The 223,487-nt window shown below is 56.2% G+C and carries 226 protein-coding genes, 2 tRNA genes, 3 other RNA genes and 1 other annotated feature (2 of these 232 cut by a window edge); of the genes, 101 read left to right on the top strand and 130 right to left on the bottom strand.

What is annotated here, in order from left to right; genetic code table 11:
• From HB664_RS12215 to fdhF, 3 genes are all read left to right on the top strand, one after another.
• Positions 1–242, top strand: the 3' portion of a protein-coding gene (locus HB664_RS12215; RefSeq protein WP_143347184.1) for a hypothetical protein. 79 nt of this gene lie to the left of the window's left edge; 242 of the gene's 321 nt are visible here — the last part of the coding sequence; its start codon lies beyond the left edge, outside the window; it ends in the stop codon at positions 240–242.
• Positions 243–271: 29 nt separating this feature from the next.
• Positions 272–550: a biofilm/acid-resistance regulator YmgB/AriR gene (locus HB664_RS12210; protein WP_023311323.1), complete on the top strand. Its 279-nt coding sequence runs from the start codon at positions 272–274 to the stop codon at positions 548–550.
• A 191-nt stretch (positions 551–741) separates the two neighbouring features.
• Complete coding sequence (fdhF, locus tag HB664_RS12205; protein WP_219939519.1) at positions 742–2,892, top strand: formate dehydrogenase subunit alpha; 2,151 nt, start codon at positions 742–744, stop codon at positions 2,890–2,892.
• Positions 2,893–2,980: 88 nt separating this feature from the next.
• Here fdhF and HB664_RS12200 read toward each other — a convergent pair whose 3' ends face one another.
• The 3 genes from HB664_RS12200 to HB664_RS12190 all read right to left on the bottom strand — a co-directional run bounded on the left by HB664_RS12200 (position 2,981) and on the right by HB664_RS12190 (position 6,724).
• Positions 2,981–3,175 (bottom strand): YdiH family protein, encoded by a 195-nt coding sequence (locus HB664_RS12200; RefSeq protein WP_003857766.1) that lies wholly within the window; start codon positions 3,173–3,175, stop codon positions 2,981–2,983.
• A gap of 85 nt (positions 3,176–3,260) precedes the next feature.
• Positions 3,261–3,671 carry a 1,4-dihydroxy-2-naphthoyl-CoA hydrolase gene (menI, locus tag HB664_RS12195; RefSeq protein WP_023311321.1) on the bottom strand — a complete coding sequence of 137 codons (411 nt, stop codon included), beginning with the start codon at positions 3,669–3,671 and terminating at the stop codon, positions 3,261–3,263.
• Positions 3,668–6,724 (bottom strand): FAD-binding and (Fe-S)-binding domain-containing protein, encoded by a 3,057-nt coding sequence (locus tag HB664_RS12190; protein WP_033145296.1) that lies wholly within the window; start codon positions 6,722–6,724, stop codon positions 3,668–3,670. Before HB664_RS12190 ends, menI begins: the two co-directional genes overlap by 4 nt.
• A gap of 199 nt (positions 6,725–6,923) precedes the next feature.
• Between HB664_RS12190 and ydiK the strand changes: the two genes are divergently transcribed.
• Entirely contained in the window at positions 6,924–8,039 is a 1,116-nt protein-coding gene (ydiK, locus tag HB664_RS12185) for an AI-2E family transporter YdiK (RefSeq protein WP_033145295.1), read from the top strand.
• Positions 8,040–8,248: 209 nt separating this feature from the next.
• Positions 8,249–8,356: antisense sRNA RprA (gene rprA, locus HB664_RS12180), an RNA gene on the top strand.
• A 5-nt stretch (positions 8,357–8,361) separates the two neighbouring features.
• On the opposite strand, the gene HB664_RS12175 is transcribed toward rprA, so the two are convergent.
• From HB664_RS12175 to ppsA, 3 genes are all read right to left on the bottom strand, one after another.
• The gene (locus HB664_RS12175) at positions 8,362–10,737 is read right to left on the bottom strand and encodes a glycoside hydrolase family 3 N-terminal domain-containing protein (RefSeq protein WP_033145294.1); all 2,376 of its coding nucleotides are present in this window, start codon (positions 10,735–10,737) and stop codon (positions 8,362–8,364) included.
• Positions 10,738–10,740: 3 nt separating this feature from the next.
• Positions 10,741–12,141 (bottom strand): MFS transporter, encoded by a 1,401-nt coding sequence (locus tag HB664_RS12170; protein WP_058840771.1) that lies wholly within the window; start codon positions 12,139–12,141, stop codon positions 10,741–10,743.
• 233 nt (positions 12,142–12,374) lie between these two features.
• The gene (gene ppsA, locus HB664_RS12165; protein WP_023311316.1) at positions 12,375–14,753 is read right to left on the bottom strand and encodes a phosphoenolpyruvate synthase; all 2,379 of its coding nucleotides are present in this window, start codon (positions 14,751–14,753) and stop codon (positions 12,375–12,377) included.
• 335 nt (positions 14,754–15,088) lie between these two features.
• On the opposite strand from ppsA, the gene HB664_RS12160 reads away from it, so the two are divergent.
• Positions 15,089–15,922 (top strand): pyruvate, water dikinase regulatory protein, encoded by an 834-nt coding sequence (locus HB664_RS12160; protein ID WP_023311315.1) that lies wholly within the window; start codon positions 15,089–15,091, stop codon positions 15,920–15,922.
• Positions 15,923–16,074: 152 nt separating this feature from the next.
• Complete coding sequence (gene aroH / locus HB664_RS12155) at positions 16,075–17,121, top strand: 3-deoxy-7-phosphoheptulonate synthase AroH (RefSeq protein WP_008500645.1); 1,047 nt, start codon at positions 16,075–16,077, stop codon at positions 17,119–17,121.
• Positions 17,122–17,131: 10 nt separating this feature from the next.
• On the opposite strand, the gene HB664_RS12150 is transcribed toward aroH, so the two are convergent.
• Positions 17,132–18,043, bottom strand: coding sequence for a LysR family transcriptional regulator (locus tag HB664_RS12150; protein WP_167819314.1), 912 nt, complete (start codon positions 18,041–18,043; stop codon positions 17,132–17,134).
• A 140-nt stretch (positions 18,044–18,183) separates the two neighbouring features.
• Here HB664_RS12150 and HB664_RS12145 point away from each other — a divergent pair, with 140 nt between their 5' ends.
• The 5 genes from HB664_RS12145 to HB664_RS12125 are packed head-to-tail and all read left to right on the top strand — an operon-like array spanning position 18,184 to position 22,958.
• Positions 18,184–18,891, top strand: a complete 708-nt coding sequence (locus HB664_RS12145; protein WP_064672329.1) for a CoA transferase subunit A — start codon at positions 18,184–18,186, stop codon at positions 18,889–18,891.
• 2 nt (positions 18,892–18,893) lie between these two features.
• A complete protein-coding gene (locus HB664_RS12140) occupies positions 18,894–19,550 on the top strand; it encodes a CoA transferase subunit B (protein WP_039262087.1) in 657 nt (218 codons plus the stop codon).
• A 9-nt stretch (positions 19,551–19,559) separates the two neighbouring features.
• Positions 19,560–20,741, top strand: a complete 1,182-nt coding sequence (locus tag HB664_RS12135; protein ID WP_219939518.1) for an acetyl-CoA C-acetyltransferase — start codon at positions 19,560–19,562, stop codon at positions 20,739–20,741.
• 44 nt (positions 20,742–20,785) lie between these two features.
• On the top strand, positions 20,786–22,177 hold the full coding sequence (locus tag HB664_RS12130; protein ID WP_219939517.1) for a GntP family permease: 1,392 nt from the start codon (positions 20,786–20,788) through the stop codon (positions 22,175–22,177).
• Between the two features lie 10 nt (positions 22,178–22,187).
• Positions 22,188–22,958: a 3-hydroxybutyrate dehydrogenase gene (locus HB664_RS12125; RefSeq protein WP_143347193.1), complete on the top strand. Its 771-nt coding sequence runs from the start codon at positions 22,188–22,190 to the stop codon at positions 22,956–22,958.
• A gap of 40 nt (positions 22,959–22,998) precedes the next feature.
• On the opposite strand, the gene selO is transcribed toward HB664_RS12125, so the two are convergent.
• The 14 genes from selO to thrS form a co-directional block, all read right to left on the bottom strand.
• The gene (selO, locus tag HB664_RS12120) at positions 22,999–24,441 is read right to left on the bottom strand and encodes a protein adenylyltransferase SelO (RefSeq protein WP_143347194.1); all 1,443 of its coding nucleotides are present in this window, start codon (positions 24,439–24,441) and stop codon (positions 22,999–23,001) included.
• A 61-nt stretch (positions 24,442–24,502) separates the two neighbouring features.
• A complete protein-coding gene (locus HB664_RS12115) occupies positions 24,503–25,219 on the bottom strand; it encodes an EAL domain-containing protein (RefSeq protein WP_032657851.1) in 717 nt (238 codons plus the stop codon).
• A gap of 294 nt (positions 25,220–25,513) precedes the next feature.
• Positions 25,514–25,978 carry an NlpC/P60 family protein gene (locus HB664_RS12110; protein WP_008500650.1) on the bottom strand — a complete coding sequence of 155 codons (465 nt, stop codon included), beginning with the start codon at positions 25,976–25,978 and terminating at the stop codon, positions 25,514–25,516.
• Positions 25,979–26,052: 74 nt separating this feature from the next.
• Positions 26,053–26,808: a vitamin B12 ABC transporter ATP-binding protein BtuD gene (btuD, locus tag HB664_RS12105; protein WP_219939516.1), complete on the bottom strand. Its 756-nt coding sequence runs from the start codon at positions 26,806–26,808 to the stop codon at positions 26,053–26,055.
• Entirely contained in the window at positions 26,808–27,359 is a 552-nt protein-coding gene (locus tag HB664_RS12100; protein WP_219939515.1) for a glutathione peroxidase, read from the bottom strand. Before HB664_RS12100 ends, btuD begins: the two co-directional genes overlap by 1 nt.
• Positions 27,360–27,393: 34 nt before the next feature.
• Positions 27,394–28,374: a vitamin B12 ABC transporter permease BtuC gene (gene btuC, locus HB664_RS12095; protein ID WP_219939514.1), complete on the bottom strand. Its 981-nt coding sequence runs from the start codon at positions 28,372–28,374 to the stop codon at positions 27,394–27,396.
• A gap of 103 nt (positions 28,375–28,477) precedes the next feature.
• The gene (gene ihfA / locus HB664_RS12090; RefSeq protein ID WP_003857805.1) at positions 28,478–28,777 is read right to left on the bottom strand and encodes an integration host factor subunit alpha; all 300 of its coding nucleotides are present in this window, start codon (positions 28,775–28,777) and stop codon (positions 28,478–28,480) included.
• 4 nt (positions 28,778–28,781) lie between these two features.
• Entirely contained in the window at positions 28,782–31,169 is a 2,388-nt protein-coding gene (gene pheT, locus HB664_RS12085; protein WP_219939513.1) for a phenylalanine--tRNA ligase subunit beta, read from the bottom strand.
• A gap of 15 nt (positions 31,170–31,184) precedes the next feature.
• Positions 31,185–32,168, bottom strand: a complete 984-nt coding sequence (gene pheS / locus HB664_RS12080) for a phenylalanine--tRNA ligase subunit alpha (RefSeq protein WP_021241084.1) — start codon at positions 32,166–32,168, stop codon at positions 31,185–31,187.
• Positions 32,169–32,230: 62 nt separating this feature from the next.
• Positions 32,231–32,355: a sequence feature (Phe leader region), on the bottom strand.
• Positions 32,306–32,350 (bottom strand): pheST operon leader peptide PheM, encoded by a 45-nt coding sequence (gene pheM, locus HB664_RS12075; RefSeq protein ID WP_001386830.1) that lies wholly within the window; start codon positions 32,348–32,350, stop codon positions 32,306–32,308. (Overlaps the previous feature by 45 nt.)
• 117 nt (positions 32,356–32,472) lie before the next feature.
• Positions 32,473–32,829: a 50S ribosomal protein L20 gene (gene rplT / locus HB664_RS12070; RefSeq protein ID WP_000124850.1), complete on the bottom strand. Its 357-nt coding sequence runs from the start codon at positions 32,827–32,829 to the stop codon at positions 32,473–32,475.
• A 50-nt stretch (positions 32,830–32,879) separates the two neighbouring features.
• The gene (rpmI, locus tag HB664_RS12065; RefSeq protein ID WP_003030583.1) at positions 32,880–33,077 is read right to left on the bottom strand and encodes a 50S ribosomal protein L35; all 198 of its coding nucleotides are present in this window, start codon (positions 33,075–33,077) and stop codon (positions 32,880–32,882) included.
• 97 nt (positions 33,078–33,174) lie between these two features.
• Positions 33,175–33,717 carry a translation initiation factor IF-3 gene (infC, locus tag HB664_RS12060; RefSeq protein WP_014069901.1) on the bottom strand — a complete coding sequence of 181 codons (543 nt, stop codon included), beginning with the start codon at positions 33,715–33,717 and terminating at the stop codon, positions 33,175–33,177.
• Positions 33,718–33,720: 3 nt separating this feature from the next.
• Complete coding sequence (thrS, locus tag HB664_RS12055) at positions 33,721–35,649, bottom strand: threonine--tRNA ligase (RefSeq protein WP_008500657.1); 1,929 nt, start codon at positions 35,647–35,649, stop codon at positions 33,721–33,723.
• A gap of 142 nt (positions 35,650–35,791) precedes the next feature.
• Here thrS and yncL point away from each other — a divergent pair, with 142 nt between their 5' ends.
• Together yncL and yniD are read left to right on the top strand one after the other, a co-directional pair.
• A complete protein-coding gene (gene yncL, locus HB664_RS22955; protein ID WP_080352848.1) occupies positions 35,792–36,064 on the top strand; it encodes a stress response membrane protein YncL in 273 nt (90 codons plus the stop codon).
• Between the two features lie 98 nt (positions 36,065–36,162).
• A complete protein-coding gene (gene yniD, locus HB664_RS12045) occupies positions 36,163–36,270 on the top strand; it encodes a small membrane protein YniD (RefSeq protein ID WP_008500658.1) in 108 nt (35 codons plus the stop codon).
• Between the two features lie 80 nt (positions 36,271–36,350).
• On the opposite strand, the gene HB664_RS12040 is transcribed toward yniD, so the two are convergent.
• Positions 36,351–37,109 (bottom strand): YdiY family protein, encoded by a 759-nt coding sequence (locus tag HB664_RS12040; protein WP_033145273.1) that lies wholly within the window; start codon positions 37,107–37,109, stop codon positions 36,351–36,353.
• A 295-nt stretch (positions 37,110–37,404) separates the two neighbouring features.
• Here HB664_RS12040 and pfkB point away from each other — a divergent pair, with 295 nt between their 5' ends.
• The 3 genes from pfkB (at position 37,405) to HB664_RS12025 (ending at position 39,700) form a co-directional block, all read left to right on the top strand.
• Positions 37,405–38,337 (top strand): 6-phosphofructokinase II, encoded by a 933-nt coding sequence (gene pfkB, locus HB664_RS12035; protein WP_194401137.1) that lies wholly within the window; start codon positions 37,405–37,407, stop codon positions 38,335–38,337.
• A gap of 106 nt (positions 38,338–38,443) precedes the next feature.
• Positions 38,444–38,734, top strand: coding sequence for a type V toxin-antitoxin system endoribonuclease antitoxin GhoS (gene ghoS / locus HB664_RS12030; RefSeq protein ID WP_217072819.1), 291 nt, complete (start codon positions 38,444–38,446; stop codon positions 38,732–38,734).
• Between the two features lie 105 nt (positions 38,735–38,839).
• Positions 38,840–39,700: a fructosamine kinase family protein gene (locus HB664_RS12025; protein WP_029740438.1), complete on the top strand. Its 861-nt coding sequence runs from the start codon at positions 38,840–38,842 to the stop codon at positions 39,698–39,700.
• 36 nt (positions 39,701–39,736) lie between these two features.
• On the opposite strand, the gene HB664_RS12020 is transcribed toward HB664_RS12025, so the two are convergent.
• Entirely contained in the window at positions 39,737–40,273 is a 537-nt protein-coding gene (locus tag HB664_RS12020; RefSeq protein WP_023311291.1) for a YniB family protein, read from the bottom strand.
• A 148-nt stretch (positions 40,274–40,421) separates the two neighbouring features.
• Between HB664_RS12020 and hxpB the strand changes: the two genes are divergently transcribed.
• From hxpB to tcyP, 3 genes are all read left to right on the top strand, one after another.
• Positions 40,422–41,093 carry a hexitol phosphatase HxpB gene (gene hxpB / locus HB664_RS12015; RefSeq protein ID WP_219939512.1) on the top strand — a complete coding sequence of 224 codons (672 nt, stop codon included), beginning with the start codon at positions 40,422–40,424 and terminating at the stop codon, positions 41,091–41,093.
• Positions 41,094–41,194: 101 nt separating this feature from the next.
• Complete coding sequence (locus tag HB664_RS12010) at positions 41,195–41,785, top strand: metal-dependent hydrolase (protein ID WP_014883483.1); 591 nt, start codon at positions 41,195–41,197, stop codon at positions 41,783–41,785.
• 127 nt (positions 41,786–41,912) lie between these two features.
• Positions 41,913–43,304, top strand: coding sequence for a cystine/sulfocysteine:cation symporter (gene tcyP, locus HB664_RS12005; protein ID WP_008500667.1), 1,392 nt, complete (start codon positions 41,913–41,915; stop codon positions 43,302–43,304).
• 48 nt (positions 43,305–43,352) lie between these two features.
• On the opposite strand, the gene cedA is transcribed toward tcyP, so the two are convergent.
• Entirely contained in the window at positions 43,353–43,592 is a 240-nt protein-coding gene (cedA, locus tag HB664_RS12000; RefSeq protein ID WP_008500668.1) for a cell division activator CedA, read from the bottom strand.
• Positions 43,593–43,795: 203 nt separating this feature from the next.
• Here cedA and katE point away from each other — a divergent pair, with 203 nt between their 5' ends.
• Positions 43,796–46,045, top strand: a complete 2,250-nt coding sequence (katE, locus tag HB664_RS11995) for a catalase HPII (RefSeq protein ID WP_219939511.1) — start codon at positions 43,796–43,798, stop codon at positions 46,043–46,045.
• Between the two features lie 102 nt (positions 46,046–46,147).
• Here the strand turns inward: katE and chbG are convergent, their stop codons facing one another.
• The 7 genes from chbG to osmE all read right to left on the bottom strand — a co-directional run bounded on the left by chbG (position 46,148) and on the right by osmE (position 51,998).
• The gene (gene chbG / locus HB664_RS11990) at positions 46,148–46,897 is read right to left on the bottom strand and encodes a chitin disaccharide deacetylase (protein WP_219939510.1); all 750 of its coding nucleotides are present in this window, start codon (positions 46,895–46,897) and stop codon (positions 46,148–46,150) included.
• A gap of 11 nt (positions 46,898–46,908) precedes the next feature.
• Positions 46,909–48,264, bottom strand: a complete 1,356-nt coding sequence (locus HB664_RS11985; protein WP_219939509.1) for a 6-phospho-beta-glucosidase — start codon at positions 48,262–48,264, stop codon at positions 46,909–46,911.
• Positions 48,265–48,373: 109 nt separating this feature from the next.
• A complete protein-coding gene (chbR, locus tag HB664_RS11980; RefSeq protein ID WP_029740446.1) occupies positions 48,374–49,192 on the bottom strand; it encodes a transcriptional regulator ChbR in 819 nt (272 codons plus the stop codon).
• A 29-nt stretch (positions 49,193–49,221) separates the two neighbouring features.
• Complete coding sequence (chbA, locus tag HB664_RS11975; protein WP_023311284.1) at positions 49,222–49,569, bottom strand: PTS N,N'-diacetylchitobiose transporter subunit IIA; 348 nt, start codon at positions 49,567–49,569, stop codon at positions 49,222–49,224.
• A gap of 47 nt (positions 49,570–49,616) precedes the next feature.
• Positions 49,617–50,975: a PTS N,N'-diacetylchitobiose transporter subunit IIC gene (chbC, locus tag HB664_RS11970; RefSeq protein WP_023311283.1), complete on the bottom strand. Its 1,359-nt coding sequence runs from the start codon at positions 50,973–50,975 to the stop codon at positions 49,617–49,619.
• A 79-nt stretch (positions 50,976–51,054) separates the two neighbouring features.
• The gene (gene chbB / locus HB664_RS11965; RefSeq protein WP_008500676.1) at positions 51,055–51,372 is read right to left on the bottom strand and encodes a PTS N,N'-diacetylchitobiose transporter subunit IIB; all 318 of its coding nucleotides are present in this window, start codon (positions 51,370–51,372) and stop codon (positions 51,055–51,057) included.
• Between the two features lie 281 nt (positions 51,373–51,653).
• Positions 51,654–51,998: an osmotically-inducible lipoprotein OsmE gene (osmE, locus tag HB664_RS11960; RefSeq protein WP_010430142.1), complete on the bottom strand. Its 345-nt coding sequence runs from the start codon at positions 51,996–51,998 to the stop codon at positions 51,654–51,656.
• A 232-nt stretch (positions 51,999–52,230) separates the two neighbouring features.
• On the opposite strand from osmE, the gene nadE reads away from it, so the two are divergent.
• The gene (nadE, locus tag HB664_RS11955) at positions 52,231–53,058 is read left to right on the top strand and encodes an ammonia-dependent NAD(+) synthetase (protein WP_111965602.1); all 828 of its coding nucleotides are present in this window, start codon (positions 52,231–52,233) and stop codon (positions 53,056–53,058) included.
• Positions 53,059–53,236: 178 nt separating this feature from the next.
• A complete protein-coding gene (cho, locus tag HB664_RS11950) occupies positions 53,237–54,115 on the top strand; it encodes an excinuclease Cho (protein WP_219939508.1) in 879 nt (292 codons plus the stop codon).
• Here the strand turns inward: cho and ves are convergent.
• The 7 genes from ves to HB664_RS11915 all read right to left on the bottom strand — a co-directional run bounded on the left by ves (position 54,093) and on the right by HB664_RS11915 (position 61,804).
• Complete coding sequence (ves, locus tag HB664_RS11945; RefSeq protein WP_023311280.1) at positions 54,093–54,650, bottom strand: environmental stress-induced protein Ves; 558 nt, start codon at positions 54,648–54,650, stop codon at positions 54,093–54,095. The genes cho and ves overlap by 23 nt on opposite strands.
• A 297-nt stretch (positions 54,651–54,947) precedes the next feature.
• A complete protein-coding gene (spy, locus tag HB664_RS11940) occupies positions 54,948–55,442 on the bottom strand; it encodes an ATP-independent periplasmic protein-refolding chaperone Spy (protein ID WP_023311279.1) in 495 nt (164 codons plus the stop codon).
• Positions 55,443–55,780: 338 nt separating this feature from the next.
• On the bottom strand, positions 55,781–56,746 hold the full coding sequence (gene astE / locus HB664_RS11935; protein ID WP_094935580.1) for a succinylglutamate desuccinylase: 966 nt from the start codon (positions 56,744–56,746) through the stop codon (positions 55,781–55,783).
• Positions 56,747–56,756: 10 nt separating this feature from the next.
• Complete coding sequence (gene astB, locus HB664_RS11930; RefSeq protein ID WP_094935579.1) at positions 56,757–58,082, bottom strand: N-succinylarginine dihydrolase; 1,326 nt, start codon at positions 58,080–58,082, stop codon at positions 56,757–56,759.
• Positions 58,069–59,556 carry a succinylglutamate-semialdehyde dehydrogenase gene (astD, locus tag HB664_RS11925; protein WP_219939507.1) on the bottom strand — a complete coding sequence of 496 codons (1,488 nt, stop codon included), beginning with the start codon at positions 59,554–59,556 and terminating at the stop codon, positions 58,069–58,071. The genes astB and astD overlap by 14 nt, the downstream gene beginning before the upstream one ends.
• Positions 59,553–60,587, bottom strand: coding sequence for an arginine N-succinyltransferase (gene astA / locus HB664_RS11920; protein WP_023311275.1), 1,035 nt, complete (start codon positions 60,585–60,587; stop codon positions 59,553–59,555). The genes astD and astA overlap by 4 nt, the downstream gene beginning before the upstream one ends.
• The gene (locus HB664_RS11915; protein ID WP_182071153.1) at positions 60,584–61,804 is read right to left on the bottom strand and encodes an aspartate aminotransferase family protein; all 1,221 of its coding nucleotides are present in this window, start codon (positions 61,802–61,804) and stop codon (positions 60,584–60,586) included. Before HB664_RS11915 ends, astA begins: the two co-directional genes overlap by 4 nt.
• 433 nt (positions 61,805–62,237) lie before the next feature.
• Here HB664_RS11915 and xthA point away from each other — a divergent pair, with 433 nt between their 5' ends.
• The 6 genes from xthA to HB664_RS11885 all read left to right on the top strand — a co-directional run bounded on the left by xthA (position 62,238) and on the right by HB664_RS11885 (position 68,413).
• Positions 62,238–63,044 (top strand): exodeoxyribonuclease III, encoded by an 807-nt coding sequence (gene xthA, locus HB664_RS11910; RefSeq protein WP_058840797.1) that lies wholly within the window; start codon positions 62,238–62,240, stop codon positions 63,042–63,044.
• Between the two features lie 6 nt (positions 63,045–63,050).
• Entirely contained in the window at positions 63,051–63,734 is a 684-nt protein-coding gene (locus HB664_RS11905) for a TVP38/TMEM64 family protein (protein ID WP_219939506.1), read from the top strand.
• A gap of 15 nt (positions 63,735–63,749) precedes the next feature.
• The gene (locus HB664_RS11900) at positions 63,750–64,910 is read left to right on the top strand and encodes an ABC transporter substrate-binding protein (RefSeq protein WP_375156387.1); all 1,161 of its coding nucleotides are present in this window, start codon (positions 63,750–63,752) and stop codon (positions 64,908–64,910) included.
• A complete protein-coding gene (locus HB664_RS11895) occupies positions 64,883–66,412 on the top strand; it encodes a thiamine ABC transporter permease (RefSeq protein ID WP_219939504.1) in 1,530 nt (509 codons plus the stop codon). Before HB664_RS11900 ends, HB664_RS11895 begins: the two co-directional genes overlap by 28 nt.
• Entirely contained in the window at positions 66,412–67,032 is a 621-nt protein-coding gene (locus tag HB664_RS11890; protein ID WP_219939503.1) for an ATP-binding cassette domain-containing protein, read from the top strand. Before HB664_RS11895 ends, HB664_RS11890 begins: the two co-directional genes overlap by 1 nt.
• 73 nt (positions 67,033–67,105) lie before the next feature.
• Positions 67,106–68,413 carry a sulfurtransferase gene (locus HB664_RS11885; RefSeq protein WP_219939502.1) on the top strand — a complete coding sequence of 436 codons (1,308 nt, stop codon included), beginning with the start codon at positions 67,106–67,108 and terminating at the stop codon, positions 68,411–68,413.
• Here HB664_RS11885 and HB664_RS11880 read toward each other — a convergent pair.
• Both HB664_RS11880 and HB664_RS11875 read right to left on the bottom strand, forming a co-directional pair.
• Positions 68,410–69,027, bottom strand: coding sequence for a CDP-alcohol phosphatidyltransferase family protein (locus HB664_RS11880; RefSeq protein ID WP_219939501.1), 618 nt, complete (start codon positions 69,025–69,027; stop codon positions 68,410–68,412). The two genes, HB664_RS11885 and HB664_RS11880, sit on opposite strands and share 4 nt — an antisense overlap.
• Complete coding sequence (locus tag HB664_RS11875) at positions 69,020–69,589, bottom strand: carboxymuconolactone decarboxylase family protein (protein ID WP_219939500.1); 570 nt, start codon at positions 69,587–69,589, stop codon at positions 69,020–69,022. The genes HB664_RS11880 and HB664_RS11875 overlap by 8 nt, the downstream gene beginning before the upstream one ends.
• Before the next feature lie 75 nt (positions 69,590–69,664).
• On the opposite strand from HB664_RS11875, the gene HB664_RS11870 reads away from it, so the two are divergent.
• Positions 69,665–70,081 (top strand): pyrimidine (deoxy)nucleoside triphosphate diphosphatase, encoded by a 417-nt coding sequence (locus tag HB664_RS11870; protein WP_032657918.1) that lies wholly within the window; start codon positions 69,665–69,667, stop codon positions 70,079–70,081.
• Here the strand turns inward: HB664_RS11870 and HB664_RS11865 are convergent.
• On the bottom strand, positions 70,041–70,319 hold the full coding sequence (locus HB664_RS11865) for a DUF1496 domain-containing protein (protein ID WP_029742006.1): 279 nt from the start codon (positions 70,317–70,319) through the stop codon (positions 70,041–70,043). The genes HB664_RS11870 and HB664_RS11865 overlap by 41 nt on opposite strands.
• A gap of 228 nt (positions 70,320–70,547) precedes the next feature.
• Between HB664_RS11865 and gdhA the strand changes: the two genes are divergently transcribed.
• Positions 70,548–71,891 (top strand): NADP-specific glutamate dehydrogenase, encoded by a 1,344-nt coding sequence (gene gdhA / locus HB664_RS11860; RefSeq protein WP_219939499.1) that lies wholly within the window; start codon positions 70,548–70,550, stop codon positions 71,889–71,891.
• A gap of 128 nt (positions 71,892–72,019) precedes the next feature.
• Here the strand turns inward: gdhA and HB664_RS11855 are convergent, their stop codons facing one another.
• The 3 genes from HB664_RS11855 to HB664_RS11845 all read right to left on the bottom strand — a co-directional run bounded on the left by HB664_RS11855 (position 72,020) and on the right by HB664_RS11845 (position 75,648).
• Positions 72,020–73,933, bottom strand: coding sequence for a DNA topoisomerase III (locus HB664_RS11855; protein ID WP_033145248.1), 1,914 nt, complete (start codon positions 73,931–73,933; stop codon positions 72,020–72,022).
• A gap of 4 nt (positions 73,934–73,937) precedes the next feature.
• Positions 73,938–74,981 carry a selenide, water dikinase SelD gene (selD, locus tag HB664_RS11850; protein ID WP_182071146.1) on the bottom strand — a complete coding sequence of 348 codons (1,044 nt, stop codon included), beginning with the start codon at positions 74,979–74,981 and terminating at the stop codon, positions 73,938–73,940.
• A gap of 115 nt (positions 74,982–75,096) precedes the next feature.
• Positions 75,097–75,648 carry an NAD(P)H nitroreductase gene (locus HB664_RS11845; protein WP_033145247.1) on the bottom strand — a complete coding sequence of 184 codons (552 nt, stop codon included), beginning with the start codon at positions 75,646–75,648 and terminating at the stop codon, positions 75,097–75,099.
• A 167-nt stretch (positions 75,649–75,815) separates the two neighbouring features.
• Between HB664_RS11845 and sppA the strand changes: the two genes are divergently transcribed.
• The 3 genes from sppA (at position 75,816) to pncA (ending at position 79,403) form a co-directional block, all read left to right on the top strand.
• The gene (gene sppA, locus HB664_RS11840; protein WP_048977354.1) at positions 75,816–77,672 is read left to right on the top strand and encodes a signal peptide peptidase SppA; all 1,857 of its coding nucleotides are present in this window, start codon (positions 75,816–75,818) and stop codon (positions 77,670–77,672) included.
• 63 nt (positions 77,673–77,735) lie between these two features.
• Positions 77,736–78,752, top strand: coding sequence for an asparaginase (gene ansA / locus HB664_RS11835; RefSeq protein WP_008500705.1), 1,017 nt, complete (start codon positions 77,736–77,738; stop codon positions 78,750–78,752).
• A gap of 9 nt (positions 78,753–78,761) precedes the next feature.
• Positions 78,762–79,403: a bifunctional nicotinamidase/pyrazinamidase gene (gene pncA / locus HB664_RS11830; RefSeq protein ID WP_219939498.1), complete on the top strand. Its 642-nt coding sequence runs from the start codon at positions 78,762–78,764 to the stop codon at positions 79,401–79,403.
• 45 nt (positions 79,404–79,448) lie between these two features.
• Here the strand turns inward: pncA and HB664_RS11825 are convergent, their stop codons facing one another.
• Both HB664_RS11825 and msrB read right to left on the bottom strand, forming a co-directional pair.
• Positions 79,449–79,712: a YeaC family protein gene (locus HB664_RS11825; protein ID WP_196238666.1), complete on the bottom strand. Its 264-nt coding sequence runs from the start codon at positions 79,710–79,712 to the stop codon at positions 79,449–79,451.
• A 56-nt stretch (positions 79,713–79,768) separates the two neighbouring features.
• Positions 79,769–80,182 carry a peptide-methionine (R)-S-oxide reductase MsrB gene (gene msrB / locus HB664_RS11820; protein WP_008500710.1) on the bottom strand — a complete coding sequence of 138 codons (414 nt, stop codon included), beginning with the start codon at positions 80,180–80,182 and terminating at the stop codon, positions 79,769–79,771.
• A gap of 340 nt (positions 80,183–80,522) precedes the next feature.
• Between msrB and gapA the strand changes: the two genes are divergently transcribed.
• Positions 80,523–81,518, top strand: coding sequence for a glyceraldehyde-3-phosphate dehydrogenase (gene gapA / locus HB664_RS11815; protein WP_023311257.1), 996 nt, complete (start codon positions 80,523–80,525; stop codon positions 81,516–81,518).
• Positions 81,519–81,592: 74 nt separating this feature from the next.
• Positions 81,593–82,477 carry a D-hexose-6-phosphate mutarotase gene (locus HB664_RS11810; protein WP_219939497.1) on the top strand — a complete coding sequence of 295 codons (885 nt, stop codon included), beginning with the start codon at positions 81,593–81,595 and terminating at the stop codon, positions 82,475–82,477.
• Between the two features lie 78 nt (positions 82,478–82,555).
• On the opposite strand, the gene HB664_RS11805 is transcribed toward HB664_RS11810, so the two are convergent.
• A complete protein-coding gene (locus HB664_RS11805; protein WP_032657936.1) occupies positions 82,556–83,302 on the bottom strand; it encodes a MipA/OmpV family protein in 747 nt (248 codons plus the stop codon).
• A gap of 431 nt (positions 83,303–83,733) precedes the next feature.
• On the opposite strand from HB664_RS11805, the gene yeaG reads away from it, so the two are divergent.
• The 3 genes from yeaG to HB664_RS11790 all read left to right on the top strand — a co-directional run bounded on the left by yeaG (position 83,734) and on the right by HB664_RS11790 (position 87,627).
• Complete coding sequence (yeaG, locus tag HB664_RS11800; protein ID WP_008500713.1) at positions 83,734–85,668, top strand: protein kinase YeaG; 1,935 nt, start codon at positions 83,734–83,736, stop codon at positions 85,666–85,668.
• A 75-nt stretch (positions 85,669–85,743) separates the two neighbouring features.
• A complete protein-coding gene (locus tag HB664_RS11795) occupies positions 85,744–87,027 on the top strand; it encodes a YeaH/YhbH family protein (protein WP_219939496.1) in 1,284 nt (427 codons plus the stop codon).
• Between the two features lie 99 nt (positions 87,028–87,126).
• Positions 87,127–87,627: a YbaK/prolyl-tRNA synthetase associated domain-containing protein gene (locus HB664_RS11790; RefSeq protein ID WP_023335328.1), complete on the top strand. Its 501-nt coding sequence runs from the start codon at positions 87,127–87,129 to the stop codon at positions 87,625–87,627.
• 21 nt (positions 87,628–87,648) lie between these two features.
• Here the strand turns inward: HB664_RS11790 and yoaI are convergent, their stop codons facing one another.
• Positions 87,649–87,753, bottom strand: a complete 105-nt coding sequence (yoaI, locus tag HB664_RS11785) for a small membrane protein YoaI (RefSeq protein ID WP_087822389.1) — start codon at positions 87,751–87,753, stop codon at positions 87,649–87,651.
• A gap of 145 nt (positions 87,754–87,898) precedes the next feature.
• Between yoaI and HB664_RS11780 the strand changes: the two genes are divergently transcribed.
• Entirely contained in the window at positions 87,899–88,345 is a 447-nt protein-coding gene (locus HB664_RS11780; protein WP_024908579.1) for a DUF441 domain-containing protein, read from the top strand.
• On the opposite strand, the gene HB664_RS11775 is transcribed toward HB664_RS11780, so the two are convergent.
• Entirely contained in the window at positions 88,329–89,120 is a 792-nt protein-coding gene (locus tag HB664_RS11775) for a helix-turn-helix transcriptional regulator (RefSeq protein WP_309137256.1), read from the bottom strand. The two genes, HB664_RS11780 and HB664_RS11775, sit on opposite strands and share 17 nt — an antisense overlap.
• 99 nt (positions 89,121–89,219) lie before the next feature.
• Here HB664_RS11775 and HB664_RS11770 point away from each other — a divergent pair, with 99 nt between their 5' ends.
• The gene (locus HB664_RS11770; protein ID WP_058840808.1) at positions 89,220–90,407 is read left to right on the top strand and encodes a CynX/NimT family MFS transporter; all 1,188 of its coding nucleotides are present in this window, start codon (positions 89,220–89,222) and stop codon (positions 90,405–90,407) included.
• Between the two features lie 32 nt (positions 90,408–90,439).
• Here the strand turns inward: HB664_RS11770 and HB664_RS11765 are convergent, their stop codons facing one another.
• Positions 90,440–91,147, bottom strand: a complete 708-nt coding sequence (locus HB664_RS11765) for a CTP synthase (protein WP_033145239.1) — start codon at positions 91,145–91,147, stop codon at positions 90,440–90,442.
• A gap of 101 nt (positions 91,148–91,248) precedes the next feature.
• Here HB664_RS11765 and HB664_RS11760 point away from each other — a divergent pair, with 101 nt between their 5' ends.
• Positions 91,249–91,593, top strand: coding sequence for a DUF488 domain-containing protein (locus HB664_RS11760; protein ID WP_213730139.1), 345 nt, complete (start codon positions 91,249–91,251; stop codon positions 91,591–91,593).
• Here the strand turns inward: HB664_RS11760 and HB664_RS11755 are convergent, their stop codons facing one another.
• Entirely contained in the window at positions 91,594–91,899 is a 306-nt protein-coding gene (locus tag HB664_RS11755) for a hypothetical protein (protein WP_023311247.1), read from the bottom strand.
• 80 nt (positions 91,900–91,979) lie between these two features.
• Positions 91,980–92,234 carry a DUF333 domain-containing protein gene (locus HB664_RS11750; protein ID WP_039262011.1) on the bottom strand — a complete coding sequence of 85 codons (255 nt, stop codon included), beginning with the start codon at positions 92,232–92,234 and terminating at the stop codon, positions 91,980–91,982.
• 310 nt (positions 92,235–92,544) lie between these two features.
• Between HB664_RS11750 and HB664_RS11745 the strand changes: the two genes are divergently transcribed.
• Both HB664_RS11745 and HB664_RS11740 read left to right on the top strand, forming a co-directional pair.
• Entirely contained in the window at positions 92,545–93,573 is a 1,029-nt protein-coding gene (locus HB664_RS11745) for a sensor domain-containing diguanylate cyclase (protein ID WP_219940824.1), read from the top strand.
• A 45-nt stretch (positions 93,574–93,618) separates the two neighbouring features.
• The gene (locus HB664_RS11740) at positions 93,619–93,717 is read left to right on the top strand and encodes a YoaK family small membrane protein (protein ID WP_029739841.1); all 99 of its coding nucleotides are present in this window, start codon (positions 93,619–93,621) and stop codon (positions 93,715–93,717) included.
• Between the two features lie 130 nt (positions 93,718–93,847).
• On the opposite strand, the gene HB664_RS11735 is transcribed toward HB664_RS11740, so the two are convergent.
• The 3 genes from HB664_RS11735 to HB664_RS11725 all read right to left on the bottom strand — a co-directional run bounded on the left by HB664_RS11735 (position 93,848) and on the right by HB664_RS11725 (position 97,500).
• On the bottom strand, positions 93,848–94,096 hold the full coding sequence (locus HB664_RS11735) for a GlsB/YeaQ/YmgE family stress response membrane protein (RefSeq protein ID WP_006174788.1): 249 nt from the start codon (positions 94,094–94,096) through the stop codon (positions 93,848–93,850).
• A gap of 285 nt (positions 94,097–94,381) precedes the next feature.
• Positions 94,382–95,866 carry a diguanylate cyclase gene (locus tag HB664_RS11730; protein ID WP_375156328.1) on the bottom strand — a complete coding sequence of 495 codons (1,485 nt, stop codon included), beginning with the start codon at positions 95,864–95,866 and terminating at the stop codon, positions 94,382–94,384.
• A 113-nt stretch (positions 95,867–95,979) separates the two neighbouring features.
• Entirely contained in the window at positions 95,980–97,500 is a 1,521-nt protein-coding gene (locus HB664_RS11725) for a cyclic diguanylate phosphodiesterase (protein ID WP_219939495.1), read from the bottom strand.
• Between the two features lie 235 nt (positions 97,501–97,735).
• On the opposite strand from HB664_RS11725, the gene HB664_RS11720 reads away from it, so the two are divergent.
• Entirely contained in the window at positions 97,736–99,235 is a 1,500-nt protein-coding gene (locus HB664_RS11720) for a cyclic diguanylate phosphodiesterase (RefSeq protein ID WP_033145235.1), read from the top strand.
• Positions 99,236–99,525: 290 nt separating this feature from the next.
• Here the strand turns inward: HB664_RS11720 and HB664_RS11715 are convergent, their stop codons facing one another.
• The 3 genes from HB664_RS11715 to icd all read right to left on the bottom strand — a co-directional run bounded on the left by HB664_RS11715 (position 99,526) and on the right by icd (position 101,521).
• Entirely contained in the window at positions 99,526–99,771 is a 246-nt protein-coding gene (locus tag HB664_RS11715; protein ID WP_033145234.1) for a DUF2543 family protein, read from the bottom strand.
• A 74-nt stretch (positions 99,772–99,845) separates the two neighbouring features.
• The gene (locus HB664_RS11710; protein ID WP_023311240.1) at positions 99,846–100,193 is read right to left on the bottom strand and encodes a DUF1304 domain-containing protein; all 348 of its coding nucleotides are present in this window, start codon (positions 100,191–100,193) and stop codon (positions 99,846–99,848) included.
• 77 nt (positions 100,194–100,270) lie between these two features.
• Positions 100,271–101,521, bottom strand: a complete 1,251-nt coding sequence (icd, locus tag HB664_RS11705; protein WP_219939494.1) for an NADP-dependent isocitrate dehydrogenase — start codon at positions 101,519–101,521, stop codon at positions 100,271–100,273.
• 117 nt (positions 101,522–101,638) lie between these two features.
• Between icd and rluE the strand changes: the two genes are divergently transcribed.
• The 8 genes from rluE to HB664_RS11665 all read left to right on the top strand — a co-directional run bounded on the left by rluE (position 101,639) and on the right by HB664_RS11665 (position 109,446).
• Positions 101,639–102,292 (top strand): 23S rRNA pseudouridine(2457) synthase RluE, encoded by a 654-nt coding sequence (gene rluE, locus HB664_RS11700; protein WP_094935561.1) that lies wholly within the window; start codon positions 101,639–101,641, stop codon positions 102,290–102,292.
• 9 nt (positions 102,293–102,301) lie between these two features.
• Positions 102,302–102,775: an NUDIX hydrolase gene (locus tag HB664_RS11695; RefSeq protein WP_033145233.1), complete on the top strand. Its 474-nt coding sequence runs from the start codon at positions 102,302–102,304 to the stop codon at positions 102,773–102,775.
• Between the two features lie 40 nt (positions 102,776–102,815).
• Entirely contained in the window at positions 102,816–103,928 is a 1,113-nt protein-coding gene (mnmA, locus tag HB664_RS11690; protein WP_032657963.1) for a tRNA 2-thiouridine(34) synthase MnmA, read from the top strand.
• 26 nt (positions 103,929–103,954) lie between these two features.
• Entirely contained in the window at positions 103,955–104,584 is a 630-nt protein-coding gene (gene hflD / locus HB664_RS11685) for a high frequency lysogenization protein HflD (RefSeq protein ID WP_032657965.1), read from the top strand.
• Between the two features lie 19 nt (positions 104,585–104,603).
• A complete protein-coding gene (gene purB, locus HB664_RS11680; RefSeq protein WP_008500757.1) occupies positions 104,604–105,974 on the top strand; it encodes an adenylosuccinate lyase in 1,371 nt (456 codons plus the stop codon).
• Positions 105,975–106,097: 123 nt separating this feature from the next.
• Positions 106,098–106,769 carry a two-component system response regulator PhoP gene (gene phoP, locus HB664_RS11675; protein WP_028019015.1) on the top strand — a complete coding sequence of 224 codons (672 nt, stop codon included), beginning with the start codon at positions 106,098–106,100 and terminating at the stop codon, positions 106,767–106,769.
• Positions 106,770–108,233 carry a two-component system sensor histidine kinase PhoQ gene (gene phoQ, locus HB664_RS11670; protein WP_033145232.1) on the top strand — a complete coding sequence of 488 codons (1,464 nt, stop codon included), beginning with the start codon at positions 106,770–106,772 and terminating at the stop codon, positions 108,231–108,233. It begins immediately after the preceding gene.
• A gap of 91 nt (positions 108,234–108,324) precedes the next feature.
• The gene (locus tag HB664_RS11665) at positions 108,325–109,446 is read left to right on the top strand and encodes a cupin domain-containing protein (protein ID WP_023311180.1); all 1,122 of its coding nucleotides are present in this window, start codon (positions 108,325–108,327) and stop codon (positions 109,444–109,446) included.
• A gap of 41 nt (positions 109,447–109,487) precedes the next feature.
• Here HB664_RS11665 and pepT read toward each other — a convergent pair whose 3' ends face one another.
• Positions 109,488–110,711 carry a peptidase T gene (gene pepT, locus HB664_RS11660; RefSeq protein WP_032665021.1) on the bottom strand — a complete coding sequence of 408 codons (1,224 nt, stop codon included), beginning with the start codon at positions 110,709–110,711 and terminating at the stop codon, positions 109,488–109,490.
• A gap of 237 nt (positions 110,712–110,948) precedes the next feature.
• On the opposite strand from pepT, the gene potA reads away from it, so the two are divergent.
• The 4 genes from potA to potD are packed head-to-tail and all read left to right on the top strand — an operon-like array spanning position 110,949 to position 114,757.
• Positions 110,949–112,097 carry a spermidine/putrescine ABC transporter ATP-binding protein PotA gene (potA, locus tag HB664_RS11655; RefSeq protein ID WP_176662574.1) on the top strand — a complete coding sequence of 383 codons (1,149 nt, stop codon included), beginning with the start codon at positions 110,949–110,951 and terminating at the stop codon, positions 112,095–112,097.
• The gene (gene potB / locus HB664_RS11650) at positions 112,081–112,938 is read left to right on the top strand and encodes a spermidine/putrescine ABC transporter permease PotB (protein ID WP_033145229.1); all 858 of its coding nucleotides are present in this window, start codon (positions 112,081–112,083) and stop codon (positions 112,936–112,938) included. Before potA ends, potB begins: the two co-directional genes overlap by 17 nt.
• Complete coding sequence (potC, locus tag HB664_RS11645; RefSeq protein ID WP_096151222.1) at positions 112,935–113,726, top strand: spermidine/putrescine ABC transporter permease PotC; 792 nt, start codon at positions 112,935–112,937, stop codon at positions 113,724–113,726. Before potB ends, potC begins: the two co-directional genes overlap by 4 nt.
• On the top strand, positions 113,723–114,757 hold the full coding sequence (gene potD, locus HB664_RS11640; protein ID WP_219939493.1) for a spermidine/putrescine ABC transporter substrate-binding protein PotD: 1,035 nt from the start codon (positions 113,723–113,725) through the stop codon (positions 114,755–114,757). Before potC ends, potD begins: the two co-directional genes overlap by 4 nt.
• A gap of 46 nt (positions 114,758–114,803) precedes the next feature.
• Here potD and HB664_RS11635 read toward each other — a convergent pair whose 3' ends face one another.
• Positions 114,804–116,033 (bottom strand): EAL and HDOD domain-containing protein, encoded by a 1,230-nt coding sequence (locus HB664_RS11635; RefSeq protein ID WP_219939492.1) that lies wholly within the window; start codon positions 116,031–116,033, stop codon positions 114,804–114,806.
• 236 nt (positions 116,034–116,269) lie between these two features.
• Here HB664_RS11635 and HB664_RS11630 point away from each other — a divergent pair, with 236 nt between their 5' ends.
• Positions 116,270–118,201 (top strand): methyl-accepting chemotaxis protein, encoded by a 1,932-nt coding sequence (locus HB664_RS11630; protein ID WP_219939491.1) that lies wholly within the window; start codon positions 116,270–116,272, stop codon positions 118,199–118,201.
• A 45-nt stretch (positions 118,202–118,246) separates the two neighbouring features.
• Here HB664_RS11630 and cobB read toward each other — a convergent pair whose 3' ends face one another.
• Genes cobB through lolC form a run of 5 tightly spaced genes read right to left on the bottom strand, consistent with a single transcriptional unit; the run spans position 118,247 to position 123,185 of the window.
• Positions 118,247–119,068, bottom strand: a complete 822-nt coding sequence (gene cobB, locus HB664_RS11625; protein ID WP_219939490.1) for a Sir2 family NAD+-dependent deacetylase — start codon at positions 119,066–119,068, stop codon at positions 118,247–118,249.
• A 14-nt stretch (positions 119,069–119,082) separates the two neighbouring features.
• Positions 119,083–119,994: an N-acetylglucosamine kinase gene (gene nagK, locus HB664_RS11620; RefSeq protein WP_219939489.1), complete on the bottom strand. Its 912-nt coding sequence runs from the start codon at positions 119,992–119,994 to the stop codon at positions 119,083–119,085.
• A 53-nt stretch (positions 119,995–120,047) separates the two neighbouring features.
• Complete coding sequence (gene lolE / locus HB664_RS11615; protein WP_032657985.1) at positions 120,048–121,292, bottom strand: lipoprotein-releasing ABC transporter permease subunit LolE; 1,245 nt, start codon at positions 121,290–121,292, stop codon at positions 120,048–120,050.
• Positions 121,292–121,993 carry a lipoprotein-releasing ABC transporter ATP-binding protein LolD gene (gene lolD, locus HB664_RS11610; protein ID WP_008500772.1) on the bottom strand — a complete coding sequence of 234 codons (702 nt, stop codon included), beginning with the start codon at positions 121,991–121,993 and terminating at the stop codon, positions 121,292–121,294. The genes lolE and lolD overlap by 1 nt, the downstream gene beginning before the upstream one ends.
• Positions 121,986–123,185: a lipoprotein-releasing ABC transporter permease subunit LolC gene (gene lolC / locus HB664_RS11605; protein ID WP_219939488.1), complete on the bottom strand. Its 1,200-nt coding sequence runs from the start codon at positions 123,183–123,185 to the stop codon at positions 121,986–121,988. Before lolC ends, lolD begins: the two co-directional genes overlap by 8 nt.
• A 256-nt stretch (positions 123,186–123,441) precedes the next feature.
• Between lolC and HB664_RS11600 the strand changes: the two genes are divergently transcribed.
• The 3 genes from HB664_RS11600 (at position 123,442) to HB664_RS11590 (ending at position 129,564) form a co-directional block, all read left to right on the top strand.
• Complete coding sequence (locus tag HB664_RS11600) at positions 123,442–124,515, top strand: acyltransferase family protein (protein WP_219939487.1); 1,074 nt, start codon at positions 123,442–123,444, stop codon at positions 124,513–124,515.
• A 149-nt stretch (positions 124,516–124,664) separates the two neighbouring features.
• Positions 124,665–128,111: a transcription-repair coupling factor gene (mfd, locus tag HB664_RS11595; RefSeq protein ID WP_023311167.1), complete on the top strand. Its 3,447-nt coding sequence runs from the start codon at positions 124,665–124,667 to the stop codon at positions 128,109–128,111.
• 487 nt (positions 128,112–128,598) lie between these two features.
• Positions 128,599–129,564, top strand: coding sequence for a L,D-transpeptidase family protein (locus tag HB664_RS11590; RefSeq protein WP_033145220.1), 966 nt, complete (start codon positions 128,599–128,601; stop codon positions 129,562–129,564).
• A 75-nt stretch (positions 129,565–129,639) separates the two neighbouring features.
• Here the strand turns inward: HB664_RS11590 and bhsA are convergent, their stop codons facing one another.
• Positions 129,640–129,897 (bottom strand): multiple stress resistance protein BhsA, encoded by a 258-nt coding sequence (bhsA, locus tag HB664_RS11585; protein ID WP_023616599.1) that lies wholly within the window; start codon positions 129,895–129,897, stop codon positions 129,640–129,642.
• Positions 129,898–130,141: 244 nt separating this feature from the next.
• Between bhsA and HB664_RS11580 the strand changes: the two genes are divergently transcribed.
• Complete coding sequence (locus HB664_RS11580) at positions 130,142–130,777, top strand: TetR/AcrR family transcriptional regulator (RefSeq protein WP_029739866.1); 636 nt, start codon at positions 130,142–130,144, stop codon at positions 130,775–130,777.
• 60 nt (positions 130,778–130,837) lie between these two features.
• Here the strand turns inward: HB664_RS11580 and HB664_RS11575 are convergent, their stop codons facing one another.
• The 22 genes from HB664_RS11575 to yceD form a co-directional block, all read right to left on the bottom strand.
• Complete coding sequence (locus HB664_RS11575) at positions 130,838–131,377, bottom strand: glycine zipper 2TM domain-containing protein (RefSeq protein WP_008500779.1); 540 nt, start codon at positions 131,375–131,377, stop codon at positions 130,838–130,840.
• Positions 131,378–131,571: 194 nt separating this feature from the next.
• On the bottom strand, positions 131,572–132,876 hold the full coding sequence (locus HB664_RS11570) for an NAD(P)/FAD-dependent oxidoreductase (protein ID WP_023335290.1): 1,305 nt from the start codon (positions 132,874–132,876) through the stop codon (positions 131,572–131,574).
• Between the two features lie 238 nt (positions 132,877–133,114).
• Positions 133,115–133,657: an alpha/beta hydrolase YcfP gene (gene ycfP, locus HB664_RS11565; protein ID WP_008500781.1), complete on the bottom strand. Its 543-nt coding sequence runs from the start codon at positions 133,655–133,657 to the stop codon at positions 133,115–133,117.
• 34 nt (positions 133,658–133,691) lie between these two features.
• The gene (gene nagZ, locus HB664_RS11560) at positions 133,692–134,717 is read right to left on the bottom strand and encodes a beta-N-acetylhexosaminidase (RefSeq protein ID WP_023311162.1); all 1,026 of its coding nucleotides are present in this window, start codon (positions 134,715–134,717) and stop codon (positions 133,692–133,694) included.
• Between the two features lie 11 nt (positions 134,718–134,728).
• The gene (gene thiK, locus HB664_RS11555; RefSeq protein WP_219939486.1) at positions 134,729–135,553 is read right to left on the bottom strand and encodes a thiamine kinase; all 825 of its coding nucleotides are present in this window, start codon (positions 135,551–135,553) and stop codon (positions 134,729–134,731) included.
• Complete coding sequence (gene lpoB / locus HB664_RS11550) at positions 135,534–136,181, bottom strand: penicillin-binding protein activator LpoB (protein ID WP_023311160.1); 648 nt, start codon at positions 136,179–136,181, stop codon at positions 135,534–135,536. Before lpoB ends, thiK begins: the two co-directional genes overlap by 20 nt.
• A 10-nt stretch (positions 136,182–136,191) precedes the next feature.
• Complete coding sequence (locus HB664_RS11545) at positions 136,192–136,566, bottom strand: YcfL family protein (RefSeq protein ID WP_023311159.1); 375 nt, start codon at positions 136,564–136,566, stop codon at positions 136,192–136,194.
• Position 136,567: 1 nt separating this feature from the next.
• Positions 136,568–136,927 carry a purine nucleoside phosphoramidase gene (gene hinT, locus HB664_RS11540; RefSeq protein WP_033145218.1) on the bottom strand — a complete coding sequence of 120 codons (360 nt, stop codon included), beginning with the start codon at positions 136,925–136,927 and terminating at the stop codon, positions 136,568–136,570.
• Between the two features lie 247 nt (positions 136,928–137,174).
• On the bottom strand, positions 137,175–138,608 hold the full coding sequence (gene ptsG / locus HB664_RS11535) for a PTS glucose transporter subunit IIBC (RefSeq protein WP_023311158.1): 1,434 nt from the start codon (positions 138,606–138,608) through the stop codon (positions 137,175–137,177).
• Between the two features lie 298 nt (positions 138,609–138,906).
• Positions 138,907–139,701 carry a metal-dependent hydrolase gene (locus HB664_RS11530; RefSeq protein ID WP_029739870.1) on the bottom strand — a complete coding sequence of 265 codons (795 nt, stop codon included), beginning with the start codon at positions 139,699–139,701 and terminating at the stop codon, positions 138,907–138,909.
• Positions 139,702–139,711: 10 nt separating this feature from the next.
• On the bottom strand, positions 139,712–140,716 hold the full coding sequence (holB, locus tag HB664_RS11525) for a DNA polymerase III subunit delta' (protein ID WP_219939485.1): 1,005 nt from the start codon (positions 140,714–140,716) through the stop codon (positions 139,712–139,714).
• The gene (gene tmk / locus HB664_RS11520) at positions 140,713–141,354 is read right to left on the bottom strand and encodes a dTMP kinase (protein WP_023311155.1); all 642 of its coding nucleotides are present in this window, start codon (positions 141,352–141,354) and stop codon (positions 140,713–140,715) included. Before tmk ends, holB begins: the two co-directional genes overlap by 4 nt.
• Entirely contained in the window at positions 141,344–142,366 is a 1,023-nt protein-coding gene (gene yceG / locus HB664_RS11515) for a cell division protein YceG (protein ID WP_219939484.1), read from the bottom strand. The genes tmk and yceG overlap by 11 nt, the downstream gene beginning before the upstream one ends.
• Before the next feature lie 2 nt (positions 142,367–142,368).
• A complete protein-coding gene (gene pabC / locus HB664_RS11510) occupies positions 142,369–143,178 on the bottom strand; it encodes an aminodeoxychorismate lyase (RefSeq protein ID WP_219939483.1) in 810 nt (269 codons plus the stop codon).
• 120 nt (positions 143,179–143,298) lie between these two features.
• Positions 143,299–144,540: a beta-ketoacyl-ACP synthase II gene (gene fabF / locus HB664_RS11505; RefSeq protein WP_024909028.1), complete on the bottom strand. Its 1,242-nt coding sequence runs from the start codon at positions 144,538–144,540 to the stop codon at positions 143,299–143,301.
• A gap of 91 nt (positions 144,541–144,631) precedes the next feature.
• On the bottom strand, positions 144,632–144,868 hold the full coding sequence (gene acpP / locus HB664_RS11500) for an acyl carrier protein (protein ID WP_003857954.1): 237 nt from the start codon (positions 144,866–144,868) through the stop codon (positions 144,632–144,634).
• Positions 144,869–145,145: 277 nt separating this feature from the next.
• Positions 145,146–145,880, bottom strand: a complete 735-nt coding sequence (fabG, locus tag HB664_RS11495) for a 3-oxoacyl-ACP reductase FabG (RefSeq protein WP_008500795.1) — start codon at positions 145,878–145,880, stop codon at positions 145,146–145,148.
• 12 nt (positions 145,881–145,892) lie between these two features.
• The gene (gene fabD, locus HB664_RS11490) at positions 145,893–146,822 is read right to left on the bottom strand and encodes an ACP S-malonyltransferase (protein WP_033145214.1); all 930 of its coding nucleotides are present in this window, start codon (positions 146,820–146,822) and stop codon (positions 145,893–145,895) included.
• A gap of 15 nt (positions 146,823–146,837) precedes the next feature.
• On the bottom strand, positions 146,838–147,791 hold the full coding sequence (locus HB664_RS11485; protein WP_023311150.1) for a beta-ketoacyl-ACP synthase III: 954 nt from the start codon (positions 147,789–147,791) through the stop codon (positions 146,838–146,840).
• A gap of 6 nt (positions 147,792–147,797) precedes the next feature.
• A complete protein-coding gene (gene plsX, locus HB664_RS11480) occupies positions 147,798–148,832 on the bottom strand; it encodes a phosphate acyltransferase PlsX (protein WP_219939482.1) in 1,035 nt (344 codons plus the stop codon).
• 80 nt (positions 148,833–148,912) lie between these two features.
• Positions 148,913–149,086 (bottom strand): 50S ribosomal protein L32, encoded by a 174-nt coding sequence (gene rpmF / locus HB664_RS11475; protein ID WP_003857964.1) that lies wholly within the window; start codon positions 149,084–149,086, stop codon positions 148,913–148,915.
• 16 nt (positions 149,087–149,102) lie between these two features.
• Entirely contained in the window at positions 149,103–149,624 is a 522-nt protein-coding gene (gene yceD, locus HB664_RS11470) for a 23S rRNA accumulation protein YceD (RefSeq protein ID WP_014883375.1), read from the bottom strand.
• A 140-nt stretch (positions 149,625–149,764) separates the two neighbouring features.
• On the opposite strand from yceD, the gene HB664_RS11465 reads away from it, so the two are divergent.
• Positions 149,765–150,349, top strand: coding sequence for a nucleoside triphosphate pyrophosphatase (locus tag HB664_RS11465; protein ID WP_219939481.1), 585 nt, complete (start codon positions 149,765–149,767; stop codon positions 150,347–150,349).
• 132 nt (positions 150,350–150,481) lie between these two features.
• Here the strand turns inward: HB664_RS11465 and rluC are convergent, their stop codons facing one another.
• Positions 150,482–151,429: a 23S rRNA pseudouridine(955/2504/2580) synthase RluC gene (gene rluC / locus HB664_RS11460; RefSeq protein WP_024909023.1), complete on the bottom strand. Its 948-nt coding sequence runs from the start codon at positions 151,427–151,429 to the stop codon at positions 150,482–150,484.
• A gap of 572 nt (positions 151,430–152,001) precedes the next feature.
• Here rluC and rne point away from each other — a divergent pair.
• Entirely contained in the window at positions 152,002–155,121 is a 3,120-nt protein-coding gene (gene rne / locus HB664_RS11455; RefSeq protein ID WP_219939480.1) for a ribonuclease E, read from the top strand.
• A gap of 41 nt (positions 155,122–155,162) precedes the next feature.
• Here rne and HB664_RS11450 read toward each other — a convergent pair whose 3' ends face one another.
• Entirely contained in the window at positions 155,163–156,065 is a 903-nt protein-coding gene (locus HB664_RS11450) for a LysR family transcriptional regulator (RefSeq protein ID WP_072196675.1), read from the bottom strand.
• A gap of 145 nt (positions 156,066–156,210) precedes the next feature.
• On the opposite strand from HB664_RS11450, the gene HB664_RS11445 reads away from it, so the two are divergent.
• Positions 156,211–157,425: an MFS transporter gene (locus tag HB664_RS11445; protein WP_196354591.1), complete on the top strand. Its 1,215-nt coding sequence runs from the start codon at positions 156,211–156,213 to the stop codon at positions 157,423–157,425.
• A gap of 75 nt (positions 157,426–157,500) precedes the next feature.
• Here HB664_RS11445 and flgL read toward each other — a convergent pair whose 3' ends face one another.
• The 11 genes from flgL to flgB all read right to left on the bottom strand — a co-directional run bounded on the left by flgL (position 157,501) and on the right by flgB (position 167,397).
• Positions 157,501–158,454, bottom strand: a complete 954-nt coding sequence (gene flgL, locus HB664_RS11440) for a flagellar hook-associated protein FlgL (protein ID WP_033145208.1) — start codon at positions 158,452–158,454, stop codon at positions 157,501–157,503.
• A 14-nt stretch (positions 158,455–158,468) separates the two neighbouring features.
• The gene (gene flgK / locus HB664_RS11435; RefSeq protein WP_219939479.1) at positions 158,469–160,109 is read right to left on the bottom strand and encodes a flagellar hook-associated protein FlgK; all 1,641 of its coding nucleotides are present in this window, start codon (positions 160,107–160,109) and stop codon (positions 158,469–158,471) included.
• 75 nt (positions 160,110–160,184) lie between these two features.
• Positions 160,185–161,138, bottom strand: coding sequence for a flagellar assembly peptidoglycan hydrolase FlgJ (gene flgJ / locus HB664_RS11430; protein WP_033145206.1), 954 nt, complete (start codon positions 161,136–161,138; stop codon positions 160,185–160,187).
• Positions 161,138–162,235: a flagellar basal body P-ring protein FlgI gene (locus tag HB664_RS11425; RefSeq protein ID WP_029740346.1), complete on the bottom strand. Its 1,098-nt coding sequence runs from the start codon at positions 162,233–162,235 to the stop codon at positions 161,138–161,140. Before HB664_RS11425 ends, flgJ begins: the two co-directional genes overlap by 1 nt.
• 12 nt (positions 162,236–162,247) lie before the next feature.
• On the bottom strand, positions 162,248–162,946 hold the full coding sequence (flgH, locus tag HB664_RS11420) for a flagellar basal body L-ring protein FlgH (RefSeq protein WP_024909015.1): 699 nt from the start codon (positions 162,944–162,946) through the stop codon (positions 162,248–162,250).
• A 57-nt stretch (positions 162,947–163,003) separates the two neighbouring features.
• A complete protein-coding gene (gene flgG / locus HB664_RS11415; protein WP_008500810.1) occupies positions 163,004–163,786 on the bottom strand; it encodes a flagellar basal-body rod protein FlgG in 783 nt (260 codons plus the stop codon).
• Positions 163,787–163,797: 11 nt separating this feature from the next.
• On the bottom strand, positions 163,798–164,553 hold the full coding sequence (locus HB664_RS11410) for a flagellar basal body rod protein FlgF (protein ID WP_033145205.1): 756 nt from the start codon (positions 164,551–164,553) through the stop codon (positions 163,798–163,800).
• 20 nt (positions 164,554–164,573) lie between these two features.
• Positions 164,574–165,824 carry a flagellar hook protein FlgE gene (gene flgE / locus HB664_RS11405; protein ID WP_039261882.1) on the bottom strand — a complete coding sequence of 417 codons (1,251 nt, stop codon included), beginning with the start codon at positions 165,822–165,824 and terminating at the stop codon, positions 164,574–164,576.
• 26 nt (positions 165,825–165,850) lie between these two features.
• Positions 165,851–166,561: a flagellar hook assembly protein FlgD gene (gene flgD / locus HB664_RS11400; protein ID WP_029740349.1), complete on the bottom strand. Its 711-nt coding sequence runs from the start codon at positions 166,559–166,561 to the stop codon at positions 165,851–165,853.
• Positions 166,562–166,572: 11 nt separating this feature from the next.
• The gene (flgC, locus tag HB664_RS11395; RefSeq protein ID WP_008500814.1) at positions 166,573–166,977 is read right to left on the bottom strand and encodes a flagellar basal body rod protein FlgC; all 405 of its coding nucleotides are present in this window, start codon (positions 166,975–166,977) and stop codon (positions 166,573–166,575) included.
• 3 nt (positions 166,978–166,980) lie between these two features.
• On the bottom strand, positions 166,981–167,397 hold the full coding sequence (flgB, locus tag HB664_RS11390; protein ID WP_023311135.1) for a flagellar basal body rod protein FlgB: 417 nt from the start codon (positions 167,395–167,397) through the stop codon (positions 166,981–166,983).
• A gap of 157 nt (positions 167,398–167,554) precedes the next feature.
• On the opposite strand from flgB, the gene flgA reads away from it, so the two are divergent.
• The 3 genes from flgA (at position 167,555) to flgN (ending at position 169,031) form a co-directional block, all read left to right on the top strand.
• Positions 167,555–168,214 (top strand): flagellar basal body P-ring formation chaperone FlgA, encoded by a 660-nt coding sequence (flgA, locus tag HB664_RS11385; protein ID WP_023311134.1) that lies wholly within the window; start codon positions 167,555–167,557, stop codon positions 168,212–168,214.
• A 93-nt stretch (positions 168,215–168,307) separates the two neighbouring features.
• Complete coding sequence (gene flgM, locus HB664_RS11380; protein ID WP_023311133.1) at positions 168,308–168,601, top strand: flagellar biosynthesis anti-sigma factor FlgM; 294 nt, start codon at positions 168,308–168,310, stop codon at positions 168,599–168,601.
• A gap of 4 nt (positions 168,602–168,605) precedes the next feature.
• Positions 168,606–169,031 (top strand): flagella biosynthesis chaperone FlgN, encoded by a 426-nt coding sequence (flgN, locus tag HB664_RS11375; protein ID WP_008500818.1) that lies wholly within the window; start codon positions 168,606–168,608, stop codon positions 169,029–169,031.
• A gap of 59 nt (positions 169,032–169,090) precedes the next feature.
• Here the strand turns inward: flgN and murJ are convergent, their stop codons facing one another.
• The 4 genes from murJ to rimJ form a co-directional block, all read right to left on the bottom strand.
• On the bottom strand, positions 169,091–170,626 hold the full coding sequence (gene murJ, locus HB664_RS11370) for a murein biosynthesis integral membrane protein MurJ (protein WP_023311131.1): 1,536 nt from the start codon (positions 170,624–170,626) through the stop codon (positions 169,091–169,093).
• A gap of 129 nt (positions 170,627–170,755) precedes the next feature.
• Positions 170,756–171,679, bottom strand: a complete 924-nt coding sequence (locus HB664_RS11365) for a Gfo/Idh/MocA family protein (RefSeq protein ID WP_143347238.1) — start codon at positions 171,677–171,679, stop codon at positions 170,756–170,758.
• 2 nt (positions 171,680–171,681) lie between these two features.
• Positions 171,682–172,332 carry a YceH family protein gene (locus tag HB664_RS11360; RefSeq protein ID WP_045888676.1) on the bottom strand — a complete coding sequence of 217 codons (651 nt, stop codon included), beginning with the start codon at positions 172,330–172,332 and terminating at the stop codon, positions 171,682–171,684.
• Between the two features lie 9 nt (positions 172,333–172,341).
• Positions 172,342–172,926: a ribosomal protein S5-alanine N-acetyltransferase gene (gene rimJ, locus HB664_RS11355; RefSeq protein ID WP_008500822.1), complete on the bottom strand. Its 585-nt coding sequence runs from the start codon at positions 172,924–172,926 to the stop codon at positions 172,342–172,344.
• A gap of 235 nt (positions 172,927–173,161) precedes the next feature.
• On the opposite strand from rimJ, the gene mdtH reads away from it, so the two are divergent.
• The 9 genes from mdtH (at position 173,162) to HB664_RS11310 (ending at position 179,838) form a co-directional block, all read left to right on the top strand.
• Positions 173,162–174,370, top strand: coding sequence for a multidrug efflux MFS transporter MdtH (gene mdtH / locus HB664_RS11350; protein WP_219939478.1), 1,209 nt, complete (start codon positions 173,162–173,164; stop codon positions 174,368–174,370).
• 123 nt (positions 174,371–174,493) lie between these two features.
• Positions 174,494–175,054, top strand: a complete 561-nt coding sequence (locus HB664_RS11345; protein ID WP_023311126.1) for a lipoprotein — start codon at positions 174,494–174,496, stop codon at positions 175,052–175,054.
• 126 nt (positions 175,055–175,180) lie between these two features.
• Positions 175,181–176,227 (top strand): dihydroorotase, encoded by a 1,047-nt coding sequence (gene pyrC, locus HB664_RS11340; RefSeq protein WP_219939477.1) that lies wholly within the window; start codon positions 175,181–175,183, stop codon positions 176,225–176,227.
• A 74-nt stretch (positions 176,228–176,301) separates the two neighbouring features.
• Positions 176,302–176,547, top strand: a complete 246-nt coding sequence (gene dinI, locus HB664_RS11335; protein WP_008500826.1) for a DNA damage-inducible protein I — start codon at positions 176,302–176,304, stop codon at positions 176,545–176,547.
• A 274-nt stretch (positions 176,548–176,821) separates the two neighbouring features.
• Positions 176,822–177,076: a biofilm formation regulator BssS gene (bssS, locus tag HB664_RS11330; RefSeq protein WP_008500827.1), complete on the top strand. Its 255-nt coding sequence runs from the start codon at positions 176,822–176,824 to the stop codon at positions 177,074–177,076.
• A gap of 116 nt (positions 177,077–177,192) precedes the next feature.
• A complete protein-coding gene (gene solA, locus HB664_RS11325) occupies positions 177,193–178,311 on the top strand; it encodes an N-methyl-L-tryptophan oxidase (RefSeq protein WP_219939476.1) in 1,119 nt (372 codons plus the stop codon).
• A gap of 59 nt (positions 178,312–178,370) precedes the next feature.
• Positions 178,371–178,484: a YceO family protein gene (locus HB664_RS11320; RefSeq protein WP_213787462.1), complete on the top strand. Its 114-nt coding sequence runs from the start codon at positions 178,371–178,373 to the stop codon at positions 178,482–178,484.
• Positions 178,485–178,691: 207 nt separating this feature from the next.
• Entirely contained in the window at positions 178,692–179,258 is a 567-nt protein-coding gene (locus HB664_RS11315) for a cytochrome b (RefSeq protein ID WP_033145194.1), read from the top strand.
• Between the two features lies 1 nt (position 179,259).
• Entirely contained in the window at positions 179,260–179,838 is a 579-nt protein-coding gene (locus HB664_RS11310) for a YceI family protein (RefSeq protein WP_047061563.1), read from the top strand.
• A gap of 41 nt (positions 179,839–179,879) precedes the next feature.
• On the opposite strand, the gene HB664_RS11305 is transcribed toward HB664_RS11310, so the two are convergent.
• Complete coding sequence (locus tag HB664_RS11305; protein ID WP_033145192.1) at positions 179,880–180,929, bottom strand: rhodanese-related sulfurtransferase; 1,050 nt, start codon at positions 180,927–180,929, stop codon at positions 179,880–179,882.
• A 221-nt stretch (positions 180,930–181,150) separates the two neighbouring features.
• Between HB664_RS11305 and HB664_RS11300 the strand changes: the two genes are divergently transcribed.
• From HB664_RS11300 to HB664_RS11290, 3 genes are all read left to right on the top strand, one after another.
• The gene (locus HB664_RS11300) at positions 181,151–182,077 is read left to right on the top strand and encodes a Kdo(2)-lipid IV(A) acyltransferase (RefSeq protein WP_219939475.1); all 927 of its coding nucleotides are present in this window, start codon (positions 181,151–181,153) and stop codon (positions 182,075–182,077) included.
• A 140-nt stretch (positions 182,078–182,217) separates the two neighbouring features.
• The gene (gene mdtG / locus HB664_RS11295) at positions 182,218–183,435 is read left to right on the top strand and encodes a multidrug efflux MFS transporter MdtG (protein WP_048979209.1); all 1,218 of its coding nucleotides are present in this window, start codon (positions 182,218–182,220) and stop codon (positions 183,433–183,435) included.
• 97 nt (positions 183,436–183,532) lie between these two features.
• Positions 183,533–183,907: a MysB family protein gene (locus tag HB664_RS11290; protein ID WP_023311118.1), complete on the top strand. Its 375-nt coding sequence runs from the start codon at positions 183,533–183,535 to the stop codon at positions 183,905–183,907.
• A 6-nt stretch (positions 183,908–183,913) separates the two neighbouring features.
• Here the strand turns inward: HB664_RS11290 and HB664_RS11285 are convergent, their stop codons facing one another.
• The 3 genes from HB664_RS11285 to mdoG form a co-directional block, all read right to left on the bottom strand.
• Positions 183,914–184,141, bottom strand: a complete 228-nt coding sequence (locus HB664_RS11285; protein ID WP_033145189.1) for a YceK/YidQ family lipoprotein — start codon at positions 184,139–184,141, stop codon at positions 183,914–183,916.
• Between the two features lie 84 nt (positions 184,142–184,225).
• Positions 184,226–186,754, bottom strand: a complete 2,529-nt coding sequence (gene mdoH / locus HB664_RS11280) for a glucans biosynthesis glucosyltransferase MdoH (RefSeq protein ID WP_023311116.1) — start codon at positions 186,752–186,754, stop codon at positions 184,226–184,228.
• Positions 186,747–188,300: a glucans biosynthesis protein MdoG gene (gene mdoG, locus HB664_RS11275; RefSeq protein ID WP_021240787.1), complete on the bottom strand. Its 1,554-nt coding sequence runs from the start codon at positions 188,298–188,300 to the stop codon at positions 186,747–186,749. The genes mdoH and mdoG overlap by 8 nt, the downstream gene beginning before the upstream one ends.
• A gap of 254 nt (positions 188,301–188,554) precedes the next feature.
• Between mdoG and mdoC the strand changes: the two genes are divergently transcribed.
• Positions 188,555–189,694, top strand: a complete 1,140-nt coding sequence (gene mdoC / locus HB664_RS11270) for a glucans biosynthesis protein MdoC (RefSeq protein ID WP_064672268.1) — start codon at positions 188,555–188,557, stop codon at positions 189,692–189,694.
• A 33-nt stretch (positions 189,695–189,727) separates the two neighbouring features.
• On the opposite strand, the gene ymdB is transcribed toward mdoC, so the two are convergent.
• The 5 genes from ymdB to csgB form a co-directional block, all read right to left on the bottom strand.
• Positions 189,728–190,270 carry an O-acetyl-ADP-ribose deacetylase gene (ymdB, locus tag HB664_RS11265; RefSeq protein WP_023311113.1) on the bottom strand — a complete coding sequence of 181 codons (543 nt, stop codon included), beginning with the start codon at positions 190,268–190,270 and terminating at the stop codon, positions 189,728–189,730.
• Positions 190,271–190,376: 106 nt separating this feature from the next.
• Positions 190,377–190,697, bottom strand: coding sequence for a type 1 fimbrial protein (locus HB664_RS11260; RefSeq protein ID WP_219939474.1), 321 nt, complete (start codon positions 190,695–190,697; stop codon positions 190,377–190,379).
• A 164-nt stretch (positions 190,698–190,861) separates the two neighbouring features.
• Positions 190,862–191,194 (bottom strand): curli assembly chaperone CsgC, encoded by a 333-nt coding sequence (gene csgC / locus HB664_RS11255; RefSeq protein ID WP_033145185.1) that lies wholly within the window; start codon positions 191,192–191,194, stop codon positions 190,862–190,864.
• 61 nt (positions 191,195–191,255) lie between these two features.
• Entirely contained in the window at positions 191,256–191,708 is a 453-nt protein-coding gene (csgA, locus tag HB664_RS11250; RefSeq protein ID WP_033145184.1) for a curli major subunit CsgA, read from the bottom strand.
• 41 nt (positions 191,709–191,749) lie between these two features.
• Positions 191,750–192,205: a curli minor subunit CsgB gene (csgB, locus tag HB664_RS11245; RefSeq protein WP_033145183.1), complete on the bottom strand. Its 456-nt coding sequence runs from the start codon at positions 192,203–192,205 to the stop codon at positions 191,750–191,752.
• Positions 192,206–192,969: 764 nt separating this feature from the next.
• Here csgB and csgD point away from each other — a divergent pair.
• Genes csgD through csgG form a run of 4 tightly spaced genes read left to right on the top strand, consistent with a single transcriptional unit; the run spans position 192,970 to position 195,311 of the window.
• Entirely contained in the window at positions 192,970–193,620 is a 651-nt protein-coding gene (gene csgD, locus HB664_RS11240; protein WP_021240790.1) for a biofilm master transcriptional regulator CsgD, read from the top strand.
• A 4-nt stretch (positions 193,621–193,624) separates the two neighbouring features.
• Entirely contained in the window at positions 193,625–194,014 is a 390-nt protein-coding gene (gene csgE, locus HB664_RS11235) for a curli production assembly/transport protein CsgE (protein ID WP_033145182.1), read from the top strand.
• 23 nt (positions 194,015–194,037) lie between these two features.
• Positions 194,038–194,451, top strand: coding sequence for a curli production assembly/transport protein CsgF (csgF, locus tag HB664_RS11230; RefSeq protein ID WP_008500846.1), 414 nt, complete (start codon positions 194,038–194,040; stop codon positions 194,449–194,451).
• Positions 194,452–194,477: 26 nt separating this feature from the next.
• Positions 194,478–195,311, top strand: coding sequence for a curli production assembly/transport protein CsgG (csgG, locus tag HB664_RS11225; RefSeq protein ID WP_025755858.1), 834 nt, complete (start codon positions 194,478–194,480; stop codon positions 195,309–195,311).
• A gap of 43 nt (positions 195,312–195,354) precedes the next feature.
• Here csgG and HB664_RS11220 read toward each other — a convergent pair whose 3' ends face one another.
• From HB664_RS11220 to ghrA, 4 genes are all read right to left on the bottom strand, one after another.
• Complete coding sequence (locus HB664_RS11220) at positions 195,355–195,837, bottom strand: DUF1097 domain-containing protein (protein ID WP_072196684.1); 483 nt, start codon at positions 195,835–195,837, stop codon at positions 195,355–195,357.
• 96 nt (positions 195,838–195,933) lie between these two features.
• On the bottom strand, positions 195,934–196,488 hold the full coding sequence (locus HB664_RS11215; protein WP_029740002.1) for a molecular chaperone: 555 nt from the start codon (positions 196,486–196,488) through the stop codon (positions 195,934–195,936).
• A 21-nt stretch (positions 196,489–196,509) separates the two neighbouring features.
• Positions 196,510–197,247, bottom strand: coding sequence for a phosphatase (locus HB664_RS11210; RefSeq protein WP_033145179.1), 738 nt, complete (start codon positions 197,245–197,247; stop codon positions 196,510–196,512).
• An 84-nt stretch (positions 197,248–197,331) separates the two neighbouring features.
• On the bottom strand, positions 197,332–198,270 hold the full coding sequence (ghrA, locus tag HB664_RS11205; protein ID WP_219939473.1) for a glyoxylate/hydroxypyruvate reductase GhrA: 939 nt from the start codon (positions 198,268–198,270) through the stop codon (positions 197,332–197,334).
• A gap of 232 nt (positions 198,271–198,502) precedes the next feature.
• Here ghrA and HB664_RS11200 point away from each other — a divergent pair.
• Positions 198,503–198,590: transfer RNA gene (locus HB664_RS11200), tRNA-Ser, on the top strand.
• A 147-nt stretch (positions 198,591–198,737) separates the two neighbouring features.
• On the opposite strand, the gene HB664_RS11195 is transcribed toward HB664_RS11200, so the two are convergent.
• A complete protein-coding gene (locus tag HB664_RS11195) occupies positions 198,738–199,643 on the bottom strand; it encodes a LysR family transcriptional regulator (RefSeq protein ID WP_219939472.1) in 906 nt (301 codons plus the stop codon).
• Positions 199,644–199,752: 109 nt separating this feature from the next.
• On the opposite strand from HB664_RS11195, the gene HB664_RS11190 reads away from it, so the two are divergent.
• The 5 genes from HB664_RS11190 (at position 199,753) to HB664_RS11170 (ending at position 201,901) form a co-directional block, all read left to right on the top strand.
• Positions 199,753–200,613 carry a pirin family protein gene (locus HB664_RS11190; protein WP_064672263.1) on the top strand — a complete coding sequence of 287 codons (861 nt, stop codon included), beginning with the start codon at positions 199,753–199,755 and terminating at the stop codon, positions 200,611–200,613.
• A 20-nt stretch (positions 200,614–200,633) separates the two neighbouring features.
• The gene (locus HB664_RS11185) at positions 200,634–201,311 is read left to right on the top strand and encodes an isochorismatase family protein (protein WP_033145175.1); all 678 of its coding nucleotides are present in this window, start codon (positions 200,634–200,636) and stop codon (positions 201,309–201,311) included.
• 137 nt (positions 201,312–201,448) lie between these two features.
• Positions 201,449–201,536: transfer RNA gene (locus tag HB664_RS11180), tRNA-Ser, on the top strand.
• 45 nt (positions 201,537–201,581) lie between these two features.
• A non-coding RNA gene (locus HB664_RS11175) (RtT sRNA) lies at positions 201,582–201,719 on the top strand.
• Between the two features lie 44 nt (positions 201,720–201,763).
• Positions 201,764–201,901: non-coding RNA, RtT sRNA (locus HB664_RS11170), on the top strand.
• 199 nt (positions 201,902–202,100) lie between these two features.
• On the opposite strand, the gene phoH is transcribed toward HB664_RS11170, so the two are convergent.
• The 4 genes from phoH to efeU form a co-directional block, all read right to left on the bottom strand.
• The gene (gene phoH, locus HB664_RS11165; RefSeq protein ID WP_024908976.1) at positions 202,101–202,889 is read right to left on the bottom strand and encodes a phosphate starvation-inducible protein PhoH; all 789 of its coding nucleotides are present in this window, start codon (positions 202,887–202,889) and stop codon (positions 202,101–202,103) included.
• A 500-nt stretch (positions 202,890–203,389) separates the two neighbouring features.
• Entirely contained in the window at positions 203,390–204,673 is a 1,284-nt protein-coding gene (efeB, locus tag HB664_RS11160) for an iron uptake transporter deferrochelatase/peroxidase subunit (RefSeq protein ID WP_048976689.1), read from the bottom strand.
• A gap of 5 nt (positions 204,674–204,678) precedes the next feature.
• Positions 204,679–205,806: an iron uptake system protein EfeO gene (gene efeO, locus HB664_RS11155; protein WP_045354579.1), complete on the bottom strand. Its 1,128-nt coding sequence runs from the start codon at positions 205,804–205,806 to the stop codon at positions 204,679–204,681.
• A 40-nt stretch (positions 205,807–205,846) separates the two neighbouring features.
• Complete coding sequence (efeU, locus tag HB664_RS11150; protein ID WP_047061549.1) at positions 205,847–206,680, bottom strand: iron uptake transporter permease EfeU; 834 nt, start codon at positions 206,678–206,680, stop codon at positions 205,847–205,849.
• 251 nt (positions 206,681–206,931) lie between these two features.
• Here efeU and HB664_RS11145 point away from each other — a divergent pair, with 251 nt between their 5' ends.
• Positions 206,932–208,116, top strand: coding sequence for a NupC/NupG family nucleoside CNT transporter (locus HB664_RS11145; protein WP_219940802.1), 1,185 nt, complete (start codon positions 206,932–206,934; stop codon positions 208,114–208,116).
• Positions 208,117–208,186: 70 nt separating this feature from the next.
• Here HB664_RS11145 and HB664_RS11140 read toward each other — a convergent pair whose 3' ends face one another.
• Both HB664_RS11140 and putP read right to left on the bottom strand, forming a co-directional pair.
• The gene (locus HB664_RS11140) at positions 208,187–208,606 is read right to left on the bottom strand and encodes a DUF3574 domain-containing protein (RefSeq protein ID WP_028019107.1); all 420 of its coding nucleotides are present in this window, start codon (positions 208,604–208,606) and stop codon (positions 208,187–208,189) included.
• Positions 208,607–208,722: 116 nt separating this feature from the next.
• Complete coding sequence (putP, locus tag HB664_RS11135; protein WP_219940801.1) at positions 208,723–210,231, bottom strand: sodium/proline symporter PutP; 1,509 nt, start codon at positions 210,229–210,231, stop codon at positions 208,723–208,725.
• Between the two features lie 422 nt (positions 210,232–210,653).
• Here putP and putA point away from each other — a divergent pair, with 422 nt between their 5' ends.
• Both putA and HB664_RS11125 read left to right on the top strand, forming a co-directional pair.
• Positions 210,654–214,616 (top strand): trifunctional transcriptional regulator/proline dehydrogenase/L-glutamate gamma-semialdehyde dehydrogenase, encoded by a 3,963-nt coding sequence (gene putA / locus HB664_RS11130; protein ID WP_039261696.1) that lies wholly within the window; start codon positions 210,654–210,656, stop codon positions 214,614–214,616.
• A 51-nt stretch (positions 214,617–214,667) separates the two neighbouring features.
• Positions 214,668–215,060, top strand: a complete 393-nt coding sequence (locus HB664_RS11125) for a lysozyme inhibitor LprI family protein (RefSeq protein WP_087822317.1) — start codon at positions 214,668–214,670, stop codon at positions 215,058–215,060.
• A gap of 73 nt (positions 215,061–215,133) precedes the next feature.
• On the opposite strand, the gene rutR is transcribed toward HB664_RS11125, so the two are convergent.
• Positions 215,134–215,772, bottom strand: a complete 639-nt coding sequence (rutR, locus tag HB664_RS11120) for an HTH-type transcriptional regulator RutR (RefSeq protein WP_219940800.1) — start codon at positions 215,770–215,772, stop codon at positions 215,134–215,136.
• A 245-nt stretch (positions 215,773–216,017) separates the two neighbouring features.
• Here rutR and rutA point away from each other — a divergent pair, with 245 nt between their 5' ends.
• The 7 genes from rutA to rutG are packed head-to-tail and all read left to right on the top strand — an operon-like array spanning position 216,018 to position 221,452.
• The gene (gene rutA / locus HB664_RS11115; protein WP_045142971.1) at positions 216,018–217,109 is read left to right on the top strand and encodes a pyrimidine utilization protein A; all 1,092 of its coding nucleotides are present in this window, start codon (positions 216,018–216,020) and stop codon (positions 217,107–217,109) included.
• The gene (gene rutB / locus HB664_RS11110; protein WP_033145167.1) at positions 217,109–217,798 is read left to right on the top strand and encodes a pyrimidine utilization protein B; all 690 of its coding nucleotides are present in this window, start codon (positions 217,109–217,111) and stop codon (positions 217,796–217,798) included. Before rutA ends, rutB begins: the two co-directional genes overlap by 1 nt.
• Positions 217,799–217,809: 11 nt before the next feature.
• The gene (rutC, locus tag HB664_RS11105) at positions 217,810–218,196 is read left to right on the top strand and encodes a pyrimidine utilization protein C (RefSeq protein WP_010429508.1); all 387 of its coding nucleotides are present in this window, start codon (positions 217,810–217,812) and stop codon (positions 218,194–218,196) included.
• Between the two features lie 7 nt (positions 218,197–218,203).
• Positions 218,204–219,004 (top strand): pyrimidine utilization protein D, encoded by an 801-nt coding sequence (rutD, locus tag HB664_RS11100; protein ID WP_219940799.1) that lies wholly within the window; start codon positions 218,204–218,206, stop codon positions 219,002–219,004.
• Positions 219,005–219,013: 9 nt separating this feature from the next.
• Positions 219,014–219,604: a malonic semialdehyde reductase gene (locus HB664_RS11095; RefSeq protein ID WP_047061542.1), complete on the top strand. Its 591-nt coding sequence runs from the start codon at positions 219,014–219,016 to the stop codon at positions 219,602–219,604.
• Between the two features lie 9 nt (positions 219,605–219,613).
• The gene (rutF, locus tag HB664_RS11090; RefSeq protein ID WP_032658088.1) at positions 219,614–220,108 is read left to right on the top strand and encodes an NADH-dependent FMN reductase RutF; all 495 of its coding nucleotides are present in this window, start codon (positions 219,614–219,616) and stop codon (positions 220,106–220,108) included.
• A 21-nt stretch (positions 220,109–220,129) separates the two neighbouring features.
• Positions 220,130–221,452, top strand: coding sequence for a pyrimidine utilization transport protein G (gene rutG, locus HB664_RS11085; RefSeq protein WP_219940798.1), 1,323 nt, complete (start codon positions 220,130–220,132; stop codon positions 221,450–221,452).
• A gap of 79 nt (positions 221,453–221,531) precedes the next feature.
• Here rutG and HB664_RS11080 read toward each other — a convergent pair whose 3' ends face one another.
• From HB664_RS11080 to HB664_RS11065, 4 genes are all read right to left on the bottom strand, one after another.
• The gene (locus HB664_RS11080; protein ID WP_219940822.1) at positions 221,532–222,026 is read right to left on the bottom strand and encodes a GNAT family N-acetyltransferase; all 495 of its coding nucleotides are present in this window, start codon (positions 222,024–222,026) and stop codon (positions 221,532–221,534) included.
• A gap of 27 nt (positions 222,027–222,053) precedes the next feature.
• Positions 222,054–222,323, bottom strand: a complete 270-nt coding sequence (locus HB664_RS11075; protein WP_008499829.1) for a DUF1778 domain-containing protein — start codon at positions 222,321–222,323, stop codon at positions 222,054–222,056.
• Between the two features lie 61 nt (positions 222,324–222,384).
• Entirely contained in the window at positions 222,385–223,302 is a 918-nt protein-coding gene (locus tag HB664_RS11070; protein ID WP_219940797.1) for a DMT family transporter, read from the bottom strand.
• 117 nt (positions 223,303–223,419) lie between these two features.
• Positions 223,420–223,487 carry the final stretch of a general stress protein gene (locus HB664_RS11065; RefSeq protein WP_023311077.1) on the bottom strand. The gene runs 103 nt beyond the window's last position, so 68 of the gene's 171 nt are visible here — the last part of the coding sequence; the start codon falls outside the window, past its right edge — the gene reads right to left on this strand; the stop codon is at positions 223,420–223,422.

The raw sequence follows: 223,487 nt of genomic DNA, 5'->3' as shown, positions 1-223,487 counted from the left end.
CAGTGACAACCGAAGGATTGCTGCAGCGTCTGCGGGTCATGGAAGAACATGAAAAGGATCCCCGGCGGCGGGAGACACTTGCGGTGGTGATTGCCGAGATCGGCTCAAATAGCACCGCCTTTACACGTCGCAGAACCGCGCAAGGACGAACGAACAGAGAGGGACCTCTCAACGATAAGAAAGACAATGTAGTGCCGTTATTTGGAAGTGGAAAACCGTCCGACCCCAAAAAAATACATTGACTGCAATTTAACAGCTACGGTGAGAACAAATGAGACAAAATATTCAGCTTCAACCCGAGTACCACTCTGCTTTTTTAGACAGTGCGCTGTCGGAATATTTCCGTCATGCAGGCGATCGTTTTGCTGAAGAGTCCGCTGTTTTTTCAACTGCAGTACGCTGTGTTCTGGCCTCCGAAGGCCATCTGTCCAACAAAGCGATTATCCTCTGGCTCATTCAGACGCTGGAAGCGACCCACGATGTTGTCCAGGCGGATGTAATTCGCAAGACGCTGGAAATTGTCGTGGGCTACACCATGGACGACCTGTAATTTCACGGCCACTCATCCTGCTTTCGTGTCATCGTCAAAACTGACGAATGTTCTGACGATGACACGCGCCTTCCCCGCTTAACACCCTGTAAAACCAGCAAAGCCAACCTGGCACGGTTCCTGCTTACCTCTGCTTACGGGACTGGGTTTTCCAGTCAACTTTGCTTCATTTCTTAACAGGTCTGTTATTGATGAAAAAGATCGCCAGCGTCTGCCCCTACTGCGGTGCAGGCTGTAAATTAAACCTTGTCGTTGAAAATAACCGTATCATCCGTGCCGAAGCCGCAGAAGGCGTCACAAACCAGGGCACCCTGTGTCTGAAAGGCTTTTACGGCTGGGACTTCCTCAACGATACCCGTCTGCTCACCCCGCGCCTGACCCAGCCGATGATCCGCTACCATAAAGGCGAGGCATTTACTCCCGTCACCTGGGAAGAGGCTATCCGCTACACCGCCCACAGGCTCAGCAGCATCAAAGCGCAGCACGGGCCGCGGTCGATCATGACCACCGGATCCTCCCGCGGAACCGGCAATGAAACAAACTATGTGATGCAAAAATTTGCCCGCGCGGTGCTGAACACCAACAACGTGGACTGCTGCGCGCGCGTTTGTCACGGCCCTTCCGTGGCCGGTTTACAGGAAACGCTCGGCAACGGCGCGATGAGCAACTCAATCAACGATATTGAAAACTCAAAATGCCTGCTGGTGTTTGGCTATAACTGCGCGGACTCCCACCCTATCGTCGCCCGACGCGTGCTGAAAGCGCGGGAAAATGGCGCAAAAATTATCGTCTGCGATCCGCGGCGCATTGAAACGGCGCGCATCGCCGACCAGCATCTGCAGCTGAAAAACGGCAGCAACATGGCGCTGGTAAACGCCTTTGGCTACGTGCTGCTGGAAGAGGAGCTCTACGACAAAAGCTACGTGGCGCGCTTTACCGAGGGGCTTGAGGCCTACCGCCAGACGGTGAAAGACTATGCGCCGGAGAAGGTTGAGCATCTTACCGGCATTCCCGCCCGCGACGTTCGCCAGGCGATGCGCACCTTCGCGGCGGCCCCTTCCGCCACCGTGATGTGGGGTATGGGCGTGACCCAGTTTGGTCAGGCCGTGGATGTGGTCAAAGGGCTTTCCAGCCTGGCGCTGCTGACCGGCAACCTCGGCCGCCCTGCCGTCGGCGTCGGGCCGGTGCGCGGACAAAACAACGTTCAGGGCGCCTGCGATATGGGCGTTCTGCCGAATATGTTCCCGGGCTATCAGGATGTGACCGATCCGGCGGTCAGGCAGAAGTTTGCCGATGCCTGGGGAATTGACGCAGATAAAATGGACGATCGGGTCGGGACGCGCATTACCGAGGTGCCTCATCTGGCGCTGGAAGGCAAGGTCAAGGCCTACTACATCATGGGGGAAGATCCGCTTCAGACCGAAGCCGATCTCGGTCTCGTTCGCAGCGGTTTTGAGGCGCTCGACTTTGTCGTGGTCCAGGACATCTTTATGACCAAAACGGCAGAAGTGGCGGACGTTCTGCTTCCTGCCACCTCCTGGGGTGAACACGGCGGCGTCTTTACCTGTGCCGATCGCGGATTCCAGCGTTTTGGCAAAGCCATTGAGGCCAGCGGCAACGTGAAGCGCGACTGGGAGATTATCAGCCTGCTCGCCACCGAGATGGGCTACCCGATGCATTATGACTCCAACCAGCAGATCTGGGACGAGATGCGCGAGCTGTGCCCTCTCTTCTGTGGCGTGACGTATGAAAAAATGGGCGAGATGGGCCACGTGCAGTGGCCGTGCCCGACGCTGGATCATCCGGGAACGCCGTACCTGTACAAAGACAATCAGTTCGACACCCCAACCGGTAAAGGCCAGCTCTTTGCCGCACCGTGGCGCGCACCGGCGGAAACTCCGGACGCAGATTTCCCGCTGGTGCTGTGTACGGTCCGTGAAGTGGGGCACTACTCCTGCCGCTCGATGACCGGGAACTGCGCCGCGCTGCAAAGCCTGGCCGATGAGCCGGGCCGGGTGCAAATGAACCCAGCCGATGCGGAAAAGCTGGGCATCGCGGAGGGCCAGCTAGTCTGGGTGCGCTCACGTCGCGGCAAAGTGATTACCCGCGCCAGCATCAGCGAACGTATCAACGCCGGGGCGGTCTACATGACCTATCAGTGGTGGATTGGCGCCTGCAACGAGCTGACCCAGGATAATCTCGATCCCATCTCAAAAACGCCGGAAACGAAGTATTGCGCGGTGCAGCTGGAGGCGATTGAGGACCAGCGCTGGGCGGAGGATTTTGCGGCGTCGGCGTATCAGTCCATGAAGTCGCGGCTGATCAACGCCGTCAATGTCTGAGGAAAATATCGGGTGGCGTCACCGCCGCCCGATACTGAATTGCAGACACAAAAAAGGCCGCACTCGCGGCCCTTTTATTCTCATGTACTCAATGGACGTGAACGCCCAACCGCCAGGCAAAATAGATCTCTTCTTTCAGTTCATTCGAAGAGAGCGCCAGCAAATCTGTAAATTCCAGCTCAAGCTGTTTCAGCTTTTTCAGGTACTGCGCCGGAGACAGGTTGCTCTTATCGCGACGTAAATATTCAATTGCCAGCTGTGTTGGGGTTATTTCAGTATCCATGATGTCCTCGCTTATGTACAAAACCTGACCAGTATATCACAACGGACTGGCTAGTTTTTGACCAAAGGCAAAACATCTGAAAACTTTACACAACCGCCGTGGTCAGCCGCGACGAGCAGCACAGGCGATCCTGCTCATCGAGAATATCTATCTGCCATACCTGATGGCGGCTTCCGGCGTGCAGCGCGCGGCAAACACCGCGCACGCGCCCGCTGCGCACCGAGCGTATGTGGTTAGCATTCACCTCGAGTCCAACAACCTTCTGCTCCCCTTCGGTACAGAGATAGCCCGCCACCGAGCCCAGCGTTTCGGCCAGCACGACGGAGGCCCCGCCATGCAATAAACCAAACGGCTGGTGGGTGCGACTATCGACCGGCATGGTGGCCTCAATCTCATCGTCGCCAATGCGGATGAACTGGATATCCAGCAGCCCCACCATATTCCCCTCGCCCATGGCGTTCAGCGCCTGCAGCGTCACGGCACGTTTCCAGATCATCCAATTATCTCCAGTAAAGCCTGCAATGGGTGACGCACACCGTTACCTTCTACCCGTTTTACCTGGCTGCGACAGGAGTAGCCCGTCGCCAGACAGCGGTTTCGCGGCAAACGCTGCATCGCCTGATGCCAGGACAGCTCATAGATGCCGAGCGAGTTGGCGTGGTTTTTCACTTCGTGTCCGTAGGTTCCGGCCATCCCGCAGCAGCCTACGTTGACGCTCTCCAGCTTCGCACCAAAGCGGGCAAAAACGGACGCCCACTGCGCGGGGGCACCCGGCAGCGCGGTCACTTCCGTGCAGTGGCCGAACAGATACCACGGTTCACCGCTGACGTCCTGAACGGCTTTATCTGCCAGCGCCACCGGAAGCCACTCGTGCACCAGCATGACGTTGAAATCACCGCGCTTATCGCCCAGCGTCTGCTTGTATTCATCGCGATAGCAAAGCACCAGCGCCGGATCGACGCCAACCATCGGTATCCCGAGTTGCGCCACGCGGTTTAAGAAGTCAGACGTTTTCTGCGCGGTCTTCGCAAATCGGTTCAGGAAACCCTTAATGTGCTGCGCCTTGCCGTTGGGAGAGAACGGCAGCACAACCGGCTGGTAGCCCACTTTCTCCGCCAGACGGACAAAATCGGCCACGACCTGCGCATCGTAGTAGCTAGTGAACGGATCCTGCACCACCAGCACCATACTGGCTTTTTGCTCCGGAGCGAGCGCCTCCAGCTGCTCCAGAGTCATGTTCGCCGAACGGTGACCGACGAGCTGGCGCTGCAGAGACGGCACCGACAGCAGCGGCAGATCGACCATGCCGATGTGTTTTTCGGAGAGCTTGCGCACCAGCGGCTGGTTGATAAAGAAGTTGAAGGTCTTTGGCGCACGCGCCATCAGCGGCGCGTAGCTTTCCACCGTCGCCACCAGATGGTCGCGCACCGGGCGGAGGTATCGGGTGTGGTAAAGCTGCAGGAAACGCGAGCGGAATTCCGGCACGTCGATTTTAATCGGGCACTGGGTGGAGCAGGCTTTACAGGCCAGACAGCCGGACATCGCCTCTTTCACCTCGTGGGAGAAATCATACTCGCCCTTGTTGGCATGCCAGCTGTTGCGGGTGCGCTCAATCAGCGAGCGCAGGCTGGCCCGTTTTTCCGGCAGCTCCTGCTCCAGCTTGAGCGGATCCACCCCGCGGTCGGCCAGCAGACGCAGCCACTCGCGCACCAGCGTCGCCCGCCCTTTCGGCGAGTGAATACGATTGCTGGTGATTTTCATCGACGGGCACATCGGGCTTTTCACATCAAAGTTAAAGCACAGGCCATTGCCGTTGCACTCCATCGCGCCGCGCCAGGACGAGCGCACCGCAATAGGGATCTGCCTGTCGTAGGTGCCGCGCTTGACGGCATCCACCTGCAGCATCGGGGCATCAACACCCTCAGGCGGACAGATTTTACCCGGGTTGAGGCGGTTATGCGGATCGAAAGCCGCTTTCACCTTACGCAATTCCGCGTAGAGCTGTTCGCCGAAGAATGCCGGGCTGTACTCCGCGCGGAACCCTTTCCCGTGCTCCCCCCACAGCAGACCGCCGTATTTGGCGGTTAAGGCCACCACGTCGTCGGAGATCTGCTTCATCAGGATCTCCTGCTGCGGGTCGCACATGTCCAGAGCCGGACGCACGTGCAGTACTCCGGCGTCGACGTGGCCGAACATGCCATAGCTCAGGCCGTGGCTGTCCAGCAGGGCGCGAAACTCCACGATATAATCCGCCAGATGCTCGGGCGGCACGCAGGTATCTTCGGCAAAGGGAATGGGCTTCGCCGCCCCTTTCGCATTGCCGAGCAGGCCCACGGCTTTTTTACGCATCGCATAGATACGCTCAATCCCGGCCAGATCGTTACAGAGCTGCCAGCCGATCACGCCGCCTTCACCCTGCGCAATCAGCTCGTCCAGACGCTGGCAGAGCGTGGTGACCTGACGCTCAATCAGCTCCGCATCATCGCCGGCAAATTCCACGATATTAAGACCGAGCATCTCTTTGTCCGGCACGTCGGTAATGAGGTCGCTTACGGAGTGCCAGACAATATCTTCCCGGGCAAGATTGAGCACCTTAGAGTCGACGGTCTCCACCGACAGCGCCTGCGCTTGCACCATAAACGGCGCATTGCGCAGCGCGGAGTCGAAGGAGTCATATTTGACGTTCACCAGACGGCGCACTTTCGGCAACCGGGTGATATCCAGCCGCGCTTCGGTAATAAATGCCAGCGTTCCTTCGGAGCCGGTCAGCACGCGGGTTAAATCAAACTGGGTCAGGTCATCGTTGAAGACGTGACGCAGATCGTAACCGGTCAGGAAGCGGTTCAGCTTGGGGAATTTATCGAGAATAAGCTGGCGGTTGTCGCGGCAGCGTTCCAGCACGGTGCGATAGATGCGTCCGCTGGCGGTGTTGTCTTTGCCCAGCGTTTCCGCCAGTTCAACCGGCATCGGCTGGGTATCGAGGATGTCGCCGCCCAGCAGCACCGCACGCACGCCCAGCACGTGATCGGAAGTTTTACCGTAGACCAGCGAGCCCTGCCCGGAGGCATCCGTGTTAATCATCCCGCCAAGGGTGGCGCGGTTGCTGGTGGAAAGCTCAGGGGCAAAAAAGTAGCCGTACGGCTTGAGATACTGATTAAGCTGATCTTTGATGACGCCCGCTTCGACCCGCACCCACCCCTCTTCCGGGTTGATCTCAATGATGCGGTTCATATAGCGCGACATATCAACAATGATGCCCTGGTTCAGCGCCTGACCGTTGGTTCCGGTGCCGCCGCCGCGCGGCGTGAAGACCAGCGAGGCAAACCGCTCCTGCGTGGCCAGCCGGGCGATAAGCGCGACGTCGGCCGTTGAACGGGGGAAAACCACGGCATCGGGAAGAAGCTGGTAGATACTGTTATCGGTCGCCATCGTCAGCCTGTCGGCATAGTTCGTGGCGGTATCACCTGTAAAACCCTGTTGCTCCAGTGCCTGCAAAAAATTAAGCACCAGCTGAACGACGCCAGGTGCCTGAGAAATCTGTGGGATCATGACTGTCGACCCTAATTAGAGTTGTATGAAATCGTTTGCGTGTATCTTAAAAGTTTTATCACATTTTTTTCTTATAATCTCTGCTGAATTACAGGCAGAATTCGCCTGTTAAAAACCGCTGAGATCATTAATGATTAAAGAGACGCGGTTTTCCGTTCCCGCCAGTCTTACTGGCGTTCTTTTAAGGAAAGTTTCATTTATGGTCAATCTTCGCCAGCCCAGGGATGTTGCGCAAATTTTGCTGTCGGTGCTGTTTCTGGCCCTCATGATTATTGCGTGTCTGTGGATTGTTCAACCCTTTATTCTCGGCTTTGCGTGGGCTGCGACCGTTGTCGTGGCCACGTGGCCTTTGCTGCTGCGCTTACAGAAGCTGCTGTTCGGCCGTCGCGGGCTCGCCGTGCTGGTCATGACGCTCCTGCTGTTCCTGCTGTTTATCATTCCGATTGCCCTGCTGGTAAATAGCCTGGTGGATTCGAGTGGCCCGGTTATTCGCGCCATTAGCAGCGGCGACCTGACGCTGCCGGATCTCGCCTGGCTGAACAGCATTCCGCTGGTGGGCGCCAAACTCTACAGCGGCTGGCATAGCCTGCTGGAGATGGGCGGCAGCGCGCTGATGGCAAAAGTCCGCCCGTATATTGGCACCACCACCACCTGGTTTGTCGGGCAGGCGGCGCATATCGGCCGCTTTATGATGCACTGTACCCTGATGCTGCTCTTCAGCGCCCTGCTCTACTGGCGCGGCGAGCAGGTGGCTTTAGGCGTTCGTCACTTTGCCACCCGCCTGGCGGGCAAACGCGGTGACGCAGCGGTGCTGCTGGCCGCGCAGGCCGTGCGCGCGGTTGCGCTGGGCGTGGTGGTCACCGCGCTGGTGCAGGCGGTGCTGGGCGGGATCGGTCTGGCGATTTCCGGCGTACCGTACGCTACCGTGTTCACCGTGGTCATGCTGATGACCTGTCTTGCGCAACTGGGGCCTCTGCTGGTGCTGGTTCCCAGCATTATCTGGCTCTACTGGACGGGCGATACCACGTGGGGAACGGTGCTGCTGGTCTGGAGCTGCGTGGTCGGCACCATGGATAACGTGATTCGTCCGATCCTCATTCGCATGGGTGCAGACCTGCCGCTGATCCTGATCCTCTCCGGGGTCATTGGCGGATTGATTGCCTTTGGCATGATTGGCCTGTTTATTGGCCCGGTGCTGCTCGCCGTCACCTGGCGTCTGTTCTCTGCCTGGGTGCATGAAATTCCGCCGCCGGGAACTGACCCGGACGTGATTTTGAGCGAACTGGAAGAGCTGGAAGAGAAGAACACGCATTAAGGTTTGTTGCCGGGTGGCGTTAACGCTCACCCGGCCTACACTTTCCCGCATGATACTTAAACACTGCTAAAGTATTTATTCGTTACTCACTGGTCAGACCCGCCTTTTCAGCAATAAGTCTGCTAATAACCTCAAGAATTCTTTACGTCTCTTTAACTATTGAGACGAATCCGATCGACGCTAAATAACACAATGCCTACTATTAGCACACGGTTATAAATCAACACCTTGATTTATAAGCATGGAAATCCCCTAAGTGAAACAACGAATTGCTGTGTGTAGTCTTTGCCCATCTCCCACGATGGGCTTTTTTTTATTCTGACTACGCGCGTTGAACCTCACAGGTACTGAGCATCCGCCACTCAGCCGGCAGCACCCGCGTTTCCCCTGTCGCATTGACCATCACCGTCTCGCGGATATCCGCCGACGATGCGCCAACCTGCAGCTCAAACTCGCCCGGCTCGACGATGCGTTTTCCGTCGCGACGGGTGAAGTTGAACATCTCAACCGGCAGCGTGAAGGTGAGCGTGGCGGTTTCTCCCGGCGAGAGCGTGACGCGCTGGAAGGCCTTCAGCTCCTGAAGCGGCCGCACCTGCGTGGCGACCTTATCCCTGACGTAAACCTGCACCACCTCGCTGCCGCTGCGCTCTCCGGTATTGGTGATATCCACGCTCAGCCTCACCTCACCGTCGACCGGTACGCTGCTTTCGGCGACGCGGACAGCGCCCCAGCTAAACGTCGTCCAGCCGAGGCCGAAGCCAAACGGGTAACGTGAGCCGAAATGGAACGCAAACGGCGTGCCGCCGCTTTTGAGCTTGTGATTGTAGTAATACGGCATCGCACCGGCGCTTTTCGGTACGCTCACCACCAGACGACCCTGCGGCTCCGCACGCCCGGTTAACACGTCCGCAATCGCCCAGCCCCCTTCCTGCCCCGGCGCCCAGGCCATCATCAGCGCCGCGACCTTATCTTCCAGACCCTGCAGGTTGTATGGACGCCCCCCGGTCATGACCACAATCACCGGTTTACCGGTGGCGACCAGCGCTTCCAGCAGCTGTTGCTGCACGCCCGGCAGGTTCAGGGAATCGGTATCGGAACCTTCCCCCACGGTACCGCTCTGGAACAGCCCGGCGAGATCGCCCACGCAGGCCACCACCACGTCACTCTCCTGCGCGGCGTTCACGGCCTCGGGGATCGGGGCGGTACTTTGCGATACCGGCGACTGCTGCATCGGTTTGCCGCCGCTGTCGCCAGGGAAGACCGGCGCGCCCGCCATCCGTTTTTCGATGATGTGGCACCCTTTGGCATAGCGGACGTTCGATGCACCGAGATACTGCTCCAGCGCCGCGCGCGGGGTCGTGACCTGCGAGGTCTCTTCCACCATATCGCTGATGATCAAATGCACCGGGAAGCTGTAGCCGCTGAGTAATGCCAGCGGATCGTCTGCCGTCGGCCCCACTACCGCCACGCGGGGTTTGCCCCCGAGCGGTAAAATGCCGTTGTTTTCCAGCAGCGTGATCGATTTCGTCGCCACCTCCCGCGCGGCCTGGCGGGTCATATCGTTTTGCAGATCGATACCGTTTTCATCCGCGTACGGCTTTTCAAACAGGCCAAGGCGGAATTTTTCCGTCAGCGTACGCGCCACGATCTCGTCGACCTTCGCCATAGAGATCAGCCCGCGCTCTACCGCTTCCGCCAGATGCCGCGCGCAGTCGTCTTTCGGCAGCTCAACGTCCAGCCCGGCGTTGAACGCCAGCGCAGCAGATTCGGCCGCATCGTGGGAAATCCCATGGTGCTGGTGCAGCAGGCTTACGCCGCCGTAGTCCGCGACAATAATCCCGTCGAACCCCCACTGCTCTCGCAGGACGGTGGTCAACAGGAAGCTGTCGCTGTGCCCCGGCTGGTTATCAATATCGTGGTACGCGGGCATCACCGAACCGGCGTTTGCCAGCTTGACCGCCATTTCGAACGGCAGCAGGAAGGTGTCGTTCAGCTCGCTGAACCCAAGGTGGACCGGCGCATGGTTGCGCGCTCCTTCGCTGAACGAATGCCCCACGTAATGCTTGAGCGTCGCCAGCAGATCGCGCTTATCGCCCTGTAAGCCCTTCACGTAGGCGGTCGCCATTACGCCCACCAGCCAGGGATCCTCCCCGAAGGTCTCTTCCGTTCGCCCCCAGCGCACGTCGCGGGATACGTCCAGCACCGGCGCCAGCCCCTGCTGGCAGCCGACGGAGCGCGCCTCTTTGCCAATCTGCTCTGCCGCCCGCTGCACCAGCTCCGGATCCCAGGTCGAACCGTAGTTCAATGACGACGGGAACAGGGTGGCGTCTTTGCACAGCAGCCCCACCAGACACTCCTCGTGGAATAGCGCCGGGATGCCGAGCCGCGTCTCTTCCATCATCATGCGCTGCAGGCGGTTCGCCGCGCGCACGCCGGTCTTCGCGTCAACGATGTGGGTGCCCAGCGGCCGCGTGATCTGCCCGACGCCCAGCTTGAGCCGTTCGCTGAGCGCAGCCTGCTCGCTCACGCCGGCAAATTCGTCACTCAGATCGCTGCGCTCGCGGTGGTTACCGTTTTCATCGAGGATCAGCCAGTACGCGTGCATCTGGGCGAACTTCTCTTCCGGGGTCATGCGCGCCAGTAAATCGGCGACGCGCTCGTGCACGGGACGTCCCGCGTCCTTATAGATAGTCGTCATGTTTTACTCCTGTAGTGCGGAAGGGGTTGCCGGGCTGAGCTGCCCCGCTTCGGGTCTGACTTCACGCTTGCTGGCCAGCTCCCGGGCGATGGAATCCACCAGCCGGCTGTTGAGTTTGTAGATGGCAAGCAGCGCGACCATGCAGAGGAACAGCGCGCAAGGGATAAGGGTGAACAGCGCGTTGATGGTCGAGAGAACGCCTGGCGCCTGGGTTGCCTGGCCCGGGGCGTAATCCACCATGCCAAGCACCCAGCCGACGACCGCCCCGCCCAGCGCCAGGCCAAACTTGATGGCAAACAGCGCGGTGGAGAAGACCAGCCCGTCCAGACGACGGCCGCTGCGGTGCTCTTCGTAGTCGACCACATCGGAGAACATGGTCCACTGCAGCGGCGTGGTGAGGTTTTGAATAAAGCTAAAGACGATGTTAAGGCCAAAGATTAGCCACACCTGTGAAGGAGGCAGGAAGAAAATCAGCGCGCCGAAGATAACGAAGGAGATAATCGTCCACTGGTAGGCGCGCACGCGGTCAAATTTCCCCAGCAGCCGTTCAGATAATAATGCGCCGCTTAAGGAGGCCACCATGCCGGAAACAATAAAGGCAAAAACCAGATCCGGGCGCAGCAGCACATAGTTCACGTAATACATGGTGGCGGAACCGCGCGTCACCACCGCCGTTAACAGCAAAATATTAAACAGGAACACAATACGCCACTGGCTGTTCCCGGCCAGCAGTTTTAAATCGGTGAGCATGGAGCCGGAGGTATCATTGCGCGGAGAATAACGCTCGCGGGTCATCAGGAAACAGCAGAAGAACAGCACAATTCCCAGCAGACCCATCAGGCTCATGGCATAGAAATAGCCTTTCTGCACGTTGCCCTGGCCTAACAGTGAGACCAGCGGCAGGGCGATAACCGTCACGATCAGCCCGCCGATAAACGACAGCCCAAAGCGCCACGACTGCAGAGAATGACGCTCGCGCGGGTCCAGCGTCAGCGCGCCGGGCATAGCGCAGTAAGGCACGTTAATTGCGGAGTAAATCAGGCTTAAAATCGCGTAGGTCACGCAGGCGTAAACGATTTTTGCCGTCGGCCCAACGTCCGGCACATAGAAGGTAATGAGGCAGCTCACGCCAAACGGGATGGCAAACCACAGCAGCCAGGGACGGAAACGTCCGTGACGCGTCCGGGTGCGGTCAACCAGTGCGCCAATGCACGGGTCGACAAACGCATCGACCACGCGCACCACTAAAAACATGGTGCCCATAATCGCGGCGGGCAGCCCAAATACGTCTGTATAAAAATAAGCGAGAAATAAGGTTGCCGTTTGCCAGACCAGCGCGCTGGCCATATCGCCTAAGCCATAACCTATTTTATCTTTGGTACGCAATACAGAGGAGAGAGTCATTGTTATTTGCCTTTTTATCAGGTTAAAACGTATTTCAACCAGTTGCGCATCTTCTTAAGGGAAATGCGCAGTAAGGCTCAAGTATTAGCAACGGTTTGCGCGCTAACAATTGTCTAAATTGACAGACAAATTATGATATTTGGTTTTTTACTTTATTTGTGATGGGGAGCAAATAAGAAATGAAATAAAAAAGGCGAGGAATAATATCCTCGCCTTTTCGGGTCAGCGTGGCGTTACTTGTTCAGTTCCGCCAGGCTCAGCCAGGTTTGCACCACGGTGTCCGGGTTCAGGGACAGGCTATCGATCCCCTCTTCCATCAGCCATGCGGCAAAGTCTTCATGGTCGGATGGACCCTGACCGCAGATCCCGACGTATTTACCCTGCTTCTTCGCCGCGCGGATGGACATGGAGAGCAGCGCTTTCACCGCCTCGTTGCGCTCGTCGAACAGCTCGGAGACCACGCCGGAGTCGCGGTCCAGACCCAGCGTCAGCTGCGTCATGTCGTTCGAGCCGATAGAGAAGCCGTCGAAGTGCTCGAGGAACTGCTCGGCCAGCAGGGCGTTGGACGGGATTTCGCACATCATGATGATCTTCAGCCCGTTCTCGCCGCGCTTCAGACCCTGACGCGCCAGCTCGTCCACCACCGCTTTCGCCTGATCCACGGTACGCACGAACGGGATCATGATTTCGACGTTGGTCAGCCCCATGTCGTTGCGCACGCGTTTCACCGCCTCACACTCCAGCGCGAAGCAGTCGCGGAAGCTGTCGGACACGTAGCGTCCGGCCCCGCGGAAGCCCAGCATCGGGTTCTCTTCTTCCGGCTCGTAGCGCTCGCCGCCTACCAGGTTGGCGTATTCGTTAGACTTAAAGTCAGACAGACGCACGATCACGCGTTTCGGATAGAAGGCGGCGCCCAGCGTCGCGATCCCTTCGGTCAGACGGCCGACGTAGAACTCTTTCGGCGAGTCGTAGCCTTTCATCATCTCGCGGATTTCGTTCTGCAGCTTCGGATCCTGGTCGTCAAACTCCAGCAGCGCGCGCGGGTGAACGCCGATCATACGGTTGATGATAAATTCCAGACGCGCCAGGCCAACGCCTTCGTTCGGCAGGCAGGCGAAGTCAAACGCGCGGTCCGGGTTGCCGACGTTCATCATGATCTTCAGCGGCAGGTCCGGCATGGTATCCACGCTGGAGCTCTTCACGCTGAAGTCGAGAATATCGGCGTAGACGTAGCCGGTATCGCCTTCGGCACAGGAGACGGTCACGTTCTGCCCGTCCTTCATGCGTTCGGTGGCGTCACCGCAGCCGACAACCGCGGGAATGCCCAGCTCGCGGGCAATGATCGCCGCGTGGCAGGTACGACCGCCGCGGTTGGTGACGATAGCCGCCGCTTTCTTCATGATCGGTTCCCAGTCCGGGTCGGTCATGTCGGTCACCAGCACGTCGCCTGGCTCAATACGGTTCATCTCGCTGATGTCGTGGATCACTTTGACCGGACCGGCACCGATGCGGTGACCGATGGCGCGGCCTTCCGCCACGATTTTACCCTGCGCGTGCAGCGTATAACGCTCCATCACCTGACCGCGAGAGCGGACGGTTTCCGGACGCGCCTGCACGATAAACAGCTTGCCGGTGTTCCCGTCTTTTGCCCATTCGATGTCCATCGGACGGCCGTAGTGTTTTTCGATCTGCACCGCCTGCTTCGCCAGTTCCTGCACTTCGGCGTCGGTCAGGGAGAAGCGGTCGCGCTGCTCCTGCGGTACATCTTCAATTTTAACCTGCTTGCCATGCTCCTGGGTCGGGGCATAGATCATGCGGATTTTTTTCGAGCCCATGGTGCGGCGCACCACCGCCGGACGGCCAGCGGCCAGCGTAGGCTTGTGGACGTAGAATTCGTCAGGGTTTACCGCGCCCTGCACCACCATCTCACCCAGACCCCACGCGGAGGTGATAAACACCACCTGGTCGAAGCCGGATTCGGTATCAATGGAGAACATCACGCCGGATGAGCCCACGTCCGAGCGCACCATGCGCTGAACGCCAGCGGAGAGCGCCACGCCGCGATGGTCGTAGCCCTGGTGCACGCGATAGGAGATGGCACGGTCGTTGAACAGGGAAGCAAACACGTGCTTCACCGCCACCAGCACCGCATCGTAACCCTGGACGTTCAGGAAGGTTTCCTGCTGTCCGGCAAACGAGGCGTCCGGCATATCTTCTGCGGTCGCAGAGGAACGTACGGCAAAGGAGGCCTGCGCATCGTCAGCAGAGAGCTGGTTGTACGCGTCGTGAATGGCTTTTTCCAGTTCCGGCTGGAAAGGTGTGTCGATGATCCACTGGCGGATCTGCGCCCCGGCTTTGGCAAGCTCGGTAACGTCGTCAATATCCGTTTTATCCAGCAGGTCGTAAATGCGCTGGTTAACACCGCTCTGGTCTAAAAACAGGTTAAAGGCATCGGCGGTGGTGGCAAACCCGTTCGGTACGGAGACACCCATACCTGACAGATTTGTAATCATTTCACCCAGGGAGGCATTTTTGCCCCCAACTCTGTCTACATCATTCATGCCGAGTTGGTTATACCAAAGCACCAGCGGTGACGAGCCATTGTTGGACATCGAAACAATCCTTTTGTGATATTTGATCGGAGTAAGTAACACCTGACTACGTATTTATACTGGCATATTTATTTCCGCTAAAAAAACGGTGAATCGTGTAAGCAATTTAAAATTTCAACTTTTCGGATACTTTCCCATCAACGATTAACCCGATGATTCCTCTATATTCAGCCAGAAACCCCAAAAATAAAGTCGCTATTTGAAAAATGAAATCCACTTTTCAGGAAAATCAAAAACAGCGTTTCATTCATAATTAGGATAAGTTCTTTGCTGTGTAATTTACTTTTTTAATTTATGCTTTCAGACAATTAGGTCTGATATTCAGGGTGAGTAAAATGGATAGTGCTGTCGATCGCCACGTTTTTTATATTTCTGATGGTACGGCGATCACCGCCGAGGTGCTGGGCCACGCGGTGATGTCGCAGTTTCCCGTCTCGATTAACAGCATCACGCTGCCGTTTGTCGAAAACGAGAGCCGCGCCAAAGCGGTGAAGGACCAGATTGACGCCATCTACCAGCAGACCGGCGTCCGCCCGCTGGTGTTCTACTCTATCGTGATCCCCGAGATTCGCTCCATCATTCTGCAAAGTGAAGGCTTCTGCCAGGATATCGTGCAGGCGCTGGTGGCGCCGCTGCAGAGCGAGCTTAAGCTCGACCCGACCCCGATTGCCCACCGAACCCACGGGCTGAACCCCGGCAACCTGACCAAGTACGACGCGCGTATCGCCGCTATCGACTACACCCTGGCCCACGACGACGGTATTTCGCTGCGAAATCTCGACCAGGCGCAGGTGATCCTGCTTGGCGTGTCGCGCTGCGGCAAAACCCCGACCAGCCTTTATCTGGCGATGCAGTTTGGCATTCGCGCCGCAAACTACCCGTTTATCGCCGACGATATGGATAACCTGGTGCTGCCCGCCGCCCTTAAGCCGCTGCAGCACAAGCTGTTCGGCCTGACGATCAACCCTGAACGCCTTGCGGCCATCCGCGAGGAGCGTCGCGAGAACAGCCGCTACGCCTCCATGCGCCAGTGCCGGATGGAGGTCTCCGAAGTGGAAGCGCTGTACCGCAAAAACCAGATCCCGTGGCTGAACAGCACCAACTATTCGGTTGAAGAAATTGCCACCAAAATTCTCGACATCATGGGGCTTAATCGCCGCATGTACTAATATGCTAGTACATTAACTCAGATTCAGGTATCATCATCTGCAACCACGGGGCGGTGTCGCCCCGAACTTGAAATCAGCAGGGATTGGTTTAAGGTGATGCCCATCACTTCCCGGTAGTCTGCCGATGAAGCAAAAATTTTCTGAGACATTCCATGAATAAAACCGATGAACTCCGCACTGCGCGCATTGACAGCCTGGTCACGCCGGCTGAACTGGCACAGCGGCATCCCGTTTCCGCCGCCGTCGCGGAACATGTGACGGCCTCCCGCCGCCGCATTGAAAAAATCCTGAACGGTGAAGACAAACGTCTTCTGGTGGTGATTGGGCCTTGCTCCATCCACGATCTGGATGCCGCGATGGATTATGCAAAACGACTCCAGGGACTGCGGGATAAGTACCAGCATCGCCTTGAGATCGTGATGCGCACCTACTTTGAAAAACCGCGCACCGTGGTGGGCTGGAAAGGCCTGATTTCCGACCCTGACCTCAACGGCAGCTATCGCGTTAACCACGGTATCGAGCTTGCGCGGAAGCTGCTTTTACAGGTCAACGAGCTGGGCGTTCCGACGGCGACCGAGTTTCTCGATATGGTGACCGGGCAGTTTATCGCCGATCTGATCAGCTGGGGCGCGATCGGCGCGCGCACCACCGAAAGCCAGATCCACCGTGAGATGGCCTCTGCCCTCTCCTGCCCGGTCGGCTTCAAAAACGGGACCGATGGCAACACCCGTATCGCGGTTGATGCCATCCGCGCTGCCCGTGCCAGCCACATGTTCCTGTCGCCGGACAAGAGCGGTCATATGACCATCTACCAGACCAGCGGTAACCCTTACGGGCATATCATTATGCGCGGCGGGAAGAAACCCAATTACCATGCCCAGGATATTGCGGCGGCCTGTGAAACGCTGGCCGAGTTCGACCTGCCGGAACATCTGGTGGTGGATTTCAGCCACGGCAACTGCCAGAAGCAGCATCGCCGCCAGCTGGACGTCTGCGATGAGATCTGCCAGCAGATCCGCAGCGGCTCGACCGCCGTTGCAGGGATTATGGCTGAGAGCTTTATCAAAGAAGGCACGCAGAAAATCGTTGCCGGACAGCAGATGGTTTACGGCCAGTCGATCACCGACCCGTGCCTGAGCTGGGAAGACAGCGAACTGCTGCTGGAAAAGCTGGCAGCTGCGGTGGATACCCGCTTCTGAAGCCTTCGGGTCAGCCGGATCGCACCGCCTGACCCGGCTGGTAAAAATCTTTCAGCGTTTCCAGCAGGGCATGCGCCGCTTTAGAGAGCTGCGTGTGTCCTGGATGGATCGCTCCAATGCACTTTTCTATCGGCGGGTTATCCAGCGGAATACAGACCGCGCCCAGCGCCGTCATCTGCGCCTCGCAGAGCGCCGGAACGGCGCTGCCGCCCAGCCCGCTCGCGACCATTCGCCCGACCGTCACCAGCTGATGACTCTCCAGCGCCACGTCCAGCTTTCTGCCGCTTCGCGCCAGCTCCTCCTCCATCATCAGACGTACCGCCGAAGGGCGCTGCAGGGTGATGAAATCCAGCGTCAGCAGCTCTTCCCATGACAGGCGCTTCTTGCCTGCCAGCGAGGAATCTTTCGGCACAATGGCCACAAACCTGTCGAGGCCCAGCGGGGTAAACAGCAGGTTATGCGTTGGCGCGGGCTCAAAGGCGATGCCCATCTCGACCCGCCCTTCCCGCACCATCTCTATCACCTGCTCGTTAATGACATCATGCACGGTGACGTTGATCCCGGCATGGCGATCGCGAAACGCTTTTAGCACCTCGGGCAGGACATTCGCGGCAAACGACGGCATGGCCGCAACCGAAATTTTACCGCGCTGCAGGGTAAAGCACTGGTGCATCGCCTCTTCGACGTTATCCCAGTCGGCAAGCAGCTGGCGCGCCATCGGCAAAAACGTCTCTCCCTCCTGCGTCAGCGCGACCTTGCGCGTGCTCCGCTGCAGCAGCGGTCCACCGAGCGCATCCTCCAGCGCTTTAATCGTCAGGCTCAGGGCCGGCTGGGAAAGATTCAGCCGTTCGCTGGCGTGCGCGAAATTGAGAGTGTGAGCTACCGCTAAAAACGCGCGTAACTGTTTGACACTCATTCTCATTTTTCATCCTGTTAACTAATTGAAAAAATTTAGTTAACAGTAAATTAATAAAAAAACCAAATGAGTGGGTCACAAATTCAAAATTAACAAATGAGTCGCCGCCCCTAATGATACCGGCACGGATAACGGGAGGGATAACTATGGCGGGACTGGACAAGCGCGTCGGCAGCTATGCGCAGGCGCTGGATGGGCTGACGGACGGAATGACCTTGCTGGCGGGCGGCTTCGGCCTGTGCGGGATTCCGGAGAACCTGATTGCAGAGGTCAGACGCCGTCAGGTGAAAGATCTGACGGTGGTATCAAACAACTGCGGCGTGGACGGTTTCGGTCTCGGGATACTGCTCGAAACGCGGCAGGTTCGCAAAGTGGTGGCCTCTTACGTCGGCGAGAACGCCCTGTTCGAGCGGCAGGTGCTGAGCGGCGAACTGGAGATTGAACTCACGCCTCAGGGCACGCTGGCGGAAAAGGTGCGCGCGGGCGGCGCGGGCATTCCGGCATTTTACACGGCCACCGGCTACGGCACGCCCGTGGCTGCCGGCAAAGACGTGCGCCAGTTTTCGGGGAAGCACTACATCCTTGAAGAGGCCATTACCGGCGATTTCGCGCTCATTAAGGGCTGGAAAGCGGACTGGTACGGCAACGTTGTCTATCGGCATACCGCGCAAAATTTTAATCCGCTGATGGCAACGGCGGGCCGGATAACGGTCGTCGAGGTGGAAGAGATAGTTCCCCCGGGCGAGCTGCCCCCGTCGGCCATTCATACCCCGGGAATTTACGTCGACAGGCTGATTGTCGGCCAGTTTGAAAAACGCATTGAACAGCGCACCCTGCGCGCGGAAGGAGTCTGACGATGTTAACCCGTGAACAGATGGCCATGCGCGTCGCCCGCGAGCTGCGCGACGGGTATTACGTCAACCTGGGGATCGGCATCCCTACCCTGGTGGCGAACTACATTCCGGACGGGATGGATGTGATGCTCCAGTCAGAAAACGGACTGCTGGGGATGGGGGCTTTTCCTGACGAGCAGAGCCTTGACGCCGACATGATCAACGCCGGTAAACAGACCGTAACCGCGCGCACCGGCGCGGCCATTTTCGACTCGGCCCAGTCGTTTGCCATGATCCGCGGCGGTCATGTGGATCTGACCGTACTGGGCGCGTTTGAAGTGGACGTCGAGGGCAATATCGCCTCGTGGATGATCCCCGGAAAGATGGTGAAGGGCATGGGCGGCGCGATGGATCTCGTCGCCGGGGCGCAGAACATCATTGTGGTGATGACCCACGCCTCGAAAAGCGGTGAGTCTAAGCTGCTGCCGCGCTGCACGCTGCCGCTCACGGGCGCGGGCTGTATCCGTCGGGTCCTCACCGACCTCGCATTACTGGAGATCGAGGACGGCGCGTTCATCCTGCGGGAATACGCCCCCGGCGTCAGCATCGACGAAATTGCGGCTAAGACAGCCGGGAAAATGATTGTGGCGGACAACGTTCGCGAGATGCGCTTCAACTGAGGACTCACGATGAAAGAAGTCATAATTGTCGGGGCAACGCGAACCCCCATTGGCAGTTTTCGCGGCTCGCTATCGTCCCTTTCAGCGGTTGAGCTGGGGGCCGTCGCGGTGCGGCACCTGCTGGAGAACAGCGATCTTCGCGAAGAACAGGTAGATGAACTGATTTTCGGACAGGTGCTGACGGCGGGATGCGGGCAAAACCCCGCGCGTCAGACGGCCATCGCCTCCGGATTACCCGTCAGCACGCCGGCGACAACGGTCAACCTGGTGTGCGGCGCGGGCCTAAAAGCGGTGCAGCTCGCCGCGCAGGCGATCCGCTGCGGCGACGCGAACGTGGCCATCGCTGGCGGTCAGGAGAGCATGAGCAACGCCCCCTATCTGCTGGACGGCGCGCGTTCAGGGCTGCGTTTTGGCCATACGGGCCTGCAGGACAGCATGATTACCGACGGGCTGTGGGACGCGTTCAACGATTACCACATGGGGATCACCGCTGAAAACGTCGCCCGTGAGAATGCCATTTCCCGCGAGCAGCAGGACGCCTTCGCCGCCCGGTCGCAGCACAAAGCGGCCTTTGCCATCGAAGCGGGTCGGTTTGACGCCGAGATAGCGCCGGTGACGGTAAAACAGGGCAAAAAACCGCCGGTTATCGTCAGCCGTGACGAACAGCCCCGGCCTGGCACTACCGCTGAGCAGCTGGCGCAGCTGCGCCCCGCCTTTTTGCAGGCGGAAGGCACGGTGACGGCTGGAAATGCGTCGACGCTCAACGACGGTGCCGCCGCGGTGCTGCTGATGAGCGGCGAAAAGGCGCGGGAGAGCGGTTTGCCGATCCTCGGTCGCATCGTGAGCTACGCCGTGACGGGCGTTGACCCGTCGGTAATGGGCATCGGTCCGGTCAGCGCCTGCCGGACGGCGCTGGCGAGGGCGGGCTGGACGCTCGATGACGTGGATCTCATTGAAGCCAATGAAGCCTTTGCCGCCCAGGCGCTGGCGGTAGGCAAGCAGCTCGGCTGGGATGAGCGCAGGGTGAACGTTAACGGCGGCGCTATCGCCCTGGGTCATCCGATTGGCGCCTCCGGCTGCCGCATCCTCGTGACGCTGCTGTACGAAATGCAGCGCCGTGACGTCAAAAAAGGGCTCGTCACCCTGTGCGTGGGCGGCGGGCAAGGCATTGCTCTGACCGTCGAGCGTTAAGCATCTCGTTGATACCCGAATAATAATTAAAGTGAGGAGTCGTAATGAGCGTGTTAATTGCCCTGGCGGCGCTGGCGCTGCTGATGCTGGCGGCCTATCGCGGATACAGCGTTATTTTGTTTGCGCCGATTGCGGCGCTCGGCGCCGTGCTGCTGACCGATCCGGGTGCCGTCGGCCCGACGTTTACCGGCCTGTTTATGGAAAAGATGGTGGGCTTCGTCAAGCTCTACTTCCCTGTGTTCCTGCTGGGGGCCGTTTTCGGCAAGCTGATTGAGCTTTCCGGTTTCTCACGATCTATCGTCGCGGCCGCGATTCAGATCCTCGGTCGTCGCCACGCCATTCCGGTGATCGTCCTGGTGTGCGCGCTGTTAACCTACGGCGGCGTGTCGCTGTTCGTGGTGGCGTTTGCGGTTTACCCTTTTGCCGCGGAACTGTTCCGCCAGAGCGGCATCCCCAAGCGACTGATCCCGGCCACCGTGGCGCTGGGGGCGTTTTCGTTTACCATGGACGCCCTGCCCGGCACGCCGCAGATCCAGAATATCATCCCCACCAGCTTCTTTGGCACAAACGCCTGGGCCGCGCCGTGGCTGGGGCTTATCGGCTCTCTGTTTATTATCGTTTTTGGCCTGCTCTGGCTGGAGCGCCAGCGTCGTAAGGCGTTCAATAACAACGAGGGCTACGGCACGGATCTGAAAAATGAACCCGAGACGCCGGATAACATTAACCTTCCGCACCCGCTTATTGCTATCTCCCCGCTGCTTGTGGTGGGCATACTGAACCTGCTGTTTACCCGCTGGATCCCCGGCTGGTACGGCACGACCCACGAGCTTACTCTGCCCGGCCTGGCGAAACCGATTGTGACCGAGGTGGGCAAGATCACCGCCATCTGGGCCGTCGAGGCTGCGCTGATCTCCGGTATCGTGCTGGTGCTGATTTTTGGCTTTCGCAATATTCGGGGTCGTCTGGCTGAAGGCAGCCGGACCGCGGTGAGCGGTGCCATTCTGGCGGCGATGAATACCGCCTCGGAATACGGTTTCGGCGCGGTGATCGCCGCCCTGCCCGGGTTCCTGGTGTTATCCAAAGCGCTGGCGGCCATCCCCAATCCGCTGCTGAATGAGGCCATCAGCGTGACGGTGCTTGCGGGGATCACCGGCTCGGCGTCCGGCGGGATGAGCATTGCCCTCGCCGCCATGTCAGACTCGTTTATCGCCGCCGCCCACGCCGCCAATATCCCGCTTGAGGTGCTGCACCGCGTGGCCTCGATGGCGAGCGGGGGGGTGGATACCCTTCCCCATAACGGCGCGGTGATTACCCTGCTGGCGATTACCGGCCTGAGCCATCGTCAGGCCTACGGCGGCATTTTCGCTATCACCCTCATTAAAAGTCTGGCAGTGCTTTTTGTCATTGCCGTGTTCTATCTGACCGGCATTGTGTAAGGAGAGAAAGATGAATCTGAACGGTAAGACCGCGCTGGTGACGGGCTCGACCAGCGGCATTGGACTTGGGATCGCCCGCGTACTGGCGAAGGCCGGGGCGCAGCTGATCCTCAACGGTTTCGGCGACAGCGAATCAGCAAGAGAAGAGATTGCGCAACTGGGCAAAAAGCCGGGCTATCACGATGCGGACCTGCGTGACGTGCTGCAAATTGAAGCCATGATGCGCTACGCCGAATCGCAGTTTGGCGGCGTGGACATTCTTGTCAACAACGCCGGAATACAGCATGTCGCGCCGGTTGACGCGTTTCCGGTGGAGAAATGGAACGACATTATCGCCATCAACCTCTCCTCGGTATTTCACACCAGCAGGCTGGCGCTGCCCGCCATGCGCGAGAAAAACTGGGGGCGCATCATTAATATCGCCTCCGTTCACGGGCTGGTTGCCTCAAAAGAGAAGTCAGCCTACGTGGCCGCCAAGCATGGCGTAGTGGGCTTTACGAAATCGCTGGCGCTGGAAACCGCCCGCACCGGTATTACCGCCAATACCATCTGCCCGGGCTGGGTACTGACGCCGCTGGTGCAACAGCAAATCGACCAGCGCATCGCTGAAGGCGTCCCGCCGGAGCTGGCTCGCGATCGGCTTCTCGCGGAGAAACAGCCTTCGGGCGAGTTTGTTACCCCGGAGCAGCTGGGTGAACTGGCGCTGTTTTTGTGCAGCGATGGCGCCGTGAACGTTCGCGGCGCCGCGTGGAATATGGATGGCGGCTGGGTTGCGCAGTAATTTTTGCCGGGTAAGGCGACGCCGCCACCCGGCAAAATCGCTAGCTTGAGCAGCTGACCTCCAGCCGCTTGCCCCAGTCAGGCGGGCGGCTGACGTAGTCATCATCCCGGTCGGCAAACGGCGTGCGCAGCGCCAGATGCAAACGGTGTAGTTCGTCGTATTCACCCTGCTCTGCCTGCTCAATCGCCCGCTGCGCCAGCCAGTTGCGCAACACCATCGCTGGATTCGTCGCGTTCATCTGCGTCTGTCGGACAGCGTCATCTACCTGCTCCTGCTGCAGCCGCGCGCGGTAAGTGGCAAACCAGTCGTCAAACGCCTGTCTGTCAATAAACTCGTCGCGCAGCGGTGAGGCCGCACTGTGCTGCTCCGTCTGGCTCAGCATCCGGAAGGTACGGGTATAATCGCTGCCCTCGCGCGCCATCAGGGCAAACAGACCGTTGAGAATGTCGTTATCGCCCCTCTCCTGCGTCATCAGCCCCAGCTTGTTGCGCATCAGCGTGCCGTATTCTCGCAGCAATATGTCCTGATAGCTGTCGAGCGCATCATTGAGGGCATCTACGTCGATGAACGGCGACAGGGTTTGCGCAAGCCGCTGCAGGTTCCACAGGCCAACCGCTGGCTGATTATCAAAGCTGTAACGTCCCTGATAGTCGGAGTGGTTGCAGATATAGCCAGGCTGATAATCGTCCAGGAAACCAAACGGACCGTAATCAAAGGTCAGCCCCAGGATCGACATGTTGTCCGTATTCATGACGCCATGCGCAAAGCCCACCGTTTGCCAGCGGGCAATCAGGCTTGCGGTACGGGCAACCACATCCCTGAACCAGAGAACGTATTTATCCGCCTCGTTCTGCAAATGCGCCCAGTGGTGACGAATGGCAAAATCAGCCAGCTGGCGAACCTTGTCCGGCTCGCGGCGATAGTAAAAGTGCTCGAAATGGCCGAAGCGCAAATGGCTTTGCGCAATACGCATCAGCATTGCCCCTTTTTCCACCGTTTCGCGCGCTACCGGCGTATCGCTGGTGATAATCGACAGCGCGCGCGTAGTGGGAATACCCAGGGCATGCATCGCTTCGGACGCCAGGCACTCGCGAATCGTTGAACGCAGCACCGCGCGCCCGTCGCCCATTCGCGAATAGGGAGTAAGGCCTGCCCCTTTCAGGTGCCAGTCAACCGTTCCCCCGTTGGGAAGCCGTTGTTCGCCGAGCAGGATCCCCCTGCCGTCGCCCAACTGCCCCGCCCAGACGCCAAACTGATGTCCGCTATAGACCTGAGCCAGAGGTTGCATCCCGGCGAGAAGCGTTTCACCGCCCCAGACGCCAGCGCCCTCTGAAAGCTGAAACAGCTCAGGCGGAATGGCCAGCTCTTCTGCAAGCGAATCGTTATGCCAGATAAGGCGTGAATTTTGTAACGGTGTTGGTTTGAGTGCGGTGTAAAAGCCAGGCAACTCGTCATGCCAGTGAGCAGTAAAAGACAGGGTCATAAGTCCTCCTGCTTTTAGTGTAGAGGGTTTACCCGGACTTAAACACGGGCGAAAACAAGGGTTATCGCTGCTGAACCAGCGATGTAACGTGCTCCGCAGAGACGGCTGGCCAGAGTGCGCCCTGCATGGCGCCAAAATTGAAGGACAAAACGCGTTGCAACAGGCCGTGGTCGTCAATGCCCGAGACGATCACTGACTGGCAGTGCGGCGTGATTTGCCAGAGGATGGCGCGCATAAAGGGCTCAAAAGAGAGCTCCGGGGCACGCTGCTGAATGAAGCCTTTGTCGAGAATAACCCGTTTAAATAATCCATCATAGACCGCTTTGAGCGATGCGGCACCTGCGCCAAAGTTTGCCAGGACCAACGGGAAATGGATTGCCATTCTCGCCAGCTGCAGATCGTCCTTTCCGTTATTTAAACCTGGATAATTCTCATTAACAGTAAACTCAAGAAACGGGTAACGCTCAAGGATTGAAACAGCGTTTCCATTACTTAATAAAAATTCAACTATTGCAGGTGTAATATTGATCCATGCAATTAACTGATGCTGAATAAAAAACAGTTTACAGGTATCAAGCAATTGCAATTTTTCGTTAAACAGCACTAACTCTTCAGCTGCTGAAAGCCGAGGGATAACGAGCTCAGTGGGGATCCGCACATCGCTGCCGACGCCAGTAAAGTTAACCAGAACCTCTAAACCTTTAAGCTCCCCTGCGCTATTACGAGCAGGCAGAAGCAGCAGTTCAGACTGGTAAGCATTATCTAGCGTAATAATCATTGCACTCGCTCCGCATTAAAGATGAGAGAGGACATCCTGGAGCAATTGCCGACACAATTCCACTGTCTTGATTTTAATAAGATTAATTTCATTAGTTCCGTATTTATTTTCAGATTTATCCCTGAATCTAAAATAATTTTATCCTGGTTGCCGAATAATAGCCAGTTTTAGATAAAACAGACACATGCAGGATTCGCTAATTTTAGATAAATTTAACTTTAAGCATCTTATTTGAGAAAAAACGGCATGATTTATTAGATACCATGCCGTCATAAGAGAAGTGTCTGACAAAGACTATATACGTCGTGCCTGCCAGAAATTTTTACGCCAGTAAACATTATCAAGAGAAGAGCGCATCACCCCGCGGCTTGTCGAGGCGTGAATGAACTGATTGTCTGTATCATATATCCCCACATGAAGACCGCTTTCACCCGATCCGGTTTTGAAGAAAACCAGGTCCCCGGGGAGAAGATCGTCTTTATCAATTTCAGTGCCAATTTCGGCCTGCTTGCGCGTTTCGCGCGGAAGCTGTAAATCAAACTTATCGCGGAACGTCATCAGAACGAAGCCGGAACAATCTACGCCGCCGCGGCTCATTCCGCCGTAGCGATAAGGCGTGCCGCGCCAGTTGCTCAGCTGATCGTTGAGGCTGGCAATGACGGTGATCGAATCTGAAAGCCGTGGGTTAGGCGGCGGCGCACGATGGCTACTGCATCCCGCAAGAAAAAGTGCGGCCATCAGGAGAAACCAGAATCGCATTTTCAGACGAATCCTCTGCTTTTTTTGTTCTTTTCGTAATTTAGCGTGCAATTGTGCTAAGAGGCAAGAAACGGTTACGTCTGCCCGGTAGAAATCAGCATCTTATGTCCCTCAATATCCAGCCTGCGGAACGACATGTTGTACGCGCGGGCAAGATGGGGCGGCGTAAGAACCCGATCCCGCGCGCCGCTGGCGATCATCTTTCCCTGCGACAGCAGCCACACCCGGTGGGCATGACGCAGGGTGTGGTTGAGGTCATGACTGCTCATCACCACGGCGATACCTTTTCGGCTCAGGGCGCTTAACAGCGTATCCAGTGCCGCCTGCTGCGCCACGTCCAGACCGCTCATGGGTTCATCGAGAAGCAGCATTCGCCCGTGAGGATTACCTGCCGGGTGGATCTGAAGAATAGCGGCCGCCAGACGCACCCGCTGCCATTCTCCGCCGGAAAGCTGGCTGGCATGCCGGGACAGTTTATCTTCCAGCCCCAGGGCTGCGGCAACGTCCGTCAGCAGTGCCGTCTGTTGTTTGTCGTGCAAATGCAGCATCAGATAGTGCCAGACCGGCATCGCAAAGGGCGGCACCTGCTGCTGCACAAGGTAACTGCGCCGGTGCGCCAGCGAGACCGGTGACCAGTCCGCGAGCGTATGCTCCAGCAGCGTTATCTGCCCTTCTCCGCCGGTCATGCCTGCCATCCGCGCCAGCAGCGTGCTCTTCCCCGCACCGTTTGGCCCGACAAGATGCAGGATTTCGCCCGCATTGACGATATCGGTTATCGGCTCCAGACGTCCCCGCTCGGCAACGTCCGTGAGCTGCATCAGCAACGACATTATTTCGCCAGCGCCAGCTTGATCGATTCCATGACGATCGGATCTTCAGGGGTCATATCCGGCGAAAAACGCTGAACGACCTGGCCGTCGCGGCCAATCAGGAATTTTTCAAAATTCCACAGGATATCGTCCGGGTAAAGCGGCGCGCGGCCTTTGCTGGCCATGCGTTCATAAAAACCGCTTCCTTCCGGCGCAACGGCCTTCGGCGCGGCAGCGATCAGCTTCGCATACAGAGGATGGCGGTCTTCACCGTTGACATCGATTTTGCTGAACATCGGGAACGTCACGCCATAGGTGGTGCTGCAGAAGGTTTTAATCTCCTCTTCGCTGCCCGGCTCCTGGCCCAGGAACTGGTTGCACGGGAAGCCCAGCACGGTGAAACCGTCTTTCTCCCAGGCCTTCTGAATGTTCTCCAGCTGTTCGTACTGCGGCGTCAGGCCACATTTGGATGCCACGTTGACGATAAGCAGCACGTTGCCTTTGTAGCCTTCCAGCATGGTGTTAACGCCATCAATGGTGGTCACTTCAGTATTCAGGATATCAGTCTGCATAGCATTCCCTCAGGTTGTCTTACGGCTAGTTGTTTTAACGTCCAGCTTTTAATAGTAGCCAGATAAATACCGGCGCGCCCAGCGTGGCGGTCACCACGCCAATCGGCAGCTCGGCTGCCGTCAGGGCAAGCCGGGCGATGATATCGGCCACCAGCAGCGTGGCGGCCCCGGCAACCGCCGAGGCCGGAAGCAGGGTCCGATGGTCCGTGAGGCCACACAGGCGCAGCATGTGTGGAATCACCAGCCCGATAAAGCCGATCGCGCCCGCCAGAGCCACGCTGACGCCGACCAGCCAGCCAATGGCTATTACCAGCACATTACGCCAGAACCCAATCGGCATGCCGAGCTGGCGGGCAGAGGTTTCACCCAGCGCGAGCATATTCAGCGGCTGCGCCTGCAGGGCCGCCCAGACGATGACCGGCACCAGCAGCGCCATCAGCCAGCCCTGTTGCCAGTCAACGCCGCCAAAACCGCCCATCATCCAGTACATCAGCTGACGCAGGTCAAAGGATGTTGAGAAGTAGACCGCCCAGGTCATCAGCGCGCTGCAGATGATCCCCAGCGCCACGCCGGCAAGCAGCAGGCGGCTGGTCGATAAGTGCCGTCTGGCGAAACGAAGAAGGATCGCGGTGATTAGCAGCGCGCCGAGGATAGCGCTCAGGCTAATACTCCATCCGGAGAGTTCTCCCCCACCCAGCATCACCGCCGCAATCAGGCCTACGCCTGCGCCGTTTGACACGCCGAGCAGCCCGGGCTCCGCCAGAGGGTTATCAAACAACGCCTGCATTATGGTACCGCACAGCGCCAGCGCGGCACCGACCAGAACCACCGCGACGGTGCGCGGCAGGCGAATTTGCCAGACGAAGAGCTGCCCGTCCGGCCCCCACCAGCTTTCAGGCCCGATCCATCTGTCGCCCGCGCAGAGGCTCACGCCTGCGGCGACAATGAGCAACAGCACCAGCAAAAACAGGCGACGCTTATCGGAACGGTGCTGGCGATGGGCATAATCAAGCATGGGTACGGTTTTAGTAGCGAGAGATGTAATTGATTTTACGGCGGGTTTGCCGGAGAGCGCAAAGAAAAAAGGCCGCGTGGGCGGCCTTTTTAGTTAGTTCATATTACTCTGCTTTGGGCGTTGCGTTTTCGACACGGCTTTTCAACTTCTGGCCGGGTCTGAAGGTCACCACGCGGCGGGCTGTAATGGGAATATCTTCCCCCGTCTTCGGGTTGCGGCCCGGACGTTGGTTTTTGTCTCGCAAATCAAAATTGCCAAAACCGGAGAGTTTTACCTGCTCACCATTTTCCAGAGCACGACGGATCTCTTCGAAAAACAGCTCTACCAGCTCTTTGGCATCCCGTTTGCTAAGCCCAAGCTTATCAAACAGATATTCTGACATTTCAGCTTTTGTAAGCGCCATAGGTTCAATCCCTCAATGATGCCTGGAATCGCTCTTTTAATGCCTCTACACATTTGGCGACGGTAGCGGCAATCTCCTCTTCTTCGAGTGTACGGCTGGTATCCTGAAGGATAAGGCTAATAGCGAGGCTCTTGAAACCTTCAGCTACGCCCTTGCCGCGGTACACGTCAAATAAGTTTACGCCAACTACCTGATTTACGCCAACTTTCTTACATTCGGCCAAAATATCTGCTGCAGGCACATTTTCCGCGACCACAACCGCGATATCACGGCGGTTTGCCGGGAAGCGGGAGACGTCCTGAGCCTGAGGAATAACGCGGTCAGCCACCGGGTTCCATTCCAGCTCGAACACGATGGTACGGCCGTTCAGGTCCAGCTTACGCTCCAGCTCAGGGTGAACAACCCCAATAAAACCAACGCGTTTGCCGTCTAAATAGATCGCTGCGCTCTGGCCCGGATGCAGGGCCGGAATGGCTTCTGCGCGGAATTCAATTTCAGATAATTTACCGGTCAGATCCAGAATCGCTTCCAGATCGCCCTTCATATCGTAGAAATCAACCGTGCCTTTTGCCAGGTCCCAGTGCTCTTCATAGCGGTTGCCGCTGATGGCGCCAGCCAGCATGAGATCCTGACGGATGCCTAAATTTGCCTGATTATCCGGTACAAAGCGCAAACCGCTTTCGAAAATTCGCACGCGGTTTTGCTGGCGATTCTGGTTATAAACGACAGTGCCCAGCAGGCCCGTCCACAGAGACAGACGCATCGCGGACATTTCGCTGGAAATTGGGCTTGGCAGGATCAGCGCCTCCTGACCCGGGTGGATCAGCTGCTGCAGCTTTGGATCAACGAAGCTGTAGGTGATCACTTCCTGGTAGCCTTTGTCGTTCAGCATGGTTTTCACGCGCTTCAGGGACAGGTCGGCTTCGCGGTGGGTGCCCATCACCAGACCTGCCTGGACAGGCTCGTCAGGGATGTTGTTGTAGCCGTAAACGCGGGCCACTTCTTCCACCAAATCTTCTTCAATTTCCATGTCGAAACGCCATGATGGCGCAACGGCTTTCCATTCGTCCTGGCCTTCGGTTACTTCACAGCCCAGACGTTTCAGGATGTCGGTTACCTGCGCATCGGCAACGTGGTGACCAATCAGGCGATCCAGCTTGCTGCGGCGCAGGGTGATGGTGGCACGCTTCGGCAGGGTTGCTTCGTTGGTGACGTCGATAACCGGGCCCGCTTCGCCGCCGCAGATGTCGATCAGCAGGCGGGTCGCACGTTCCATCGCTTTATACTGCAGAGCAGGGTCAACGCCGCGCTCGTAGCGATGAGAGGCATCGGTATGCAGGCCGTGACGGCGTGCGCGACCGGTGATGGAGAGCGGGCTGAAGAACGCGCATTCCAGCAGGACGTTTTGCGTCTCGTCGTTGACGCCCGAATGCTCGCCACCGAAGATACCGCCCATTGCCAGCGCTTTGCCGTGGTCAGCAATCACCAGGGTGTCGGCGTTCAGTTTCGCTTCGCTGCCGTCGAGCAGAACCAGGGTTTCGCCCTCTTTCGCCATGCGCACAACGATGCCGCCGTCGATACGATCTTTATCGAATGCGTGCATTGGCTGGCCCAGCTCCAGCAGAACGTAGTTGGTCACGTCAACCACGGCGTCGATAGAGCGAATACCGCAGCGGCGCAGCTTCTCTTTCATCCACAGCGGAGTTGGCGCTTTCACGTTGATGCCTTTCACCACGCGACCGAGGTAGCGCGGGCAAGCATCCGCAGCGTCAACCTGGATAGGCAGCACGTCACTGATGGTCGCTTCAACCGGCGCGATTTCCGGCGCGTTCAGCTCAGTCTGGTTCAGCACGGCCACGTCGCGCGCCACGCCGATGATACCTAAGCAGTCGGCACGGTTTGGCGTGACGCTGATTTCGATAGTGTTGTCATCAAGCTTCAGGTATTCACGGATATCGGTGCCGATTGGCGCATCCAGCGGCAGCTCAATAATGCCGTTGTGATCGTCGGAAATACCCAGCTCGGAGAAGGAGCACAGCATGCCTTCAGACGGCTCGCCGCGCAGCTTAGCCGCTTTAATTTTGAAATCACCCGGCAGCACCGCACCGACGGTCGCCACGGCCACCTTCAGGCCCTGACGGCAGTTTGGCGCACCGCAGACGATATCCAGCAGACGGTCACCGCCCACGTTTACTTTTGTTACGCGCAGTTTGTCAGCATTCGGGTGCTGGCCGCACTCGACCACTTCGCCAACGACAACGCCGTTGAAGGCACCGGAAACCGGCTCAACGCCGTCGACTTCCAGACCTGCCATGGTGATCTGGTTAGAAAGCGCGTCGCTGTCCAGCGTGGTGTTCACCCACTCGCGTAACCACAGTTCACTGAATTTCATTGTTCTGTCCTGCCCTTATTTAAACTGTTTGAGGAAACGCAGATCGTTTTCGAAGAATGCACGTAAGTCGGTCACGCCGTAGCGCAGCATAGTCAGACGCTCCATGCCCATGCCGAAAGCAAAGCCGGAGTAAACTTCCGGATCGATACCCACGTTGCGCAGCACGTTTGGATGCACCATGCCGCAGCCCAGCACTTCCAGCCATTTGCCGTTTTTACCCATCACGTCAACTTCCGCAGACGGTTCGGTGAACGGGAAGTAGGACGGACGGAAACGAACCTGCAGATCTTCCTCAAAGAAGTTGTTCAGGAAATCGTGCAGCGTGCCCTTCAGGTTGGTGAAGCTGATGTTTTTATCAACAATCAGACCTTCCATCTGGTGGAACATTGGAGTGTGGGTCTGATCGTAGTCGTTACGATAGACGCGGCCCGGCGCGATAATGCGGATTGGCGGCGCCTGATCCTTCATGGTACGGATCTGAACGCCGGAGGTCTGAGTACGCAGCAGACGCGTAGCGTCGAACCAGAAAGTGTCGTGGTCAGCGCGTGCCGGATGATGGCCAGGAATGTTCAGGGCGTCGAAGTTGTGGTAATCATCTTCGATTTCCGGGCCAGTCGCCACGGTAAAGCCGAGCTCACCGAAGAAACTTTCAATGCGATCGATGGTGCGGGTAACCGGGTGCAGACCACCGTTTTCGATGCGGCGACCCGGCAGAGAAACGTCGATCGTCTCTGCGGCCAGACGCGCATTCAGCACCGCGCTTTCCAGCTCGGCTTTGCGCGCGTTCAGCGCCTGCTGAACCTGCTCTTTGGCTTCGTTAATCACCGCACCCGCTGCCGGGCGTTCTTCTGGCGGCAGCTCACGCAGGGTTGTCATCTGAAGGGTCAGGTGCCCTTTCTTCCCAAGATATTCGACGCGGACATTGTCTAACGCGGCAACATCTGAGGCCTGATTAATGGCGGCTGTTGCACTGGCAACCAGCTCTGCGAGATGTGACATGATTTTCCTCATTATGTCGGTGCAGACACCGATTTGGTGGAGTTATTCTCTCAAATTCAGGCACAAAAAAAGCCTCCATCGGGAGGCTTATCTGGCGCTGTTTTTCGTTTCATCTTTCACGCGCTAGCCTCCTGAAATCAGGTGCTAAAGTAAAAGAAGAAGCGGAAAATAGCAGCATTCATGCTTGCGTTACCTTGTCTGGTAAAAACCGTTAAGACCTTATTGAAAAGCCTGGACGGATAAATGTCAATCTTCTGATGGTGTTAAATGAAAAGAGGGAGCAAAGCCCCCTCTCTCAACTGGCTTATGCCAGTGCTGCTTTCGCTTTTTCGACCAGAGCGGTGAACGCTACTTTGTCGAATACTGCGATGTCAGCCAGGATCTTACGGTCGATTTCAACAGAGGCTTTTTTCAGGCCGTTGATGAATTTGCTGTAAGAAATACCGTTCTGACGTGCTGCTGCGTTGATACGCGCAATCCACAGTTGACGGAACTGACGCTTACGCTGACGACGGTCACGGTAAGCGTACTGACCTGCTTTGATAACAGCCTGGAAGGCAACGCGGTATACGCGTGAACGCGCACCGTAGTAGCCTTTAGCTTGTTTCAAAATTTTCTTGTGACGTGCACGTGCAATTACACCACGTTTTACGCGAGCCATATGTGCTCTCCTGTATCTATATTCTTAGTAAAAAATTAAACGTTAACGGCTTATGCGTACGGCAGGCACGCGATAACCAGACCCAGATCGCCTTTAGAAACGAGGCCTTTTGGACGCAGGTGACGTTTACGCTTAGTAGATTTTTTGGTCAGAATATGACGCAGGTTTGCGTGCTTACGCTTAAATCCACCACCACCGGTTTTTTTGAAGCGCTTAGCAGCACCGCGTACGGTCTTAATTTTTGGCATCTTAATAACTTCCACTTCGCATTGTTAAATAAACGAAACATAGGCGAACAAAACCTATGAAACCCGAAGGCTCCACAGATTTTGCTGCTTGAAGGCCTTACTGTTTCTTCTTAGGAGCGAGCACCATGATCATCTGGCGGCCTTCGATCTTCGTAGGGAAGGATTCGACTACTGCCAGTTCACTCAGATCGTCACGGACGCGGTTAAGCACTTCCATACCAATCTGTTGGTGGGCCATCTCACGACCGCGGAAACGCAGTGTGATCTTGGCCTTATCGCCATCTTCCAGAAAGCGAATCAGGCTGCGGAGTTTTACCTGATAATCGCCATCGTCGGTACCAGGACGGAATTTGATTTCCTTAACCTGGATAACTTTTTGCTTCTTCTTCTGTTCCTTAGAAGACTTACTCTTTTCATAAAGGAACTTGCCGTAGTCCATGATACGACAAACTGGCGGTTCGGCGTTAGGGCTGATTTCAACTAAATCTACTCCAGCTTCTTCAGCTTTTTCGATCGCTTCTCTCAGACTCACAATCCCCAGTGGTTCACCTTCAAGATCTGTTAAGCGAACTTCCTGGGCGCGAATCTCGCCATTGATACGATTCGGACGTGCCGTTTGAACTCGTTTTCCGCCTTTAATACCTTATTCCTCCAGTTGTTGAAGACTGCGGCTGCGAATCTCTTGTTGCAGCTTCTCAATCACTTCACTTACGTCCAGGCTGCCCAGGTCTTTACCACGGCGGGTGCGAACGGCAACTTTGCCTGCTTCCACCTCTTTATCACCACAGACCAACATATACGGGACACGACGTAAAGTGTGCTCGCGGATTTTAAAGCCAATCTTCTCATTTCTCAAGTCTGCTTTTACGCGAATGCCCGCATTTTGTAGTTTCTGCGTCAATTCTTTAACGTAATCCGCCTGAGAATCGGTAATGTTCATCACCACGACCTGCACTGGCGCAAGCCAGGTTGGGAAGAAGCCAGCGAACTCTTCGGTCAGGATGCCGATGAAGCGCTCCAGAGAACCGAGAATTGCACGGTGAATCATTACCGGTACCTGACGCTCGTTGTCTTCGCCAACATAAGAGGCGCTTAAACGCTGCGGCAGGGAGAAGTCCAGCTGTACAGTACCGCACTGCCATGCGCGATCGAGGCAGTCATACAGGGTAAATTCAATTTTCGGACCGTAGAATGCGCCCTCGCCCAGCTGGTATTCGAACGGAATGCCGTTCTCTTCCAGCGCCACGGCGAGATCCGCTTCTGCGCGATCCCATGTCTCATCGCTGCCGATACGTTTTTCCGGACGCGTTGAGAGTTTGACCACGATCTTCTCGAAGCCAAAGGTGCTGTACATATCGTAGACCATACGAATACAGGCGTTAACTTCGTCACGGACCTGATCTTCAGTACAGAAGATATGCGCATCATCCTGAGTAAAGCCACGAACACGCATCAGACCGTGCAGCGCACCTGATGGTTCGTTACGGTGGCAGCTACCGAACTCCGCCATACGCAGCGGCAGGTCGCGGTAGGATTTCAGACCCTGGTTGAAGATCTGAACGTGGCCCGGACAGTTCATTGGCTTGATGCAGTATTCACGGTTCTCAGACGAGGTGGTGAACATCGCATCTTTGTAGTTGTCCCAGTGGCCGGTTTTTTCCCACAGCACACGGTCCATCATGAACGGGCCTTTCACTTCCTGATACTGGTACTCTTTCAGCTTGGAGCGTACGAAAGTTTCCAGTTCACGGAAGATAGTCCAGCCATCGTTATGCCAGAACACCATGCCCGGCGCTTCTTCCTGCATGTGGTACAGGTCAAGCTGCTTACCGATTTTACGGTGGTCACGCTTCGCCGCCTCTTCCAGGCGCAGCAGGTACGCGTTCAGGGCTTTTTTATCGGCCCACGCGGTACCATAGATACGCTGCAACATCTTGTTGTTGCTGTCGCCACGCCAGTAGGCGCCTGCGATCTTCATCAGCTTAAAGTGATGACAGAAGCGCATGTTCGGCACGTGCGGTCCACGGCACATGTCGACGTATTCTTCGTGATGGTACAAGCCAGGCTTGTCATCATGCGAAATGTTTTCGTCAAGAATAGAGACCTTGTAGCTCTCGCCGCGCTTCACGAAGGTTTCACGCGCTTCGTGCCAGCTGACTTTCTTCTTGATGACGTCATAGTTCGTTTCGGCGAGCTCGTGCATGCGTTTTTCGAGCGCGTCGATATCTTCCTGAGTCAGGGTGTGGTCAAGGTCAACGTCGTAGTAGAAACCATTGTCGATAACCGGACCGATCGCCATTTTGGTGTTTGGCCACAGCTGTTTGATGGCATGGCCTAACAGGTGCGCGCAGGAGTGACGAATGATCTCCAGACCTTCTTCGTCTTTCGCGGTGATGATTGCAAGCGTCGCATCGTTTTCGATCAGATCGGAAGCATCCACCAGCTCACCGTTAACGCGGCCAGCGATAGTCGCTTTCGCGAGACCAGGACCAATGTCCAGGGCAACATCCATTGGGCTAACAGCACGGTCGAAATGGCGTTGGCTGCCATCAGGAAGAGTAATTACAGGCATTTTATATCCTTATTTGCAGTGATGCCCCACACATAAGAGCATATACAAAGAAAATAATCGTGATTTGACAATAGATTACGACACCATCTGACCAACAATCGTCAAATTGGTTCGTCATCATTCACCAGCCGAATTCAGATTAATGCGGATTTACGGCAAGCGACGTAATGTTAACACTAACGGCAAGGAGATTGCACCCTCTGCGGCCAGATTGATGGGCTGGCGCTTTCGCACGAATTTGCAGGTTGCTTCTCCCCTGCGCTCGCATTTCAAAGATGCTGGGCTACTCTTGAACAGGTCTATAAACCCAAAGGTGCATACCATGAACGTATCCAGTAGAACGGTTGTGATATTGAACATCCTTTCCGCCACAGGTTTATTGTTGATTCTCGCCGAACGATTCCACTGGTTCTGAGCCGAACCCTACGCTGGCATAACCCAATCGTTCCTGAGAAGGGGCATATTTCGGCCCTGTTTGGTAGACTGGGGATATCAACCAACAAGGATTAGGTTATGCCAACTAAACGATTTGCCGTAAAACACTGGAAAATGGTGCTGGTGCTGATTGCCATCTGCGGCGCAATGCTGCTACTCCGTTGGGCGGCAATGATTTGGGGCTAGGGGCGAAGACAAGTCATCAGAAGGGACGTCAAAAGACCGCAGACAATAAACGGGCCGACATCATCATCGGCCCGCTTTTATTACATTCTATAACCCAGTGAAACCGTGGTTCTGCGGTCGGTATGATCCGGTGCAGATTCTGGTGGTGAAGAGTTCCAGGTCACGTTGTAGGCGACTTTCAGGCCAAAGTGTTCGTTGATAGCCACGTTCAGCGCCGTCTCAGAGTTCAGCGTCGTGTCGTCGGCACCAAATACAGAAACACCCTGGGTAAATTTGGTGTTGTCAGTCATCTGCCAGGCATAGGTACCGGAAGCGTAACCGAGCGGTTGGGTTTTGGTATCGCCATTGGTGTACTCGTCGTAACGCACACCCGGACCGAATTCAAAACGGAAGCTGTGTACCGGACCGTTCAGGAACTGGCGACCATAACCGGCGGTGAATACATCGCGCTGGCGATAACCGTTGTAACGGTCGGTTAACCAGCTTGCCTGACCAAACAGGTAGTCATAGTCGGTCATGTTGTAACGGCTACGTCCGCCTACCGCATACTTCTCGGAAGAACGTTCGTCGTTAGCGGAAGTGTTGCTGGCATTACCCCATAGAGACCAGGCGGTGGTATTACCGTACCAGGTGAGCGTACTGTCCGCCGTCAGAGAAGAGCTTTTCGTGTTACCGGATTGTGCCAGGTATCCGGCGTTCAGGTTACCTTCAAACGGTTTTTTCGCGGTGGAAGGATCGTCCATGACAGTAAAAACGGTATCATCAGCGGTCGCGTTCATAGCCGCAAACACGCCACCCGCCAGCATCAGTGCAGCGGGCACTGTCTTTAAAAGCTTCATTTTATTAAGGAGTCCGTACAACAAAAAAAGAGACCACACGGTCCCGGAATCTTTCTTGAGGATCAATGACAAGGCGTCCAGAGAAAGGTAACAAATTATAAAAAGCCGCAAATAACATAGCAATGTTTTCTTATTTCATTTTTTGAATAAGAACGATCTCAAAAAGCGTTTTATTTTATATATCCCCCGCCTCACTTTTCGTCAGTATTCATATTTAAAATCATACTGTTATTTACATTGCCTTCCTGACAAATGGTGCCAGGCTAATAAGAACCCATGCTAAAAGGAGGTAATGATGGTTTCTATTTATACTCTGACGCTCTCCCCTTCCCTGGATTCCGCCACCCTGACGCCGCAGATTTACCCGGAAGGTAAATTGCGCTGCAGCGCCCCGGTCTTTGAGCCCGGCGGCGGCGGGATCAACGTGGCGCGCGCCATTACACACCTCGGCGGCAAAGCCACGGCAATTTTCCCCGCAGGCGGTGCCACCGGTGAACACCTGGTCTCCCTGCTGGCCGATGAACAGGTGGCCGTTGAAACCGTTGAGGCCAAAGACTGGACGCGGCAAAACCTGCATGTCCACGTAGAATCAAGCGGCGAGCAGTACCGTTTTGTCATGCCGGGCGCGAAACTCAGCGATGACGAGTTTCGTCAGCTTGAAGAGAAAGTGCTGACGATAGAAAGCGGCGCGCTGCTGGTGATAAGCGGCAGCCTGCCGCCCGGCGTAAGCACGGAAAAATTAACGGCGCTGATTCAGGCCGCGCAGCAGCGCGGTATCCGCTGCATAGTCGACAGCAGCGGCGAGGCCCTGCAGGCGGCTCTGGTGCCGGGCAATCTTGAGCTGGTCAAACCCAACCAGAAAGAGTTAAGCGCGCTGGTCAACCGCGAACTGACGCAGCCTGATGATGTGCGCACCGCAGCGCAGGAGCTGGTGCGAAGCGGCAAAGCGCGGCGCGTAGTCGTCTCCCTTGGCCCTCAGGGGGCGCTGGCAGTCGATGAATCATCGTCCGTTCAGGTTGTCCCACCGCCGATGAAGAGCCAGAGCACGGTTGGCGCGGGCGATAGCATGGTGGGTGCGATGACGCTAAAACTGGCGCAGGGCGCGTCTCTGCTCGAGATGACACGCTACGGCGTGGCGGCGGGTAGCGCCGCCACCATCAACCAGGGCACGCGTCTCTGTTCGCTCGCCGATACGCAAAAAATCGTCGATTACCTGTCCCGAAATTAACCCCTCTTCCCCTTCGTCTTTACGGAGGGGAATGTCGTCTCTGAGTCGCCAAACGCAAACAATCGACTATGCTAAGAAAACTTCCATTATAACAATGAGGTGAATTATGAGCAGTGGTGACATCACACGCTACGTCGTGACCATCAACCTTCATGAAGCATCGCTAACCGAGCTGAATGAGCTCAACAATGCTTTCACCCGGGCTAATTTTCTCCTCACGCTGACGGATGACGAGGGCAACATTCATGATTTAGGCACCCTGACATTTGGTCTGATTGGCGCCCTGAGCCAGGAAGAGGTTCATGCGCTGGCCGCCAGTCTGGTGGAGAGCGCGACCGACAAGCCTGCCGAAATTGACGTGGATACCTGGGAAAGCTGGCGAAAAAAAGAACAATAAGTGCGCTGTATGAATTTAAACCGCTCAGGTGTGCGTTAGTTCGTATTTTTTTACCGCAGTTATGCGCTAACTTTATGATCTGGCAGACAACATGGGAGAGACAACATGTGGCAGGCTATCAGTCATCTTTTACGTGAGCAACTGGGTGAAGGTGAAATTGAACTGCGTAACGAACTGCCAGGCGGTGAGATCCACGCCGCGTGGCATTTACGCTACGCAGGGCGCGATCTCTTCGTTAAATGCGATGAACGAGAGCTGCTTCCAATATTTACCGCCGAAGCCGACCAGCTGGAACTGTTGTCCCGCAGTAAAACGGTCACGGTCCCGCAGGTTCTGGCCGTGGGGAGCGACCGCGACTACAGCTTCCTGGTGATGGAATATCTCCCCGCCCGCCCGCTGGATGCCCATAATGCGTTCATCCTTGGCCAACAGTTGGCGCGCCTGCATCAATGGAGCGACCAGCCGCAGTTTGGTCTCGACTTTGACAACGATCTCTCCACCACGCCACAGCCCAATGCCTGGCAGCGTCGCTGGTCGACATTTTTTGCCGAGCAGCGCATTGGCTGGCAGCTAGAGCTAGCCGCCGAGAAAGGGCTGGAATTTGGCAATATCGACGCCATCGTCGAGCACGTTCAACAGCGTCTGGCATCCCACCAGCCTCAGGCGTCGCTGCTTCACGGCGATTTGTGGTCCAATAACTGCGCGCTGGGTCCCAACGGCCCTTACATCTTTGACCCGGCCTGCTACTGGGGTGACAGAGAGTGCGATCTTGCCATGCTGCCGCTTCATCCTGAGCAGCCGCCGCAAATATACGACGGATACCAGTCTGTTTCCCCTCTCCCGCCCGGTTTCCTCGACCGCCAGCCGGTGTATCAGCTTTATACGCTGATGAACCGGGCCATTCTTTTTGGCGGAGAACACCTTGTTAACGCGCAGCGGGCACTCGAGCGTATGCTTGCCGCCTGAGAAGAAAAAGGGTGGCCTTGCCGCCACCCTTATCGCTTACAGAAAACCGAGCAGTGAGAAGAAGAAGTATCCCGCCACAATGATAATCACGGGAAGGATATAGAGCGGGAAAATTTGCAGGAAAATGGTGTGACGCGGCACAACAATGCGGGATTCAATCTGCTCCCGACTCATTCCTTCCGGGCCTTTGGCCTGCTCCAGAATCAACTGATCCTCAACGCCTTCGCGTAAAAAGCGCGTCTGGCGACTCATTCTCGCGCCAGAGGCCTGTAATGCCAGCGCGACAAAGATCAGGGCATATATCACCCAAAAGCCGATATTCAGCTGTTGATGAAAATCCGGGGTGGGTGAGTTAAACCAGAAGACATTCAAAAATGGCGTATTAAAACGCATCATCTCAATCATGACATGAGCGAAATCAAGCATTACCGCATTGATACCCGGCTGTTTTTCGCTGTGGTCGTACATAAATTTGAGTACAGAAATCAGCGTAGAAATGACGGCAGGAATAAAAATCACCCAGCCAGCAATACGTTTTAAGACCGCAATGCGTCCAGCTTGTTGATACGTCATCAGTTCCTCTTCATAAAGACGCGTTATTTGTGCCTAAGTCTACCTGCTGGTCATCAATTTCGCCCGCTCTTTAAAAGCAATATGCTAAATTGCAGAGTGTGCTTAGCACGTATCGTCTGTCGAACACCCTGGATAAGGAGACGTTGTGATGTCGACACCGCGCCAAATTCTTGCCGCAATTTTTGACATGGATGGATTACTGATCGATTCCGAACCGCTGTGGGATCGCGCCGAACTGGACGTTATGGCCAGCCTGGGCGTGGATATCAGCCGCCGTAATGAACTTCCCGATACGCTGGGCCTGCGCATCGATATGGTGGTTGACCTGTGGTTTGCCCAACAGCCTTGGGTAGGTCCCAATCGCGATGAGGTGACCGCACGCATTATCAGCCGCGCCATTTCTCTGGTGGAAGAGAACAGGCCGCTGCTACCCGGCGTACGTGAGGCCGTCGCGCTGTGTCAAGCCCAGGGGCTGAAGGTCGGACTGGCCTCGGCTTCACCGCTGCATATGCTGGAAAAAGTGCTCACGATGTTTGAACTGCGCGACAGTTTTGACGCGCTGGCGTCCGCTGAAAAATTGCCTTACAGCAAGCCGCACCCGCAGGTTTATCTGGACTGCGCCGCAAAGCTGGGCCTGGATCCCCTCAACTGCGTTGCGCTGGAAGATTCCGTTAACGGTATGGTGGCGTCGAAGGCTGCACGGATGCGCTCCATTGTGGTGCCCGCTGAAGAAGGCCGTCACGACCCCCGGTTTGCCCTCGCCGACGTGAAGCTTAACTCGCTGGCAGAACTCACGGCGCATCATCTGCAGGGCGGTTAACGCCCTTCTCCGGTTTGTGACAAACAGTTACACCGTCACCTCTTCCGCCTACTGTATAAAAACCCTATACTGTATGAATTGACAGTTTTGTGGGTTTTATCATGACGGCGGAAGGCCACCTGCTTTTTTCTATTGCGTGCGCAGTATTTGCCAAAAACGCTGAACTCACCCCCGTGCTGGCACAGGGGGACTGGTGGCATATTGTCCCTTCCGCCGTATTGACCTGTCTGCTGCCCGACATTGACCACCCCAAGTCCTTCCTCGGACAACGCCTGAAGTGGGTGTCGAAACCCATCGCCCGCGCGTTCGGCCACCGGGGGTTTACGCACAGCCTGCTGGCCGTGTTTGGCCTGCTGACGCTTTTCTATTTAAAAGTGCCCGAAAGCTGGATAGTCCCCGCCGATGCCATCCAGGGGATGGTGCTGGGCTATTTAAGCCATATTCTCGCCGATATGCTGACGCCTGCGGGCGTGCCGCTGCTTTGGCCCTGCCGCTGGCGTTTCCGTTTTCCGATCCTCGCACCGCAGAAAGGGAACCAGCTTGAGCGCGTATTGTGCATGGCGCTATTTGCTTACGCCGTCTGGATGCCGCAAACATTGCCCGAAAACAGTGCAGTTCGCTGGTCATCCCAGATGATTAATTCGCTGCAATTTCAGTTCAATCGCTTTATTCATCACCAGATTGAACAATAAACCAACAAAATTATCCTATTTGTCATAACCCATTCCATTTGGATATAAGCGCTACATCACACTTCTGCTAACCTTCCGCCAACAGGATCGGTAAAAACCGACCCAATAATAAATCAGGAGAACGGGGATGAATTTTCCACTCATCGCGAACGTCGTTGTGTTCGTTGTATTGCTATTGCTTCTCGCGCAGGCGCGCCACAAACAGTGGAGCCTGGCGAAAAAAGTGCTGGTTGGTCTGGCCATGGGTGTCGTATTTGGTCTGGCATTACAGGCAATTTATGGCTCCGATAATCCAGTTCTGAAAGACTCTATTCAGTGGTTCAACATCGTCGGTAACGGCTATGTCCAGCTGCTGCAGATGATCGTTATGCCGCTGGTGTTCGCCTCTATTCTGAGCGCCGTGGCCCGCCTGCATAATGCCACTCAGCTGGGAAAAATCAGCTTCCTGACCATTGGTACGCTGCTGTTCACCACGCTGATTGCCGCGCTGGTGGGTGTGCTGGTCACAAACCTGTTTGGCCTGACCGCAGAAGGTCTGGTTCAGGGTACCGCTGAAACAGCGCGTCTTACCGCGATTCAAACCAACTACGTTGGTAAAGTGGCTGACCTGACCGTGCCGCAGATGGTGCTCTCCTTCATTCCGAAGAACCCGTTTGCTGACCTGACCGGTGCGAGCCCAACCTCGATCATCAGCGTGGTTATTTTCGCCGCGTTCCTGGGCGTAGCGGCGCTGAAGCTGCTGAAAGACGACGCGCCTAAAGGCGAACGCGTGCTGACCGCGATTGATACCCTGCAAAGCTGGGTGATGAAGCTGGTGCGTCTGGTGATGCAGCTGACGCCTTACGGCGTGCTGGCGCTGATGACCAAAGTGGTTGCCGGCTCTAACCTGCAGGACATCATTAAGCTGGGCAGCTTCGTTGTCGCCTCTTATCTGGGCCTGGGCATTATGTTCGTGGTGCACGGCATCCTGCTGGGCGTGAACGGCGTCAGCCCGCTGAAATACTTCCGTAAAGTCTGGCCGGTGCTGACCTTTGCCTTCACCAGCCGTTCCAGCGCCGCGTCTATTCCGCTGAACGTTGAAGCGCAAACCCGCCGTCTGGGCGTGCCTGAATCCATCGCCAGCTTCTCTGCCTCCTTTGGTGCCACCATTGGTCAGAACGGCTGTGCGGGTCTGTACCCGGCGATGCTGGCGGTGATGGTTGCCCCTACCGTTGGGATTAACCCGCTGGATCCGGTCTGGATCGCCACGCTGGTCGGGATTGTTACCGTAAGCTCCGCTGGCGTTGCGGGTGTTGGCGGTGGCGCAACCTTCGCCGCGCTGATTGTGCTGCCCGCGCTGGGTCTGCCCGTGACGCTGGTCGCGCTGCTGATCTCCGTTGAACCGCTGATCGACATGGGCCGTACCGCGCTGAACGTAAGCGGCTCCATGACTGCCGGTACGCTGACCAGCCAGTGGCTGAAGCAGACCGATAAAGCGATTCTGGAAAGTGAAGACGACGCCGAGCTGGCGCACCGTTAATCACGGTAGAAATAAAAAAACCGCCTGATGGCGGTTTTTTTATGGCTGTTATTCCTCAACCTCTTCATCCTGGCGGATCTGCATCGCCCACCGTTGCGCTGACTCCGGCACGGTAAACGTGGGCGAGCGGCGGAAATGTTCGCCGATCAGCACAAAGGCCACGTATTTTCCCCGCAGCTGCCAGACATCGCGAAAACCCTCCACTTTCAGGGCATGGTCAGGCGGCGCGGGCTCAACGCGGGGCACATAGCTAATAACCTGGCGGTTTTGTTGACGAAGAGGTTTCATAAGCGACTGGTTCACTAAAGCAAATTCTTGAAGCAGGAAAATTCTATGATAGCCGATCCTGCTGCCTTCCGTCGCGCCCCGAGTGGGTGAGAAGGCTCCTTTCGTCAATGACGGCATGTGAAAACTCTTAGTTCGCGAGCCATCTCGCGACATTGTTCTATCCTTAATAGGGTTTTTAGCAATGGATAAAGGAGAAGCGTGCAATGTCGAACAAAGATAAAACACATCAATCACCGATTCATGGCACTGAGGAATCTCAACCGGGTATGGACTCTCTCGCCCCTGCTGACGGCTCTCATCGCCCCTCCCCTGGCCCCTCTGCACCGGGCGAACAGCCTACCGCACCGGGAAGCATGAAATCACCGGAGACGGGAAACGAGAAGCTGAAATCGCTTGAGCCGCACCGCAAAGGCGGCGAAGGTTTTGCGCTGACCACCAATCAGGGCGTGCGCATTGCTGACGATCAGAACTCCCTTCGCGCAGGCGCGCGCGGGCCAACCCTGCTGGAAGATTTTATCCTGCGGGAAAAAATCACCCATTTCGACCACGAGCGGATACCGGAACGCATCGTCCACGCGCGCGGTTCCGCTGCGCACGGCTACTTCCAGCCCTATAAGAGCCTGAAAGCGATCACCAAAGCGGATTTCCTCTCCGATCCGGACAAAATCACTCCGGTATTTGTGCGCTTCTCCACCGTACAGGGCGGCGCGGGTTCGGCAGATACCGTCCGGGATATCCGCGGCTTTGCCACCAAGTTTTATACCGAAGAGGGTATTTTCGATCTGGTGGGCAATAACACCCCGGTGTTCTTCATTCAGGACGCGCATAAATTTCCTGACTTTGTCCATGCGGTAAAACCGGAGCCCCACTGGGCCATACCGCAGGGACAAAGCGCGCACGACACCTTCTGGGACTATGTCTCCCTGCAGCCTGAGACCTTACACAACGTGATGTGGGCGATGTCAGACCGCGGCATTCCGCGCAGCTATCGCACCATGGAAGGGTTTGGCATCCACACCTTCCGCCTGATCAACGCCGAAGGTAAAGCCACGTTTGTGCGCTTCCACTGGAAGCCGGTGGCGGGTAAAGCCTCGCTGGTGTGGGATGAGGCGCAGAAGCTGACCGGTCGCGATCCGGATTTCCATCGCCGCGAGCTGTGGGAGTCCATCGAAGCGGGCGACTTCCCGGAGTACGAGCTGGGCCTGCAGCTCATTCCGGAAGAGGACGAATTTAAGTTCGATTTCGACCTGCTTGACCCGACGAAGCTGATCCCGGAAGAGCTGGTGCCGGTTCAGCTGGTGGGTAAAATGGTGCTCAACCGCAACCCGGATAACTTCTTTGCCGAAAACGAACAGGCCGCATTCCACCCGGGGCATATCGTGCCGGGGCTGGACTTCACCAACGATCCGCTCCTGCAGGGTCGTTTGTTCTCGTATACCGATACGCAGATCAGCCGTCTGGGCGGGCCGAACTTCCACGAAATTCCGATTAACCGCCCAACCTGCCCATACCACAATTTCCAGCGCGACGGGATGCACCGTCAGGATATTGATACCAATCCGGCGAACTATGAGCCGAACTCCATCAACGATAACTGGCCGCGCGAAACGCCTCCGGCGCCGAAACGCGGTGGATTCGAATCGTACCAGGAGCGTATCGACGGCAACAAAATTCGCGAGCGCAGCCCGTCGTTCGGCGAATATTACGCCCACCCTCGCCTGTTCTGGAACAGCCAGACGCCGATTGAGCAGCAGCACATTATCGGCGGCTTCAGCTTTGAGCTGAGCAAAGTGGTGCGTACCTACATCCGCGAGCGTGTGGTCGATCAGCTGGCGCGCATTGATATTCAGCTCGCCCAGAGCGTTGCGGATAACCTGGGCGTTACGCTGACCGATGAGCAGCGCAACCTTGCCCCGCCTAAAGAGGTTAACGGCGTGAAGAAAGATCCGTCGCTGAGCCTGTATGCCGTGCCGGGTGGCTCGATTAAAGGCCGCGTGGTCGCCATCCTGCTGAACGACAAAACCCGCGCCAGCGACGTGCTGGGGATTATGCAGGCGCTGAAGACACAGGGCGTGCATGCGAAAGTGCTTTATTGCCGCATGGGGGAAGTGACCGCCGATGACGGCTCCGTGCTGCCGGTGGCGGCGACCTTTGCCGGGGCGCCATCGCTGACCGTCGATGCGGTGATTGTGCCGTGCGGAGACATTGACAGCCTGCTGAGCAACGGTGACGCGGTGTATTATCTGCTGGAAGCCTACAAGCACCTGAAACCGATCGCGCTGTCCGGCGACGCGCGACGGTTTAAGGCGCACCTGAAGGTGGCCGATCAGGGTGAGGACGGCATTGTCGAGGGCGACAACGTTGACGATGCCTTTATGACGAAGCTGTTTGATTTGCTCGCCGCGCACCGCGTCTGGTCGCGCAGCAGTAAGATTGACCAAATCCCGGCGTAAAAAATACCCTCACCCCGCCCCTCTCCCACGGGAGAGGGAGAAAACAATAAAAACGGTAACCCAGGTTACCGTTTTGCTTTTACCTCGCCACCGGGCTTTATCTCAAAGATCCCCGAACGTCCCCAACCGATACCCACGCTCGGCAATCGCGTATTTCAGCGACGGCGACGTCAGCACGTCCAGCTCCGCCAGGCGCGGCCAGCAGTAGGCGCTCTTACGTACGATGTTATCGACAAAAGCAGGATGCGCCATGATCTCCAGCGACCGTTCCCCCCGCGCGCTGGAATCATCCAGCACCTTAAGGAACAGCGCTTCGTCGATCTCGTCGCCGTAAAATGCGCTGCTGAACCCCTCTGTGGTGGTCACGTCGCAGTCGGGCACGCCGCGCGCCTCCCGATCCACGCGCATCGCCACGCCTTTACGCTGCGCAAACTCCGCGACAATCGGGAAAATTGCCGGGATCATGTGTACGTGGTGATGGCTGTCGATATGCGTCGGCGCCTTACCAAAGGCGTCAACAAAGCGGTTGAACTGACACTCCAGCTCGCGGGCAATCTCTTCGAGAGGCAGAACGCCCTGCTCCGCCAGTTCCCAAATCCATTTGCCCAGCTGGCCGTCGCGCGTCAGGCCCAGCATGGGCGAAAGCGGCATCCCGAGCGTCAGCACAAAATGCATGCCAACGCCCAGCTCCGGCACCTCGCGGCTCAGCTGCGCCGCGTGTTCAACCGCCTCACCATTCACCAGTGCCGTGGTCGAGGTCACAACACCCCGGCGACAGGCTTCAATAATGCCGTAGTTCTGGCCTTTCGAGAGGCCAAAATCATCAGCATTAACGATCAGCAGGTTTTCCATTGTGCGTCCTCTCAGTGGTGTTTGAACTTGAGCTTCTCGATCGTGGCGGCAAAGTTCGGCAACCATTTTTCATGCGCCAGGATCATCTCGCTGGCCAGCTGCTCCGCATCGCGGTCGGAATGCACCAGCGGGCTGAGGTTCAGCGCCAGAAGCACGTCATTGAGCTCGCCGCTCAGCGCCGCGTTGCTTGCCGCCACTTCAAAGCCTTTGATGGTGTGGATCAGGCCCATGACCTTATCATCGAAGTGGGTGATGCGTGGATGCGGTTTAGCGCCTTCGCGTCCCAGGATGCAGGTCATCTCGACCGCCCAGTCCGCCGGGATATTGTCGATATGGCCGTGGTGCGGCACGTTGACATAGTGTTCCGCCTGCTTGTCGTTGTAGATGGCGTTAATCACCTCGCACGCCGCATCGGAGTAGTAGGCCCCGCCGCGCTGCTCCAGCTCTTTCGGTTTAACGTTCAGGTTCGGATCTTTATACAAATCGAACAGCTGCTTCTCGACTTTCTGAACGATCTGCGCGCGCGCGCCGCCCTTATAGTACTCGCCCATTTCGATGGCCAGCATCTCTTTCTGCTTGAAGTAGTAAAGAAGGTACGAGCACGGCAGCAGATTCAGCGAGCGGATCAGCCCTTCGCTGAACGGCAGGTCAAAGATGTTTTTCACCGATGCCGCCGTCAGGCGACCGGAAGCCACGCCGTCGAGCAGCTCGGCAAAGCGCGATTGACCGTTCACGATCACGTCTTTAATGAACACCATGTGGTTCAGGCCGAACAGGTCGATGGAGAGATCGTCGCTGTCGTTCAGCGCCAGCACGTCGCGGATAAACATCTTCATACCGATCGGAATATTACAGACGCCGATAAAGCGTTTGAAACCGGTATGACGATAGACCGCCTCGGTCACCATCCCGGCCGGGTTGGTGAAGTTAATAACCCACGCGTTCGGGCAGATATCCTGCACGTCTTTGACGATGTCGAAAATGACCGGGATGGTACGCAGGCCTTTGAACAGACCGCCCGCGCCGTTGGTCTCCTGCCCGAGATAGCCGTGGCTCAGCGGAATACGCTCGTCCAGCTCGCGCGCCTTCAGCTGGCCGACGCGCAGCTGGGTAGTCACGAAATCCGCATCTTTCAGCGCCAGACGGCGATCGAGAGTTTTATGCACGGTCAGAGGCACGCCCGCTTTCTCCACCATGCGCTTGCACAGGTCGAAAATAATATTCAGCTTTTCCTGACCTTCCTCAACGTCCACCAGCCATAATTCGCTGACCGGTAATTCATGATAACGTTTCAGGAAACCTTCAAGTAATTCCGGGGTATAGCTGCTGCCGCCACCAATGGTTACGACTTTTAATTTCTTCTGCATAATATCTCCCTTAGCGTATCAGGTTAATCGCCTGCAAGGTATAGCGTACTCTTCCCGCTATTTGGGCAAGCCATTAAAGCAATATTTGTGGCGGGTAATCCGCCGAAAGTTAATTAATTACCGTTAAATTCTTCCGGTAACTGTTCGGTGTGAATGAAGTCAATTTCTTAAAGGTCTTAATAAACAGGCTGGGACTGCTGTATCCTGACTCGTACGCAATATCGGTGACAGAGTAGTTGGTAATTTCCAGCTGTTTCTTGGCAAAATTAATGCGGATTTCATTAATAATTTGCACGGGTGTTTTACGATAATAGCGCTGCGTCGCGCGGGTCAGATATTCCTGGGATTTTCCCGACAGTGACACCATATTTTCCAGCGCATTTTCGCTGAACTGGCCTTTATCGTGCATCAGCTCAACGGTGCTGCGCAGCCACTGTGGAATATCGTCCGTCACCTGCTGCTCCTCACGATGATGGCGCAGCCGGTTCATCACATAGAAGGTCACCGTTTCAATAAACTCATCAAATTCATTGTCGCGGAAGTTAAGCGAGGCGATAACCGTTTCAATCCAGGTCATAAACTCGTTTTTGACCCGATAGACCTGGGAGGCCACAAAGCAGAACGGCACCAGCGGCAGATAGTGCTTCTCAAAGAAGCGTCTGCTGACGCCCACATTCAGAATACGGGTGGCACCAAATTCGTAAAAGCTCTGGTGATAAGAACCCATCGGCAGGAAGACAAAATCCCCTCGCTCAAGCAGGACGCGCTTACCGTTGATCTCCTGGTAGTAGCGGCCGGTCAGAACAATCGTGAACTCGTAGTAGTCATGCTGGTGCAGACCGCTGGCGCTCTCCGTCTTGTTGTAGATAACCACGTGAAAATTTTTGCCGTTAAACAGCTGCTGTTCAAGTGCGGTTTTAATTTCCATCGTGCTGACCTCCTGCTGCGAAATCCGACTCAGTGCATTTTCTCGTGAAGCTCGATAAGCTCCGCCACCAGCTCACGCGCCAGCATCGAGGTCATCAGGTGATCCTGCGCGTGGACCAGCACCAGGCTGACCTTCATCTTCCCTTCGCCCTGATCGCCTTCAATCAGCTTTGTCTGCACCAGGTGCGCTTCGTTCAGCGCCGTGCGGGACTGGTCCATCATGGTTTTCGCGGCGGCGAAATCTCCCTGCTTGGCCTGCTTCAGTGCGGCATAGGCCAGGCTGCGGGCCTGTCCGGAGTTGATGATAAGCCCCATCACCACTTCTTCGAGATCGTTCTCGACGGCTTCGTCTGCGACAATACTATCCAAATCTAACATGTTTAAGCTCCTTGTGGCTGGCGCGGGCTTCCCCGCGCCGGTCAATCTTAGAATTTCAGTGAGAGGGCAATATCCTCTTCGCTCTCTTCTTCATCAATAATGGTGGCGGCTTTGTTGGCAATCGCCACGAACGGCATGTACAGCAGGGTGGCAATCCCGAGGTTGAATATCGCCAGCAGGAAGGCCGCGACGCTACCGTTGGTGTTAAAGAAGGCGCCCAGGCCCGCCGGCATGGTCCACGGCGCAATGTTGGTGACCGGTGGAATGATGCCCATGTAATACGCCGTCAGGGTGATCGCGGCCAGCAGCGGCTGAATCAGGATGAATGGAATGAACATTACCGGGTTCATGATGATTGGCAGACCGAACAGAATCGGTTCGTTAATCTGGAAGATGCCTGATGGCAGCGCCAGCTTCGCGACCTGACGGTAGTCAGCACGACGAGAGACAATAAAGACCGCGATGATCAGACCCAAGGTCGCCCCGGTACCGCCCAGGAAGATATAGGAGTCAAGCATCGGCTTCGCCCACACATGGAAGGTTTTACCCGCTGCCAGCGCCGCGTCAACGGAGCCGTACTGCTGGTAAAGCGCAACGTTTTCCAGTGCCCAGGGGGTCATAATCCCGCTGTCCAGCGCGGCCAGTGCCAGTGAACCATGCACGCCAAAGAACCACAGCAGAGAGGTGAAAATCACATACGCCCAACCGACCACGCCACCCATCGACGCCAGCGGCGTAGAGATAGAGTCCATGATGATCTGGTGGAAGTTAGTGCCCCAGTGGGAGAGCGCCCAGGCGATAATCCCCATGATGGAGAGAATAATGAAGCCTGGAATCAACGCGGAAAATGAACGAGAAACGGAAGCCGGTACGCTATCCGGCAGGCGGATAACCCAGTTGCGGCGGATAATAAAGGTGAACATTTCTGCCACCACCAGGCCGATAACAATACCGGAGATGATGTTGGCCCCGCCCAGCCAGTTGGCGCCAACGGCATAGGCTTCGCCCACGCTATAAGGCGTTACGGTCATAAAGGCGGCAACGGATAATAACCCGGCAGCCAGCGGATCCACTTTACGCTCTTCTGCCAGTGCCATCCCAATAAAGAAAGGCGCCATCAGCGACATAATCCCTAACGTACCGTTATAGACGTTGCCGCCAATGGCTTTAAAACCATTAAGGGTTTCAATAGTGGATGCGTCTAACCGAATTCCTAATGAATAAAAGAAGGAACCTTCACCAAAGCTCAGAAAAACGTTGTTAATTAAAACGAACATGGCCCCGGCCAGCGTCAACGGCATTAATTTAATAAAGCCGTTTTTGATGGCATTAACGTGAGGCTGCTTTCCTATTTTAACAGCAAAAGGAAGGAGTACCTTTTCAAGTGAAGCGATGACTTTACTCATAGGAAAATACCCTTAAATGCCGTAACGCATGTTACGGCGTATTGTGTGTGAAATAACTCTTTGACGGGAAAAATAAAAATTAATTAGCAGCTTTTTTAATGGCTGCCACAGCAGCTTTAAGAACACCTAAACCATCAATTTTGCCGTACAGCCCCGAGTCGATCACTTCGACCGGTTTATTGGGTAACAGTCGTTGAATTTCGGGCAACATATAGGCAATTTGCGGCCCCAGTAAAACAACATCGGCTGTCTGGCCTTTTTCGCCCGCCAGCGTCTCTGGAAACGCTTCAATCACCACAGGGACTTCATACTTTTCAGCCTGCGCACGCATCTTTGACACCAGAAGCGACGTTGACATGCCCGCTGAGCAGAACAGGTAGATATGTTTCTTTTCCATCGTGATTTCCCTCTTGTATGACTACCTGCCATCGCGCTATCACTCGACTCGCTGTCCCGGCAGACAGGTAGCTTGCGTACTGTTGTTTATCGTTGGAGTGAGTATACGCAATGGTACAGACAGGGGATAATTCTGGATAGACTCAAATTGTCTCTCATTGACCTGGCTTGTTGACTCCCTTCACATTTCGGGCAAATAATTCGCGCAAAGAAATAAGATTTTCTGATGCATAAAAAAACCGGCCCATGGGCCGGTTTGTTAACATCCTCAGGCAAGCAGGGTTACTGCGCCTTAGGTGCCTGCGGATCGGTATCGTATTCAGCACAGGTCTGATAGCCGGAGTTGATCACATGACCGGTATCATCCAGGGCGACGAAGTAGGTTTCTGCCTTACCATCACGTTGACCCAGGATATAGGTCTGGCAGGTCCCTTTCGCATGAATCATGGTCACTTCAGAAGAAGGTTTACCGGCAATCGCAGCCACCTGCGAACGGGTCATCCCTTTTTTAACGTCTTTTACTACGGGCTGCGTAAACTGATCCTTAGTGCGATCGTAAGCCGTACACCCTGCCAGCATAGTCAGTACCGCCGCTGCGCTAAGAATTCCTGCTACGTTCTTGTTCATATTCCGTCCTCTTGTTTATCAGCGTGTTATCTAAGCATGGGATAAAAAGTACTATTGTTCAACTTTGTGAGTTACGCCAGACGAATTTCGGAAAATTCTAATAAAACAACGATAACCTGCTAAATCGGCGCAAATTAGCGCACTCGAAACTGTGATCCTTGTCGTTTCTCGCCCAAAGGGTTAGTTTTAACAGCTAACACATTCTGTTTATGTACTTCATATGGAGGGCGTGATGGCTCTGCAACAAGAGATTATTCAGGCACTGGGCGCGAAGCCTACGGTAGATGCACATGAAGAGATCCGCCGCAGCGTGGATTTTTTAAAATCGTACTTAAAAAAGAACGCTTTCCTGAAATCCCTGGTGCTGGGCATCAGCGGCGGCCAGGACTCTACCCTGACCGGTAAACTCTGCCAGATGGCGATTTCAGAGCTTCGCGAAGAGACGGGCGATGAGACACTGCAGTTTATCGCGGTACGTCTTCCTTATGGCGTACAGGCGGACGAGCAGGATTGCCAGGATGCCATTGCCTTCATTCAGCCTGACCGCGTGCTGACCGTGAATATTAAGGGCTCGGTGCTGGCAAGCGAGCAGGCGCTTCGCGAAGCGGGCATTGAGCTGAGCGATTTTGTTCGCGGCAACGAGAAGGCCCGCGAGCGCATGAAAGCGCAGTACAGCATCGCCGGGATGACCAAAGGCGTTGTCGTCGGCACCGACCATGCGGCAGAAGCGATTACCGGTTTCTTCACCAAATACGGCGACGGCGGCACCGACATTAACCCGATCTTCCGTCTCAACAAGCGTCAGGGTAAGCAGCTGCTGGCCGCGCTGGGCTGTCCTGAGCATCTGTATAAGAAAGCGCCGACAGCGGACCTTGAAGACGATCGCCCTTCCCTGCCGGATGAAGCGGCCCTTGGCGTCACCTATGACAACATTGATGATTATCTGGAAGGCAAAAAGCTGGATGAACGGACCGCGAAAATCATCGAAGGCTGGTATCTGAAAACCGAGCACAAGCGCCACACGCCCATTACGGTGTTTGACGACTTCTGGAAAAAATAAAGCAAAGCGGTAACCAGGTTACCGCTTTTAATGTTTGCGCCCTCTCCCGTGGGAGAGGGTTGAGGTGAGGGCATCAGGCCGCACGTCCTGGCCGGGTAAGGCTTAGCCGCCACCCGGCTCTTTTTTAACCATCACACTCCTGCTACACTGTATGCCTGAACAGTATATGGAGCAGTATGTGAGCAGGCGTCAATCCGCCCCGCGTCTTGAGTTTGAAGCGGCGGCTATCTACGAATATCCCGAACACCTTCGCCCCTGGCTTGAGGCGCTGCCTAAACAGCCGGGCGTGTACATCTTTCACGGTGAAAGCGACACCCTGCCGCTCTATATCGGCAAGAGCGTTAACATTCGCAGCCGGGTGTTATCCCATCTCCGTACGCCGGACGAGGCCGCCATGCTTCGCCAGTCGCGACGCATTACCTGGTTCCAGACGGCGGGAGAAATGGGCGCGCTGTTGCTGGAGGCGCGGTTGATAAAAGAACAACAGCCGCTGTTCAATAAGCGCCTGCGCCGCAACCGTCAGCTCTGCTCGCTGCAGATAAACGATGGTAGGCCGCAGGTCGTCTACGCGCGCGACGTCGATTTTTCTCATGCCCCGAATCTCTATGGGCTATTCGCCAATAAACGCGCCGCGCTCCAGGCGCTGCAGACGCTGGCGGACGATTTACAGCTTTGCTACAGCCTTTTAGGTCTGGAGGCTACCACCCGCGGACGCGCCTGTTTTCGATCCGCGCTGAAGCGCTGCGCCGGTGCGTGCTGCGGGAAAGAGAGCGTTGAGGCGCATCACGCCCGGCTTCTCACCGGTCTGGCGGCCATCAGCGTGAACTGCTGGCCCTGGGAAAACGCCGTTGCGCTAAAAGAAGTGGGCGAGGCCATAACCCAGTATCACATCGTCAACAACTGGCTCTGGCTGGGCGCCGTCGACGACATCAACGACGCGGCAACCCTGCTGCGCACGCCCGCCGGATTTGACCACGATGGCTACAAAATTCTCTGCAAACCGGTCCTGGCAGGAAAGTTTGAGATCATTGTGCTCAATGACCCGGCAGCCACGTGATTTCGCTGAACAATAAGGTGCCCTGAGCCTCCAGCAGACGCAGCGTATGGGTACCCTCCTCCCAGCTGGCACCCTGATCGGCCGTCAGCAATTTATCGCCCAGCTGCCACGCCCCGCTTAGCACGAACACTACACCCCCGCGTGAGCCAAAGGTGGTGAAGGTTCGGTCAGCAACGCGCACCTTCGCCCGGCAGCAGTCGCGCCGCGTCATGATGTTAAAGTCCATCGCCATCCGCCCATCTGAAAGCAGCGCTTTTACCGGTAGATCGCCGGCAAAACTGTAGGGCTGATGATGCTTGAGGGTATGGGAGAACGCCTGACCCGCGTCCAGCGTCACCTCTCCCCCTTCCAGCAAGGTAATCACCCGGTCAACACCGGGAAACGAGGAGAATTCGCCGTTGCTGGCAATCGTCGCGATACTGGCGCGCCAGTGAAAATCGCGCGTCGCGGGAGGGAAGCAGCAAATCTCACGCGTTTCGCCAGCACCATTGCGCCAGAGGCTGACCGGCATCTTACGGATATCAAAGAACTCCATCACCACTCCTGAATGGCACAACCCGTGCCAGGGCAAGGATATCGCTATCGTTGCTGTCTTGTTTGTTATCGTTGGGTATTCACAGAAACAGTATCGGCAGCAGAGCGGGCAGGCCTTAGCTGAACGTTAATAAAAATTCTAACGCCATGACTCTGCAAACATTCTCTGACGCGACTACAGGAGGATACCGCGCTGGCGGCGGCAGGCAAGAGGGCAGGAAAGAAAAACCGCCGGTCCTGTCCACAGCGGTTGCGCTTTTGTGGACAGGATCCCGGCGGTCTTAAGAGAGTGAACCGATTATTCGGTTGGAGCTGGCATTTTACCTTCCATCGCCGGACGTTCTGTCAGACGCTTCTCAAAATTCGCATTAAATTGTTTTTTCTGTTCCGGGGTCAGAATGTTGTAGATCTTGTTCTGGGTTTCCATGTGAGCCAGCATGCGGGCTTTGTGCTGCTCGGCCATTTTGTCGATCTGCGCTTCGGCTTTCGCCTTATCGAAGCTGTCGCTGGCGATGATGTCATGCATCGCACGACGCTCTTCAAGCGGAGGACGTTTCATCTGGTCGCGTTCGCCTTTTCTGATGTCGCGGATCTGCTGCTTCTGGGCATCCGTCAGGTTGAGATCCTTAAACATCATCATCTCGTTGTGCATACCCGGACCTTTATGATGCATCATCATTTTGCCTTCAGCAGGCGCGGCAGTTGTAGTGGTCGCAGTATCTGCGGCGAACGCCATGCTGGTAGCGCCCAGAGCCAGGGTAGAAGCAACAAACAGTGCAGTAAACTTACGCATAATTTATTTCCTTTCTTTCAGTTATTCTTCGGCGCTATGCCGTGTTGACGAGATTAACTTTACGGGGTTTATCGTCAATTAGTCAGAGCAACGGTAAAACAATGAAAGTGTAAAAAACAAATTTTCGCCAAATGTGGAGGAAATAAGGATAAAGCGTGGAGAGTTGCAACAAAAAATATTTAACAGGATGATTTTAAAGAGATTAAGCAGAAGTATAGCGAAGTGAAGATCAATAATAAAGCAATTCACCAGGAATATTCTGCAAAACAAGCGCAAGCGCTTTAATCGTTAAGAAAAGTTTTTTACTTCCCCCACCCGGATGATGGGAGGGGAAAGGTTCAGGATATTTTTTCCAGCATCAGCCCGGCCCGCAGGCCAAACGCGACGGTGGGGTTAGGGAATAAGACATACTCGGTGGTGTTCTGCACCTCGTAACGTTCCTCGCCATCCTCAGCCAGCAGCGCCCCTTTGCGGAACGGGGTGAAGTTTAGGGTGTGTGCGGCCATATGGAGCTGGAAGGCATCGCTGCGGCGCGTGATCTGCTGTACGACCCGATACCGCTCAACGGGCTGATGCGCGTGCTCGGGAGCCGTACCGCCCAGCAGCGCTCGAAGGGCGAGATGCGTAGGCGCAAAGCGGGTCAGATCGTTCTGGCCGAACGGCAGCGCTTTTCCCAGTTCCAGCGTGCAGGACAGCGCAGCGAAACGTTCACAGGTGAAATGGGTGAACGTTCCGCCCGGCGACTGATGAAATACCAGCGCCTCCAGACCGGCGTCACCCAGCCAGCTCAGGAACGCTTCATCCCACGGCTGACTGCGCTGCGGCAGAACGCCGAAGCGAACGTGGTAGGACGCGCGGATTGCCGTATGCAGATCCAGATGCCAGCGCCCCGGCCCCGCGACGGCAAAAAACGCGGTCACGACGTTCTCCAGCCACTCAGCCCGCGCCGTTTCATCGCTCTGCGGAAACTGCGACCAGCGGCCGCCAAACATGCGGTTAATGTCGCTCACCAGATACCGTTTGTTTTGCGCCAGCGCAGGAGGATTGCCGAGCACCACCAGCACGCGGCACTTTAGTTCGATCTCATTGCGATACAGCGCACGCAGCAGCAGATCAACAATCTCGACGGGCGCGGTTTCATTCCCGTGGATACCCGTTGAAAGCAGCAGCGAGAGATCGCTTTTTACGGTCGGCGTCAGTTCAAGCACCCCGCGCCCCAGCCACCGCCAGCGAAATGAGGGGCCGTCCCCCTCTTTCAGTTCCGGCGTCTCATCGGCCAGGGTCAGTGCCAGTAAATTTTCCATATCCACTCCTTTAGCGCTGGAACGGGTAAACCGATCCCAGCTGCAGGATTGTCGATAACGCGTCCAGCGCCTCGCGTCCTTCACGCAGAAGCTGCGGGTCAACCAGATCCGCCTGCGTCAGACGATCGCGATAGTAGCGATCGACCCAGTCATTCAGCCGCGTAAAGAGCGTATCGTTCATCATGACCGCCGGGTTCACCGCCTGCATTTCGTCCTGGGTCAGGACCACGCGCAGACGTAAACAGGCGGGGCCACCGCCGTTGGCCATGCTTTCGCGCAGGTCAAACACGCGCAGTTCGTCAATCGGGTTATCGGCCTTGACCAGCTCCGTCAGGTAGCGCCACACGCCTTTATGATCCCGGGACTCCTGCGGCAGGACCAGCATCATGCTGCCATCGTCACGGCTCAGCAGCTGGCTATTGAACAGATAGGTTTCTACCGCGTCCTGCACGCTCACCGCCTCCGTGGGCACCTGGACTGGCGTGAAGCCGCGCACGCGCTCATGCAGCGTGGCGAGCAGCTTCTCCTGATGGGCAAACGCCTGCTCGTGGCAGAACAGCACCTGGCGGTTAGAAACGGCAATCACGTCGTTATGGAAAACGCCCTGGTCAATCACATGCGGGTTTTGCTGGGCAAAAACCACCTGGGAAGGATTGACCTGGTTCAGTCGGGCAACCGCCTGGCTCGCCGCCAGCGTCTGACGGGCAGGATAACGGGTTGGCGCGGCGTGGCCCCCCTCTTCTCGCCCGTAGATAAACAGCTGCAGACCCGGGTCGCCATAGTCGCCCCCCAGGCGGTTATGGTTGGCCGCGCCTTCGTCGCCAAACATCGCCACCTGCGGCAGGGCCTGATGCACCTCAAAATGGGCGTCATGGTTGAAAATGGCGCGCAGCACGCGCTCGGTGGTTTCCGCTTCGGTGGCGCGGTGGAATTTATTGTTCAGGTTCGCCACCGTCAGATGAACTTTGCCATCCAGCGTATCGGCTGACGGCGCGACGGTCGCCGCGTTTGCCACCCACATAGAGGAGGCGGAGCTTGCCGCGGAGAGCAGGTGCGGCGTCTGCGTACCCGCTTTTTCGACGACCTGCTCATCGGTACCGCTAAAGCCGAGCTGACGAAGGACCGCCACGTTCGGGCGTTCCTGCGGCGGGATCACCGCCTGCGGGAAACCGGCATCCGCCAGCGCCTTCATTTTTAGCAGCCCCTGCTTCGCCGCCAGCTTCGGGTTGGAGACCTGAAAACGGTGCTTCGTCGAGGCTTCATTACCAAAAGAGAGACCGGCATAGTGGTGCGTCAGCCCCACCAGCCCGTCAAAGTTAACCTCACGCGCTTTCATGACGATCCCCTCCGGTAAAATCCAGCCCCGGATTAAGCGTCTCCGGCAGCGTCAGCGCCGGGGTTTCCAGGCTCGCCATCGGCCACGCGCAGTAATCGGCGGCATACCACGCGCTGGCGCGATGGTTGCCCGACGCGCCCACGCCGCCGAACGGCGCGGTGCTCGCGGCCCCGGTCAGCGGTTTATTCCAGTTCACAATCCCGGCGCGCGCTTCCAGCAGCAGTTGGTCAAACTTCTCGCGATGCGGTGAAATCAGACCGCTCGACAGGCCGTAGCGGGTGTTGTTCGCCATCGCAATGGCCGCATCGAAATCGTCGTAACGCCAGACGCACAGCAGCGGGCCAAAGACCTCTTCATCCGGCACGTTGCTTGCGCCGCTCATCTCTACAATGCCCGGCGTCAGCAGCGAAGCACCCGGCTGAACCTGCTTCGGCTCCAGCAGGGTTTTCGCGCCGCGCGCGACGTGGTCCTGCCAGGCCTTCAGCACGTTCAGCGCGGCCTGTTCGGAAATCAGCCCGCCGATAAACGGCTGCGGATCGGCATCCCACGCGGCAGGCACCAGACGCGCGCTCACTTCAACCAGACGCTTCAGGAAGGCATCCCCCTGTGCGCCCCGCTTCACCAGCAGACGGCGGGAACAGGTGCAGCGCTGTCCGGCGGTAATAAAGGCGGACTGAATCGTCAGGTGCACCGCGGCGTCGATATCGTCAGGGTCTTCCACAATCAGCGGGTTGTTGCCGCCCATCTCCAGCGCCAGGATTTTCTCCGGCTGCCCTGCCAGCTGGCGGTGCAGCTGATAGCCCGTACCGGCGCTGCCGGTAAACAGCAGGCCGTCGATATCGCTCAGCGCGCTCAGCGCCTGACCGGTTTCCCGTCCGCCCTGCACCAGGTTCAGCACGCCCGGCGGCAGGCCGGCCTGTTCCCACAGCTTAACCACCGCCTCGCCGGTGAATGGCGTGAGCTCGCTCGGTTTGAAAATGACGGTATTGCCCGCCAGCAGCGCAGGCACAATATGGCCATTCGGCAGATGCCCCGGGAAGTTATACGGGCCAAACACCGCCAGCACGCCGTGCGGACGGTGGCGCAGCGTGGCCGCGCCGTCCGGCATGTCGGTGTGCTGTTCACCGGTGCGGGTGTGGTACGCCTTCACCGAAATGGCGATTTTGTTGATCATCGCCGTCACTTCGGTTGTCGCTTCCCAGCGCGGCTTGCTGGTTTCAGACGCGATGATGCGCGTCAGTTCGGCCTTGTTTGCCTCCAGCAGCCCGGCAAACTTTTCAACAATTTCCTGGCGCACGGCGAAAGGCTGTTTTGCCCACGCCGGAAACGCGCGGCGCGCGGCTCGGCAGGCTTGTTCCACCTGCGCGGCGCTGGCGTCATGCCCCTTCCAGACCACCTCTTTTCCAACCGGATTGGTCTTTACGCGCTCTTCGCCTTCGCCCGTGACCCAGTCACCGTTAATCCATAATGTCATGCTGTTTTCTCCTCAGGGCAGAGACGCACCAGGCGAACCGTATCGCCGGCGTTACATTTCAGGGCATCCAGTTCTGCAGCCGTCAGCACCAGACGTTCACATTTCGGGTTGGTACGCACCAGCATGGCGCGGAAGTTGGCGTAATTTTCGTTCGACACCAGACAGGCGGGCCAGTCACCCGGCGCGGGCTGACCTTCAGAGACCTCAACCAGACGGCTTTTACGGATCGCGCGCACGCGGTCGATATCGCACTCAAGCGTTGGGCCGCCGTCAAAGATGTCGACATAGTTCCGGTAGCGGAACCCTTCTTTTTCCAGCACCGCGCGGGCAGGCGCGGTTTGCGGATGGACTTCGCCAATCACCGCCTGCGCTTCCGGGCTGAGGAAATGGGTATAGATAGGATGCTTCGGCATCAGTTCGGCAATAAAGGCTTTCTGGCCGGTGCCGCAGAGATAGTCCGCCCGGCTGAACTCCATCGAGAAGAAGCGCTCGCCCAGGCTCTCCCAGAACGGCGAGTAGCCGGTGTCGTCGATCACGCCGCGCATCTCTGCAACCACTTTTTCGTTAAAGCGATCGCGGAAGGCGGCCATAAACATAAAGCGCGATTTGGAGAGCAGGTAGCCGTTGCCCTCTTTGCGCCACGCCGGGTCGAGGAACAGCGTGCACAGCTCGCTGGCGCCCGTGTGGTCATTACAGAGGAACAGCGTGGGCAGCGCGTTATAGACGTTCAGCTCTTTCGAGGCGTGAACCATGGTGCCGACGCGGTAGTTGTACCACGGGTCGTTAAGCCCGACGGCCACTTCGATGGCGCAGATCCCGGCCACGGTCCCCGTGTCGGTGTCTTCCAGCACGAACACATACCCCTGTTCGCTTTTTGGCAACGTCCCCTGCCAGGTTTGCAGGGCGCGCTCAATGCGCGCCGACAGCGTTTTTTCATCGGCAGGAAGCGAGGTCAGCCCGCCTCCCGTCTTACCGGCAAGCTGCATGAGCCCGGCGAGATCGCCGCGCTCAACGGGACGGATGACCATCATGATGACACCCCGGATTTCACTTTTTCACACGCCAGCGCAAAACGGTCCAGACCGGTTTGCACCTCTTCCTCGCTGACGATCAGCGCCGGCGCAAAACGCACCACGTTGGCACCGGCAATAAGCACCATCACGCCCACTTTTGCCGCTTCCTGTGAAATAAGTTTAGCTTTTCCGGCAAACTCGGCGGTGAGCTCGCAGCCGATTAACAGCCCCAGACCGCGAATTTCTTTAAACAGCCCCGTTTTGCCGTTGATGGCATTCAGACGTTCAACAAACCAGTCGTGACGCTGCTTAACGCCTTTCAGCACCTCAGGCGTGTTAATGATGTCCAGAACCTGCCCGGCAACGGCGGTTGCCAGCGGGTTGCCGCCGTAGGTGGTGCCATGGGTACCTACGGTCATTACGCTGGCGAATTTATCGGTGGTCAGCGTCGCGCCAATCGGGAAGCCGCCGCCCAGCGCTTTGGCGGTCGAAAGCACGTCCGGCGTTACGCCATAGTGCATATAGGCATACAGCTCGCCGGTGCGGCCCACGCCGGTCTGCACTTCGTCGAAAATCAGGACCGCGTTGTGGCGATCGCACAGCTCGCGCAGCCCCTGCAGGAAGGCTTTTTGCGCCGGAAGCACGCCGCCCTCGCCCTGCATCGGCTCGACGATCACCGCGCAGGTGGTGTCGTTAATCAGCTCGCTGGCGGACTGCAGATCGTTATAAATACCGTGACGGATATCCGGCGGCAGCGGGGCGAAATCCTGCGAGTAGGAAGGCTGGCCGCCCGCGCTGACGGTAAAGAGCGTGCGCCCGTGGAAGGCATTTTTAAACGCCACGATGCCGCTCTTGTGGCTACCAAATTTATCGTGCGCATATTTGCGCGCCAGCTTCAGCGCCGCTTCGTTGGCTTCCGCCCCCGAGTTACAGAAAAAGACCTTTTCGGCAAACGTCGCGTCGATCAGTTTTTTGGCCAGGCGCAGCGCGGGCTCGTTAGTAAAGCCGTTGCCGGTATGCCAGAACTTCGCCGCCTGGTCATTCAGCGCCTGACGCAGCGCAGGGTGCGCATGACCCAGCGCGTTGACCGCAATCCCACCTGCAAAGTCGATATACTCTTTACCCTGCTGATCCCACAGGCGCGAGCCTTCCCCACGAACCGGAATAAAAGCCGCCGGAGCGTAAACCGGCATCATCCATTCATCGAAATTTTCACGCGTAATTGACAGAGACATAGCGACCTCATCCGGTAAATAAAAAGTTATTTGAATGTTAAATAATTGAGTGTTTGCACTGTGAATGTAGATTGCAGCCTTCGTGCCAGCCAGCGATAAAATTGCATAAACGGGTTGAGGTAACAGAATATCAATAAGTTACAATATGGAGTTATTCACTGTTAGTGCATAAAAAGTGAATATTTTTACGACAAGCGGCGCTTTGCCGCATGAAAATCAGAAAGAGTATGCACAGGCCAAATATAATTCTGGAATTGTGATCGCTCGCGAAATTTATCGGTCATTTACGCCCTGTTTGAGGGCGATGCGCGTCAGAATGGTGCAAATATTGCACCACCGGCATTATCTGTCGCAGTTATTGGCCGAACCCGGTAACAGTTGACGCAAATTCTGCTACCATCCATGCACTATTCACCTTGCACTGGCAGCGACTATGAAATTTGTCTCTTTTAATATCAACGGCCTGCGCGCCCGCCCCCATCAGCTTGAAGCCATTGTTGAGCAACATCAGCCAGATGTGATCGGCCTGCAGGAGACCAAGGTTCACGACGACATGTTCCCCCTCGAAGAGGTGGCGAAGCTCGGCTACAACGTCTTCTATCATGGGCAGAAAGGCCATTACGGCGTTGCGCTGTTGACCAAAGAGACGCCAGTTTCAGTCCGCCGCGGGTTTCCCGGCGACGGCGAAGAAGCACAGCGCCGCATCATCATGGCGGAGCTGCCTTCCCCGCTGGGGAACATCACCGTGATTAATGGTTACTTTCCCCAGGGCGAAAGCCGCGACCATCCGACCAAATTCCCGGCCAAAGCCAAGTTTTATCAGGATCTGCAGAACTACCTGACAACCGAACTCAATAAAGACAATCCGGTGCTGATCATGGGTGATGTGAATATCAGCCCGACCGATCTGGATATTGGCATCGGTGAAGACAGCCGCAAACGCTGGCTGCGTACCGGCAAATGCTCCTTCCTGCCGGAAGAGCGCGAGTGGATGCAGCGCCTGCTGGACTGGGGGCTGGTGGATACCTTCCGTACCGCCAACCCGGACACGCAGGACCGCTTCTCGTGGTTTGACTACCGCTCAAAAGGCTTTGACGACAACCGTGGCCTGCGTATCGACCTGCTGCTCGCCAGTTCGCCGCTGGCAGAGCGCTGCATCGAAACCGGGATCGACTACGAGATCCGCAGCATGGAAAAACCGTCTGACCACGCGCCGGTGTGGGCTAAATTCAAGCTGTAATGACGCGTGAACATTCGAAAAACACTTTTCCTGTGCGCCCTTCTGGGCGCATTTATTCTGACGTTTGTCATGCTTCCTCCTGGCACGCTCTCCCTGGAAGGGATTAAAACCCACCAGCAGGCACTCCTCTCCCATGTTGACCACGCGCCGCTGCGAAGCGCGCTGATCTTTTTTGCGCTCTATGTGGCGGTCTCCGCCCTGTCGATCCCCGGCGCGGCGATCCTCACCCTGCTGGGCGGAGCGTTATTTCCCCTGTGGGAAGGCACCGTGCTGGTCTCGTTTGCCTCCACGCTCGGGGCGACGCTTGCGATGCTCGCCAGCCGTTATCTGCTGCGCGACGGGGTCCAGCGGCGGTTTGCTCAGCAGATGAAAACGGTGAACGCCGGTATGGCGCATGACGGCGCGGGCTATCTTTTTGCCCTGCGCCTGATGCCGCTGTTCCCGTTTTTCCTGGTGAATTTGCTGATGGGGCTGACCCGCATTGGCGTATATCGCTACTGGTGGGTCAGCCAGGTCGCCATGCTGCCCGCGACGGTTGTCTTTCTGAACGCCGGGCGCGAGCTGGGGAAAGTGGCGTCGCTGCGCGATATTTTGTCGCCGGGCATGCTAATCGCCTTTACACTACTGGGGTTATTGCCGCTGGCGACGCGCCGGCTGTTTTCCCGTTATCTCCCGTCTGTTAAAAAGTGAGGCATTATGCGCCGTGTGCGTTTTTGCGCGTTCTTGACCGGTCTGCTGCTGGCAGCCCCCCTGTGTGCCGCCGAAAGCTGGCACGCCATCCAACAGCAGGCCAAAGGCCAGACCGTTTGGTTTAACGCCTGGGGCGGCGATCCGGCGGTCAACCGCTACCTTGAGTGGGTCAGCGGTGAGATGCAAACGCACTACGCCATTACCCTAAAAATCGTCCCGCTGGCGGACGCCGCCGATGCGGTAAAACGGATCCAGACGGAAGCCGCCGCAGGACGTAAGGCCAACGGCTCGGTTGACCTGCTGTGGGTCAACGGCGAAAACTTCCGCACGTTAAAAGAGGCGAACCTGCTGCAAACCGGATGGGCGCAGACGTTGCCAGACTGGCGCTATGTCGATACCCGCAAACCCGTCACGGAAGATTTTGCGATTCCAACCGACGGGGCGGAATCCCCGTGGGGCGGCGCGCAGCTAACCTTTATCGCCCGCAAAGCCAGCATGCCGACGCCGCCGGAGGATCCGCAGGCGCTGCTGGCGTACGCGCAGCAGCATCCGGGCAAGGTCAGCTATCCTCGCCCGCCCGATTTTACCGGCACGGCATTTCTTGAGCAGCTGCTGCTGACGCTTACGGCGCATCCAGAGGCTTTACAAAAAGCGCCAGATGCAACGTTTGCTGAGGTTACGGCGCCGCTCTGGGCCTACCTCGATAAGCTGCATCCGCTGCTGTGGCGCGAAGGAAAAGATTTCCCTCCCTCGCCTGCCCGAATGGATACCCTTCTTGCCAGCGGCAGTCTGAACCTGTCGCTGACCTTTAACCCGGCGCATGCGCAGCAGAAAGTGGCGAGCGGCGAACTGCCCGCCGACAGCTACAGCTTTGGTTTCCAGAGCGGGATGCTCGGCAACGTCCATTTTGTGGCTATCCCGGCCAATGCCAGCGCGAGCGCGGGTGCAAAGGTGGTCGCTAATTTCCTGCTGTCACCGCTGGCGCAAATCCGCAAGGCCGACCCGGCCATCTGGGGAGACCCGAGCGTCCTGGATGCGAAAGCGCTGCCCGAAGAGGAAGCGAAACAGCTGCTGGCCCATACGCCTCAGGGGCTGCCTCAGGTGCTTGCGGAGCCGCAGTCCGCCTGGGTGAACGCGCTGGAGCAGGAATGGCTGCGTCGTTACGGCACCCGCTGAGCGGGCTTGTCTGGCTGGCGATGGCGGTGATTTATCTGCCGATCCTGCCCGCCGGCGTGATGCTGTTCGCACCGGCGCTTTCTGCGACAAACTGGCAGCGGCTGCTGAACGATCCGCAGCTGCCGCAGGCGACCGTCGCCACGCTGGTCTCAACGCTCATCGCCACGCTGGGGGCGTTGCTGATTGCCCTTTTCTTCGTCTGCCTTTTGTGGCCCGGTCAACGCTGGCGACGCCTCACAACCCGCCTGCCGTGGCTACTGGCGATCCCCCATGTGGCGTTCGCCACCAGCGCGTTACTGCTGTTTGCCGAGGGCGGTCTGTTTTATCAGCTCTGTACCATCTGTACGGCTCCGTTTGACCGCTACGGCGTCGGGCTGGGCGTGACGCTCGCGGTCAAAGAGAGCGCGTTCGTGCTGTGGGCCATTTACGCCGTGCTGCCGGAAAAACGGCTCGCGCAGCAGAAGATCGTCCTGCAAACCTTTGGCTACGGGCGTTATCAGACGCTCAGCTGGCTGATCCTCCCGGCGATCGCGCCTGTCCTCGGCGCGGTGATGCTGGCGGTGCTGGCATGGTCGCTCTCGGTCGTGGACGTGGCGATCGTTCTCGGTCCCGGCAACCCGCCCACCCTGGCCGTGCTGGCCTTTCAGTGGCTAAGCCAGGGTGACGCGCAGCAGCAGGCAAAAGGAATGCTGCTGTGCCTGCTTCTCCTTGTGCTGCTGGCCGCCCTGGCCGCCCTCGGATACGGCCTCTGGAAGGCATGGCGTCGCACAATTCCGGAACTCGCGGGAACGCGCCGAAGGTCTCAGCGCGTCCTGCCTGAGCGGGCGCTCAGCGGGTTACTGCCCGCGTGCGGCATCCTGTGCGCCGCGGTACTGCTGATGCTGGCGCAAGGGGGCGACGTGGGTCCCGTGGGGACCAGCCTTTCCTTCGGCCTGCTGTCGAGCCTGATCGCCCTCATCGTCATTTTTCTCTGGCTGGAATGGGGACCGCAGCGCGGCGCAGCGTGGGTGTGGTCACCGCTCGCCCTTCCGGCGCTGCCGCTCGTCACCGGGCAATACTTTATTGCATTGCGTCTGGGACTCGACGGGCAATATGCCGCCGTGCTCTGGAGCCATCTGCTGTGGGTGTTGCCGTGGATGCTGCTGGTTCTACAGCCCGCCTGGCGGCGGATCGACCCCCGGCTTATCCTTACCGCCAGAACGCTCGGCTGGCGACGGGCAAAAATATTCTTACTGCTGAAATGCCCCCTGCTGGTGCGCCCGGCGCTGCTGGCCTTTGCCACCGGCTTTTCCGTCAGCATGGCGCAATACATGCCTACGCTCTGGCTGGGCGCGGGGCGCTTCGCCACGCTGACCACCGAAACCGTCGCGCTCAGCAGGGGGGGCAGCATCCCTGTTCTCGCCAGCAGGGCGCTGGGATTACTGCTGGTCACGGGAACGGTGTTCGGTCTTGCCGCACTGTTATCCCGGCTCGCGGGCCGCTACCGTCAAGGATTACGTTAATGCTGAAGGTAAAAGATCTCACCATCGAACCGCTTTTCCGCGATGTCAATTTTTGCATTCCTCGCGGGGAGATCGTTACCCTGATAGGGCCGTCCGGCAGCGGCAAATCGACCCTTTTTGCGTGGATGGTCGGCGCGCTTTCAGACGATTTCCAGGCGCGGGGCGAACTGTGGCTCGACGCGCGTCGCTGCGATAGCCTTCCCGTTGAATCCCGCGGGCTGGGCATTCTCTTTCAGGATGCGCTGCTGTTTGAACAGTTCAGCGTCGGGCAAAATTTGCTGCTGGCCTTGCCTGAGCGGATCGTCGGGAGAGCGCGTCGGGAAGCGGTCGAACAGGCGCTGGATTCCGCCGGCCTGAGCGGTCATTACGCCAGCGATCCGGCCACCCTCTCCGGCGGGGAGCGTGCCCGGGTCAGCCTGCTTCGCGCCCTGCTCGCAGAGCCGCAGGCGCTGCTGCTGGATGAACCGTTCAGCCGCCTCGATAAAACGCTGCGCACAACGTTTCGGACATGGGTTTTTGACGCCGTCCGCGCACGCAATATCCCGGTGGTGCTGGTCACGCACGATGAGGACGATATTCCGCCCGGCGGCGAGCTGATTGAGATTTCTCGCTGGCAATAATGTGCTAACGCAATGTTTTCCGTTTCGGGAGAGACGACAATGCCCCCCTCTTTTACTGACGTCAGGTTATTCGATGAAACGTGTTTCTCAACTGACCGCGCTGGCCCTGCTCTGCGGCCTCGCGTCCTTTTCCTCTCTGGCGGCTGATATGCCCAACGCGATGACGCTGTCTCAGCTTCAGGCGCAGCACGGCACGCCTGTCGACACCCGCCCCAGCGCGTTCTATAACGGCTGGCCGCAGACCCTCAGCGGCCCCTCCGGGCATGAACCCGCCGCACTCAACCTGGCTGCCGCCTGGCTGGGCGCAATGAGCGACGAGCAGATTGCGAGCTGGGCAAAACAGCATCAGCTTACGCCTGCAACCGCCATCGCCCTCTACGGCGACGAGAACGATAACCTGGCGGTGAAATCCCGCCTGGAGAAAGCCGGATACCGCCACGTCTCGCTGCTCAGCGACGCTCTGCAGACGCCCGACCGCCTTCAGCGCCTGCCTCACTTTGAACAGCTGGTTTACCCGCAGTGGATCCACCGCCTCCAGCAGGGTAAACCCGTGACCGCCGCGCCGGCGGGTGACTGGAAAGTGATTGAAGCCGCCTGGGGCGCACCGAAGTTTTACCTGCTGAACCACATTCCCGGCGCGGGCTACATCGACACCAACGAGGTGGAGAGCGAGCCGCTGTGGAATAAAGTCTCCGACGACGCGCTGAAAGCGATGCTGGCAAGGCACGGGATCCGTCACGACACCACCGTCATTTTGTATGGCCGTGACGTTTACGCCGCCGCGCGCGTGGCGCAGATCATGCTGTATGCGGGCGTGAAGGATGTGCGTATTCTCGACGGCGGCTGGAAGGCGTGGTCGGATGCAGGCCTGCCGGTTGAGCGCGGCACGCCCGCTAAAGTGACGCCAGCCCCCGATTTTGGCGCGCCGATCCCCGGCCAGCCGCAGCTGATGGTTGATATGGAACAGGCGCGGGGGATGCTGCACCGTCAGGATGCCTCCCTGGTCAGCATTCGTTCGTGGCCGGAGTTCATCGGCGAAACCAGCGGCTACAGCTACATCAAACCAAAAGGTGAAATTGCCGGTGCCCGCTGGGGTCATGCGGGCAGCGACGCGACCCATATGGAAGATTTCCATAACCCGGATGGCACCATGCGCAGCGCGGACGATATCGCCGCCCAGTGGAAGCGCTGGAATATTCTGCCGGAACAGCACGTCGCGTTTTACTGCGGCACCGGGTGGCGGGCGTCAGAAACCTTTATGTACGCCCGGGCGATGGGCTGGAAGAATGTCGCCGTCTATGACGGCGGCTGGTACGAATGGAGCAGTCACCCGCAGAACCCGGTCACCACCGGAGAGCGCGGGCCAGAGAGCGCTCTCTAAGGGCTGAGTGACTTCAGCGTCACATAGCCGCTCCAGACGCGCGTTGTGGTGGTCAGCCAGCACAGCGCGCCGAATACCCACGCGAACAGCGCAAAGTGCGCCGGGAACAGGCAGCACAGCACGAACAGGGCGATGGTCTCCGTCCCTTCCGTTAACCCACCGATGTAATAAAACGACTTGTGCGCATAGCCGGGGTTGTCGATGTCGTGCTTTGCGGCCAGGGCCGCAAACGCCAGAAAGCTGCTGCCGGTACCGATAAACGCAAACAGCAGCCAGGCGGCCGCGAGCGCATTCTCTGCCGGAGCCGCGAGTGCAAAGCCAAACGGCACCAGGGCGTAGAACAGAAAATCGAGCGCGATGTCGAGAAATCCCCCCGCATCGGTCAGCCCTCTCCGGCGCGCCAGCGCGCCGTCCAGACCATCCAGCAGGCGGTTAAGCACGATGGCGGCCAGCGCCGCCGGATACCAGCCGAGGGCCAGAAACGGCAGCGCCAGCACGCCGATGGCAAACCCGGTCAGGGTCAATCCGTCGGGCGTGATGCCCGGCTTATCCAGCACGGAAACCAGACGATTCAGAACGGGCTTTACCCGCGGATGAAGATGACGGTCAAGCATGAGGAGTCTCGTTAAACGTGGCGCACAGCCCCTGCGCCGGAATATCCAGCGCGGCATTAAAGCGGGCGGAGAGATTCTGAAACGCAATCAGCGCCGTCATCTCGGTGATGGCATCATCCGTGAAGTGGCGCTTCAGCGCCGTTCTGACTGCCTCATCCGCCCGGGGCGGCGTGGCGGTCATCGCCTCGGCGTAGGCCAGCGCCGCGCGCTCTTGCTCGGTAAACAAGGCGGAATCCTGCCAGTCGCTCACGGCCTGAACCTTATCCAGCGCGCCCCAGCGCTCGGCCAGACGCAGGCTGTTGGCATCAATACAGAAAGCGCAGTGACAGAGCTGGGATACCCGCGTCATGAGCAGCGAACGCAGCGCGGGCGTCAGGCGCGCGTGACGACGCTCCAGAAAGCCGACAAACAGCGCCACCAGCCAGAACAGACGCGGCATTCGCCCCCACCAGCGGGTGGGATTCAGCACCACGCCAAAGTGCTTTTTCTGCATGGCGGCTATCGGTTTTAGGCTGGCGGGAAGGGATTCGAGGGGGGCAACCCAGGCGGTGGACTCTTTCACCTGATTCTCCTGTTTAATGGACTCTGAGAAAGGGCACGATAATATGTCTTTTTTCGCTATCAATTATTGACGACCATGCTGAAAACACTCGATGTCGTTGCCGCCATCATCGAAAAAGACGGCAACATTTTACTGGCGCAGCGCCCTGCCCACGCCGACCAGCCGGGAATGTGGGAATTTGCAGGCGGTAAAGTCGAGGCCGGAGAAACCCAGCCAGAAGCGCTTATCCGCGAGCTGCGTGAAGAGTTGGGCATTGACGCCCTGCCGGGGCAATACGTGGCAAGCCACCAGCGGGAAGTCTCGCAGCGGTTGATTAACCTGCATGCCTGGCACGTTCCTGCTTTTCGCGGCGAGCTCACGGCGCACTACCACAGCGCGCTCGCGTGGTGTACGCCGGAAGAGGCGTTTGGCTACGCCTTAGCCCCCGCGGATATTCCGCTGCTGGAAGCCTTTATTGTTTTACGCGACGCCAGACCAGCGGGTTCGTGCTGATGGCGCGCTCGTCGCGCTGGCACTGCAGCAGAATGCCGTCCGCTTTCACAACGGCCCCTTCCGAGTAGTTCTGATTCTGATAGATACAGCACTGATTACAGGGCTGCACCGTTTGATTCTGGCCGCTGGAGCTAAACACTTCCGGCGGCACATTCACTTCCACGTCCGGGAGAATGGGGTTGGCCTGCACGCCTGCAGTAAAGATCAGACATAACGCGGTGAGTAGATAACGTTTCATAGACACATCTTCCAGTAGTTCCTTGATAATGACTATAACGGTAAACCAGAGCCGAACCTTTAATTTATCTCTTCATCGCTTTTCGTTATGACGCCCGCCCTCTCATTAATTTCCCTTTCGTCATAAATTTCTGCTTGCCTCACAAAGCGGTACGGGTGGTATAGTCAAAAAAACAACACAAATCGCATAAGTAATAAACATAAAATACGATAAGAGGTTCTTATATCTATGGATCAGACACGCTCTCTGGAAAGTTTCCTTGCCCATGTTCAGCAGCGCGACCCGCACCAAAGCGAGTTCGCGCAGGCCGTGCGTGAAGTTATGACCACCCTGTGGCCCTTCCTTGAACAAAACCCGCGTTATCGCCAGATGTCTCTGCTTGAACGCCTGGTCGAGCCAGAGCGCGTGATCCAGTTCCGCGTGACGTGGGTTGACGATCGCAACCAGGTACAGGTTAACCGCGCGTGGCGCGTTCAGTTTAACTCGGCCATTGGCCCGTTTAAGGGCGGCATGCGTTTTCATCCGTCCGTGAACCTGTCGATTCTGAAATTCCTCGGCTTCGAGCAGACCTTTAAAAACGCCCTCACCACGCTACCGATGGGCGGCGGGAAAGGCGGCAGCGATTTCGACCCGAAAGGCAAAAGTGAAGGCGAAGTGATGCGCTTCTGCCAGGCGCTGATGACCGAACTTTACCGCCACCTCGGCCCGGATACCGACGTTCCTGCCGGTGATATCGGCGTGGGCGGACGTGAAGTGGGCTTTATGGCCGGGATGATGAAAAAGCTCTCCAACAACAGCGCATGCGTCTTTACCGGCAAGGGGCTGTCGTTTGGCGGGAGCCTGATCCGCCCGGAAGCGACGGGATACGGCCTGGTTTACTTCACCGAGGCGATGCTCAAGCGTCACGGTTTAGGCTTTGAAGGTATGCGCGTCGCGGTGTCCGGCTCCGGTAACGTGGCGCAGTACGCGATTGAGAAAGCGATGCAGCTTGGCGCTCGCGTGGTGACCGCCTCTGACTCCAGCGGCACGGTAGTGGATGAAGCGGGCTTTACGGCAGAGAAGCTGGCGCGCCTGTGTGAAATCAAAGCCAGCCGCGACGGTCGCGTGGCGGATTATGCCCGGGAGCTTGGCCTGACCTACCTGGAAGGGAAACAGCCGTGGGGCGTTCCGGTGGATATCGCCCTGCCGTGCGCAACGCAGAACGAGCTGGATGCGGACGCCGCACGTACCCTGATTAGCAACGGCGTAAAAGCGGTGGCCGAAGGGGCGAATATGCCGACCACCATCGACGCGACGGACCTGTTCCTCGAAGCGGGCGTGCTGTTTGCGCCGGGCAAGGCCGCTAACGCGGGCGGCGTGGCGACCTCCGGCCTCGAGATGGCGCAAAACGTCGCGCGTCTCGGCTGGAAGGCGGAGAAAGTGGATGCGCGCCTGCACCACATCATGCTGGATATTCACCATGCCTGCGTGGAGTACGGCGGCGAGGCGTCGCAAACCAACTACGTGCGCGGGGCGAATATCGCCGGATTCGTGAAGGTGGCGGATGCGATGATTGGTCAGGGTGTGATTTAAGATTTATCGCGTGCGGCCGGATGCCCTCACCCCGGCCCTCTCCCACAGGGAGAGGGAGAAAACCGGGCGTATCAGGCCGCAGAGCTGCTTTTCGCCGGGTAGCGGCTGCGCCTTACCCGACCTACGGTTTAAGAGGCTGCCGCGCTCTTTTTCTTCTTGAACGGTTTCTTCGCGCCGCCACCGGGCGCAACCATCCCTCTGAACGTTTTCACCGGCGTGCTGCGCGCCTGATCGATCAGCTGATAAAGCGTCCCGACCAGCGGCTGCATAAAGTCCTGATAGCGGCACTGCTTCTCGCTGATCTGCGTCAGCACCGATTCCCAGTGCGCGGTCATGTCCGGCCTCGCGGCCAGCTCCGGCAGAGAATGAATCAGCGCCCGGCCCGGTTCCGTTGAGTGGATGTAGCGTCCCTTTTTCTCCAGGAAGCCACGCTTAAAGAGCAGCTCGATGATCCCCGCTCGCGTCGCTTCCGTCCCCAGACCGTCGGTGGCGCGCAGGATCTTCTTCAGATCTTTATCCTGCACAAACCGGGCGATCCCGGTCATCGCCGACAGCAGCGTCGCATCGGTGAAATGGCGCGGCGGCTGGGTCTGACGTTCAACCACTTCGCCCTTCTCGCACAGCAGTTCGTCATCTTTAGCGACCACCGGCAGCGGCGTGCCGTCGTTCTCTTCGTCGCGCTCTTTATTCCCCAGCAGCGTGCGCCAGCCTGCTTCCGCGAGGAAACGCGCTTTGGCGATAAACTTGCCTTTGGCAATCTCAAGCTCAATCACGCACTTACGGAATACCGCGTCCGGGCAGAACTGCATCAGGTACTGACGGGCGATCAGGTTATAGACCTTCGCTTCGTTCTCGGTCAGGTTGACGTTGCTGGCGCGCGCCGTCGGGATAATCGCGTGGTGAGCATCGACTTTTTTGTCGTCCCAGCAGCGGTTATGGGTGTCAGGGTTTACCGCCGGCTGCGGGAGCAGATCCGGCGCGTGGACGCTGATGGCGTTCATCACCGAGTGGCGACCGGCAAAGTGCTCTTCCGGCAGATAGCGACTATCCGAACGCGGATAGGTGATGAGCTTGTGGGTTTCATAGAGCTTCTGGCAGATGTCCAGCACGTTCTGCGCGCTCAAGCCAAACTTTTTGGCCGCCTCAATCTGAAGTGCAGAAAGCGAGAACGGCAGCGGCGCGGGTTCTGATTCCCGTTTATCGTTATAGCTGGTAACGATAGCCGGCTGGCCGGTAATGCGGTTAACCACGTGATCCGCCAGCGGACGATGGAGCAGTCGCCCCTCTTCATCCTGATACGATTCACAGGCATCGCTAGGCTGCCAGACGGCGGTAAAGCGTTCGTCTTTAGGCGTGACGATATGCGCTTTCACCTCAAAGAAATCTTTGGCGACGAAGTTCTCAATCTCTTCGTCACGACGCACGACCAGCCCCAGCACCGGCGTCTGCACGCGCCCCACGGAAAGCACGCCCTGATAGCCCGCGTTGCGCCCGAGGATGGTGTAGGCGCGGGTCATGTTGATGCCGTACAGCCAGTCGGCGCGTGCGCGGGCTAATGCCGAGACGCACAGCGGGATAAACTCGCTGTTGGCGCGCAGGCGCGAAATCGCCCGCTCGACGGCCTGCGGGTTGAGGTCGTTTATCAGGCAGCGCTGCACCTGCTGGCGCTTTTGCGGCGCCAGCTCAAGATAGTCCAGCACTTCATCCACCAGCAGCTGCCCTTCCCTGTCCGGGTCACCCGCGTGCACAATTTCAGCGGCGTCATGCAGGAAGCGCTTGATCACGTTGAGCTGTTTGGTGACCGAAGGACGGGGCTGCAGGCGCCATTTTTCCGGCACGATGGGCAGATCGTTCAGGTTCCAGCGGGCGTAGCGGCTGTCGTAGACGTCCGGCTGCGCCTGCTCAAGCAGGTGACCAATACACCAGGTGACCACCTGCCCGTTACCGCATTCGATAAAGCCGTCGCCTTTGCGATGCGGTTTAGGCAGCACATCGGCAATGGCACGGGCCAGGCTCGGCTTTTCGGCAATAAACAACCGCATCGAATTAACGGATCTCAATCATCGGTCGGCCACCGCGCGCGGTCACCAGCTCGCCGATCGCCGTCAGGGTGATGCCAAACTCGGCGGCAGTGGCCTGAACCTCGGCTTCAGATTCCGGCGTCACCGCCAGCAGCAGGCCGCCGGAGGTTTGCGGATCGCACAGCAGGTTGCGCCACTCCTCGGGCATTTCGCCCATCATGTGACCGTAGCTGGCGAAGTTGCGCTGGGTACCGCCCGGGACCGCGCCCTGAGCAATATACTCCTCCACGCCCGGCAGCTTCGGCACGTCCTGATACCAGACCTGCGCCTGCACGCCCGCGCCCTGACACACTTCAGAGAGGTGCCCCAGCAGACCAAAACCGGTGACGTCGGTCATCGCCTTCACGCCGTCGATATTGGCAAACGCCGCACCGGCGAGGTTCATCTGGCACATGACTTCGGTTGCCAGGCCTTTGTGCTCCGGTTTCAGCAGGGATTTTTTCTCGGCTGTGGTCAGCACGCCAATGCCCAGCGGCTTGGTGAGGAACAGTTTGCAGCCCGCCTGCGCGGTGCTGTTGCGCTTCACGCGTTCGGTCGGCACTACGCCGGTAACGGCCAGGCCAAAGATAGGCTCCGGCGCATCAATAGAGTGACCACCGGCCAGCGCAATCCCCGCCTGCTGGCAGGCAAAACGTCCGCCATCAATCACCTCGCGGGCCACTTCCGGCGGGATGGTGTTGATCGGCCAGCCCAGAATGGCAATCGCCATGATCGGCTTACCGCCCATCGCGAAGATATCGCTGATGGCGTTGGTGGCCGCAATGCGCCCGAAGTCGAACGGGTTGTCGACAATCGGCATAAAGAAGTCGGTAGTACTGATAATGCTGGTGCCGTTACCTAAGTCATAAACTGCAGCATCGTCACGCGTTTCATTGCCGACAAGCAGGTTCGGGTCGACAAACTTCGCCTGTTCACTGTGCAGGATGGTCTCCAGCACTTTCGGGGAAATTTTACAACCGCAACCGGCTCCGTGGCTGTACTGCGTTAAACGAATGGTTTGCTCGCTCATGGACGTCTCCTGTCATCTCAATCGCGCTATGGTAGCGCTCATTCCATAAAGAGGTAAGTATGACTGTCTGAATTCTGCGGCAGATGCTCAGAATCCAGACAGTTTAGGTGCGTTATCAGAAATGGCTGACGAAAGGCGTGGTGTCCGGAATGCTGATGGTGCTGGAGGCTTTAAGCTGCGGGGTGCCGAGATAGAGGAAACCGACAATTTTGTCATGCTCACCGCAGCCAAAACCGTCACGGACCGCCGGGCTTTCGGTCAGCGCACCGGTACGCCAGATACCGTTAAAGCCCTGCGCGACGGCGGCCATTTGCATCGCCATCACCGCGCAGCCTGCGGACATTTCCTGCTCCCAGACCGGCACCTTATGGCCGGCCTGGCATTTCGCCACGACGGCGATAATCATCGGGGCGCGGAACGGGGCATTGCGCGCCTTGTCGATCCCTTTCTCATCCTGCCCGGCGGCAACCGCGCCCTGTTCCAGCAGCTGGCTGAAACGATCGCGGCCTTCGCCTTCAATCACAAAGAAGTGCCACGGCTGCAGCGTGCCGTGATCGGGGGCACGCATGCCGGCACGCAGAATGTTCTCCAGCTGCTCGCCTGCCGGGGCAGGTTCGGCCAGACGGGAAGCGCTACGGCGGTTAACAAGCAGTTCGAGTGCGTCCATTGGTTAACTCCTTTCTTGAAATTTACTCACAAAATTAACACGACGGCAGATTTTGTTACAGCCTGGCAGGCGATTCCTGCTGACAAGTGGCGGTTGGGTCATTACGATAACCCAACATTACCGTCCAGTGGCGACGGAAACAGTCATTTTCTGGTTAGGGAGAATACATGCGAACCCTTTGGCGAATCATTGCCGGTTTCTTTAAATGGACGTGGCGACTGCTCAACTTCGTCCGCAACCTGGTGATGAACATCTTCTTCATCCTGCTGGTTCTGGTTTGCGCGGGCATCTGGATGCATATCAGCAACGCGAATCAGGCGCAGCATTCGACTCGCGGGGCCCTGTTACTCGATATCACCGGCGTTATCGTTGATAAACCGTCCGCCAGCAACCGTCTGGGGGCAATCAGCCGCCAGCTGTTTGGCGCGACATCAGACCGTCTGCAGGAAAACTCCCTGTTCGATATCGTCGATACCATCCGCCAGGCCAAAGACGACCGTAACATCACCGGGATCGTGCTGGATCTGAAAGATTTCGCCGGAGGCGATCAGCCTTCAATGCAGTACATCGGTAAAGCGCTGCGCGAATTCCGCGACAGCGGCAAGCCGGTGATTGCCGTGGGCGACAGCTACAGCCAGGGGCAATATTATCTGGCGAGCTTCGCCAATAAAATCTGGCTCTCCCCGCAGGGGACGGTGGATCTGCACGGTTTTGCCACCAACGGCCTGTACTACAAATCCCTGCTCGACAAGCTGAAGGTTACCACCCACGTCTTCCGCGTCGGCACGTATAAATCAGCCGTCGAGCCGTTTATCCGCGACGACATGTCTCCTGCCGCCCGTGAAGCGGACAGCCGCTGGATTGGCGAGCTGTGGCAGAACTATCTCGGCACCGTTGCCGCCAACCGCCAGATTACGCCTGAGCAGGCGTTCCCCGGCGCGAAAGGCGTGCTGGATGGCCTGCGTAAGGTTGACGGTGATACCGCGAAATATGCGCTGGATAACAAACTGGTGGATGCCCTGGGCACCAGCGCCGAGATTGAAAAATCCCTGAGCAAGCAGTTTGGCTGGAGCAAAGAGGATAAAAATTACAGCGCCATCAGCATGTATGATTACTCGACGAAAAAGCCGGATGACAGCGGTAACAGCGTCGCGGTGGTGTTTGCCAACGGCGCCATCATGGACGGTCAGGAGACCCCGGGTAACGTGGGCGGCGATACTACCGCGTCACAAATCCGCGATGCTCGCCTGGATCCGAAAGTGAAAGCGATCGTCCTGCGGGTGAACAGCCCTGGCGGCAGCGTCAGCGCCTCCGAGGTGATCCGCGCTGAACTGGCCGCGGCGCGCGCCGCCGGCAAGCCGGTGGTTGTATCAATGGGCGGAATGGCCGCCTCCGGGGGTTACTGGATCTCAACCCCAGCCAACTACATCGTGGCTAACCCAAGCACGCTGACCGGTTCGATTGGCATCTTCGGGGTGATCAACACCGTGGAGAACAGCCTGGATTCTCTGGGCGTGCATACCGATGGCGTTGCCACCTCTCCGCTGGCGGATGTGTCGGTGACCAAATCCCTGCCGCCGGAAGTCTCTGAGATGATGCAGCTCAGCATTGAGAACGGCTATAAGCGCTTTATCACCCTGGTGGCGGACTCGCGTAAAAAGACGCCAGAGCAGATCGACCAGATTGCGCAAGGCCACGTCTGGACCGGCCAGGATGCGAAGAGCAACGGTCTGGTGGACAGCCTGGGCGACTTCGATGACGCGGTGAAGAAAGCCGCCGAGCTGGCGAAGCTCAAGCAGTGGCATATCGAGTATTACCAGGACGAGCCGTCGTTCTTCGATATGGTCATGGACAGCATGTCCGGCTCTGTACGCGCCATGCTGCCGGAGGCGATGCAGGCTTACCTGCCTGCGCCGGTCGCCACGGCGGCGAAAGCGATGAAGGCGGAAAGCGATAAGCTCGCGGCCTTTAACGATCCACAGAGTCGTTACGCGTTTTGCCTGACCTGCGCTAACGTCCGTTAAAAACCGTCCCCTCTTCCCGCGAAGAGGGGATTTTTTTCTTTTGAAGAACAAGAACTCACTACCATGCAGAAGAAATCGATTTATGTAGCCTACACTGGCGGTACCATCGGTATGCAGCGCTCTGAAAACGGCTATATCCCTGTCTCCGGCCACCTGCAGCGTCAGCTTGCGCTGATGCCAGAATTCCACCGTCCGGAAATGCCTGACTTCACCATCCACGAATACGAGCCGCTGATGGACTCCTCCGACATGACGCCGGAAGACTGGCAGCATATCGCGGATGACATTAAAGCCCATTACGACCAGTACGACGGCTTTGTGATCCTGCACGGCACCGACACCATGGCGTTTACCGCCTCGGCGCTCTCCTTCATGCTGGAGAACCTGAGCAAGCCGGTTATCGTCACCGGGTCGCAAATCCCGCTGGCGGAGCTGCGCTCGGACGGGCAGATCAACCTGCTGAACTCCCTCTACGTGGCGGCGAATTACCCGATCAACGAAGTGTCGCTGTTCTTCAATAACCGTCTGTATCGCGGCAACCGTACCACCAAAGCCCATGCTGACGGTTTTGACGCCTTCGCCTCCCCTAACCTGCAGCCGCTGCTGGAGGCCGGGATTCATATCCGTCGTCTGGGCACGCCGCCTGCACCGAACACCGCCGGCGAGCTGATCGTGCATCCGATCACTCCGCAGCCGATTGGCGTGGTCACTATCTACCCGGGTATCTCCGCCGATGTGGTGCGTAACTTCCTGCGCCAGCCGGTGAAAGCGCTGATTTTGCGCTCCTATGGCGTCGGCAACGCGCCGCAGAACGGCGAATTCCTGAAAGAGCTTCAGGAAGCCAGCGAGCGCGGAATTGTAGTCGTGAACCTGACCCAGTGTATGTCCGGAAAGGTCAACATGGGCGGCTATGCCACCGGCAACGCGCTGGCGCACGCCGGAGTTATCAGCGGGTTCGATATGACCGTTGAGGCAACGCTGACTAAACTTCACTATTTACTGAGTCAGGATCTGGACATTCAGTCTATTCGCAGCGCGATGATGCAAAACCTGCGCGGCGAGCTGACCCCGGACGAATAAGGAGTGCTCATGAAGCAACGCGCCCTGTTACTGGTCGATTTGCAAAATGATTTCTGCGCGGGCGGTGCGCTGGCCGTCGCCGAAGGTGACAGCACCGTTGACGTGGCAAACACGCTGATTGACTGGTGCAAAGCCCGCGGTGAAGCGGTTGTCGCAAGCCAGGACTGGCACCCGGCGAATCACGGCAGCTTTGCCAGCCAGCACGACGTCGAGCCTTTCACTCAGGGGGAACTCGACGGGCTGACGCAAACCTTCTGGCCGGATCACTGCGTACAGCAGACGGAAGGCGCGGAGCTGCATCCGCTCCTGAACCAGAAAGCTATCGACGCGGTGTTCCATAAAGGTGAAAACCCGGCTATCGACAGCTATAGCGCGTTTTTTGATAACGGGCATCGCCAGAAAACGGCGCTGGACGCGTGGTTACGCCACCATGAAATCACGGAGCTGATGGTGCTGGGCCTGGCGACGGATTACTGCGTGAAGTTTACCGTGCTGGACGCGCTCCAGTTGGGGTATACCGTCAGCGTCATCACCGACGGCTGCCGCGGGGTAAACATTCACCCGCAGGACAGCACTCAGGCGTTTATGGATATGGCTGCGGAAGGCGCAACGCTGTATACGCTCGAAGACTGGCTGGAAACACAGGCGTAGTCTTTTACGCCCTCTCCCTGTGGGAGAGGGTATCAACCTGCACCGTTATTGCATTTTCATCGTCGCAATCGGCTTCGGCGTGATGCCAAAGTCTTCTTTCAGCTCGCGCTTGCTCTTCATGACCATCTGGCCTTTGGTGTCGATCGTCATGTGCTGCGCGTCGGTGTTATTGCGCGCCTGCCACAGCATCACCAGCTGCAAACTGTTCTCTTTTTGCTCCGGCGTCAGCGCAACGCCGTCGGGCCATTTTCCCAGTTCTACGGCGGTCACCAGACGCTGATAAATCTCCGGCGTCATGCCGCTAATCATGTCATCAATATTCACTCTCGCGCCCTTTCAAAGGAATAATTTGCTGAATCGTTTTTTCAACCCTTAATCTGATCACCGTTTTCATCATCGGTGAAGCTCATTGAGGCTGAATTTACGCAAAAACGCTCGCCCGTAGGCTGGGGGCCATCCGGGAAGACGTGCCCAAGGTGCGCATCGCAGTTGCCGCAGCGAATTTCCGTACGCACCATGCCGTGCGACGAGTCGGTCAGGTAGCGGATGGCCTCATCGCTCACCGGCTCGTAGAAACTCGGCCAGCCGCAGCCAGAATCAAATTTCGTTTGTGAATTGAACAGAGGCGCATCGCAGACCAGGCAGTGGTAGACGCCGTCTCGCTTGTTGTGCAGTAAACGCCCGGTGAACGGCGGTTCCGTTCCGTGATTCTGCGTCACGTAAAACTGCATTTCTGTGAGGTTTTTTTTCAAATCGTCAGGGTTACGTTGGTTCGACATATGCTTACATCTCGCTGTAGAAACAGACATCTTTCACCCCGGATTCTAACAAAACATTAACACCCTTGCGTGCACTTTTGATCTAAACTTATGTGTCGCGAATAAGCGGTCAGGCAATTGTGATCACGTTCACATTTTTATCCTGAGAGGACTTTAAAATCCCGGCTCAGCCCCCATATGGGTGCAAGCTCAAAGGGAAAGTGAGGCGAGTCAGTCGCACAAACGTTAGTCACAGGATTGATTTGTCGCAATGATTGACACGATTCCGCTTGACGCTGCGTAAGGTTTTTGTAATTTTACAGGCAACCTTTTATTCACTAACAAATAGCTGGTGGAATATATGACTATCAAAGTAGGTATCAACGGTTTTGGCCGTATCGGCCGTATTGTTTTCCGTGCTGCTCAGAAACGTTCTGACATCGAAATCGTTGGTATCAACGATCTCCTGGACGCTGAATACATGGCGTACATGCTGAAGTACGACTCAACTCACGGTCGTTTCGACGGCACCGTTGAAGTGAAAGACGGCCACCTGGTTGTTAATGGCAAAACCATCCGCGTTACTGCTGAAAAAGACCCAGCTAACCTGAAATGGAACGAAATCGGTGTTGACGTTGTTGCTGAAGCAACCGGTATCTTCCTGACCGACGAAACTGCGCGTAAACACATCACCGCTGGTGCGAAGAAAGTTGTTCTGACTGGTCCTTCCAAAGACAACACCCCAATGTTCGTTCGTGGTGCAAACTTCGAAACTTACGCTGGCCAGGATATCGTGTCTAACGCATCCTGCACCACCAACTGCCTGGCACCGCTGGCTAAAGTTATCAACGACAACTTCGGCATCATCGAAGGTCTGATGACTACCGTTCACGCGACTACCGCTACTCAGAAAACCGTTGATGGCCCGTCTCACAAAGACTGGCGCGGCGGCCGTGGCGCGGCTCAGAACATCATCCCATCCTCTACCGGTGCTGCTAAAGCTGTAGGTAAAGTACTGCCAGAACTGAATGGCAAACTGACTGGTATGGCGTTCCGCGTTCCAACTCCTAACGTATCCGTTGTTGACCTGACCGTTCGTCTGGAAAAAGCTGCTTCTTATGAAGAAATTAAGAAAGCGATCAAAGCTGCTTCCGAAGGCGCAATGAAAGGCGTTCTGGGCTACACCGAAGACGACGTTGTATCTACCGATTTCAACGGCGAAATCTGCACTTCAGTATTCGATGCTAAAGCAGGTATCGCACTGAACGACAACTTCGTGAAACTGGTTTCCTGGTACGACAACGAAACTGGCTACTCTAACAAAGTACTGGACCTGATCGCTCACATCTCCAAATAAGTTGAGATGAGTGTTTGATCCAAAAAGGCGACTTCGGTCGCCTTTTTTATTGTTTTTAGACAGAGGATTGCTTAATGACTCATAAAATTTTTGCACTTCCGGTAGTCGAACAACTTACCCCTGTGCTCTCCCGCCGTCAGATTGACGGTGCTGATATTATCGTCGTTGACCACCCACGCGTTAAAGCCTCCGTAGCGCTCAACGGCGCCCACCTGCTCTCCTGGAAACCGGAAGGCGAAGCAGAAGGCTTATGGCTGAGCGATGCGACCTCCTTCAAAAAAGGGGCCGCAATCCGCGGTGGCGTACCGATCTGCTGGCCGTGGTTCGGCCCGTCAGCACAGCCGGGTTTGCCGTCTCACGGTTTTGCCCGTAACCAGCAGTGGACGCTGAAAGCGCATAACGAAGATGACAACGGCGCAGTGCTGACCTTTGAGCTGCAGGCTAATGATGAAACCCGCGCCCTCTGGCCGCACGATTTCACCCTTTATGCCCGCTTCAAGCTGGGTAAAACCTGTGAAATCGAACTGGAAGCTCACGGCGAGTTCGAAACCACCTCTGCCCTGCACACCTATTTCAACGTGGGTGATATCAGCGCCGTGAAGGTGAGCGGCCTGGGCGATACCTATATTGATAAAGTCGATAGCGCGAAAGAAGGCAAACTGAGCGACGGCGTTCAGGCATTCCCTGACCGTACCGACCGCGTCTACCTGCACCCGGAAGCGTGCAGCGTGATCCACGACGGCGCCCTGAACCGCGGCATTGAAGTGGTCCATCATCATCACAGCGACGTGGTTGGCTGGAACCCGGGCCCTGCGCTGTCCGTCAGCATGGCCGACATGACGGATGATGGCTACAAAACGTTTGTCTGCGTGGAAACCGCTTGCGTGAGCAACCCGCAGAAAGCGAGTGAGGAAAAACCGTCTCGTTTAGGGCAGACGATTCGCATTGTTAAGCGATAAATTCACTGCACCACGCTAAAGCAAACGGGGCGCAAGCGCCCCGTTTTGATGCAAAGATTGCACTGAATTAATGCACAATCAGAACTTGTAGCTCACGCCCACAGAGAAGATGCCTGCCCAGGACTTATCGACCATCGGACTATCCTTCACTTCATCGCTCAGACGCTCATAGCGGCCGGTACCGTACACGCTCCAGTCGCCAAGGAAGTTGTAGCTCGCGGTCAGCTCCAGGTAAGGATCCCAGCCGTCATCTGCACTGTAGCTTTTCAGACCACTGCGGCGGGACTCGTTTTTAGAGACGCCGTAATAGTAGTCGTTGTAGTTCTCGCTGTTGTACTGCACACCGATACCCGGCGTCAGGGTGAGCCCACCGTTGGTGTAGCGGTACAACCACGCCAGATCCCAGATAAAGCCGTTGCTGTTATCCAGCGTGTCACCCGCCAGTGCCGTACGCAGGAAGCCATACTCGGTGTTATGTACATACGAGAGCCCGGCCATCATGGTGCTTTTACGCTTGTCGAGCTGGCGAAGCGCATGGCTGTCGCTGTCACCCGGCTTGAAGTGCGTTGGATCGTAGTAGGCCATGATGGAAAGCTTATCGGCCTTATCGTTCCAGAGATAGTAGCCGCCGCCGAGCCCGCGGAACCAGACGTTGTCGCCTTCATAGGTGATAACGGGAACAGGATAAACATCACGGTCATACTGTTTATACGGGCTGTTAATGACGCCAACACCCGCGCCAACCGTCCACTGACTTTCCGCCTGCGCGGTGTTCACTGCGGTTGCGGCAAGGATGCCTAATGCCAGAAGTTTGAGTTTGGTCACAATCCATTCTTTCCTGTAGTCAAATAATCAGCGGATGAAGTGTAACCGCCATTCCCGTACATCCCAAAATTTTTTGCCTGCTAATCAGTCTGATTAACCCATTATTCTTAACTTTTCAGATGACAACACGCTTTCATTTATATGACCACTGAATGAAAAACGTGCATTTGTCTTATAACGACAGTGGAAATTTTTGGATGAGTTATTGATATGTCATTGAAAGTAGATTTTCTGGGCATGCAAGTTTTGCAAATGCCATCTACGCTTTAATTTAAGAAGAGTTTTCCTGAACACCCTGCGGTTCTTAGCGTCTGACCTGGCACACAGGTTGCTGCTCTGGCAGTGAGGTGCGAGAGATTCTCTTCCGGGAGCCTCCACTACTCATACGAACGGCTCTTATCCTGTGCTAAAAAACGAAAGGACGGCATGCCATGAATATATTCGATCACTATCGCCAGCGCTATGAAGCTGCCAAGGACGAAGAGTTCACACTGCAGGAGTTTCTTACCATCTGTCGGCAAGATCGCAGTGCCTATGCCAATGCGGCAGAACGGCTATTGATGGCTATTGGTGAGCCAAACATGGTTGACACTGCCCTGGAGCCTCGGCTTTCCCGTCTCTTTTCGAACCGGGTGGTAGCCCGATACCCGGCGTTTGAAGAGTTCTATGGTATGGAAGATGCCATCGAACAGATTGTCTCCTATCTGAAGCATGCCGCTCAGGGTCTGGAAGAGAAGAAACAGATCCTCTATTTACTCGGCCCGGTGGGGGGCGGTAAATCCTCGCTGGCTGAACGCCTGAAGTCGCTGATGCAGCGCGTTCCTATTTATGTGCTGAGCGCCAACGGTGAACGCAGCCCGGTAAACGACCATCCGCTGTGCCTGTTCAATCCGCAGGAAGACGCGCAAATTCTGGATAAAGAGTATGGCATCCCGCGTCGCTACCTCGGCACCATCATGTCGCCGTGGGCGGCAAAACGCCTGCACGAGTTTGGTGGCGACATCACCAAATTCCGCGTGGTGAAGGTCTGGCCGTCTATCCTTGAGCAAATCGCCATCGCCAAAACAGAACCGGGTGATGAGAACAACCAGGATATCTCGGCGCTGGTGGGTAAAGTCGATATCCGTAAGCTGGAAAACTTCGCGCAAAACGATCCGGATGCCTACGGTTACTCAGGCGCGCTGTGCCGTGCGAACCAGGGGATTATGGAATTCGTCGAGATGTTTAAAGCACCGATTAAAGTGCTGCATCCTCTGCTGACGGCGACCCAGGAAGGCAACTACAACGGGACGGAAGGTATCTCCGCCCTGCCGTTCAACGGGATTATTCTCGCCCACTCGAACGAATCTGAATGGGTGACCTTCCGTAATAACAAAAACAATGAGGCCTTCCTTGACCGCGTGTACATCGTCAAGGTGCCTTATTGCCTGCGGATCTCCGAAGAGATCAAAATTTACGAGAAACTGCTTAACCACAGCGAGCTGGTGCACGCTCCTTGCGCACCGGGAACGCTGGAAACGCTGTCGCGCTTCTCCATCCTTTCGCGTCTGAAAGAGCCGGAAAACTCCAGCATCTATTCGAAAATGCGCGTCTATGACGGTGAAAGCCTGAAAGATACCGACCCGAAAGCGAAGTCGTATCAGGAATACCGCGACTATGCTGGGGTTGATGAGGGGATGAACGGTCTGTCCACGCGCTTCGCGTTTAAGATCCTCTCCCGCGTCTTTAACTTCGACCATGCGGAAGTGGCGGCCAACCCGGTTCATCTGTTCTACGTGCTGGAGCAGCAAATCGAACGCGAGCAGTTCCCGCAGGAGCAGGCTGAACGCTACCTTGAGTTCCTCAAAGGTTACCTGATCCCGAAATACGCCGAGTTCATTGGCAAAGAGATCCAGACGGCCTACCTGGAATCCTATTCAGAATACGGGCAGAACATTTTCGACCGTTATGTCACCTATGCTGACTTCTGGATCCAGGATCAGGAGTACCGCGACCCGGATACCGGCCAGCTGTTTGACCGTGAATCCCTGAACGCGGAGCTGGAAAAAATCGAGAAGCCTGCCGGGATCAGCAACCCGAAAGACTTCCGTAACGAGATTGTGAACTTTGTCCTGCGCGCCAGAGCGCATAACAACGGACGCAATCCGAACTGGACCAGCTACGAGAAACTGCGCACGGTCATTGAGAAGAAAATGTTCTCCAATACCGAAGAGCTGCTGCCGGTGATCTCGTTTAACGCCAAAACCTCCACCGATGAGCAGAAAAAGCACGACGACTTTGTCGACCGTATGATGGAAAAAGGCTACACCCGCAAGCAGGTCCGCCTGCTCTGCGAATGGTATCTGCGCGTGCGTAAATCGTCTTAAAAACAAGTGCCCGGTGGCGGTTAGCGCTGACCGGGCCTACAAAATGCAAGTTGGCAAATGCAGTACGGGGGGTATATGACCTGGTTTATTGACCGGCGTCTTAACGGCAAAAACAAGAGCACGGTGAACCGCCAGCGCTTCTTGCGTCGTTATAAAGCGCAAATTAAACAGTCTATCTCCGAGGCCATCAACAAACGCTCGGTGACCGACGTCGACAGCGGCGAGTCTGTCTCCATCCCCACCGATGACATCAGCGAACCGATGTTTCATCAGGGGCGAGGCGGCCTGCGCCATCGCGTACACCCAGGTAATGACCACTTCGTTCAGAATGACAGAATTGAGCGTCCTCAGGGCGGCGGCGGTGGTTCAGGAAGCGGTCAGGGACAGGCCAGCCAGGACGGTGAAGGTCAGGACGAATTTGTCTTCCAGATTTCGAAAGACGAATATCTCGACCTGCTGTTTGAAGACCTGGCGCTGCCGAATCTGAAAAAGAATCAGCATCGTCAGATTAATGAATACAAAACCCATCGCGCGGGCTATACCGCCAACGGCGTGCCCGCCAATATCAGCGTCGTGCGTTCGTTGCAGAATTCGCTGGCGCGACGAACGGCCATGACGGCGGGCAAACGGCGCGAACTGCGCGAGCTGGAGAGCAGCCTGAAGGTCGTGGAAAACACGGAACCGGCGCAACTGCTGGAAGAGGAGCGTCTGCGTAAAGAGATTGCGGAACTAAGAGCGAAGATCGAACGGGTACCGTTTATAGACACCTTCGACCTGCGCTACAAGAATTACGAAAAACGCCCTGAGCCCTCCAGCCAGGCGGTGATGTTCTGTCTGATGGACGTTTCCGGCTCGATGGACCAGGCCACGAAGGATATGGCGAAGCGTTTTTATATTCTGCTCTACCTGTTCCTGAGCAGAACCTATAAGAACGTGGAGGTGGTCTATATTCGTCACCATACTCAGGCGAAAGAGGTGGATGAACATGAGTTTTTCTACTCGCAGGAGACCGGCGGGACCATCGTGTCAAGCGCTCTGAAGCTGATGGATGAAGTGGTCAAAGAGCGTTACGACCCGGCGCAGTGGAACATTTATGCCGCGCAGGCGTCCGATGGCGACAACTGGGCCGACGACTCACCGCTGTGTCACGAGATTCTGGCGAAGAAAATTCTGCCGGTGGTGCGTTACTACAGCTATATCGAAATTACCCGTCGCGCGCACCAGACCCTGTGGCGGGAGTATGAACATCTGCAAGCAATGTTCGATAATTTTGCCATGCAGCATATCCGTGACCAGGATGATATTTATCCGGTGTTCAGGGAGCTGTTCCATAAACAATCTGCTACCAGCAACGCATAATCCAACAGCCAGCTAACGCGCTGGCTGTTTTCTTTCGACCCCGTTCATCCCGTGCTAATGTAGAAAGCTGCATACTGGATTATCACCGGGAAAATCGTTATGACTGACGACGTTATTGGAACAGGAACCCACCAGCAGCTCATTACCTTACTTACCGAGCAAGGCGCGCGGTTTCGCGTCATGGAGCACGAGGCGGTTGGGAAATGCGAAGCGGTAAGTGAAATTCGCGGGACCGATCTGCGGCAAGGCGCAAAAGCCCTGGTCTGCAAGGTGAAGGGAAACGGCGTAAAAAAACACGTTCTGGCGATCCTCGCCGCCGATCTGCAGGCCGACCTGAGCCAGCTTGCCAGCCATTTTGGCGGGCTGAAGGCCTCCCTCGCCAGCCCGGCCGAGGTCGATACCCTGACCGCCTGCGTTTTCGGCGCTATCCCGCCCTTTAGCTTCCATCCTGATTTGGCACTGGTTGCCGACCCGCTGCTGTTCGAGCGCTTTGACGAAATCGCCTTTAACGCCGGTTTACTGGAGAAATCCGTGATTATGGATACCCAGGATTACCTGCGCATCGCCCGTCCTGAGCTGGTGACCTTCCACAAAGCGTAACCGCGATGGCTGACGCCCCTGTCAGCCTTTTCTTTCCAGAAACAGCACGGAGGCGACGAGAATAATGGCAATAGCGAAAAACGATGAGGAGATAATCAGCGTTTCAACAAACATGTGATCGTTCATGATGGCGACCCCTTTTGCGATATCTGCCTTCGTTTTAATCCGCGTAAATGACAAGGTTATGACAGCAATATAATCTTTTTAAAACTGTCCTCCGCCGCGTTTGCGCGTACAGTAAGCAAGTTGATTATTTTGGCAAGGATTCCCTATGTTTGACCCTACTCTGCTCATTCTTCTGGCACTCGCCGCGCTCGGCTTTGTCAGCCATAACACCACCGTCGCCATCTCGATTCTGGTGCTGATTATTGTTCGCGTGACCCCGTTAAATACCTTCTTCCCGTGGATAGAAAAACAGGGCCTCACCATCGGGATCATCATTTTAACCATCGGGGTAATGGCGCCCATCGCCAGCGGCACGCTTCCCGCTTCAACCCTGCTGCACTCGTTTGTAAACTGGAAATCGCTGGTGGCGATCGCGGTGGGGATTTTTGTTTCGTGGCTGGGCGGGCGCGGCGTTACGCTGATGAGCAGCCAGCCCTCGCTGGTGGCGGGTCTGCTGGTGGGCACCGTGCTGGGCGTGGCGCTCTTTCGCGGCGTTCCGGTGGGGCCGCTGATTGCGGCAGGCCTTGTCTCTCTGTTTATTGGGAAGTCGTAGTCAGGCTGGCCATATAACGCGCCGGCGTCTGGCCCAGTCCCTTTCTGAACATGGTGATAAACGCGGTGGTAGAGTCGTAGCCAAGTGTCTGTGCCACCTGCTGTACCGATTTCCCACCGATCAAATGCTGTAACGCCACGATCAGCTGCAGCTGGTGACGCCAGCGGCGAAAGCTTAAGCCGGTCTCTTTCACTACCAGCCGCGCCAGGTTGCGTTCGCTCATGGCAAAGTGGCTCGCCCACTGCGTCAGCGTCTGCCAGGCGGCGGGCTCTTCCGCCATTTTCTCGCTCATCAGCCGAATTTTAGGATGGGGCGAGACGGGCAGCTGCAGATGCTCCTGACGCTGGAGCGGCAGCTCGTCAAACAGAACGTCTACCAGGCGCGACGTGGCCGCAAGAGAGAATTGTTCACGCGATTTTTCCGCCAGGGATAAAATCAGCTCCCGCACCAGAGGGGAGATTTTCAGGGTGCAGCAGCGGTCGGGCAAGCTTGCCGCCCCCGGTTCAATGAACAAAAAGCAGAGCTGCGCGCCCGGGGTGGCCCTGTTGCTGTGCGGCATCTGGCCGGGGATCCAGACGGCGTACTGGGGCGGAACCATCAGCATGGCATTTTCCACTTCGCAGGTGATCGCGCCGCCGAGGGCCAGAATCAGCTGCCCCTTACGGTGATGATGCCGGGGAATATACTGTTCCTCCGCCACCACGCGGATGCGAAATGCGACGGCCGCATCGTGCTGGCTATCGGGATCATAGCCGTCCAGTCCCAGACCAATCATCAGTTTGTCCGATTTTAGCGATAAACTGTCATTTTAGCCTGATTTCAACCGCCGGGAAAATCGGTATTGTGTGCGCTCGCTTGAACGTATGAGAACATAATGACTACTGCTATTCGCACCTCAGGAAAACACGGCGCGCTGTTGATTGCAGGCATCCTGATGATTGCCACTACGCTTCGCGTCACCTTTACCGGCGCAGCTCCGCTGCTCGACACTATTCGTCTTGATTATGGCTTAAGCACGGCGCAAACCGGTCTGCTGACCACCCTGCCCCTGCTGGCTTTCGCCCTTGTCTCACCCCTCGCCGCAGGCGTTGCCCGACGTATCGGCATGGAGCGCAGCCTGTTTGTCGCCCTGCTGCTGATTTGCGCCGGAATTGCACTTCGCTCGCTGCCTTCCGCCGCTCTGCTTTTCATCGGAACCGCGGTCATCGGCTGCGGGATTGCGCTCGGGAACGTGCTGTTACCCGGATTAATTAAGCGTGACTTCCCGGGCCAGGTAGCCCGACTCACCGGGGCCTATTCCCTGACGATGGGCGTCTCGGCGGCGTTTGGCTCAGCGATGATTGTTCCCCTGGCGCAGGGTAGCGCGGGCTGGCATGGCGCGCTGCTGATGCTGATGGCGTTTCCGCTGGTCGCGCTGCTGCTCTGGCTGCCGCAGTGGCGCCAGAAACACGTTGCGACGGTAACGGGCGCTGGCGCGCTGCATAACCGCGCCATCTGGCGCTCGGCCCTCGCCTGGCAGGTCACGCTCTTTTTGGGGATTAACTCGCTGATTTACTACGTCATCATCGGCTGGCTGCCGGCGATATTGCTCAGCCACGGCTACAGCGAAGCGCAGGCCGGCTCGGTGCACGGACTGTTGCAGCTGGCCACGGCCGTGCCGGGGCTTGCCGTTCCGCTGATCCTCCACCGTCTGAAAGACCAGCGGGGGATCGCCGGCGCGGTGGCGCTGATGTGCGCGGTAAGCGCGGCGGGGCTATGGTTTATGCCTGACATGGCGGTGATGTGGACGCTGGTGTTTGGCTTTGGCTCTGGAGCAACGATGATCCTCGGCCTGACGTTCATCGGTCTGCGCGCCAGCTCCGCGCACCAGGCTGCGGCGCTGTCCGGTATGGCGCAGTCGATTGGCTATCTGCTCGCCGCCTGCGGCCCTCCGCTGATGGGGAAAATTCACGATAGCGCGGGAAATTGGCAAATCCCGCTTCTGGGCTGCGCTCTGGCCGCCGTGATAATGGCGCTCTGCGGCGTGCTTGCCGGGCGAGACCGGGAGATCGCGCCCCGTTAAAGACTGTGGCAGACCATCGGGTCTGCCTTTTCCTACCCGCGAGCCGCGCGCAGCATCGCCTGCACCAGCACGACCGGACGGCCTTCCAGCGCGGCACGCTCATGCTGGAATAAGGTGATCACGAAGAACGGGTGCGTGACCAGTTCTGCGGCGCGAATTTCCCCCTGTTCGTCCCAGCCCGTAACGTGCATGTCACCGCTTTCCAGCGCCTGTGCAAACGCCGGCGACACGCCATAGTTACAGTGATAGCCCTCTTCAATTTCCGGCTTGCCGTACGCTTTCGCGATCAGCGTATTTTTGCGCAGCTCAATGGCATCGGTTTTTTCCACCAGCGAGCAGGTCAGCGGCGCAATCACCATGGTGCCTTCTGTATCCGTCTCGGCATGTGCCGCATCGGCCCAGCCCAACACATTGCGGGCATACTCAATCAGCGCGTGCTGGAATCCGCCGCAGGTGCCCAGGAACGGTACGCCGTTTTCACGCGCGTAGCGCGCGGCGATAAAGGCCGCCTCGGTGTTTTTATAGGGGCTGGCAGGCACCAGCCAGATGGCATCGTAGCCCACCAGATCTTCAGGGCTTGTCAGCTCAGTGGTGGCAAGCCAGTCGTAATCGGCGGTGAGGTCAAGGACTGCGGCGGCGTCGTCAATCGCCAGCGGGATCGCCTGATGCGCAATAACACTGGGATTGTAATCGCCAACCAGCGCAATGCGCAGCGTCGTTTTAACCGGGAGGTGTTCCATGAAAGGTTCCTTATGCCAGAGTATTATCAGATAACATAAGGAACCTCAGACTACCGATCTTCTGCAATTATCACAATACCTTAAATTGGGAGGGTGGAATTATGATTCAATGCAAACGCGTATACGAGCAGGCTGGTCCGGGCGACGGCTATCGGGTGCTGGTGGACAAGCTGTGGCCGCGCGGGGTTAAAAAAACGGACCTCGCGTATGATGAATGGTGTAAAGCACTCACGCCCTCGAATGAATTACGTAAGGCCTTTCATAGCGAAACCATTGATTTCGCCGCCTTCAGCAAGGCTTATCGGGAAGAGCTGGCGCAGCATGCTGACGAGGGAATGCGTCTGGCGACGCTGGCGAACAGGCAGACCGTCACCCTGCTCTTTGCTGCCAAAGACACGAAGCAAAATCACGCCCAGGTATTAGCCGACTGGCTACGCCATCTCTGATCAGCCGATCGCCAGCTCGTCAAGCATTTGCGGCGCTTCATCGGGGGTGAGCGGCATCAGATGTTCGGCGCGGACAAAGGCAAAGCCGTGCTGATTGTCAAAGGCGTAAACATCACCTGTCACCAGCCAAAGCGCGCGATCGGCGGTAGCGGGTAATTGCGTCATCACGCCGTTGACCGGGTTAACGAAACGCAGGCCGGGCTGACACAGGCCAAACAGCTCAACAGATTTACCAATATTGCGACGGCCTGACGCCGTGCGGGCACCGATGATCATCGCCATGCTGCCCGGTTTAAGCTGAAACATACTTCTCTCACGGTAACGATAGCCAGGGACTGGCTAAGAATAATCCTAAAGAGAAGTGTATCGCAGGCAATATAGGTCTGTCACCTGGCAGGTTGCGGACGATCGCGACGGTAGAGCGTCCATTCATCAATCACTTCGCCCCCCGGTAGTTTGCACTCCGTGCGTACGCCCTGCGGGCTTTGAACCGGGATCTGTTCCCCACCTTTCTCCAGGCAGTACACGGAGGCCGGGTTCGCCATACCGATAGCGTGCGGTGGTTTCGGCGCATCGGGTGGGGTTGTTTTCGCGGTGCAGGCAGCCAGGGGAAGCGCCAGCGCCAGAAGCAGAAATCTCATCTCATTGATCCTTGTGACATCATGACAATCTAAGGTTAACGGGTCATCGCCCCTTTCTCCATGATTTCTCCATTTTAACTGCACTTTTCAACACTATAGTGTGGCATGTTCTCGATATGACCAGAGAACATCATTCCGTAATCAAGATGTCTTTGCCCCGGTCTCAACAACGGGGCCTTTTTTTCTCTGCTGCTGCCCTCTCCCTGCATATATTAAATTTTTTATATTCATGTTTTACTATGCCTGAAGTCTAAAAATTCAGCATAACATGCAGATGCAGACGTCTTCTGCCTGGGAGTCATTCTACGTCATGTCGGATATTATCCTTGCCCGTGTTTCAGAAACCCTCGCCACTGAACAATCCCTTGAAGGTCTCGTTCGCCAGCTGCTGGAGATGCTGGAGATTGTGACTGACATGGAGTCGACTTACCTCACCAAGGTAGATATCGAAGCCCGACTGCAGCATATCCTCTACGCCCGCAACAGCAAGCAGATGACAATTCCTGAGGGGCTGAGCGTCCCATGGGATGAAACACTGTGCAAGCGCGCGCTGGATAGCGACACCGTATTCAGCAACGACGTTCCCGAACGCTGGCCGGAATGCGAGGCGGCGAAAGCGCTCGGCATTACGACCTACATGAGTATTCCTGTCCATCTTGCGGATGGTTCACTCTACGGAACGCTTTGTGCCACCAGCACGGCCAGAAAGCCGCTTAGCGAGCGCGGTGAACAGGTCCTGAAGTTATTCGCCGGTCTGATTGCCCAGTCCATTCAGAAAGAGTCGCTGGTAACCCAGCTTCGCGAAGCCAACGCGGCCCTCATCGCGCACTCTTACACAGATGCCCTTACCGGTTTACCCAACCGTCGCGCCATTTTTGAAGATCTGACCACGCTATTTTCGCTGGCGCGGCACCTTAAACGTAACACCGTCATCGCGTTCATCGATCTGGATGATTTCAAGCTGATTAACGATCGCTACGGCCACGAGGCTGGCGACCAGTTCCTGATTGAAGTGGGCAAGCGTCTGACGGAAGAAAAACAGCAGGACGATATCATTGGCAGGCTGGGCGGCGATGAGTTTCTGGTGGCGTCGTTGAGCACATCCCACAGCGAAGGAGATAACGCGCAGGTCACGCTGCTCAAAACGCGCCTCAGCGCCTCTATTGCCGGTGAATACTGGCTGGGTAGCGTCAACCTCATTTACCCCGGAGCCAGCGTCGGCGTTATCGAAGTGGACCCTCAGATAACCGATCCGGACAGCGCATTACGCGACGCAGATGTCGCGATGTATCAGGATAAGAAAGGAAAAAGCAAAACACGCTTTCTCACTATCGATTAACCCCGTACACTCTACGGCGTTACAAAAACCGAAACAGGTGATGATATGAGAATAGGGATCCTCTTCCCGGTCGTTATTTTTATAACGGCGGTGATTTTTTTAGCATGGTTTTTTGTCGGTGGTTACGCGGCGCCTGGGGCATAAATGAGAAAAACGACCCTCGTTATGCTGATCGTTGCCATCGCGGCATTTGCCGGCACGCAGCTTGGCTGGTGGTAAACGCCACTACGTAAAAAGGCCGCCATCTGGCAGCCTTTTTTAACGCTTGTAAGCCTTAGCTTTTGATTTTTCTGTAGATAAACAGAACAACCAGCGCACCAATCACCGCGACAGCGAAACTGCCGAAGTTAAAGCCATCGACTTTGCCAAAACCGAACAGCGTACTGATCCAGCCGCCGACTACCGCGCCGATAATACCCAGTATTACGGTGACGATAAACCCACCGCCATCTTTGCCCGGCATGATCCACTTCGCCAGAATACCCGCAATAAGCCCAAAGATAATCCAGGATAAAATTCCCATAACTTTCCTCTCTGTATGGTTTTTGTCATTAAATCAACGACACAAAAAAGAATAGCACAGGATTTCAGAAAGGAAATTTGTGATAGGCATCACAATGAGAGAGTGCGCAATTATTCATCAACAAAAAGAGCCTGCCGCATAAACTGTGGGGTTGCATCTTTTGTTGAGAAAGATTATCTTTCTCAACACTGAATAGTTGAGCGTAACACTCAGGTATTCAGTACGACATTGCTCACATTGCTTCCAGTATTTCTTGCCCACTCCTGAGTGGGCTTTTTTTTCTGTTCATACCCCAACAAACGCGTACCGGTTACGTCCTGCGCGTTTTGCCTGGTAGAGCGCCTGGTCAGCGGCAATAATGATATTCTGCTGGCTGCCCGCGATGTCGACCGCACGCGCGGTAGAAATCCCGACGCTTACCGTCACCCGCCCGAAGGGGCTAAAATCATGCGCGATTTGCAGGGAGAACACGTTGCGAATGATCGTCTGCGCCAGTCGAAGCGCCTCCTGGATATCCGTATCAGGCAATATCAGCGCAAACTCCTCTCCGCCGTAGCGCGCTACAATCTGATTATCACGGGTAAGGCTCTCCCTGAGACTGTTTCCCAGCAGCGTCAGACACCGGTCCCCTTCCGGATGGCCGTAGTTATCGTTGTATTTTTTGAAGTAGTCCACGTCCACAATCAGTATCGAAATTGCTGCGTCATGCGCGGCACAAGTCGCGATTTCCGAGAGGATTCTTTCATCAAAAATGCGACGGTTGTACAGCCCGGTCAACGCATCCTCGGAAGCGATAATCTTCAGCGCCTTATTATCTCTGGTTTTTCTGGATAAGTCGGAATACAGGAAGTATGACGCGACGATAAGTATCGCAGTGAAAACGAAAATGAGTAGCGCCAGCTGAATGGCCTGCTTGCGCCACGGAGCGAGGGCTTCATCAATGCTGACGGCCACGGTGGTCACCAGCCCGTAGCGTCGGTTTTTCTCATAGGCATAAATGCGCTCGATTTTATCAAACCGCGAAACGGAACTGGCTATCCCGGTATTCTGTACCTTAAGGTATTTCCTGAAGAGGGGTGAATCAGAAAAAATCGTGCCGACGTAGGTATTTTTAAAGGGGTGACGGACCAGCAGCACGCCGGATTGTGTCGTTAAGCCAATGACGCCCAGATGACCAATATTAATCTGCCCGTAAAGCGCGAGAAAATTCTCGATACCCAGCGTCACCACCACGACACCGTTAAATGCTCCGGTGTGGGTTTCAAGACGACGACTAATGGTAATGACCCATTTGCCATTGGTTCTGCTGACCACGGGCTCACCAATAAAAATCTGCTGATTTTTATTTTCCTTGTGATAGATAAAAAATGACCTGTCCGATCCTTTGCGTGGGCCTGTAAAAGTTTCATGCAGCGCGGTAAACATATCGCCCTGAGCGTCGTAAACAACCACATTATTAATCTGGGTAAGAAGATTATCCTGATTATTTATCATCCGCTGAATATTGGTCGCCTGTTGCGGCGTCATGCCATAAATTTCGATTATGTCGGAAACGGTAGTAATTAACATTTCGCTTTGGCGCATGATCCCCTCGGTGTAGACATCAAGGGTATGGCTCAGGTTAGCAACGCTGGTATTAATTTGCTGAATTGACTGCTGTCTGGACGTGGCAATTTGGACGGCAAGCGACAGCGAGATGATCAATGAGACAATGATGACGGTAATGGTTGTTGTGTAAAAAGTATTTTTCACATGCACGAGCTTTTCCACCTTATCACGCCTGACATCCCTGGCTGACAACTCTTGTCACTGTAACAAAGCTCGGGATAAGAGGAAAATGAATTGCACTTAAGCATACAACAGAAGCTCGTCTTTATTTCGTTTTACAAACTAACGGTCTCCCGGGGTTTAGATAAAATAACTTTAATAAAATCGATATAGGAGACGGGTTTACCAAAATAATATCCCTGTAACAGGGTTATCTCATTACGGTTGAGATACTCCAGTTGCTCTTTTGTTTCTACACCTTCAGCGACAATGCGCAATGAGAGTTTTTTCGCCAGGTCAATGACGCAGTCCAGCAAGATGGTTGAGTCCTTTTCCTCTGAAACCCGGTTCACAAAGCTTTTATCAATTTTAATATAATCAATGGCCAGCGCATTAAGGCATGACAGCCCGGAATAACCCGTACCAAAATCATCCAGGGCAATAACAAAGCCGGCGTTATGCAGCATGTTGAGGTTTTCCACAAGGTGAGGATTATCAACCAGCGGTTCACGCTCGGTCACCTCGAGAACCAGTTTGACCTCTTTACCCTGAAACCCCTTCCCGAAGACGCGGCAGTCACCGATAAATGAAGGCGCATTAATATGCCTGGCGCTGATGTTCACCCCAATATGAAACCCGTCCGGTAGCTTAGGCAAAAGCGGCTTAAGCTGGGTCACCACTTTCGCCATCAATCCTTTGGTCAGCGGAATAATCAACCCGCTACGTTCAGCAATCGGAATAAAGACATCCGGCGGGATAAAGCCTGACTTTGGATGCTTCCATCTTGCCAGGACCTCAACGCCGTACAGCCCGCCGGTATCGCCGTTCACGATCGGCTGGTAATAAGGCTCGATCTCCCCCTGCAAAATCGCTTTACGCAAATCGTCTTCAAATGAGGTGCTTTTCCCTTTGTATCGACGGATCAAAATGCCTACCGCCACCGATAGCGCGAGAATAAGCAGTATCAGGCTCCATCCCTGTTGCAAAAGCCGCGTCAGGCTAAAAAAGGCAGGAGGTTGCCAGGTCAGGCTAAAAGGAAATAGCGTTGACGCCGTACGCGCCCCCGTCCAGGAGGCCGCTTTCCAGCCCCTCACATCGCCGTTGCGAACAAGCATGCTTTCGCCGACAACCAGCCCCAGATCCACGCTGTTCGATGCGCTTGCAATGACGTCCTGCAAATGCGCGTCACTGATGCTGACAATGACGCGCCCTCCCGCGATGGGCATCTGGAAGATAAGCACCGGAATGCCGTTCACCAGTCGATTGCCGGGTAACAGCATCAATTTTTCGGCAGGTAACGTCTCAGGATGAATAATCAACACGCCATTCCCGGGAAGGGAAGTACAGATGATTTTACCCTGCAACTCGATCATGATGGCGCGCAGATGCGGTTTTAGCGCTGCCTCTGTCCCCAGCGCCAGCTGTCCGCTACTGGTACACCCTTGAGCCGCAACGCGCTTTGCCGTGCTGGCCGCACTGACGGCTTCAGCCAGAATGTTTTCTATTTTTTGGGTGCTCGCCGTGGCGGTATGACTATTACTCAGCTTCGCCATCTGCCATAGCTGCCAGTTAATAATCAAAATGCCGCTCAGAAAAAGAAACAGAGCGCTAAGAATAGGGATCATCACGTTGCGCACGATGTTTTCCTTAATAGAAAAAACAAGCATGGATGTTCTGGTAGAAGAGCCTGTGCTAACCCGGTATTGCTTATAACAATGAAAATAGCTTAGCTGAGAATTGTCTTAAAAAACTGATACTTTCGTATGAGTTCACCTGCCGGCATTTACTCACATGACGTGACTATCAGGCTTGTTCCCTGCCCTGGCTGTGTTAAGATTTGTGAAATCAGGGAGCGGACTGGATAACTGGAAAATGAAAAAGCTCATTGCCGTTGCTATTGTTTCATCGCTTCTGGTCTTCCTGTCTCTTTATGCGGTCAATGCTGTAATCATTGGTCAGCAGAAGAGCAAACAGCGTGAAATATCCCGTACCCTTTTACATTATTCAGAAGACGTGTCCCAAAGCGTGGCGCTGGGTCTCAAAAGCATCACGACGCAGGGATGCGATAAAACCAGCCTCGATCGCTACAGACAAATTAAGCTTAATAATCTTTATTTTGCCGATATCGGCTTTATTGAGAAGGGAAAAATAGTCTGTACCGCTTTTTGGGGGAAACTCGCGACGCCCGTTGCACTTCCTGCAGAACTGCATAAAACGCCGAGGGGCTTTCTCCTGGCACAGTTTTCGAGAAAAGACTTTTTCACGGGCAATGCGGCAATTTATAATAATATTATTATCTTCACCTCCCGCTATGCTTACGATAAATTCACCCCGGTTACCGCAAGCTATTCGCTCAGTGCTACCACCAAAGACTTCGGCAGAGTCTTTTTTTCGGCCGCCACGGAGCTAAATCAGCAGAGCTGGCTGCATTCGACGTTGTTTACCCTGACCCTGACACAGTGCAGCGCCTTCTGGGACCTGTGCGTCATCGTGAAGCATCACGACGCCGGGCTGGCCTCGTTACCTCCGTTTATCTTTGCGCTTCTCGCGGTCATTCTCTGTTTTATCTGGATTGCGATAACGTTATTTATCTTCCGTATCTATGAAGACCGTTTTTCTCTGGAACGTACGCTGATAAAAGCCGTCCTCACGAATACCATCAGCGTTAACTATCAGCCTATTATTCGCATTCACGATCAAAAAATCGTGGGTGTAGAAGTTCTGTCGAGATGGCGCGACCAAAAACACGGGGACGTCTCTCCGGAGCTGTTTATCCCATTAATTAAGAAGATCGGTCTGTATAAAAAATATTACAGTAATATTATCGAAAAATCTCTTTCCGAAATTGCCCCTCTGGCGATAAAACACCAGCTGATAGTCTCAATAAACGTTGGGCACAAGGAAATTGAAGATGGACAGTTCATTACCATTTTGCGTCGTGCGTGTTTTGCCAATCACCTTCCCCTTTCCCTGATGAAGGTCGAACTCTCCGAAAAAGCCGTTTCCACGGCAGATATCCTCGAGGGATTCTGTCAGGAGCTGAAATCGCTCGGCGTTAAAATATCAATAGATGATTTTGGCGTGCAAAACTCCAATCTCGCCCGCCTGTCGCTGCTTGAATATGATGAAATCAAAATCGATAAGTCGCTGGTGGACGGCATCAGCGAGCATTATAAGCAAAACATCTTTGCAATCTTCTGCGATGCCCTGGCAAGATTGAATAAAACGCTTGTTTTCGAGGGCGTGGAAAATGAAATTCAGTATCGCTTTATTGCAAGCAGATATCCCGATGCGCTGATTCAGGGATGGTATTTTTCAAAAGCGCTCACCCGGAGCGAGCTGGCGAAGCGACTCACCGGGGTCGCACCGTAACCCGAAGCCTTGCGCGTCCGTTTTTTTCCAGTCGGGCATTTCTATTTTTTACGCAAAAACATATAGTCGTCACATTCAGACGGTAGATTACCCTGAAGCACACTCATATTTTGGTTAAAAACGTGAAATTATCCTTACTATTCCCAGTGGTACTCTTTTGTCTGACCGTTATTTTCGCGCTGTTTATCGACGCCCCCGCTTCGCATATTCTGCGGAAAAAATGCATGTGGTCCGATAGCGTGATGCTGAGCTGTATCGCAAAGCATCAGCATAACGGTTTTTGAAGCAGACTATTCATTTCCCCACTGATTGAGGAAGTTCGCAATATCATCAACGCGACCCGCACGGATCCCGGCCTCAGTGGCCATCTCCTGCTGGGCTTCCTCGCTAATCTCCTCATTATTCGATAAACGGGTGAGCAGCAGCTGGAAATAATGTGCCAGCGCGTCGCGCTCTGACTCAGCGACCTGTTCAGCGGCTTCCGTCGCGTACTCATCGGCAATGTCATAATATTTCAGTGGGATATCGTTGTTCATAACTGTCTCGTCGCTAATTTTTACGGGTAAAGCCATCAGTATATCGGACGCCTAATCTCAACCAAAGCATTGCTTCAGATGAGTAACGCAAGCAGCGCTGCGAGAGCAGGCGCGGCCTGTACATACAAAATTTTTCGGCTGGCGGTGGCTGCGCCAAAGAGTCCGGCGATCAGCACGCAGGTAAGGAAGAAGATGGCCACCTGAATCCCCTTTTCCCCGAGCCAGAGGCTCCAGAGCAGACCGGCCGCCAGAAAACCGTTATACAGCCCCTGATTCGCGGCCAGCACGCGGGTCTCGCGCGCAAAATCAGGACGCAGATTAAAGGCCTTATGCCCTGTTTTGGTATTCCACAGGAACATTTCCAGCACAAGAATATAAAGATGGATGAATGCAACGACAGCGATAAGGACGGTGGCTAACATCGTGTTGTTTCCCGCAGGCAGAGGCAAAAAAAACGGGAACCCTCAGGCCCCCGCTCTTGTTTAACCCAGAATCTGGATTACATGTTCGCGATAATCGCGTCGCCAAACTCTGAGCATTTCAGCAGCTTAGCGCCTTCCATCAAACGTTCGAAGTCATAGGTTACGGTTTTCGCGTTGATCGCGCCTTCCATACCTTTAACGATCAGGTCTGCGGCTTCGAACCATTCCATATGACGCAGCATCATCTCTGCGGACAGGATGATAGAGCCTGGGTTCACTTTGTCCTGGCCCGCGTATTTAGGTGCAGTACCGTGGGTCGCTTCGAACAGGGCGCACTCGTCACCGATGTTCGCGCCAGGGGCGATACCGATACCACCAACCTGAGCAGCCAGGGCGTCAGAGATGTAGTCACCGTTCAGGTTCATACAGGCAATTACGTCGTATTCTGCAGGACGCAGCAGGATCTGCTGCAGGAACGCATCGGCGATCACATCTTTAATGATGATCTCTTTGCCGGTGTTCGGGTTCATAATCTTCTGCCACGGGCCGCCGTCGATCAGCTCACCGCCGAACTCTTCTTTCGCCAACTGGTAGCCCCAGTCTTTGAACGCGCCTTCGGTGAACTTCATGATGTTGCCTTTGTGAACCAGAGTCACAGAGTCACGGTCGTTGGTGATCGCGTATTCGATGGCCGCACGCACCAGACGTTTAGTACCGTCTTCAGAGCATGGCTTGATGCCGATACCGCAATGCTCAGGGAAGCGAATTTTCTTCACGCCCATCTCTTCGCGCAGGAATTTAATCACTTTTTCTGCGTCAGCAGAGTCCGCTTTCCATTCGATACCCGCGTAGATGTCTTCTGAGTTTTCGCGGAAGATAACCATATCGGTCAGTTCAGGGTGCTTAACCGGGCTTGGGGTGCCCTGATAGTAACGAACCGGACGCAGACACACGTACAGGTCCAGCTCCTGACGCAGTGCCACGTTCAGGGAACGGATACCGCCGCCAACTGGCGTCGTCAGTGGGCCTTTAATAGCAACGCGGTAGTCGCGGATCAGGTCCAGCGTTTCTGCTGGCAGCCAGACGTCCTGGCCATAAACTTGAGTAGATTTCTCACCGGTGTAAATTTCCATCCAGGAAATTTTACGCTCGCCTTTGTAGGCTTTCTCAACAGCGGCATCAACCACTTTCAGCATCGCCGGGGTAACGTCTACACCGATACCGTCACCTTCGATGAACGGGATAATCGGATTGTGAGGAACGTTAATCTTGCCGTTTTGCAGGGTGATCTTTTTACCTTCCGCCGGAACAACTACTTTGCTTTCCATTAACCTCTCCTTCGAGCGCTTCTGGTTGTTACTGATCTTATGTTAATAAATTGTAATGAGCCCTTCGATAGTACCTGATTGTCCTGCGCCATGAAAGGTCTTCGTTATTAGGCTATAATGCGGCAATTGATAACGCCTGAAAATACCATGAAGAAAACTTCTTTTACAAAACACCGGGTTGAGCGATTCAGCTCGCGACAAGCCGCCAGAAGACCGCAGGAAACCCAGCCGAAGCGGGTTATTTTGTTCAATAAACCCTACGATGTTTTGCCGCAGTTTACCGATGAAGCCGGGCGCAGCACGCTGAAGGACTACATTCCTGTTCAGGGTGTCTACGCGGCCGGGCGCCTGGACCGCGACAGCGAAGGCCTTCTGGTCTTAACCAACGACGGCGCGTTGCAGGCAAAGCTCACGCAGCCGGGCAAACGCACCGGCAAAATTTACTTCGTCCAGGTGGAAGGCGAGCCGGATGACGCGACACTAGAAGCACTACGCAGCGGCGTGACGTTGAACGACGGCCCAACCCTGCCCGCAGGTATTGAACGCGTGAATGAGCCGGAGTGGCTGTGGCCGCGCAACCCGCCGATTCGCGAACGCAAATCCATCCCGACAAGCTGGCTCAAAATCACCCTTTATGAAGGCCGCAACCGCCAGGTTCGCCGCATGACCGCACACGTCGGCTTCCCTACCCTGCGTCTCATTCGCTACGCCATGGGCAGCTACACCCTGGAAACGCTGGCAAACGGCGAATGGCGCGACGTCACCCCTTAAGGAGTCACTATGTTTAAACCTCATGTCACGGTTGCCTGCGTGGTCCACGCCAGGGGTAAATTCCTTGTTGTTGAAGAGAGCATTAACGGCAAAGCGCTGTGGAACCAGCCTGCCGGACACCTTGAAGCCAATGAAACCCTGCTGCAGGCAGCAAAACGCGAGCTGTGGGAAGAGACCGGTATTCACGCTGAGCCCCAGCACTTCATCCGTATGCACCAGTGGATCGCGCCGGATCACACCCCGTTCCTGCGCTTTTTATTCGCCGTTGAGCTTAGCGAAACGTGCGCCACAGAGCCGCAGGATGACGATATCGATCGCTGTCTTTGGGTCACCGCCGACGAGATCCTGAACGCGCCAAACCTGCGCTCGCCGCTGGTTGCGGAAAGCATTCGCTGCTGGCAGTCTGCTGGCCGCTTACCGCTGGACGTCATCGGCGCATTTAACTGGCCGTTTACAGAGGGTGTCAATGGTGGGGGGGCGTGATAGAATACGCCGCCTTGAAGTTCAATGTCGTGAGTATTCCATGTCAGATAACAGCCAGAAAAAAGTGATCGTCGGCATGTCCGGCGGTGTCGATTCCTCCGTTTCCGCCTACCTGTTACAGCAACAGGGCTATAAGGTGGAGGGCCTGTTCATGAAGAACTGGGAGGAAGATGATGGCGAGGAATACTGCACCGCCGCTGCGGATCTCGCCGACGCGCAGGCCGTATGCGATAAGCTCGGCATTGAACTGCACACCGTTAACTTTGCCGCAGAATACTGGGACAACGTTTTTGAACTGTTCCTGGAAGAGTACAAAGCGGGCCGCACGCCGAACCCGGATATTCTGTGCAACAAAGAGATCAAATTTAAGGCCTTCCTGGAATTCGCCGCGGAAGATCTGGGCGCTGACTACATCGCGACCGGTCACTACGTGCGCCGTGCAGACGTAAATGGTAAAAGCCAGCTGTTGCGCGGTCTGGACGGCAACAAAGATCAAAGCTACTTCCTCTATACGCTGAGCCACGAGCAAATCGCCCAGAGCCTGTTCCCGGTCGGCGAGCTGGAAAAGCCGCAGGTGCGTAAAATCGCCGAAGAGCTGGACCTGATCACCGCGAAGAAAAAAGACTCTACCGGCATTTGCTTCATCGGCGAGCGCAAATTCCGCGATTTCCTGGGACGTTACCTGCCTGCTCAGCCGGGTAAAATTGTCACCGTCGACGGGGAAGAGATTGGCCAGCATCAGGGGCTGATGTACCACACGCTCGGTCAGCGTAAAGGCCTGGGTATTGGCGGGACCAAAGAAGGTAGCGAAGATCCATGGTATGTTGTCGACAAAGACGTCGAAAACAATATTCTGGTTGTTGCCCAGGGTCACGATCATCCGCGTCTGATGTCCGTTGGCCTTATCGCGCAGCAGCTTCACTGGGTCGATCGTGAGCCGCTGAAAGGCACCCTGCGCTGCACGGTGAAAACACGCTACCGTCAGACCGATATTCCTTGCACCATTACCGCGCTCGATGACGATCGCATTGACGTGCGTTTCGACGAGCCGGTCGCGGCCGTCACCCCGGGTCAGTCTGCTGTCTTCTACAGCGGCGAAATCTGTCTGGGCGGCGGGATCATTGAACAGCGCCTGCCGCTGCCTGCTGTTTAATACGATTCACACATAAAGGAGACCGTGTGGCGAAGAACTACTATGACATCACCCTGGCGCTGGCGGGAATTTGCCAGTCAGCCCGTCTGGTGCAACAGCTGGCGCATCAGGGTCATTGCGACGCAGATGCCCTGCACGTTTCACTGAACAGCGTTATCGATCTCAACCCCGGCTCGACCCTGGGCGTGTTCGGCGGCAGTGAAACTAATCTTCGTCTCGGTCTTGAAACCCTGCTCGGCGTGCTTAACGCCAGCAGCCGTCAGGGATTAAACGCGGAGCTGACCCGCTACACGCTGAGCCTGATGGTGCTGGAGCGTAAGCTGAGCGCTGCAAAAGGCGCAATGAATACCCTGGGCGATCGTATTGCCGGGTTACAGCGCCAGCTTGACCATTTTGACCTGCAGTCCGAAACGCTGCTGAGCGCTATGGCCGGTATTTATGTTGACGTCATCAGCCCGCTGGGCCCGCGTATTCAGGTCACCGGATCCCCTGCCGTGCTGCAAAGTCCGCAGGTACAGGCAAAAGTGCGCGCGTCCCTGCTGGCAGGTATCCGCGCCGCCGTGCTGTGGCACCAGGTGGGCGGTGGCCGCCTGCAGTTAATGTTTTCTCGTAATCGCCTGACCACTCAGGCAAAACAAATTCTTGCTCATTGTTAACCTCCCGGAGTTGCGAATTATGGAATTATCCTCACTGACCGCCGTATCCCCTGTCGATGGACGCTACGGCGATAAAGTCAGCGCGCTGCGCGGGATCTTCAGCGAATATGGTTTGCTGAAGTTCCGTGTTCAGGTTGAAGTACGCTGGCTGCAAAAGCTGGCCGCCCAGGCAGCAATCAAGGAAGTTCCTGCTTTTGACGAAAAGGCAAACGATTACCTTGATAAAATCGTTGCTGAGTTTAGCGAACAAGACGCCGCGCGCATTAAAACCATCGAACGCACCACCAACCACGACGTGAAAGCGGTTGAGTACTTCCTGAAAGAGAAAGTGGAAAGCGTTCCTGCGCTGCACGCCGTGTCTGAATTCATTCATTTCGCCTGTACGTCTGAAGACATCAACAACCTCTCTCACGCGCTGATGCTCTCCACCGCGCGTAAAGAGGTGGTGCTGCCTTACTGGCGTAAAATCATCGACGCGGTAAAAGCGCTGTCCGTGGAATACCGCGACATTCCGCTGCTCTCCCGTACCCACGGCCAGCCAGCCACTCCATCCACGATGGGTAAAGAGATGGCGAACGTCGCGTACCGCATGGAGCGCCAGTACCGTCAGCTGGAGCAGGTTGAGATCCTCGGCAAAATCAACGGCGCGGTCGGTAACTATAACGCCCACATCGCCGCTTATCCGGAAGTGGACTGGCACCAGTTCAGCGAAGAGTTCGTGACCTCTCTGGGCATTCAGTGGAACCCGTACACCACGCAGATTGAGCCGCACGACTATATCGCCGAACTGTTTGACTGCATCGCCCGCTTCAACACCATCCTAATCGACTTCGATCGTGACGTGTGGGGCTACATCGCCCTGAACCACTTCAAGCAGAAAACCATCGCCGGTGAAATCGGCTCTTCCACCATGCCGCACAAAGTGAACCCAATCGACTTCGAAAACTCCGAAGGCAACCTGGGCCTGGCGAACGCCGTGCTGCAGCATATGGCGAGCAAACTGCCGGTATCCCGCTGGCAGCGCGACCTGACCGACTCCACCGTACTGCGTAACCTGGGCGTGGGCATTGGCTACGCGCTGATCGCGTACCAGTCCACCCTGAAAGGCGTGAGCAAACTGGAAGTGAACCGTGACCGTCTGCTGGACGAGCTGGATCACAACTGGGAAGTGCTGGCGGAGCCAATCCAGACCGTGATGCGCCGTTACGGTATCGAAAAACCGTACGAGAAGCTGAAAGAGCTGACCCGCGGCAAACGCGTTGACGCCGAAGGCATGAAGCAGTTTATCGACGGTCTGGCGCTGCCGGAAGAAGAGAAAACGCGCCTGAAGGCGATGACCCCGGCGAACTACATTGGCCGCGCCATCACCATGGTCGACGAGCTGAAGTAACGCCCCTCTCCCCCTTTTCGCCCGAAAAGGGGGATGCTTTTCCCCGGTTTACTCAATGTTTATCCCCACAACAACATAATCAGCGTTAAACTATTCATACCAATTATTTAGGGAGAAGAGATGATGCGCGTACTGGTTGTTGAGGATAACGCATTGCTACGCCATCACCTGAAGGTTCAGCTTCAGGAGATGGGACATCAGGTGGACGATGCTGAAGATGCAAAAGAAGCCGATTATTATCTCAATGAACACCTGCCGGATATCGCCATTGTCGATTTAGGGTTGCCTGACGAAGACGGTCTGTCGTTAATTCGCCGCTGGCGCAGCCACGATGTCTCCCTGCCGGTTCTGGTTCTGACCGCCCGTGAAGGCTGGCAGGATAAGGTCGAAGTGCTCAGCGCGGGTGCAGACGATTACGTCACCAAGCCGTTTCATATTGAAGAGGTGGCGGCGCGCATGCAGGCGCTGTTACGCCGCAACAGCGGGCTGGCTTCACAGGTTATTTCCATCCCACCATTCCAGGTCGATCTCTCCCGCCGGGAATTAGCAATCAATGATGAAGTGATTAAGCTCACCGCCTTCGAATACACCATTATGGAAACGCTGATCCGTAACAATGGCAAAGTGGTGAGCAAAGATTCCTTAATGCTCCAGCTTTATCCTGATGCTGAACTGCGCGAGAGCCATACCATTGACGTGCTGATGGGACGTTTGCGTAAGAAAATTCAGGCGCAGTATCCGCAGGATGTGATTACCACCGTCCGTGGCCAGGGCTACCTGTTCGAATTACGCTAAATGAGAGGGATTTTACGCCACATTCTGCCCCTCTCGCTGCGGGTTCGTTTCTTACTGGCAACAGCCGCCGTCGTGCTGGTGCTGTCGCTCTCCTACGGCATGGTCGCCCTGGTGGGCTACAGCGTCAGCTTTGATAAAACCACCTTTCGACTGTTACGCGGCGAAAGCAATCTGTTTTATACCCTGGCGAAATGGGAAAATAACCGAATCACCGTCGAAATGCCGGAAAACCTCAACCAGCAGAGCCCAACGCTGGCCCTGATTTATAACGAAAAAGGGAAATTACTGTGGGCGCAGCGTGATATCCCCTGGCTGGTTAAAAGCATTCGTCCGGACTGGCTCAAAACCAACGGGTTTCATGAAATTGAAGCCGATCTCAACACCACCAGCTCGCTGATCCGTGAAGATCGCTCCCTGCAGCAAAAGCTGAACGAGATCCGCGCCGACAACGCCGAAACGGAGATGACGCACTCCGTCGCGATTAACCTCTATCCGGCGACGCTGAACATGCCGCAGCTGACCATTGTGGTGATCGACACCATTCCGGTCGAGCTGAAGCGTTCTTATATGGTCTGGAGCTGGTTCATCTACGTTCTGGCTGCGAATCTCCTGCTGGTGATCCCGCTGCTGTGGGTGGCAGCGTGGTGGAGCTTGCGCCCCATTGAGTCACTGGCGAAAGAGGTTCGTGAGCTGGAAGAACATCATCGCGAGAAGCTGAACCCGGAAACCACCCGTGAGCTCACCAGCCTGGTGCGTAACCTCAACCGCCTGCTGAAAAGTGAACGCGAACGCTACGATAAATACCGTACCACCCTTACCGACCTGACCCACAGCCTGAAAACACCGCTGGCCGTCATGCAAAGTACCCTGCGTTCAATGCGCAGTTCGAAGCTGAGCGTCGATGATGCCGAGCCGGTGATGCTGGAACAGATCAGCCGTATTTCACAGCAAATTGGCTATTACCTGCACCGCGCCAGCATGCGTTCCGGCAGCGCGCTCCTGAGCCGCGAGCTGCACCCGGTAGCCCCGCTTCTGGATAACCTCACGTCCGCCCTCAACAAGGTGTATCAGCGTAAAGGGGTGAACATCAGCCTCGATATCTCGCCAGAGATAAGCTTTGTGGGGGAAAAAAATGACTTCATGGAAGTGATGGGTAACCTGCTGGATAACGCCTGCAAATACTGTCTGGAGTTCGTGGAAGTGTCTGCGCGTCAGACGGAAACCGAACTGCATATTATCGTTGAGGATGATGGCCCGGGGATCCCGCGAAATAAACGCGACGTGGTGTTCGATCGCGGTCAGCGCGCCGATACGCTACGTCCTGGCCAGGGCGTCGGGTTAGCCGTCGCCCGTGAGATTGTCGACCAGTACGACGGGAAAATAGAAACCAGCGAAAGCCTGCTGGGCGGCGCCAGAATGGAGGTTATTTTTGGTCGCCAGCAGCCCACATTGAACGATAGTTAACCCGTTATGTGAAAAATGCGAGGATCTCGCAGCCGGGGGGCTGAGCTTCCGTTATAATCCGAGTCAGTAAGAGCCTGCGGAATAAAAAAATATGGATTATCACTTAACGCTTAACTGGCCCGAGTTTATTGAACGCTACTGGCAAAAACGCCCGGTGGTTCTGAAACGCGGATTCAGCAATTTTGTCGACCCTATCTCGCCTGACGAGCTGGCAGGTCTGGCCATGGAAAACGAAGTCGACAGCCGTCTGGTCAGCCACCAGGACGGGAAATGGCAGGTTAGCCACGGTCCTTTCGAGAGCTACGATCACCTCGGTGAAAACAACTGGTCGCTGCTGGTGCAGGCGGTCAACCACTGGCACGAGCCGACTGCCGCCTTAATGCGCCCGTTCCGCGCCCTGCCCGACTGGCGCATGGACGATCTGATGATCTCCTTCTCCGTGCCGGGCGGCGGCGTAGGTCCACATCTTGACCAGTACGACGTGTTCATCATTCAGGGTACGGGCCGCCGCCGCTGGCGCGTGGGCGAAAAAGTCCCGATGAAGCAGCACTGCCCGCATCCTGACCTGCTTCAGGTTGACCCGTTTGAAGGGATTATCGATGAAGAGCTGGAGCCGGGTGATATTCTCTACATTCCGCCGGGATTCCCTCACGAAGGCTACTCCCTGGAAAACTCACTCAACTACTCCGTGGGGTTCCGCGCGCCAAGCGGCCGCGAGATGATCAGCGGATTTGCCGACTATGTTCTGCAACGCGAGCTGGGCAGCTATCGTTACAGCGATCCTGATGTGCCTGCGCGCGAGCATCCGGCGGATATTCTGCCAGAAGAACTCGATAAGCTGCGCGGCATGATGCTGGATCTGATCAACGAGCCGGAGCACTTCAAACAGTGGTTTGGTGAGTTTATCAGCCAGTCTCGTCATGAGCTGGACGTTGCGCCGCCGGAGCCACCTTATCAGGCTGACGAGATTTATGATGCGCTTCAGCAGGGCGACAAGCTGACGCGTCTGGGCGGGTTGCGCGTGCTGCGCATTGGTGAAGAGGTGTTCGTCAACGGCGAGAAGCTGGACTCTCCGCACCGTCCGGCGCTGGAAGCCATTGCCAGCCATCTGGTGCTGACTGCCGACACCTTTGGCGATGCGCTGGAAGATCCTTCCTTCCTCGCGATGCTGGCCGCGCTGGTCAACAGCGGGTACTGGTTCTTTGAGGACTGAGTCGCCTTAATGCCCGGTGGCGCTTCGCCACCGAGCTTTTCTTACCGCTTCGCGGTTAACTCCGCTATCCGCACTATCACCTTCACCGCTTTTTCCATTCCTTCGAGCGTCACAAACTCATGCTTGCCATGGTAGTTGTAGCCACCGGTAAACAGGTTCGGGCACGGCAGCCCCATAAACGACAGCTGAGAACCGTCGGTGCCGCCGCGAATCGGCTTCAGCTGCGGTTCAATATCGCAGTCGCGCATCGCCTGCTGGGCGATATCGAGAATATGCGGATGCGCCATCACCTTCTCGCGCATGTTGTAGTAGCTGTCTTCAATGATCAGCTCAATATAGCAATCAGGGTGTAAACCTTTACCGACCTTCTTCGCGATCTCCATCATCTTGCGCTTGCGCGCCTCAAAGGCTTTTCGGTCGAAATCGCGGATGATGTAGTGCATCTGCGCGCTGTCCACAGTGCCTTTAATGCTGGTCAGGTGATAGAAACCTTCATACCCTTCGGTCTGTTCAGGGCTCTCTTCCGCCGGGACTTCTGCATGAATTCTGGACGCCAGCGACAGCGCGTTCACCATAACGCCTTTCGCCGAACCGGGATGAACGTTGTTGCCGACAATTTTGATCGTGACGGACGCGGCATTGAAGTTTTCATACTCCAGTTCACCGACGCCGCCGCCGTCAACGGTATAGGCCCACTGCGCGTTAAAGGCTTCCACGTCGAAGTGCTTCGCGCCCTTGCCGACCTCTTCGTCCGGCGTAAAGGCCACGCGGATATCGCCGTGCGGGATATTTTTGCCCTTCAGCACCGCCAGCGCGGTCATAATTTCCGCGATACCCGCCTTGTCATCCGCCCCCAGCAGCGTTTTACCGTCGGTGGTGATCAGCGTCTGGCCCAGCAGCTGGTGCAGCACGGGGAACATCACCGGTGAGAGCACCTCGTCGCCAATGCCCAGCGCAATATCGCCGCCGCGGTAGTTTTCCACAATCTGCGGGTTCACATGTTTACCGCTAAAATCCGGAGAGGTGTCGACATGGGAGATAAAGCCAATCGCCGGAATATCACCCTGGACATTCGCCGGCAGCGTTGCCATCACAGTGCCTTTTTCGCTTAACGTGACGTTGACCAGCCCCATGGCGTCAAGCTGCTCTTTAAGCAGGTTTAATAACTTCCACTGGCCTTCGGTGCTCGGCACCTGGCGAACACCCGGTTTAGATTGGGTATCCAGCGAAACGTACTGTAAAAAACGCTCAAGTAATTTATCCATGCAGTCACCCTCACTTTTCGTGACAACATTATCAGTAAGCATCAAAACGCAAATATTGCGTCAGGTCACTTTTATCCCGCAAACGAGAATATTTTCCGTTTATATGGTTATGCGTTAGTAAATGTAGCTTATGAATCAGTGACAAGGTTTGGCGTTCGCAGGGGATTGCCGTAGAATGTCCGCCCTCATTACGAGTCACCAAGGTGGTTACACACAAACCCCGCTTCAGTCTGCTGCCTGAGGCGTCTATATGGGACAGCGCAAAAATTGAATACACAATCCCGTTCACGTTCACCGCTGGTGCAACTGGAACGAATTCGTAAAAGTTTTGATGGTAAAGACGTTATTTCCGACCTCACTCTGACCATCAATGACGGTGAGTTTCTGACGCTGCTTGGCCCCTCGGGCTGCGGCAAAACAACCGTACTGCGCCTTATCGCCGGGCTGGAAAGCGTCGATAACGGCCATATCCATCTTGAAAACCAGGACATCACCCAAGTTCCTGCCGAAGATCGCCACGTCAACACCGTCTTTCAGAGCTACGCCCTGTTCCCGCACATGACCGTGTTTGAAAACGTGGCGTTTGGCCTGCGGATGCAAAAAACGCCGGCGAATGAGATAGAACCGCGCGTCATCGACGCCCTGCGCATGGTGCAGCTTGAGACGTTTGCCCAGCGTAAACCCCATCAGCTTTCCGGCGGCCAGCAGCAGCGTGTAGCCATCGCACGCGCCGTGGTCAACAAGCCGCGCCTGCTCCTGCTGGATGAATCCCTCTCCGCGCTGGATTACAAGCTGCGCAAGCAGATGCAGAACGAGCTTAAAGCCCTGCAGCGCAAGCTCGGCATTACCTTTGTCTTCGTCACCCACGATCAGGAAGAGGCCCTGACCATGTCCGACCGCATCGTGGTAATGCGCGACGGCAAAATCGAGCAGGACGGCACGCCGCGCGAAATCTACGAAGAGCCGAAGAATCTGTTTGTCGCCAGCTTCATTGGCGAGATCAATATCTTCGACGCCACGGTGATTGAGCGTCTGGACGACCAGCGCGTGCGCGCCAGCGTTGAAGGACGCGAGTGCAATATCACGGTGACTTTCCCCGTCGAAAAGGGACAAAAACTCAACGTTCTGCTGCGCCCGGAAGATCTGCGCGTCGATGAAATTCACGGCAATACCGAGGCCGAAGGGTTAATCGGCTATATCCGCGAGCGCAACTACAAAGGGATGACGCTGGAGTCCGTTGTCGAGCTGGAGAACGGCAAGATGGTGATGGTCAGCGAGTTCTTTAACGAAGACGACCCTGACTTCGACCACTCTCTCGACCAGAAAATGGTTATCAACTGGGTAGAAAGCTGGGAGGTTGTGCTGGCTGATGAAGAACACAAGTAAATTCCAGAATGTGGTGATCGCCACGATCGTCGGTTGGCTTGTGCTGTTTGTCTTTTTACCCAACCTGATGATCGTTGCCACCAGCTTTCTGACCCGCGACGACGCTAGCTTCGTTTCGCTGGTCTTTACGCTGGACAACTACGCGCGCCTGCTCGATCCGCTCTATTTTGACGTGCTGCTGCACTCGCTCAACATGGCGCTGATTGCCACCCTTGCCTGTCTGGTGCTGGGGTATCCTTTCGCATGGTTCCTCGCGGGCCTGCCGCAAAAGGTGCGGCCCCTGCTGCTGTTTTTACTGATTGTTCCCTTCTGGACCAACTCGTTAATCCGCATCTACGGGCTGAAGATCTTCCTCAGCACTAAAGGCTATCTCAACGAGTTTCTACTGTGGCTGGGGGTGATTGATACGCCGATCCGCATCATGTTTACCCCGAGCGCGGTGATTGTCGGCCTGGTCTATATCCTGCTGCCGTTTATGGTGATGCCGCTCTACTCCAGCATCGAGAAGCTGGATAAACCGCTGCTGGAGGCGGCAAAAGATCTGGGCGCTAACAAGCTGCAGACCTTCATCCGCATTATTATCCCGCTGACCATGCCGGGCATTATCGCGGGCTGTCTGCTGGTAATGCTCCCGGCGATGGGCTTGTTCTACGTGTCGGATCTGATGGGCGGCGCGAAAAACCTGCTGATCGGTAACGTGATCAAGAGCCAGTTCCTGAACATCCGCGACTGGCCGTTCGGCTCCGCGACCAGCATTACGCTGACGGTGATCATGGGCCTGATGCTGCTGGTCTACTGGCGCGCCTCACGCTTGCTGAATAAAAAGGTGGAACTCGAATGATCGGTCGACTGCTTCGCGGCGGTTTTATGACCGCCATTTATGCCTGGCTCTATATCCCGATCGTTATTTTGATCGTGAACTCGTTTAACAGCTCACGCTTCGGGATTAACTGGCAGGGCTTTACCACCAGCTGGTACAGCCTGCTGATGAACAACGATAGCCTCCTTCAGGCCGCTCAGCACTCGCTGACGATGGCGATCTTCTCCGCCACCTTCGCGACGCTGATTGGCTCGCTCACCGCCGTGGCGCTGTACCGCTATCGCTTTCGCGGCAAACCGTTCGTCAGCGGCATGCTGTTTGTGGTGATGATGTCGCCGGACATCGTGATGGCCATTTCGCTGCTGGTGCTGTTTATGCTGCTGGGCGTACAGCTTGGCTTCTGGTCGCTGCTGTTCTCACATATCACCTTCTGCCTGCCGTTTGTGGTGGTGACCGTCTTCGCGCGCCTGAAAGGGTTCGACGTGCGCATGCTGGAGGCGGCGAAAGATTTGGGCGCCAGCGAGACGATCATCCTGCGCAAAATCATCCTGCCGCTGGCGATGCCCGCCGTGGCGGCCGGATGGCTACTTAGCTTCACCCTGTCGATGGATGACGTGGTCGTGTCCTCCTTCGTCACCGGTCCGAGCTATGAAATTCTGCCGTTGAAGATCTATTCAATGGTGAAAGTCGGCGTCTCACCGGAGGTGAACGCGCTGGCGACCATTCTGCTGGTGTTTTCGCTGGTTCTGGTGATCGCCAGCCAGGTTATTGCTCGTGATAAAACAAAATCTCAGGGGACAATGAAATGAAAAAAATGCTCGCCGCTGCGGCGCTGGTGCTTGGCATGGGTGCCGCGCACGCTGATGACAGCAAAACGCTCTACTTCTACAACTGGACCGAGTACGTGCCGCCGGGCCTGCTGGAACAGTTCACGAAGGAGACGGGCATCAAGGTTATCTACTCGACCTACGAGTCGAATGAAACCATGTACGCCAAGCTGAAAACCTACAAAGACGGCGCATACGATCTGGTCGTGCCTTCCACCTACTTTGTCGACAAAATGCGCAAAGAGGGCATGATTCAGAAGATCGACAAAACGAAGCTAACCAATTTTGCAAACCTCGATCCAGAGATGCTCAACAAGCCGTTCGACCCCAATAACGACTACTCCATTCCGTACATCTGGGGAGCAACCGCTATCGGCGTGAACAGCGATGCCGTCGATCCGAAAACGGTGACAAGCTGGGCCGACCTGTGGAAACCAGAATACAAAGGGAGCCTGCTGTTAACCGACGACGCGCGTGAGGTGTTCCAGGTCGCGCTGCGCAAGCTGGGCTACTCGGGCAACACGACGGATCCCAAAGAGATTGAAGCGGCGTATAACGAGCTGAAAAAGCTGATGCCTAACGTGGCGGCGTTCAACTCTGATAACCCGGCAAACCCGTATATGGAAGGCGAAGTGAACCTGGGGATGGTGTGGAACGGCTCCGCGTATGTCGCCCGCCAGGCCGGTACGCCGCTTGAGGTGGTCTGGCCGAAAGAAGGGGGGATCTTCTGGATGGACAGCCTTGCGATCCCCGCCAACGCGAAAAACGTTGAAGGGGCGCATAAGCTGATTAACTTCCTGCTGCGCCCGGACGTGGCGAAACAGGTTGCCGAGACGATTGGCTACCCCACGCCAAACCTCGCCGCACGCAAGCTGCTGAAGCCTGAAGTGGCTAACGATAAATCGCTCTATCCGGATGCCGAAACCATCAGCAAAGGTGAATGGCAGAACGATGTCGGTGACGCCAGCCGCCTCTACGAAGAGTATTACCAGAAATTAAAAGCGGGCCGATAAACGGTATCGCGTTCTTCCTCACGCCGTACGTGCGGCGTGAGGAGGATTAACTGACCGCGTTCTCCCCAGCCCAGATCGTCGCCTTTCTCATCGCCTCAACCACATCCTCATCCGACAGACCCAGCGCCTCACGAACCCGGGTCGCCTCGTCCCACTGCTGCTGTTCATAGTATCGGCACAGGCTCACCATATCGGCTAACCGTCCCTCCTGATGGCACAGGGCATTGCTCACGCTCTGCGGGACCGCAATTTGCTTCATCAACTCGGCCATCGGCTGTTCGAGGAGGGTATCGAGCAGAGAAAACAGGCCGCACATGAAGGCATTTTCAGCCAGCGCCGGTTCGTTCATCGTCCCGGCTATCAGCTCGCAGAACTTGCCGCGCATCATGCTCAGCGGATAAAGCTCGCTGACGGTGTCATTGCCTGCGCTCGCCAGGACCACGACGGCAACAAACCGTCTCAGCTGGTTTTCCCCGAGATATCTGAGGACTTCACTCAGGGTTAACTTGCTGAAATTACAGGCACCGATATGTTTAAAGGCGGTGTGCTTCATGTAGCGCATGATTTTCCAGGACAGCGTGAGATCGGTTTTAATCAACGACTCGACGATCCGAAAATCAGGCTTATTGCGCCCAACCTCCATTTGCAGCCGAAAAATTGCCAGCTGATTTTGCGATAGCCGTTTATATTTAATGACCTCCGGACGGCAGAAAAAATAGCCCTGAAACAGCGAGAATCCCTCTTCCCTGTATTGGCTGAATTCCTCTTTAGTCTCAATTTTTTCAGCGAGATATTTAATATGCCCGGTTAAATGTTTACGCTCTTTCAGATACTGTTTAATTTGCGCTAAGGTATAATTTCTGACGTCAAATTTCAGTATTGAAATATAGGGTAAAAAAGCATCCCATTCTGGAGCAAGGGTGAAATCATCAAGCGCAAACTGATACCCATCCGCACTCATCTCCCTGACGGCCTGCAACAGCTCCGCTCCCGGCACAGCATCTTCCAGGATCTCAATGACCACGCTCTCTTTATCCAGCGCTTCTCCACTGCGGTCTATGACCATCCGCGAAGGGAAATTAATAAACGACGTATGTGCCCCGGCGATGCGCTGGGACGGCACGCATAAAAACTGATCTGATATCATCCTGGAGGTGGCATATTCCGCCGACACATCCGGAAAACGGTTTGTCATCCCATCTCTGAAGAGCAGTTCATAGGCCACCGTCTTCATCTCAGGGTTAAAAATGGGTTGTCGCGCAATAAATCCGTACATATCCCATCCTCCTCTACAACTTTATATTTATTAGCATCCTCTTTCTACACGACGATAACGAGCTTTATCGAGCACTATTTTGATTGAATGCACAAAATAAAAGCATCCACACTAATTAACTGGATTTACAAATAAAAATTTAAATTAAATATCCCTGGCGCTCTACAGAAAGAGGAGAAAATATCCGATAAGGAATATGTGCCTGCCCGACATGCACGATATTACGGGAGATGAGAATGAAAGACGCCGTGGTCCAAAGAAAAAAAATAAGAGTCAAGACGTTGATGCTATTGTCCATTTTCCTCACCGTAACGGTGGGCTTTACGGCAACGATCGGGTTTATGATGTGGCAGTGGATGGCACAGCAGGAGGTTCTGGCCAAAAAGCATATCCGCCAGATTGCCGAGGTGCAAGCGTTGCAGGTCAGTAAACAGCTGGATTCTGCCCTGACTGCCGCCCGGGATATGGGCAACAGCGCCCTGGCGCTGCGCGAGGCGGGCGTAACCGATCGCCAGAGCCTGAACCAGCTGCTCATCCACTACCTTTCGGCTCACCCGCAGTTTCTCTCCATGTCGATGGCCTTTGAGCCTAACGCGTTCGACGATAAAGATGCCGTCTGGGCCGGTCAAAGCGGTGAAGACCCTTCCGGGCGCTACGCCCGCTACGTTGACCGGGACGCCACCGGCAAACCGGCATTACACCTGCTGACGGATATCGAAACGCCCGGCAGCGGCGATTATTATCTGCTGCCGAAACAACGCCATAAAGATGTGATCATCGAGCCCTATATCTATCCCTACAACGGCGTGGACGTGATGCTCACCTCGATTGCCGCCCCCATCATGCGTAACGGTCAGTTTCTGGGCTCGGTCACCTCTGACTTCTCCCTTGCCACGCTGCAGTCGACGATCGGCGCGATTAAACCGTGGAACGGCACGGGCTATGCCCTGCTCCTCTCCGCAGGTAATAACGTGGTCTCCAGCCCGGACAAACGCGCGGCGGGCAAGCCTTACGCCGGTCAGATTGCCGGTCATGACGTCACCCGGGTAAACGATCCGCTGCTGAAGGAGGACGTGTTCATCACCTGGCAGGACATCGCCGTCGGTAATAGCCAGACGCCGTGGAAACTCGCCATTATCACGCCGGTCAGCGAAGTGATGGCCGAAGCGCGTGCATTTTTACTGAAAGCCATCATCATGATGGTGTTAAGCATCGTGGCGGTTAGCCTGGTCATGGCACAGATCTTCACCCGCAAAGTTGACCGTCCGGTTGGGGGCGAACCTTCGGAGGCCGCCGGAATCGCCCTGGCCGTCGCCCGGGGAGACCTGAACAACACCATCCCGGTGCGTTCCGGAGATACCCGCAGCATTTTTTATGCCCTGCACACCATGCAGATGCAGCTCAAGCGCATCGTCGACAATATCAGCGAAGCCAGCCACTCCGTGCACGGCGGCACCAGCGAAATTTCGGCGGGCAACCTGGACCTCGCCTCGCGAACCGAGGAACAGGCGGCTGCGATTGTTGAAACGGCAGCCAGCATGGAAGAGATTTCGGTCACGGTGAAGAATAACGCCGACAACGCCCACAAGGCGACCACGCTGACCGATCGCGCCGCGAGCCTCGCCGGGCATGGCGAAACGCTGGTGAACGACGTGGTCGTGGTGATTGGGGAGATTGATGAGAGCGCGCGTAAGATCGGCGAGATTAACAGCATTGTCGATGGCATCGCCTTCCAGACCAATATCCTGGCGCTGAATGCTGCCGTTGAAGCGGCACGGGCTGGCGAACAGGGGCGCGGCTTCGCGGTCGTCGCAGGGGAAGTGCGCAATCTTGCCCAGCGAAGCGCTAACGCGGCAAAAGAGATCTCTCAGCTGATTGCCGAGTCCTCAGGGCGCGTCAGCAAAGGCGTTGAGCTGGTCAATGAAACCGGCGTGATGATGAAACAGGTGATTGAAGCGGTATCGCATGTGCATCTGGTCATCAACGATATCGTTCAGGCGCTGGACGAGCAAAATCGCGGGATTAGCCAGGTCAGCACCGCCGTTAACCAGATGGACAGCACGACCCAGCAGAACGCCTCGCTGGTTCAGCAGATCTCTGCGGCGGCGCTCTCGCTGGATGAGCAGGCTAAATCGCTCGAGAAGACGCTGGCGTTCTTCCACTCATAAATAAAAAGGCACCCGTCCAGCGGGTGCCTTTTCACGCGATTGCCGTTACAGCCCTTTCAGCAGCTTGTCGACAAACTCCGGGACGACCGTGCTTGCCAGACCGTAGTGTTTCTCTTCAAACTCGCTGCCCACCTGGCTTGGCTCAAGATTGAGTTCTACCGTATGCGCACCGTGCAGGCGCGCTTCGTGGACAAACCCCGCCGCCGGATAAACATGACCGGATGTGCCGATGGCGATAAACACGTCGGCCATCGCCAGCGCGCTGTAGATATCATCCATTCCCAGCGGCATTTCGCCGAACCAGACCACGTGCGGACGCAGGCGCGACGGGAACTGGCAGCAGTGGCACTTATCCTCTGGCAGCACGTCCTCTTGCCAGTCCAGCACCTGACCGCTCCAGGCGCAGCGAACCTTGAGCAGCTCGCCGTGCATGTGGATGATGTTCTTGTTACCGGCCCGCTCGTGCAGGTTATCGATATTCTGCGTCACCAGCAGAAAACTATCGCCGAGCGCCTCTTCGAGCTTCGCCAGCGCCAGATGCGCCGCATTCGGCGCGACGTCAGGCTGCTGAAGCTGACGACGGCGGGCGTTGTAAAACGCCTGGACGAGATCCGGATCGCGGGCAAAGCCTTCCGGCGTGGCTACATCCTCCACGCGGTGCTCTTCCCACAGCCCGTCCGCCGCGCGGAAGGTTCGAATTCCTGACTCGGCGGAGATCCCCGCCCCGGTCAGCACCACCACTCTGGGTTTATCCATCGCTTCTGGCATTATTCTGTCTCTGAAAAAAATCCGCTGGCGCAAGCGCTCACGCAAGCGGCGTTTGTTTTTGCGAAAACGGCTGAGTCGACCCTGGCGACGCGACAGCATAGAAACCTCGTAAACTAATCGGTGAGATGAAGGAATGCGGCTCCGCGCATGCCTCCTGCGTCCCCGTGTCGCGCGCGTTCAATACGCGGCACGCGGGCAACCGGCAATAAATGTCGGGGCAAACGCCCGGACAACCGTTCCGTAATCGCGGTAAAGTTTGAAAGCCCTCCCCCGATCACCAGCAGATCCGGGTCGACGATGGTGAGAATATTTCCCAGACACACCGCCAGCAGATCCAGATAGCGCTCGACGTGCTCACGCGCCTGCGCATCCCCTTGCTCCCACAGGGTAATGATTTGAGGGGCCTCAAGTTTCTGATGATAGAAGTGTTCGTAAAGCCATGCAAACCCGCGACCGGAGAGGTAGTTCTCAATACAGCCGTGCTGGCCGCAGCCGCAGCGGGTCAGCGGGAAATCGCGCCCCACGACTTCCGGGGCATCCACCGGGAGACGGATATGACCAAATTCGCCGGTGATGTAGCTTCGCCCGGTGATCGGCTTACCGTTGATCACAATCCCCCCGCCGACTCCGGTACCGAGGATCAACCCCATCACCAGCGGATACTGACGGAACTCTTCGTCCCAGGCTTCGGAGAGCGCAAAGCAGTTAGCATCATTGTCTAAACGCACGTCGCGTTCAAGGAGAGCAGAGAGATCGGCGCGGAGCGGTTTACCGCTGGCGGCAGGCACGTTGGCGGCATACAGCGTGCCGTCGTCGGTTTCGGGCATACCCGGAATGCCGATGCCGACGCTGCCTTTCACGCCAAAGCGTTCATCGGCCTGCGCCACCAGCGCGGCAATCGCGGTTAAAAATTCGTCGTAGCTTTCGCGCGGCGTGGGAACGCGGGTTTCCCACTGCAGCCTGAGGTCTTTATCAAACACGCCGAGCGCAATCTTGGTGCCGCCAATATCAAATCCGTAATACATAACGCATTCCTCTTTTAACCTGGCGGCCCGAAAGCCGCTAGATCATGACGTAATTACTGGCCACTTAATACCCTCGCCGGATCAATTCGGCTTGCGCGACGCGCCGGATACCAGCTTGCCAGCAGACTCAGTAAAAGTGCTGTAACCAGCACATAAAAAACGTCCAGCCAGTGCAGTTCAGACGGCAGGAAGTCAATAAAGTAGATATCACCCGACAGGAACTGGTGGCCGATAAGCTTTTCGATCCCGTTGATAATCGGCGTCAGCTGCAGGGAAACCACCACGCCAATCACCACGCCGCACAGGCTACCGAACAGCCCCGCCAGCAAACCGTACCAGACGAAGATGGCGCGAATAAGACCATCTTTCGCCCCCAGCGTACGCAGCACGGCGATGTCGCCGCTCTTGTCCTTGACCGCCATAACCAGCGTCGAGACGATATTAAAGCACGCGACACCAATCACCAGCACCATCGCCAGATACATAATGGCGCGGATCATCTGGATATCACGGTACATATAGCCGTAAGTGCCGATCCAGCTTTTGATGTAGACATAGTTATTGGTCACGCTGCCCGCGTCGCGAACCAGTTTGTTGGCGTTAAAGACGTCGTTCACCTTAATGGCAATGCCCGTCACGCTGTCAGCCATGTCGAGATACTGGCGCGCATCCTCCATCGGCACCATCGCAAAGCTATGGTCAAGCTGACCGCTCAGCTGAAGAATACCGGTGACGTGCAGGCGCACGCGCTTAGGCTGCTGCAGTTTGTGGTCGGCGCTGGCGTTCGGGATCATGATCGACACCCAGTCGCCCTGCTTCACCTTCAGGGCATCGGCCACGCCTTTACCCATGATGATCTGCTGCTCGCCGGCCTTAAAGTTGGCCCACGCGCCGTTCTGCACATAGTTTGGCAGCGCGCTGAGACGCGCTTCCTGGGCGGGGTTAACCCCCTTTACCTGAATCGCGCGCAGGTTTACCCCGCTCTCCACCAGCCCGGTAAAGTTAATGTAGGGCGCGGCGGCGGCAATGCCCGGCACCTTTTCGACTTTGGCGAGCGCATCGCTCCAGTTCGTCCACGGCTGGTTAACCGGCTCGATCTCCCCGTGCGGCACTACCGCCAGAATGCGGTTATTCAGCTCGCGCTCAAAGCCGTTCATGGCGCTCAAGCCCACAATCAGCACCGCCACACCGAGCGCAATACCGATGGTCGAGATGACGGAGATCAGCGACACCATGCCGCCGCGACGGCGGCCGCGGCTAAAACGTAAACCGATGAGTAACGATAACGGTGACGCCATTACTCTGCTCCCATCAGGGTCAGTTCCGCGTTCAGATGGCCGTCGCGCATCTCAAGCTGACGCCCCATGCGTTTTGCCAGCTGCAGATCGTGGGTTACGACCAGAAACGCGGTGCCCTGCGAGGCGTTCAGCTCGCCCAGAAGCTGGAAAATACTGTCCGCATTGCGGGCATCCAGGTTACCGGTAGGCTCATCCGCCAGCACCAGACGCGGGTTGTTGACCAGCGCACGGGCAATCGCCACGCGCTGGCGCTCGCCGCCGGAAAGCTCAGAGGGACGATGGTTACCGCGATGGCCCAGCCCTACCGCTTTCAGCATGTCGCTGGCGCGGGCGTTAATTTCTGCCGGTTTCTTTTTGCCAATCAGCAGCGGCATCGCCACGTTTTCCAGCGCCGTGAAATCCGGCAGCAGGTGGTGGAACTGGTAGATAAAGCCCAGCTCGCGGTTGCGCAGCTCGGCCTTCGCCGCGGAGGACATTTTGCTCATCGGCTGGCCGGAGAAAATCACGTCGCCGTTAGTTGGCGTATCCAGCCCGCCCAGCAGATGCAGCAGCGTGCTTTTACCCGAGCCGGAGCTGCCGACAATCGCCATCATCTCGCCTTCGCCCACGCTGAAGCTCACATTGTGCAGCACGTCGGTTTGCACAGTGCCTTCCTGATAGCGTTTGGACAGGTTGTCGCATTGCAACAGGATCTTATTCATAACGTAAAGCCTCAGCGGGTTGAGTGGCGGCAGCGCGCCAGGAAGGATAAAGCGTAGAAAGCAGCGCAATGGCCATCGCGGCCAGCGCAATACCGACCACCTGCAGCGGCTCGATAGCCACCGGCAGCGCCGCGCCGTCGAGCAGGGCGCCGATGATCGGCATTAAGTTATTAAGCTGGCTGGCAAGCAAGGCCCCCAGCACGGCGCCGAGCAGCGCGCCGATGATGCCTGCGCTGGCTCCCTGCACCATAAACACCGCCATAATCTGGCGCGGCGTGAGCCCCTGGGTTTGCAGAATGGCGACTTCGCCCTGCTTCTCCATCACCATCAGGCCCAGCGAGGTAATGATGTTAAATGCGGCCACGGCCACGATCAGGCTCAGCAGCAGCCCCATCATGTTTTTTTCCATCCGCACGGCCTGGAACAGTTCGCCTTTACGCTCGCGCCAGTCCTGCCATTTGGTGCCGTCCGGCAGTTTTTGCTGGCTGAGGGTATCGACCTTCAGCGGCGCATCGAGCCACAGGCGCCAGCCGGTGATGTTCCCTGCCGGGTAGCGCATCAGGCGTGAAGCGTCCTGAATGTTAACCAGCATCTGGTAACCATCGACTTCGCTATTGGCTGCAAAGGTACCAATCACGTTAAACAGGCGCTGGCTTGGCAGGCGCCCCATCGGCGTAAACTGGCTGGCAGAAGGCACCATCACGCGCAGCTGATCGCCACGGTTGACGCCAAGCTGTCCGGCAAGCTGTTCACCCAGAATCACGTTGTATTTCCCGGCTTCCAGATCGGTCTGCTTCACATTAACCAGATACGGCGTCAGCGGATCGTTTTGCGCCGGGTCAATACCCAGCATCACGCCGACCGCCACGCTGCGGGCGCTTTGCAGCACCACGTCGCCGGTCGTCAACGGCGCTACTTGCGTGACGCCCTGTAACTTCGCCGCGCTTTCCGGCAGCTGTTGCGGGTTAACCGAACCGTTGGATGATGAGAGAACGGCCTGCGGCATCAGCCCCAGGATATTGTTTTGCAGCTCGCGCTCAAAGCCATTCATGACGGAAAGTACCGTCACCAGTGCCATCACGCCAAGCGTAATGCCAATAGTCGAAAGCCAGGAGACAAAGCGACCGAAGCGGTCCGCGGCGCGCCCACGCATGTAACGTAAGCCTATGAAGAGTGCGACAGGTTGATACATGAAATCCGTCTGTTTGCTGATAGCAGACCCACGAGTATATAAGCGAATCCGTTAAGCGTAAATGACTGAAACAGTAAGCTTTGGTAATCATTCTTCCGAAAAATTCAGATAAATCAGGGTGCTATTGTCTGAATACTCGCCTCGCAATCTCCACCTTTTCCGAAAAACCGCCGGATACAGACTGTTACCCATTACATCCCGGCTTCGTTTTACAACAATTGCTCGTTCGTTTATGGCAATAAGGTAGTGGCGAACAATGAAGCAAAAAGCATTATGGATTAACCAGATAAAAGGGCTGTGTATCTGCCTGGTGGTTATCTATCATTCGGTTATCACGTTTTATCCGCATCTGATCGGGCTGCAGCACCCGCTCTCCGGCCTTCTCGCCAAATGTTGGGTCTATTTTAACCTCTATCTCGCACCGTTTCGTATGCCGGTCTTCTTCTTTATCTCCGGCTATCTGATCCGTCGTTATATTGACGAAGTGGACTGGCGAACCAGTCTCGATAAACGGATCTGGAGTATTGTCTGGGTCCTGGCGCTGTGGGGCGTCCTGCAATGGCAGGCGTTGACCCACCTGAACGCCTGGCTGGCGCCCGAGCGTGAGCTTGCCACCGCGTCGAACGCGGCCTACGCCGACTCGCTCTCAGGATTTGTACGGGGTATGCTCACCGCCAGCACCAGCCTGTGGTATCTGTATGCCCTGGTGGTCTACTTCACGCTGTGTAAACTGCTGAGCCGCTGGAAGCTGCCGGTTCTGGGACTGCTGGCGCTGGCGAGCATCGCGATTAACTTCATGCCGCTGCCGTGGTGGGGGATGAACAGCGTGGTCCGCAACATGATCTACTACAGCCTCGGGGCGTGGTATGGCGCAGCGCTGATGACGTGGATGAAAAGCGTCAACCTGCGCCGCATCTGGCTGGCAACCGGCGCTTTCGCCGCCGTCTCCGTGGTGCTGTGGTTTGCTAACGTTCCGCTGCTCCTCTCATTGCTGTCGATTGTGTTGATCATGAAGCTGTTCTACAGCCTTGAGCAGCGCTACGCCGTTAACCCGAACAATCTGCTGAACGTGATTGGCTCCAATACCATTGCGATTTATACCACCCACCGCATCCTGATTGAGGCCTTTAGCCTGTTCCTGATTGGCGAAATGAATGCCGCCTCGTGGCCGGTCTGGGCAGAGCTCACCCTGGTGCTGGTCTACCCGTTTGCCAGCCTGCTTATCTGTACCCTTGCCGGGCTCGGAGTGCGTAAAATCTCCACCGCGCTGTTTGGGGACGTTTTCTTCTCTCCTCCGTCTACGCTAACCCTGTCACCTTCAACGCGTTAATGCCCTCTCCCCCCCCGTTTCGGGGGCGTTTAGCCCCGCCGTGCGGTTACGATTTGCTTATGTAAAACGATCGAGGATAATAAAGACATTGCGTATCAGTGATATGCCCCAATACTGTTGGTATATCCATAAGAGACTCTGACATAGCCATGCCTGAACACTATCGTTATTCCTTGCCTGTCAAAGCGGGCGACCAGCGCCAGCTGGGTGAACTCACGGGCGCGGCGTGCGCCACGCTGGTGGCGGAAATCGCCGAGCGTCATCCAGGCCCGGTGATTCTGGTTGCCCCGGATATGCAAAACGCCCTGCGCCTGCACGACGAAATTCGCCAGTTCACCGATAGCCTGGTATTCAGCCTGGCCGACTGGGAGACGCTGCCGTATGACAGCTTCTCTCCGCATCAGGAGATCATCTCCTCGCGCCTGTCGACGCTCTATCAGCTGCCGACCATGCAGCGCGGCGTGCTGATTGTGCCGGTGAACACCCTGATGCAGCGCGTCTGTCCGCACAGCTATCTGCACGGTCACGCGCTGGTGATGAAAAAGGGCCAGCGTCTGTCCCGTGATGCCCTGCGCGCGCAGCTTGACGGTGCCGGCTATCGCCACGTCGACCAGGTGATGGAGCACGGGGAATACGCGACCCGCGGCGCGCTGCTTGACCTTTACCCGATGGGCAGCGACCAGCCGTATCGTCTGGATTTCTTTGATGATGAAATCGACAGCCTGCGCGTATTCGACGCCGACACGCAGCGCACGCTGGAGGAAGTCGAGTCGATCAATTTACTGCCCGCGCATGAGTTCCCCACGGACAAAACCGCTATCGAGCTGTTCCGCAGCCAGTGGCGCGATAAGTTCGAGGTGAAGCGCGACGCGGAACATATTTATCAGCAGGTCAGTAAAGGCACGCTTCCAGCCGGGATCGAATACTGGCAGCCGCTGTTCTTCAACGAGCCGCTGCCTGCCCTGTTCAGCTACTTCCCGGCGAACACGCTGATTGTCAACACCGGGGATATCGACGCCAGCGCCAGCCGCTTTGAAAGCGAAACCCGCGCCCGCTTTGAAAACCGTGGCGTTGACCCGATGCGTCCGCTGCTGCCACCGGAAGCGCTGTGGCTGCGCACCGACGAGCTGAACGCCGAGCTGAAGCGCTGGCCGCGCATGCAGCTGAAAACCGATTCGCTTGCCGACAAGGCCGCTAACACCAACCTCGCCTTCCGGACGCTGCCGGACCTGGCCGTTCAGGCGCAGCAGAAATCCCCGCTGGATAATCTGCGCAAGTTCCTGGAGTCCTTTACTGGCCCGGTGGTGTTCTCCGTTGAGAGTGAAGGCCGCCGTGAAGCTTTAGGTGAACTGCTGGGACGCATTAAGGTGGCGCCGAAGCGCATCCTGCGTCTGAGCGAAGCGACCGGAAACGGTCGTTACCTGATGATTGGTGCCGCCGAGCACGGGTTCATCGACACGCTCAACAACCTGGCGCTGATTTGCGAAAGCGACCTGCTGGGCGAGCGCGTCGCGCGCCGCCGTCAGGACAGCCGTCGGACCATCAACCCGGATACGCTGATCCGTAACCTGGCCGAGCTGCATCCTGGCCAGCCGATTGTTCACCTGGAACACGGCGTTGGGCGCTATCAGGGGATGACCACGCTGGAAGCGGGCGGCATCAAAGGTGAATACCTGATGCTCACCTACGCCAACGACGCCAAACTGTATGTCCCGGTCTCCTCCCTGCATCTGATCAGCCGCTACGCGGGCGGCGCCGAAGAGAATGCGCCGCTGCACAAGCTGGGCGGCGATGCCTGGGCGCGCGCGCGCCAGAAGGCGGCGGAAAAAGTGCGCGACGTGGCGGCCGAGCTGCTGGATATCTACGCCCAGCGCGCGGCCAAACAGGGCTTCGCCTTTAAGCACGATAAAGAACAGTACCAGCTGTTCTGCGACAGCTTCCCGTTTGAAACCACGCCGGATCAGGCCCAGGCCATCAACGCCGTGCTGAGCGACATGTGCCAGCCGCTGGCCATGGACCGCTTAGTCTGCGGCGACGTCGGCTTCGGCAAAACCGAAGTGGCGATGCGCGCCGCCTTCCTTGCGGTGGAAAACAACAAGCAGGTGGCGGTGCTGGTGCCGACCACCCTGCTCGCTCAGCAGCACTTCGATAACTTCCGCGACCGTTTCGCCAACTGGCCGGTACGTATCGAGATGCTCTCGCGTTTTCGCAGCACTAAAGAGCAGACGCAGATCCTCGAACAGGCCAGCGAAGGTAAAATCGATATTCTGATAGGCACCCACAAGCTGCTGCAAAGCGACGTGAAGTGGAAAGATCTGGGGCTGCTGATCGTCGACGAAGAGCACCGCTTCGGGGTGCGTCATAAAGAGCGAATCAAAGCGATGCGCGCCGACGTCGATATCCTCACCCTGACCGCAACGCCAATCCCGCGAACCCTGAACATGGCGATGAGCGGCATGCGCGATCTGTCGATTATCGCCACGCCGCCGGCGCGCCGTCTGGCGGTGAAAACCTTTGTTCGCGAGTACGATAATCTGGTGGTGCGTGAGGCCATTCTGCGTGAGGTGCTGCGCGGAGGTCAGGTCTACTATCTCTACAACGACGTGGAAAACATCCAGAAAGCCGCGGACAGGCTGGCGGAGCTGGTGCCGGAAGCGCGCATAGCTATCGGTCACGGGCAGATGCGCGAGCGCGAGCTGGAACGGGTAATGAACGACTTCCACCACCAGCGCTTTAACGTGCTGGTGTGCACCACCATCATTGAGACCGGGATCGACATTCCGACGGCAAACACCATCATCATTGAGCGTGCAGATCACTTTGGCCTGGCGCAGCTTCACCAGCTGCGCGGCCGCGTCGGGCGTTCGCACCATCAGGCCTACGCCTGGCTGCTGACGCCGCATCCGAAAGCGATGACCACCGACGCGCAAAAGCGTCTGGAAGCCATCGCCTCGCTGGAAGACCTGGGCGCTGGCTTTGCGCTGGCGACGCACGATCTCGAGATCCGCGGTGCCGGCGAGCTGCTGGGTGAAGACCAGAGCGGCTCCATGGAAACCATCGGCTTCTCGCTCTATATGGAGCTGCTGGAAAACGCGGTTGATGCCCTGAAGGCCGGACGCGAGCCGTCGCTGGAAGATCTCACCAGCCAGCAGACCGAGGTCGAGCTGCGTATGCCTTCCCTGCTGCCGGACGATTTTATTCCGGACGTGAATACCCGACTGTCGTTCTACAAGCGCATCGCCAGCGCGAAGAAGGAGAACGAGCTGGAAGAGATCAAGGTGGAGCTGATTGACCGCTTTGGTCTGCTGCCCGATCCGGCGAGAAATTTGCTGGATATCGCGAGGCTGCGCCAGCAGGCGCAAAAGTTGGGGATCCGCAAGCTTGAAGGCAATGAAAAAGGCGGCGTGATTGAATTCGCCGAGAAGAATCACGTCAACCCGATGTGGCTAATCGGCCTGCTGCAAAAACAGCCGCAGCATTTCCGTCTGGATGGTCCAACCCGTCTGAAATTTACCCAGGAGCTGACGGAGCGCAAAACCCGTATGGACTGGGTGCGTAACTTTATGCGCCAGCTGGAAGAGAACGCGATCGCATAACCTCCCTTCCCCCTGTTAGCTGAGGAGTTTCCTTGCAGGCCGGGCGAAGCGCAGGGATGCGCCGAGAGGGCGGGCTTTACATGGACGTTGTCTCCGCCCGTCCCCGATAAGCCGGAAGGAATAAGCCGAGGGCACCGCGAAGCGGCGATTTACCGCCGGGAGCCCGGGTCGCCAGGGTGGTGGCGATTGAGCCACCCTGGCACGTTCACCGGTTATGTCGTTAAAGAGTAGCAAGGAACATGAAGTGAACGGAATGACCACCAGAGCCGTATGTTCCCCCTCACCCCAACCCTCTCCCTCAAGGGAGAGAGGGTCGTCCGTTCAGGCATTATTTTATGGGGATCCCTTCCCCCTGTTAGCCCGGCGCTACGGGGGACAATTTACAAACTCTTTGCACTTCACCCGATCTTCCCGACACACCCATTCGCCATAATTATGTTTAACGTCTTATAAAACAATAACCTTATCATTTGCATGGATTATGGTGATGATGACCTCTTCGCGTTTTACTCGCTGGATGACCCTGTTGGCGCTGGCAGCCACCGTCGCGGTGGCGCTTCCCGCCCGGGCAAACACCTGGCCCCTTCCCCCTCCCGGCAGCAAGGTGGTGGGGGAAAACCGCTTTCATGTGGTTGAAAACAATGGTGGTTCACTGGAAGCGATTGCCAAAAAATATAACGTCGGTTTTCTGGCCCTGCTGCAGGCGAACCCCGGCGTCGACCCGTATGTCCCGCGCGCGGGCAGCGTACTGACCATCCCGTTACAGACTATCCTGCCGGATGCCCCGCGCGAGGGGATGGTGATAAACCTGGCCGAGCTGCGTCTGTACTATTACCCGCCGGGTAAAAATGAAGTCACCGTCTACCCTATCGGTATTGGTCAGCTGGGCGGCGACACGCTGACGCCGACGATGGTCACCACCGTCTCGGATAAACGCGCGAATCCAACCTGGACCCCAACGGCGAACATTCGTGCCCGCTATAAGGCCCAGGGGATCGATCTTCCTGCCGTGGTGCCGGCTGGTCCGGATAACCCGATGGGGCACCACGCGATACGCCTCGCGGCATACGGAGGCGTCTACCTGCTGCACGGAACGAATGCGGACTTTGGCATCGGCATGCGCGTCAGCTCCGGCTGTATTCGTCTGCGCGATGACGATATCAAAACGCTGTTTAACGTCGTTACGCCGGGAACCAAAGTGAATATTATCAATACGCCGATTAAAGTTTCAGAGGAGCCCGGCGGCGTGCGGCTGGTTGAGATCCATCAGCCGTTATCGAAAAATATCGGCGACGATCCGCAGACGCTGCCCATCAACCTGAATGCCGCGATGGTAAGCTTCAAAACGAATGCGAATACCAACAGCGTGGTGATGGAGCGTGCGATGGAAGCCCGGTCAGGCATGCCGACCGATGTCACCCGGCATCACGATGTCGTCCCGCAGTCGATGTAAATCGGAAATAAAAAAACGCCCTGCTCAGCAGGGCGTTTTTTATTGCAGCGGCATAAATGAGGGTTTATGCCCGGCTTATTTGTAGATGACCGCAGTGCCGTGCAGAGTGTTAGGACCGGTCACTGAGGTGATGCGGTAAGATTTTGCACCCATCTCTTGCGCTTTTTGCGCCAGCTGATCTTCCAGGGAACCCAGGTTAGTACCTGCAGACGCAGAGATTGTCCCGACTTTATGCTGGTCGGCAGGGGTGGATTGCACCTGTACAGCAGCAAAGCTTGCGAAAGAGAGTGAACTCAGGACAGCGGCAGCGATGAGAGTTTTTACGTTTTTCATGATGTTTACCTTTAGCAGATGAATTTGGAGGTCGTTAATCATTTAGTTAACGATCGATAGGTAAATCATAAATGTGATCCATGTCACGCGTCAACATAATTTTATAACGAGCGTTAACTTAATTTTAAAATTGTTATTTTTCATACATATATGATTAATTTATTTTTAAGCATTCTGCACTGGTGGTGGGTTGCTTTTATTTTTATAATGGTCATTCACCAAACCAACAGAGGACCAACGGCAAATGACAACCGATGTCACGAGTTGTGCGAAGAAAAGCCGTGGCCGACCAAAAGTGTTTGACAGGGATGCAGCGCTTGATAAGGCCATGACTCTCTTCTGGCAACATGGGTATGAAGCAACCTCGCTTTCCGATCTGGTAGAAGCCACCGGAGCCAAAGCGCCGACGCTGTATGCCGAATTTACCAATAAAGAGGGGCTGTTCAGGGCGGTGCTGGACAGATACATTTCGCGCTTTGCGGCGAAACACGAAGCCCAGCTGTTCTGCGAAGAGAAAAGCGTTGAACAGGCGCTCCGGGACTATTTCACCGCCGTCGCGACCTGCTTTACCAGTAAAGAGACGCCTGCGGGCTGCTTTATGATTAACACCTCTGCCACCCTGGCGGCGTCCTCTAAAGAGATTGCCAATACGGTGAAATCACGGCATGCCATGCAGGAGGAGACCCTCAGCGCATTTCTGGCTCAGCGCCAGCAGCGCGGTGAAATCCCCGCGCAATGCAACCCTCAGCTGCTGGCACAATACCTGAGCTGTATTTTGCAGGGGATGTCGATCAGCGCCCGTGAAGGGGCCACGCTGGAAAAACTGCAGCATATTAGCGAAACCACGCTGCGGCTGTGGCCTGAGCTACTGAAAATCTGAAGCAAAAAAAAAGCTCCTCAGCCTGAGCGCATGAGGAGCTAAATTCAGAGAACATCTTTTTTACACTTTGTTATTCAGAACCAGCTGGCCGTTTCCATCCAGTGGAATTTGCGTGCCCGGGTCTTTATCCATGCGGATTTTGCCCTGCTGATCGCCAATTTTGTACGTCACGTCATAGCCCAGCATTTTTTCCGACTTGTCATAGACGGTTTTGCAGCGTTGCTGAGTCGTGGTGTAGGTATCATTATCCTGCATCGCGCCCTGCACCTGGTTACCGGCATAGCCGCCACCCAGCGCGCCGACCACGGTCGCCACGTCTTTACCCCGGCCGCCGCCAAACTGGTGACCAATAACGCCACCCGCTACTGCACCCAGAACAGAACCGGCAATGCGGTTTTCATCCTGCACCGGACGACGGTGCGTCACTGAGACGTTACGGCACTCCTGACGAGGCGTTTTTACGGTTTCTTTAATCGGTGTAGCAGAAACCACCTGTGCATACTGCGGGCCGCGATCTAATACGTTGAGACTGGCAACGGCAGCCACACCTAACGCAGCCGCGACGCCAATCCCTATACCCGCCAACATTGATTTATTCACGGGACTTCCTCCTTTGTTGCTATTGGTAACAATTTTGCAATGGCGGCACGGCTTCGCCAATAAGATAAAGGATCAAAAAAGGGGGCGTGGAGAGGAGATATATTGTATTTAGGAGAACTCTTAAGCAGTCAAACTGTGATCTACAGCATGAAATGCTAAAAACTCCCTCCGGAGGGCCCGGAGGGAGTGAAAGATTAGTGCAGCTTCAGACGCGGACGGATCACGCGGTTGATTCTGCCCACCAGCATCATCAGCCCGGTTTTGAAGTAGCCGTGCAGCGCAATCTGATGCATGCGGTACAGGGAGATATACACGAAGCGGGCAATGCGCCCTTCTACCATCATTGAGCCGCGCATCAGGTTGCCCATCAGGCTGCCGACGGTAGAGAAGTTTGACAATGACACCAGTGAACCGTGGTCTTTGTAGACATAGGCTTTCATTGGCTTGCCTTTGTACTGCGCCAGAATATTGTGCAGCACCAGGCTTGCCATCTGGTGAGCGGCCTGCGCGCGCGGCGGCACGAATCCACCTTCAGGACGCGCGCAGGAGGCACAGTCACCGATGGCAAAGATTTCAGGATCGCGCGTGGTTTGCAGCGTTGGCTCGGTTACCAGCTGGTTAATGCGGTTGGTTTCCAGACCGCCGATCTCTTTCATAAAGTCAGGCGCTTTGATACCAGCCGCCCAGACCATCAGATCCGCTTTGATATACTCGCCGTCTTTGGTGTGCAGGCCGCCTTCGTCGGCGCTGGTCACCATGGTTTGCGTCAGCACCCGCACGCCCAGCTTGGTGAGCTCATTGTGCGCCGCACCGGAAATACGCGGAGGCAGCGCAGGCAGGATCCGTTCACCGGCTTCAACCAGCGTCACGTTCAGCGCTTCGTTAGTTAGCCCTTTGTAGCCGTAGCTGTGCAGCTGCTTCACCGCATTGTGCAGCTCCGCTGACAGCTCAACGCCCGTCGCGCCGCCGCCGACAATAGCGATATTCACCTTACCGTTCGCACCCATATTGCTGGTGTACTTCAGGAACAGGTTCAGCATTTCCTGATGGAAACGACGCGCCTGGTGCGGGTTATCGAGGAAGATGCAGTGCTCTTTCACGCCCGGCGTGTTGAAGTCGTTGGAGGTACTGCCCAGCGCCATGACCAGCGTGTCGTACGCCAGTTTACGCTCGGGAACCAGCAGCTCCCCTTTTTCATCGCGCAGCTCTGCCAGGGTGATGGTTTTGCTTTCACGGTTGATGTCCACCACCGAGCCCAGCTGGAACTGGAAATGATGGTTGCGCGCGTGCGCCAGATAGCTGAGCGCGTCCACGCCCTCATCCAGAGAACCTGTCGCCACTTCGTGCAGCAGCGGTTTCCACAGGTGGCTGTGGTTACGATCCACCAGCGTAATTTTGGCTTTTTTACCGCGACCCAGCTTCTTGCCCAGCTGTGTAGCCAGCTCCAGCCCGCCAGCACCACCGCCTACAATCACTATCTTTTTCAATGGCGTAGTCAACGTGACCCCCTCAAATTATTAACCAATTGTTAATTAAAAGTTATAAAAATAACCCTTAATTAACAACAGGTTACAGCACTGAAACCATTCAGGTGCATTGAGAATACCACGTCAGGCGCATTGGTCATACCAAAATTGATATGCATCAAGTTTTGATGGCTTAAAAGTAGACAATTCTGGTCAAAAAGAAAGCCCGGCACGCTTTCGCGGCCGGGCTTTGATGCATGCGGGAAATTGATTAACCCAGCGTTTTAAACGCTTTGATACGCTGCAGATGCGGGGAGATGTTTTTGAACTTGTGGGTCTGTTCTTCGTCCCAGACGATCTCATAGTAATGATGCAGGAGCTCTGCTGCCCGATGGCTGTTGAGCGCTTCATCATTACGGGAAAGGATCACCAGGCAGCGGTCGCGGTTTTTCTCACGGAAGTTGCTCACGCACTTGGTCGCAATATCGACATACTCTTCCGGACGGTCAATTTTGCCTTCCATGTTCTCGTTCGGGAACAGGTTAGGATTGAACACCACCTGGCGAATGTCGCACAGGAAGCCAATCCGCTCCGCCCAGTAGCCGCCCAGCCCTACGCCGCAAATCAACGGGCGATCGTCGACGTTGAGCTGCAACATCTTGTCCACCTCTTTGAGCAGATGCTGCATATCATGCTTCGGATGGCGCGTGCTGTAGCTGATCAACCGTACATCCGGATCGATAAACTGCAGCTGCAGCACCTTCTCATGATTACCAGGACTGTTTGAGTCAAAACCGTGTAAATAGATGATCATCGTCTTCTCACCACGCTACGCCTTCCGGGAGGGTTTACAGGCTGGCTTTATGTGCCTGCCAGCGCTCATTCAGGTCTTCAAGCCGGGCGTTGACCGTCTTCCAGCGCGCCGAATCCATCAGCTCCTGACGGCTAAATGAACCTTTATGATACAATTGTGTAACACGCTCTGCATTGATCGGCGACAGGTTATCCAGCACGCTAACGGCACCTTTACGATTATTGCAGACCAAGATCATATCGCAACCTGCATCCAGCGATGCCTGACCGCGTTCAGCGTAGCTGCCCATGATCGCGGCCCCTTCCATCGACAAATCGTCAGAGAAAATCACGCCGTTGAAGCCCAGTTCCTGACGCAGGACGGTTTTCAGCCAGTGCGGAGAGCCGCTGGCAGGACGCGGGTCGACGTCGCTGTAAATCACGTGCGCGGGCATAATGGCATCCAGCTTGTTATCGGTGATAAGCGACTGGAAAACCGACATATCTTTGGCGCGAATTTCCGCTTCCGGGCGCGGATCGCGCGGGGTCTCTTTGTGAGAATCCGCCGTCACCGCCCCGTGACCCGGGAAGTGTTTCCCGGTGGTTTTCATTCCTGCATCGTGCATGCCGTCGATGAACCGGGTTGCCATTGCCAGCGCAATACGCGGGTCTTCATGGTATGAGCGCTCGCCAATGGCAGCGCTGATATGCCCTACATCCAGCACCGGGGCAAAGCTGATGTCGATATCCATGGCAATCATTTCGCTGGCCATCAGCCAGCCGGCCTCCTGCGCCAGTTTTCCACCCTCTTCCGTGCCGAGCAGCGCGGCGAATGACTGGGCTGCCGGGAGACGGGTAAAACCGTCGCGAAAACGCTGCACGCGCCCGCCTTCCTGATCGACGGCCACCACCAGATGGTTACGCGACGCGGCGCGGATCTGACGCACCAGCTCGCGCAGCTGCGCCGGATCGTGATAGTTGCGAGTAAACAGGATCAGGCCACCCACCAGCGGATGCGCCAGAATTTCACGCTCCTCCGCATCCAGCTCAAACCCTTCAACATCCAACATGACTGGACCCACATCCACCTCTCTTATCCTTTCGTTTGTAACTGACGCCAGGCATCGTCCGCCAGCGCAATAAATTGTTTGTCTCTGGACTGCCGATAGCGCATTTCAAACCAGCCAGCCATTAACATAATGACCCAGGGTCGCCAGCGTCTGACCTGACGCCTCAGCGCGTCGGGGTCAATATGCGCTACCCGGGCGTATTCCCTGATGAGCATCTGCCGCGCGGCTTCACTCTCCGTCCAGACGGCCGCCAGCTCCAGCGCCACATCGCCATCTCCGGCATACTCCCAGTCGATAAGCCTGATCCCCGCTGGCGTATGAACAATATTCCCGGCATGAACATCCATATGCAGCGGCGCGAGCCGAATCGGCTGCGGCTCGCCCGTTTTACGCAGCCGCCTGAGATGTGCCAGCCACACTGGAGTACGTCTGTCAGGCAGGGCTTGCTGCCAGTAATGTTCCAGCAGCGGGAATAACGTAATTCGCCATCCCAGACGTGGCTGCCGGTGCAGATGATACAGCACCGCCGCAAGCTCCGGCGTGTCCGGCAGCGCGCTTTTAACTTCACCTTCCAGATAGTCCACGGCCATCCAGCCCTGTCTGAAAAAACGAGGGGCAGGCACGAGATCTGACGGAAGACGTCTCAGGGCACGAAACTGACGACGGAAATGGGAGGCAGGCGCGTCGGGGTCGTGATTTTGCCGCAAGACCAGACGTCGTTCGCCCTGTTCTATAATGCAACTCGCGCCGCCAAGCCCGGAATGGGCCTGCGGCGCGATAAGGCGGTACTGAGGAAAATAGCGCGTCAGAATCTCTTCACGCGTGCCGTCATTGTTGCGTAACCGCACCTTTACCTGACCAGATAATTTCGCCTGTCTGAACCAGCATCAGCTGCATCTGCAGGGCTGGGGTATTCACGTTACCGGTGGCGTTAGAGTAAAGCACATACTGCGCGCCAACGTTACGTGCAATGCCGATCGCCTTGCTGCGGGTACCGAGGCTATCCTGCGGCGACAGGCCCAGCTGCTGTTTGGCGACGGCGAGCTGCTGAGCCGAGACCAGCGTAAACTTGCCGTTGTTAGCCAGAGCATTACGCAGGGTTTCCGTGGCTTCACCCGCGTTCAGCGAACCGTTGGTACGGTTGTTCACGCTGTCGACCAGCAATACGCTGCCCGCCGTCACGCCCTGCGCCTGCAGCATTTTGCCTACCATCGGCTGCATAGCCCCGTTCCAGTCGTAATGGCGCACGCGCGGCGTGGGCTGTGACGTCTGGTCCGGATGTTCAATCGGGCCTGGCTGCGCCGGAATAGACGGTACAGACGGCACGGTTGGCTGCTGCTGCGTTGGCGGTGTCGGCTGTTCAGTACCCGGTTTAGCCTCTTCCACAGGCGCAGGCTGTTCAGTTCGGGTCACACACCCTGCAAGAAACAGAGCGAAAGCTGTCACGAGCGCATAGCGGCTCAAATTTTTAATCAAGGTTCACCCCTCAGAGATAAAGATAAAGTCTCACCTTATGCGCACCCAGATAGTTGGCGCTGCCATAGAGCGTTACCGACGACCTGGCCGGAATGGTGACGCTGCGCGGCGCCTCCAGCGGATGCATTTCAAGACCTCTTACGTCATACCAGAAAAAACGGTAGTGGACCGTCACCGGTTCATGTCTTTCATTAAAGAGCGTAGAGGAGGCAGATGAGTTGATTTCACTGATGGTCAACGCGGGCTGTTGCGCCGTGATGCCCGCGGCAAGCACGGAGGACTCCATGACCAGCGTCTGTTCATCATTCACGGGGATCGCCGGACGCGAGCTGCACCCCACAATCATCATCGCCATTACCAGCGCTGCAATACGCCCTTTCAGCATGTCAAAGACCTTTATGTGCCAGCATCGGCCCCAGAGGACGTCCACCCAGCAGATGCATGTGAATATGATAAACTTCCTGGCCACCATGGCGGTTGCAGTTCATGATCAGACGGTAACCGTCTTCTGCAATCCCTTCCTGTTCAGCGATTCTGGCAGCCACAGTCAGCATACGACCTAACGCCACTTCATGCTCGGTTTTTACGTCGTTTACAGTCGGAATCAGAATATTGGGAATGATAAGGATGTGCGTCGGGGCCTGAGGGGAAATGTCCCGGAAAGCCGTCACCAGTTCATCCTGATAGACGATATCCGACGGGATTTCGCGGCGGATAATTTTACTGAAAATCGTTTCTTCAGCCATGACCTTTTCCTTTTTTGTTTAATCTGGCGCAATGCGTCCGCTGTAAACACACTCCCGGGATCGGTGTGTGACACAATCCAAGAGTATGAGCGAGTTTCTCCTGTCCTTTCAACCTCCTCCCTCGATTTCTTTCCTGAATGTTCATCAGCTGACTGAAGAGTGACCGCTCTCGCGTCTCAGTGGCGTTTTTTAAGACACAAATAAAAAAGGCAGCCATTCGGCTGCCTTAGTCTCCCCAGGTCACAACTTAGTTGCTGCGGATGTACTCATCCATTTCTGTTTTCAGGTTATCGGATTTGGTACCGAAGATTGCCTGTACACCAGAACCTGCAACAACTACGCCCGCTGCGCCCAGTTTTTTCAGACCCGGCTGGTCTACTTTCGCCACGTCGGCAACGCTCACACGCAGACGAGTGATGCACGCGTCCAGGTTAGTGATGTTCTCTTTACCGCCGAACGCTGCGACCAGTGCCGGAGCCATTTCGCTGGTAGCGCCAGCTTTGCTGTCTTCTGTCGCATCTTCACGACCCGGAGTTTTCAGGTCCAGTGCTTTAATCAGCACGCGGAAGATGGTGTAGTAAACAACGGCATAGCACGCACCCACGATTGGGAACAGCCACAGTTTGCTGCTGTTACCGGACAGAACGATGAAGTCGATCAGACCGTGAGAGAAGGACGTACCGTCACGCATACCCAGCAGGATACAGATTGGGAACGCCAGGCCCGCCAGAATCGCGTGGATAACGTACAGGATCGGCGCAACGAACATGAAGGAGAACTCGATCGGCTCGGTGATACCGGTCAGGAACGAGGTCAGCGCTGCGGAGATCATGATACCGCCCACTTTTGCACGGTTCTCTGGCTTAGCAGAGTGCCAGATAGCAATCGCAGCTGCTGGCAGACCGTACATTTTGAACAGGAAGCCACCAGACAGTTTACCTGCAGTTGGGTCGCCCGCCATGTAACGTGGGATATCGCCGTGGAATACCTGACCTGCTGCGTTGGTGAATTCACCAATCTGCATCTGGAATGGAACGTTCCAGATGTGGTGCAGACCGAATGGCACCAAGCAACGCTCGATGAAGCCGTAGATACCAAACGCCACAACCGGGTTCTGGTAAGCAGCCCACTGAGAGAAGGTCTGGATAGCAGAGCCGATTGGTGGCCAGATGAAGGACAGGATCACGCCAGTGAAAATCGCTGCCAGACCAGAGATGATCGGAACGAAACGCTTGCCCGCGAAGAAGCCCAGATACTCAGGCAGCTTGATGCGATAGAAGCGGTTAAACATATACGCTGCAATCGCACCGGAGATGATACCGCCCAGAACACCGGTGTCCGCCAGGTGTTTCGCGGCGATCTCTTCTGCCGGTAAATGCAGAACCAGCGGCGCAACCACAGCCATGGTTTTCACCATGATGCCGTAGGCAACCACTGCAGCCAGCGCAGAAACGCCGTCGTTATTGGTGAAGCCCAGAGCCACACCGATCGCGAAGATCAGTGGCATGTTAGCAAAGACAGAACCGCCTGCTTCGGCCATCACGTGGGACACTACGGCTGGCAGCCAGCTGAAGTTAGCAGAACCGACACCCAGCAGGATACCTGCGATAGGCAGTACGGATACTGGCAGCATCAGCGATTTACCGACCTTTTGCAGGTTAGCAAATGCATTCTTAAACATAATTGAGAGTGCTCCTGAGTATTTGTGCTTTTTTTTACGCTTTCACGCATTGGCCCGGGGGGAGTACCGTGCCGTGGACAGGACATCTAAGCGCCCTTTATTTATTACACAGAGTAAAATAATTCCCTCTGAGTTTGTTTGACGGCTATCACGTTTCAGCTTAAGGCGGTCGAAAAACTTTCAGTTATTTACAAAAAGCATGTCCGGATGTGTCTAAATACACACTCACCGCCCCAAATGAGGCGGTGAACTTTACTCGCTTTACTTATTAATTACGAGCCTAAAAAAAACAGGTGTATCAAACAGATTGCAGGCGGGCGGGGTCGATATGGAACAGCGTGGAGAAGTTTTCCGTCGTCACGCGGGCCAGCTCATCGATGCTGACGCCCTTCAGTACGGCCATGTACTCAGCCACGTCTCTCGTCATAGCGGGCTGGTTCTCTTTACCGCGATGCGGTACCGGTGCCAGGTAAGGAGAATCCGTCTCCACCAGAATGCGATCGAGCGGAACATAACGCGCAGCATCACGCAGCTGCTCAGCGTTACGGAACGTCACGATCCCCGAAAACGAGATATAAAACCCCAAATCAAGCAGCTTCCCCGCCGTTTCTCTGTCTTCTGTGAAACAGTGTAGTACGCCACCGCAATCCGTCACGTTTTCTTCCCGGAGGATAGCCAGGGTATCCGCGCGCGCATCGCGGGTGTGGACGATAACCGGCTTATTCAGTTCCCGGCCAATGCGAATATGGTTGCGAAAGGACTCCTGCTGGCGCGGTTTGGTTTCCGGCGTGTAAAAATAGTCCAGACCGGTCTCGCCCATCGCTACCACGCCCTCTTCTGCTGCCAGTCGGCGCAGATCCTCAACGTCGTAGGCCTCGTCCTGATTCAGCGGGTGCACGCCGCAGGAGAACACCACGTTATCGCGAACGCCCACCAGCTCACGCATGGAGCGGTAGCCCGGCAGCGTCGTCGCCACCGCAAGACAGAATTTCACATCGCGGGCAGCGGCTTTTGCCAGCACGTCATCCACGTTTTTATGCAGGGATTGATAATCCAGGCCATCAAGATGGCAGTGTGAGTCGACTAAAAACATAATGTCTCTCTCAGAGATGGGAAACTGGCGGTGTGACGCCGGGTTGCAGGTAATGTTCGATACGCAGTAACTGGTCGGTCAGTAAAAGCTCGCGATTAAGACCCGTCACGGTTAAAAGCTGTTCACGGCTCTGGCAGATGTCATGGAGCATCGCGTGAAGAATCTTCCCTGAGAGGCGGTTCGCCAGCGTATTCACCAGTGGCCACGCGTCCGGGTTGGTCAGCAGCGTTGCCCCCTGCTGGATTTTGAGCGCATCCAGCAGTAGGGAGGCCAGCCAGTGCAGACGATCAACGGCCCGATCGCTGTTAAGCGCAGGCAGTAAACTTAGCCAGTCGTGACTGTTCAGCGACGCATCCACGGTCCGGCAGAGCGTTTCTCGCTCTGACCAGACGTCAGGCTGCAGTAGTGCCAGCGCCGCCGCGGGCGCGCCGCTGCTCAGGCGTAAGGCGGACAGCGCGCTCTCAGGTGACGTTGTCACCTCTCGTTCAAGCCAGCTCAGCGCCCACGATTCCTGAGGTACTGCAAGGTGATGAAGACGACAACGGCTGCGCAACGTCGCCAGCAATCGTCCCGGGTCACGGCATGAGAGGAAAAACCACGTTTTAACCGGCGGCTCTTCCAGGGTTTTAAGCAGGGCGTTAGCCGCCGCCTCGGTAAGCAGCGTGGCGTCTTTAAGCCAGACCACTTTAGCGCCGCCCAGTCGCGCGTGTTCATACAATTTTTCACTGACTTCACGCACGGCATCGATACCGAGCGAGCTTTTACCCTTCTCAGGCTCAAGGGTGTAGTAGTCAGGATGCGTGCCCGCCTGCATCAGCTGGCAGCCACGGCATTTACCACAGCTCTTGTGCCCTTCCGGCTGCTGACACATCAGAAAACGGGTGATGGCATAAATCAACGCATCATCACCCATTCCTGGCAACGCCTGAATCAGTAACGCATGATGCCCCCGACCCGCCTGATAGCTGCCGATCAGCTGTTCAAAGTGTGGGCGCAACCATGGATACCATTTCATGCCTGCTGCTCCTGCACCCACTGCGTAATGGTGTGCTGAATGTCGCGCGTGACGTCGTCCAGGGACTGCGTCGCATCAATGGTACAAATTGAGCTGTCCTGTGCGGCCAGCTCAAGATAGCGCGCGCGGGTGCGGTTAAAGAAATCAAACGACTCTTGTTCAATGCGGTCCAGCTCGCCGCGCGCGCGGGCACGTTTGAGACCCACTTCCGGAGTCACATCCAGATAAAGCGTCAGGTCGGGGCGAAAATCACCCAATACGGCATTACGCAGCGTTGCCAGCATTGTCTGGTCGATGCCGCGTCCTCCGCCCTGATACGCCTGAGTCGACAGATCGTGACGGTCGCCGATCACCCACTTGCCCTCGGCCAGCGCGGGTTTGATCACCGTCTCAACCAGCTGAACGCGCGCCGCGTAGAACATCAGCACTTCGGCTTTGTCAGTGATAACTTCGTCGCCGACGGATTTGATATCCAGTACCAGGCTGCGCAACTTTTCAGCCAGCTGCGTGCCGCCCGGCTCGCGGGTAAATACCATGTCCGCCACGCCAAGCGCTTTGAGCGTATCCACCACCACGTTGCGGGCGGTGGTTTTACCCGCCCCTTCGAGTCCCTCAATGACAATGTATTTACTGCGCATTTTTTTCCTTAAGTGCCTTCAGATAGTCCTGAACAGAGCGATTGTGGCTGGCAAGGTTGGTGTTAAAGGTATGCCCCCCTTTTCCATCAGCCACAAAATAGAGATACGGTGTTTTAGCCGGATGCGCGGCGGCTTTGAGCGACGCCTCGCTCGGCGTGGCAATCGGGCCCGGCGGTAAACCGCTAATCACGTAGGTATTATACGCCGTTGGCGTCTCCAGATCTTTTCTTGAGATCTTGCCGGTATAGCTCTCACCCATGCCGTAGATTACGGTAGGGTCGGTTTGCAGACGCATGCCGATGCGCAGACGGTTGATAAATACTGACGCCACCCGATCGCGCTCAGCAGCGATGGCCGTCTCTTTCTCGATGATCGAGGCCATGGTGACGAACTGGTTCGGATCGCTGTAAGGCAATCCTTCCATCCGCCCTTCCCAGGCGGCATCTACGGCGGCAACCATTTTTTTGTGCGCCCGCTTCAGGATAGCCACATCGGTCGTGCCTGCCGTGTACATCCAGGTGTCTGGCCAGAACCAGCCTTCCACCCATTCCGGATGTTCAAACTTCAGCGCTTCTGCCACCGTCTGATAGCTATCGTCTTTTAACGTATGTTTGATATACGGCGCGTCACGCAGCTGTTTGAGGTAATCACTCAGGCGCATCCCTTCCACAAACCGCAGGGGGAACTGGGCTTCTTTACCGCTTTCCAGCAGCTGCAGCATCTCTCTGACGGTCATTCCCGGCGTAAAGCGATAGGTACCGGCTTTGAAATGTGACAGCTCAGGTTCCACGCGCAATAGCCACTGGAATACGCGTGGACGATTAATAATCTTGTCGCCATACAGCTGTTCCCCAAGCGCCTGACGGCCGGTTCCCGCTTTCAGGGTAAAGATCGTTTCCTCTTTAACCAGGATCTTGCTGTTAGCCAGCTGGCGAACTTTCCATACGCCTGCTCCGCCGGCGACGCCCAGCGCAACGATGAGGATAAGGACAACGCGCAACATTTTTTTCATGACTATCTGGTTTGCTCACATATCGGGGCTAAAAACTGAAACAGCTCGCGTGAAGACCAGCGTTGTTGGCCATACGCACGGACGGGTACAACAGGCATAAGCGCATTGCAGATGATGACTTCATCGGCGTTCTGTAGCGCTGCTTCTCCTGCGCTAACTTCGACAACGCGAAAGCCAGAGCGTGCCAGCTGTTGCAGACAAAACTGACGCATTAACCCATTTACGCCAGCGTGTTCCAGCGACGGAGTGAACACCTCTTCCCCCTGCCGCCAGAGTAAATTAGCCGCACAGCATTCCGTAATGAACCCTTCGCTGTCAAGAACCAGCGCCTCATCGGCGTCCGTCTGTTCAAGATGAGTACGAATGAGCACCTGCTCGAGGCGATTGAGATGCTTAAGCCCGGCCAGCATCGGGTTTCGTCCCAGTCGTACTGGGCTCAGCGTCAGCGTGATGCCGTCTTCTCGCCAGCGAGTGTAATGCGCGGGATAAGCAGAAACGGAGAGAATACGCGTAGGGTTGATACACGATGCGGCGCTGTAACCCCCGCCTCCACTGCCGCGGCTGATGATGACTTTGAGTACGCCGCTGTCCTTCCCGCTTGCCAACTGGCACATTTCCTGTCGCAACGTGTCCCAGTGCGTAAAGGGGATCATGAGCTTTTCACAGCCATGCTGCAGGCGTCGAATGTGCGCCTCCAGCAGGCAGACATCGCCGTCCAGAATGCGCGCCGTCGTAAAGCAACCATCACCGAACTGTATCGCCCTGTCGCTGGCAGGCAGCGTGTCCTGCTCAAGGCCATTGATTAAAAACATGGTGGCTCCTTATGCGTGGGCAATTAGTCTGGCAGGATGTCATGCAGCCGACAAGAAGATTAGGCTTAATAAAAAAGGCCCGGCAAGCGGACCTTTTTAAATGCTATCGGGACGTCAGGATCAGATCTTTTTGAAGATCAGAGAGCCGTTGGTGCCGCCGAAGCCGAAGGAGTTACACAGGGTGTACTCCATACCGCTAACCTGACGCGCTTCGTGAGGAACGAAGTCCAGATCGCAACCTTCATCGGGGTTATCCAGGTTGATGGTTGGCGGAACAGCCTGATCGCGCAGCGCAAGGATGGAGTAGATTGACTCTACTGCACCCGCCGCACCCAACAGGTGACCAGTCATGGACTTGGTGGAGCTCACCATTACGCGGCTGGCAGATTCGCCGAAGATAGACTTAACCGCCTGAGCTTCAGCTTTATCGCCTGCAGGTGTAGAAGTACCGTGCGCGTTCACGTAGCCAATTTGTGCTGGGGTAATACCCGCATCACGAATCGCGTTTTCCATCGCCAGCGCAGCACCCGCGCCGTTCTCAGGAGGAGACGTCATATGGTAAGCATCGCTGCTCATGCCGAAACCAACGATTTCAGCATAAATTTTCGCGCCGCGTTTTTTCGCGTGTTCGTACTCTTCCAGTACGATCATGCCCGCCCCGTCGCCCAGCACGAAGCCGTCACGGTCTTTATCCCACGGACGGCTCGCCGCCTGCGGGTTATCATTGCGGGTAGACAGCGCACGCGCCGCACCAAAACCGCCGACACCCAGTGGGGTACTGGCTTTTTCAGCACCGCCCGCAACCATAGCATCTGCATCGCCGTACGCAATAATGCGCGCGGCCTGGCCGATGTTATGTACGCCAGACGTACAGGCAGTCGCGATTGAAATGCTTGGCCCACGCAGGCCGAACATGATGGTCAGGTGACCCGCCACCATGTTAACAATCGTGGACGGAACGAAGAACGGGCTGATCTTACGCGGGCCACCATTCATCAGAGATGTATGGTTTTCCTCGATCAGGCCAAGACCGCCAATCCCGGAGCCGATAGCGGCGCCAATACGGGTTGCGTTCTCTTCCGTAATCACAAGGCCAGAATCCTGCATGGCCTGAACGCCAGCGACAATTCCATATTGAATGAAGGCATCCATCTTGCGCTGTTCTTTGCGCGAGATGATCTCTTCACAGTTAAAATCCTTTACTAAGCCAGCAAATTTCGTTGCATAGGCGCTAGTATCGAAATGGTCGATTAGGCTGATGCCGCTCTGACCGGCAAGGAGAGCTTTCCAGGTGGACTCTACGGTATTGCCGACAGGAGACAACATGCCAAGTCCGGTCACAACTACACGACGCTTAGACACGTTTGTCCTCCAGGGAGGGATAAAAAAAGAGATTCGTGGGACTAAAAAAGATAAAACTCAGGCGGTCGAATGACCGCCTGGAGATGTTCACTTACGCCTGGTGACCGTTGATGTAATCAATGGCAGCCTGAACGGTGGTGATCTTCTCAGCTTCTTCGTCCGGAATCTCAGTATCAAACTCTTCTTCCAGAGCCATTACCAGCTCAACGGTGTCAAGAGAATCTGCGCCCAGGTCTTCAACGAAGGAAGCGGAGTTCACAACTTCTTCCTGCTTAACGCCCAGCTGTTCGCCGATAATTTTCTTAACGCGTTCTTCGATAGTGCTCATACTCTTAAATTTCCTATCAAAACTCGCTTTCGCGATGGTTTTCGTAGTGTATAAAATGTTGAAAAATTTGCAACTAAATCCCGGCAGTTCGTACCACGATTTTACGTTATTTTGAGGCCATTTGCCCTAATAACGCAAATATTTTTCTACACGTCATCATCCAGGCTGCCTCTGCGTTGGCTGCGCCCTCTAATCCCGGTCACATAGTAATCTATGCTCCCAGGCTTCTCGGTCTTGCCGCCTTGATCCAACCAGAATGATTTAGTGTATCTCGTGGTTAAACCATATACATCCCGCCGTTGACGTGGAGGGTCTCACCAGTGATGTAACCCGCTTCGTCAGAGGCTAAAAATGCAACCGCACTGGCGATTTCTTTAGGGTCGCCAAGACGACCCGCCGGAACTGCCGCCAGCGTACCCGCACGCTGCTCATCAGTCAGCGCACGCGTCATGTCCGTTTCAATAAAGCCCGGAGCAACAACGTTTACAGTAATACCGCGGGACGCGACTTCACGCGCCAGCGACTTACTGAAACCAATCAGACCTGCTTTCGCCGCAGCGTAGTTAGCCTGACCAGCATTTCCCATGGTACCAACCACAGAACCGACAGTGATAATACGTCCATGACGCTTTTTCATCATAGCGCGCATTACCGCTTTTGACAGACGGAATACAGATGACAGGTTGGTTTCGATGATATCGTTCCACTCGTCGTCTTTCATTCGCATTAACAGGTTATCGCGAGTGATCCCGGCATTGTTTACCAGAATATCCACTTCACCAAACTCTGCGCGAATATTTTCCAGAACAGATTCGATAGATGCAGGTTCGGTCACATTCAGTACCAGACCTTTACCGTTTGCACCCAGATACTCGCTGATGGCCTGAGCGCCATTCTCGCTGGTTGCTGTACCAATCACCTTCGCGCCGCGCGCAACCAGTGTTTCAGCAATTGCACGCCCGATACCGCGGCTTGCGCCAGTGACCAGGGCGATTTTTCCTTCAAAACTCATGGTATTCCTCTTTTATTGCGAGAGTGCCGCTGACATCGCTTCCGGCTCGTTAATTGCCGAGGCTGTCAGGGTGTCAACAATACGTTTTGTCAGACCGGTGAGGACTTTACCTGGGCCGACTTCATACAGGTGCTCAACGCCCTGAGCGGCCATAAACTCAACGGTTTTAGTCCACTGTACCGGGCTGTAGAGCTGACGAACCAGCGCGTCACGGATCGCTTCCGGCGTGGTTTCGCATTTCACATCGACGTTGTTCACAACGGAAATCGTCGGTGCGTTAAACGTAATTTTTTCCAGCTCAACCGCCAGTTTTTCGGCAGCAGGCTTCATCAGCGCACAGTGAGACGGCACGCTGACCGGCAGCGGCAGCGCACGCTTAGCACCCGCTGCTTTACAGGCCGCACCCGCACGTTCAACCGCTTCTTTATGACCGGCAATAACCACCTGGCCCGGCGAGTTGAAGTTTACCGGAGAGACAACCTGGCCTTCAGCAGATTCTTCACACGCTTTTGCAATTGCAGCATCATCCAGACCGATGATGGCAGACATACCGCCCGTGCCTTCCGGCACCGCTTCCTGCATGAATTTACCGCGCAGTTCCACCAGACGTACCGCGTCAGCAAACGCGATCACGCCGGCACATACCAGCGCAGAGTATTCACCCAGACTATGACCCGCGAGCAGCGCTGGCGCTTTACCGCCCTGCTGCTGCCAGACACGCCACAGCGCAACAGACGCGGTCAGCAGTGCCGGCTGTGTCTGCCAGGTTTTGTTCAGTTCTTCGGCCGGCCCCTGCTGGGTCAGCGCCCATAAATCATAACCCAGTGCATCAGAAGCTTCACGGAAAGTCTCTTCAATTACCGGATAGCGTGCTGCCATTTCAGACAACATCCCAACGGTTTGAGAGCCCTGGCCCGGGAACACAAAAGCAAATTGCGTCATTTTTTATTCCTTATACTAGAAACGAACCAGCGCGGAACCCCAGGTGAACCCGCCACCGAAGGCTTCAAGCAAGACCAGCTGGCCCCGTTTGATTCGTCCATCGCGTACCGCTTCATCAAATGCGCACGGTACCGACGCCGCAGAGGTGTTGCCGTGACGATCCAGCGTCACCACAACGTTATCCATCGACATGCCCAGCTTTTTCGCGGTCGCGCTGATGATACGCAGGTTCGCCTGATGCGGCACCAGCCAGTCGAGTGCGGTACGCTCAAGGTTATTCGCTTCCAGCGTTTCATCAACGATGTGTGCAAGCTCGGTTACCGCCACCTTGAACACCTCGTTCCCTGCCATAGTCAGGTAAATCGAGTTGTCCGGATTAACGCGATCGGCGTTAGGCAGGGTCAACAGTTCGCCATAGCTGCCATCAGCATGCAGATGCGTGGAGATGATACCCGGCTCTTCGGACTGCCCCAGCAGCACCGCACCCGCACCATCACCAAAAATAATGATCGTTCCACGATCGGTTGGATCGCAGGTACGCGCCAGCACGTCAGCACCGATCACCAGCGCGTATTTAACGGCACCGGATTTCACGTACTGGTCGGCAACGCTCAGCGCATAGGTGAAGCCTGCGCACGCGGCAGCGACGTCAAACGCCGGACAGCCTTTAATGCCGAGCATGTTTTGCACCTGGCACGCTGCGCTTGGGAAAGCATGCGTGGCAGACGTCGTGGCGACCACGATCAAACCAATCTGTTCTTTATCAATGCCCGCCATTTCGATAGCACGCTGTGCGGCTTCGTAACCCATGGTCGACACGGTTTCGTCTGGCGCGGCAATACGACGTTCACGGATACCTGTGCGCGTGACAATCCACTCGTCAGACGTATCTACCATTTTTTCCAGATCGGCGTTGGTACGCACTTGTTTTGGCAGGTAGCTGCCGGTACCTAAAATCTTCGTATACATGTACGCTCAGTCACTTTTAGCTAATACAGATTCCAGGCGAGCGGCAATCCGCTGAGGGACTTGTCGCTGCACCGCCTGCACTGCCTGTTCAATCGCGACAGCAAATGCTCGCTGATTGGCGGCGCCATGACTCTTAATCACGATGCCGCGCAATCCTAACAGACAGGCGCCATTATACTGGTCGGGGTTGAGGTGACTGAATCGCCGCGTCAGGCTCTTTTGTAACCAACGCTTCAATAAAATCAGCCACCAGGCGCTTTTTTTGCCTTCTCCCTGAGATTTCAGCAGAGAAAGAAACATGCGTACGACCCCTTCCATGGTCTTCAACGTGACGTTTCCGGTGAAGCCATCGCACACCAGAACATCCGTTTTACCCGTCAACAACTCATTGGCTTCGAGATAACCAATATAGTTGATGGAGGGAACCTGTTTGAGCAATTCAGCCGCTTCGCGAATGCTGTCCAGGCCTTTGGTCTCTTCTTCACCAATGTTCAGTAACGCAACACGGGGAGTGTTGATCCCGAGAACTTCTTCTGCCAGCACCGATCCCATCACGGCAAACTGAGCCAGCATAGTACTATCACAGTCGACGTTAGCGCCCAAATCGAGCACCACCGTCTTGCCCTTCTGCTGATGCGGTAACACCGTTACCAGCGCAGGGCGCTCAATACCTTCAATAGGTTTGAGCAGCAATTTCGACAGCCCCATCAGCGCGCCGGTATTTCCCGCGCTGACGCAAGCCTGAGCTCGCCCTTCTTTCACCAGCTCCAGCGCTATCCGCATAGAGCTGCCACGACTATTGCGAATCGCCTGCGAGGGTCGGGCATCACTGGCAATAACTGACTGCGCAGGAATAATCTGCAGACGCGAACGTTGTTCAAAGTCAGCTTTTGCGAGTAATGGCGTGATTGCGTCGGGATTGCCGACTAAAAGAAGTGTGAGTTGCGAATTAGAATTCAGTGCCTGCAATGCTGCAGGCACTGTCACGGAAGGGCCAAAATCTCCCCCCATGACATCTAACGCCAGGGTTAGACGTGTCAAGGTATCGTCGCAGCCTGGTTCGGTAAATTCCCCGTTTGCACGGGGAAATCCTCACTAAGCCTAATCACGCTTGCGCGTGATTACTTAGTGATAACCTTGCGGCCGCGGTAGAAACCGTCAGCGGTGATGTGGTGACGCAGGTGTTTCTCACCAGAAGTCTTGTCTACAGACAGGCTGGTAACTGCGGTCAGCGCGTCATGGGAACGACGCATGCCACGTTTGGAACGGGTTGGTTTATTCTGTTGTACGGCCATGGACCTTACTCCTCAATTACTTACGCTTTAAGCTGGCTAATACGGCAAATGGGTTTGGTTTTTGCGCTTCATCAGGCAGTTCCCCAAAGACCATGTCCGCCTCGGACACTTCACAGTGTTCAGAATCATGCACCGGAACGACTGGCAAGGTGAGGATGATTTCATCTTCAACCAGAGCCAGAAGATCGATTTCACCGAATTCGTTAACCTCAATCGGCTCATACGCTTCCGGGAGTGCTTCAGCCTGTTCGTCAGAACGAACGGGACTGAAACAATACGTTGTGTGAACATGCTGTACAAACGGTTTCCCGCAACGCTGACACTCGAGCGTTACCGTCACCTTTGCATCACCGGTTAAAACGGCGAGACGCTGGTTGTCGATAGCGAACGACATGGAGCATTCTACATCACTGTCCACACTGACTACGGATTCGGCAATACGCTCAGCCTGATCGGAAGTATAGATACCTTCGTAATCGAGGCGTTTTTGAGCCGTACGAACCGGATCAAGAGTCAGGGGTAATTTTACCTTTTGCATAGGGCGCGCATATTAACTTTGTAACGTCATAGAGTCAAAGAAAAAGGCAACCAGAGCTGCCTTTTGCCAATTATTCGCACACATTGCGGCCTGTAGTTTAAAATGGCTGGCATCGATACGCTATATCTGGTGATAAAAATATGCCAAATCTCGTCCTTGCTTCCACGTCTCCCTACCGCCGAATGCTGCTGGAAAAGCTCGGGATCCCGTTTGAATGCGCCACGCCAGAGGTTGATGAAACGCCACAGCCGGGCGAATCACCGCGTCATCTGGTGATGCGTCTTGCTAAGGAGAAAGCGCAGTCGCTGGCCGCACGTTATCCCGCACATTTGATTATAGGCTCCGACCAGGTTTGCGTACTGGACGGCGAAATCACCGGCAAGCCCCATACGGAGGAGAACGCCTGCCAGCAGCTTCTGCGAGCGCGAGGCACTATCGTGACCTTTTATACCGGCCTGGCGCTCTATAACTCCGCCACCGGTCATCTGCAAACCGAATGCGAGCCGTTCGACGTACACTTCCGCCATCTCAGCGAGCAAGAGATCGTGGATTATGTGCGCCGGGAACGTCCGCTGAACTGTGCGGGGAGCTTTAAAAGCGAAGGACTGGGGATTGCGCTGTTCGACAAGCTGGACGGTCGCGATCCCAACACGCTGGTGGGGTTACCGCTGATTGCCCTGTGTCAGATGTTAAGACGAGAAGAGTGTAATCCGCTGACCATGTGACTTTTGCCCAGCGGCGCTTCGCTTGCATGGGCCTACTAAACTGCGGCCTGATGCCCTCACCCCGGCCTTCTCCCGCAGGGAGAGGGAGCAAACATTAAAAACGACAACATTCGTTGCCGTTTTACGTTTACCTTAGCCGCGCAGAACCTTAAGACAGCGTTTCAGCTGCTCGTCCAGCGGCGCTTCAATACGGATGACTTCCCCCGTATTAGGATGGGTAAACTTCAGCGCTGCCGCATGCAGGAACAGACGCGACAGCCCCGTCCCCGCCAGCTGCTTATCAAACTCGCGGTCGCCATAGCGGTCATCAAAGGCAATTGGATGCCCTGCGAACTGCGTATGCACGCGGATCTGGTGAGTACGACCGGTCACCGGACTGCAGCGCACCAGCGTGGCAAACTCATAGCGCTCTTCAACCTTAAAGCGTGTCTCAGACGGTTTCCCTTCCTGGCTTACGCGGACAATACGTTCGCCGCTTTGCAGAATGTTCTTCAGCAGCGGCGCCTGCACCACTTTTACATGGGACTGCCACTGACCGCGCACCAGCGCCAGGTAGTCTTTCTGCATCCCTTTTTCACGCAGCTGTTCATGCAGCGAACGCAGCGCAGAACGCTTTTTCGCCACCAGCAGTACGCCAGAGGTATCACGGTCAAGACGGTGCACCAGTTCAAGGAAACGCGCTTCCGGGCGCAGGGCACGCAGCCCTTCAATCACGCCGAAGCTCAGACCGCTACCGCCATGAACAGCCGTTCCTGACGGTTTATTGAGCACCAGAATGTGGTCATCTTCGTACAGGATCACATCGCTCAGGGCCGCCACTTTCTGTAGCTTCGGTGAAACGGTCTCTTCTTCACGTTCCGCAACGCGCACCGGCGGAATACGTACTTCATCGCCCGCCTCGAGTTTGTACTCGGGCTTCACGCGTTTTTTGTTCACCCGCACCTCGCCCTTGCGCAGGATGCGGTAAATCATGCTCTTTGGTACACCTTTCAACTGGGTGCGCAAAAAGTTATCGATACGTTGCCCCGCGTCATCTTCGGCGATGGCAACCATTTTTACGGCTGGAGTCTCTGTTTTCATGGTTGGCGATTCTAAATATCGTCAGCCATTAGCGCCACTCATTTTTCTATGCTTATATTTACTTTTATCCGGCCAGCTCCCCGTTTCGCGCAACCGATTTGGTGGTTATTAAACCAATCGCCATTCTGAAGTGAAGAAACTGTGAGTAACCGGGTGATAATTGGTAAAAGTCATCTTGCTATAACCCGGCGAGCAGTGGAATAATGAGGCTGTTTTCCGTGTTAAATCCTGGTTAAGTAAGGATGTTGACGGAATGACCAATTTTGTCTGACCGATCATCCACGCAGCAATGGCGTAAGACGTATTGATCTTTCAGGCAGTTAGCGGGCTGCGGGTTGCAGTACTTCCCGGTATAAGGATTGTTCTCTGGAGAGTTCTACCCAGGCAATTCCCCTGATAATTGCGCTGTGTTTCCGTATGAAACACAGGCAACCGACACTCTGCGCCTCTTAAGCGAGCGACAACCGTGAGGTTGGCGACGTGAACAGACACGAGGCCATCGGTTCATACCCCGGAAAGCGTCACCTTGCCCGCAGCTTTGTCGTCAATGTAAGAATAACGAGTAAGTTACGATGAAAAGAATGTTAATCAACGCAACTCAGCAAGAAGAGTTGCGTGTCGCCCTTGTGGATGGGCAGCGCCTGTACGATCTGGATATCGAAAGTCCTGGACACGAACAGAAAAAAGCGAACATTTACAAAGGTAAAATCACCCGCATTGAACCAAGCCTTGAAGCTGCATTTGTCGATTACGGTGCTGAGCGTCATGGTTTCCTCCCTCTGAAAGAAATCGCCCGCGAATATTTCCCCGCAAACTACAACGCCCATGGCCGCCCAAACATCAAAGATGTTCTGCGTGAAGGCCAGGAAGTTATCGTTCAGATTGATAAAGAAGAGCGTGGCAACAAAGGTGCCGCACTGACCACCTTTATCAGCCTGGCAGGGAGCTATCTGGTTCTGATGCCTAACAACCCGCGTGCGGGTGGCATCTCTCGCCGTATTGAAGGTGATGACCGTACCGAGCTGAAAGAAGCGCTGGCAAGCCTCGAACTGCCTGATGGCATGGGGCTTATCGTGCGTACCGCAGGCGTTGGCAAATCAGCCGAAGCGCTGCAGTGGGACCTGAGCTTCCGTCTGAAGCACTGGGAAGCCATTCAGAAAGCAGCTGAAAGCCGCCCTGCTCCGTTCCTGATCCACCAGGAAAGCAACGTTATCGTGCGTGCCTTCCGTGATTACCTGCGTCAGGACATCGGTGAGATTCTGATCGATAACCCGAAAGTGCTTGAGCTGGCGCGCCAGCACATCGCCGCGCTGGGTCGTCCGGATTTCACCAGCAAAATTAAACTGTACACCGGTGAAATCCCGCTGTTCAGCCACTATCAGATCGAATCCCAGATTGAGTCCGCCTTCCAGCGTGAAGTGCGTCTGCCATCCGGCGGTTCTATCGTTATCGATACCACTGAAGCGCTGACCGCTATCGACATCAACTCCGCGCGTGCTACACGCGGTGGCGATATCGAAGAGACCGCCTACAACACTAACCTCGAAGCCGCTGATGAAATCGCCCGCCAGCTCCGCCTGCGCGACCTGGGTGGTCTGATTGTTATCGACTTCATCGACATGACCCCGGTACGCCACCAGCGTGCGGTTGAAAACCGTCTGCGCGAAGCGGTGCGTCAGGACAGGGCGCGTATCCAGATTAGTCATATCTCACGCTTTGGCCTGCTGGAGATGTCCCGTCAGCGTCTGAGCCCGTCTCTCGGCGAGTCCAGCCATCACGTTTGTCCGCGCTGCTCCGGCACCGGTACCGTGCGTGATAACGAATCTCTGTCCCTCTCCATTCTGCGTCTGATTGAAGAAGAAGCGCTGAAAGAGAACACCAAAGAGGTTCACGCTATTGTGCCGGTGCCCGTTGCCTCTTACCTGCTTAACGAAAAACGTGCAGCGGTAAGTGCGATTGAAGCACGTCAGGGTGGCGTTCGCTGCATCATCGTGCCAAACGACCAGATGCAGACCCCACACTATCACGTGCTGCGCGTGCGTAAGGGCGAAGAGACGACCACCCTCAGCTACCTGCTGCCGAAGCTGCATGAAGAAGAGATGTCCCTGCCTTCCGATGAAGAGCCAGCCGAGCGCAAACTGCCAGAGCAGCCTGCGTTAGCGACCTTCATCATGCCTGAAGCACCACCGGAAGCAGCCCTGGAAAAACCTGCGGCCAAACCTGCAGCGCAGAAACCAGAAGCCGCGGTAGCGAAAGCTCAGCCGGCGCAACCGGGTCTGCTGAGCCGCTTCTTTGGCGCGCTGAAGAAGATGTTTGCTGAAGAAGAAGTTCAGCCAGAGCAGCCGAAAGAAGAGCCAAAAGCAGCCAAGCCAGAGCGTCAGCAGGATCGCCGTAAGCGTCAGAACAACCGCCGCGATCGTAACGACCGCAGCGATCGCAATGACCGCAGCGAGCGTCGTGACAACCGTGACAACCGTTCTGAGAATGGCGAAGGCCGTGAGCAACGCGAAGACAACCGTCGCAACCGTCGCGAGAAACAACAGCCGAATGTTGAAGATCGTGAAATTCGCCAGCAGGCGGGCGATGAGTCTGAGAAGAGCAAACAGCGTGACGACCAGCAGCCGCGCCGTGAACGCAGCCGTCGCCGTAACGACGAGAAGCGTCAGGCACAGCAGGAAGTCAAAAACCTGAACCGCGAAGAGCCTGTTGAACAGCAGGACGGCGAGCAGGAAGAACGTACTCAGGTTATGCCGCGTCGTAAGCAGCGCCAGCTTTCTCAGAAAGTTCGCTTCGCCTCTGAAGCAACCGAAGAGTCAGGCGCTATCGCGGTTGAAACCAGCGAGATCGCAACCGGTACACAAGTGGCAAAAGTTGACCTGCCAGCGGTCGTTGAAAACAACGTTGAGCAGGATGATAATGGTGAAAACCGTGATAACGCCGGTATGCCGCGCCGTTCACGTCGTTCTCCACGTCATCTGCGCGTCAGCGGCCAGCGCCGTCGTCGCTATCGTGACGAGCGTTACCCGACTCAGTCGCCAATGCCGCTGACCATTGCCTGTGCTTCACCAGAAATGGCCTCCGGCAAAGTCTGGATCCGCTACCCGGTTGCTCGCCCGGAGCAGGTTGTTGAAGAACAGCCTGTAACCGAAGAGGTGATTGCACCCGCAGCCGCGGTAGAAGCTGTCGTGACTGAAGCGGCAACCGTGGTTGAACCTGAGGTTGTTGAAGCTGAAGCACCTCACGCAGTGGAAGTTGAAACCACCCATCCAGAAGTAATTGCCGCGCCGGTTGATGCCGCACCGCAGCTTATCGCCGAAGAAGATGCCGTGGTGGCTGAGGAAGTCGCTGAAGAGGCTGAACCTGTAGCCGCAGTGGAAGACACCGCTGAAACCCTGGTTGAAACCACCACTGAAGAAGTCGTTCAGGACGTTGAGATTCAGGTTGAACCGGTTGTCGAAGAAGCGAAAGCGCCAGAGGTGAAACCTGAGCCGGTTGTCTCTGCGCCAGCCGCAGCCCACGTGGCGACAGCACCAATGACGCGCGCCCCCGCGCCGGATTACGTGCCTGAAGCCCCGCGACACAGTGACTGGGTACGCCCGGCATTCAGCTTCGATGGTAAAGGCGCTGCAGGCGGCCACAGTGCAACGCATCAGGCAACTGCACCGGCAACGCGTCCGCAGTCTGTCGAATAACGACGCTGAAAGTAAAAAGCCGACCTTATGGTCGGCTTTTTTTATGGCTGCTGCACGGGCTTTCTCATCCCGGTGACCTCCGGCATGACCTGGCGCATCAACTCCAGAAAACGCCGCAAGCGTGCCGGATAATAGCGGGACCAGGGGTAAACCAGATGCACAGGTAACGCCGCTGGCTGCCACTCTGGCAGCAAATGCACCAGCCGACCTTCCCGAATATCATCCTGTACCGTCCAGCTGGATACCACCGCCACGCCAAGCCCGGTGAGCGCCGTGTTACGTGCGACATACAGGCTGTCGGTGCTCAGCCGTGGCGTAATAGCAATCCGCGCGGTGGCGGGTGATGCATCGTGAAAAAGCTCCACATGGCGCTGGTAGAATGAGCTGATCGCTATCCAGGGAAACTGCTGTAAATCCTCCGGCGTGGTAACCGACGGGAAACGGGCCAGCAGTGCCGGTGAAGCCACCACCGAGCGCGGCACTTCGGCCAGCAGCACGGACACGGTCGCCGGATCGACTTCCACGCCCACCCGAATCGCACAGTCAAGGTTGTCGCCGAGGAAGTCCGCTGACCGATCGTTGAGCATCCACTCAATCGAAAGCTGGGGATAGCGTTGCAAAAACTCGGTTACGGGTTTCAGAAGCTGATCCTGACCAAACGCGTGCGGAGCGCGCACCCGCAGCACGCCTACCGGCTCATCTTCCGTCTGCCCCACCTCATCTTCCAGCGCCAGCCAGCTGTCAATCACCCGACGGGCGTGCTGATAGCAGCGCTCGCCGTCATCCGTCAGCCGCGTCGTGTGGGTGGTGCGCAATATCAGGCGCACGCCCAGCATGGTCTCCAGCGACTGTAACCGTCTGCTTACCGTGGCCTGGGTAGTGGCCAGCTGCCGTGCCGCCGCAGAGAGGGATCCCGCCTCCACAATACGAACAAACGTCCGCATTAGCTCCACCCTGTCTATACGCTCAGCTCTTTTCATCGCATTTTCATTTATACGTTCAACGTATAAGCGTTTTACCACCGGGCCCGCTACCGTCGCAAGGCGTACTGATAAAAAATAACCTCACACGACGAATGAGGAACATCTTATGAACACAACAACCGCCGCCCATGCCGTGAGCCGCTGGGTAATCTTAATGCTGGCGATCGGTGCAGGTTTCAGCGTGGCATCTATCTATTATGCCCAGCCTCTGCTGCCGCTGATGGGCGCAGACCTTCACCTGAGTATCGAAGGAATGGGCATGGTTCCGACGCTCACCCAGGCGGGATATGCCCTGGGGATCCTGTTCCTGCTCCCGCTCGGCGATCGCCACGACCGCAGGACGTTAATCCTGATAAAAAGTGCGGCGCTGGCGCTGTTTCTTCTCGGCTGTAGCCTGACCGGGCAGATCCACTCTCTGCTGCTGGTCAGCCTGCTCATCGGCATGGCCGCCACCATGGCACAGGATATTGTCCCTGCCGCAGCCATCCTTGCGCCGGAAGGTAAACAGGGGAAAACCGTGGGTACGGTAATGACCGGGCTGCTGATGGGGATCTTATTATCAAGAACCGTGAGCGGCGTGGTGGGCGAAGCGTTTGGCTGGCGCGTCATGTACCAGCTGGCGGCGGCGAGCATTGCGTTCGTCGGGGTGATGATGTGGTTTGTGCTTCCCCGTTTTGCCATTCACTCCACGCTGAGCTACCCCGCGCTGATGCGCTCAATGGAGCATCTGTGGCGTCGCTATCCGGCGCTGCGCCGTGCGGCGCTGGCTCAGGGCTTTCTGTCGATTGCCTTTAGCGCCTTCTGGTCTACGCTTGCGGTCATGCTGCTGGAACGCTATCACCTGGGTAGCGCCGTAGCGGGTGGTTTTGGTATTGCAGGTGCCGCCGGTGCGTTAGCTGCCCCGCTGGCAGGGGGTCTGGCAGACAAACTGGGCGCAGGAAAAGTCACGCAGATTGGTGCCGCTCTTGTGACCGCTTCATTCGCCCTGATGTTCCTGATGCCCGCGCTGGGCGTTCATGGACAGCTGATTCTGATCGCCATCTCCGCCGTCGGGTTCGACCTGGGGCTGCAGTCCAGCCTGGTCGCTCACCAGAACCTGGTATACAGCCTTGAACCGCAGGCGCGCGGTCGCCTCAACGCCCTGCTCTTTACGGTGGTCTTTATCGGGATGGCGCTGGGTTCCGCGTTAGGCAGCAATATCTACTCGCTGGCCGGCTGGACGGGCGTGGTCGCGCTGGCGACGGTCTGTGGCGTCATTGCGCTGGCAATCCGTCTGATAGAAAGCGCACGAGTCACCTCCTCATCAGCAGAAGTTGCATAAAAAAAATGCCCAATCCAGACGGATTGGGCAGTAAAACATGCCCAGTTTCAAGACATGTTCCAAGAGGTCAAGATGTTATTTGTTCAGCTGGAACAGAGACATGCCCTGCATATCGCTAAACGCTTTATAAGACGCCTGCAAGGCCGCCTGCTGCATGGTGTAAGAGGAAATCGCTTCGTTCCAGTCAACATCCACCAGGTCACTCATCTGCTTGGTCTGACCCAGCGCGCGGTCATCACCCAGCGTGTCGAGTTTTTCCAGCTCGTTCATCTTGGTTCCCACATCCGCAACGACCGTCAGGACATTGTTCTGGGAGTTTTTGATGCCGATTTGCGCATTGGCAATTACCTGGCTTTGCGCCGTTGCGGCAGCCGGATCGTTCTCAATCGGTGTCTTCAGCGAGGCAATAGCAGAATCCAGGATTTTGAACATGTTGGTCTGGCCATATCCACCGCCCGGCAGCTGTTCCGCATTACTGGTAATGCTTTCGAAAATTTGCTGGCCGGTATGGCTGATGGTCATATTTCGCGCCGTATCAACCTGCTGTGTGATGGCCTCAGCGCCGCCGTTGTAATCCCCGGTCGCGGCATCAAACGGTGCGCTCTCGGTTTTGTATCCCGCAAAGATAAAACGACCATTACCATCCGTCGTGTTGGCCAGGTTCATCAGCTGATCGCGGATCCCCTGAATATCGGTTGCCAGAGAAAGACGGTCGTCATCGCTTAATGTGCCGTTCGACGCATAAACGAGCTTCTCGCGCACGCTTGAGATCGCGGTGTTGACCTGGGTTAACACGTTATCTTCCAGCGAGACCTTCTGCGTTGCAAAGGTACGCGCGAGCGCAAACTGGCTGTTTTGCGACTGAGACTGTGACAGAACGATGGCCTGCGACGCGGCGATAGGATCGTCCGAAGGACGATTGACGCGCTTGCCGGTGGACATCTGCTCACCGTAGCTCAGCCATCTGCTCTGGGAATCGGTGATCCCACGCATGTTCTGCTCGTACATCATCTGGGTGCTAATACGCATTGTTCACCTCAACCTTAACGAATGTTGATAATTGCATCGAAGAGCGTACTGGCAGTTTGTAGCACCTGGGCATTGGCCAGGTAATACTGCTGATAACGCTGCAAATTGCCATACTCTTCGTCGAGGTTTACCCCAGAGATGGTCTGCTGCTGCTTGATTAACTGCGTTTCCACGTTGGCTTTCGTCTGGCTGCTCACCTTCAGTGACGCCGTTGAGCTACCGACGGTACTGACGAGAGAGGCATACGCATCGTTGAAGGTTTTATTTCCACCCACCACTTTGCCGTTTTGCAGCTCGAGCAGTTTCTGGCCGTTACGGTTGTCACTTTCGCCGCCGTTCTGCACAGATGCCATCGCCAGTTTGGACTCGTCGCTGATCGCGAGATCCATGTTCATGATGACGTTGGAAACAGGCTTCACGGTAAAGCTGTCTTTGGTATTTGCCGTGCCGCTCACGTTGACGTTAAGGCCATCAAACGACAGATTGCCGCTGGCATCCGGGCTCATCGTAAAGCTGGTTTTGTCTGACGTGCGGGTGATCGTCCAGTCAGTGCCGTTAAACTGCAGCTTATAGTCTGTCGCCTGGACCTGTTTGCTGTCCGCCACAGAAGCCGTAACAACGGCAGAGCCGCCGTTCTTGCTGTTGGACAGGACCGCCGGAGAACCGAAGTTGAACAGCTTACCGCCCGCATCACCGTTCGCATCAAAACCGGCTTCATGCTGCGTGTTCATCGCGTCGGCAAAGGCCAGCGCCATCTGGTTCAGGCTGTTACGGGCTTTATCCAGATCTTCAGCACGAAATGTCAGTAAACCGCCTAAAGAACCGGTGGTGATAAATTTCTCGGGGATCTCAATATTACCCGCCACGTCATCGACGTAGGCGATAGTCGTACGAGCCGGATCGGCGCTGGACTTCACGGCCGCCAGCTGGCTGGCTTTGCTGCCCTGCACCAGGCTGTAACCGTTGCCGAGAGAGATATTAAACGTGCCGCTATCTTGCACGGAGACTTCCACGCCCACGATTTTGTTCAGTTCAGTCACGAGCTGATCGCGCTGGTCGAGCAGATCGTTAGGCGATGCGCCCGCACCGACGCCGGTCAGACGGGAGATCTGATCGTTCAGGTTCGCAATCTGTTTGGCATAGTTGTTGATCTGAGACACGCTGGTCCCAATCGCGGTATTGACCTGCGTATCCTGGTCACGCAGATACTGATCGTTGGTTTTGAACTGATTGACCAGACCGCCCGCTTTACCCAGCACCGTCTGACGTGCTGCCGGGTCTTCCGCGTTGCTCACCAGGGTTTGCAGGCTTTTGAAGAAGTCCTGTAGGGTGGTGGAGAGCGAGTTGGTGGTATCGGAGAGCACATCGTCAATTTTTGACATCTGCTGATAGCGGGTCGTCAGACCGCTGCTCTGCGTCTGCGCGGCGCGCAGCTGGTTGGTGATGAAGGCGTCATACTCACGCTGGACACCGGAGACATAAACCCCGTTACCCACCCAGCCACCGCCGGTCAGCGTGCTGTTAGATGCACCCAGCACCGTGGTCTGGCGGGTGTAACCTGCCACGTTATAGCTTGAAATATTATTACTGACGGTATTGAGTGCCGACTGCGCGGCACTGAGGCCACTCATGGCGCTGTTAATCAAACTGGACATGGGGGTTCCTTTTATACGTTCAGACACGAGTCCTGATGAAGGTTATCGGCAACCTCCACCGGGACTTGAGAACTTTCAGAACAGATTTTCAATATCTGTGCTATAGGCTTTGCTGACCTTCTCGCCCATGGATTTCAGCTGCTGGATCATGCTGGTGAGCTTGCGCGCATAGTTCGGGTCGGTCGCGTAGCCCGCGTTTTGTAAGGCCTGAGCGCCCTGCTCCGCCGTCGCCGCCTGCGTAACGGCGGTATAACGCGGATTGCGGCTCAGCAGGCCAACGTAGTCGGACAATGCTTCCAGGTAGGAGCTGTAGACGCGGAATTTTGCTTTGACCTTCACCGCCGCACCGTTCTCGTATTCGGTGGTCGTGATCTCCGTTGTTGGCCCCTTCCAGCTGGAGGTGGCCTTCACGCCGAAGATGTTGAAGCTCGGATCGCCGTTTTCCTTGCGGATCTGACGCTGGCCCCAGCCCGACTCCAGCGCGGCCTGTGCCAGAATCAGGTGATGCGGCACGCCGCTCTGTTCGCTGGCAAGGCGCGCGGGCAGAGAAAGCTGCGCCAGGAAGTCTTTGCTGTCACCGGAGAGCGGCTCATCGCCGCTGCCCGTGGCTTTTGGCATCGCTTTACGCACCATTTGCGTCAGAGCCTGGTTCTGATAACTGGTCACCGTTTCCAGGTCGAACTTCATCGGCACCTGCTGCGTCTGATCCTGAGGCTGAATGCCCTGCGCGGCTTCGGTCTGTTTCACAATCATGTCAGCCAGACCGAGGCCTTTACCGGCGGTCATCTGCTGCGCAATCTGCTGGTCATACATGCTGGTGTAGAGACGCGTTGAATCACTGCTGAACATCCCGTCTTTCGGCAGGGTTTCACGCATGCTTTTCAGCATCATCTGTACAAACATCCCTTCCACCTGGCGGGCGACCGGGCGGATATTCGCCGCCGGGTCTTTGCCTGCTTTGGTTTTCAGTTCGTTGAGCGACTGGGCGTCCCAGGCTGCACTGGTCAACAGTTTGCTATCGGTCAGCATTAGATGATTTCCAGTTTGGCGCGCAGGCAGCCCGCGCTTTGCATGGATTGCAGAATGGACATCAGATCCATCGGCGTTGCGCCCAGGGCGTTCAGGGCACGCACCACGCTGTTCAGGTTGGCGCTGGAGCGAACGCTCTGCAGCGACCCGCCGCTCTGACGCATATCAATCTGCGTTTGCGGCGTCACCACCGTCTGACCGCCACCAAATGGCGTATTCGGCTGGCTCACGTTCGCGGAGCGGTTTACCGTCACGGAGAGGTTACCCTGCGCCACGGCACAGCTGTCCAGCGACACTTCCCGGTTCATCACCACCGAGCCGGTACGGGAGTTGATGATCACTTTCGCATCCTGAACCGGAACGTTCACTTCCATATTCTGGATATCCGCCAGCATGCGCACCTGGTTGCTGCTGCCGGTGGAGGTGCGGATCTGCACGGTGCGCGCGTCGAGTGCCGTTGCATTACCGTAGCCGCGGCTGCGGTTGATGGTATCGGCAATTTGCTGCGCCATGGTGAAGTCTTCATTATTAAGCTGCAGGTTGATGGTGTTGCCTGCGCCAAACTGGGTCGGCAGTTCACGCTCAATGATCGCACCGTTGGTGATACGTCCACCGTTCAGCTGGTTCACCTGCACGCTGCTTCCGCCTGCGGATGCCCCCGCACCGCCAACCAGAATGTTCCCCTGCGCCAGCGCATAGACCTGGCTGTCAACGCCTTTCAGCGGGGTCATCAGCAGCGTACCGCCGCGCAGGCTTTTGGCGTTACCCATTGAGGATACCACCACATCAATGGTCTGCCCCTGACGCGCAAACGCCGGGTAGGACGCAGTGACCATTACCGCGGCCACGTTTTTCAGCTGCATGTTGGTTCCCGCCGGCACGGTAATGCCGAGCTGGGAAAGCATGTTGTTCAGGCTTTGGGTGGTGAACGGCGTCTGGGTCGTCTGGTCACCGGTACCATCCAGACCGACCACCAGGCCATAGCCAATCAGGGAGTTTTCACGAACGCCCTGAACGCTGGTGAGGTCGCGAATACGGTCAGCCTGGGCAAACGTTGCCACCAGCGCGAGCGCCACGGCGAAGATCGATTTAAACATGGGTCACCTCGCTTACATCGGCGATAAATTAAGGAAGAAGCGCTGCAGCCAACCCATATTTTGCGCTTCATTGATATAGCCGTTACCGACGTACTCAATGCGCGCATCCGCCACCTGGGTGGACGGAACGGTGTTGGTGCCGCTGATGGTGCGAGGGTTAACCACGCCCGAGAAGCGAATGAATTCAGTGCCCTGGTTGATGGCGATCTGTTTTTCACCCACAACGTGTAAGTTGCCGTTAACCAGTACCTGGTCAACCGTGACCGTCAGCGTACCGCTGAAGGTGTTGCTGGCGTTCGCGCCGCCTTTGCCGTTAAAGGTATTGCCGCCGGACGCGTTCACATCAGCACGCGCGTTGCCGAACAGCCCTTCGAGATAGCGTGGCACGGTATCGAAGCCAAAATTGGTTTTGCCATCGCGGCTGGCGTTCGCCGACGAGCTCTTGCTCGCGCTGACGTTTTCCTGCAGCACAATGGTCAATGTATCGCCGACGTTACGCGGGCGGCGATCTTCAAACAGCGGCTGATAGCCGTAATTAATCGGCTGCGCGGTCTGGAAAATGGAGCCGTTTACCACTGGCGCGGGGCCAGGAACGGGTTGGGCAGTCGTCGCACCCTGGACCAATGGTTTAGACGGGATCAAAGCACACCCGCTGAGGGTGACAGCCAGAACAGTCAGTATCGGATAACGAAACGCCGCGTTTTTTTGCATTGCCTTCATCTTCGAAAACAGGGAGCCGGTGCGGCGTTTACCGCACCGGGCTACACCTTAGAGTTGCGTCAGTTTCTGCAGCATCTGGTCGGTCGTCGACACTGCTTTACTGTTAATTTCATACGCGCGCTGGACCTGGATCATATTCACCAGCTCTTCCGCCACGTTCACGTTGGACGTTTCAACATAACCCTGGTACAGCAGGCCCGCGCCGTTCAGGCCCGGGGTGCTCTCATTCGGCGTACCGGAGGATTGCGTTTCGGTGTAGAGGTTCTCACCAATGCTTTCCAGACCGGTATCGTTCATGAAGGTGGTCAGGTTGAGCTGCCCGACCTGAACCGGCGCGGCCTGTCCCTGCTGGGTCACGCTGACCACACCGTCGCGTCCGATGGTGATGCTCAGGGCGTTCGCCGGGATGGTAATCGCAGGCTGAACCTGGAAACCGCCCGCTGTCACCAGCTGGCCGTTCTGATCGACCTGGAATGAACCGTCGCGGGTATAGGCAGAGGTCCCGTCAGGCAGCTGCACCTGGAAGAAGCCCTGGCCTTTGATTGCCACGTCTTTACTGTTGTTGGTCTGAGACAGGTTGCCCTGGCTGTGCAGACGCTCGGTGGCCACCGGACGAACACCGGTACCGATCTGCAGACCCGACGGCAGCGTCGTCTGTTCAGAAGACTGCGCGCCCGGCTGACGGATGGTTTGATAAAGCAAATCTTCGAAAACGGCACGCTGACGCTTGAAACCATTGGTGCTCACGTTTGCCAGGTTGTTGGCAATCACGTCCATATTGGTCTGCTGGGCGTCCAGGCCAGTTTTCGCGATCCATAAAGAACTGATCATAAGGAGTCCTGTTAACTCATAGCCAGAAGTTGGTTAGCCTTGCCCGCGTTTTCATCCACGCTGCTGATGATCTTCATCTGCATTTCAAAACGACGGGCGCTGGCAATCATGTCGGTCATGGCTTCGACCGGCTTGACGTTGCTGCCTTCCAGAACGCCGGACATCACGCGGATGCTCGGATCGGCCTGTAACGTGGCGCCACGCGTCGCCTGCGCCGCCTGGGTCAGACGGAACATGCCGTCGTCGCCGCGCTGCACGTCTTTGGCTTCCGCTTTCACCAGCTTCAGACGTCCGACGGGTGCAACGGTGTTGGCCGGGTCGCCCGGGTTCAGCGCCGAAATGGTACCGTCCGCGGCGATAGTCAGCTCAGAGCCTTCCGGCACGGTCAGCGGACCCGCTTCCCCCATTACCGGATGCCCCTGAATCGTCAGCTGGCCCGTCGCGCTCACCTGGATATTGCCGTTACGGGTATAGCCTTCGCTGCCGTCCGCAGTTTGCACCGCCAGCCAGCCGTCCTGCTGCAGGGCAACGTCCAGCGGGCGCGAGGTGTAGTCCATCTGCCCAGGCGTCATATCTGCGCCAGGGGTTGATGCCGTCACCAGCGTACGGGTCGGCAGGGACAGCCCTTCAACCGGCACCGCGCGCAGCGCATTAAGCTGCGCGCGAAAGCCCGGCGTAGAGGCGTTTGCCAGGTTGCTGGCGGTAACGGCCTGCTGATTGAGCGTCTGACTTGCCGCGCCCATCGCGGTATATATTGCGTGATCCATTGCGCTTTCCTGTTAGCCGCTTAACGCAGGTTAACCAGCGTGTTGAGGATCTGGTCCTGGGTTTTGATGGTCTGCGCGTTCGACTGATAGTTACGCTGCGCGACGATCATGTTCACCAGTTCTTTACTCATATCCACGTTGGAAGCTTCCAGCGCGCCGTTAGTCAGCTTGCCGAAGTTACCGGTGCCTGCGGTACCCAGCAGCGCCACGCCGGAGGACTGAGTGGCAGACCAGACGTTGTCGCCTTCAGATTTCAGGCCTTCGTTGTTCGCGAAGTTTGCCAACACGATCTGGCCCAGAACCTGAGACTGTTCGTTAGAGTAGCTTCCCACCACGGTGCCATCGTCGTTGATCTGGTAGCTCACCAGGTCGCCAGGCTTGTAGCCGTTCTGATTGGTTGCCACAACGCTGTTTGCACCGGTGTTCTGCTGCATGGAGTTCTGGAAGCTCAGGGAGAAGGTCGCCGCCGTCGCACCGCTGACAGAACCCGTGGTGATGTTAATGGCCGGCGTGGCGTTTGGCGTTGCGCTCAGTACACCCGCAGCGTCGTAGTTGTAGACACCCGCCAGGTTACCGTTCGCATCAAAGTTCATCTGCGCCGCTTTCGCTGCAGTAGAACCCGCAACGCTGCCGTCCTGAGTGTAAAGATCCCATTTATTGTTGGCCGTCTTCACGTAGTAGACGTACATGTTGTGGGCGTTACCCTGGCTGTCGAATACGGTCACGGTCCCTTTTTTGTTATAGGTATCCGGGTTGGTCGCATCGAACGGGGCAGTTTGAACAGGATCGGTTGAGTTCAGGTTGATCTGCTGCGTCGCGGTGGTGGTAGATTTCGCCGCCATCAGGGTATTCGGGATAGTAATCGCCTGAGGGTTCGCACCGGTCTGAACGGTTGGAGGCGTTCCAGCTACCGGGTAGCCCGTCAGCTGCATGCCCTGCATGTTAACCAGCGTACGGTTTTCGTCCAGCTTGAACTGGCCGTTACGGCTGTAGAACACAGAACCGTTGGAATCGACCATACGGAAGAAACCGTTCTGGCTGATAGCAACGTCCAGACCACGACCAGTGTTGGTGGTGGTACCGTCGGTAAAGTCCTGAGTGATGCCCGCAACTTTCACGCCCAGGCCGACTTTGGAACCGGCAAACATGTCCGCAAATGAAGCAGAACCGGATTTAAAACCATAGGTCGCGGAGTTGGCGATGTTGTTGCCAATGACGTCCAGGTTGGTGGCCGCAGCATTCAGGCCGCTGACCGCTTGAGAAAAGGCCATGACTTACTCCTGATAAGTGTTAAGGCTTAGATAATCTGCCGAACTTCGTCGAGTGTGGTGGAACCAGAGGTTCCCAAATCCAGTTTGTTGCCGTCGCTTCCTTTAATCACGCCCTGGACCAGCGCGAACTGCAGCGGCTGCGCCACCAGCTGGGTCGTCCCGTTGCTGGCGCTGATCGCTACTTTGTAAGAACCGTTTGGTGCTTTAGTGCCGTCGGTCAGGCTGCCATCCCACGTAAAGGTGTGAACGCCCGCCTTCAGCTCACCGATATCAATGGTGCGAACTACCACGTTATTGGCATCCATGATCGTTGCAGTGACCTTCTCAGCCGCCTGCTGGAGCTCAACGCCAAACGGCGTGGTGGTCGTTGTGGTGTTGCCTTCAGTGGTGCTGGTGCCCGCCAGAATCGTGGTTCCCGGGATCATCACCCCGTGGCCAATCAGGCTTGCCGCCTGCAGAGACTGGGCACTGTTGATCTGCCCGGAGACGGAGCCGAGGGTGGTGTTGAGTTTCTCAATGCCGCTCACGGTGCTGATCTGCGCAAGCTGCGTGGTCAGTTCGTTGTTCTGCATTGGGTTGGTGGGATCCTGGTTCTTAAGCTGCGCCACCAGCAGCGTCAGAAAGCTGCCCTGAAGATCGGAGGCATTGCTCCCGGTGAGGGAGTTAGAACCCGTCGTACTCTTCGTGTTATTAACACCCGAGTTCGTAGGATCATTCACATTTACGGCGATGGACATGCATGTCTCCTTTACTGGCCGAGAGTGAGCGTTTTGAGCATCATGCTCTTCACGGTATTCAGCACTTCAACGTTGGCCTGGTAGCTGCGGGAAGCCGACATGGAGTTCACCATCTCACCCACCACATCCACGTTTGGCATTTTCACGTATCCGCTGGCATCCGCGAGCGGGTTACCCGGCTCATACACCAGCCTGTCCGGCGCCTGGCTCTCTACCACATCTGACACCTTCACGCCGCCCGTCGCCGCGCCCGGCGCAGCATCGACCTGAAAGACAACCTGTTTGGCGCGATAAGGCTGGCCGTCTGGTCCGGTTACGCTGTCGGCGTTCGCCAGGTTACTGGCAGCCACGTTCAGGCGTTTGGACTGCGCGGTTAACGCCGAACCGGCAATATCAAAAATATTCAACAAGGCCATCTATCAGTTCCCCCCCTGCAGGACGTTCATCATGCCTTTGATTTGTCCGCCGAGTACGGTCAGGCCCGTCTGGTATTTCAGACTGTTATCGGCAAACTGGGTACGCTCCCGGTCCATATCCACGGTGTTACCGTCGAGTGAGGGCTGATCGGGAATGCGGTAAAGTAAATCGGTCGCTGGCGCGGTCATCGCCTGAGCAGGAATATGGCGAGAGGATGTCATGGCAAGTGCAACACCCGTTCCTTCGGCACGTCCACGCTCCATCACCTTTTTGAGTTCACTGGAAAAATCAATATCGCGCGCCTGAAACCCTGGGGTATCGGCGTTAGCGATGTTGGCGGCTAAAATCTCCTGCCGCTGGGCGCGTAAATTGAGCGCTTCCTGCTGAAAACGTAACGCGGCGTCGAGTTTATCGAGCATGTCTCCTCCGCTGATGGCAAAATTTCAGTTCACAGCTTAAATCTCACCCGGTCTCCCCTATCGACGGAATAAGCGCAAAATGCGTCGCTATTTATTGCGTTGATGCAAAACCACTGCAGGTAGAATTCATTCAACTCTGGAAACGGTGGAACTTGCGATGCAAACGTTAAAACGTGGCCTGGTGGCAACTTTCTTGCTGTTTAGCCCTCTGGTGCAGGCTGAAGGCTTACAGGATCGGCTTACGGCTTTTTTTGCTGAAAAGCTGGCGGGCTTTAGCGATGAGGTTAACGTTACCGTGCGCACCCCACCGAATCTGTACCCGACCTGTGACCAACCGTCATTTAGCGTGACGGGAACCACCCGGCTGTGGGGAAATGTGAACGTGCTGGCACGCTGCGCGAACGAAAAACGCTATTTACAGGTTGCAGTTCAGGCGACGGGCAATTATGTTGTCGCCGCCGTGCCCATTGCGCGCGGCAGCGTGCTGCAGACGAACAGCGTGACGTTAAAGCGCGGCCGTCTGGATCAGCTGCCTCCACGCACCATGCTGGAAATGAACCAGGCACAGGACGCCGTCAGCCTGCGCGATGTCGCACCCGGCCAGCCGATACAGCTCTCAATGCTGCGTCAGTCATGGCGGGTAAAAGCAGGTCAACAGGTGATGGTGGTGGCCAACGGAGATGGCTTTAGCATCAACAGTGAAGGGAAAGCGTTAAACAATGCCGCAGTGGCGCAAAACGCCCGCGTCAGAATGTCCTCAGGCCAGGTGGTGAGCGGAACCGTCGATTCTGATGGGAATATTCTGATTAACCTATAATCTTTTTAAAGATTTCGCGGCGCGTGCCGATAAATATTCCACTAATGATGATGTCAGGCGCAAACGCCGCGAACCCTCGATGAGGACAACACTATGAGCATTGATCGTACATCAGCCCTGAAGCCGGTAAGCGCTGTACAACCTCGCGAAACGAATGACGCTCCTGCGCAGAAAACGCGTCTGGAAAAACCGTCAACGTCCAACAGCACCAGCGTGACCCTGAGCGACGCACAGGCAAAACTGATGCAGCCAGGCAGCAACGATATCAATATGGAACGTGTTGAAGCGCTGAAAACGGCTATTCGTAACGGTGAGCTGAAAATGGACACCAGCAAAATCGCTGACGCCCTGATTCAGGAAGCACAGAGTTTCTTACAGAGTAACTAACCGTATGAGTCGACTGTCAGAAATACTGGATCAAATGACGGTTGTTCTTAACGACCTGAAAACGGTAATGGACGCTGAACAGCAGCATCTCTCTTCCGGTCACATCAACGGCAGCGCGCTGCAGCGTATTACTGAAGATAAGAGTTCGCTACTGGCGACGCTGGATTATCTGGAGCAGCAGCGCCGCGCTGAGCAGGATCCTAAGCGTAGCGCCAATGACGATATTATTGAGCGCTGGCAAACCATTACCGAAAAAACCCAGCACCTGCGCGACCTTAACCAGCACAACGGCTGGCTACTGGAAGGTCAGATTGAGCGTAATCAGCAGGCGCTTGAGGTATTGAAACCGCATAAAGAAACCGGACTGTACGGTGCGGATGGTCAAACAGCGACTGCGCGTATTGCGGGAGTTAAAAAGATTTCGATTTGACGCCTGTGCGACAAATCATGCAGCGGGGAGCACCATAAGGTGAACTCCCCTTTTGGCGTTTATGCCGTACGGCGGGCAAACTCTTTCACTTTGAACCCCAGCACCGCGAGCGTGGCAAAGTAAGCCACGACCCCGACGCCTACCACGGCCATCAGCCGCATCAGGCGATAAGGCATGGTGCCCAGGGACCACTCCGGCATCACGTACATCATGCCGAGCAGCGCGGCTGACATCACCAGTACCGCAACGATCAGACGTACCAGGAAACTTCCCCACCCCGGCTGCGGCGTGAAAATATCCTGCTTGCGCAGCTGCCAGTACAACAGCCCGGCATTCAGACAGGCCGCCAGACCAATAGACAGCGACAGGCCGGCATGCTTCAGCGGACCAATAAACGCCAGGTTCATCAGCTGGGTCATAATCAGCGTCACGATGGCAATTTTCACAGGCGTTTTGATGTCCTGACGCGAGTAGAACCCGGGCGCCAGCACCTTGACGACGATCAGCCCCATCAAGCCGACCGAGTAGGCAATCAGCGCGCGCTGGGTCATAGCGGCATCAAAGGCGGTGAATTTCCCGTACTGGAAGAGCGACACCGTCAGCGGTTTGGCCAGAATACCCAGCGCCACCGCGCTTGGCAGGGCCAGCAGGAAGCAGAGACGTAAACCCCAGTCCATCAGGCGGCAATATTCATCATGATTGCCGCTGGCAAAGCTTTTCGACAGCGACGGCAGCAGGATGGTCCCCAGCGCCACGCCCAGCACCCCGGACGGGAACTCCATCAGACGGTCGGCGTAGTACATCCAGGAAACCGAGCCGGACACGAGGAAAGAGGCAAAGATGGTGTTGATGATAAGCGAGATCTGGCTGACGGAGACGCCGAGAATAGCGGGCCCCATCTGCTTGATCACGCGCATCGCCCCGGCATCTTTGAGATTGATGCGCGGCAGCACCAGCATGCCGATTTTTTTCAGATGCGGCAGCTGGTACGCCAGCTGCAGCACGCCGCCGACGGTGACCGCCCAGGCCAGCGCCAGCACCGGCGGGTTGAAGTGCGGCGCAGCGAACAGGGCAAAACCGATCATGCTGACGTTGAGAAACGTTGGCGCAAACGCCGGAACAGAGAAGCGGTTCCAGGTGTTCAGGATCGCCCCCACCAGCGAGGCCAGCGAGATGAGCAGAATATAGGGGAAAGTAATGCGCAGCAGCTGCGAGGTCAGCGCAAATTTGTCAGCCGTATCGGCAAAACCGGGCGCGGTCACCATAATCACCCACGGCGCGGCCAGCATCCCGAGTACGGTCACCACCGCTAAAGCCAACGTCAGCAGCCCGGAGACATAAGAAACAAAGACGCGCGTCGCGTCTTCACCCTGCTTGCTTTTATATTCCGCCAGAATGGGCACGAATGCCTGGGAAAACGCCCCTTCAGCAAAAATACGACGCAGCAGGTTCGGCAATTTAAACGCGACGAAAAAGGCGTCCGTGGCCATCCCTGCACCAAATACCCTTGCCACAATGGCGTCGCGCGCAAAACCCAGCACGCGGGAAAACATGGTCATCGAGCTGACGGCCGCCAGCGATTTTAATAAGTTCATTAACGTGAATTTCCAGAACCATACGGATTTGTAGAGCGGGTTAGCGTAAGCGCCACCCGGCAAAGCCAACAAGCGGCGCTTAGTCTAACCGGATTTCAACGAATTACTATCCGCAGATGTTACAGCGAGTTATTCGCTCATGGCATCGCGCCAGAGCCTTTCCACAATGCGCTGCGCCATAATGGCCTGCTCGCCGGACGTTTCAGGAACCGTCTGATTTTGCACGCAGGTGATAAAGTGACGGGCGCATCCTGCGAAACCGCGCTGCTCGAGGGTGCTCTGCCAGCCTGGCGCCGGGAGCGTCACCACGCCGTTGCCCTTCTCTTCCCGCCACTCGCGCATGTCCGTAATGTCGTACAGCGCGCCCTCGGTCACCGCCTGCACGGATTCACGCTGGCTTCCCGCCCGACGGTGCATGCTGGTGGTAATCTGAAGATGCTCAACGGCGAAGTGGTGTTCCGCGTAGACCATCTGCCCCTGGTCATTCGTTAACAGGGTACCGCTCTTCAGCTGCGCATGGCCGTTGCTCAGCCACAGCGCCGTATCCACAACGTGCAGATAATCATCCAGAAGGGTGAAGCGCAGATCGTTTGGCCCAATGCTGTCGGTGCGGTGTTTATCCATCCGCAGCGAGGCGAGCGTGTCCGACTGCGCCTTCAGCTGCTGGTAAAGCGGCGCGAAGCGGCGGTTGAAGCCTACCATCAGCGTCAGTTTTTTGCGCGCGGCCAGCTCAATCAGACGTTCGGCATCCTGAACATTTTCCGCCAGCGGCTTATCCACGCAGACGTGAACCCCTAAATTGAGCAGCTCGCTTACCACCTGATAGTGGGTTGCCGTTGAGGTATGTACAAAGACCGCATCACACTCGCGGGCCAGATCCTGCAGGGAGGCAGCATACGGAATGCGCCAGGTTTCGCAGATACGTTCTGCCTTTTCTCGAGTGGGTGACCATGCCCCTTGCAGGGTCCAGTCCGTTGCTGCACCTAAAACAGGCAGCCAGGCTTTTTGCGCGATGCCGCCGAGCCCCACCACGCCTACGCGTAATTTTTTCACCGTCAGTCTCCCAGATGTGCCAGCAACGCATCCAGGCGCTGTTTCAGCCCGGCGACCTCGTCTTCCAGCGCTTCTACGCGCGCGGCAAGAGTGTCATTGCTTGCTGAGGATCCCGCGTCGCTCTCCACGGTAGCGACATCGACGTCGCCGCTGAACAGATGCATATAGCGGCTTTCACGTTTGCCCGGCTCGCGCGCCAGACGCACCACGTATGGGCCGTCTTCACGTGAGGCCAGCCCTTCCAGGGTCTGCTCAACTTCCTGCATATCGCTGAACTCATGCATACGGGAAGCGCGCGTGCGCAGCTCTCCCGGCGTCTGCGCCCCGCGCAGCAGCAGCGTGGTGATGACCGCCACTTCCGCACTGCTCAGCTTCAGGTCGCCGAATTCGGAGTTACAGAAGCGCTGTTCGTATTTGGTCACGCGGTTGCCGAAGCCGCTGACGGTGCGCAGATAGTGGCGTTTAACCAACGCATCCAGCACGTCCTGAACCTCATGTTCGCTGAGGTTCATCACCGGCTCGCGGTTGGTCTTCTGGTTGCAGGCCATGGTTACGGCGTTGACGGAGAGCGGATACTGCTCCGGCGTGGTGACCTGTTTTTCGAGTAAGCACCCAATCACGCGCGCTTCTGTACCGTTTAGCTGATACTTCATCTTTTCTCCTTAACGACCTGCGGTCCAGTCCCGGGTGGTTAACGCCGTCAGAACGTGGTCGCGCCACTCTCCGTCTATCAGCAGATAGTCTTTGGCGTAACCCTCTTTCTCGAACCCTAAGCGGGCCAGCAAATTGCCGCTGCGCTGATTATGCGGCATATAGTTCGCCATAATGCGATGGATATGCTGCGTGCGTTGCATATAGCGGATCGCCACCGTTAACGCCTCGTACATCAGCCCCTGCCCCTGCCATTTCTGGCCGATGGAGTAGCCAAGGTAGCAGGCGTGAAACGACCCGCGCACCACGTTTGAAAAGTTGGCGATCCCGATAATTTCTTTCTCTTCAGGATCCAGCAGCGCGAAATAAAACGCGCTGCCCTGCTTGTGAAATTCCGTAATCATGCTGAGGCGCGCCTGCCAGCCGGAAGGGTAACAATGGCTCTCATCCCGAACGGGTTCCCAGGGTTTTAAAAACTGGCGATTCTCGGCGTAATAATCCGCCAGACGCCAGGCATCACGCTCATGCACCAGACGAACGACCAGCCGGTCCGTTGTCAGACGCACTTTTGGCACATTGCTGCGATAGCCAAACATCGATACCACTCCTTCCCGTCACTTCTGCTGACCCATTAGCTTTACTATACCTGCGCCTGTGCCGTCTGTGAAAACAGTGACATACCATTTTCACCTCTTTTCACATTTTTCGATGAGAACTCTCTATCAAAGCACCCTTTTGATAAAAAAATATTGTCACCCGCGGGTGTGGGAAAAAACGCGGCGACACCGCAGAATGTTAGCGTGCTCACCTCTTATTTTCCCTGGAGGGAAAATGTCCCGCGTATCACAGGCCAGGAGCCTGGGTAAATATTTCCTGCTCGTCGATAACATGCTGGTCGTGCTCGGCTTTTTTGTCGTTTTTCCGCTGATATCGATCCGCTTTGTCGATCAGATGGGCTGGGCGGCATTAATGGTTGGCATTGCCCTGGGGCTACGCCAGTTTGTCCAGCAGGGCCTGGGCGTCTTTGGCGGGGCCATTGCCGACCGCTTTGGCGCTAAACCGATGATCGTTACCGGTATGCTGCTGCGCGCGGCAGGTTTTGCCACGATGGCGGTCGCCCAGGAGCCATGGCTGCTCTGGTTCTCCTGTTTCTTCTCCGGTATCGGCGGCACGCTGTTCGATCCGCCACGCACCGCGCTGGTGGTGAAGCTTATTCGCCCCCAGCACCGCGGCCGTTTCTTCTCGATTCTGATGATGCAGGACAGTGCCGGGGCGGTTATCGGCGCCCTGCTGGGAAGCTGGCTGCTGCAGTATGACTTCCGTCTGGTCTGCGCCGCTGGGGCGGTGCTCTTTATTCTGTGCGCGCTGTTCAATGGCCTGTTCCTGCCCGCCTGGAAACTGTCGACGGTCAAAGCGCCGGTCCGGGAAGGGCTTGGCCGCGTCCTGCGCGACAGGCGTTTTGTCACCTATGTGTTGACCCTGACGGGATACTACATGCTGGCTGTGCAGGTCATGCTGATGCTGCCGATCATGGTTAACGACATCGCGGGGACCCCTGCTGCCGTTAAATGGATGTACGCCATCGAAGCCTGCCTGTCGTTAACGCTGCTCTATCCGATTGCCCGCTGGAGCGAACGGCGTTTTCGTCTGGAGCATCGCCTGATGGCCGGTCTGTTCCTGATGACGCTGAGCATGATGCCGATCGGCCTGGTGAACTCTCTCCAGCAGCTGTTTACGCTGATTTGCACGTTCTATATTGGCTCGATCATCGCCGAGCCTGCCCGTGAAACGCTGAGCGCCTCGCTTGCGGATGCGCGTGCGCGCGGCAGCTATATGGGTTTCAGCCGGCTGGGGCTGGCGCTTGGCGGCGCATTAGGTTACGCGGGTGGCGGCTGGTTGTTTGATGCCGGCAAAGCGTTAAACCAGCCCGAACTCCCGTGGATGATGCTCGGCGTGGTGGGCTTTATGACGCTCCTTGCTCTGTGGTGGCAGTTCAGCCCGAAACGCAGCGCGAGCGGGATGCTCGAGCCTGGCGCGTAGCCTTTCCCTCGGGCGGGAGTCCCTCCCGCCCCACTTCTCAGTTTTTTCTGCTGGTTTCTGCCAATTCACACTGACATACTGGCGTAACAGGACAGAAGCGCCGATTTTTCGTTGAGGAACACTATGAAGAAAATTGTCTTTGCCGCGGCATTAGTAGTCAGCGGCCTGCTGGTTGGCTGTAACCAGCTCACGCAATATACCGTCAGTGAACAGGAAATTAATCAGGCGCTGGAAAAACATAACAATTTCTCTAAAGACATTGGCGTGCCGGGACTGGCGGACGCGCATATCGTCCTGACGAACCTGACCAGCCAGATCGGTCGTGAAGAGCCAAACAAAGTCACCCTGGCCGGTGATGCGGATCTCGATATGTCATCCCTCTTTGGCAATCAGAAGGCCAACATCAAGCTCAAGCTGAAGGCCCTGCCCGTTTTCAACAAAGAGAAAGGGGCAATTTTCCTGCAGGAGATGGAAGTCGTCGATGCGCAGGTGTCGCCGGACAAGATGGCACCGGTTCTGCAAACCCTGATGCCCTATCTGAACCAATCGCTGCGTAATTACTTTAACCAGCAGCCCGCGTACGTCTTAAGCGAAGACAAAAGCAAGGGTGAAGCTCTGGCGAAAAAATATGCAAAAGGTATAGAGGTGAAACCGGGAGAAATTATCATTCCTTTCACCGATTAACCTGAAGGGCGCTGCGGCGCCCTTTTTTTTACGGAAAAGTGTGCAAACGAAAACGTTTCCGCTTATGATTTGTGTCCGGCAAAAACAGCCATCCTTATGACTGATTCCTGACAAGCCGGAGCTTCCATGACTGCACAACCCCAGGTTCTTAAAATCCGCCGCCCTGACGACTGGCATATCCATCTGCGTGATGGCGATATGCTGAAAACCGTCGTGCCTTATACCAGCGAAATTTATGGCCGCGCGATTGTCATGCCTAACCTGGTTCCACCAGTCACCACCGTCGATGCCGCGATGGCCTATCGCCAGCGCATCCTGGATGCCGTTCCTGCGGGACACGATTTTACCCCGTTGATGACCTGCTATCTTACCGACTCGCTGGATCCGAACGAAGTGGAGCGCGGGTTTAACGAAGGCGTATTTACGGCGGCGAAACTCTACCCGGCAAATGCCACCACCAACTCCAGCCATGGCGTCACCAGCATTGATGCCATCATGCCGGTTCTGGAACGCATGCAGAAACTGGGCATGCCGCTGCTGGTCCATGGTGAAGTCACGCATGCCGAGATTGACATCTTCGACCGTGAAGCCCGCTTTATCGAGACCGTGATGGAGCCTCTGCGCCAGCGCCTGCCCGCACTTAAAGTGGTCTTTGAGCATATCACCACCAAAGACGCGGCAGAGTATGTGCGCGACGGCAACAATCTTATCGCCGCGACCATTACGCCACAGCACCTGATGTTTAACCGTAACCACATGCTGGTGGGCGGGGTGCGTCCTCACCTGTACTGTCTGCCTATTCTCAAACGCAACATCCACCAGCAGGCGCTGCGCGAGCTGGTTGCCAGCGGGTTCTCCCGCGCGTTCCTCGGCACCGATTCCGCACCTCACGCCCGCCACCGCAAAGAGGCGAGCTGCGGCTGTGCAGGCTGCTTCAACGCCCCAACGGCACTGGCCAGCTACGCGACCGTCTTTGAAGAGATGAACGCGCTCGAACATTTTGAAGCGTTCTGCTCCCTTAACGGCCCGCGCTTCTACGGCCTGCCGGTCAACGACACCTTTATCGAACTGGAGCGTAAAGCGAGCCACGTTGAGGAGTCCATTGCGCTGACGGATGACACGCTGATCCCATTCCTGGCGGGCGAAACCGTTAACTGGACGGTAAAACGTTAAAAAATCAATGCCCCTTGTTGTCAAACCGATAATATACCTGTATAAATAAACAGTATATTACACAGGGGGCATTTATGCGTATTGAAGTCACCATAGCCAAAACAACTGTTCTGCCTGCCGGCGCGCTTGATGCACTGGCAGGCGAATTATCCCGCCGTATTAACAACACCTTTCCCGACAACGCGGGTGCCGTAACGGTGCGTTACGCCGCGGCGAACAACCTCTCCGTCATTGGTGCTGCGAAAGAAGATAAAGATCGCATCAGCGAAATCCTGCAGGAAACGTGGGAAAGCGCAGACGACTGGTTTATCACAGATTAACACTGCTCCCTCATTGTGTTTTTTTGCCGGGTCGCCCCGGCTTTTTTTTGTCTAAAAATCCTGCAAGTTCAAATTAATTCGGCATCTTCTTTAAAAATCGTGAACGAGATGGTGTTTTATTGTTCGAACAATCCTAAAAAGCAGAAAAATGTGTTGCCACCTGTTTATTTTTCCCGTTGGAACCCTTATTACTTGGTATACTGAAGATGCTTTCAGAAAAACATGCATTGAACCTCAGAGCCGTTGTCTTCTAACACGCATTAAGGGGGTTATAATGGAAAAGAATAGTGAAGTGATCCAGACCCATCCACTGGTTGGCTGGGATATCAGTACCGTAGATAGCTACGATGCGCTGATGCTGCGTTTGCACTACCAGACCCCGAATCAACTCAACCGTGAAGAAGCGGAAGTTGGACAGACGCTGTGGCTAACAACAGACGTCGCCCGTCAGTTTATTTCTATTTTAGAGGCAGGTATTGCAAAAATAGAATCTGGCGACTATCAGGAAAATGAGTATAAACGGCACTAAGCTTATGCCCACTTTTCTCTCTACAGGCACCCTCGCGGTGCCTTATTTATTTCTCCCTTGTCTAACCCCGCGTTGTTAATTACTCTGCTAACAAAACATCAGTTTACGAGATGCATATGAGATACGACTTAATCATTATTGGTAGCGGCTCCGTGGGTTCCGCCGCCGGTTATTACGCAACACAGGCAGGTCTGAAGGTCCTGATGATCGATGCCCACCTTCCTCCTCATTCGGAGGGCAGCCATCATGGCGATACCCGTCTCATGCGCCATGCGTATGGAGAAGGCGAGCGCTATGTGCCGCTGGTGCTTCGCGCCCAGACGCTGTGGGATGAACTGGCGACACAGACCGAAGAGCGTATTTTCGAGCGTACCGGGGTCGTCAACCTTGGCCCTGCTCATTCTGATTTTCTCGCCGGCGTCGAGCGCAGCGCAAAAGCCTTTAATCTGGATGTCGAGAAGCTGGACGCAACGGGCATTACCGCGCGCTGGCCTGAAATTACCGTCCCGGACGATTACATCGGCCTCTTTGAAGCCCACTCCGGCGTGCTGCATTGTGAAGCGGCGATCAAAACCTGGATCGATCTTGCCGCGAAGGCCGGCTGTGCGCAGCTGTTTAACTGTCCGGTGGAGGCCATCACCCATGACGAGAATGGCGTCACGGTAACGACTCTTGACGGCGACTATTCAGCGTCCCACCTGCTCGTCAGCGCAGGAACCTGGGTCACTCGCCTGCTGCCGGAACTGCCAATCCAGCCGGTGCGGAAGGTCTTCTCCTGGTTCCAGTCGGATGGTCGCTACAGCGCGCAGAATAAATTCCCGGCCTTCACCGGCGAATTGCCGAATGGCGATCAGTTCTACGGTTTCCCTTCCGAGAAAGACGCGCTGAAAATCGGTAAACACAACGGTGGCCAGGCTATCGCCTCTCCTGACGAACGCAAGCCTTTTGGCGCTTTCCCACAGGATGGTTCGGAAGCCTTCTCGTTCCTGCGCACTATTCTTCCGGGCGTCGGTGGCTTGCTGTATGGCGCGGCCTGTACCTACGACAACACGCCGGATGAAGACTTCATCATTGATACCCTGCCAGGGCATGACAACGTCCTGCTGATTACCGGGCTGAGCGGCCACGGCTTTAAGTTCGCTTCCGTGCTGGGCGAGATTGCCGCGCAGTTTGCCCAGGGCATCACGCCGCAGTTTGATCTGACGCCCTTCTCACTCTCGCGTTTTAACGGATAATCCGCACGGGCTCTGGAGGTACCGGGGCCCGTTTTATTCACACTGCATTACGGGGCGTTATGCGCAGGATCGTTAGCTTTCTGATGAATAATATTCGCGAGCATTTTATGCTCTATATCTTATTGTGGGCGCTGCTGGCTATTATTGATGTTGTTTACATTGTATTTTATTGAAAGGCCAGATTGACAATAATTGACATTTATTTAGCTTTATTGAAACTCTCTATTTTACTTGCACGAAGACATTGAATTACATTTATCGATCCTGTTCAAAAGCGCTGAAATAAATAAAATAAAAATCAATAGACAATTATTTCAGTTGCAATGTCACATCTTCCCGTTCATTTTTACCCTTCGGTTAATACGAAAATGGACATTCTGATGCAACTGCGTAACACCTCCCGGCGCTACGGAATAATATCCATAGGTTTGCACTGGATATTTGCTATTGCCGTCTACGGTATGTTTGGCCTTGGACTCTGGATGGTCACGCTCAGCTATTACGACGGCTGGTATCACCAGGCACCGGAGTTACATAAAAGCATTGGCGTTCTCCTGATGCTGGGTCTGGTTTTTCGTGTGATCTGGCGACATATTTCCCCGCCGCCCGCGGCGCCTAAGACCCACGGAAAAATGACCCGCCTGAGTGCCGTTGCCGCGCATATCGCGCTCTATGCGCTGCTCTTCGCCATTCTGATCAGCGGCTATCTTATCTCAACGGCGGACGGTAAGCCGATTAGCGTCTTTGGCCTTTTTGACGTCCCGGCAACGCTCAGCGATGCGGGCGCTCAGGCTGACACCGCCGGGGTCGTTCACCTCTGGCTTGCGTGGAGCGTCGTGATCCTGTCCGTGCTGCACGGGCTTGCCGCCCTCAAGCACCATTTTATTGATAAAGACGATACGCTAAAGCGCATGCTTGGCCGCTCGTCAGTTGACTCTGGAGCATAAAATGAAAAAACACCTGCTGGGTATCGCCCTGGGTTCTCTGTTATTCACCGCCGGTTCCGCCGTGGCGGCTGATTATAAAATTGATAAGGAGGGCCAGCACGCTTTCGTCAATTTCCGTATTCAGCACCTGGGATACAGCTGGCTGTACGGTACCTTTAAAGATTTTGACGGCACATTCACCTTTGACGAGAAGAATCCTGCCGCCGATAAGGTCAACGTAACCATTAATACCAACAGCGTGGATACCAATCATGCTGAACGTGATAAACATCTGCGCAGCGGGGAATTCCTCAATGTCGCGAAATACCCGCAGGCGACCTTCACCTCCACGGAAGTGAAAAAAGAGGGTGATAAGCTGAATATTACCGGCAACCTGACGCTTAACGGCGTAACAAAACCGGTCACGCTGGATGCTAAATTACTGGGTCAGGGTGACGATCCGTGGGGCGGTAAACGCGCAGGTTTTGAAGCGGCGGGTAAAATTCACCTGAAAGATTTTAATATCACAACGGATTTAGGCCCGGCGTCTCAGGACGTTGAGCTGATTATTTCCGTTGAAGGCGTACAGCAGAAATCATAATAGATGCGCCCGGCAGGCTTTCGCCGTGCCGGGCGTTATTATCATTCCGGGTCAGGGATACCCAGTTTGGTATTCAGACGGCCGCGTGATTTATTAAAAATCTTGTTGCCGTTTTCACGTCCTGCGCGACGGCGACGCTGCTCTTCTTCCGGCAGGATGCTCTCTTCGCTGCACAGTTCGCTACAGCAGCCGTTAAACTTCTCGGCACAGGCCGGGCACTGAATGAACAGCAGATGACACCCGTCGTTTTTGCAGTTGGTGTGGGTATCGCACGGTGCGCCGCACTGGTGGCACTGGGCAATAACGTCTTCAGAAATACGCTCACCCATACGCTCGTCAAAGACAAAGTTTTTCCCGATAAAGCGTACCGGTAAACCCTGCTCGCGGGCGCGGCGGGCGTACTCGATAATGCCGCCTTCAATATGCCAGACCTTATTAAAGCCGTTGTGCTTCATCCACGCGCTGGCTTTCTCACAGCGGATACCGCCGGTGCAGTACATAACGATCTTTTTATCTTTATGTTCCTGCATCATCTCAACCGCTTTGGGCAGTTGCTCGCGGAAGGTATCGGCCGGGATTTCCATCGCGTTCTCGAAATGCCCCACTTCGTATTCATAGTGGTTACGCATATCAATGAACACGGCATCCGGATCGTCAAGCATCGCATTCACTTCCGCAGCCTTGAGATATTCACCGACATCCGCCGCGTTAAACGCAGGATCGTCGATACCGTCCGCCACGATGCGTTCACGCACCTTCATACGTAGCACCCAGAAGGATTTCCCGTCATCGTCCAGGGCAATGTTCAGGCGTAAGCCGTCGAGGGCCGGATCGAACTGATAAAGACACTCGCGGAAAGCGCTGACTTTGCTTTCCGGTACGCTAATTTGCGCGTTGATGCCTTCACGGGCAAGGTAGACGCGGCCGAAGACGTTCAGGGCCGTGAACGCCTGATAAAGCGCATCGCGGGTCGCCTGCGGATCGTCGATCGTGAAGTATTTATAGAAAGAGATGGTTGTGCGCGGTTCGGTTTCAGCCAACATACGCGCTTTCAACATCTCATTCGATACGCGGTTGTGTAACACTGGCATGGTGTACAGTCCTGGAATCGTTAGAGAGAATGAAAAATCGGTCGGCATCATATAGCAAACAAAACCAATTTACATCCCCACAATTTACGCTACATTTCACACACCCTGATTAATCAGGCTTAACAATTGCTGTATTCGTGCACGCTTCGAAAGCAGATATTTTGGCTATGTCTCAAAAAATGAGACACTAGCAAAACAGGACGTTTGAACACAGGAAAGACATGACCCAGTTACCAAAATTTACTGCCGCCCTTTTGCATCCCCGCTATTGGTTGACCTGGCTTGGCATCGGCTTTTTATGGCTTCTGGTACAGCTTCCCTACCCTGTTATTTTTCGGTTGGGTAAATTTCTGGGCCGCTTCGCGCAACTGTTTATGAAGCGTCGCGCCAGAATCGCGTACCGCAATCTTGAGCTGTGTTTTCCGCAGATGAGCGAGCCAGAGCGTCACGATATGGTCGCGAAGAATTTCGAATCCGTCGGGATGGGGCTCATGGAAACCGGTATGGCGTGGTTCTGGCCGGACAAACGCATGGCCCGCTGGAGCGAGGTAACGGGAACCGGCATGGAGCCTGTGCATACGCTTCAGGCCAACCAGACGGGCGTTTTGCTGATCGGCGTTCATTTCCTGACGCTGGAAATCGGGGCGCGCATGTTCGGCATGCAGGCGCCTGGCATTGGCGTTTATCGTCCTAACGATAACCCGGTCATCGATTTAATCCAGACCAACGGCCGCATGCGCTCCAACAAAAGCATGATCGACCGTAAGGACCTGAAGGGGATGATCCGCGCGCTGAAATCCGGCGAAGTGGTCTGGTATGCCCCCGACCACGACTATGGCCCACAGGCCAGCGTATTTGTTCCCTTCTTCGCCGTTGAAGAGGCCGCCACAACGACCGGTACCTGGATGCTGGCGCGCATGTCCAAAGCCGCCATCGTGCCTTTTGTCCCCCGCCGTAAGCCGGATGGTTCAGGTTACGAGCTGATGATGCTGGAGCCGGAACTCGCGCCGCCGCTCGACGATGCGGAAGCCACCGCGCGCTGGATGAACAGCGTTGTGGAGAAGTGCATCATGCTGGCGCCCGAGCAGTATATGTGGCTGCACCGCCGTTTTAAAACGCGTCCACAAGGCGCGCCGTCCCGCTATTAATCCCCATGCGGTCTTCAGGGCCGCATGCCGTTTTAGCTTTAAAAGCTCCTCGTCATTGCGGCAATCATAACCCAGGCGCATAATTAGCAGGCTTATTACTTTATGCTTCAGGTGCTCTGCACCTCATTATGCGGATAGTTATGTCACCCTCAGATGCCCCCATAAACTGGAAGCGTAACCTCGCGGTTGCGTGGCTTGGCTGTTTTCTTACCGGCGCGGCCTTTAGCCTGGTCATGCCCTTCCTGCCGCTCTACGTCGAACAGCTTGGCGTAACGGGCCACAGCGCGCTCAATATGTGGTCCGGTCTGGTATTCAGCATCACGTTTCTCTTTTCCGCGATGGCCTCGCCCTTCTGGGGCGGCCTTGCCGACCGCAAGGGACGTAAAATCATGCTGCTGCGTTCGGCGCTGGGGATGGCCATTATCATGGCGCTTATGGGCGTGGCGCAGAACGTCTGGCAGTTTCTGATCCTGCGCGCGCTGCTGGGCCTGCTGGGGGGATTTATTCCCAACGCGAATGCCCTGATAGCCACGCAAATCCCCCGCCATAAGAGCGGCTGGGCGCTCGGGACGCTCTCTACCGGCGGCGTGAGCGGTGCTCTGCTGGGACCGCTGGCCGGCGGATTACTGGCGGATAACTACGGCCTGCGGCCGGTCTTCTTTATCACCGCCAGCGTGTTGTTCCTGTGCTTTATCGTCACCCTGCTCTGTATCCGGGAAAACTTCACGCCTGTCGCCAAAAAAGAGATGCTCCACGCCAGAGAGGTGCTGACCTCGCTCAAAAATCCCAGACTGGTGCTGAGCCTGTTCGTGACGACAATGATTATCCAGGTGGCTACCGGGTCGATTGCCCCTATTCTGACGCTGTACGTTCGCGACCTGGCGGGTAACGTTAGCAATATTGCGTTCATCAGCGGGCTGATTGCCTCCGTGCCCGGCGTGGCGGCGCTGCTGAGCGCCCCGAGGCTCGGAAAACTGGGGGACCGGGTGGGTCCCGAGAAAATCCTGATCTGCGCGCTGGTGATTTCCGTCCTGCTGCTTATCCCGATGTCGATGGTGCAAACGCCATGGCAGCTGGGCGTCCTGCGCTTTTTGCTGGGTGCCGCCGACGGCGCATTGCTGCCCGCCGTACAGACCCTGCTGGTCTACAACTCCACGAACCAGATCGCCGGGCGTATTTTCAGCTATAACCAGTCATTTCGCGATATCGGTAACGTCACCGGACCGCTGCTCGGGGCCGGGATTTCCGCCAGCTTCGGTTTTCGCGCCGTCTTTATCGTGACGGCGGGCGTCGTGTTGTTCAATGCCATCTATTCATGGTTCAGTTTATCCCGCGCGCTGCGGCCCGTGACGGAATAAGACGAACGCCTGACGGCTTATTTTCGCATTCATACTTGCAGAATCTTATATTCAGCTATTCTTTCCCTGAAACCTTCTGGAAAACAGGGAGACACCAATGACCATGTACGCCACGCTGGAAGAAGCTATTGATGCCGCTCGTGAAGAGTTCCTCGCCGACAACCCCGGCGTTGAAGAAGAAGATGCTGACGTGCAACAGCTTAATATCCAAAAATACGTTCTGCAGGATGGGGATATTATGTGGCAGGCCGAATTCTTTGCCGATGAAGGTGAAGAAGGGGAATGTTTGCCGATATTAAGCGGTGAAGGTGCGCAGGCCGTCTTTGATGGCGACTATGACGAAATCGAACTTCGGCAGGAATGGCTGGAAGAGAATACCCTGCACGAGTGGGATGAGGGTGAGTTTCAGCTCGAGCCGCCGCTGGATACGGAAGAAGGTCAAACCGCAGCCGACGAGTGGGACGAGCGTTAATTTACGCTATTCGTAAGGGCCGTGGCTGGCATCTATCGGCAGCAACAGCGTGTCGAAAATCAGCGAGAACGGTAGATCGAGCACGGTCAGGTAGCGCCACGCGGAATCACGAAGATCCCATTTCACGCCCGGGTAATACTGATTTCCGTGGCCTTGCCCTGGGATGGTGCGACTGATGATACTGCCGCAGCCGCTGAGCAGGCATGCCACCATAACGACGATGATTATTCTCATCTTTAACCTCTAAAAAAATACCGGCGATTAAGCCGGTATTTTATATGGCGGGTGGAGCTTCGCTTACTCGCCTTACTTAACTGCTTACTTCGCCTTCAGAGCGAGCGGATTCAGCTTCACGTCCTTATAGTAGTTCACCCACGAAGAGTATTTCTCCGGAGCGGACCACACGCGGTAGTGAAGACGCGCCATTGTCACCGGGTCGCTCAACAGCACCAGACGACGGTCGCGGTTGAGTTTTTCCGGGGTCTCGTTAAGCGCCTGCTCAACGTGACGATCGCGGGCAATCTCCAGCACCTGGCTGGCGCGGTGACGCGCGGTCGCCATTGCCGTCGCCAGGGCGTTGAATGACGGGTTAAACACGGCGTGCATGAAGCCGTCATCCAGCGAGCGACTGCGGTTCTGTTCCAGGTAACGATCGGTATCCACCAGCACCTGCGGCGGGGAATACTCTTCCGGGATCAGGAACAGCTTCCAGCGTTTGGTTCGCAACCCCACCGTTGAACGGCTGGAAATCACGGACACAAACGGCGACAGGATCAGCGAGAAGACAATCGGCGCCAGCCAGAACAGGAAGCGCAGATCCAGCCACGCCATCCCGGCAGCCCACACCAGACCCAGCAGCAGCTGAGAACCGTGGCGCATAAAGGCTTCACCCCACGGCGTGGAGTCGTCGTCACGCTGCGGTGAGTTCCAGACCACTTCCCAGCCCAGGAACGCACTGACCACAAACACGGTGTGGAACAGCATACGTACCGGCGCCAGCAGGACCGAGAACAGCACTTCCAGCAGCAGTGAAAGGGTCACGCGGAAGAAACCGCCGTACTCTTTCGAGCCTTTGCACCAGATCAGGATGATGCTGAGCAGCTTAGGCAGGAACAGCAGCACCATGGTGGAGGCAAACAGCGCAATCGCCAGCTCCGGACGCCACTGCGGCCACACCGGGAACAGCTGCCGCGGTTGCAGGAAGTATTGCGGCTCCGTCAGGGCATGAACCACCTGTAAGGCAGTCGACAGCGCCAGGAACATAAACCACAGCGGTGCGGAGAGATAAGACATCACGCCCGTCAGGAACACCGCGCGGTGAACCGGGTGCATCCCTTTTACCAGGAACAGGCGGAAGTTCATCAGGTTACCGTGACACCAGCGGCGGTCACGCTTAAGCTCGTCCAGCAGGTTCGGCGGCAGCTCTTCGTAGGATCCCGGCAGGTCGTAGGCAATCCAGACGCCCCAGCCAGCACGACGCATCAACGCCGCTTCTACGAAGTCATGCGACAGAATAGAACCGGCAAACGAACCCTCACCCGGCAGCGGCGCCAGCGCACAGTGTTCAATGAACGGCTTCACGCGGATAATGGCGTTGTGGCCCCAGTAGTGCGACTCACCCAGCTGCCAGAAGTGCAGACCGGCCGTAAACAGCGGCCCGTAAACACGGGTGGCGAACTGCTGGCAGCGCGCATAAAGGGTGTCCATTCCGGACGCTTTTGGCGAGGACTGAATGATACCGGCGTTAGGGTTGGCTTCCATCAGACGCACCAGACCGCTCAGGCAGTCTCCGCTCATGACGGAGTCAGCATCCAGCACCACCATGTAGCTGTACTGGTTACCCCAGCGACGGCAGAAGTCATCGATGTTGCCGCTTTTACGCTTCACGCGACGGCGGCGGCGGCGGTAGAAGATCTGGCCTTCGCCCTGAACTTCTGCAATCAGCTCCATCCACGCTTTTTGTTCCGCCACGCAGATATCCGGGTTGTAGCTGTCGCTCAGGATGTAAACGTCGAAATGCTCCGCGTTGCCGGTCGCCTTCACGGACTCCCAGGTCGCACGCAGGCCCGCAAATACGCGGTCAACGTCCTCGTTACAGATAGGCATAATCAGCGCGGTACGGTGCTCGGGATTAAGGGGTTCATCCCCGACCGTTGACGCCGAAATGCTGTATTTGTCACGCCCCATGAGCAATTGCAGGAAGCCCATCAGCGCGGTCCAGAAACCGGCCGAGACCCAGCAGAAGAGGACCGCGAACAGCAGGAGAATGCCGCTCTGCAGGATATACGGCAGCAGCTGCATGAAGGAGACCCAGAGATCCTGGCCCATCATGTCCGTCGGGTTGATAAACGCCCAGCCCTGGTAAGGCAGGATAGTTTTCATGTACCAGGTCGCGACGACCGTCTGCGCCAGCGTCAGAAGCAGCAGGATATAGCGACGGATTGTCCCGACGGTACGCCATTTCTGTTCGGACGCCTGCTCTTCTTTCGTCAGACGCGACAGATAGCGCGGCGTCACATCACGCCCGCGCAGGCGATCCCAGAAGCGACCCACCGGGTTGGTGCGCCATGGATCGGGGAACATAGAGGAACGCGTAGCCTTCGGCATCGCCTGAAGCTGATCGCGTCCTTCGTCGTCTTTAATCAACTGCCCTTCCGCCAGCGAGTCCGGCCAGGCCTGCTCCAGACGCGCCTTGACTGACCCGAGCGGCGTATCATCATCACGGGAAAACGTATGATGTTCACCATCCAGCGCGGTGTGAACCGCGCGGATGTCGCTCTTTGGCAGTGCCGCTTTTTCGATATCCGTCAGCGGCATGGCATCAATATATTCAGATGTATTATTCATTGGCAGGTAGCTGATAGCTCCAGGTTTCACTCAGCGGCTGATCGTTACTGACCAGCGCAGCACGCATTTCAGTGGTCTGTTTCGGATCTTTCACTTTCACGCGCAGGGTCAGACGCCAGCCTTTGGTTACCGGGTTGTAACGCACGGTATTCTCAACGATTTCACCGTTATCACCGATGCTGGCCTGAGCGGCAACGGCGGTGTCCGGCGACAGTTTCTTCATATCCTGGCCTGTGAAGTCCACGACAAACGCCACGGTACCATCAGGCTGACGGATAAGATTAGACTGCTTCACATCACCCGTTGAGCGGCGAGTCTGCATTACATACGCGTTATCCGGCGCATGCAGCTTATCTTCGTCGCGGCTGAAGGTAATGGTGTACTTGAAGTTCATCTCTTTACCGGCTTCCGGCAGTTGATCCGGCGTCCAGTAAGCGACGATGTTATCGTTGGTTTCGTCGTTGGTTGGAATTTCTACCAGCTCGACCTTGCCTTTACCCCAGTCACCGTTTGGCGTGACCCAGGCGCTTGGACGCTGGTCATAGCGATCGTCCAAATCTTCAAAGCGGGAGAACTGACGACCACGCTGCAGCAGGCCAAAACCTTGCGGGTTTTCCATTGCGAAGCTGCTAACCGCCAGATGTTTCGGGTTATTCAGCGGACGCCAGATCCACTCACCGTTGCCGGCATGAATAGACAGACCGTTGGAGTCGTGCAGTTCCGGGCGGAAGTTGGTAGCCGGTGACGGCTGGTTCGGCCCAAACAGGAACATACTGGTCAGTGGCGCAACGCCCAGTTTGCCCACTTTATCACGCAGGTAAACCTTGGACTGCACGTCAACTACCGTGTCACGACCCGGCATAATCACAAAGCGATAGGCACCGGTTGCACGCGGGGAATCCAGCAGCGCATAAATGGTCAGACGCTTATCCGTTGGCTTTGGACGTTCAATCCAGAACTCACGGAAACGCGGGAACTCTTCACCTGATGGCAGCGCGGTATCAATTGCCAGACCACGCGCAGAAAGCCCGTACACCTGCCCCGCGCCGATAACGCGGAAATAGCTGGCGCCAAGCATGCTGACGATTTCGTCGTTTTTATCTTTGCTGTTGATCGGGTAAAGCACCTTAAAGCCTGCGAAGCCCAGGTCTTTCACCGTATCTTTGTCGTGTTGCACATTGCCAAAATTGAAGTAATCCGGGCTGTACTTGATCTTACGTACCGCGGTTGCCGTCACTTCATTGATGGCAACAGGCGTGTCGAAGTACATACCCTGATGATAAAATTCAAGCTTGAACGGGGTTTTAATATTGCTCCAGTACGCTTTGTCGTGATTGAACTGGATCTGCTGATAGTCCGCATACTTCATGTCGCGGAAAACGGAGGGCAAGTTACTTTTCGGCGCTTCGTAGCTCTTGCCTGCCATCGATTTTGCCTGTTTTGCGACATCGTCGATGTTAAAGGCCAGTGCCGATGAGGTATACAGTGATAACACCACTGCAGCACCCAACCAACGCATTTTCATCATCTGTGGTTTATGTTTCATAATAAGTAAGCACTTCCCCCTTTGTGTGCTTATATCGATCCGATCCATTTTAATGGAAACTCAGGCAATCCGACAACATTATCACTGCTTTGTTCAGCTGCTGGCTCATGGAATAAGCAAATGAAAGAACCCGCTATTCACTTTGCGTGCTTATCCTGGAGACAGGGTGTCGGTCTTGGTGTAGGGTTGGCTTCGAATGTAACCATTATGAGTCTTAGGGATAAGACGAAAAGTCTGAGAATGCACAACGTTATATGAGCACAACACCAACAGAACGTGAATATTTCCTCGACTCGATCAGGGCCTGGCTGATGCTATTGGGGATCCCCTTTCACATTTCACTGATTTACTCCAGCCACACCTGGCATGTGAATAGCCAGATGCCCTCCTGGTGGCTGACGCTGTTTAATGACTTTATTCACGCCTTCCGTATGCAGGTGTTCTTCGTTATATCCGGCTATTTTTCTTACATGCTGTTTCTGCGATACCCGCTCAAGCGCTGGTGGAAAGTGCGCGTAGAGCGCGTGGGGATCCCCATGCTGACCGCAATTCCACTGCTGACGCTGCCTCAGTTCATTATGTTGCAATACGTCAAAGGCAAAGCGGAGAACTGGCCGAACCTTACGCTGTATGAAAAGTACAATACGCTGGTCTGGGAGCTGGTGTCTCACCTCTGGTTCCTGCTGGTGCTGGTGGTGCTCACAACGGTGAGCCTGTTGATTTTCAGCCGCCTGCGCCACCGTCTGAGTACAAAAGCCGACACCTTCTTCGCCAACGTTACGATGGGCAAACTGTCTGTGCTCTTCTTGCTGTTGGGGATTGCCTATGCCGCCGTGCGACGGACGCTGCTTATCGTCTATCCGCCGATTTTGAGCGACGGGTTATTTAATTTTGTGGTGATGCAGTCCTTGTTCTACATTCCGTTCTTTTTAATCGGCGCGCTGGCTTTTATTCATCCGAAGCTTAAATCGCTGTTTGTCACCCCATCACCGTGGTGCGCGCTGGGGGCCACCCTCGCGTTCGCGGCCTATCTGCTGAATCAGCGCTACGGCAGCGGCGACGCCTGGATGTATGAAACGGAAAGCGTGATCACTATGCTGCTGGGGCTGTGGATGGTGAACGTGGTATTCGCGCTGGGCCACCGCTTGCTGAACTTTAAGTCCAGCCGCGTGACCTACTTCGTTAATGCATCACTGTTTATCTATCTGGTGCATCACCCGTTGACGCTTTTCTTCGGGGCTTACATCACACCGCACATCGCCTCCAACACGCTGGGCTTCTTTACCGGGCTGGTGTTTGTTGTAGGGGTGGCAATCGTACTCTACGAAATCCATCTGCGGATCCCGCTCCTGCGCTTCCTCTTTTCAGGAAAACCACAGGCAAAAGCCTCATAAATCACGCGGCGCATCAGATGCGCCGCGTTTGCATCAGCTCTCCAGCTCTTGTCTGCGCTGAGTCAGAAGCCGCTGATAAAGATGCGTGGTGTCGTCGTCGAAACAGACAAAAATCACCTTCTCTGGCAGCGGTTTTAGCGACAAATAGCGGTAAACCGTTTCAACGGCGATCGTTGCGGCAGCGGCCTTAGGGTAACCATACACGCCGGTGCTGATGGCCGGAAACGCCATCGTTTTATAACCGTTGTCGGCGGCCAGTCGCAGACAGTTCCGGTAAGCCTCTTCCAGAATACTCGCTTCGTGCTGGTCCCCGCCATGCCAGACCGGCCCTACCGCGTGAATTACCGCTCTTGCAGGCAGATTGCCCGCCAGCGTAATCACCGCGTGACCGGGAGGACATTCGCCCTGCTGTTGCCGCACGGTTTTACAGGCTTCCAGCAGCTGCGGTCCGGCAGCCCGGTGGATAGCCCCGTCCACGCCGCCTCCCCCCATCAGGGAGGGATTGGCCGCATTGACGATGACGTCGACGTGCACTGTCGTAATATCGCCATGAATAATTTCAATTTGCGGTTTCATAAAGCCCCTCTGCAACCCGCCATTTTCTTAAGTGTATCGCAGAGGAGACCGGGAGAAAAAACTATCAGAAAAAATCCTCATCCACCGCAGGGCGGGAGAGCGCGCATTAGTGATACTGGATTTCGACAACCGCGAGCGTTTTTTCAGGATTAAGGTATTTCATATTGAGCGTTGCCACGTTTGAGTCGCTCACTTTCCCGTTAAGCGCCTCTTCATAGCTGACCATACGCGTTTGCATACGGTTATTATCTGGACATGACATGGCAAACTGTTGCTTCTGGGGAGTGACTTCACAGGGGTCGGCGACAATGGCACCGCGAAAATGAATGACACCGCCGTCAACAACCGTGGCCGAATAAGCCGGGATACTCAAAGCAGAAACGACCAGACCCAGACCTACCATGAGTCGAGCAAAATAGTTGTTCATTATAGGTACTCCTCAATGAAAATCGTCCATGAGGGGTAAACGCGCTTCATTTATTATGACAAACGAAGTTTCACGTTACGGAACATAACGACCTGGTCCCTGATATCAGCATAGCTCAACGGCCCAGACCCGCCACATTCACAACCTATTGATTTAATGGGTTTTTATAGCGAACGTTCCGCTGGCGACCACTGTTGTGATAAATGTAGCGATTTACCGTCTGAAACGGTGACAACGATTTTTACCGTGTCTCCCGCATTAATATTTAAACTCAGGCGCATTAAATCAATCGTCTGATTAGCGGGTATAAAAAGGGTGTTTTGCTGCCGGGAAGAACTTTGTCCCCCCTGCCCTTCTCGCACAGAAACAATCTGAACCTGACAATCACACGACTGCGCCAGAGTGACCTGAGGAACAATGGTGGTCATATTTTCCTGCTGTGACGTTTTGAAGGTGATCTGGCTGGAAAGCGCGGCGAGTAGAATTAAGGTATTCATGATGAACTCCCGAAAAAAAACAGGGCTGATGCCCTGTTTTTTTGTAGCACAGATTTCAGTATCAGTACTGATGAGCTGACGCGTGGTTACCAAAACCGATCTGGGTAACGTTAACAGTCGAGTTGGACGCAGTCTGGTCTACGAGTGCACCGTTAAAGCCGCCGGACTGGCTAACGTTCATAACGGATTTTTTACTGTTCCACTGATCAAGTGTCGCACTGTTGCCAAAACCTTTCTGGGTCAGGTTGATTTTACTGTCATCAGAGCCCTGACCAACGTCAGCACCGTTAAAGCCGCCGGTCTGGCTAATATTCAGGACGGAATTTCTGGCGTCTGTCTGCAGGGCAACCGCGGAGTTACCGCCACCGTTCTGATAAATATTCAGGGTTGAATTTGGGCCACTGTTTCCACCATGACCATGTCCATGACCCCATCCGCCCTGATTAATAGAACCCGCCATAGCACTACCAGAAACTACGATTGCTGCAAGTGCTGCCACTTTGATAAATTTCATGGTAAACCCCCATCGGATTGATTAAAGTCGTCGCGAACGCGCTAATGTTGAATAACGTTAATCGCCATTTGCGACTGTTTCTGCACTACAACTGCGGTTTTCTGCGTACCGTACTGCGTAATATTTGCTCTATTACCCGACCCTTTCTGGATAATTTTCGCGCTATTACCGTATCCATCTTGCGTAATACCTGCATCATTCCCGTTACCGCTCTGATCGATCCAGGCTAAATTGTAACTCCCTGATTGATCAACTCTCGCTCTGTTACCCGCCCCATCCTGAGATACAATGGATAAGAGTCTTGAACCGTCCTGGCTAACCTCAGCGTTATTGAAAACGCCCCGTTGACCAATAATGGCTGCCTGATTGAGTGATGAAAGACTTAATTCGTTAACCGCAAAGTTATATTCAGCATTTGCCAAATCTGAATTCGCTGCGGTTACAAATCCAGGCGCACCCAGTAATGTAAACATCATAATTAACGATGTGTTTTTCATGTTGTCACCCTGGACCTGGCTATTTAATCACGCCATAACCCTATAACAATGCTACTTGTTAAAACGACTCGTATTGTGTTAACGCGTCGTTACGGTGAAGAGTATGTCCGCTGAAACATTTTAAATATCTCACCCGCGCGGCTTATTTTTATTTATCGGCTCACCACAAAGTCGTAATTTACATCAAAAATCACTTTAATCAGGTCAGCTTATATTTTTTATTAAGCAGGTCTTGCGATCGGGTTGTACAACGGGATGAAGGCTGTCCAGGCGTCATCCCGCGTTGTTTAAACGTAACGGCTGGAGATCATTTTTCTCAGTGCGTGACACGACGCCTGTTTTCTTAAGCCAGGCAGTAGCCCATTCATGGGCTTAGAAATAATCTGAAACTCATACTTAATCACTGCTGCGTAAAAATAACAAATAACCTCAAAAATCAATCATATAAAAATATTTGTATGATTTTTAAAATCTGTGCACATCTATTTATATGTACAACTTTTTCATCAATTATTACCATTAACAACAAGCAGTTTTCACAAATTAATATTGATTTTTACATTCTGTTACACGTTTAACACTTGCTTTAAACTTCGTAAAAGCTAGATTGAAATTAGATGTACGAAATTGGTTTTATATTTACCTCCCTGTGGAGGTTATGGTCTGATTCTACACACAGCAGTGCAACATCTGTCAGTACTTCTGGTGTCCTCTAATAAACAGGAGGACAGCTGCCAGGTGCCAAAAAAAAGTGGGGTTTCATCATGTATAATGAAGTCCATAGTTTACATGGTCATACATTACTGTTGATCACAAAACCTTCTTTGCAAGCGACAGCTTTATTACAACATTTAAAGCAATCTTTATCACTGAACGGGAAATTGCATAATATTCAACGTTCTTTTGATGATATTGCACCTGGCAGCATCATTCTTTTCGATATGATGGAAGCTGATAAAAAGCTTATCCATTACTGGCAAGATATTTTAAGCAGGAAAAACAATAATATCCGCGTGCTATTGTTGAATACGCCTGATGAATATCCTTTCAGAGATATTGAAAGCTGGCCGCATATCAATGGCGTGTTCTACGTCACGGAAGAAGAAGACCGGGTGGTAGAGGGGCTGCAAGGTATATTGCGCGGAGAGTGTTATTTTTCGCAAAAGCTTGCCAGCTATCTCATCACGCACTCCGGAAATTATCGCTATAACAGTTCAGAGTCCGCGCTGCTCACGCACCGTGAGAAAGAGATCCTGAACAAGTTACGGATTGGTGCTTCAAATATTGAAATCGCCCGTTCGTTATTTATCAGCGAAAATACGGTAAAGACGCACCTATATAATCTTTTCAAGAAGATAGCTGTTAAAAACCGAACTCAGGCTGTTTCGTGGGCAAACGATAACCTCAGGCGTTAATCACATGAAGCGCACGTTGAGTTGGATCGCCGCAGCGAGTTTCCTGCTCGCTGCCGGGAATCTGAAGGCCGTCGAGGTCGAAGTTCCCGGATTGTTAACAGACCACACTGTCTCATCGGTCGGGCACAGTTTTTACCGCGCCTTCAGTGACAAATGGGACAGTACCTACACCGGAAATATAACAATCAACGAGCGGCCAAGTGCACGATGGGGAAGTTGGATAACAATAACGGCTAATCAGTACGTTATTTATCAAACGTTTTTATTCCCGACCAAAATAGACTTCGATAAAAACGTAGCCTTAGCACTGGCACAATCAGAAGACGCTATTAATCGCCTGCAAATAGATAAAGCCCTATTAAGCACCAGCGATTTAGCAAAAGACGAGTTCTAGCGAACCGATATGCGGAGGCTGTCATGCGTATTGCATATGCAGTTGTTTCGATAATGCTGATAACACCCATAAGCTGGGCCGGAAACATGACGTTTCAGTTCCGTAACCCTAACTTTGGCGGTAACCCTAATAACGGCGCGTTCCTGCTGAACGAAGCCCAGGCGCAAAACTCCTATAAGGATCCCAGCTTAAAGGATTTTAGCGTTGATACCCCGTCCGCACTGGACAACTTCACTCAAGCTATTCAGTCGCAGATTTTAGGGGGGTTACTGACCAACATTAATACCGGTAAACCCGGCCGCATGGTGACCAACGACTTTATCGTTGATATCGCCAATACTGACGGACAGCTTCAGTTGAACGTGACCGATCGTAAAACCGGAAGAATCTCCACCATTCAGGTTTCCGGTCTACAAAGTAATTCAACTGACTTTTAAACAATAGCTAAATAAGGACAACGATCATGCAGCGCTTCCTGATATTTGTTGCAGTGTGCTTATTGAGCGGTTGTTTAACTGCTCCACCTAAAGAAGCTGCAAAACCGACATTAATGCCTCGGGCCCAGAGTTATCGTGATTTAACGCATTTACCTTCACCGACGGGGAAAATATTTGTCTCCGTATACAACATTCAGGATGAAACCGGGCAATTCAAACCTTACCCGGCAAGTAACTTCTCCACGGCTGTGCCGCAAAGCGCCACCGCCATGCTGGTTACCGCGCTCAAGGATTCGCACTGGTTTATTCCGCTGGAACGTCAGGGGCTCCAGAACCTGTTGAATGAACGCAAAATCATTCGTGCCGCTCAGGAAAATGGCACCGTCGCGGACAATAACCGCATGCCTCTGCAATCTCTGGCGGCAGCGAACGTGATGATCGAAGGATCGATTATTGGCTACGAAAGTAACGTTAAGTCGGGTGGTGCAGGAGCTCGTTACTTCGGTATCGGTGCGGATACCCAGTACCAGCTTGACCAAATCGCCGTGAACCTGCGTGTGGTTAACGTCAGTACAGGCGAAGTGCTCTCTTCGGTGAACACCAGCAAAACCATTCTGTCTTATGAAGTGCAGGCAGGGGTATTCCGCTTCATCGATTACCAGCGTTTGCTGGAAGGTGAAATTGGCTACACCTCTAACGAGCCGGTCATGATGTGCCTGATGTCAGCCATTGAAACCGGCGTGATCTTCTTAATCAACGACGGTATTGACCGCGGGCTGTGGGATCTGCAAAACAAAGCAGACGTGCAGAACCCGATACTGGTGAAATACCGCGATATGTCAGTCCCTCCGGAATCCTGACAGGAAGCGCATAAAAAAGGCGAGATGATTATCTCGCCTTTTTTTATTCGCTCACCGCAGTGATGTTTTGCGCTTTTCCCCGTCGCGACGCCAGCCAAAGACCGCTGTTTTTCATGGCATAGCCAAACAGCAACCCCAGCGCCAGGGAGGGAACCACCAGCTTCCAGTCACCCTGCCCTGCAAAGGTCGCGCACGCCCCCATAAAGGTCCCCGGCACAAATGAAAGCAGCAGATGCTTAGCCTGGATGCACATTAAAAAGGCAACGACACCCGTCATGACGTACCCCAGCATCTCCATATGCGGCGCCAGCGCACTGCCCTTCATGATCACCAGCGCCCAGATAACACCGCTCATCAGCGTGCAGCCAGAGATAAAGAGCCCTTTGACGCCCCCCTGCGGACAGGCGAAATAGGCGGTGCAGCCGAGGAACCCGGCCCAGCTGAGCAATCCGAGAGACACGGCTACCCATCCCCAGAGTCCGGAGAGAATACCTGTCGTTAGTGCGATACAAAGTAATATATTCATGGCGCGCATCTTAGCAGATGCGCACTATAGAAATGAGATCAGAAGCACATTACGTGCAAGTTGAAATGTTGAGTTGCAGAATTTATGTGATCTAAATCACTCTTCGTTCTCTTCTTCCAGCTCATCCCACATTGCCGCAATAGCGTCGCGGGTCAGCGGGGCCAGCGTTCTCCAGAACGGCGAGGTGGCATGCGCTTCGACTTTACCCAGGAATGTCCCGACCCACGGCAGCAGGTACGTTTCGAACAAGGTTTCGATGGCTTCATTCTCATCATCACCGGCGTTGTCTTCGATCCAGGACGCCGCCAGCAGCAGCGTACCGATATGATCGGCTGGCGTATCGCTCAGCGGCATACCGCGCGTGGAGAGGAACGCACGGACTTCCGCTTCCGTTGCCCCTTCCTGCCAGGCTGAACGGTATGGCGAAACGCGGCACTCATCGCCAACGAACAGCGCATTGTAGTCCGTCGCAATCTGCTGCATGTCGCAGCTTTTTTGCAGACGTTCCAGTAAATCATCCTGTTCCAGCGGCCAGTTCTGCGCCAGTTTGCCTTCACGAATTAACGTAAAGAGCGGAACTAACAGCGGGTCTTGCGGCTGGCGATAATAGAGCGTACCCAGCACGCGGCAGAGGATGGAAAACTCGTTCATTTTTATGATTCCATTACACAATTAAAGATCGGCAAATTCGGCTATCGGTTCCATTCCGCGCGACTCGAGGAAATCGAGCATGCGGCGTGGGGTCACGTTCAGGATTTGCGCTTCCGGGAAGTTAACATCATTCAGCACTTTCAGGCACTCGCTGAAATCGCCCAGCGTAAACGCGGTATGAGAGTCTGAGCCCAGCGCCACCATGCCACCTGCGTCACGCACGGCGGCCGCCACTTCGCGACAGTTGGCTTCACTGCCCTTACGCGAGTGCACAAAAGAGGAGTTGTTAATCTCCAGCGCCACGCGGTGCTTCGCTGCCGCCTGCGCGACAGCCTGAATATCAATCGGATACCTCGGGTTACCGGGGTGGCTGATAATGTGCACATTGCCGCTGGCAATGGTGGCAATCATCGCCGCGGTGTTGGTGTCTTTATCCTGAGGCGGGAAAACCGGCTCATGAAAACCGGCGAGGATAAGGTCAAGAGACGTCAGCATCGGGCCGGTGCAGTCGATCTCACCGTCGGTATTTTTGATGTTCGCCTCAATGCCGCGCAGTATCCCAATGCCGTCCACCAGACGTGGCCAGATCCGCATATTCACAAAATGCCAGTAGTGCGGCGCATCCGCCATGTCCGGGCCATGATCGGTGATCGCGAACAGCTTGATGCCTTTAAGCTTCGCCTGGGCGATATAATCATGGAGGTTGCTATACGCGTGGGTGCTGGCGACGGTGTGCATATGCAGGTCAACGGGATACATCTCTCTCTCCTCTGCGGTTTTTCCAAAGGATAGCAGTTATCAGCGGCGAATATTAGCAAAAACCCGGCGAACGCCGGGTTTCTCTCAGTAGCCGCGCTGTCTGTCGACCTGTCCGGTGACCGCGTTACCCTTTTCCATTTCGCTGATGGTATGGGATATATACGCCACCGCTTCTGCCGGACGCGTCACGGCAGCCACGTGCGGGGTCATCGCCACGCGCGGGTGCGCCCACAGCGGGCTTTCCGCGGGCAGCGGCTCACGGCTATAGACATCCAGCATGGCGCCTTTTAGCTTTCCGCTGTCCAGCGCCTTCAGCAGATCGCCTTCCACGACATGTACCCCGCGCGCCAGGTTCATCAGGTAGCTCTGGTCGACGAGCTGATTGAGCAGGGCTTCATTGATGATCCCTACCGTTTCCGCCGTGTTTGGCAGCAGGTTAATAAGCACGCGTGTCCCTTTCAGGAATGCAGGAAGCTCATCCGTTCCGGCAAAACTCTCAACGCCCGGATAATCCTTGCGGCTGCGGCTCCAGCAGCGCAACGGGAATCCCCACGGGGCAAGCGCTTCGGCCACTTTTGAGCCCAGCACGCCCGCACCGAGTATGCCGATCGTAAAGTCTTCGCGATGGTACTCCGGCAGCGGCTCCCAGTGGGCTCGCTGTTTAAAGGCCTGATAATCATCAAAGCGGCGGAACCAGTGCAGTACCTGGCTCACGGCATATTCCTGCATTTGCTGGCCCATTCCGGTATCTTCCAGGCGGAAAAGGGGGACATCTTCCGGCAGCATTTCAGGGTGTGCCTTCAGTTTGCTCAGAATGGAATCCACGCCGGCTCCCAGGGCAAAAACGGCCTTCAGCTTGCGGCCCTGGAGCATCTCAACCGGAGGATGCCAGACCAGCGCATAGTCGGCATGTTCATTATCGCCACGCTTCCACTCGCGAACGCGTGCGCCGGGTAACGCCGACGAAAGCGCCTTGATCCAGTATGCCGTATCAAACGTTGGGTGATAGAAAAGTATATCCATAGTCATTCCTGCCTTTTATTGCGCTGATTTATTTTGCTTTTTCACTGGACGGTCAGCATAACAAATTTATAGCGCGACTGTGTTGCTGATAAAAAAGACGCTTTCAGCACATTTAAGAATCATGTTGCCTGAAGTTTGTCTAAACGCGCTAAATTACTGAAAAAGTGAGTTGACGGCAGTTCGGCTTTTCCTTACATTAGCGCCCGTCCCGGCAACAACGGGATGACAATATGGTGAGGTGTCCGAGTGGCTGAAGGAGCACGCCTGGAAAGTGTGTATACGGCAACGTATCGGGGGTTCGAATCCCCCCCTCACCGCCATATTTAAGATGAGAGCTCGTACGAAAGTACGGGCTTTTTTCTTTTATATTCTCCGTAAAGGGGGGGATGAGAACCCCCGGTGCTATATGCAGCTCGGTGCGGCCTGAGCCCCTCACCCTGCCCCTCTCCCCAGGGGAGAGGGAAGTGTTACTCTTCCACCATCCGCGCATACTCTTCGGTCAGAAAATCCACCAGAGTCCTGACGGACGGCAGCAGGCCGCGCCTTGACGGATAAACCGCGTGAATCACTTCGCGTCGGGGTTCCCACGCATCCAGCACCTGTACCAGTTCCCCCGTCGCCAGCTGGTCCTTAACCATCAAAATCGGCAGCTGCACCACGCCGATGCCTGCCATGGCAGCTTCACGTAGCGCCAGCATGTCGGTGGTGATCAATCGAGGATGGTAATGGATCTCCGCTTTGGCACCTCCGGGACCGGACAGCTCCCATTTATGAATATGTTTCCCCTCGTTCATGCTTAACCCGGGCCAGGCACTGAGTTCAGACGGCACGACGGGTTCTCCCATGCGTTGAATCAACGCCGGACCCGCGACCAGACAATGTCCCCTGTCAGCCAGCACCCTTAATACCAGATCGCTGTCATCAAAGGGACGCGGGCGAACGCGGATCGCGATATCAACCCCCTCTCCCACCAGGTCTACCCGCCGGTTGGTCGCCTCAAGCTGAAGATTAATCCCGGGGTAGCGCGCCATAAATCTGGCCAGCATCGGACCCACGTGGACATGCAACAGAGTTATCGGGCACGTAATCCTGACAACACCGCGCGGTTCAGCCTGCAGTGCAGCAACGGCTTCTTCCGCGGCCTCGGCCTCCACCATCATCGCTTTACAGTGCTGGTAGAAGGTCTGCCCGACCTCGGTCACCGTAAACTGTCGGGTTGTTCGGTGGATAAGCCGTACGCCAAGCCGCTCCTCCAGCTGCGCGATCCTGCGGCTCAGTTTGGACTTGGGTTGGTCAAGCGCCCTTCCCGCCGCCGCAAAGCCGCCGTAGTCCACCACCTTCACAAACCAGACGAAGTCATTGAGATCCTGCATAAATCCTCATCGTTCCATTTTCAGAACAGTGAATGCCATTTTCACTATCTACCGGAGTATTAACTCTGAATATAAGCTAATTACATCAACAGAACATCAGGAGTTAATCATGAAAAACGTAACAGGCGTTTATACCGCTCCCCGCCAGCACTGGGTTGGCGATGGTTTCCCGGTCCGTTCGATGTTTTCTTACCAAACCCACGGCGAGCCGCTGAGCCCGTTCCTGCTGCTGGACTATGCGGGCCCGTACACCTTTCCGGCAGATGGGGCGAAACGCGGCGTAGGCCAACACCCTCACCGGGGTTTTGAAACGGTCACCATCGTCTATTCCGGTGAAGTGGAGCATCGCGACTCCACGGGCAAAGGCGGCGTCATTGGCCCCGGCGACGTGCAGTGGATGACGGCAGGTGCAGGCATTTTGCACGAGGAGTTCCACTCCAGCGCGTTCTCGCAGAAAGGCGGAGAACTGAAAATGATGCAGCTTTGGGTCAACCTGCCGGCCAAAGACAAGATGGCGGCACCGGGCTACCAGAGCATGACGAAGGATGCGATCCCGGTCGTGACGCTACCGGATAACAGCGGTTCGCTGCGGGTTATTGCCGGTCGCTACGAGGCTGTAACCGGCCCGGCGCACACCTTCTCACCGCTCAACGTCTGGGACATCGCGCTGAACCTGGGAAGCCATCTGACGCTCAATCAGCCCGAAGGCTGGAGCACCGCGCTGGTCGTGCTTGAAGGCAACATTACGGTGAACGGTACAACGCAGGCGGGTGAAGCCCAGCTGGTCGTTTTGAGTCAGGAAGGCGACAAACTGCACCTGGAGGCGAACAGCGATGCCAAAGTTCTGCTGATGGCGGGCGAGCCGCTGAATGAACCCATCGTGGGCTATGGCCCGTTTGTGATGAACAGTAAAAGCGAAATCAACGAAGCCATTCGTGATTTTAATTCCGGCCGCTTCGGCCAGATCTGAAATTAATAAAGGAGAAGATAATGTCTACACCTGCGAATTTTAATGGCGCACGTCCGGTTATTGATGTGAACGATGCGGTGATGTTGCTTATCGATCACCAGAGCGGTCTGTTCCAGACCGTTGGGGATATGCCAATGCCGGAACTGCGCGCCCGTGCGGCTGCGCTGGCAAAAATCGCGACTCTGGCGAAGATCCCGGTGATCACCACCGCGTCAGTCCCGCAGGGACCGAACGGACCGCTTATCCCGGAGATCCACGCCAACGCGCCGCATGCGCAATATGTTGCCCGTAAAGGCGAGATCAACGCCTGGGATAACCCGGATTTTGTTGCTGCGGTGAAAGCGACCGGGCGCAAGACGCTGATTATCGCGGGTACTATCACCAGCGTCTGCATGGCCTTCCCGTCAATCAGCGCGGTAGCGGACGGCTATAAGGTGTTTGCGGTGATTGATGCCTCCGGCACCTACAGCAAAATGGCGCAGGAGATCACCCTGGCGCGCGTGGTGCAGGCCGGTGTGGTTCCGATGGATACGGCGGCGGTGGCCTCTGAGATCCAGAGAACATGGAACCGTGAGGACGCAGCCGAGTGGGCTGAGGTATATACCCACATCTTCCCGGCTTACCAGCTGCTGATCGAAAGCTACGGCAAAGCACAGGAAGTAGTTAAAAACAGCGAAGTGCTCGATTCACAGCGTTAATTACCCGTGCTGCGACAAGAGCTGATTAAGGCTTAACCGAACGAGCACGAATACAGAAAATCTGCTTGACCGTGTTAGCGCAACTCCCTATAGTAGCGCCCCGTTGCCCCCCAAGCGGTCAGGCAGCAAAAAAATATGGTGAGGTGTCCGAGTGGCTGAAGGAGCACGCCTGGAAAGTGTGTATACGGCAACGTATCGGGGGTTCGAATCCCCCCCTCACCGCCATATTCGAGATGAAAGCTCGTACGAAAGTACGGGCTTTTTTCTTTTATATTCTCCGAAAAGGGGGGGATGAGAACCCCCGACTGGGGTTCGACAACTGGCGACAGCCAGTTGGACAGACTGAGAGCGTAGCGAACAGTCTGCCCGCAGGGCGAGCGAAGCGAGTCAATCCCCCCCTCACCGCCATATTTAAAGAAGAGCTCGCATGAAAATGCGGGCTTTTTTTTCGCATATTGCATGCCTGCGGGGGGATGAGAATCCCCGACCGGGGTTCGACAACTGGCGACAGCCAGCTGGACAGACTGAGAGCGTAGCGAACAGTCTGCCCGCAGGGCGAGTGAAGCGAGTCAATCCCCCCCTCACCGCCATATTTAAAGAAGAGCTCGCATGAAAATGCGGGCTTTTTTTTCGCATGTTGCACACCTCTGGGGGGATGAGAATCCCCCGGTGCTATATGCAGCCCGGTGCGGCCTGAGCCCCTCACCCTGCCCCTCTCCCCAGGGGAGAGGGGATAAAAAGCACAAAAAACAAAGCCCGGTTTCCCGGGCCTTGAACACAACAGCAAACTCAATAATACGCTTGCAGCGTGCGCTGACAGAGCGCTGAACGCACGCAGTCCTCTTTAGTGAAGCGTACCACCCCAATCATCTCATCTTCCTCAAAACGTGACATGGCGTCGCTCAGCCCGGATTTCACGCCGGATGGCAGGTCACACTGGGTAATATCGCCGTTAACGATAACCGTCACGTTCTCCCCGAGGCGCGTTAAAAACATCTTCATTTGCGCAGCGGTCACGTTCTGAGCCTCGTCAAGAATGACGACCGCATTTTCAAATGTACGTCCGCGCATATAGGCGAACGGCGCGATTTCCACCTTGCCAATCTCTGGTCGCAGGCAGTACTGCATAAAGGATGCACCCAGTCGCTTCACCAGCACGTCATAGACGGGCCTGAAGTACGGAGCAAACTTCTCCGAAATATCTCCGGGCAGGAAGCCGAGATCTTCATCAGCCTGCAGTACAGGACGGGTAACAATAATGCGCTCCACATCCTTATGAATCAGCGCTTCCGCCGCTTTGGCTGCACTGATCCAGGTTTTCCCGCATCCGGCTTCACCGGTTGCAAAGATGAGCTGTTTACTCTCGATAGCATTCAGGTAGTGCGCCTGAGCCTCATTGCGCGCCACAATTGGAGAATTATCACGGCTGTCTCGGGCCATGCCAATTGCTTCTACGCCACTCATCTGCACAAGCGAGGTGACCGATTCTTCTTCACGCTGTTTATGGCTACGTGAATCCCGTCTCAGCACACGTTTTGCTTCGCGACGAGCTTTGATCACTGCTTTTTGTCTTCCCATGGATAGCACCTTGAGTTGTTGGTATTCATCACACGCGCCAGCTTCGGCACGATTATGCGCACGAACATCAGAGGGTTGGCTTCCTTGTAAGCCATTGCTTGCTTTATCGGATAACGATACGGAACAGCTACGCGCACCGTTCTGCACGTCGGTCGAATCAGATTCTTGAGGAAGGGGGGAGAATTTAGTGGTGAGGAAATCGCTGCCGGAGTCTGAGCCTCCGCGCCGGGTGCTGCGGTTGTTATGTTTACCTTGTCCAGTACAGGACGCAACCATTCGCGATCTCCATAGTGATTCAGCATCACTGCCGGGAACTACCGCTGTCTTATCTTAAGTACATCAGGAGTTATCATAAATGCAACATTTATTTTACCTGAATGCAACTTTTAAGACTGTCCCTACAGGTGAAATCAGTCTCATATAGAAATATTACAGAAATATAACAGGAGGATAGTCATATGAAAAAATAATGTCCCCGCGAACGGTTGCGGGGACAATTATCAGGCTTCAATAAGACCTTGAGCGAGGTACGCGTTCCGATCGCGCACGCCCGGCAGGGCAAAGAAATAGCCGCCGCCGATGGGCTTAATGTACTCTTCCAGCGCTTCGCCGTTGAGCCGCTTCTGCACGGTCAGGAAGCCTTTTTCCAGATCGTGCTGATAGCAGACGAACAGCAGGCCCATATCAAGCTGACCGGCGTTGGTCACGCCGAGCGAATAGCTGTAGCCACGACGCATCATCAGGCTGGACTGCGTCTCTTTGGTGCGCGGATTAGCCAGACGAATGTGGCTGTCCAGCGCGATGGTATCGCCATTGGGATCGCTGGCGTAGTCGGGCACGTCATGCTCGTTCTTCATGCCGAGCGGCGCGCCGCTTTGCTTATCGCGACCAAAGATCGTCTGCTGTTCTTTGAGCGGCGTGCGGTCCCAGAACTCCACGTGGAACTGGATAATCCGCACCGCCTGATAGCTGCCGCCCACCGCCCATGCCGGTTCGCCCTGATCCGCCGTCACCCATACCACGTCTTTCATCAACGCCGCATCGCTGCTGTCCGGGTTGGCCGTACCGTCCTTAAAGCCCAGCAGGTTCACCGGGGTTTCTTTCCCTTTGCTGCGGGCGGCGTGGTCCGAGATAAAACCTTCCCGCTTCCAGCGCACGCTCAGCAGATCCGGCGTGTGCTTGATGATATCGCGCAGGGCGTGGATCACCGTGTCCTGAGTATTGGCGCAAATCTGCAGGAGCAGGTCGCCATGGCACAGCGCCGCGTCCAGGGAGTCATTCGGGAAACGCGTCATTTTCTGCAGCGCTTTCGGCTTCTGTTTTGCCAGCCCATAGCGCGCGTCAAACAGAGATTCACCCAGCGAAACGGTAATGGTCAGGTTATCCGGGGCGATAAACGGCCCCAGAATACCGGAGTCCATTGGCGGAAGACGCGGGTTCGGCGTATCGGGCGCCGGTCCGCCGGCAGTGAGAAACGCGATACGCGTCGTCAGCAGGCGGAACAGGCGCTCCAGATCGGCTTTATCGCTGGCCAGCGAATCAAAGGCCACCAGCATCATGGACGCCTGCTGCGGCGTCAGGATGCCCGACTGATGCTCGCCATAAAACGGCTGCGTCTCCATGCGGGCATTGGGTGACAGCGTGCCGGGCGCGCTCTGCGGTTTCGCCGCATGCGCTACCGGACAGCCACCGGCCAGAGCAAGAGCGCCCCCCAGCGCCCCTACTCCTTTTAACAATCGACGACGTGAAGGCTCAACCACATCGTTATCGCTATGCTTATTCATCGTGCTTAGTCCAGACCCAGTACGCCGCGCAGCAGAGAGAGATCTTCCGCCAGGGCGGTAATCGGGCCTTTCAGCGCGTTACGGTCGGCATCGGTCAGCTTGTCGTAGGTTTCAAACCCGTCTTTGGTACGATACTTCGCCAGAATGGTGTCGACTTTTTTGAAGTTGGCATCCACTTTGGCCAGCAGTTCGCCGTTCTCTTTCTGCAGCTGAGGACGCAGCAGGTTAACAATTTTCTGCGCGCCGTCGACGTTGGCCTGGAAGTCCCACAGATCGGTATGGCTGTAGCGATCTTCTTCGCCGCTGATTTTGCTCGCGGCCACTTCTTCAATCAGACCAGCCGCGCCGCCCACCACTTTTGACGGCGGGAAGGCCAGCTCGCTGATGCGCTTTTGCAGCTCCAGCACGTCGCCGTTCAGCTGCTCGGCGTATTTCTCCATCCCTTTGGTAGAGTTGTCGCCAAACAGGGCTTTCTCCAGACGGTGGAAACCGGTGAATTTCGGATCGGCGGCTTTCTGCTCGTAATCATCTTCGCGGGCATCAATGCTGCCATCAAGGTCAGAGAACAGTTCGGCAATCGGCTCGATGCGCTCGTAGTGCTGACGGGTTGGCGCATACAGGGATTTCGCTTTTTCGATGTCACCGGCCTTCACCGCATCGGTAAAGGCTTTGGTTGCCGCCGCCAGGTCCGCCGTCTCTTTCGTGACATAGGCTTTATACGCCGTAATCGCGTCGCCCAGGCTCAGCACCGCAGCACCTTTCGCCGCATCGGCCGTCGCTTCACCTTTGACGATCAGCTTCCCTTTAGGGTTGGTCAGCAGGCCGCAGGTCATCTCATACTCGCCCGGCTGCAGGTTGGCGGTCATCTTCTGACTGAAGCCAGGGGCGATGTTTTCACGCTCCTCCACCACCAGAACCCCTTTCAGAATCTCCCACTCCAGCGCCTTCTGGCTGTGGTTCTGAATAATGAACTGGGTTTTGCCGCTGTTCACCGTAAGGGTCATCGGCTCACACTGCTTATCATTAACGGTGACTTTAACCTGAGGTACATCCGCGCCCCAGGCGGAGAATGCAGAAGCGAACAGCGCGGCAATGCCTGCGCATAACGCACTACGACGGAACTGAATTGCCATGACTCTTCCCTTTAAAAGTATGTTGTAACTAAAACAAAAATTATGGCGTAACGCGCGACGCCTGTGTGCCGGTACGCGGCGGCATTGCGAACAGCACCAGCGCCGGAACCAGATAAATAAAGTACATCGCCACTTCGCTGACGCTCGGCGTTTCCTGATAGCCGAAGATACCTTCGAGCAGGGTGCCGGTCAGAGAGTGCGTGGAGAGCACGTTGCTGAGATCGAACGCCACGTCCTGGAAATGGTTCCACAGGCCCGCCTCGTGGAAGGCGCGAATCGCCCCTGCCGCCAGCCCAGCCGCCACCAGCAGAATAAACAGGCTGGTCCACTTGAAGAAGGCGCCCAGGTTCAGGCGAATACCGCCCCAGTAGAGCAGGAAACCGAGCACTACGGCCGTGGCGAGACCCATCACGGCTCCCAGCGGCGGCCATATCCCCACGTCCTGCTGAAACGCAGCCAGCAGGAAGAAAACGGACTCCAGGCCTTCACGCGCGACGGCAAAAAAGACCATCATGATCAGCGCCCAGCCGTGGTTATTGCCCTTTTGCAGCGCGTTATCCACCGCCTGCTCCAGCTGCACCTTCACGTTACGGGAGACTTTACGCATCCAGAACACCATCCAGGTCAGGATCACCACCGCAATTACGGCGACGATCCCCTCAAACAGCTCCTGCTCTTTCTGCGGGAACTCCCCGGTGGTTTCGTTGATGAGGATACCGAGGCCCAGACAGAGTGCCGCGGCAAGGAATACCCCGACCCACATGACGCCAATCCAGCGTCCGCGCTGGGTTCGCTTCAGATAACTGGCGATGAGGCTCACGATAAGGGCAGCTTCGAGCCCTTCACGTAACATAATGAGAAATGGAACAAACATGCCGACACCTTAAATGTTTATCGCGGTCAACTGATGCAAAGAAAGGTAAATTCTTGTGATAGTGATTATCATTACGGCGGAAAGAAACACAAGCGAAATGTGTGGTGTTTTGATGACGAGTTGTAAACGCCGAGCCTGGTAATAGTTACATACGTTACGTTCAGGTTTATAAGTTATAACGAAAATGCCCATTTACGCTGGTACGGGGCTGTGGCTAAATATCCGCCTCAAACACCTGGTGAAAATTAATTATGTTTAAAATTGTCCATTTCCTGCTGGCGCTGGTCATTATTCTCGCGCTTGCCTGGCTGGTAAGTTTCGACCGCCGAAAAATTCGCATTCGTTATGTTTTACAGCTGATTGTTATTGAAATTGCGCTGGCGTTCTTTTTCCTGCACGCCGAAAGCGGGTTATTCCTGATTAAATATGTTTCCGGCTTCTTTGAGTCGCTGCTGAAATTTGCTTCGGAAGGGACCAATTTCGTCTTTGGCGGAATGGGGGAAAAAGGGCTGGCGTTCATTTTCCTCGGCGTGCTCTGCCCGATTATTTTTATTTCCGCACTGATTGGTATTCTTCAGCACTGGCGGATCCTGCCGATTTTTATTCGGGTCATCGGCACGCTGCTGTCAAAACTGAACGGTATGGGCAAGCTGGAATCCTTTAACGCGGTGAGTTCGCTGATCCTCGGCCAGTCGGAAAACTTCATTGCCTACAAGGGCGTGCTGGGCGATCTCTCCTCTCGTCGTCTCTTCACCATGGCGGCCACGGCGATGTCGACGGTCTCCCTGTCGATTGTCGGCGCCTATATGACCATGCTCGACGCCAAATTTGTCGTCGCGGCGCTGATTCTGAACATGTTCAGCACCTTTATTATTCTCTCCGTCATCAACCCGGCGCGCCCGGAAGCGGAGCCGGATATCAAGCTGGAAAAACTGCATGAATCGCAGAGCTTCTTCGAAATGCTCGGCGAGTATATTCTGGCCGGTTTTAAGGTGGCGATGATTATTCTGGCTATGCTGATCGGCTTTATCGCACTTATTAGCGCCGTTAACGCCCTCTTCTCCAGCATATTTGGCATGAGCTTCCAGCAGATCCTGGGCTATGTATTTTATCCCCTGGCGTGGCTGGTGGGTATTCCGCTGAGTGATGCCTTAAACGCGGGCAGTATTATGGCGACCAAGCTGGTGGCGAATGAATTTGTGGCGATGATTGAGCTGCAAAAAATCGCGCATCAGATGTCCCCGCGCGGGCTGGGCATTTTATCCGTCTTCCTGGTGTCCTTCGCGAACTTCGCGTCCATCGGCATTGTGGCCGGGGCGATTAAGGGCCTGAACGAGCAGCAGGGGAACGTGGTGTCGCGGTTTGGTCTGCGTCTGGTGTACGGCGCGACGCTGGTGAGCCTCCTGTCGGCGAGCTTTGCGGGGCTGGTGCTCTGATGCAATACCGGGTGGCGCTTCGCTTACCCGGCCTACAAAACAACAACGGCGGGATTTCCCGCCGTTTTTATTAGAACTGCACGCACACCGGCTGGTCGACGCGCATCACCGACTCCTGCGCGAAGCGTGATTTATAAATCCCGCGTAACGCTTCGATGTTCTTCTCGCTCTGCGCATCTTTACCGTGGATCAGCATCAACGCTTTGCTGGGTTCACGCGCCACTTTCCCGTCGTTCCCCAGCCACTGCCCGCGCGCGTCAAACACCGTTAAGCCATCGCGGAAACGCGGGGTCACGTCCTGGTCAACAAACTGCTGCCACTCGTTGCTGGTGATTTGCGCCCCGGCAGGACGATTTAAGCCGAAATAGAGCGTGGTTTGCTGCATCTGGTTATCCGCTTTGCAGGTCTCTACAGCCGCGTGTTGCGATGGCGCCGTGCAGCCAGCGAGCATCAATAATGCCGCTGCCATTACCCCTGTTTTGATTGTCATGCTTCGCTATCCTCATTGTTATAAGCACAGGGATATCACAGGAAATTACGGATTTTGGCAAGAAAAAAGCCGGGTGCGCTTGCGCTCACCCGGCCTGCATTGTGCTGCGAGAAAAATTATTCTGCCTGGAGCTTAGACGGCGGCGCAGTGTGGTAATGCGCGTCGGCTTCAGCAAAGCGTTTCTGCATGGAGGCAGACGGGGCTTTACCCAGCAGGCTGAACACCACGATGCCGATGCTGCCGAAGATGAAGCCCGGAATGATTTCGTACAGGCCCAGCCACGCGAACTGTTTCCAGACGATAACGGTCAGCGCACCGATGATCATCCCCGCCAGCGCGCCGTTACGGGTCATACGTGACCACATGACGGAGAACAGCACGACCGGACCAAACGCGGCGCCAAAGCCCGCCCACGCGTAGCTCACGAGGCCCAGCACGCGGTTTTCCGGATTGGCCGCCAGCGCGATGGCAATCAGCGCCACCAGCAGCACCATAAAGCGCCCTACCCACACCAGCTCTTTCTGGCTCGCATTTTTACGCAGGAAGGCTTTGTAAAGGTCTTCGGTGATCGCACTGGAGCAAACCAGCAGCTGGCAGCTCAGGGTGGACATCACCGCCGCCAGGATTGCAGAGAGCAGAATACCGGCAATCCACGGGTTAAACAGAATTTGCGCCAGCTCGATGAACACGCGCTCGGCGTTCTGGTTCACCGCGCCCGCCTGCGCCGGGTTGTTGTTGAAGTACGCGATGCCGAAGAAGCCGACCGCACACGCCCCTGCCAGACACAGGATCATCCACGTCATGCTGATGCGACGGGCATGAACGATGGTGTGGTGAGAATCCGCCGCCATAAAGCGCGCCAGGATATGCGGCTGACCGAAGTAGCCCAGGCCCCAGCCCATCAGGGAGACGATGGCCACGAAGTTCAGCCCTTTCAGCATGTCGACGTTTTCGATGCTTTTCTGCTTGATCACTTCCAGCGATTCGCCAAAGCCGCCAACGGTGAAAACCACAATCACCGGAGTCAGGATCAGGGCGAAGATCATCAGGCTCGCCTGCACGGTGTCGGTCCAGCTTACCGCCAGGAACCCGCCCACGAAGGTATAGAGGATGGTCGCCGCCGCACCGGCCCACAGGGCGGTTTCGTAGCTCATGCCGAAGGTGCTTTCGAACAGACGCGCGCCGGCCACGATGCCGGAGGCGCAGTAGATGGTAAAGAACAGCAGGATAACCACCGCAGAGATAATGCGCAGGATGCGGCTGTTATCTTCAAAACGTCCGGTGAAGTAATCCGGCAGCGTCAGGGCGTTGTTGTTGGCCTCGGTATGCACGCGCAGACGGCCTGCCACCAGCTTCCAGTTGATCCACGCGCCGACGGTCAGGCCGATGGCGATCCAGCTTTCAGAGATACCGGAGATAAAAATCGCGCCGGGCAGCCCCATCAGCAGCCAGCCGCTCATGTCGGAGGCGCCCGCAGAGAGTGCGGTCACCATCGGGCCTAAACTGCGTCCGCCCAGAATGTAGTCGTCAAAGTTCTTTGTAGAACGCCACGCCAAAAACCCTATCAGGATCATGCCAAAAATATAAACGAGAAATGTCACCAGCATCGGTGTGCTAATAGCCATTCAAATTCTCCAAAATGTCGAGCGACAACCATCCGGGCTGCCTTGTTATATGATCACCGGAACGAGGTGAATGTATCTTGTGTTTCGGTTGGGCGCGCTATCCTGCCGTATGCGCCTTCCGCTGACAAACGATTTAACACTGCATTTACATCAATTTCATCCCCGGTTTGATACGAGTTTCCTATAGGTTGCACTCGCTCACGCTTTTGCGGGTTGCACCTTTTAAAAGTGTTAACTACCGCATAAAACCAGGCCTCCTGCACAAAAGCCAGTGCGTTTTTCCAGCTAACCATTCGTTAACAATCCATTCATTTTCCGGGTTGCAAACCAGGTCACATTTAACACGGTTGCACAAAGTTGCAACATGGTGGATATTTCACGCTATCAACAGAACGCTATTACAGAACAACAGGAGCTTTGGCATGGGTATGACCACCATGGGGGTTAAGCTGGATGACGCAACCCGCGAACGGATTAAGACCGCAGCAACCCGCATTGACCGCACGCCGCACTGGTTAATTAAGCAGGCGATTTTTAACTATCTCGAAAGACTTGAGAGCGATGAGGGTCTGCCGGAGCTGCCTGCCCTACTGGCCGGCGCGGCGAACGAAAGCGAGGAGGCTCCAGCCGCTGGCGACGAGAACCATCAGCCGTTCCTCGAATTCGCCGAGCAGATCCTGCCGCAGTCCGTCAGCCGTGCCGCCATTACCGGCGCCTACCGCCGTGCCGAAACCGACGCCGTGCCGATGCTGCTGGAGCAGGCTCGCCTGCCGGAAGCCATTGCCGCACAGGCGCACAGCCTGGCGTATCAGTTAGCCGACAAGCTGCGCAACCAGAAAACCGCCACCGGCCGCGCCGGGATGGTTCAGGGTCTGCTGCAGGAGTTTTCCCTCTCCTCTCAGGAAGGCGTGGCGCTGATGTGCCTCGCGGAAGCGCTGCTGCGTATTCCGGATAAAGCCACCCGCGACGCGCTGATCCGCGACAAGATCAGCAACGGCAACTGGCATTCCCACATTGGCCGCAGCCCGTCGCTGTTCGTTAACGCCGCCACCTGGGGCCTGCTGTTTACCGGCAAACTGGTCTCCACCCATAACGAAGCCAACCTCTCCCGCTCCCTGAACCGCATCATCGGCAAGAGCGGCGAGCCGCTGATCCGCAAAGGCGTGGACATGGCGATGCGCCTGATGGGCGAGCAGTTTGTGACCGGGGAAACCATTGCCGAAGCGCTGGCGAACGCCCGCAAGCTGGAAGATAAAGGTTTCCGCTACTCGTACGACATGCTGGGCGAAGCGGCCCTGACCGCCGCCGACGCGCAGGCCTACATGGTCTCTTACCAGCAGGCGATCCACGCCATCGGTAAAGCGTCCAACGGTCGCGGTATTTATGAAGGCCCGGGCATCTCTATCAAGCTCTCTGCCCTGCACCCGCGCTACAGCCGCGCGCAGTACGACCGGGTGATGGAAGAACTCTACCCGCGCCTGAAGTCCCTGACCCTGCTGGCGCGCCAGTATGACATTGGGATCAACATTGACGCCGAAGAGGCCGACCGTCTGGAGATCTCCCTCGATCTGCTGGAAAAACTGTGCTTCGAGCCGGAGCTGGCAGGCTGGAACGGCATCGGCTTCGTTATCCAGGCCTACCAGAAGCGCTGCCCGTTCGTCATTGATTACCTGATTGACCTGGCAAGCCGCAGCCGCCGTCGCCTGATGATCCGTCTGGTGAAAGGCGCCTACTGGGACAGCGAAATCAAACGCGCCCAGATGGAAGGGCTGGAAGGCTATCCGGTCTATACCCGCAAGGTTTACACCGACGTCTCTTACCTCGCCTGTGCGAAAAAGCTGCTCGGCGTGCCGAACCTGATCTATCCACAGTTCGCTACCCACAACGCCCACACCCTGGCGGCGATCTACAGCCTGGCCGGGCAAAACTACTATCCGGGCCAGTACGAGTTCCAGTGCCTGCACGGTATGGGTGAACCGCTGTACGAGCAGGTCACCGGTAAAGTGGCGGACGGCAAGCTGAACCGCCCGTGCCGAATCTATGCTCCGGTGGGAACGCACGAAACCCTGCTGGCGTACCTGGTGCGTCGTCTGCTGGAAAACGGCGCGAACACCTCCTTCGTTAACCGCATCGCCGACACCACGCTGCCGCTGGACGAACTGGTGGCCGATCCTGTGCAGGCCGTTGAGAAGATGGCGGCGCAGGAAGGCCAGGTTGGACTGCCGCATCCGAAGATTGCCCTGCCGCGCGAGCTGTACGGCAAAGGCCGCGTCAACTCGGCGGGTCTGGATCTCGCCAACGAACACCGTCTGGCGTCCCTCTCCTCTGCCCTGCTCAACAGCGCGCTGCAGAAGTGGCAGGCCAAACCGATGCTGGAGCAGCCCGTTGCAGACGGCGAAATGCAGCCGGTGATCAACCCGGCCGAGCCGAAGGATATCGTCGGCTACGCGCGTGAAGCGACCGAAGCGGAAGTGGATCAGGCGCTGGACAGCGCGGTGAACAACGCCCCTATCTGGTTTGCCACGCCGCCGCAGGAGCGCGCCGCGATTCTGGAGCGCGCGGCGGTGCTGATGGAAGATCAGATGCAGTCGCTCATCGGCATTCTGGTGCGCGAGGCGGGTAAAACCTTCAGCAACGCGATTGCCGAAGTGCGCGAGGCCGTCGACTTCCTGCACTACTACGCCGGTCAGGTGCGCGATGATTTCGATAACGAAACCCACCGTCCGCTGGGTCCGGTCGTCTGTATCAGCCCGTGGAACTTCCCGCTGGCGATCTTCACCGGCCAGATTGCCGCCGCGCTGGCCGCAGGCAACAGCGTGCTGGCAAAACCGGCAGAGCAGACCCCGCTGATTGCCGCGCAGGGCATCAACATTCTTCTCGAAGCCGGCGTGCCGGCGGGCGTGGTTCAGCTGCTGCCGGGCCGCGGTGAAACCGTCGGTGCCAAACTGACCTCCGACAACCGCGTGCGCGGCGTGATGTTCACCGGTTCGACCGAAGTAGCGTCTCTGCTGCAGCGCAACATTGCCACCCGTCTGGATGCGCAGGGCCGCCCTACGCCGCTCATCGCGGAAACCGGCGGGATGAACGCCATGATCGTAGACTCCTCTGCCCTTACCGAGCAGGTGGTGGTCGACGTGCTGGCCTCCGCGTTCGACAGCGCCGGTCAGCGCTGCTCCGCCCTGCGCGTGCTGTGCCTGCAGGACGACGTGGCGGACCACACGCTGAAGATGCTGCGCGGCGCGATGGCCGAATGCCGCATGGGCAACCCGGGCCGTCTCACTACCGATATCGGGCCGGTGATCGACGCGGAAGCCAAAGCCAACATCGAAAACCACATTCAGACCATGCGCGCGAAAGGCCGCCCGGTGTTCCAGGCGGTGCGCGAGAACAGCGAAGATGCCCGCGAATGGCGGACCGGCACCTTTGTGCCGCCAACGCTGATTGAGCTGGCAAGCTTCGACGAGCTGAAAAAAGAGGTCTTCGGCCCGGTGCTGCACGTGGTGCGCTACAACCGTAACAACCTGAACGAGCTGGTTGAGCAGATCAACGCCTCCGGCTATGGCCTGACGCTCGGCGTGCATACCCGTATCGACGAGACTATCGCGCAGGTCACCGGCAGCGCCAAAGTGGGCAACCTGTACGTCAACCGCAACATGGTTGGCGCGGTCGTGGGCGTGCAGCCGTTCGGCGGCGAAGGCCTTTCCGGCACCGGTCCGAAAGCGGGCGGTCCGCTCTACCTGTACCGTCTGCTGGCGAACCGTCCGGAGAACGCCCTGGGCGTCACCCTGGCACGCCAGGATGCGGACTATCCGGTGGATGCGCAGCTGAAAACCGTGCTGACCCAGCCGCTGGAGGCGCTCATTACATGGGCAGAAAAACGTCCTGAACTGCGTGCCGTCGCGAAGCAGTACGGCGAGCTGGCGCAGGCGGGCACGCAGCGTCTGCTGCCGGGTCCAACCGGCGAGCGCAACACCTGGACGCTGATGCCGCGCGAGCGCGTGCTGTGCGTGGCCGATAACGAGCAGGACGCGCTGGTGCAGCTGGCCGCCGCGATGGCAACCGGCTGTGAAGTGCTGTGGCCGGAAGATGCCCTGCATCGCGATCTCGCCAAACAGCTGCCGAAGGCGGTCTCGGCCCGCATTCGCTTCGCGAAAGCCGATAGCCTGCTGACCCAGCCGTTTGATGCGGTGATCTACCACGGTGATTCCGATCAGCTGCGCGAACTGTGCGAGCAGGTTGCGGCCCGCAGCGGCGCCATCGTTTCCGTGCAGGGCTTTGCGCGCGGAGAAACTAACCTGCTGCTGGAGCGTCTGTACGTGGAGCGCTCGCTCAGCGTCAACACCGCGGCGGCAGGCGGTAATGCCAGCCTGATGACAATAGGCTAACGCTGTGCTAATAAGGCTCCGGAGACGGAGCCTTATTTTATTGGGGAGTATATGAAACGATATCTTATCGCCAGTGCGGCACTGCTGCTGAGCGCCAGCGCGCTGGCCGACGAGTGCGACAACGCGACCACCCAGCTTGAACTGAATACCTGTAGCGCGCAGCAGTACCAGGCTGCTGATAAAAAACTCAACCAGACGTATCAGGCCGCCATCAAACGCGCGGCAGCTCCTCAGCGCGACCTGCTGAAAAAAGCGCAGCAGGCGTGGATTACCCTGCGCGATGCGGACTGCGCGTTTATCGGTTCGGGGACGGAAGGCGGGAGCGTCCAGCCAATGATTGTTAACCAGTGCCTGGCGGAAAAAACCGTGGAGCGCGAAGCGTTTCTGGCCTCGCTGATGCAGTGTGAAGAGGGCGACTTAAGCTGCCCTCTCCCGCCGGGCTGAGGGATCCCCACAAAATAATACCTGCGCGGACGGCCCCCTCCCCCTTGAGGGAGAGGGCTGGGGTGAGGGGAAACTAGCGCAGGCGGATCCCTTCGATAATCATCCGCTGCACGTTTTCCAGGGTGCTGTGGAAAAACGCCTCGTCCTGGAGCGTTTTACCGGTCACCGCCTCAACCTGGGCCGCAAAGTCAGCGTAATGCTGGGTGGAGGCCCAGATCATAAAGATCAGATGATGCGGGTCGACCGGGGCCAGTTTTCCGCTGGCGACCCATCCGGCAATAATGGCCGACTTATCGTCCACCAGCTGCTTTAAATCTCCGGTTAATTCCGCCTGCAGCAGCGGCGCGCCCTGCAGCATCTCAAGACAAAACAGTCGCGACGCCTGCGGGTAATCGCGCGACACCTCCAGCTTCAGGCGAATGTACTCTTTGATCGCCAGCAGCGGGGCCAGCTCCGCGCGGAACGCTTTGAGGGGCGCCAGCCAGATATCGAGGATCTGCTGCATCACCGCCACATAGAGCGCCTCTTTCGACGGGTAATAGTAAAGCAGATTGGTTTTGGATACGCCGGACTGCTCCGCCACCTGCTCCAGGCGCGTGCCGTGAATACCAAACTGCGAAAAAGTCTCGAGCGCCGCGCTGAGGATCGCCTGCTTCTTGGCGCTCACCGCCTGCGAACGTTTACCTGGTGTTTTCACTGCGCCTTGTGCCATTCCCGCTCTCCTTATTCTGCGTTGCCCTCAGCATAGCAAAACCCCCGACTCGCCACGACATCCTGCACTCCGATCGCGCATGAATGCCTGTTTTCTGTGCAATGTTTTTGACCAGTTAGTCCACATTTAGCCGAATCAATCCACCAACTTCTGATTAACACATTAATAACACAGCCATTTTCAAAACTGGCACCGCCTTTGCAAAAACACCGATACACCTGCGACGTAATGAAGAGAGGTTCGTGATGAAAATTGGCGTATTTGTACCCATCGGCAACAACGGCTGGCTTATCTCGACCACTGCACCGCAATACATGCCGACCTTTGAGCTCAATAAAGCCATCGTGCAGAAAGCAGAGCATTACCATTTCGACTTTGCGCTTTCGATGATCAAGCTGCGCGGCTTTGGCGGCAAAACTGAATTCTGGGATCACAACCTGGAGTCCTTTACCCTGATGGCCGGGCTGGCCGCGGTCACCTCGCGGATCCAAATCTACGCCACCGCCGCCACACTCACCCTGCCCCCGGCGATCGTCGCGCGCATGGCCTCCACCATCGACTCCATCTCCGGCGGGCGTTTTGGCGTCAACCTGGTCACCGGTTGGCAAAAACCGGAGTACGAGCAGATGGGGCTCTGGCCGGGTGACGAGTACTTCTCGCGTCGCTACGACTACCTGACCGAATACGTGCAGGTGCTGCGCGACCTGTGGGGGACCGGCAAAAGCGATTTCAAGGGCGATTTCTTCACCATGAACGACTGCCGCGTCAGCCCCCAGCCGTCGGTGCCGATGAAGGTGATTTGCGCCGGACAAAGCGACGCGGGGATGGAGTTTTCCGCGAAATACGCCGACTTCAACTTCTGCTTCGGTAAAGGCGTGAACACGCCGGCCGCCTTCGCTCCGACCGCCGCGCGGATGAAAGAAGCCGCCGACAAAACCGGGCGCGACGTGGGCTCCTACGTGCTGTTTATGGTGATCGCCGACGAGACCGACGACGCCGCGCGCGCCAAATGGGAGCGCTATAAGGACGGCGCCGACGAGGAGGCACTGAGCTGGCTCACCGAGCAGAGCCAGAAGGATACCCGCTCCGGGGCGGATACCAACGTCCGCCAGATGGCCGACCCGACCTCCGCCGTCAATATCAACATGGGCACCCTGGTTGGCTCTTATGCCAGCGTCGCCAGAATGCTTGACGAAGTGGCGGCCGTCCCCGGTGCGGAAGGCGTCCTGCTGACCTTCGACGATTTCCTCACCGGCGTGGAGACCTTCGGCGAGCGCATCCAGCCGCTGATGCAGTGCCGCGCCCACATTCCTGCCGTCACGAAGGAGGTGGCGTAATGACGACCCTTAACGCACGCCCGGAAGCCATCACCTTCGCGCCGCAGCAGAGCGCGCTGATCGTGGTGGACATGCAAAACGCCTACGCCAGCCAGGGCGGTTATCTGGATCTGGCTGGGTTCGACGTCTCCGCCACCCGGCCGGTGATCGAGAACATTAAAACTGCCGTCGCCGCCGCGCGCGCCGCGGGCATGCTCATCATCTGGTTCCAGAACGGCTGGGATGACCAGTACGTCGAGGCAGGCGGCCCCGGCTCGCCCAACTTCCACAAGTCGAACGCCCTGAAAACCATGCGTAAACGGCCCGAACTGCAGGGCAAGCTGCTGGCGAAAGGCGGCTGGGACTATCAGCTGGTGGATGAGCTGGTACCGCAGGCGGGCGATATTGTTCTGCCCAAACCGCGCTACAGCGGCTTTTTCAACACCCCGCTCGACAGCCTGCTGCGCAGCCGGGGCATTCGTCATCTGGTGTTCACCGGCATCGCCACCAACGTCTGCGTGGAGTCGACCCTGCGCGACGGCTTTTTCCTCGAGTATTTTGGCGTGGTTCTGGAAGACGCGACCCACCAGGCCGGGCCGGAATTCGCCCAGAAGGCGGCCCTGTTCAACATCGAAACCTTTTTTGGCTGGGTCAGTAACGTCAATGATTTCTGCGACGCCCTGACTCCCCCGCTTGCCCGTATCGCCTGAGGAGACGCCTGATGCCAAAATCCGTGATTATTCCGCCGGGCACCAGCACGCCGATTGCCCCGTTTGTTCCCGGTACCCTCGCCGACGGCGTGGTGTATGTCTCCGGCACGCTGCCGTTTGATAAAGACAACAACGTGGTGTTTATCAACGACCCAAAGGCGCAAACCCGCCACGTGCTCGAGACGATCAAAACCGTGATCGAAACGGCGGGTGGCACGATGGAGGACGTGACCTTCAACAGCATCTTTATCACCGACTGGAAAAACTACGCCGCGATTAACGAGATTTACGCCGAGTTCTTCCCCGGCGATAAACCGGCGCGGTTCTGCATTCAGTGCGGGCTGGTGAAGCCAGAGGCGCTGGTTGAAATCGCCACCGTTGCGCACATCGCGAAGTGAGGCAGGTATGAAACTTTCCGTCTCGCCGCCCCCGTTCGAGGGCGCGCCCGTGGTGGTCTTTATTTCCGGTCTCGGCGGCAGCGGCAGCTACTGGCTGCCCCAGCTGGCCGCGCTGGAGCCGGAGTATCAGGTGGTGTGCTATGACCAGCGGGGAACGGGCAATAACCCCGCCACCCTGCCGGAAGGGTACAGCCTTGCGCAGATGGCGGACGAGCTGGCCCAGGCGCTGGCTGAAGCCGGGATTGTCCGCTACAGCGTCGTGGGTCACGCGCTGGGGGCGCTGGTCGGCCTGCAGCTGGCCCTCGACAGGCCCGACGCCCTCACCGCGCTGGTGTGCGTTAACGGCTGGTTGACCCTCAACGCCCACACCCGCCGCTGCTTTCAGATCCGCGAGCGCCTGCTGCATTACGGCGGCGCACAGGCGTGGGTCGAGGCGCAGCCGCTGTTTCTCTACCCTGCGGACTGGATGGCCGCCCGCGCCCCTCGTCTGGAGGCCGAAGAAGCGCTGGCGCTGGCCCATTTCCAGGGCAAAACCAACCTGCTGCACAGGCTCAGCGCCCTGAAAAAGGCCGACTTCAGCCGCCATGCGGAGCGCATTCGTTGCCCGGTACAGATTATCTGTTCTGCCGACGACATGCTGGTGCCCTCCGTCTGCTCGTCCGAGCTGCAGGCGGCGATCCCGCACAGCCGCAGCGCGGTGATGCGCCAGGGCGGACATGCCTGCAACGTCACCGAGCCGGATACCTTCAACACCCTGCTGCTGAACGGGCTTGCCAGCCTGCTGCACAGCCCGGAACCCGCTTTATAAGGAGCTTTAATGAGCGAAGCCATTACCCCCGCCGCGCTGGAAACGCTGTTCACCGGCGCCCGCACTCATAACGGCTGGCAGGATATGCCCGTCAGCGACGAAACGCTGCGCGAAATCTACAACCTGATGAAATGGGGGCCCACGTCCGCCAACTGCTCCCCGGCGCGAATTGTGTTTGTGCGAAGCGCGGAGGGAAAAGAGAAGCTGCGCCCGGCGCTCTCCAGCGGCAATCTCGAGAAAACGCTCACCGCCCCGGTCACGGCGATTGTCGCCTGGGACGGTGAATTCTACGAGCGCCTGCCCGAGCTGTTCCCGCACGGCGATGCAAAGAGCTGGTTCACCACCAGCCCCGCGCATGCAGAAGAGACCGCCTTTCGCAACAGCTCAATGCAGGCCGCCTACCTGATTTTCGCCTGTCGCGCCCTGGGGCTGGACACCGGCCCGATGTCGGGATTTGACCGCCAGAAGGTCGACGAAGCCTTTTTCACCGGCACGACGCTTAAAAGCAATCTGCTGATCAACATAGGCTATGGCGATACCCGCAAACTTTACGGGCGCCTGCCGCGCCTGGACTTTGACGATGCCTGCGGGCTGGCGTAAGGAGCGATGATGACATCACCGGATAAACAAACCTTTCGCGACGCCATGGCCTGCGTTGGCGCGGCGGTCAACATCATCACCACCGACGGCCCGGCGGGGATGGCAGGCTTCACCGCCAGCGCGGTGTGCAGCGTCACGGATTCACCGCCCACCCTGCTGGTGTGCCTGAACCGCGGTGCGTCCGTCTGGCCAACGTTTAGCGAAAACCGCACCCTTTGCGTGAATACCCTGAGCGCCGGACAGGAGCCTTTATCTAACCTGTTTGGCGGTAAAACGCCGATGGCGGAACGCTTTGCCGCTGCCCGCTGGCAGACGGGCGACACGGGCTGTCCGCGTCTGGAAGATGCGCTGGCCTCGTTTGACTGCCGCATCAGCCAGGTGGTGAGCGTCGGCACTCACGACATTCTGTTTTGCGACATTATTTCGATTATTCGCCACCCCGCGCCGCAAGGGCTGGTGTGGTTTGACCGCGGCTATCACGCGCTTATGCGACCCGCCTGTTAACCCGCCTTAAGGAGACAGACCATGTTCGGATTTCCCCACTGGCAGTTGAAATCGACCTCCACAGAAGCAGGCGTGGTCGCGCCGGATGAACGTCTCCCGCTCGGGCAGACGATGGTGATGGGCGTTCAGCACGCGGTCGCCATGTTTGGCGCCACGGTGTTGATGCCGATGCTGATGGGACTCGATCCCAACCTCTCTATTCTGATGTCGGGTATCGGCACGCTGCTGTTCTTTTTCGTCACCGGCGGGCGCGTGCCCAGCTATCTCGGATCCAGCGCCGCCTTTGTGGGCGTCGTCATCGCCACCACCGGGTTTAACGGCCAGGGGATCAACCCCAACCTGAGCGTGGCCCTCGGCGGCATCATTGCCTGCGGCCTGGTGTACACCCTGATTGGTCTGGTGGTGATGAAAATCGGCACGCGCTGGATCGAGCGAATGATGCCCCCGGTCGTGACGGGCGCCGTGGTGATGGCGATAGGCCTCAACCTCGCCCCGATTGCGGTCAGGAGCGTCTCCGCCTCGCCGTTTGAAAGCTGGATGGCGGTGATCACCGTGCTGTGCATCGGCCTGGTGGCAGTGTTCACGCGCGGCATGATCCAGCGGCTGCTGATCCTGGTTGGGCTGATTGTCGCCTGCCTGGTCTACACCCTGCTGGCCAACGTTTTCGGTCTGGGCAAGCCGGTTGACTTTACGCTGCTCCACCAGGCCGCCTGGTTCGGCCTGCCGAAGGTGACCCCACCCACCTTTAACACCCAGGCGATGATGCTTATCGCACCGGTGGCGGTGATCCTGGTGGCGGAGAACTTAGGCCACCTGAAGGCGGTTGCGGGGATGACCGGGCGCAGCATGGATCCGTACATGGGCCGCGCGTTCGTCGGTGACGGTCTGGCGACCATGCTCTCCGGTTCCGTAGGCGGCAGCGGCGTCACCACCTATGCCGAAAATATCGGCGTGATGGCGGTGACCAAGGTCTACTCGACGCTGGTCTTCGTGGCGGCGGCGGTGATGGCGATGCTGCTCGGCTTCTCACCGAAGTTCGGCGCGCTGATCCACACCATTCCGTCCCCGGTTATCGGCGGGGCATCGATTGTGGTGTTTGGGCTGATCGCCGTAGCCGGCGCGCGCATCTGGGTACAGCATCGCGTCGATCTCAGCCAGAACGGTAACCTGATTATGGTGGCGGTCACGCTGGTGCTGGGCGCAGGCGATTTTGCCCTGACGCTGGGCGGGTTTACGATTGGCGGGATTGGCACGGCGACCTTCGGTGCGATCCTGCTTAACGCCCTGCTGAGCCGCCGGATGGCCGCTGCGCCGCAGGGCGCCGTAGTGCATCAGGATTCGTGAAATCACCATGTCGGGTGACGGCCAGGCATCACCCGACGTGTACATTCCTTCAGAACAACAGGTAGTAAAGCAATCACTCTTACTCAAACAGCCGTTCGATAGATTTTGTAGGGAAGAACAAAGAATGGCTGTTTTCAGCTGTCAGCGGGATAAAGCCCTGCTTCAGATAAAATCGTTTTGCCCGCTCGTTAAGGGCATCAACAAATATTCCGTGTACCCCCACAGCCTGTGAAGCCAGGTAGACAACGCGCATAGCATGCGCAACGAGCGTTGTTCCCCACTCGTTTCCCTGTAGTGTTTTATCTACAGCCAGACGTCCCAGCGTCACGCTGGGTACGTTGATATAAGGGATTCGGCGCTGCTGAGTCTTAGAAGGAAGCATCGCTCTTTCAAAACAGCTTCCCGATAACGTGTAATAACCCAGGACACGCGGACGATCGCGCTCTTTAAGCAGGTAGGCTCGTAAAATACGCCCATTGTGCTGACGCACCAGATGTTCAGCAAGGAAGGCATTTAGCGAGGGTTCGCCACAATCAAAATCCTCGAAGTCATAATCGGTTCCCTCTGATAACATTTCGATCGTGAGATTCTCCACGGCGCTTCACTCCATGTTTCGAAGCCGTTTTGCTGCTCGTTTCAGGCGTTCATTTGGCTCAGGCGGATTGTCGATGGCATCCATCACCGCATTCCATGATGCTTCGTTTAATACGAGACGACGGTGCTGCTCAATGACCTCTGCAGCACGCTCTGACGCACTGTTCACCATAAACTGGGTGATCGTTTGGTTCGTCATCGCCGCCGCTTCTTCAATCATTGTTTTGTCTTCGTCCGTTAAGCGAAGATCGATACGCTGTTTTTTAAGTGCTGGCATGGTTTACATCACCGTGTACGGTATTTATCCGTACACATCGTAAATAAGCCTGTCCATTTTTTCAATCTAAACCTTCTTTTGCCGTCAAATCCCTGACCTCACTCCGACGTTTTCTGAGCTTTAACTCGCTCACCAGCACCCCGGCGACAATAAATGCCGCGCCCACCAGCGCCAGAAGCGGCAAACGCTCACCTGCAATGCGTCCGAAAATCCCCGCCCAGACCGGTTCGCCGGTATAAATCACCGTCGCGCGTGTTGGCGATACGCTGCGCTGCGCCCAGTTCATGGTGACCTGAATAATGGCGCTGAAAATACCCAGCCCCAGTGCGACCACCACCAGGCCGGTGGACATCGGCGGCACGGACTCGCCTGCCGGCACCATCGTCGCAAACGCCACCAGCGACGCCGTGGCGAGCTGCACCACCGTTACCCGCTTGACGTCGACCTTGCCCGCCCAGGCGCTAATCAGAATAATTTCCGCCGCAATGGCAATCGCCCCTATCAGGGTGATGATTTCGCCCGCCCCCAGCGCCAGCAGGTTGTTTTCCGGCCCGGCCAGTAAGATCAGGCCGATAAACGCCAGCACGATGCCAATACAGGACATCAGCCCCGGCAGCCGCCCCAGGCACAGCCACTGCAGCAGCGGCACCAGCGGCACATACATGGCGGTGATAAACGCGGATTTACTGCTGGAGATGGTCTGCAATCCCCATGTCTGCAGGCTGTAGCCCATCGCTATCGCCACCCCAATCGCCACGCCGGCCTTAAGTTCTTTCAGCGTCAGCCCCCGCAGCGTTTTAAGCGAAATCAGCCCCACGGCAAGCGCCGCCGTCGCAAAGCGCAGGCCAACAAAAAAGAACGGATCGCTGAGGGTCACCGCGTACTGAACGGCCAGAAACGTCCCGCCCCAGAACATGGTGATGAGAATCAGGATGGCTTCCTGCGGTTTAACGGAGAATTTGAAGCGTGAAACAGACATGCGGCACTCGCGGTTAAGATCAATTCCCTAGTGTGCGTTGCCTTTGGTTACAGTTCAATGTTGCAGAAATAAAAAAACCGCCGGGAGATCCCGGCGGCAGGGGTTCAACCCGGCGTGTTACTTACTGCTGCCGTGGCTGTTTTTCCCCCCTTTCTTGCCAGCTTCAGATGCGCGTTGCGGGTCAT

It is taken from the genome of Enterobacter sp. DNB-S2 (genome assembly GCF_019443845.1).
Taxonomy (GTDB): domain Bacteria; phylum Pseudomonadota; class Gammaproteobacteria; order Enterobacterales; family Enterobacteriaceae; genus Enterobacter; species Enterobacter asburiae_B.
This window is presented reverse-complemented; position numbering and strand designations above follow the sequence as displayed.

What these genes read in the sequence shown, in the direction of transcription:
- HB664_RS12210 (WP_023311323.1), top strand. Translation starts at nt 272, where the DNA reads ATGAGACAAAATATTCAGCTTCAACCCGAGTACCACTCTGCTTTTTTA.
- fdhF (WP_219939519.1), top strand. Translation starts at nt 742, where the DNA reads ATGAAAAAGATCGCCAGCGTCTGCCCCTACTGCGGTGCAGGCTGTAAA.
- HB664_RS12200 (WP_003857766.1), bottom strand. Translation starts at nt 3,175, where the DNA reads ATGGATACTGAAATAACCCCAACACAGCTGGCAATTGAATATTTACGT.
- menI (WP_023311321.1), bottom strand. Translation starts at nt 3,671, where the DNA reads ATGATCTGGAAACGTGCCGTGACGCTGCAGGCGCTGAACGCCATGGGC.
- HB664_RS12190 (WP_033145296.1), bottom strand. Translation starts at nt 6,724, where the DNA reads ATGATCCCACAGATTTCTCAGGCACCTGGCGTCGTTCAGCTGGTGCTT.
- ydiK (WP_033145295.1), top strand. Translation starts at nt 6,924, where the DNA reads ATGGTCAATCTTCGCCAGCCCAGGGATGTTGCGCAAATTTTGCTGTCG.
- HB664_RS12175 (WP_033145294.1), bottom strand. Translation starts at nt 10,737, where the DNA reads ATGACGACTATCTATAAGGACGCGGGACGTCCCGTGCACGAGCGCGTC.
- HB664_RS12170 (WP_058840771.1), bottom strand. Translation starts at nt 12,141, where the DNA reads ATGACTCTCTCCTCTGTATTGCGTACCAAAGATAAAATAGGTTATGGC.
- ppsA (WP_023311316.1), bottom strand. Translation starts at nt 14,753, where the DNA reads ATGTCCAACAATGGCTCGTCACCGCTGGTGCTTTGGTATAACCAACTC.
- HB664_RS12160 (WP_023311315.1), top strand. Translation starts at nt 15,089, where the DNA reads ATGGATAGTGCTGTCGATCGCCACGTTTTTTATATTTCTGATGGTACG.
- aroH (WP_008500645.1), top strand. Translation starts at nt 16,075, where the DNA reads ATGAATAAAACCGATGAACTCCGCACTGCGCGCATTGACAGCCTGGTC.
- HB664_RS12150 (WP_167819314.1), bottom strand. Translation starts at nt 18,043, where the DNA reads ATGAGAATGAGTGTCAAACAGTTACGCGCGTTTTTAGCGGTAGCTCAC.
- HB664_RS12145 (WP_064672329.1), top strand. Translation starts at nt 18,184, where the DNA reads ATGGCGGGACTGGACAAGCGCGTCGGCAGCTATGCGCAGGCGCTGGAT.
- HB664_RS12140 (WP_039262087.1), top strand. Translation starts at nt 18,894, where the DNA reads ATGTTAACCCGTGAACAGATGGCCATGCGCGTCGCCCGCGAGCTGCGC.
- HB664_RS12135 (WP_219939518.1), top strand. Translation starts at nt 19,560, where the DNA reads ATGAAAGAAGTCATAATTGTCGGGGCAACGCGAACCCCCATTGGCAGT.
- HB664_RS12130 (WP_219939517.1), top strand. Translation starts at nt 20,786, where the DNA reads ATGAGCGTGTTAATTGCCCTGGCGGCGCTGGCGCTGCTGATGCTGGCG.
- HB664_RS12125 (WP_143347193.1), top strand. Translation starts at nt 22,188, where the DNA reads ATGAATCTGAACGGTAAGACCGCGCTGGTGACGGGCTCGACCAGCGGC.
- selO (WP_143347194.1), bottom strand. Translation starts at nt 24,441, where the DNA reads ATGACCCTGTCTTTTACTGCTCACTGGCATGACGAGTTGCCTGGCTTT.
- HB664_RS12115 (WP_032657851.1), bottom strand. Translation starts at nt 25,219, where the DNA reads ATGATTATTACGCTAGATAATGCTTACCAGTCTGAACTGCTGCTTCTG.
- HB664_RS12110 (WP_008500650.1), bottom strand. Translation starts at nt 25,978, where the DNA reads ATGCGATTCTGGTTTCTCCTGATGGCCGCACTTTTTCTTGCGGGATGC.
- btuD (WP_219939516.1), bottom strand. Translation starts at nt 26,808, where the DNA reads ATGTCGTTGCTGATGCAGCTCACGGACGTTGCCGAGCGGGGACGTCTG.
- HB664_RS12100 (WP_219939515.1), bottom strand. Translation starts at nt 27,359, where the DNA reads ATGCAGACTGATATCCTGAATACTGAAGTGACCACCATTGATGGCGTT.
- btuC (WP_219939514.1), bottom strand. Translation starts at nt 28,374, where the DNA reads ATGCTTGATTATGCCCATCGCCAGCACCGTTCCGATAAGCGTCGCCTG.
- ihfA (WP_003857805.1), bottom strand. Translation starts at nt 28,777, where the DNA reads ATGGCGCTTACAAAAGCTGAAATGTCAGAATATCTGTTTGATAAGCTT.
- pheT (WP_219939513.1), bottom strand. Translation starts at nt 31,169, where the DNA reads ATGAAATTCAGTGAACTGTGGTTACGCGAGTGGGTGAACACCACGCTG.
- pheS (WP_021241084.1), bottom strand. Translation starts at nt 32,168, where the DNA reads ATGTCACATCTCGCAGAGCTGGTTGCCAGTGCAACAGCCGCCATTAAT.
- rplT (WP_000124850.1), bottom strand. Translation starts at nt 32,829, where the DNA reads ATGGCTCGCGTAAAACGTGGTGTAATTGCACGTGCACGTCACAAGAAA.
- rpmI (WP_003030583.1), bottom strand. Translation starts at nt 33,077, where the DNA reads ATGCCAAAAATTAAGACCGTACGCGGTGCTGCTAAGCGCTTCAAAAAA.
- thrS (WP_008500657.1), bottom strand. Translation starts at nt 35,649, where the DNA reads ATGCCTGTAATTACTCTTCCTGATGGCAGCCAACGCCATTTCGACCGT.
- yncL (WP_080352848.1), top strand. Translation starts at nt 35,792, where the DNA reads ATGCGGATTTACGGCAAGCGACGTAATGTTAACACTAACGGCAAGGAG.
- yniD (WP_008500658.1), top strand. Translation starts at nt 36,163, where the DNA reads ATGCCAACTAAACGATTTGCCGTAAAACACTGGAAAATGGTGCTGGTG.
- HB664_RS12040 (WP_033145273.1), bottom strand. Translation starts at nt 37,109, where the DNA reads ATGAAGCTTTTAAAGACAGTGCCCGCTGCACTGATGCTGGCGGGTGGC.
- pfkB (WP_194401137.1), top strand. Translation starts at nt 37,405, where the DNA reads ATGGTTTCTATTTATACTCTGACGCTCTCCCCTTCCCTGGATTCCGCC.
- ghoS (WP_217072819.1), top strand. Translation starts at nt 38,444, where the DNA reads ATGAGCAGTGGTGACATCACACGCTACGTCGTGACCATCAACCTTCAT.
- HB664_RS12025 (WP_029740438.1), top strand. Translation starts at nt 38,840, where the DNA reads ATGTGGCAGGCTATCAGTCATCTTTTACGTGAGCAACTGGGTGAAGGT.
- HB664_RS12020 (WP_023311291.1), bottom strand. Translation starts at nt 40,273, where the DNA reads ATGACGTATCAACAAGCTGGACGCATTGCGGTCTTAAAACGTATTGCT.
- hxpB (WP_219939512.1), top strand. Translation starts at nt 40,422, where the DNA reads ATGTCGACACCGCGCCAAATTCTTGCCGCAATTTTTGACATGGATGGA.
- HB664_RS12010 (WP_014883483.1), top strand. Translation starts at nt 41,195, where the DNA reads ATGACGGCGGAAGGCCACCTGCTTTTTTCTATTGCGTGCGCAGTATTT.
- tcyP (WP_008500667.1), top strand. Translation starts at nt 41,913, where the DNA reads ATGAATTTTCCACTCATCGCGAACGTCGTTGTGTTCGTTGTATTGCTA.
- cedA (WP_008500668.1), bottom strand. Translation starts at nt 43,592, where the DNA reads ATGAAACCTCTTCGTCAACAAAACCGCCAGGTTATTAGCTATGTGCCC.
- katE (WP_219939511.1), top strand. Translation starts at nt 43,796, where the DNA reads ATGTCGAACAAAGATAAAACACATCAATCACCGATTCATGGCACTGAG.
- chbG (WP_219939510.1), bottom strand. Translation starts at nt 46,897, where the DNA reads ATGGAAAACCTGCTGATCGTTAATGCTGATGATTTTGGCCTCTCGAAA.
- HB664_RS11985 (WP_219939509.1), bottom strand. Translation starts at nt 48,264, where the DNA reads ATGCAGAAGAAATTAAAAGTCGTAACCATTGGTGGCGGCAGCAGCTAT.
- chbR (WP_029740446.1), bottom strand. Translation starts at nt 49,192, where the DNA reads ATGGAAATTAAAACCGCACTTGAACAGCAGCTGTTTAACGGCAAAAAT.
- chbA (WP_023311284.1), bottom strand. Translation starts at nt 49,569, where the DNA reads ATGTTAGATTTGGATAGTATTGTCGCAGACGAAGCCGTCGAGAACGAT.
- chbC (WP_023311283.1), bottom strand. Translation starts at nt 50,975, where the DNA reads ATGAGTAAAGTCATCGCTTCACTTGAAAAGGTACTCCTTCCTTTTGCT.
- chbB (WP_008500676.1), bottom strand. Translation starts at nt 51,372, where the DNA reads ATGGAAAAGAAACATATCTACCTGTTCTGCTCAGCGGGCATGTCAACG.
- osmE (WP_010430142.1), bottom strand. Translation starts at nt 51,998, where the DNA reads ATGAACAAGAACGTAGCAGGAATTCTTAGCGCAGCGGCGGTACTGACT.
- nadE (WP_111965602.1), top strand. Translation starts at nt 52,231, where the DNA reads ATGGCTCTGCAACAAGAGATTATTCAGGCACTGGGCGCGAAGCCTACG.
- ves (WP_023311280.1), bottom strand. Translation starts at nt 54,650, where the DNA reads ATGGAGTTCTTTGATATCCGTAAGATGCCGGTCAGCCTCTGGCGCAAT.
- spy (WP_023311279.1), bottom strand. Translation starts at nt 55,442, where the DNA reads ATGCGTAAGTTTACTGCACTGTTTGTTGCTTCTACCCTGGCTCTGGGC.
- astE (WP_094935580.1), bottom strand. Translation starts at nt 56,746, where the DNA reads ATGGAAAATTTACTGGCACTGACCCTGGCCGATGAGACGCCGGAACTG.
- astB (WP_094935579.1), bottom strand. Translation starts at nt 58,082, where the DNA reads ATGAAAGCGCGTGAGGTTAACTTTGACGGGCTGGTGGGGCTGACGCAC.
- astD (WP_219939507.1), bottom strand. Translation starts at nt 59,556, where the DNA reads ATGACATTATGGATTAACGGTGACTGGGTCACGGGCGAAGGCGAAGAG.
- astA (WP_023311275.1), bottom strand. Translation starts at nt 60,587, where the DNA reads ATGATGGTCATCCGTCCCGTTGAGCGCGGCGATCTCGCCGGGCTCATG.
- HB664_RS11915 (WP_182071153.1), bottom strand. Translation starts at nt 61,804, where the DNA reads ATGTCTCTGTCAATTACGCGTGAAAATTTCGATGAATGGATGATGCCG.
- xthA (WP_058840797.1), top strand. Translation starts at nt 62,238, where the DNA reads ATGAAATTTGTCTCTTTTAATATCAACGGCCTGCGCGCCCGCCCCCAT.
- HB664_RS11895 (WP_219939504.1), top strand. Translation starts at nt 64,883, where the DNA reads ATGGCTGCGTCGTTACGGCACCCGCTGAGCGGGCTTGTCTGGCTGGCG.
- HB664_RS11890 (WP_219939503.1), top strand. Translation starts at nt 66,412, where the DNA reads ATGCTGAAGGTAAAAGATCTCACCATCGAACCGCTTTTCCGCGATGTC.
- HB664_RS11885 (WP_219939502.1), top strand. Translation starts at nt 67,106, where the DNA reads ATGAAACGTGTTTCTCAACTGACCGCGCTGGCCCTGCTCTGCGGCCTC.
- HB664_RS11880 (WP_219939501.1), bottom strand. Translation starts at nt 69,027, where the DNA reads ATGCTTGACCGTCATCTTCATCCGCGGGTAAAGCCCGTTCTGAATCGT.
- HB664_RS11870 (WP_032657918.1), top strand. Translation starts at nt 69,665, where the DNA reads ATGCTGAAAACACTCGATGTCGTTGCCGCCATCATCGAAAAAGACGGC.
- HB664_RS11865 (WP_029742006.1), bottom strand. Translation starts at nt 70,319, where the DNA reads ATGAAACGTTATCTACTCACCGCGTTATGTCTGATCTTTACTGCAGGC.
- gdhA (WP_219939499.1), top strand. Translation starts at nt 70,548, where the DNA reads ATGGATCAGACACGCTCTCTGGAAAGTTTCCTTGCCCATGTTCAGCAG.
- HB664_RS11855 (WP_033145248.1), bottom strand. Translation starts at nt 73,933, where the DNA reads ATGCGGTTGTTTATTGCCGAAAAGCCGAGCCTGGCCCGTGCCATTGCC.
- selD (WP_182071146.1), bottom strand. Translation starts at nt 74,981, where the DNA reads ATGAGCGAGCAAACCATTCGTTTAACGCAGTACAGCCACGGAGCCGGT.
- HB664_RS11845 (WP_033145247.1), bottom strand. Translation starts at nt 75,648, where the DNA reads ATGGACGCACTCGAACTGCTTGTTAACCGCCGTAGCGCTTCCCGTCTG.
- sppA (WP_048977354.1), top strand. Translation starts at nt 75,816, where the DNA reads ATGCGAACCCTTTGGCGAATCATTGCCGGTTTCTTTAAATGGACGTGG.
- ansA (WP_008500705.1), top strand. Translation starts at nt 77,736, where the DNA reads ATGCAGAAGAAATCGATTTATGTAGCCTACACTGGCGGTACCATCGGT.
- pncA (WP_219939498.1), top strand. Translation starts at nt 78,762, where the DNA reads ATGAAGCAACGCGCCCTGTTACTGGTCGATTTGCAAAATGATTTCTGC.
- HB664_RS11825 (WP_196238666.1), bottom strand. Translation starts at nt 79,712, where the DNA reads ATGATTAGCGGCATGACGCCGGAGATTTATCAGCGTCTGGTGACCGCC.
- msrB (WP_008500710.1), bottom strand. Translation starts at nt 80,182, where the DNA reads ATGTCGAACCAACGTAACCCTGACGATTTGAAAAAAAACCTCACAGAA.
- gapA (WP_023311257.1), top strand. Translation starts at nt 80,523, where the DNA reads ATGACTATCAAAGTAGGTATCAACGGTTTTGGCCGTATCGGCCGTATT.
- HB664_RS11810 (WP_219939497.1), top strand. Translation starts at nt 81,593, where the DNA reads ATGACTCATAAAATTTTTGCACTTCCGGTAGTCGAACAACTTACCCCT.
- yeaG (WP_008500713.1), top strand. Translation starts at nt 83,734, where the DNA reads ATGAATATATTCGATCACTATCGCCAGCGCTATGAAGCTGCCAAGGAC.
- HB664_RS11795 (WP_219939496.1), top strand. Translation starts at nt 85,744, where the DNA reads ATGACCTGGTTTATTGACCGGCGTCTTAACGGCAAAAACAAGAGCACG.
- HB664_RS11790 (WP_023335328.1), top strand. Translation starts at nt 87,127, where the DNA reads ATGACTGACGACGTTATTGGAACAGGAACCCACCAGCAGCTCATTACC.
- yoaI (WP_087822389.1), bottom strand. Translation starts at nt 87,753, where the DNA reads ATGAACGATCACATGTTTGTTGAAACGCTGATTATCTCCTCATCGTTT.
- HB664_RS11780 (WP_024908579.1), top strand. Translation starts at nt 87,899, where the DNA reads ATGTTTGACCCTACTCTGCTCATTCTTCTGGCACTCGCCGCGCTCGGC.
- HB664_RS11775 (WP_309137256.1), bottom strand. Translation starts at nt 89,120, where the DNA reads ATGATTGGTCTGGGACTGGACGGCTATGATCCCGATAGCCAGCACGAT.
- HB664_RS11770 (WP_058840808.1), top strand. Translation starts at nt 89,220, where the DNA reads ATGACTACTGCTATTCGCACCTCAGGAAAACACGGCGCGCTGTTGATT.
- HB664_RS11765 (WP_033145239.1), bottom strand. Translation starts at nt 91,147, where the DNA reads ATGGAACACCTCCCGGTTAAAACGACGCTGCGCATTGCGCTGGTTGGC.
- HB664_RS11760 (WP_213730139.1), top strand. Translation starts at nt 91,249, where the DNA reads ATGATTCAATGCAAACGCGTATACGAGCAGGCTGGTCCGGGCGACGGC.
- HB664_RS11755 (WP_023311247.1), bottom strand. Translation starts at nt 91,899, where the DNA reads ATGTTTCAGCTTAAACCGGGCAGCATGGCGATGATCATCGGTGCCCGC.
- HB664_RS11750 (WP_039262011.1), bottom strand. Translation starts at nt 92,234, where the DNA reads ATGAGATTTCTGCTTCTGGCGCTGGCGCTTCCCCTGGCTGCCTGCACC.
- HB664_RS11745 (WP_219940824.1), top strand. Translation starts at nt 92,545, where the DNA reads ATGTCGGATATTATCCTTGCCCGTGTTTCAGAAACCCTCGCCACTGAA.
- HB664_RS11740 (WP_029739841.1), top strand. Translation starts at nt 93,619, where the DNA reads ATGAGAATAGGGATCCTCTTCCCGGTCGTTATTTTTATAACGGCGGTG.
- HB664_RS11735 (WP_006174788.1), bottom strand. Translation starts at nt 94,096, where the DNA reads ATGGGAATTTTATCCTGGATTATCTTTGGGCTTATTGCGGGTATTCTG.
- HB664_RS11720 (WP_033145235.1), top strand. Translation starts at nt 97,736, where the DNA reads ATGAAAAAGCTCATTGCCGTTGCTATTGTTTCATCGCTTCTGGTCTTC.
- HB664_RS11715 (WP_033145234.1), bottom strand. Translation starts at nt 99,771, where the DNA reads ATGAACAACGATATCCCACTGAAATATTATGACATTGCCGATGAGTAC.
- HB664_RS11710 (WP_023311240.1), bottom strand. Translation starts at nt 100,193, where the DNA reads ATGTTAGCCACCGTCCTTATCGCTGTCGTTGCATTCATCCATCTTTAT.
- icd (WP_219939494.1), bottom strand. Translation starts at nt 101,521, where the DNA reads ATGGAAAGCAAAGTAGTTGTTCCGGCGGAAGGTAAAAAGATCACCCTG.
- rluE (WP_094935561.1), top strand. Translation starts at nt 101,639, where the DNA reads ATGCGGCAATTGATAACGCCTGAAAATACCATGAAGAAAACTTCTTTT.
- HB664_RS11695 (WP_033145233.1), top strand. Translation starts at nt 102,302, where the DNA reads ATGTTTAAACCTCATGTCACGGTTGCCTGCGTGGTCCACGCCAGGGGT.
- mnmA (WP_032657963.1), top strand. Translation starts at nt 102,816, where the DNA reads ATGTCAGATAACAGCCAGAAAAAAGTGATCGTCGGCATGTCCGGCGGT.
- purB (WP_008500757.1), top strand. Translation starts at nt 104,604, where the DNA reads ATGGAATTATCCTCACTGACCGCCGTATCCCCTGTCGATGGACGCTAC.
- phoP (WP_028019015.1), top strand. Translation starts at nt 106,098, where the DNA reads ATGCGCGTACTGGTTGTTGAGGATAACGCATTGCTACGCCATCACCTG.
- phoQ (WP_033145232.1), top strand. Translation starts at nt 106,770, where the DNA reads ATGAGAGGGATTTTACGCCACATTCTGCCCCTCTCGCTGCGGGTTCGT.
- HB664_RS11665 (WP_023311180.1), top strand. Translation starts at nt 108,325, where the DNA reads ATGGATTATCACTTAACGCTTAACTGGCCCGAGTTTATTGAACGCTAC.
- pepT (WP_032665021.1), bottom strand. Translation starts at nt 110,711, where the DNA reads ATGGATAAATTACTTGAGCGTTTTTTACAGTACGTTTCGCTGGATACC.
- potB (WP_033145229.1), top strand. Translation starts at nt 112,081, where the DNA reads ATGAAGAACACAAGTAAATTCCAGAATGTGGTGATCGCCACGATCGTC.
- potC (WP_096151222.1), top strand. Translation starts at nt 112,935, where the DNA reads ATGATCGGTCGACTGCTTCGCGGCGGTTTTATGACCGCCATTTATGCC.
- potD (WP_219939493.1), top strand. Translation starts at nt 113,723, where the DNA reads ATGAAAAAAATGCTCGCCGCTGCGGCGCTGGTGCTTGGCATGGGTGCC.
- HB664_RS11635 (WP_219939492.1), bottom strand. Translation starts at nt 116,033, where the DNA reads ATGTACGGATTTATTGCGCGACAACCCATTTTTAACCCTGAGATGAAG.
- HB664_RS11630 (WP_219939491.1), top strand. Translation starts at nt 116,270, where the DNA reads ATGAAAGACGCCGTGGTCCAAAGAAAAAAAATAAGAGTCAAGACGTTG.
- cobB (WP_219939490.1), bottom strand. Translation starts at nt 119,068, where the DNA reads ATGCTGTCGCGTCGCCAGGGTCGACTCAGCCGTTTTCGCAAAAACAAA.
- nagK (WP_219939489.1), bottom strand. Translation starts at nt 119,994, where the DNA reads ATGTATTACGGATTTGATATTGGCGGCACCAAGATTGCGCTCGGCGTG.
- lolE (WP_032657985.1), bottom strand. Translation starts at nt 121,292, where the DNA reads ATGGCGTCACCGTTATCGTTACTCATCGGTTTACGTTTTAGCCGCGGC.
- lolD (WP_008500772.1), bottom strand. Translation starts at nt 121,993, where the DNA reads ATGAATAAGATCCTGTTGCAATGCGACAACCTGTCCAAACGCTATCAG.
- lolC (WP_219939488.1), bottom strand. Translation starts at nt 123,185, where the DNA reads ATGTATCAACCTGTCGCACTCTTCATAGGCTTACGTTACATGCGTGGG.
- HB664_RS11600 (WP_219939487.1), top strand. Translation starts at nt 123,442, where the DNA reads ATGAAGCAAAAAGCATTATGGATTAACCAGATAAAAGGGCTGTGTATC.
- mfd (WP_023311167.1), top strand. Translation starts at nt 124,665, where the DNA reads ATGCCTGAACACTATCGTTATTCCTTGCCTGTCAAAGCGGGCGACCAG.
- HB664_RS11590 (WP_033145220.1), top strand. Translation starts at nt 128,599, where the DNA reads ATGATGACCTCTTCGCGTTTTACTCGCTGGATGACCCTGTTGGCGCTG.
- bhsA (WP_023616599.1), bottom strand. Translation starts at nt 129,897, where the DNA reads ATGAAAAACGTAAAAACTCTCATCGCTGCCGCTGTCCTGAGTTCACTC.
- HB664_RS11580 (WP_029739866.1), top strand. Translation starts at nt 130,142, where the DNA reads ATGACAACCGATGTCACGAGTTGTGCGAAGAAAAGCCGTGGCCGACCA.
- ycfP (WP_008500781.1), bottom strand. Translation starts at nt 133,657, where the DNA reads ATGATCATCTATTTACACGGTTTTGACTCAAACAGTCCTGGTAATCAT.
- HB664_RS11545 (WP_023311159.1), bottom strand. Translation starts at nt 136,566, where the DNA reads ATGCTGAAAGGGCGTATTGCAGCGCTGGTAATGGCGATGATGATTGTG.
- hinT (WP_033145218.1), bottom strand. Translation starts at nt 136,927, where the DNA reads ATGGCTGAAGAAACGATTTTCAGTAAAATTATCCGCCGCGAAATCCCG.
- ptsG (WP_023311158.1), bottom strand. Translation starts at nt 138,608, where the DNA reads ATGTTTAAGAATGCATTTGCTAACCTGCAAAAGGTCGGTAAATCGCTG.
- HB664_RS11530 (WP_029739870.1), bottom strand. Translation starts at nt 139,701, where the DNA reads ATGTTTTTAGTCGACTCACACTGCCATCTTGATGGCCTGGATTATCAA.
- holB (WP_219939485.1), bottom strand. Translation starts at nt 140,716, where the DNA reads ATGAAATGGTATCCATGGTTGCGCCCACACTTTGAACAGCTGATCGGC.
- tmk (WP_023311155.1), bottom strand. Translation starts at nt 141,354, where the DNA reads ATGCGCAGTAAATACATTGTCATTGAGGGACTCGAAGGGGCGGGTAAA.
- yceG (WP_219939484.1), bottom strand. Translation starts at nt 142,366, where the DNA reads ATGAAAAAAATGTTGCGCGTTGTCCTTATCCTCATCGTTGCGCTGGGC.
- pabC (WP_219939483.1), bottom strand. Translation starts at nt 143,178, where the DNA reads ATGTTTTTAATCAATGGCCTTGAGCAGGACACGCTGCCTGCCAGCGAC.
- acpP (WP_003857954.1), bottom strand. Translation starts at nt 144,868, where the DNA reads ATGAGCACTATCGAAGAACGCGTTAAGAAAATTATCGGCGAACAGCTG.
- fabG (WP_008500795.1), bottom strand. Translation starts at nt 145,880, where the DNA reads ATGAGTTTTGAAGGAAAAATCGCCCTGGTCACTGGCGCAAGCCGCGGT.
- fabD (WP_033145214.1), bottom strand. Translation starts at nt 146,822, where the DNA reads ATGACGCAATTTGCTTTTGTGTTCCCGGGCCAGGGCTCTCAAACCGTT.
- HB664_RS11485 (WP_023311150.1), bottom strand. Translation starts at nt 147,791, where the DNA reads ATGTATACGAAGATTTTAGGTACCGGCAGCTACCTGCCAAAACAAGTG.
- rpmF (WP_003857964.1), bottom strand. Translation starts at nt 149,086, where the DNA reads ATGGCCGTACAACAGAATAAACCAACCCGTTCCAAACGTGGCATGCGT.
- yceD (WP_014883375.1), bottom strand. Translation starts at nt 149,624, where the DNA reads ATGCAAAAGGTAAAATTACCCCTGACTCTTGATCCGGTTCGTACGGCT.
- HB664_RS11465 (WP_219939481.1), top strand. Translation starts at nt 149,765, where the DNA reads ATGCCAAATCTCGTCCTTGCTTCCACGTCTCCCTACCGCCGAATGCTG.
- rluC (WP_024909023.1), bottom strand. Translation starts at nt 151,429, where the DNA reads ATGAAAACAGAGACTCCAGCCGTAAAAATGGTTGCCATCGCCGAAGAT.
- rne (WP_219939480.1), top strand. Translation starts at nt 152,002, where the DNA reads ATGAAAAGAATGTTAATCAACGCAACTCAGCAAGAAGAGTTGCGTGTC.
- HB664_RS11450 (WP_072196675.1), bottom strand. Translation starts at nt 156,065, where the DNA reads ATGCGGACGTTTGTTCGTATTGTGGAGGCGGGATCCCTCTCTGCGGCG.
- HB664_RS11445 (WP_196354591.1), top strand. Translation starts at nt 156,211, where the DNA reads ATGAACACAACAACCGCCGCCCATGCCGTGAGCCGCTGGGTAATCTTA.
- flgL (WP_033145208.1), bottom strand. Translation starts at nt 158,454, where the DNA reads ATGCGTATTAGCACCCAGATGATGTACGAGCAGAACATGCGTGGGATC.
- flgK (WP_219939479.1), bottom strand. Translation starts at nt 160,109, where the DNA reads ATGTCCAGTTTGATTAACAGCGCCATGAGTGGCCTCAGTGCCGCGCAG.
- flgJ (WP_033145206.1), bottom strand. Translation starts at nt 161,138, where the DNA reads ATGCTGACCGATAGCAAACTGTTGACCAGTGCAGCCTGGGACGCCCAG.
- HB664_RS11425 (WP_029740346.1), bottom strand. Translation starts at nt 162,235, where the DNA reads ATGTTTAAATCGATCTTCGCCGTGGCGCTCGCGCTGGTGGCAACGTTT.
- flgH (WP_024909015.1), bottom strand. Translation starts at nt 162,946, where the DNA reads ATGCAAAAAAACGCGGCGTTTCGTTATCCGATACTGACTGTTCTGGCT.
- flgG (WP_008500810.1), bottom strand. Translation starts at nt 163,786, where the DNA reads ATGATCAGTTCTTTATGGATCGCGAAAACTGGCCTGGACGCCCAGCAG.
- HB664_RS11410 (WP_033145205.1), bottom strand. Translation starts at nt 164,553, where the DNA reads ATGGATCACGCAATATATACCGCGATGGGCGCGGCAAGTCAGACGCTC.
- flgE (WP_039261882.1), bottom strand. Translation starts at nt 165,824, where the DNA reads ATGGCCTTTTCTCAAGCGGTCAGCGGCCTGAATGCTGCGGCCACCAAC.
- flgD (WP_029740349.1), bottom strand. Translation starts at nt 166,561, where the DNA reads ATGTCCATCGCCGTAAATGTGAATGATCCTACGAACTCGGGTGTTAAT.
- flgC (WP_008500814.1), bottom strand. Translation starts at nt 166,977, where the DNA reads ATGGCCTTGTTGAATATTTTTGATATTGCCGGTTCGGCGTTAACCGCG.
- flgB (WP_023311135.1), bottom strand. Translation starts at nt 167,397, where the DNA reads ATGCTCGATAAACTCGACGCCGCGTTACGTTTTCAGCAGGAAGCGCTC.
- flgA (WP_023311134.1), top strand. Translation starts at nt 167,555, where the DNA reads ATGCAAACGTTAAAACGTGGCCTGGTGGCAACTTTCTTGCTGTTTAGC.
- flgM (WP_023311133.1), top strand. Translation starts at nt 168,308, where the DNA reads ATGAGCATTGATCGTACATCAGCCCTGAAGCCGGTAAGCGCTGTACAA.
- flgN (WP_008500818.1), top strand. Translation starts at nt 168,606, where the DNA reads ATGAGTCGACTGTCAGAAATACTGGATCAAATGACGGTTGTTCTTAAC.
- murJ (WP_023311131.1), bottom strand. Translation starts at nt 170,626, where the DNA reads ATGAACTTATTAAAATCGCTGGCGGCCGTCAGCTCGATGACCATGTTT.
- HB664_RS11360 (WP_045888676.1), bottom strand. Translation starts at nt 172,332, where the DNA reads ATGAAGTATCAGCTAAACGGTACAGAAGCGCGCGTGATTGGGTGCTTA.
- rimJ (WP_008500822.1), bottom strand. Translation starts at nt 172,926, where the DNA reads ATGTTTGGCTATCGCAGCAATGTGCCAAAAGTGCGTCTGACAACGGAC.
- mdtH (WP_219939478.1), top strand. Translation starts at nt 173,162, where the DNA reads ATGTCCCGCGTATCACAGGCCAGGAGCCTGGGTAAATATTTCCTGCTC.
- HB664_RS11345 (WP_023311126.1), top strand. Translation starts at nt 174,494, where the DNA reads ATGAAGAAAATTGTCTTTGCCGCGGCATTAGTAGTCAGCGGCCTGCTG.
- pyrC (WP_219939477.1), top strand. Translation starts at nt 175,181, where the DNA reads ATGACTGCACAACCCCAGGTTCTTAAAATCCGCCGCCCTGACGACTGG.
- dinI (WP_008500826.1), top strand. Translation starts at nt 176,302, where the DNA reads ATGCGTATTGAAGTCACCATAGCCAAAACAACTGTTCTGCCTGCCGGC.
- bssS (WP_008500827.1), top strand. Translation starts at nt 176,822, where the DNA reads ATGGAAAAGAATAGTGAAGTGATCCAGACCCATCCACTGGTTGGCTGG.
- solA (WP_219939476.1), top strand. Translation starts at nt 177,193, where the DNA reads ATGAGATACGACTTAATCATTATTGGTAGCGGCTCCGTGGGTTCCGCC.
- HB664_RS11320 (WP_213787462.1), top strand. Translation starts at nt 178,371, where the DNA reads ATGCGCAGGATCGTTAGCTTTCTGATGAATAATATTCGCGAGCATTTT.
- HB664_RS11315 (WP_033145194.1), top strand. Translation starts at nt 178,692, where the DNA reads ATGCAACTGCGTAACACCTCCCGGCGCTACGGAATAATATCCATAGGT.
- HB664_RS11310 (WP_047061563.1), top strand. Translation starts at nt 179,260, where the DNA reads ATGAAAAAACACCTGCTGGGTATCGCCCTGGGTTCTCTGTTATTCACC.
- HB664_RS11305 (WP_033145192.1), bottom strand. Translation starts at nt 180,929, where the DNA reads ATGCCAGTGTTACACAACCGCGTATCGAATGAGATGTTGAAAGCGCGT.
- HB664_RS11300 (WP_219939475.1), top strand. Translation starts at nt 181,151, where the DNA reads ATGACCCAGTTACCAAAATTTACTGCCGCCCTTTTGCATCCCCGCTAT.
- mdtG (WP_048979209.1), top strand. Translation starts at nt 182,218, where the DNA reads ATGTCACCCTCAGATGCCCCCATAAACTGGAAGCGTAACCTCGCGGTT.
- HB664_RS11290 (WP_023311118.1), top strand. Translation starts at nt 183,533, where the DNA reads ATGACCATGTACGCCACGCTGGAAGAAGCTATTGATGCCGCTCGTGAA.
- HB664_RS11285 (WP_033145189.1), bottom strand. Translation starts at nt 184,141, where the DNA reads ATGAGAATAATCATCGTCGTTATGGTGGCATGCCTGCTCAGCGGCTGC.
- mdoH (WP_023311116.1), bottom strand. Translation starts at nt 186,754, where the DNA reads ATGAATAATACATCTGAATATATTGATGCCATGCCGCTGACGGATATC.
- mdoG (WP_021240787.1), bottom strand. Translation starts at nt 188,300, where the DNA reads ATGAAACATAAACCACAGATGATGAAAATGCGTTGGTTGGGTGCTGCA.
- mdoC (WP_064672268.1), top strand. Translation starts at nt 188,555, where the DNA reads ATGAGCACAACACCAACAGAACGTGAATATTTCCTCGACTCGATCAGG.
- ymdB (WP_023311113.1), bottom strand. Translation starts at nt 190,270, where the DNA reads ATGAAACCGCAAATTGAAATTATTCATGGCGATATTACGACAGTGCAC.
- HB664_RS11260 (WP_219939474.1), bottom strand. Translation starts at nt 190,697, where the DNA reads ATGAACAACTATTTTGCTCGACTCATGGTAGGTCTGGGTCTGGTCGTT.
- csgC (WP_033145185.1), bottom strand. Translation starts at nt 191,194, where the DNA reads ATGAATACCTTAATTCTACTCGCCGCGCTTTCCAGCCAGATCACCTTC.
- csgA (WP_033145184.1), bottom strand. Translation starts at nt 191,708, where the DNA reads ATGAAATTTATCAAAGTGGCAGCACTTGCAGCAATCGTAGTTTCTGGT.
- csgB (WP_033145183.1), bottom strand. Translation starts at nt 192,205, where the DNA reads ATGAAAAACACATCGTTAATTATGATGTTTACATTACTGGGTGCGCCT.
- csgD (WP_021240790.1), top strand. Translation starts at nt 192,970, where the DNA reads ATGTATAATGAAGTCCATAGTTTACATGGTCATACATTACTGTTGATC.
- csgE (WP_033145182.1), top strand. Translation starts at nt 193,625, where the DNA reads ATGAAGCGCACGTTGAGTTGGATCGCCGCAGCGAGTTTCCTGCTCGCT.
- csgF (WP_008500846.1), top strand. Translation starts at nt 194,038, where the DNA reads ATGCGTATTGCATATGCAGTTGTTTCGATAATGCTGATAACACCCATA.
- csgG (WP_025755858.1), top strand. Translation starts at nt 194,478, where the DNA reads ATGCAGCGCTTCCTGATATTTGTTGCAGTGTGCTTATTGAGCGGTTGT.
- HB664_RS11220 (WP_072196684.1), bottom strand. Translation starts at nt 195,837, where the DNA reads ATGAATATATTACTTTGTATCGCACTAACGACAGGTATTCTCTCCGGA.
- HB664_RS11215 (WP_029740002.1), bottom strand. Translation starts at nt 196,488, where the DNA reads ATGAACGAGTTTTCCATCCTCTGCCGCGTGCTGGGTACGCTCTATTAT.
- HB664_RS11210 (WP_033145179.1), bottom strand. Translation starts at nt 197,247, where the DNA reads ATGTATCCCGTTGACCTGCATATGCACACCGTCGCCAGCACCCACGCG.
- ghrA (WP_219939473.1), bottom strand. Translation starts at nt 198,270, where the DNA reads ATGGATATACTTTTCTATCACCCAACGTTTGATACGGCATACTGGATC.
- HB664_RS11195 (WP_219939472.1), bottom strand. Translation starts at nt 199,643, where the DNA reads ATGCAGGATCTCAATGACTTCGTCTGGTTTGTGAAGGTGGTGGACTAC.
- HB664_RS11190 (WP_064672263.1), top strand. Translation starts at nt 199,753, where the DNA reads ATGAAAAACGTAACAGGCGTTTATACCGCTCCCCGCCAGCACTGGGTT.
- HB664_RS11185 (WP_033145175.1), top strand. Translation starts at nt 200,634, where the DNA reads ATGTCTACACCTGCGAATTTTAATGGCGCACGTCCGGTTATTGATGTG.
- phoH (WP_024908976.1), bottom strand. Translation starts at nt 202,889, where the DNA reads ATGGGAAGACAAAAAGCAGTGATCAAAGCTCGTCGCGAAGCAAAACGT.
- efeB (WP_048976689.1), bottom strand. Translation starts at nt 204,673, where the DNA reads ATGAATAAGCATAGCGATAACGATGTGGTTGAGCCTTCACGTCGTCGA.
- efeO (WP_045354579.1), bottom strand. Translation starts at nt 205,806, where the DNA reads ATGGCAATTCAGTTCCGTCGTAGTGCGTTATGCGCAGGCATTGCCGCG.
- efeU (WP_047061549.1), bottom strand. Translation starts at nt 206,680, where the DNA reads ATGTTTGTTCCATTTCTCATTATGTTACGTGAAGGGCTCGAAGCTGCC.
- HB664_RS11145 (WP_219940802.1), top strand. Translation starts at nt 206,932, where the DNA reads ATGTTTAAAATTGTCCATTTCCTGCTGGCGCTGGTCATTATTCTCGCG.
- HB664_RS11140 (WP_028019107.1), bottom strand. Translation starts at nt 208,606, where the DNA reads ATGACAATCAAAACAGGGGTAATGGCAGCGGCATTATTGATGCTCGCT.
- putP (WP_219940801.1), bottom strand. Translation starts at nt 210,231, where the DNA reads ATGGCTATTAGCACACCGATGCTGGTGACATTTCTCGTTTATATTTTT.
- putA (WP_039261696.1), top strand. Translation starts at nt 210,654, where the DNA reads ATGGGTATGACCACCATGGGGGTTAAGCTGGATGACGCAACCCGCGAA.
- HB664_RS11125 (WP_087822317.1), top strand. Translation starts at nt 214,668, where the DNA reads ATGAAACGATATCTTATCGCCAGTGCGGCACTGCTGCTGAGCGCCAGC.
- rutR (WP_219940800.1), bottom strand. Translation starts at nt 215,772, where the DNA reads ATGGCACAAGGCGCAGTGAAAACACCAGGTAAACGTTCGCAGGCGGTG.
- rutA (WP_045142971.1), top strand. Translation starts at nt 216,018, where the DNA reads ATGAAAATTGGCGTATTTGTACCCATCGGCAACAACGGCTGGCTTATC.
- rutB (WP_033145167.1), top strand. Translation starts at nt 217,109, where the DNA reads ATGACGACCCTTAACGCACGCCCGGAAGCCATCACCTTCGCGCCGCAG.
- rutC (WP_010429508.1), top strand. Translation starts at nt 217,810, where the DNA reads ATGCCAAAATCCGTGATTATTCCGCCGGGCACCAGCACGCCGATTGCC.
- rutD (WP_219940799.1), top strand. Translation starts at nt 218,204, where the DNA reads ATGAAACTTTCCGTCTCGCCGCCCCCGTTCGAGGGCGCGCCCGTGGTG.
- HB664_RS11095 (WP_047061542.1), top strand. Translation starts at nt 219,014, where the DNA reads ATGAGCGAAGCCATTACCCCCGCCGCGCTGGAAACGCTGTTCACCGGC.
- rutF (WP_032658088.1), top strand. Translation starts at nt 219,614, where the DNA reads ATGACATCACCGGATAAACAAACCTTTCGCGACGCCATGGCCTGCGTT.
- rutG (WP_219940798.1), top strand. Translation starts at nt 220,130, where the DNA reads ATGTTCGGATTTCCCCACTGGCAGTTGAAATCGACCTCCACAGAAGCA.
- HB664_RS11080 (WP_219940822.1), bottom strand. Translation starts at nt 222,026, where the DNA reads ATGTTATCAGAGGGAACCGATTATGACTTCGAGGATTTTGATTGTGGC.
- HB664_RS11075 (WP_008499829.1), bottom strand. Translation starts at nt 222,323, where the DNA reads ATGCCAGCACTTAAAAAACAGCGTATCGATCTTCGCTTAACGGACGAA.
- HB664_RS11070 (WP_219940797.1), bottom strand. Translation starts at nt 223,302, where the DNA reads ATGTCTGTTTCACGCTTCAAATTCTCCGTTAAACCGCAGGAAGCCATC.